A 230686-nucleotide genomic window follows, 5' to 3' on the forward strand; every position below is an offset into this window, starting at 1 on the left:
CTCTCCCAGCCAGGCTTCGGCATTCAGTAAGATCCAGTCATCCGCGGGTGGCCGAGTCAGGAAGATTGACAGGTCAGAGTTCGCGTAGCTCCACGAATTGAAGTCAACGATGGCCGATGGACCGCTGGTGAAATCAGCCGCGATAGCCGCGCGCACCACTGGTGAGATCTGCTCACCTTCGATAAAGGAGCGAATTATTCGGAGCCATACCGCGCCATATCCCGGTCTGCGCTCAATCTCTCTTGCGAAGCGCATTGAGACGCCGCTGAAGAAAGGATTGGGATTTTCGTTGATCTCTGGGTCGTCATACGCCATGTCGGGGCCGGACACGTTTAGTGGGATGTTCGACTGGTTGGCTGGAAAGCCGAGGTCTGCCGATCGCATTCTGAGAACACGTGCGCGGACGAGTTCAACTCCGTCCGATATCAGGCGGATCGTCACCATGTGCGCCTTGCGTCCTGCGCGGTCCACGTCCGTCTTGATCTCCATTGCCCGAATAGGAGCGGGCCGTAGGAATTCGATTGTGATGCGGACAATGTGCATCGGAGGTGAGACCTGGATCTGCTCGGCCGCCCATGTAACCAGGCCCGCGAGAGCAGCTCCGTGCTGAACAGAAGGGCTCCAGGGGCCTCCAGCATAGCTCGTCGGGATGGCGATGTTACGAGTGACTTGATAGACTGCTGTCATTACTGACTCACCAGCTTCGCCACAAAGGGGCGTGGGGCTGCCTTCCAGGATCGGTTGAACTTGCGCGAGAATCCGGATTTTTCGGATCGAACTCTAAGGTTACGCAAACATAACGAGGTTGTTGCAGTCGCGCGACTCTGTCTTCCTAGAAAGAGGCCATATTGCGATCGGTGATCGATCTGGATCGACGTAAGCGTCGGTTGGGTGCTGTTAGACCTCAAACTGCTAGCTTCTCGCGCTGCAAGGAGCCGCTCCGTGCAGCGCATTTGGTGGAGGCGCTCTAGGCTCATTGCGGGGACGCGCCTCCGAATTCTAGCGTCGCGGCGAGCAATCCGACGTTCATACCGACGATAAAGAGGTAGCCAAGGGTCGCCGTGCGAGAGGTCTGTGACGTGGGCGAAAGGAGCCACAGAAGAGCTCCAAATGACCCACATAGGACGGAGGCATACAAGGCAAACCAGATCGGAAGGAGAGCGATCCGCCATGTGATGATCTGGCTAGCGAAGGATATGGCCAGGATACCGACAAGATATCGACGCGTGATCTGCCACGGCAGTCCGTACGAACTCCAGTCCGGACGCGTGATGTGGCGGGAGTACTTCCAAAACTCGTAGCCGGCCCAAAATATGGTGGTTATGGTGAGCTGTGCCGCGACGGTCAGCGAAATGGCGGACGAATGTCTCCACGCATAGTACACGTAAAGAAACATGAGGAATGGTGCACCTTCGTAGAAGAGCGCAAGTCCCACCCATCGATAGAGAGCGGCAGGTCCGGGGGCCGTATCGGTGCTCATCTTGCTCTTAAAGCCCAGGTCTCCGACAAGCATTGCGCCGAGAGCGCATAGAGCAACGATAAGAGCTTCACTATCAAAATTGAGGATTATGATGCTTGCTGATGTTAGCGTCAGCCCGCCCCAAAGGGACAGGCGTCGTTTGCCGACGGCGTTCGGCGCCACACGAGGCGCCGATCCTGTAGAATCGATTTGAAGATCAGCAAGGTCGTCGATCAAGCCAAGCAGAACAAAAAGCAGATAGAAGCTCGTCAGCGCGGGAAGTAGGGAAATCAGGCGCGAATGGTAGCTCGATGCATGGTCGAAAACGAAGACCAGTGTCGCGAACGTAGCGGTAAGAGACCCCAGCGCCCGTAAGCCGAATTTGTAGAACACGTACCGCTTGAGCAGACTGGCTGAGTTCACAACATCTACGCTGATTTTGCGTAGCTGGGCAATCGCTGCAATGTCGCTCATTGAACGTCACCGGTTTGATGCGCACCGAGATGCCGAGGGCAAGTGGCCGTTCAAAGTGCGAACGATAGCTGCCGTTGCAATAAAACCGAGGGTTGTTTGCAGGACTACAGCATTCTCATCGCAACCTTGTCAAGTGAACGGTAACTTAATCCGGGCAGAATACAGAAGGATGTCACTCGCGATCCGGTTCGTCTGGCTAAGGACGTTACAAGAATCTCTGGCTGCCGTGGAACGTCATGATGACGTGGCAGTCTGCTGCCAACGTAGAACAGTGGACCCCAGATGCGATTGATGACGCGCTGCGTCCGCAGGGGCCGGCGGCGGTTGGAGGTGCGCAGCATCCATAGAGGCCCCGCCGGTGCGCGCCAAGGCGCAAGTACTTCGAATCGGCCGGTGCGCCGGCCTTAATGGAAGAGCCACGCCGGCCACCAGCTGATGCCAAACCCGTTCGCGATCAATGTGGCCGACGCGTGCGCGCCTTCGCAAACGTGCTTGGGCTTCGGTGCGACGCGAACGAGCCCTTTGCCGCGCCGGTCGGCGAGCGCCAGGTCAGGATCTGGCCGCTCGCGGGATTGTGGAAGCCGACGGGGTCATGCGTGGACAGCTTGTAGGAAGCCGACGGCGTGCCACGTGCGTCCAAATAGGCGGGCGAGGCGCAAGCCATCCACGCGCACGCGTCCGCCGTCGCGCGCGGCTTCGCCTAGAGCGGATTGGACGCGGGCGAGGCTTTGCTCAATCTGCTGCGCTACCGCGTTCATGCGCAATATGAGGACGGCTTCGACGCCACGCCTTGCTCCGGCAGAGAAGCCTTGAACGAACGCTATCGACCGGCATTCCGGCGTCTCGCGGCTGGCAAGCCGCTCCTGCGGATCTCTTCCGGGCCGGCCCTGGCGAGCCTGGTCGGCGCGCAAGGCGAACGCTGGGACGAAGTGGCGATCGATGAATACGGCGATTTCGCCACCTTCCGCTAGATCGTCGACACCGAGATCTACCGGCGCGAAGCCGCCCCGCGTCGCCACGCGGTGCTTACGGATTTCCGGTTGCTAGCGCTCGTCAAGGCCATGTGAGCGCATCAAGGAGTCGCCGGGCCAGTTTGGGTCATGCTTCCAAATCCCTTTGCAGAACAGTGAAGCCGTTTTGCCCCAAAAAAATCCCTAACGCTCTGATCTGGATGGCTTTCCCGGCTTCCCTAGGGAGCGCCATTCCCGGCGCTCAACCCTCAATCTCTGACCCTCGCGACGCGGCTCCTCAGCCTCGCGGCGCGTTTCCGCGTCCGAGCTTTGCTCTCAGGCACACGCCCTTCCAAGAGAAGGGCGCAGGGAAGGCCGGGTGCAGGCCGCACCCATGGCCCGCCTGCAGAAAGAAAAGCAGGCGGCAGTCACCACAGGATTGGCCGAACAACCGGCCTTCCCTGCGCGATGGGTCTTACGGCTGCTCCGTGCTCTCCCAGGGGACCGGGCTTGCTTGCCCCCGTCATCGGGATGTCGCCGACCAAGACACCAGCGTCGGGGTGTCGGGACCACACGGCTTGACCGTCCGTCCGAGGTTCGTTCGTCCGCACGCGAAACGCGCACTGCGACCCCAGCCGGCCACCGCATCTCCCGCTCCACGGTCCGTGACGATCGCGAAACGCCCCTTCAGTGAGCGGAAGACGGCGGGGAGGATCGATCTGATTTGCCCGACGACACAAGGCCGGAGTTGCCCGACGGAATGCGACAAACTGGCACGACGGGCAGTTTGGGGCGTGGGCAATCATAAAATAAAGAATCGATCGTTCCTTCAGGCAATTGACTGACATGGTGATCGCGCACAATCGTTTGATATTGACCATGCTAGGTCCGTTGGCTGATTTTGAGCAAAAATTGATTCGGATTGATGCTGGAGAGGCATGCGAGTGGGCAAAGCCAAGGGCGCGCGGCTGTTGATGGAGCGCACTTGGCGCATCAAGCAGCCAACGGTTAATGAGTTTTCCCAATGACGATGATCGCAGCCGAACGCCAGCTGGAAGAAGCGCTTGTCGCAAAGCTGCGCGACCTCAAATATGAGTATCGCCCGGATATTCGCGACCGTTCCACCCTTGAGAAGAACTTCCGTGAGAAGTTCGAAGCGCTCAATAGTGTTCGCCTCACCGACGCCGAGTTTGCGCGCCTTATCGACGAGATCGTCACGCCGGATGTCTTCACCGCCGCCCGAACACTTCGCGAGCGAAACAGCTTCATTCGCGATGACGGCACGCCGCTAAACTACACCCTCGTGAACATCAAAGACTGGTGTAAGAACACATTCGAGGTCGTCAATCAGCTCCGCATCAATACAGACAATAGCCATCATCGCTACGACGTCATACTTCTGATCAACGGCGTCCCAGTCGTTCAAATCGAGCTAAAAACGCTCGGGATCAGTCCCCGGCGGGCGATGGAGCAGATTGTCGACTACAAGAACGATCCCGGCAACGGCTACACCAAGACGCTTCTCTGCTTCCTCCAGATCTTCATCGTAAGCAACCGCGACCGAACCTACTACTTCGCAAACAATAACGCTCGGCATTTCGCCTTCAATGCCGAAGAACGCTTTCTGCCCGTCTATGAATTCGCTGACGTCGACAACAAAAAAATCACGCACCTCGACGCCTTTGCCGAGACATTCCTCGTCAAATGCACACTTGGCCAGATGATCAGCCGCTACATGGTGAGTGTCGCCGGTGAGCAAAAGCTCCTGATGATGCGGCCGTATCAAATCTATGCGGTGAAGGCCATTGTAGACTGCATCAACCAGAATTGCGGCAACGGCTATATCTGGCATACCACAGGCAGCGGCAAGACACTCACCTCCTTCAAGGCCTCAACCCTCCTCAAGGACAATCCCGACATTGAGAAATGCCTCTTTGTCGTGGACCGCAAGGACCTCGACCGGCAGACTCGCGAGGAGTTCAACAAATTCCAAGAGGGGTGCGTCGAGGAAAACACCAATACCGCCTCCCTCGTGCGCCGTCTCCTCTCAGACGACTACGCCGACAAGGTCATCGTCTGCACCATTCAGAAACTCGGCCTCGCGCTGGACGAAAACAGCAGGCGCAACAAGCAGCAAAGAAAGGACGGCAGACAGACCTTCAAGGAGCAGCTTGAGCCGCTTCGCGACAAGCGCATCGTCTTCATCTTCGATGAGTGCCATCGCTCCCAGTTCGGCGAGAATCATAAAGCCATCAAGGAATTCTTCCCCAAGGCCCAGCTGTTCGGCTTCACCGGTACGCCGATATTTGAACAAAATGCCAGCCGCGTGAAGGTCGAGGATCAACAGGCCTCGTTTCAGACGACCAGCGAGCTCTTCCAGAAGCAGCTCCACGCGTACACGATCACGCACGCCATCGAGGACGCAAATGTTCTCCGATTCCATGTCGATTTCTTTAAGCCGGAGGGCAAGAAGCTGCCCAAGCCAGGCGAGCCGCTCGCGAAAAAGGCTGTTATCGAGGCCGTCCTCGCCAAGCACGACGCCGCGACCGGTGGGCGCAGATTCAATGCCCTGCTCGCCACCGCGTCCATCAATGACGCCATTGAATACCACAGCCTGTTCACCGAGCTGCAGGCAGAAAAACAAAATGCCGATCCTAATTTCCTGCCGCTGAATATCGCTTGCGTCTTCTCTCCTCCCGCCGAGGGCGATCCCGATGTGAAGCAGATTCAGGAAGACCTACCGCAGGAACAGGAGGACAATGCTGTCGAGCCGGAGAAGAAGAAGGAAGCCCTCAAGGGCATCCTCGCCGACTACAACACCCGTTACGGCACCAATCACAGCATCGGCGAGTTTGACCTCTACTATCAGGACGTGCAAAAGCGCATCAAAGACCAGCAGTGGCCCAATGCCGACTTCCCTCACGCGCAAAAAATCGACATTACCATCGTCGTGGACATGCTGCTCACGGGCTTCGATTCCAAATACCTGAACACGCTCTATGTGGACAAGAACCTCAAGCACCACGGCTTGATCCAGGCCTTCTCGCGCACGAACCGCGTGCTAAACGGCACCAAGCCCTACGGCAACGTTCTCGATTTCCGCCAGCAGCAGGAAGCCGTCGATGCCGCCATCGCCCTGTTCTCTGGAGGAAAGACCGGCGACAAAGCCCGCGAAATCTGGTTGGTGGACAAAGCCCCCGTTGTCATCCAGAAACTGGAAAGCGCTGTGCAGAAGCTGGAGCACTTCATGAAGTCCCAGGGGCTCGACTGCGCGCCCAAGGCCGTTCCCAATCTCAAGGGCGACGCCGCCCGTGCCGGCTTCGTCGACCGGTTCAAGGAAGTGCAGCGCCTCAAAACTCAGCTCGACCAATACACCGATCTCACCGAGGAGAACGCCGCCGCCGTTGAAAAGATACTGCCAAAGGAAAGCCTGCAGGGGTTCCGCGGTGCCTATCTGGAAACCGCGCAGCGGCTTAAGGCCCAGCAGGGCAAGGGCACGGACAAACCTAGTCAGGAGGTAGACCAGCTCGATTTCGAGTTCGTCCTCTTTGCATCCGCCATCATCGACTACGACTACATTATGGGCCTCATCGCCCGGTTCTCCCAGCAGGCACCGGGCAAGCAGAAGATGAGCCGCGAGCAACTCGTCGGCCTCATCCAGTCCGACGCCAAGTTCATGGACGAGCGCCAGGACATCGCCGCCTACATCGGCACGCTAAAGGCGGGCGAAGGCCTCAGCGAAAAAGCCATCCGCAACGGCTACACCCGCTTCAAAGCTCAAAAGGAAGCGGCGGAATTGGCCGGTATCGCCAGCAAGCACGGCCTACCCACCGCCGCCCTGCAAGCCTTCGTGGACGGCATCCTGCAACGCATGATCTTCGATGGCGAGGAGCTCACCGACCTGATGGAGCCGCTTGGCCTGAATTGGAAAGCCCGCCGCGTGAAGGAACTGGACCTGATGACCGACCTCCTACCCCTACTCACCAAACGTGCGGGGGGGCGCGACATCTCTGGACTGAGTGCGTATGAGCAATAAGGCGAAAACCACGGCCATGACAAACGACCCCAAACCCGCGTTGACGCCCAAGCTGCGCTTCCCGGAGTTTCGAGATGCAGAGGGGTGGGACGCGGACCAACTCGGAGAAGTGGCGGATTTTGTGAGCGAGAAAATCCCCCTCGGGCAAATCACATTAGCGAGCTACGTCAGCACTGAAAACATTCTCGCAGACTTCGGTGGAGTCACCTGCGCTTCGAAGCTTCCAACTACGGGCTCGGTCACTCGATACAGACCCAATGACACCTTGGTCTCCAACATTAGGCCCTACTTGAAGAAGGTCTGGGTCGCAGACAAAGAAGGCGGCGCATCGAACGATGTGATTGTCATCAGGGCGAAGCAGCCATTGCTAAAGCAATACTTATCTTGTCTGTTGAAGAATGATGCTTTCATCAACTATGTGATGACCGGGGCAAAGGGTGTGAAGATGCCGCGGGGCGATGTTGGCTCGATGAAGGAGTATCCAACATTCTACCCATCCAAGCCCGAACAACAAAAGATCGCCGACTGCGTCACCTCCGTTGACGAGTTGATTGTCGTCCAGACGGGAAAATTGGACGTGCTTAAGGCCCACAAGGATGGGCTGATGCAGCAGCTTTTCCCGCGCGAAGGCGAAACCAACCCCCGTATACGCTTCCCCGAATTTCAAGGGAGTTGGAGTGGCGGTCAGCTCGAATCTCTTTGTGTCAGCATTTCATCTGGCAACGATCAGCGAAAAGCGGACGGTGAGTTCGACTTATATGGTTCGACCGGTGTTATCGGTAAGACGGCACGGGCCAGTTACCATGTGCCGCACATTCTTGTTGCGAGAGTCGGCGCCAATGCTGGCCATTTGACCAGAGCGGCGGGCCAATTTGGCGTTACCGACAACACGTTGGTCATCAGCCTTAAATCATCAGTAAATATGGATTTTGTCTATTATTATTTGGAGAACAAAAACATCAACAAATTAATCTTTGGTTCAGGGCAGCCATTGATAACCGGGACAATTTTGAAGAATTTGCAGGTGTTCCTTCCCAGTTCACTTGAACAGCGACGCGTTGCCGGCTGCCTCGCCGCCCTCGACGACCTCATCGCCGTGCAGACCCAAAAGGTCGAAGTCCTCAAGGCCCACAAGAAGGGGTTGATGCAGGAGTTGTTTCCTTCGATGGAGGACGCCTGAGCTATGCCCGATGCGTCCTTCCCCGATCTGCTCTCGCTGGCGCAGCACCTCCGGACCGAGTTGCAGGCGAAGAAGTCCGTCCTGATTTACGCGTATAACGGCACGGGCAAGACGCGACTTTCGACCGAGTTCAAGAACCTCGGCAAAGTGGTGAGCGCCGAAGGCGAGACGACAGAGCAGGATACGCTCTACTTCAACGCCTTCACCGAAGACCTGTTTTCCTGGGACAACGATCTCGCAAACGACCGCGAGCGAGTGTTGAAGATCAACAGCGACTCGCGCTTCTTCGCCGGGTTGGGCGAGCTGGAAATGGACAACCGTATCCGCCCGCTGCTCAATCGTTATGCCGATTTCGACTTCAAGATCGATACGATTGCGTGGGAAGTCAGTTTTTCGCGCAATGTCGAAGCAGCTGGCGCGACGACAACGGTGGACGACATCAAGGTTTCCCGTGGCGAAGAGAATATCTTCATCTGGTGCTTTTTCCTGGCGATCGTGCAACTCGTTCTCGATGGCGCCGAGGCGTACAAGTGGGTGAAATACGTCTACATCGACGACCCGATCTCGTCGCTCGACGAAAACAACGCGGTGATGGTCGCACATCACCTGGCGCAGATGCTGAAGGACGCGCCTGACCGGTTGCGGGTGGTCGTGTCGTCGCACCATGTGCTGTTCTTCAACGTCCTGTGCAACGAGATGAAGAAACCTCGTAAGTACTTCCTGACCCGCCAAAGCCAGGCCGGCGGCCACGCGTTTGCGGTCCGTGAGACCGACAGCACACCGTTCCTGTATCACTTGGCTTCGCTCGTTGAATTGCATGAAGCACAGAAAGCCGGAGCGCTCTACACGCACCACTTCAACATGCTGCGCCGGGTGATGGAGCAAACTGCCTGCTTCTTCGGGTATGCCAAATGGGACGAATGCATCAAACCCGAAGCCGACGACCCGAACCAGACAGTCTACAAGCGGGTGATCGACCTGATGAGCCACGGCGACTACTCGTTGTACGAACCGCGCGAGATGATGCCGGAGAACAAGGATCACTTGCGCAGGGTGCTGAAGCAGTTCGTCTCGCTCCACCCGTTCAATCAGGCTCTATTCCCAGAGGATACGAAATAACACACTATGAACGACCTCAACCAAAAGCAGCTCGGTAAGACTCTCTGGAATATCGCCGATCAATTGCGCGGCGCAATGAACGCGGACGATTTCCGTGACTACATGCTGTCCTTCCTCTTTTTGCGCTATCTTTCGGACAATTATGAAATGGCGGCGAAGAAGGAGTTAGGAAAGGATTATCCCGATTATCCTATTGACGTGCTGCTAAAAACTGGGGCAGGTACGCCTCTGCAAGCTTGGTATCAGGAAAATCCGAACGACGTCGCGGAATTTGAAAAACAGATGCGCCGGAAGGTGCACTACGTCATCCAGCCGCAGCATCTCTGGAATAACATCGCCAATCTGGCCCGCACCCAGAGCGATGACTTACTTATGACGCTGCAGGACGGGTTCAAGTATATCGAAACCGAATCGTTCCAGAGCGCATTTCTTGGCCTGTTCTCTGAGATTAACCTGTACTCGGAAAAATTGGGAAGAACTCAGGCCGATAAGAACAGGAAGCTCTGTTCAATCATAGCAGAAATCGCCAAAGGGCTGGCGGAATTCTCCGCCGACGTTGATGCCCTGGGCGATGCCTACGAATATCTCATCGGTCAGTTTGCGGCCGGCTCTGGCAAGAAGGCGGGCGAGTTCTACACCCCGCAGCAAATTTCCGACATTCTCTCCGCGATCGTGACGCTCGACAGCCAAGAGCCCAGGATGGGCAAGAAAGACCGCCTTGCCAGTGTGCTGGACTTCGCCTGCGGTTCCGGCTCTCTGCTGCTCAACGTGCGCAAGCGAATGGGGCCGCACGGCATCGGCAAGATCTACGGGCAGGAAAAGAACATCACCACCTATAACCTCGCCCGCATGAACATGCTGCTGCACGGGGTGAAGGACACCGAATTCGAAATCTACCACGGCGACACGCTGGACAACGACTGGGACATTCTGCGCGAGCCGAATCCTGCCAAGAAACCCACGTTCGACGCCATCGTCGCCAATCCGCCCTTCAGCTACCGATGGGATCCGACCGAAGCAATGGGCGACGACGTACGGTTCACGAATTATGGACTGGCTCCCAAATCTGCAGCTGATTTCGCCTTCTTGCTGCACGGCTTTCACTTCTTGAAAGATGAAGGCGTGATGGCGATCATCCTGCCCCATGGCGTGCTCTTCCGTGGCGGCGCCGAAGAGCGCATCCGTATCAAGCTGCTCAAGGACGGCCACATCGACACCGTGATCGGACTCCCCGCCAACTTGTTCTATTCCACCGGTATCCCGGTCTGCATTCTCGTGCTTAAGAAGTGTAAGAAGCCCGACGATGTGCTCTTCATCAACGCTGCCGATCACTTCGTGAAAGGCAAGCGCCAGAATCAACTTACAGACGAACACATCGCCAAGATTATCGACACCTACCAGTTCCGCACGGAAGAGGATCGCTACTCTAAGCGCGTCGGCATGGAGTTGATCGCCAAGGAAGGCTACAACCTCAATATCTCCCGCTACATCAGCACTGCCGAAACGGAAAACGAGATCGATCTGTCGGCCACGCATAAAGAGTTGGTTGAGATCGAGAAGCAGATTCGAGAGTCAACGGCGAAGCACAATGCGTTTCTGAAGGACCTTGGGCTTCCGCTATTGCCGGTGTCGGAAGAGTAGCCATCCACTCGCGCCGCCTACTGCACCCTCACCACCAACCCCAACGGCCCCCGAAACCCAAACCCATGCCACCGCACGCTGGCCGCATCCACCAGCTCCATCCGCGGAAACCGCTCGAACAGCATCGGCAGCAGGATCGCGCCGACGGTGCGGCGGGAGAGGTGGGCGCCGGCGCAGTGGTGGGGGCCGTTGCCGAAGGCCTGGTGGGGGTTGGGGTCGCGCAGCGCGTTGGTGTGCTCGCCGTCGGTGAACAGCTCCTCGTCGCGGTTGCCGAAGGCCGATGGTCATCACGGTGTCGCCCTTCGGGATCAGGCAGCCGCGGATCTCGGTGTCCTCCATCACCAGGCGTGAGCTCGCCTGGATCGGTGTCACCCGGCGCACGCGGTCCTCGAAGGCGGAGCGCCATTTGTCCGGCACCTTGACGGGTGACGGTGCGCGAAACCTGCGAGCCGCGGGCGAGGACAGTCTCCAGATCAATCCCCGATGCCTCTATCTCCTTTGCGCCGGCGCTCCACTCACGGAGGAAACGGGAGGCCCGGAGCGGCCCGGCATGCACGATATGTTGCCGACGGTGTTGGGGCCGTACTGGACGAAGCCGGTCGCCGTGGTCGGCGAATGCGGCGCCGAGATCGGCAGATAGACGTAGCACACGGTGCCATCGACGGGATCACGCAGCCGCTGGATCACGGTGTCCTGCAGCGGGCCGGAGAACTGCCGTTCGAGAATCATTTTCGGCAGGTTGGTCCATTGCAGCGATGGCTGGAATTGCGGTGCGGCCGGTTGCGGTGGTTGGGCAGGGACCTGCGCCTGCATGGGAGCCGGCTGTTGCTGGGCGGTTGCGGGCTGCGGCAGGGCGGCGATGACCAGCGGACCTGCCGCGGCTCGCATCAACCAGCGGCACAAGGCCGCCAGCGTGGTGCGGGACCGAGGGCGCTCCCGGTCGCGGCGGTCGGTCGGCCGCGTCGGCATCAGAACTCCACCGCCACGCCGCCGCGGCCGACATGCTCGTTGCCGCCGCCATTGGAATAGCTGCCATAAATCAGTGTGGGAATGCCGAGGTTCAGCCGATGCGACACGCCGATGCTGACGCCGGTCTCGCCACGGTAGTAGCCGGTCCCGACGGCGACCGACGTCTTGCCCGGCGCCGACGGCATCAGCACCGGTGCCACCGCGACGGCGGCGACGATGCCGCGCCGCGCCTCGCGGCGCGTGTCGGTGATCTCGTTCTGCAGGCCCGCCGCGACCGACTGCAGCTGCCCGACGTTGACGGCGTCGGTCTGGCTGATGCCGGCGGCGACATTGGTCAGCCGACGCTCGTTTCCAGCAGAGCCGAACGACACCGTGTTGGCGACCGTGTTGGTCGATCCCGATCCGATGGCGACGGCATTCGCTGCCGTGGCGGACGCATTCGGACCGATGGCGGTGGCCAGCGAGCCGGTCGCCACGGCGCCGTCGCCATAGGCTGCGCCGCCATTGGCCGCCGAGGCGGCAGCGCCGACCGCGACCGAGCCGGTGGCCACGGCGCCGGTGCCGATCGCGATGGCATTGACGCCGGTCGACGCCGCGTCGAGCCCGACCGCGATCGATCCCGATTGCGTCGCCTGGGCGTTGCCACCGATCGCGATTGCATCGGCGCCCGAGGCCGTTGCTGCCGCAGCCGTGCTGTTGATCTTGGTGTAGCGTCCGGCCTGCGAGATGCCGCTGATGGTCGCGCTGAGCGCGGCAATGTCGGTGGTGTTGGTGGCGACCTGGCCGGACAGCGACGCGATCTGCTGGTTGGTGGCATAGAGCTGGCTGCCGTTGACCGCGTCGGTGCTGGTTGCATTCAGCGCGCCGGCGGCGACGCCGGTGACGGTGCGATTGCCGGAGCTGCCGGCGACGCTCACCGTCGTGCCGTCCGTCGCGCCACCGACGCTGATGATCCGGGTCGCGGCGTTCTGCTGCACCAGGCCGATCGCGCCGCTGTTGAGCTGGGTCTGCAGGTTGGCGATGCTGGCCGCGTTGGCGGTCAGCGCGCTGTCGACCGCGCCCAGCGCGCCCCCGACATTGTCGTAGGCGACGCTCTGGATGATGTAGCTCGGCATCGTCAACTGCCCGTTGGCGTCCACCCCGGCGTTGCCGCCGAAGGCCGCGGCGACGCGCTGGTTCGCCGTCATCAATTGGCCGCCGTTGATCGCGTCGGTGCTGTTGGCGGCGATCGTGCCTGCGGCGAGGTTGACGATCCTGCGCTCGCTGCCGACGCTTCCGACCGACACGGTGTCGGCGATATCCGCCACGGAGTTCGCGCCGAGCGCAACCGAATTGGTGGCGATCGCGACGGAGTAGGAGCCGATCGCCGTGCTTTCGTTCACGGTCGCCCTGGCGCCGATGCCGAGCGCCGTGCTGTATTCGCCGTCCGCCCTGGTGCCCGCGCCGAGCGCCGTGCTCGCCAGGGCGATCGCCCTGCTGGCCTGCCCGATCGCCGTGCTCGTGTTGCCGCTCGCCGTGCTGTGGTCTCCGATCGCCGTGCTTCCGTCATCTGTGGCCGCGCTGGCGACGCCGTTGGCCGTGCTCTGGAGGCCGCTCGCAACGCTGGAAAAGCCGGTGGCCGTGCTGGCGTAGCCGCTCGCCGTGCTGCTGTTGCCGGTCGCCGTGCTGTAGTCGCCGCTCGCCGTGCTGCCGATGCCAGTGGCCGTGCTGCTGAGGCCGGTCGCCGTTTGTGCCTGAGCAGGCGCCGTCAACAGCGCGGCGATCGCAATGGCGGCGCAGCATGCAAAGCCCGCTTGCGGGTGGACGCTCCATGCTGCAAGCCGCAAAGCGAGCGGTCTGCCGGCCGGCAGGCGACGACACCGCCGCCGCAATCGGCGCGCATCGGCCGCACGATCGTCCAACATGATACGAACCTGGATCATACGAACCTGAACCTCCATCCGGATCAGCCGGGACATGCGTCGCCAAATGATGCGCCGGAAAGGCAGCAGCGCGCCGGTTCGTCCCTTGCACCCGGAGGCTCGTGCTCAACTCAGTGCACGGAGAACGTCAGATAGCCTAACGTACGGTGTTACCCGTGACTGTGACTTCAAGGTAACTTTCAGACACAAATATCGTAAGGTTGTAAATCTATTCATTGCAACCTCATTCCTGCGCCCAACGACGCGTCGCGCGTCATGGTGCTGTCCATCGGAGGTCAAGGCGCTGGCCAAGCAGACGGCGAAAGCGACGGGCGAGACCGCGGCCCCGGTTGCGATGGCCTGGCACGCGAGGAGCGTGCAGGAGGGGGCGATCTCAGGGGATGCAGCTTGCGCGCTCGTCCCGATCCTACTACAGCCGCACCGGCAAATTGAGCGGCCCCCGAAACCCGAACCCGTGCCACCGCACGCTCGCCGCATCCACCAGCTCCATCCGTGCAAACCGCTCGAACAGCATCGGCAGCAGGATGGCGCCGACGGTGCGGCGGGAGAGGTGGGCGCCGGCGCAGTGGTGGGGGCCGTTGCCGAAGGCCTGATGGGGGTTGGGGTCGCGCAGCGCGTTGTAGCGCTCGCCGTCGGTGAACAGGTCCTCGTCGCGGTTGGCGGAGGCCTGGATGGTCATCACGGTGTCGCCCTTCGGGATCAGGCAGCCGCGGATCTCGGTGTCCTCCATCACCAGGCGTGAGCTCGCCTGGATCGGCGCCACCCAGCGCACGCCTTCCTCGAAGGCGGAGCGCCATTTGTCCTGCGCGCGCACGGCCTCCAGCTGGTCCGGGTTGGTCAGCAGGCCGTAGAGGATCGTCAGCAGCGCGTCGCGCGGCTCGTTGATGCCGCCGCCGATCGCGATCTTGATGTTGGCGATGATCTGGCTGTCGGGGATGGGGTTCTTGGCGTTGACCATGAAGGACAGCGCGGAGGAATCCGGCGCGGCCTTCACGCGCGCCATGTTGGCGCGGATGCAGCGGTCCATCTCGGCATTGGCAACGTCGGTCGCGTCGAACGGGCCGGGCGTCCAGCCGAAATTGCCGGCGCCGTCGATCAGCGCCTGCGACCAGCGCTGCATGTCGTCGTCGCTGGCGTCGGGAATGCCCATGACATGTGCGAGGATGCGCGCGGCCAAGGGGCCGGCGAGCGCGGGGAACAAATCGACGACCTCGCCACGCGGCAGCCGGTCGAGATAGTCCGAGGCGAGCTTGGCGTAGAGCGGCTCCCAGACGGCTTCGATCGTCTTCGGCATCAAGGCCGGCATCATCGCCATGCGCTCGGCGCGGTGCTCGTCGTGATCCTTGCGCATCAGGGTATGCGCGAGGAAGGCGCGCTTCATCGGCGTGTTCGGATCGTCGGACGAGAACAGCGCCGCATTGTCCTTCACATATTTGGTGTCGGCCGCCTTGGTGAGGAACGTCCGGCCCACCGACTTGACCCGCAGCACCGGCGCCTCGCGCCGCAGCCGCTGATAGATCGGGTAGGGATCGCGCGCGAGCTCCGCGATGGTGATGGTCTCGTCCAGGGGAGCCAGAGTTGGAGCCACGGTCGCGGTCGGCATGGGGCGCTCCTGTCGGGATGCGGGCCAGCGCGTATCTCATGTGAGGATAGTGGCGGCGGCGCGACCGTGCAATCCTGGCCGGACGCGCGCCGCAGCGGTCGGCCGGCTTGCCGGAGCCGTCGGCCGCGTCGCGGCGGAGCGGCCTGAGCCGGGGCGCCCGGCGTTTCGTCGCGCACGCGCCTCCGCAGAGGCGCATGCGTGACGGAGCCGTCGACGGACTCGCGCGGGCCTACGGGCAGAACCAGGCCGGGCCGATCTGCATGCAGCCGCGGCGGTGATGGTCGTGCGGGCGGTAGCGGTAGCGATGCCAGCCGGACGGCGGGCCATGACGCCGCTCGTAGCCGCGATGATGGTGGCGGCGCTGCTCGTGCTGCCAGCGGCCGTCGCGGTCGCGGTGATCGCGCTGCGCAAGGCGCATCGGCGACGCCGCCGTTTCGCTTTGCGTGGTGGCGGCGGCCATGGGCGCTGCGGAGGCTCCGACGGTGCCGACGAGAAGAATGGCGGACAGGGCCGCGATGGTTGCTCGCATGGGGAACTCCAGTTCGTTGTCGGGGAAGAGGTGAGGCGGTCGCCGGGGAGGCGCGCAGGGATTCGGCGCCGTGGCAGCGAGGCGCTGTCGTTCCGGCTTCCGCGTCGTGTGGGAGGGCAACGGTTGGGCACAGCGGCCGTTCCCGGCGGGGCGAGCCGCGCAGGCGCGTCAAACTGTCCTGCTCGAACAGGCTTGCCAAACGTCTTGCGCCGGCTCGGCGGAGCGATGATGGTGACGTTGAGGAAACGGCGGGCGCGGCGGCGGATCACGCTGCGCTGATCCGCCCTACGGGCTGTCGCTCGGATGAAGCTTCGGTGGGGCGCTCGCGGGCTTGATCGTCAGTAGCGGCCGCCGCTGCGTTCCTGCTGCTTGATCCAATCCGACAAGGTCTGCTTGGGGGCTGCTCCCGCGGCGGGGCGCTGTGGCTTTGCCGCGCCGGAGCGGCCGCCTCCGCCGGTCGACCCCGCATGCGGACGCATCGCTGCATGGGCACCGGGGCTGCCGCGCGAGGCCGCGGCCAGCTTGTCCGCCTCCTCCTTCTCCAGCCGCAGCTTGCGCAGCCGCTCCATCTTCTCGCGTTCCGGATCGGGCGGCGGCGGCGGCAGCTCGCGCTGGCGGGCCTCCTCGGCCGAGATCAGCAGCGCCTTGACGGCGGCTTCGCCGAGCGCCTTGCAGGCTTCGAGGCGGTGCAGGCCTTCGACCAGGACAAAATGGTCCTTGTCGCGGCGGACGAGGATCGGCTCGCGCTGGCCGGACTCCAGGATGCTCTCGGCCAGCGCGTCGACCACGTCCTGCTTGAGCGCTTTGCGCTTCTTGTCGGGAACGTGGATCTTGTCGATGGGGAAGCTTTCCGGGGCGGACACTGGCGATACTCCGTCTTGCGTGCGCGGGCGTGATGCGGCGGTCGGACAGTTGCGATCGCCGATACGGAGGCGGGCACGCGAGGATACAATAGGGACATTCCGCCGCGCATCGCAAGCCGCCTCGCGGCGGTGTGTTGGGCGCCGCTTTCTCGTCCGCACTCCGTCATTCCGGGCTCGCGCTGCGCGCGCTCCGGAATGACGACGTGCTATGTGGCGGGCTCGGAGTTCCCAAGTTGGCGGCGATCGGGCGATTGTCGATCACCCGCCGAAAGTCGCTCTGAGATCATGCGACACTGCTATGTTGCATCGCCTCATACAGGAGATGTCGCGATGAAGATACGCATGCTGGTTGCCGCGCTGGCCTTCGCTTTGCCTCACGTGACCTACGCCCAGGACGCGCCGGTCGAGGAGCAGCTCGTCAATGCCATGAACAAGGTGTTCGGCGTCCACGCCGGCTTTCGCGCCAATCACGCCAAGGGCGTGGTGGTCGAAGGCAAGTTCAAGCCGTCCACCGAGGCGGCGGGCCTGAGCAAGGCGGTGCTGTTCAGCGGCGGCGAGATCCCGGTGACGGTGCGGTTCTCGAATTCCACCGGCGTGCCGAACCTGCCGGACGGGTCCGACGACGCCAATCCGCACGGCATGGCGGTGAAGTTTCATCTCCCCGGCGGCAGCGACATGGACATCGTGATCAACTCGCTGAAGTTCTTTCCGGTGGCGACCGCGGAGGAGCTGCGCGATCTGTTCCTGGCGATCGCCGACAGCGGGCCGGGCGCGGCCAAGCCGACCAGGCTCGATCAGTTCGTGGCCGGCCACCCGTCCGTGCCGGCGGCGCTCGGCACCATCGCGACGCCCGAGAGCCTGGCCAGCGAGGCCTATTTCGGCGTCAACGCCTTCGTGCTCGTCAACAAGGCCGGCGAGAAACAGGCGGTGCGCTGGCAGATGCTGCCGGAGAAGGTCGTGCATCTCGACAAGGCCGAGGCCGCCAAGCGCGCGCCGGACTTCCTGATGGCCGAGCTGCCGGCGCGGCTGAAGCAGGGGCCGGTCGTGTTCCGCTTCAAGGCGCAGCTGGCGGCCGAAGGCGATTCCACGAAGGATCCGTCGAAGCCGTGGCCGGATGACCGCAAGCTGGTCGAGCTCGGCACGCTCACGATCGACAAGGCGGTCGCCGACAGCGACGCGGCACAGAAGACGCTGTTGTTCCTGCCGGGCCAGCTCACCGACGGCATCGAAACGTCGGACGATTCGATGATCGACATCCGCAACGGCGCCTACGCCATCTCGTTCTCGCGGCGCAATCCCTGAGCCTCATGCGGTGCGCCTGGCCAGCCGCGACCTCCGCGGCCGCCCATCGCGCACCGCGCTCCGGCGCCCATGCGGCGTCAGCCGGATTGTCGACGTCACCATGCCTTCATTGCTGATGAGTTGCCGCTGCGGCGGCTGCTTGTCGCCGCATTCGCGCTGATTGCGGCAAGGCGCGCCGTGTTTTCTCCCGATCGATGGCGCCGCATGTGTGGGAGCGCCGCGCCGATGCGCGGACGCGCTACGCCGGTCAACGGCCGTGACGGTGCGAGGCGCCATCGAAATGCGGCGGACGGCACGACGCATCGACACCACGAGGCGTGCAATCAACGCGTGCAACGAATCGCGCGGCACGCAAGGCGCTCGCGCGCGGCGTGAGCGCGATGTCGTCAAACCCCTTCTGGCAAGGCGCCGCACGACATCGCGCCGCGCATGTTCGTGCACGAACGTCGACGGCAACGGCATCGCGCGACGGCGGCGCCGCGCTCCCGCTTTGCGGCCTGCTTGTTTTCGCCAGAATCCTGCATCTTGCGTGCAACACTCAACAGTGAATTTTCATCGCGCTGGCGTCGCGATCTGCATTCCTTCCGAATGACATTTTTCAATTCAGTTCGCGACACATTCTGACCCTCCTGATGCGGCCGTCGTTTGTTGCGGCACGTGTTCAGGAGTTATGAGTTCGATGCGTCGCGTATTTGGCGTGTGTCTTTGTCTATCGACTTTCGCAGGAAGTACGTCATCGGTCTGGGCGACTGATCTCGCCCTGCCCCCACCGCTCCCGCCGCCCGACGTGTTCGCCTACAGGTGGAGTGGCTGCCATGCCGGCGCCAATGGCGGCATGGCGTGGTCGCGCCAGCAGCAGACCTGGAGCCAGGTCGCCAATGCCGGCGGGGCCGTGCAGCCGGTGGGCGCTGCGCCTGTCGGCAATGCGCCCGGCGCGAATCCGCCCGTTGCCAATCCGCCGGTCGTCAACCCGCCGCCGGTGGTCGCGAACCCCGTCCCGAAGCCGCCGCAGCCGAACAACCCCGGCGGGAACAATGGCGGCGGCAAGCCGCCGTACAAGCCCCCCTATAAGCCGCCGGTCTACGGCCATCACGGCGACAAGGGCTGGTGGCAGCCGGGCAAGTATCAGCACGACAACAACTACAAAGACCACAAATGGACCGAGCACGACCAGAAGCACGACAAGCCCGGCCATGATGATGGCTATCATTGGCCGAAGTTCGGGGCAAAGGATGGCTACAACAAGCACGCCGATCATGATTGGCCGTGGCAGACCAAGCCGGACAAGGACGACAAGTATAAAGACGACAAGCACGTCGCCGGCGGCTGGTCGCAGCTGCATTCGAACGGCTACTCGGACCGCTACGGCTGGCTGCGTCACGATGACGACGACAAGCACGGCGGCGGCTGGGGCAAGAAGGACAAGGACGGCGACCACGACAAGCAGGTCTTCGGCTGGTCGAAGCAGCCGTCGAAGGGCGAGTACGATCGTTATGCCTGGCTGAAGCCGGACAAGGACGACGACAAGAACCACAACGACAAGCACGGCGGCGACGGCTGGCAGAAGCAGACCGGCTACGACAAGCACGACAACGACGATTGGAAGAAGGACGGCTGGCAGAAGGACAAAGACAAGGACGACTGGAAGAAGCACGACGGCAAGCACGACCATCATGGCGGCTACAAGCCGCCGGTGAAGCCCGGCTGGCCGCCGAAAAATCCGCCGCCGAACAATGGCGGGGGCCAGCCGAACCCGCCGCCGCAGGGCAATAATGGCGGCGGCCAGCCGCAGAACCCGCCCGTCGTCGGTGGCGGCGGCGTGGCGCCGTTGCCCAACGTGGCGCTGCAGCTCCCGGCGGCGGTCTCCACCAACGGCAGCGATGCGATCGGCGGCATCCAGGTCGGCTGCGACTACCAGATCGACCGCCTCGTGCTGGGCGTCCAGGCGATGGCCGATCTCGGCATCATCAACGCGTCGTCCCCGCTCGGGCCGTCGCTGACGCTGGATACGCGGACGAGCAACCTCTACACCGCCACGCTGCGCGCGGGCTATCTGGTGACGCCGGAGATCCTGCTCTATGCGAGGGCCGGTGCGGCCTGGACGCGGACCCGCGTCGCGGTGGTCAACAATGCCACCGGCCAATCGGCGAGCGCGGCGTTCAACCGCACCGGATGGACGGTCGGCGCCGGCGTCGAGTGGATGTTCGCGCGCAACTGGTCGGCCTTCGCGGAATACGACTACGCCGATTTCGGCACCGCGACCGGCGTCGTGCCCGGCGCCGCCGCGATCACCGGCGGACCCAACGTCGTGAGCCAGAAGACCCAGATCCACACCGCGCTGGTCGGCATCAACTACCGCTTCGAGATGCTGTCACGCGGACGCTGAGACTCATCGTTCATCACGACAAGGCCGCCTGGTTCATCCAGGCGGCCTTCGTCGTCTTGTGGCGTCGTCTGCCCGCGAGGCTAGGCCACCCGGCGTTGCGGCATGGCGAGGCATGTTCGGACGCAGGCCCGCGCCAGCGTGTCGGTCGGGTCGAGCAGTCGCGGCTTCAACTCGCCCGTGACCGCGGCCAGCGCCAGCGGAATCTCGGTGCAGGCCATCGCCACCTGCGAGCAGCCGCCGGCCACCAGCGCCTGCGCCTCCCGGCTCAGGATCGTGGTCGCAGCGTCGACATCGCCGGCCTTCACGAGCCGAATGGCGCGCATCACCTCGGCCTGTCCACTGGCATCGGGCATCGCGCAGGAAAAGCCGCGCTTGGCGAGGCGGCGCTGATAGATGCCGGCGCGAACGGTGCCGTCGGTCGCCAGCACGCCGATCGTCGCGCCCTGCAGGCCGCGCTCGGCCAGGGCGTCGGCGAGCGCGTCGACGATGTGCAGGATCGGCACGGCGGTGCGCGCCTGCAATTCGCCGTGCCAATGATGCGCCGTGTTGCAGGGGATGGCGATGCAGGTCGCGCCGGAGCGCTCCAGCCGCTTCAGCGCGTCGAGCATCGCGGGGAGGGGATCGCAGCCTTGATCGAGGATCGCCGCGGTGCGGTCGGGCACGGACGTAGCCGAGCAGACCACCATCTCGATATGGTCCTGGTCGCAGGCCGCCGGCGTGTTCCGGATCACCTTGCCCATGAAATCAACCGTCGCCATCGGGCCCATACCGCCGAGAACGCCAAGCATCATCGTCTCATTTCCTCCCGTCCCGCTCATGATGCGGGATCGGCCTCGCCAGATCCAATGCCGAGACCGACAGCGCCATTCCAATTCGTCATAGTTTCGCCGGCGAGCTGCCGCGCGGCGCTCCAGACCCGCTCCACGATCGGGCGGGTGCGCCGGACGCTGCGATAGAGCCGGATGTCGAGCGGGATCTCCGGCCCGAGCAGGATCAGCGAGCCCTCGTCGAGATCCCGGGCGATCAGGCTGCGCGGCAGCCAGGCGAGGCCATGGCCTTCGAGTGCCATGAATCGGAGCGCGTCGGCCATCGCGTTCTCATTGGTATGCGCGACCTGCACCGGCGGCGCGCCGGCCTCGGCCTGGGCGAACTGGGCCTGTGCGAAGGTCGCGAGTCGTCCGAGGAACGAACTCGTGGCATAGCTCAGCAGCGGCAGCGGCGAGGTGTCGTCCTCGCCGCAGGCCAGCCGCGGACTGCGCGCCGCGACCAGGCTGTCGGTGCCGACCACGAGATGCGGATAGAGCTCCGGCTCCAGCGGGATCGGCACGTTGGGATGGTGGAAGGTGAGCAGGAAATCATAGCTGCCCTCGACGATGGCCTGCAGGCAGCTATGGAAATCGTCCGGCAGGAGCCGGCTGCCGACCTGTCCGACCTGCGCCTCGATGCTGCGAAACCAGCGCGGGAAGAAGCGCAGCGACAGCGTATGCAGCGCGGCCACCGAGACCATCTGCGTGGTCGGCCGCATGTTGGCCTGGAGCGACACGCGGCTGGCATGCAACATACGCACGGTCTCCTCGGCGGTCTCGAGAAACAGCCGGCCCTCCGCGGTCAGGGTCGTCGGGTAGCTGCTCCGGTCGATCAGCGACACGCCGAGCCAGAGCTCGAGCGCCTGGATGCGGCGGCTGAAGGCGGATTGCGTGACATGCCTCTCCTCGGCCGATCGCGAGAAGCTGCGGGTGCGCGCGAGGCTGAGAAAATCCTCGAGCCATTTCAATTCCATGATCCGACCTCGCATCCCCCCTGCGCCGGGGCGCGATCGAAAGAGGACGGGCGCATCGGCGGTCGCATGCCCGGTTGCAGTGCTTGATTTCATGCAAACTCGGAATGACGGGTGCGCACATAGCATTGGATCGTTGCCACGTCCTGAACAAAACATCCGCCGCATCCGGCCGCGAGCTGCGACGCACCGTCGCCGCGCGTCCGGCAACGACAAGGACCAGGGAGAGCCCATGCGTACGGAGCATGATCTGCTGGGGGACCGCGAGGTGCCCGCGGAGGCCTATTATGGCGTGCATACGCTGCGCGCAGCCGAGAACTTTCGCATCACCGGCATAGCGATATCGAGCTATCCGCAGCTGATCAACGCGCTCGCCGCGATCAAGCAGGCGGCTGCGCTCGCCAACATCGAGCTCGGCCTGCTGGATGATTCGAGGGGGCAGGCGATCGTCGCGGCCTGCAAGGAGGTGCGCGCCGGCAAGCTGCATGAGCACTTCATGATCGACGCGATCCAGGGCGGCGCCGGCACCTCGACCAACATGAATGCCAACGAGGTGATCGCCAACCGCGCGCTGGAGCTGCTCGGCCATGCCAAGGGCGACTATGCGCGGCTGCATCCCAACGAGCACGTCAACATGAGCCAGTCGACCAACGACGTGTATCCCACGGCGTTGAAGATCGCGACCTGCCGGTCCCTGCGCGACCTCGCCGCGGCAATGGACATCCTGCGCCTCGCCTTCGCGCGCAAGGCCGACGAGTTCAAGGACGTGCTCAAGATGGGCCGCACCCAGCTGCAGGATGCGGTGCCGATGACGCTCGGCCAGGAATTCCACACCTATGCGGTGATGCTCGGCGAGGATCAGGAGCGCCTGCACGAGGCCGCGCTCCTGATCCAGGAGATCAACATGGGCGCGACGGCGATCGGCACTGGGATCGCGTCGCACCCGGCCTATGCCCGCATCGTCTGCAAGCACCTGATCGCGATCACCGGCCTGCCGCTGATGACTGCGCCAGATCTCGTCGAGGCGACGCAGGACTGCGGCGCCTTCGTCCAGGTGTCGGGCGTGCTGAAGCGCATCGCGGTGAAGATCTCCAAGATCTGCAACGACCTTCGGCTGCTGTCGAGCGGGCCGCGCGCCGGCTTCAACGAGATCAATCTGCCGGCGGTGCAGGCCGGCTCCTCGATCATGCCGGGCAAGGTCAACCCGGTCATTCCGGAGGTCGTGAACCAGGTCGCGTTCGAGGTGATCGGCAACGATCTGACGGTGACCATGGCGGCAGAAGCCGGTCAGCTCCAGCTCAATGCCTTCGAGCCGGTCATCGCCCACAGCCTGTTCAAGAGTGTCAGCCATCTGCGGCAGGCGTGCCTCACCTTGGAAGAGCGCTGCGTCAACGGCATCACCGCCAACCGCGAGCGGCTGCTGGCCGATGTCGAGAACTCGATCGGCCTCGTCACCGCGCTCAATCCGTATATCGGCTACGCCGCCGCGACCGCCGTCGCGATCGAGGCCCATGCCACCGGACGCGGCGTCGCCGAGCTGGTGCGCGAGCGCGGCCTGCTCTCGGACGAGAAGCTCGCCGAAGTCCTCAAGCCCGAAAACCTCACCCGGCCGCAGAGCATCATCGCTCCCGCCGGCGGTGAGGACGCGATGCGGCCATCCCTGCGGGATCGCCGCAAGGACTGCGCGATGGACGGCCTGCGGCCGCTCACGACGAAGCTGAACTAAGAAGAACCAAGGGAGATGAAGACGACCATGACGAGCGCCGCAGATGGCTCCACCATGCATTCCAAACGCCTGACCCATGCCCTGATCGTCAGCCTGCTGCTCGGCATCGTGACGGGCTATGTCTGCCATACCATGGCGGCGACTCCGGAGATGGCCAAGACCATCGCCGGCTATTTCTCGATCATCACCGACGTGTTTCTGCGGCTCATCAAGATGATCATTGCGCCGCTGGTGTTCGCGACCATCGCCTCCGGCATCACCAGCCTCGGCGCGGAAGGCCGCGCCGTCGGACGCATCGCCGCGCGGTCGATGGGCTGGTTCGTCTCCGCATCCGTGGTCTCGCTCGGGCTCGGCATGATCTTCGCGAACCTGTTCGCGCCGGGGCATGATCTGATGCTGCCGCTGCCTCGCGCCGATGCGTCGGCCAATCTGCAGACCGCCGGCATCAACCTGAAGGACTTCATCACCCACGTCGTGCCGACCAGCGCCGCGCAGGCGATGGCGACCAACGAGGTGCTGCAGATCCTGGTCTTCTCGGTGTTCTTCGGCCTCGCGCTGAGCCGGCTCAGAACCGGCTATGCCCGGACGCTCGCAACCTCGATCGACGAGCTCGTCCTCGTCATGCTGCAGATCACCAGCTTCGTGATGCGCTTCGCGCCGTTCGGCGTCTTCGCCGCCATCGCCGCCGTCGTGACCACGCAGGGCCTTGGCGTGCTCGTGACCTATGGCAAGTTCATCGCCACGTTCTATCTCAGCCTTCTCGTGCTCTGGACGGTGCTGATCCTCGCCGGCCTGGTTGCGCTGGGAACCCCGGTGTTTCGCCTCATCAGGCTGCTGCGCGAGCCGATGCTGCTGGCGTTTTCCACCGCGAGCAGCGAGGCGGCCTATCCCAAGATGATCGAGCAGCTGACGAAGTTCGGCGTCAAGGGCCGCATCACCAGCTTCGTGCTGCCGCTCGGCTATTCGTTCAACCTCGACGGCTCCATGATGTACCAGGCCTTCGCCGCCTTGTTCATCGCCCAGGCCTACGGCATCGAGCTCGGCATCATGCAGCAGATCGCGTTGCTGCTGGTGATGATGGTCACCAGCAAGGGCATCGCTGGCGTGCCGCGCGCCTCGCTGGTCGTGGTCGCCGCCACGCTGCCGCTGTTCAACCTGCCGATCGGCGGCATCCTCCTGATCATGGGGATCGACCAGATCCTCGACATGGGACGCACGATGACCAACGTGATCGGCAACGGCATCGCCACGGCGGCGGTGGCGACATGGGAGGGCGAGCTGAATGCGGCCGAGAATCTATCGCCCGAACAGCCCGTGCCGGCCGTGGCCGTGGTCGCCGGCGGCTGACACCGACGAAGCCCTTGCTGTCGAGGGCAGGGCGGTCGCATCGGGGGCGCTCTCGATTGGTGCCCCTGTCTCCACTCCGTCATGGCGGGACAATCCCGACATGGCGGAGTAACTCTTGGCAGTTGTGCGACTGATCGGGCCCATCATTGAACCGCGCCGGCGATCCGGGGGCAGCCGCTGCGGAGCGGGTCACACGGGCACGCGCGTCCCGCATTCGGCCGCGCGCCTGATCGCGTCGATCACGCGCAGCGTCTTCAGCCCCTCGCGGCCGCTGACGACCGGCGCGGCCGTGCCGCGGATGACCGCGCAGAAATTGGCGATCTGCAGGCCGAGCGGGTCGTGCATCTCGTAGCTCAGCCGCTCGCGCGCGATCGGCGCCCACCAGCTCGCTGCGTCCGGGTGATGCCACAGGTCGAGCTGCGGAATCGCCAGCGACGCCTGCGTGCCGCCGATCTGGTAGCAGCTCTCCGGCGTCCGGCTGTAGGCCGGGTTCTCGCCGCTGGTGAACTCATAGCTCCATGGCGCCTGGATCGTATCGGAGACGCTGAACGTTCCGAGTGCGCCGGAGGTGAAGTGGAGAATGATCGCGGCGGTATCCTCAACGGCATGACCGCGCACCTGGTTGGATTGCGCCGCCTGCACCGCGGCGATGTCGCCGCAGAGATGGCGCAGCAGATCGACGTCGTGGATGAGATTGACGAGGACGGGCCCCGCGCCTGTCTCGCGGCGCCAGGCAACGTCGAAATAGTCGCTCGGCTTGATCAGCCAGAACATGCCGTTGACCGCGACGATCCGTCCGAGCCGGCCGCCGTCGATCTCCGCCTTGGCACGCTGGATCATCGGATTGTGGCGGCGGTGATGGCCGGTCAGCAATGCGATGCCGGCGCCCTCGAACGCTTCGACCAGCACCTGCGCCGCCGCGACGTCATCGGCCAGCGGCTTCTCGATCAGCGCGGGAAGGCCGGCGTCGACACAGGCGAGGCCGTGGGCAACATGCATCTGGTTCGGGGTGGCGATGACCACTCCCTCGGGCCGGTTCTGGGTGGGCATGTCGTGGAGCGACGGAAACCAGCCCACATCGAGCGTCTGTGCGAGGTTCCGGGCCGACGGCGCCGGGTCGATGATCGACGTCAGGACTGCCTCGGGACGCGCGCGAATGTGCTCGATGTGACGCCGGCCGATGAGACCTGCCCCGGCGACCGCGAGCCGGACGGGGCGGGCCATCAGGAGCTGGCTTTGCTGTCGTCGAGCAGCCGGGCAACGCGCCGCAATGCCAGCTGATAGCCCTGCGTACCGAAGCCGGCCATCACGCCGTCGGCGCGCTTGGAGACGAACGAGTGGTGGCGGAATTCCTCGCGCTTGTGCACGTTGGAAATGTGGACCTCGATGACCGTTCCGTCGAACGCATTCAGCGCATCGAGGATCGCGACCGACGTATGCGTGAACGCGCCGGGATTGATGACGATGCCGCCGGCGGTCTCGCGCGCCTCATGGATCCAGTCGATCAGCTCGTATTCGCGGTTCGACTGGTGGAAGCGGATCTCCAGCCCGAGCTCTGCCGCCAGGGCCCTGCAATCCCGCTCCACGTCGGCGAGCGTCTCATGGCCGTAGATGTGCGGCTGGCGTTTGCCGAGAAGGTTCAGATTGGGTCCGTTGAGAACGTAGACGAGGCGGCTCATGAAGAGACTCCGGTTCGGGGGCAGCGCAACGACGAAGGTCCGAATTTGCCGTCCGTGAGCGCCGCGGGCAGTGCTTGCCACGAAGATCGCGGGCTTGGCAACATCCGAGCCGCGCCCCTGCGCGCTGCCGCTCCCGCGCCGTCGACCTGGCGCAGACCCGCCAGCCGGGGGCCAATCACCTTGACGCGGATCAAGGCCGGGTGCTGTAGTCGTTGCAATATGACGGTAAAGACCCGCGGGGTTGTTGTGAGCCGCAGGGGCAGGGGAGAAAGCCGGAGCAGGGAGATGGGGCGTTCGCCCGGAAATTCCCATTCGGACCGCGTGCTCGACGTCGTCGCCAAGGGAGCGCCGGCGGTTTCTGCGCTGGCCGCGTCGTGGCGCCGTTCCGGACATCTGCACGCACTCGATCCTGCCACCCATGCGCCATCCTGCCGGCTGACGGCGGCCGAGATCGCGGCGGCGCGTGAGCGGCTCGGGCGGCTGCTCGCGATCGCGCAAGCGAGCCTCGACCGGCTGTTCCTCGCCGTCGGCGGCGTCGGCTGCTCGGTGCTGCTGGCCGATGCCGATGGCACGGTCGTCGACCGCCGCGGCGCGCGCGGTGATGACACGACGTTCGACGCCTGGGGCCTGTGGACCGGGGCGGTGTGGAGCGAGCGGCACGAGGGGACCAATGCCATCGGCACCTGCCTGGTCGAAAAGCGGCCGCTGACCATCGACCGCGACCAGCATTATCTGGCGCGCAATGCGCGGCTGTTCTGCACGACGGCGCCAATCTTCGACGAGCACGGCCAGCTCAAGGCGGCGCTCGACGTGTCATCGTGCCGTGCCGATCTCACCGAGGGCTTCGGCCGGCTGATCGCGACCACGGTGGCGGATGCTGCGCGCCTGATCGAAGCCGAGAATTTCCGCCAGGCCTTTCCGCGTGCACGCATCGTTCTGACGCCGGACAGCGAGCGCGACATCAACTCGATGCTGGCGGTCGACAGCAATGATCTCGTGGTCGGCGCCACGCGCGCGGCCCGCCGCGCGCTCGGTCTGTCCCCATCGGCGCTGGCGCGTCCGGTTCCGGCCGGCGACCTGATCAAGGGCGCGCAGGCCCACGGCGACGACATCGACGCTGCCGAGCGCGCCGTGCTGAAGCGTGCGCTGGCGCGCGCCGGCGGCAACGTCTCGAAGGCGGCGAAGGAGCTCGACATGTCCCGCGCCACCTTGCACCGGAAGATGAAGCGGCTCGGCCTCGAGCGATGACCGCGACGCAATCGGCTATTCGCAGCCGACCTGTCGCAGAACTGCGACACATCCGAAGACGAGATCATGCCAGCCTCTGGTCTGTCGAGCGCGTTTGACCGAGCCTCTCCTCAACGCCGTGTGCATCGGCGTGAATGGGAGAGACAGATGACCAAGGTTGACGTCAATGCGGCGCTCAAGCCGCCGTTCGCTGCGCGTTACGACAACTTCATCGGCGGTGGCTGGAAGGCCCCCAGCGCCGGCAAGTACTTCGACAATATCTCGCCGATCACCGGTCAGCCGGTGTGCCAGATCGCGCGCTCCGACGCCTCCGACATCGAGGCCGCGCTCGACGCCGCGCATGCCGCCAAGGACGGTTGGGCGCGCACCAGCGTCACGGAGCGGGCGATGGTCCTCAACCGGATCGCCGACCGCATGGAGGCCAATCTCGCCAAGCTTGCGCTCGCCGAAACCTGGGACAACGGCAAGCCGATCCGCGAGACGACGGCGGCTGACATCCCGCTCGCGATCGATCATTTCCGCTATTTCGCCGGCGTCATCCGCGCCCAGGAAGGCTCGATCGCCGAGATCGACCACGACACCATCGCCTATCACTTCCACGAGCCGCTCGGCGTCGTCGGCCAGATCATTCCCTGGAACTTCCCGATCCTGATGGCGGCGTGGAAGCTTGCGCCGGCGCTTGCCGCCGGCAATTGCGTGGTGATGAAACCGGCCGAGCAGACCCCGGCCTCGATCATGGTGTGGATGGAGCTGATCGGCGATCTCTTGCCGGCCGGCGTGCTCAACGTCGTCAACGGCTTCGGCCTCGAGGCCGGCAAGCCGCTGGCGTCCTCGCCCCGCATCGCCAAGATCGCCTTCACCGGCGAGACCTCGACGGGGCGGCTGATCATGCAATATGCCTCGCAGAACCTGATCCCCGTCACGCTCGAGCTCGGCGGCAAGTCGCCGAACATCTTCTTCAAGGACGTCTGCGCCGAGGACGACGACTTCCTCGACAAGGCGATCGAAGGCTTCGTGATGTTCGCGCTCAACCAGGGCGAGGTCTGCACCTGCCCGAGCCGCGCGCTGATCCACGAATCGATCTATGAGCGTTTCATGGAGCGCGCACTTCAGCGCGTCGGCGCGATCGTGCAGGGCAGTCCGCTCGATCCCGCGACCATGATCGGCGCCCAGGCCTCCGCCGAGCAGATGTCCAAGATCCTGTCCTACATCGACATCGGCAAGAACGAAGGCGCGCAGCTCCTGATCGGCGGCGAGCGCAATCTGCTCGGCGGCGATCTCGCCGGCGGCTACTACGTCAAGCCGACGGTGTTCAAGGGACACAATAAGATGCGCGTGTTCCAGGAGGAGATCTTCGGGCCGGTGGTGTCGGTGACGACCTTCAAGACCGAGGACGAGGCGCTCTCGATCGCCAACGATACGCTCTACGGCCTCGGCGCCGGCGTGTGGAGCCGCGACGCCAACACCTGCTACCGCTTCGGCCGCGCCATCCAGGCCGGCCGCGTCTGGACCAACTGCTACCATGCCTATCCGGCGCACGCGGCGTTCGGCGGCTACAAGCAGTCGGGTGTCGGACGCGAGACCCACAAGGTGATGCTCGACCACTACCAGCAGACCAAGAACATGCTGGTCAGCTACAGCCCGAAGAAGCTCGGCTTCTTCTGAGGGCGCGGCTCGGCGGGCGAGGCGGGACGGGGCGCCGAACGGCGTCCCGTCGGCCGGTGGCCGCGACCTCAGCCCAATTCCGCCAGCAGCGCCTCGCGCGCCTCGGAGATGCGCCGATACAGCTCGCTGCTGCCGCCCGCGTCGGGATGGGCTGATTTGGCCAGCCGACGGAACGCGGTCTTGATGTCGGACGCCGTCAGGCGGCCCTGCAACGGCAGTTCGAGGACGGCGCGGAAGGCTTCATCATCCTCGCCGCGTGCGAACTGATCCAGCAGAGCGCGACGCGCGGCCCGTGCCGCGATGCGCAGCGCATCCTGATCCTGTCGCCAGCGCTGCTGTGACATCACCAGACACGCGCCGAACGTGATGCGGCCCTGTGTCTCCAGCTCGTCGAGGCTGAACGGTCCGACGACGTCGTACGGCGGCGCGAGCGATGCGAGCCGTCCGGTTGCGCCGTCGACGATGCGGCCGAGCCGGACCTCGTCGACGATCCCCATCGATCCGTTCCAGATCACCCATCCGCCGGCGCTGGTCATGCTGCTGATCTCGTCGATGCTGCCGTTCTGCCGTGGCGCCCTTGCAGGCGCCGCCCCCCGGCGGCCCCCATCCTCTCTGCGTCAGGCCGGTGCCCGGAGAGGCTTGACCGGCCCGACATCGACCTGAATCTCGCTGCCCTCGACCTGCAGCGGATAGGCGTGCAGCGTGTTGCGCACCAGATGCGTGACGCATTTGCCGCTGACGCCGTCGAAGCCCCATTGATGGTGCGGGCAGGTGATGGTCTTGCCGTCGAAGGTCGCCTCGGTCAGCGGCACGTCGGCATGCGGACAGCGGCCACGAAACGCCTTCAGCTCGCCGCCCGCGGGCCAGAGCAGCAGCACGCTCTTCTTGCCGACCTGAAACAGGCCCATGCCGCCTTCGGATATGGCGCTTGTCGGACAGACTGCAGTGAAAGCCATCGGATCGCCCGGGGAATGGTGACGTCAGGCTGGCTCACGCAAGTTCCGGACCAGCGGAAAACACGCACAAACCGACGATCGTTGTCGGACACGCGACAATGCGACGGCTGCCGCGGAGCTATTTCCGGCCGAGCGCGGCGAGGAATTCCGGCTGCGGAATGAACAAGCCTTGCGCACGGACCAGGCCGCGTCCGAGATCGCACAGCAGGTCGCCCTTGCCGAACAGGCTCTCGGCGCCGGGCTCGTCGAGCACGATCTGGGCGTTCACGGCATTGGCGACCTTGAGGCAGACCTTCAGCGGCAGGTTCGACTTGATCAGGCCGGTGACGACGGCGCGGTCCGGGCGCTGCGTGGCCAGCACGAGATGGATGCCGGCGGCGCGGCCCTTGCCGGCGATGCGCGCGACGAGCGCCTCGAACTCCTTCCTGTCGTCCTTGCCGGTCAGGATGAGGTCGGCGAATTCGTCGAAGATCAGGATCAGGAACGGCAGGTCGGTTTTGCCCGCCTGGATGTACTCGCCGAGATTGACCACGTTTTCACGCTTGAGAATGGCGTAGCGCGCATCCATCTCCTTCACCGCGTCACGCAGGATTCTCAGCGCCTCGGTCAGCGTGGTGGCGACCGGGCGCCACAGATACGGGCTGCCCTCGACGCCGGCGAAGGTGAGGATCTTCGGATCGATCAGCGCGATCTTGACCTGCTCCGGCGAGCTGCGCAGCAGCATGCTTGCGACCATCGCCTTCAGCCATTCGCTCTTGCCGCTGCCGGTCGAACCCGCGACCAGCGCGTGGCAGGTGTTGGGATCGGCGAAGTCGGCAACGATCATGTGGCCCTCGACGTCGATGCCGATCGGAAAGCTCACCGTGCTCTTCACGGCGGAGGCGAGCGGCCCGGCCAGCGCGTCCTTGAGCAGACACGGCTTCGGATCAGCCCGCGGCAGGTCGAGGATGACGAAGCCCTTGCCGGCCTTGATCAGCGGCGGCTCGGCGAGGCCGAGCTTGACCTGCAGGTCGGCGGCGCGATTGGCGAGCGACGATACCTTCACGCCCGAGCCCGGCGTCAGCCGTAGCCGGATCAGCTGCGGTCCTTCGATGACGGCAGCGCATTCGACCGCGAGATTGAAGCTGCGGAAAGCTTCGGTGACGGCCTTGCCGAGTGCGTGTGAGTCGGTTGCGGCATTGGTCTGGCTCTCGCCACCCGTCGCGGTGTCCGCGGCAGGAGGCGCCGCGATGCGCGCCGGCTTGCCCTTGTCGCCGAACATCTCCTGCAGCACCGGCACGACCATGCCTTCGAAGATGTCCCTCAGCTCGTCCGGTGCGACCGCGACCTCGTGGAATGCGGGCAGATAATATTCCAGCGTGCCCGAGAACGCGCAGCCCGGACGCCAGATCGGCAGCAGATGCGCGTAGATCGCGAGCTGCACGAGATCGGCCTTCTGGCGCGCGCCCTGGCTGAGCTTGTAGTCGACGACCTCGAGATGACGCTCGGGATGGATGCGGATGGCGTCGACGCGGCCCCGAATGTCGACGACGATGTCGCCAAGCGGCACGGGAATGCGCGCCAGATCCTGCTCGGCGCCGACGAAGACGTCCTGCCAGGTCTCGAAATCGCGGGTCCGCTTTCTCAGCTCGATCAGCCGCGCGCAGAAGTGGCGCATGCGCTCCGTGAAGACGGCGGCGTCCTCGCCGCGCCCTGCCGCGAACAGCCTGTCGGTGAGATCCTGCAACGACGTGCGCCAGACGTGATCGACCAGGGCATCGGCGGAGCTGATCAGCGCTGCAGCTTTCCAGCTGTTGCGGCCGGTCAGCCACGCGACCAGATTTTCCACCTCCTTGTGGAACTGCACGCCCATCGCGCGGACCGTTCCTGTCGGTGCGAAGCTCTTGGTCGAGGGCTTCTCGCCGCGGAGCCATCGGGCGCGCCATTCCGGATCGAGAACGGCGAAGGTGAGTTCGGTCGCCGTTATGCTGTGATGCGCCATTGCAGGAAGATGGTCTGAGGTCCGGGATGAGCCTTGAGATTGGGATGCGCCTCGACACTGCGCAAGAGCGGATCGCGCAGCTGCGCGCTGCCGAGCTTGGCGAGAACGACGGAGATGTCGACGATGCGCTGCTCGCGGACGAGGTCGAGGACGGCGCGCAGCCTGTCGCCATCGAGCATGTCGGGCGTGGCCGTGCTCCGTTCCGTCGTTCGCGGCTCGGTCGCGGCAGGTCCGCCGGCGTCGACGCTGCGGACCTGGATCGGCAGTCCGGCGGCGGCGATGTCGGCGAGGAACGGGGCGAACCGCGCCTGCAGCCAGGCCAGAGTCGCGGGACCGGAAAACGCGATGTTGCCCTGGAGCGCGTTGGAATAGAGCTCTCGCGCGGCATGCAGCTCGCAGACCTGATCGGCAGTCAGCTCGACGATGCGAAAGCCGTGCCCGCTGGCGGCATCCATCGTGGCCTTGGCGACCGCCCATGACGCACGCGGCACGCGGGCGAGGTCGGGCGTGCGGAACACATAGGTGAGCGTGCGGCGGCCAGCCTGGCCTCCGGCCAAGGCGATCGCCTCGTCCGCGATCGCCTTCCACCGCCGCCAGTGATCGCCGCCCTCGAAGGCGAAGTACACGCTGCGGTCCGGCCAGCGCCATTCGAACGAGAAGTAGCGCCGCCCCGAGGTGCGGCCGACCTTCACGCCGGTCATCGCTTGCCCGACGTCCCTGGCGAACCACATCAGGCAATCCTGATTGTAGGCCTGCAGCGCCTTCTGCGCGCGGATGCCGTTGAGCTCGACCTGGAACAGATCGTCGAGCGTTTGCGGCGGAGGGGCCGCCGCATGGGGACGCGCCAGCCCCCTGAACCGGTCCTCCGCGCGCATCAGGAGCGCTCGTACGCCGAGCTCGACCAGCGTCGAGAACAGATCGTCGAGCCAGCGGTCGGCGAAAAATCGCGCGATGCCTGTAGCCGGCATGCCGCAATTGACCAAGCGCGCCTCGATCAGTTCGCGTGCGCCGGCCTTGTTGATGCCTTCCAGCGCGGTCTCCTGCGAGAATCGGTCGCGATGGGCCGGCTCGAGATGCGGCTTGATGTCGTCGACCCAGTTCCGCTGGTTCGCGGTCACCACCGTGAGGTGATTGCGCAGCTCCGCATAGAGCTGCTCGATGCAGCTGCCGAGCGCCTTGATCAGCAGCGGATCGCTGGCATAGCACTCGGTCTGATCGAAGCAGAACACGAACGGACGGTAGTAGGACGCGAGCTGACACAGGCCGTGCAGGCGGCGAAAGCTGAGGGCGTTGATCTCCTGCGGCGTGACGTCGCCGCGTCCGTCATTGTCGGCCTGCTCCAGCCGCAATTGTTCGACTTCCTCCGGCTCCAGCGGCTCGGCCCGCAACCATTTGAGCGCGGCGCGCCGGCGCTCGCCATCGGCCTCGCCGAATGCGCAGGCGACGAGCACCTTGAGCCAGGCCTTTTCCCGCCCGTGCAGGTCGATGTGCCGGCTTCCGAGAAGGCTGGACAGCCGGTTGATGGGGCCGTTGCCGGCAAACAGCGCGCTCAACCATGCGAGCCTTCCGGACATCTCGGCGGCGGGAAGCGTTCCGCTCGCCAGACGTCGCAGCGCCGGCACTGCTGCGGCGATTTCCGGAGCGCCGTTCTGGGCAAAGTCGGCAACGATATGGGCCAGCGTCCCCACGGCCAGAGAGCTTAGCTGGCTCGGCGACTGCGCCGTCTCGTCGTCCGGACGATCGAGCTCCTGCAAGGTCAGCAATAGGATCGACTGCCACGCCTTGGAGGGATCCTGGAACGGACGGAGATAGACCTTGGTCGCTTTGCGGCCGAGCGCCGTGAACAGCCGGCCGAGCAGATGCGACTTGCCATAACCGCGATCCGGCGACACCACGAGCTGGGCACGGTCGGCCTTGATCGGACTGCTGCGCGGCAGCTCGCCGCCGCCGAGCGCGGCGAACTTCGCCAGAACACGTTGCAGGGGAGCGTCGTTGAGACCGCTGACCGAAAACGTCACATCGCGCGGTTCGCGGACGATGGCGTCCTCGAACGGGTTGACCTGGAGGTCGGCGTAAGGGTTGGTCATGGCTCGTGCTTGACCACGACGGTCACGAACGGCTCGGGAAAGCCGGCGAGCCTGATGCCGGCGTCCATCTCCTCCTTTGGAAGATCGACGGTCGTCGTCGGATGGATCGTGACGCGTCCCGCCTTGGTCTCCTCGATCAGCAGGCGATGCAGCTCCTCCTTGGACTCGCCGCTCGCCCTGATGAGATCGAAGATCTTCACGGCCGAGAAGCCGCCTTGCTCGGCCTTGAGCCGGCGATAGGCGGGCAGCAGGTCGTCCAACGTAAGCGAGGCGGTGATCGCGGCTGCGCCGTCATGCAGCTCGGGCGTGGTCAAGGCCGGCTCCGAGGCCATCGCATCGAAGCCGAAATAGTCCGCGGCGACGTCGCGATGCAGATAATATTTCGAGCTGCCGCAGGTCAGCTCGACGATGGCCTGGCTGGCGATGGCGTGCTTGAGACCGTCGGGGAAGAACTTCTTGTTCATCCCGGTGATCTTCTTCTGCAAACTCGGCTTCGAGATCAGCTTGATGCCGGAGGACGCGATGAGCTTGACGATCGCCTGGCTCGCCGTCTCGATTGAAGGACCGTAGCCTCTTGCGAAGTACAGCTGGGCGACACCCTGCTTCAACGGTCCCCAGATCGCACCGTCGCGGGTCAGTGCGGCGAGCTTGTCGCGCAGTTCAGGCGAGCCCTTTTTCGCCGCCGCCTTGCCGAGGAAGGTGGTCTTGATCCGGGAGACGCTCAGCCCGGCGTCGCCGGCCTTGGTGATCGCAGGCAAGAGGTCGTCGAGCTTCGTAGCCATCGGCATCCACCCCAAAGGAACTGCCGGCTTCAACTCGCCGGCGCAGATCGAAATTCCTTCGTCCAAGGCGTTGTTTGCCATATCTCCTGCACACGCGCGAGTCCGTCGCCAGTCGCCTTTCAATTCTGACCTGCATCGATGCAACGCTGAGTTCCCGAGCAAAACGCCGCCCGGTGACGGGCGGCGCTGCTGAAGACGTCGGCTGCAAGAGCGGGTGGATCTATTCCTTGCGCTCCGAGGTCCAGCCCTTGTACTGGGCGACATTGTCGCGCGTGATCAGCTTGGAGGGCAGCAGCTCGACGGTCGAAGCCGGCTTCTGGCCGTTCAGCAGACCGACGCCGATCTGCACGGCGCGGCGGGCCATGAAGAACGGATCCTGCGAGGCCGAGGCCTGGATCTGCTGCGCGGCCGGATCCTTGAGCGCCGCCTCGATGTCGGGGGCACCGTCGACCGCGGTGATGATGATCCCGGTGCGCTGTTGCTGGCGGGCGGCGAGATCGGTGCCGATCGCCTGCGGATCGTTGATGGCGAAGATCGCGTCGATCTTCGGGTAGCGCGTCAGATAGCCCTGCGTCACCGTGAGGCCGCCCTCGCGCGAGCCCTTGCCGTCCTGATCGCTCGACAGCAGCTTGATGCCAGGAGCCTTGGCGAGCACGCTCTTGCAGCCGTTGACGCGGTCGATGACGGCGGAGACTTGCGGACCGTTCTGGATGATCACGTCGCCCTTGCCGCCGAGCTTGTCGACGATGTACTGGCACGAAATCTCGCCGGCCTGCACGTTGTTGGTGGTGACCGTGGCATCGGCGCCTTCAGCCGCGGTGTCGACGGCGACCACGAGGATGCCGGCGGCCTGCGCCTTCTTGATCGCGGGTCCGATGGCCTTGGGATCGCCGGGGTTGAGCAGGATCATGTCGACGCCGGCGGCGATGAAATTGTCGATCTGCGTGACCTGCTTGCCGAGGTCGTACTCGAAGCCGACCGCGGTGATCTTGACGTTGGGGTTGGTCTTCTTGGCCTCGAACTCGGCGCCCTTCGACAATGCGACGAAGAACGGGTTGCCGAGCGAGCCCAAGGACACGCCGATCGATTTCAGCTCCTTGGCTGATGACGGCGCGGAGCTCATGACGAGCGCCAGCGCGGCACCGGCTGATAACATCGACTTGAACATCTGTTTCCTCCCTGGCCCTTTCTGTTGGTCTACGCACGGCGGACCAGTGGCCGTGGAAGAATCCGTTGCGGCAAGGCGCTTGCGGCGCCCGCCGATGTCTCTCAGGTGCGCGCCGAGCCCTGCAGCCGGTAGCGGTCGAGCGCGACGGCGCCGATGATCACGAGGCCCTTGATGACGTATTGCCAGATGTCGGACACGCCCACCAGGATAAGCCCGTTCGACAACACCGCGATGATGAGAGCGCCGACCAGGGTGCCCCAGATCGAGCCGATGCCGCCGACGAAGGAGGTGCCGCCGAGGATCACGGCGGTGATGGCGTCGAGCTCATAGGACTGGCCGAGCTGCAGGCCGTTCGCCGCATACAGCCGCGCCGCCTGCATACCGCCGCCGAGGCCGGCGAGCAGGCCGGACATGCCGTAGACGAAGATCAGCACCGCCCAGACCTTGATGCCGGCGAGCCGCGCCGCGCTCTCATTGCCGCCGACGGCATAGATGTGAACGCCGAGCACGGTGCGGCGCAGGATCAGCCACGACGCCACGATCACCAGCAGCGCGATCACCGCCAGCCAGGGGATCGAGACGATGCCGGGGATGATCGTCAGCGAGGCGTTGCCGATGAACGCATAGGGGATCGACGGATTGAACACGGTGGTGTCGCCGCCCATCAGCCGGGCGAGGCCGCGCACCGCGGTCAGCGATCCCAGCGTGACGATGAAGGGCGGCAGCCGCAGGAGCGCGATCAGCGCCCCGTTGACGACACCGAAGGCCAGCCCCGTCAGCACCGCCGCCGGCAGCCAGAGCGCGCCGAACTCGGGCATCTTCGACAATGTCAGGCCGGCCATCGCCGCCGCGGCGAGGATCGAGCCGACCGAAAGATCGATGCCGCCGGTCAGGATGACGAAGGTCATGCCGGCAGCGAGCACGGTGTTGACCGCGGCCTGCTGCAGCACGATTCCGAGATTTTGTCCGGTGAAGAAGCGTCCTTCCGACAGCATGTGGAAGCCGATGCACAGGATCAGCAGCACCGGCAGCATGCCGGCGGCGCGGATCATCAGCCGCAGCCGCTGCTGCTTGTTGTCGGATGCCGACGGCAGGCCGGATGAGGGTGCGGTCTCGGCTTGAGCTGGACTGTTGTCAGGCATCGACGTGCTCCGTCCCCGTGGCCAGCGCCATGATGTCTTCCTGGGTCATGGGCGATGTCGCGCTCTGCTGCAGCTCGCCCGCGAGATGTCCCTCGCGCATCACCAGCACGCGATCGCAGATGCCGAGGATCTCCGGCAGGTCGGACGAGATGACGAGGATCGCGGTGCCGGACTTGGCGAGATTGTCAATGATCGAATAGATCTCGGACTTGGCGCCGACGTCGACGCCGCGGGTCGGCTCGTCCAGGATCAGCACTTTCGGCGCGGTTGCGAGCAGCCGCGACAGCAGCACCTTCTGCTGATTGCCGCCCGACAGGCCGCCGACCGTGACGCCGGGATTGGGTGCGCGGATGCCCAGCGCCGCGAATGCCTCGTCGGCGCGTGTCTTCGCCTTGTCGCGGTCGAGAATGCCGCCGAGCTTCGCGTCGCGGCCGATCACGGCGAGGTTGATGTTGTCGGCGCAGGACATGTCGAGGAACAGGCCGAGTGCCTTGCGATCCTCGGTGAGATAGGCGATGCCGGCATCGAGCGCGTCGCGCGGCGTGTCGATGTCGATGCGCTCGCCGTCGAGCTCGATGTGTCCGGTCGTCTTCGGCGCAGCCCCAATGATCAGATGCGCGAGCTCGGTGCGCCCCGCGCCGATCAGTCCGGCGAGGCCGACCACCTCGCCGGCATGAACGGTCAGCGAGCAGTTCCTGACACGGCGGCCGTCGCCGAGATCGACGGTCGTCAGCACCGCGCGGTCGCGCTTGGCGTGCGGGTCGTGGTCCTTCTTGTAGAAGGACGAGACGTCGCGGCCGACCATCATGCGGACGATGCTGTCGGCGCGGATCTCCGGCCTGTCGAGCGAGCCCACCAGCCTGCCGTCGCGCAGCACGGTGACGCGGTCACCCAGCGCATAGACCTCGTCCATGCGGTGCGAGATGTAGATGATCGCGAGACCTTCGCTGCGCAGCTGGCGGATCAGCGCGAACAGCTTCTCGCTCTCGCCGGCCGACAGCGACGTCGTCGGCTCGTCCATGATCAGGATCTTGGAGCGCGCATGCAGCGCGCGGGCGATCTCGACCAGCTGCCGCTGGCCCATCGACAACTCGGCAACCAAGGTCGATGCCGAGAAATCCGCGCCGAGTCTTTGCAGGATCGGGCCGACACCCTCGCGCATGGCGCCGCGCGAAAGCAGGCCGGTCTGCGACAGCTCGCGCCCGAGATAGATGTTTTCGGCGACCGTCAGGTTCGGCGCCAGCGACAACTCCTGGTAGATGATGGAGATGCCGGCGTTTCGGCCGCCCATCGGCCCTTCGATGCGCGCCACCTTGCCTTCGATACGGATCTCACCGCCGGGATCGGGGCGATAGGCGCCGGACAAAATCTTCATCAGCGTGGATTTGCCGGCGCCATTTTCGCCCATCAACGCATGGACTTCCCCGGCATAGACGGTGAGGTCGACCTTCTGCAGGGCCTTGATGGTGAAGAATGACTTCGACACCCCGCGCATCTCGAGGATCGGACCGCTCATCGTGCCTCCCAATGCACGTCGTCTCGTTTCCGCGGCTCGTTGATCGCTGGCGCGGGGAAGTCATTAAACTAGAGGCTGTCGCCGAATACAATATGGAAGAGACGCAACTGCAACACGTCGACGCGATTGAACGTCGCGCGCCGGGCGCAGATCTAATGGCTGGGACGATAGAGCCGGCGCCAATGCGGCAGCCGCTCGGCATAGGCTGCCGCCAGCGCAGGCTCCGGCGAGAACGTCGCGGTGCGGGCTGGCGCGATGCACACGCTGGCGATCGCCTCGCCAGTCGCAGCCAGTCGCGCCAGGCGGGCGGCGCCGAATGCAGCGCCGGTCTCGCCTTCCGCGAGGCGATGGATCGGGATGTTCAAGACATTGGCCAGGATCGCGAGCCAGAGATCGGAGCGCGAGCCACCGCCGATTGCATCGGCCTCCGCGATGACCAGCCCCGTGTCCGTCAGCACGTCACGACAATCAGCCAATGCAAAGGCGACGCCTTCGAGCACGGCCTGCACGATGGCGCTGCGGCCGGTGGCGTGGCTCAGGCCGTCGAGCAGGCCCCGGACATTGGTGTCGTCATGCGGCGTCCGCTCGCCCGCGAGATAGGGCAGGAAGCTCACCGGCGATGGTGCGGCGGGCCGGGAGCCCAGCGGTGCCAGCAGCTCGGCCTCGGAGGCGCCGAGCAATTGTGAGATCCAGGCGAGGCACGAGCCCGCCGACAGCATCGCGCCGGCCTGCAGCCACATCGCCGGGATTGCATGACAGAAGGTGTGAACGATCCGGCCGGGATTGGCGGTGACGGACTCGACCGGCGTGATCACGGCGCCGGACGTGCCGAGGGTAATGAACGTTGCGCCCGGACGGACGGCGCCGATACCGATCGCGCCGGCCGGGTTGTCGCCGGCGCCGCCCGCGATGAGTGGCCGCTTCGACATGCCCCAGCGCTGTGTGAGGTCGTGGCGCAACCGGCCCGCCTCGGCGCAGCCCTCGACGAGGCGCGGCATCTGCGTGCGCGTGAGGCCGGTAGCGGCGAGGCCCTCGTCGGACCAGTCCCGCCTGACGACGTCGAGCCACAGCGAGCCCGATGCGTCCGAGACGTCCTCGATCGCCTCGCCGGAGAGCACCAGCCTGACATAGGCCTTGGTCAGCAGAACGAGGCGGGTGGCCGCGAAGATCTCCGGCTCATGGTCCGCGATCCAGAGGAGCTTGGGCGCGGCGAAGCCGGGCATCGCCTTGTTGCCGGTGGTCGCGCGCAACGCCGGCCACCGCCGTTCCAGCACCGTGCACTCGCGTGCGGAGCGGCCATCGTTCCAGAGGATGCAGGGCCGCAGCGGATTCATGTCGGCATCGAGCAGCACCGGGCCGTGCATCTGGCCGGACAGGCCGATGCCTTCGACTGCGGCCATCTCGTGGGGGTGATCCGCCTTGAGCGAATCCAGCGTTGCGAACACGGCGGCGATCCATGTCGCAGGATCCTGCTCCGCCCAGCCGGACTGCGGCACATCGATCGTCAGCGCGTGGCTGCGGCTCGCGACCACGCGCTGCGCATCGTCGACCAGGATCGTCTTGACCGCGGAGGTACCGAGATCGATGCCGAGATACATGGCGCCTCACGCTCGCGCGTCGTGACGGATCAGGACTGGAGCGATACCAGACTCCTGATAGCCTTGTCATCCGGGCCGCGACATGCCATCCGCGCCAAGCGGGATCATTCCGAGGAGTCGAGAGATGCAGCCAACCGTTCCATCGACCGAGCGCGCCGCGCGTCTCGTTGGACAATACGCGCTGGTGACCGGCGCCGCGCAGGGCATCGGCCGTGCGATCGCGGTGCGCTTTGCCGAGGAAGGGGCGCATGTCGCGATCAATTTTGGCGGCCCCTCGCCCTCGGGAGATGAGACACTTGCGCTGGTGCAGGCGGCGTCGGCCGCGCGCGGCCATGCTGCGCGCGATCACTTCACGGTGAAAGCCGATATCGGCGTGGAAGCCGACATCGTCGCAATGTTCGAGACGGTGCTACGGCGTTGGCCGCGGCTCGACTGCCTCGTCAACAATGCGGGCTTCCAGCGGGAGTCTCCGAGCGAGGCGCTCGACGTCGACACCTATCGCGCCATCCTCGAGGTCAATCTCAATGGCGCCGTGCTGTGCGCGCGCCATGCGCTCGCGCATTTCGTCGTGCGCGGGGCCGGCAACATCATCAATACGTCGAGCGTGCATCAGATCATTCCAAAGCCCGGCTATCTCGCTTACTCGATCAGCAAGAGCGCGATGGCCGGTCTCACCCGCACGTTGGCGCTCGAATTCGCCGGCCGCGGCATCCGCGTCAATTCGGTCGGGCCCGGCGCGGTGGATACGCCGATCAACGCAGCGTGGACCGGTGACCCGGCCAAGCGCGCGGTCGTGGAGTCGCACATCCCGATGGGGCGGGTTGCGAGCGCTGAGGAGATCGCCGGCGTGTTCGCCTTTCTCGCCTCGTCCGAAGCGAGCTACATCACCGGGCAGACGATCTATGCGTGCGGCGGCATCACACTGTTCGGCGAATTCCGCGACAGCTGGGCGAGCTAAAGCATGATCCGGAAAAGTGCGCAGCGGTTTTCCGAAAAGATCATGCGCAAACAACAATCTAAAGCGCGGTGACGATTCATCCTGATCTCATCGCGCTTTAGTCGCCGGCGGGAAGTACAGGCGCTTCGGATTGTCGTCTTGCAGGTGAGACTCTCTTAAGCATCGCAGGTGCATGGCAGACCTTCGCGGGTGCAGCGATATTTCGTTAAGGCGTGGGTACGATAGTGCGCGCAATTCATGCAATGGAATTGCGATGCAACGATTGGACCCCGACACTCGTCGCGAGCTCGCGCATCTGCTGTACAGCTCGATGCCGCTGGTCGGGACGATTTCGGCTGCTGCCGTCGTGATCGGGACCGTGATGGCCTGGGTCGCACGTGATCCTGGCTACGCCGCGATCACGGCCGCGCTGCTCGTGATCGGTGCATTGCGCGTCATCAAGCTGCTGATGTTCGCGGCGCGCTTCGATCAGCTCGATCACGATGCCATCATCTATTGGGAGCGTCTCTACGGGCTCGGTGCCGCCGCCTTCGGTCTTGCCGTCGGCGCCCTGTCGGCGCGCGCATTTCAGATCGGCGATGGTCCCGGGATCTGGATGTGCTTCGGCCTGTCGATGGCCTTCTGCGTCGGCATCGTGTCGCGGGTCAGCCCCTGGATCGTGATGAGCTCGTCGGCCGTGCTGCTGATTCCGACCGTGATCGCCTGCCTGATGCAGCCCGAGCCGGTGTATCGCATGGGGGCCGGAATGGTGGTGCTGTTCTGGATCACCTTGCGCGGCACGTCCTATCGTCTCACGGCGGCTTTCACCGAGCGGATCACGGCACAGCAGGCGCTCCGCCGACAGGCGCATCAGGATTTCCTCACCGGGTTGCCGAACCGTGCAGCCTTCATCGAGGCGCTTCGCCAGCTCGACCAGCCGGCCGCGATCATCGCGGTCGATCTCGATGGCTTCAAGGGGGTCAACGACCGCTTCGGCCATCAGGCGGGCGACGCGCTGCTGTGCCAGGTCGGCGAGCGGCTGCTGGACTGTCTCGGTGAGAGCGGCCTTGCGGCCCGCTTCGGTGGTGACGAGTTCATGCTGCTGCTGCCGGTCCCGGCAGGCTCCTCTGGACGAAATGCGGCGCTCGCGCTGACCAGGGCGGTCGTGGCGTCGCTCGCGCATCCGTTCTCGCTGACGGGGGGCGTCGTGCAGATCGGCGCCAGCGCCGGCATCTTCCTCGCCGAGCACCGGGCGGCGGAAACGGAGGCGCTGCTCGACCGGGCCGACCGTGCGCTCTACGCCGCGAAGCGCGCCGGCGGCCATCAGTGGCGATGGGCCGATCCCGAAACGGCTTCCGGCGAAGGGGCGCACTGTCGCGAGGCACCCGCGTTAGCGCCTGCGCTGTAAGGCCATTGCGCGGCCGGTACTGGCGAGGCTGTCGCTGGATCGCTATCCTCGACGCAATGATCATGACAGGCGGGAGGAGCGTTCATGCGAAGCGTCAGGATCGGCGCCGGCGCCGGCTATTCCGGTGACCGCATCGAGCCCGCGATCGAGCTCGCCGACAAAGGCGGGCTGAACTATCTCGTGTTCGAATGCCTCGCCGAGCGCACCATTGCGCTGGCGCAGCAGGCGCGGCTGAAGGACCCGCAGACCGGCTACGATCCGCTGCTGGCTGCGCGCATGCAGGCGGTGCTGCCGCTCTGCTGCGCCAACAAGGTCCGCATCGTCACCAACATGGGCGCGGCCAATCCAGTCGCGGCGGCCGAAGCCACCCGCGCGATCGCGCGCAAGCTCGGACTGACGGGGATCAGAATCGCGGCCGTCACCGGCGACGATGTGCTGGAGCAAGTGAAGGCAGCCGATGCCACGCTCGACACCGGCGACACGGTCACCAGTCTCGGCAATCGCATCGTCTCTGCCAATGCCTATGTCGGCGCGCGCGCCATCGCCGAGGCGCTCGCGGCCGGCGCGGATGTCGTGATCACCGGGCGGGCCGCCGACCCGGCGCTGTTCCTCGGCCCGCTGGTTCACGAGTTCGGCTGGGCGATGGATGATTGGGACCGGCTCGGGCAGGGGACCGTCGTCGGCCATCTCCTGGAATGCGCCGGCCAGATTACCGGCGGCTATTTCGCCGACCCCGGCTTCAAGGATGTGCCCGAGCTCGCCCGCCTCGGATTTCCCATCGGCGAGGTGCGCGAGGATGGCGAGCTGATCGTCACCAAGGTCGCAGGCTCCGGCGGCTGTGTCACGCCGGCCACCGTGAAGGAGCAGCTGCTCTATGAGATCCACGATCCCGCGGCCTACTATCAGCCGGACGTGGTGGCGGATTTCTCGCAAGTCACGGTCGAGGCGATCGGTCCCGATCGGGTCAAGGTCATCGGGGGCCGCGGCAAGCCCAAGACCGGCTTGCTGAAGACCTCGGTCGGCTATCTCGATTCCTACGTCGGCGAAGGCCAGATTTCCTATGCCGGTCCCGGCGCCGTCGCGCGCGGCCGGCTCGCGCTCGACATCGTCCGCGCGCGTCTGGCGCTGACGGGCGTGGCCATGAGCGAGCTGCGCTGCGATCTGATCGGGCTCGATGCGTTGCATGGAGAGAGGCTCGCGCAAGGCCGCGAGCCCTCCGAGGTGCGCGTTCGTGTCGCAGGACGGACCGAGACGATGGCCGAGGCGGTCAGGATCGGCAACGAGGTCGAGACGCTCTACACCAACGGACCGGCGGGTGGCGGCGGCGCGTGGAAATCGGCGCGCGAGGTGATCGCGGTGGCGTCCTGCCTCGTTGCCGAGGACGCGGCGCAGCCCTGCGTTGGCATGCTGGTGGCCTGACATTTCCAGCACTTCACGGATCGGATCATCCGGCGCAAGGTGCCGTCATGGTTACGGTGACCGTGCACAGCGAGAAGCAGATCCATGTATGACGTCATTGTCGTCGGCGGTGGCTCCGCGGGAGCAGCCGTCGCTGCGCGCCTGTCGGACGATTCCGAAAGGCGGGTTCTGCTGCTCGAGGCGGGAGCGGACTGGCGCGCGGCCGACGTGCCCTGGGAGATTGCGACGCCGAACCCGATTCCGATCATTCATGACCGCGCATTCCAGGAGAAATGGCAGTGGCCGCAGCTGATGTCGCGCCGGGTGGCCGGGCAGGACATGCGGTTCTATTGGCGCGGCAAAGGCCTCGGCGGCAGCTCGATGATGAACGGCCAGATCGCGATTCGCGGCGTGGCCGATGCGTTCGACGAATGGGCCGCCAATGGTTGCTCCGGATGGTCGGCGCGGGAGATCATGCCGCTGTTCTCCGTGATCGAGGATGATCTCGCCTTCGGCGACCGCGGCGGTCATGGCCGCGGCGGTCCGCTGCCGGTGTATCGCGCGCCGCCGGAGCAATGGGGCCCGATCGATCGGGCCTTGCGCGATGCGGCGCTGGCGAGCGGCTATCCCTGGTGCGACGATCTCAACGGACCCGATGGCGAGGGCGTCGCCTGCTATCCGATCAACAGCCGCGACAGCCGCCGCATCTCCACCAACGAGGGCTATCTGGAGCCGGCGCGGAGCCGCGCCAATCTGGAGATCCGCGGCCGCGCGCTGGTCGATCGACTGCTGATCAGCGATTCCAGGGCCACCGGCGTGCGCATCCATCTCGAAGCCGAGGGCACAAGGGACATCGCCGCGCGCGAGATCGTGCTGTGCGCCGGCGCCATTCACAGCCCGGCCATCCTGCTGCGCTCGGGCATTGGGCCGGCGGCGGATCTGCAGGCGATGGGCGTCGGCGTCATCCGCGATCTTCCCGTCGGCCGGCACTTCTTCGATCATCCGCTGTTCCGCACCACCATCCAGCTGCGCGAGGCGCTACGTCCGACCGATCGCGACACCCGCCACACCAATTGCTGCGTCACCTATTCGTCGGGCCTGGCCGGCGGCGGCAAGCGCGACATGATCCTGATTGCCTTCAACCATCGCGGCATCGGCGTGCCCGGCGCGATCGGCGCCGGCCTGTTCAACGCCTTCTCGCGCGGCACGCTGAAGCTCGCCTCGATCGACCCGGCCGTCGACCCGATCGTCGAGGAGAACATGCTGGCCGATGTCAGGGACATCGCACGGATGCGCGATGCGGTGAAGCGGCTGGCCGTGATCACGACACAGCCGGCGCTGCAGGGCGTTGCGGATTGGATCCGCCTCGGCGATACGCCACTCACCTTGCCGCAGGCGGCCGCGCTGCCGGATGCCGAGCTCGACGCGCTGCTGCGCCAGATCACCGGCGACATCCAGCACGCCGCGGGAAGCTGCCGCATGAGCGGCTTCGACGACGATGCCGGCGTGGTCAATCCGGACGGCACCGTCAAGGGCATCGCCGGCCTGCGCGTCGCCGACGCCTCGATCATGCCGTCCGATTGCCGCGCCAACACGCATTTCACCACGGTCGTGATCGGCGAGGCGATCGCACGGATGATGCGGCAGCGGTGAGCTGACGAGCTTCATGGGGAACTCCTCACCCTGAGGAGCACGCCGAAGGCGGGCGTCTCGAAGGGCGAGGCCACAGCGCGGGCCTCATGGTTCGAGACGCGCCTTCGGCGCTCCTCACCATGAGGGGCTAAAGCCGGCGGCACCGCCGACCGGACCGTGAAGGAGCGGCCGGGGTCTCTCCACGACGTCATTGCGAGCGCAGCGAAGCAATCCAGGGGCCACATGCGTGGCCCTGGATTGCTTCGTCGCTGCGCTCCTCGCAATGACGATGGAGAGAGGGCGTCCGGTGGCAGGTGATGCAGCCGCTGACCTTGAACCTCACGCGATCGCGAACCGCAGGCCGGCGCGGGCGCGGCCGCCGGAGATCGCGATCGGGGTGCCGTCGGCGCGCCAGCACGCGGCGCCCGTCATCGTGCCGTCGTCGCCGAACGCGATCGCATTCATGCCGCCGGCGACGACCGGCTCGCGCTTGATGTCGTGGCCGCGTGCCGCGAGCTCCCTCGCCACATCGTCGGGGAAGGCCGGCTCCAGCTCCAGCACGCCGCCCTGCGTCCACAGCCGCGGCGCCTCCACCGCCTCCTGGAGCGACATGCCGTGGTCGATCAGGTTGACCAGCGCCTGGAACGCCGAGGGGAAGATGCGCAGGCCGCCAGGAAGACCAAGCGCATAACGCAGCTTGCCGTCGCGCAGCGCCATCATCGGCGCCATCGAGGTGAAGACGCGCTTGCCGGGCGCAATCGACAGCGCGCGGCCCGGATGCGGATCGAAATTGTACATGTAGTTGTTGGCGGTCATGCCGGTGCCCGGGATCTGCACGCAGGCGCCGAACAGGCCGTTGATGGTCTGGGTGGACGCGACGACATTGCCCTCGGCATCGGCCACCGTGACATGCGTGGTGTTGGCGGATTCGGTCGGCGACAGTCCGGGGGTGAAGCTCTGGGCGCGGGCCATATCGATCTGCGCACGCCGCTCGGCGGCGTAGGCCTTCGACGTCAGGCGGTCGACCGGCACGTCGACGAAGGCCGGATCGGCGGTCGCGACCGCGCGATCGGCGAAGGCGATCTTCAGGGCCTCGGCGAGCAGATGCGTTCCGTCGGCCGAGCCGAAGCCGAGCGCGCCGACGTCGAAGCCCTCGAGGATGTTGAGCATCTGCGCGATGTGCACGCCGGACGAGGAGGGCGGCGGCGGGCCGAGGATTTCATAACCGCGATAGGAGCCGCGAATGGGCTCCCGTTCGATCACGCGGTAGGCTTTGAGGTCTGCGAGATCGATCAGACCGCCTTGGCCGGTCATGTAGTCGGCGAGCGCGGTCCCGAGCGGTCCATCATAGAGCGCATCCGGTCCCTGCCCGGCGATCAGCCGCAGCGTCGCGGCGTAGTCGCTCTGGATCACGCGCGTGCCGGCTTTGACTGCCTCGCCGCCCGGCAGGAACAGCGCCGACAGATTCGGATCTCGGGCGAGATCGCTCGCGACCTGCCGGGCGCAGTCGTTGAGATAGGCGCTTGCGACGAAGCCATGCTCGGCGAGCCGGATCGCGGGCGCCATCACCTCGTGCAGCGGCAGCCGGCCGAATCGCGCCAGTGCCTCGCACCAGCCTTTCACCGCGCCCGGCACCGCGACGGCCAACGCGCCGACCGCGTTGCGGCGGTCGCGCGTCTCGCGGGCCAGCGCGATCTCGTCCGACACCGGATCATACATGTCGGCGCTGGCGCGCCGCGGCGCGGTGCTAAGGCCGTCGAGCACGATGTGGCGGCCGTCGGCGAGCCGGATGTGCGACAGTCCGCCGCCGAGAATGCCGACCATCATCGGCTCGACCACGGTGAGCGCGAACAGGGCTGCGATCGCGGCATCGATCGCATTGCCGTCGCGCATCAGCATCTCGGCGCCGGCGCTGGAAGCCAGCGGATGGTTGGTCACCACCATGCCGCGCGCGCCGGTCGCTGGCTGCTTTTCGCAGGTGAAGTCGGCGATGCGGTGGCTGGACGAAGCCATTCGGTGTCTCCTCTGTCGCACTCGATCCTGACCGATCCGTTGCGTCAGGGGAAGAGCGTCGCCGCAGGGACGAACTGATAGGTGCGCGACGCATGGCTCGGCGCGTATCGATCTCTCCCGCCGCGTTCTCATCGCCGCGCATCTATGTTAGGGCTTCCAGCAGTTCCACTTCGCGAGCCCAGCTGATTTCATGCCTCATTACGATCTGATCATTCGCGGCGGGCGTGTGCTCGACCCGGAAACGAACCTCGACACGACGGCGGACGTCGCCATCAAGGATGGCGCGATCGCCGCGGTCGGCGACGTCGGCAGTGCGGCCGATCGGATGATCGACGCGGCGGGCCTCGCGGTCGTGCCCGGCTTCATCGATCTGCACGCGCACGGCCAGTCGCTGCCGGCGGACCGCATGCAGGCGTTCGACGGCGTCACCACGACACTGGAGCTCGAGGTCGGCGTGATGCCGGTGGCGCGCTGGTATGATGAACAGGCGGCGATCGGCCGTACGCTCAACTACGGCGCGGCAGCGGGCTGGGTGTTCGCGCGCATCGCGACGATGACGACGCAGCAGACCGCCTCGACCATCGGCGGCATGGGCGAGGCGATGCGCGACAAGCGCTGGGTCGAGGAGGTCGCGACACCGGCCGAGACCGCGGAGATCGTCGAGCGCACCAAGCAGGCCCTCGACCAGGGCGGCCTCGGCATCGCCTTCCCGAACGCCTACGCGCCGGGGACCGGCATGAAGGAGCTGTCCGAGCTGTGCAGCCTCGCGGCGAAGCAGGACGTACCGACCTACACCCACATCGCCTACATGTCGAATGTCGACCCGCGCAGCTCGGTCGATGCCTATACCCGGCTGATCGGCCTGGCCGGCTCGACCGGCGCGCACATGCACATCTGCCATTTCAACAGCACCAGCCTGCAGGACGTCGAGCGCTGCGCCGAGCTGGTGCAGACCGCGCAGAGGCAGGGCCTCAAGGTCACGACGGAGGCCTATCCCTACGGCACCGGCTCGACGGTGGTCGGCGCCGGCTTCTTCGCCGATCCCGCGTTCTGCCAGCGCATGGGCACCGGCTATGACGCGATCGAGATGGTGGCCGAGCGGCATCGCCTGGGCAGCCGCGACGAGTTGTTGCAACGGCAGCAGGAGGACCCCGGCGCGCTGGTGCTGATCCATTTCCTCGACGTCGCCGTGAACCAGCGCCACCGTGATCTGCTCGACGTCTCCGTGCTGTTCCCGGGCGGCGCCATCGCCTCCGATGCGATGCCGTGGATTCTGGCCAACGGCACCGACTACACCGGCGACGCGTGGCCGCTGCCTGACGACGCCGTGTCGCATCCGCGTTCATCGGCGACCTTCACGAAATTCCTGCGCGAATGGGTGCTGGACCGCAAGACGGTGTCGCTGATGGACGGCATCGCCAAGTGCACGCTGATCCCGGCGCAGATCCTGGAGACATCGACACCCGCGATGCGCAGGAAGGGCCGGCTGCAGGCCGGCTGCGACGCTGACATCGCCGTGCTCGATCTCGAGAGCTTGCGCGACCGCGCCGACTTCCTCAACATGAACCGGGCATCGGAAGGCGTCAGGCATCTGCTCGTCAACGGCGCGTCCGTCATCAGCGACGGCGATCTCGTGCGCGATGCGCGGCCGGGACGCGCGGTGCGCCGGCCCGTGCTGTCATGATCGTTCCCGTCCTGCTCGTCGCCGGCGCGCTCGGCGCCGGCAAGACGACGTTGCTGAACCATCTGCTCGCCAATCCGGACGGCCGGCGCATCGCCGCCATCGTCAATGATTTCGGCGCCGTCGACATCGATGCGCAGCTGCTCGGCACGGTGACCGAGGAGGTGATCAGCCTGAAGAACGGCTGCATCTGCTGCTCGCTGCAGGGTGACCTGCTGCGCACGCTGTCGTCGGTGATCAAGCGCGATCCGGCGCCCGATGCCATTGCGATCGAGACGTCGGGCATCTCGGATCCGGCCGAGATCATCCGCAACCTGATGGACCCCGTCATCTTCAAAGTCGCGCCGCTCGAGACCGTGGTGACCCTGGTCGATCCGCAGCGGCTGCATGACGAGCCGGCGCTGGAGCAGGATGGGCTGTGGCGCTCGCAACTGCGCGCCGCCGACTTCGTGCTGCTGACGAAAGCGGATCTCATCGCACGCGACGCGCTCGACGAGGTCCGCGCCGTCGTCGGCCGCTACAAGCCGCAATCGGCGATCTTCGACATTGCGCATGGCGACGTTGCGCCGGACCTGCTGTTCAGCCGCGACCTGCGCGCACCGCGGACGCTGCCGCCGCGCGCGCCGAGCTCGCCGCTCGCGTTCGCAACCGTCACCTGGACGTCGCAAGCGCCGCTGTCGCTGGCGCGCTTCCAGCAGGTCATCGGCAGGATCGCGCCCCGCACCTTGCGCATCAAGGGCGTTCTGCTGTTCACCGAGCATCCCGCTCAGCCGATCCTGTTCCAGTCGGTGGCGACGCGCGGCACGCTGGCGCCCTCACCGGTGTCGCCGGCCGACGGGCTCACGGCGCAGCTCGTGCTGATCGGACGCGAGGGAGAGTTCGATGCGGACGAGCTGGACGCTCTCCTGCGAGGCGTGGAGGAGTCGTAGATCCGCGTGAGAGGATGGTCGTGCTCAGCCCGCCCGGCGCAGCGTCGTCGCGCCGGCCTCGGCCCAGGTGCACCCGCCGCCGCCGGCGCGCTTGGCCACGTAGAGCGCATCGTCGACCCGCCGCAGCAGCTCGTCGACCGCCTCATCGGTCAGCGGCTGATCGCTGACCAGCAGACCGGCACTGGCGCCGATCAGCACCGGGATATCGGAAAGCAGGAATGGCATCGACAGCGCGCGGACGGCCTCGCGCGCGAGCTCCAGCGCGTCGTCGCGTCCCTGTGCGCCGCCGGCCACCGGCCTCAGCAGCATGAACTCGTCGCCGCCGAAACGTGCGGCAAGGCCACCCGAGCCGACGCAGTCCGACAGCCGGATCGCGACCTGACGCAGCAGCTCGTCGCCGGCATGATGGCCGTGCCGATCATTGACGGGCTTGAAGCCGTCGAGATCGATGGCAACGATGGCGACGCTGCCAGTCGTCCGTTCGAGTGCGGCGAGAAACGCCGCGCGGTTCGGCAGCCCGGTCAGGAAATCGTGGTTGGCCTGGCGCGCCAGCGCGTGCTTGGCCTCCAGCCGCTCGATGAAGGCGGTGCTGAGATGGCGCGATGCCTCGCGGATCGAGAACCAGAACAGCACGAGCATCGCCGCGCCGAGCTGATAGGGCAGTTCGGGACGCATCAGCCCGGCGATCAGCGTGGGTGCGAACAGCACGGCCGTCGTCGTCAGGACGACCCACGGGCGGATCGCCGCGCGGGACACCATGCCCACGCAATAGGACATCGACAGGCCGAAGGCGATCCACGCGCCGGGCGCGTCGTTCAGCTGAAAGGCGCGGAAGGTGAGGGCGCCGAGCGCAAGGCCGAAGGCCGCGGCGCCGGCCGCATAGACCTTCTCCCACAGAATCACGTCGGGGTCGGACAGGCGCCCGCCATGCTGCTTGTAACGGAGCAGGCTGACCACGCGACCGATCGCATTGACGATGATCGCGAACGTGATCGCGATATAGCCGGGGTCGCGATGCATGACCGCGAGCGTCACCGACCCGGTGATCGCGGCCGCGTTGATCGACATCACCTGCGGCAGGGACGTGTAGAGGAGATCGACGAGCTCGCGCCGGATCGCCGGATTCGGATGAATGAATTTTGCGAGCAGCCCATGTCCCATGGCGCCACCATGAGACAGCTTTCCTAACAGTTGATGGCCGCGGCCGCTCTCCGCGCCGCAGGTTCGCAATTACCTTAAATCTTCGTCAATGCGTCTCCGGTCCGGTTCACGGAGCGCGGCTGGGGTCGCTCGTCGCATAGATCGGCGTCGCCGTCGACATCCGCGGCGACATCGTCGCCGCCGTTGCCACTCTCGGCGTATCCGCCTTCGGCGCGTCCGCCTTGATGTCCGCCTTGGCGTCGGCCCGCATGTCGGGCTTGGGCGGGTCGAGCTTCAGGGGGCGCAGTGGCTGGCGCTTGGCCATCGCGTCCAGGACGGCGCGGTTGGTCTTCTCGATCCGCTTGGCCGCGGCCACATCGGCGAAGGCGCGGTCGAACTTGCGCATGCGGTAGAACACGATGCCGCGATCGATGTAGGCGTCGTAGTAGCGCGGATCGAGCTGAATCGCGGCGTCGAGGTCAGCCAAAGCGGCGTTCAAATCACCCTTCTGGAACGACGCCATGCCGCGGTCGCGATAGGCCCGGGCCTCGTTGGACGTCGTGCCGCCGGGCAGGGTTGCGTCCGAGACGCAGGCGGCAGTCGTTGCCTGGCCGCAGGACGCATGCTCCTGCTCGGCTGAAGAGACCGCGTCGACCTTGCTGACCCGGATTGGCAGCGGCTCGGCTGCGGTGGCGGCACTGCCGGTGGTGACGCCGGCCGCCGGCTCGCTGCCGGCATTCGCAGCCGCCTCGCCTGCCGTCGGCGCGACGGACGCGCTTTCGATCGGGTTGGCGGGCACCTCATGCGGCTTGACCTTGTTGGTCGCGACCACGATCGGCTCGAGGGGCGCGACGGACGCCGCCGACATATGGGTGAAGAGCAGATAGCCTGTCAGCGCCATGGCGGAGGCGCCGGCCAGCGCCATCACGCCGGAGGCCACCTTGTGCACCCTGGCCGCGACGACCAGCTTGGACTCCTGCCGATGCTCGTCCCGCGCCGCGCCGAGCAGACGGTCGTAGGCCGTGCGCTGCTCCTTGTCGCCGAGAATGTCGTTGGCGCGGATGATCTGGCGAAACCGCAGCGCGGCGTCGGGATCGCCGGGATTGATATCAGGATGGCTCTCTTTGACCGCCTTGCGGAAGGCCGCCCGGATGTCCTCAGCGTCATCGTCCGGAAGAGCTCCGAGTAAATCGTAAAGCGTCTTCATGGTCGCACTCGCTGCAGGCTTCCTTCGTCTCCGATCGAAAATCCTACGGCGAATTTACGCTGGAGCACTCGAACTAACTGTTTCCGCTTGGCATGATGATCGGTCAATCCGGCGGAAAAATGACTGAAAATGGCGAACTCGGCAGCCATTTCTGCCGAGCTCGGAACCGTCGCGCGCGTACATCCTCGTCGTGATGAGCGCAATCGGAGATTGAATCGTGTTGCTCGGACCGGCTCCCGACCTCCGCTCTCACTCCTGCCGAGGAGAAGGTTTGAAGCCGGATTCAACGACGCTGGCTGACCGGCCGTCATCACGCCGGAGGCGCATCGGGCTTCCCAGCGCGAGGTGGGGGCAGGCGGTCTGCTTGCCGAAGCGGCGGCCCGGCCGCTATACCCTCCGCATGACCGAATTTCATGGCGTCTTTCCCTATCTCGCCTCTCCGATCAATGCCGAGGGTACGATCCGCACCGACGTGCTCGGGCGGCTCTGCGACGACCTGATCCATGCCGGCGTGCACGGGCTGACGCCGCTCGGCTCGACCGGCGAGTTTGCCTATCTCGATCGCGCCCAGCGCATGGCGGTGGTGGAGGCGACCATCGAGGCAGCCAAGGGGCGCGTTCCCGTCATCGCCGGCGTGGCCTCGACCGCGATCGCCGATGCGGTGGCGCAGGCCAAGGCCTACCAGAAGCGCGGCGCGACCGGGATTCTGGCAGTGCTGGAAGCCTATTTCCCGGTCAGCGATGCCGGCATCGAAGCCTATTTCCGGGCGATCGCCGATGCCGTTGACGTTCCCGTGGTGATCTACACCAACCCGCAATTCCAGCGCTCGGACCTGTCGCTCGACGTGATCGCCCGGCTCGCCGAGCATCCGCGCATCAACTACATCAAGGACGCTTCGACCAACACCGGGCGGTTGCTGTCGATCATCAATCGCTGCGGTGACGCCATCAAGGTGTTCGCGGCCTCCTCCCACATTCCGGCAGCCGTGATGCTGATCGGCGGCAAGGGCTGGATGGCGGGACCGGCCTGCATCATCCCGCGCCAGAGCGTGGAGCTCTACAATCTCTGCAAGGCGGCGTGCTGGGACGATGCGCTCGCGCTGCAGAAGAGGCTGTGGCGCGTCAACGAGGCCTTCGCCCGCTTCAACCTCGCCGCCTGCATCAAGGCCGGCCTGTCGATCCAGAGCTACGACGTCGGCGACCCCGTACCGCCGCAGGCGGCGCTGACATCAGAGCAGCGCAAGGTCGTCGAAGAGGTGCTGCTCGCCCTGGGGTGACACTCAGATGACGGCCCCGCTCTCTCCGCCGTCATTCCGGGGCGGCCCGAAGGGCTGAGCCCGGGATCCATACGCCGTGTCCCTTCCATTGGGCAGTCTCGGAGACATCGAGCTTCCAGACTGCCGTTCGTGGTTATGGATTCCGGGCTCGCGCTACGCGCGCCCCGGAATGACGGCGGTGGTTGTGTCGTCCGGCAAATCCGCTAAAACCCCATGCAATTACATTGAACTGGCCAAGGATTCTCGAATGAACATTCTTCCCAACAACATGCGCTTCGGTGCGGGGCAGCCCGTGAAACGTCTGGAGGATCAGCGGCTGCTGACCGGGAAGGGACAGTTCATCGACGACAAGCCGGAAGACGGCGCGCTCTGGCTGTACGTGCTGCGCTCGCCGCATGCCCATGCCAAGATCCTCTCGATCGACAGCGCTGCCGCCCGCGACATTCCGGGCGTCGAGGCGATCTACACCGGCGCGGATCTCGTCGCCGACGACATCGGCAGCATCCCCACGCTCGCGATCTTCAAGCGTCCCGACGGCAAGCCGATGACGGTGCCGCCGCGCCGCCTGCTCGCGCATGAGATCGTGCGCTACACCGGCGAGGCCGTCGCGGCCGTGGTCGCCACGTCGCGCGTGATCGCGCAGGAGGCGGCTGAGGCGATCGTGGTCGACTACGAGGTGCTGCCGGCGGTGACCGATCCCGTGAAGGCGATTGAGCCGGGCGCGCCCGCGGTCTGGGCCGAGGCACCCGACAACATCGTCGCCGCCATGAGCTATGGCGATGCCGCCAAGGTCGAGCAGGCCTTCGCCAGCGCCCCGCACAAAGTGTCGCTCGACATCACCAGCCAGCGTCTGGTGCCCTCCGCGATGGAGCCGCGCTCGACCATTGCCGAGATCGAGAAGAAGACCGGCCGGCTGTTGTTGTACGTGCAGTCGCAGACCCCGGCCTCGACCCGCGACGTTCTCGCCGACGCCGTGCTGAAGCGGCCGAAGGAGAGCATCCGCGTGCTGGTCGGCGACATCGGCGGCGGTTTCGGCCAGAAGACCAACCTCTATCCCGAGGACGGCATCGTCGCCTATGCCGCGACCAAGCTGTCCAAGAAGATCCGCTGGCGCGCCGAGCGCACCGATGAGTTCGTCGGCGGCACCCATGGCCGCGACCTCACCTCGACCGCGGAGTTCGCGCTCGATGCCAAGGGCAAGGTGCTGGCCTATCGCGTGCGCTCGATCGGTGCCACCGGGGCCTATTCGTCGGGCGCAGCCAACATCATCCCGCTGGTGCTCGGACCGTTCGTGCAGACCGGGGTCTACGACCTGCCGCTGGTGCATTTCGAGGTGAAGACCGTCATGACGCATACGGCGCCGGTCGGTGCCTATCGCGGCGCCGGCCGTCCCGAGGCGGTGTTCATCGTCGAGCGGCTGTTCGACACCGCCGCGCGCCAGATCGGCATCGATCCGCGGACCATCCGGAAAGCGAACTACATCAAGCCGGCGCAGCTGCCCTACACCAACGCCGTCGGCCAGGTGTATGATTCCGGCGCCTTCGCCCACATGCTGGAGCGCGCCGCCAAGCTCGCCGACTGGGACGGCTTCAACGCGCGCAAGCGCGAGGCGAGGAAGCGCGGCATGCTCTATGGCCGCGGCCTGACCAGCTACATCGAATGGACCGGCGGCCGCGCCCACACCGAGAAGGTGTCGCTGCACGCGACGTCCGAGGGCCGCGTCATCCTGCATTCCGGCACCATGGCGATGGGGCAGGGCCTGCAGACCACCTACACGCAGATGATCTCCGACACGCTGGGTATCCCGCTCGACAAGATCGACGTTGTGCAGGGCGATACGGACCTGGCCACTGGCTTCGGCAGCGTCGGCTCGCGCTCGCTGTTCGTCGGCGGCACGGCGGTCGCGGTGTCGTCGAACGACCTGATCACCAAGGCGCGCGAGAAGGCGTCGAACCTCTTGGAGACGGCCGTCGAGGACATCGAGTATCGCGACGGTGTCCTCACCGTCGTCGGCACCGACCGCCGCATCAGCCTGTTCGACATCGCCGGGAAGGAGCAGGGCGCCAAGCTGTCGGTCGACAGCGAAGGCGAGGTCGACGGACCGAGCTGGCCGAACGGCACGCATATCTGCGAGGTCGAGATCGATCCGGACACCGGCATCAGCCGCGTCGTGCGCTACACCACGGTCGACGACGTCGGCGTCGCGGTGAATCCGATGCTGGTGGCGGGCCAGATCCACGGCGGCGTCGCCCAGGGCATCGGCCAGGCGTTGTACGAGAACGTCGCCTACGACGCCGACGGCCAGCTGTTGACCGCGACCTATCAGGACTACTGCATCCCGCGCGCCGACGACGTGCCGCCGATCGTGGTCACGCTCGACGATTCCGCGCCGTGCAAGACCAACCCGCTCGGCGCCAAGGGCTGCGGCGAATCCGGCGCGATCGGCGGCCCGCCCTGCGTCACCAACGGCGTCATGGACGCGCTGTTCGAGCTCGGCATCACCAACCTGCAGACCCCGCTGACGCCGGAAAAGGTGTGGGCCGCGATCCGCGATGCGAAGGCGAAGAAGGCGGCGTAAGACCCGACAAATAGGGCGCGACGCTCTCGCCAGAGCGACGGTCCGCTCCCTCTCCCCGTTCTTACGGGGAGAGGGCTGGGGTGAGGGGCAGCCACACGGGCGGTGCGAGTAGTTAAACTCCATTCCTGTCTGTTCAACTTCACCTTGATCCAGGAGAGTTAGTTGGGCCCGAATTGACGCTTCCCGTGCGGCTGCCCCTCACCCCAGCCCTCTCCCCGTGAAGAACGGGGAGAGGGGGCGCACCGCCGTCGGCGCGGCTATTTGCGGTCCACCGGCAATTCGAGCACCACACTGAAATCGCGTGCCTCGCCGCTGAAGCCCAGCCTGCCGCCGTGCGCTGCTGCAACCTCGTTGGCAATCGCGAGGCCGAGGCCGGAGCCGTGGGAGCCGTCGCTCTTCTGGAACGGCGACAGCATCCGTTGCTGTGTGTCCGCCGCGATGCCGGGGCCGTCGTCCCAGACGATGATCGTGACGTGTGCCGGCGCGCGCTCCACCTTCACCATCAGCCGCGTCCGCGCGCCATGCGCCAGCGCATTGTGGATCAGATTGGCGAGTGCCTCGCGCAGGCTGATGGCGTCGGCTGCGACGACGACATCGTCGTCCGATTCCACGAAGCTCACGGAGACTTCGCGATCCAGCGACAGCGGCACGCTCTGCGACAGCACGGACTTGGCCAACGCGTTGATGTCGGTCGCAGCAAACCGCGGAGCCTGGGCGCGGTGCTGGATCATGGCATGATCCAGCAACTGGCTGGTGAGGCGGGCGAGGTCGGAGATGCGGCCGCGTAGCCGGTCGAGCGCCTTGGGATCGCTCGTCTGATCGGTCAGCAGCTCGACCTCGGCATCGATCGCCGCCAGCGGCGTCCGCAACTGATGCGTGGCGTCGGCGATGAAGCGCTGCATCAGCGCGATGCGTTCGGCGAGGCGCTGCATGAAGCCGTCGATGGCGCCGACCAGCGCACGGACCTCGCGCGGCGGCGTGATCGCGATCGGGCTGAGATCGTCCGGCCGGCGCTTGACGATCTCGGCCTCGATGCGCGTCAGCGGTGCGAAGACGAGACGGAGACATAGCGCGGTCGCAACCAGCGCCAGCAGGCTCATCGCGGCGATCAGGCCGATCGCCTTGGAGGCGAGATCCCAGGTCAGCGCATCACGGGCGCGCAGGGTCTGCGCCAGCACGATCTCGCTCCAGCCCTCGCCCGGCGCGCCGTCGAGCCGGCGCGCCACAGCGGCAATGCGCACCCGCTGGTCGCGGTAGACGCCGTCGCGCAACACCACGCCTTCGCGCAGCGCGCTCTTGGGTGCCTGGATCGTGAGATCGTCATAGCCGGCGACGACGACGCCGCGCGGATCGGTGACGCGGTAGAAGACGTGGTCATAGGCCGACAAGGTCGCGAACGCCGCCGCCGGCGGATCCAGCGTCACCACGCCGCCCTGCATGTAGATGTTTTCGGCGATTTGCACGGCGCCGCCGGCGAGCAGCTTGTCATAGGCATCGCGCGCGGCCGTCGCCGCATATTGCCAGGCGGCGAGGCTGAGCACGACGGCGCCGACCGCCAGGATCGCGCCGATCGCGATCAGCAGCCGCGCGCGCAGCGACGTTCTGAGGTCACGAAGCGTGGAGCTGATAGCCAAGGCCGCGCTCGGTCTTGATCTCGACGGTCGTTGCCGCGAGCTTGCGCCTGAGACGCGCGATGAACTGCTCCACGGCGTTCGGGCTCGGGTCCTGGTCGAAGCTGAACAGCTGCTCCACGAGCTCCTCCTTGGCGACATAGCGGCCCTGGCGCGCGGCCAGGATCTCCAGCACGGTCAGCTCGCGTCGGGTCAGGTCGAGCGGCTGGCCGGCGACGCTCGCCGTGCGGCCGGCGCGGTCGATCACCAGCGGCCCCAAGGTCAGCAGATTGTCGGACTGCCCGGCGGCGCGACGCAGCAGCGCGCGGGCGCGCGCCTCCAGCTCGCGATAATCGAACGGCTTGATCAGATAGTCGTCGGCGCCGAGGTCGAGCGCGCCGATGCGGTCGTCGACCGCCGAACGCGCGGTCAGCACCAGCACCGGCGTGCGCAGGCCGCGCTTGCGCAGGTGCTTGAGCACGGCGAAGCCGTCCATGTTCGGCAGCATCACGTCGAGCACGATGAGATCATAGCTCTGCACCTCGATCAGCTCGCTCGCGGTCCGGCCGTCCTTCTCCCAGTCGACGGCGTAGCCGATCCGCTCGAACCGGCTGGTCACGGCGGCGCCGATCTCGGGCGTGTCTTCCACCAGCAGGATGCGCAAGGTCGTCGTCTCGGTCCCGGAGTCAGGTTCGCGTCAGCCTCCTCCTCTATCACTTCGAATAAGGGCGCCGAAGTGCACCGGGCGAAATTTCGCGCTGCAACATAGAGGGGAGGACGCATGACCGTCCATCAGACACCATCACAGTTCGAGCCGCTGCTCTCGGTCGAGGGCGTGACCCTGCAATACAAGACGCCGGATACGCTGGTCACGGCGACCTACCGCGTCGATTTCAAGGTGTTCGATTCCGACCGCTTCGTGCTGCTCGGGCCGTCCGGCTGCGGAAAGTCCACCCTGCTGAAGGCGATCGGCGGCTATCTGAAGCCGACCGAGGGCCGCATCCGCCTCAAGGGCCATGAGGTCACCGAGCCCGGTCCGGACCGGATGATGGTGTTCCAGGAATTCGATCAGCTGCTGCCGTGGAAGACGGTGCGCGAGAACGTCGTGTTCGCGCTGACCGCGAGCGGCCGGCTGAGCGCTGATGAGGCGCAGGAGCGGGCGAAATCCTATATCGACAAGGTCGGCCTGACCAAATTCATCGACTCCTATCCGCATATGTTGTCGGGCGGCATGAAGCAGCGCGTCGCGATCGCCCGGGGCATGGCGATGGAGCCGGACGTGCTGTTGATGGACGAGCCGTTCGCGGCGCTCGACGCGCTGACCCGGCGCAAGATGCAGGACGAGCTGCTGCAATTGTGGCAGGACACGCGTTTCACCGTGCTGTTCGTGACGCATTCGATCGAGGAGGCGATCAAGATCGGCTCGCGCATCCTGCTGCTGTCGCCGCATCCGGGCCGCGTCCGCGCCGAGCTCAACAGCGTGCCGCCGGGCACGATGGGCTCGGCCGAGCAGGTCGCGCTCGAAGGGCGCATCAACGACATGCTGTTCGGCCATCACTGAGGACGGGAGAGAGAGATCATGAGCGAGACGCTGGCGCTGCGCCCCGAAATCGTCAATGCAGAAACTCCCCTTGGCGACGTCAAGGTCGAGGCAAGCCTGTCCTGGCTGGAACGCATCTATCGCTTCGGTGCGGTCCGCAAGGCCATCATCCTGGTGGCGCTGGCCGCGCTGTGGCAGGCCTATGGATTGTGGTTGGCCAACCCGCTGCTGTTTCCGACCTTCACCGACACGCTCGCCGCCTTCTTCGAGAACATCGCCAATGGCGTGATCCCCGCGCGCACGCTGGTCTCGTTGGAGACGCTGCTGATCGGCTACGGCGTCGGCATCGCGCTCGCCGCCGTGCTGACCACGATCGCGATCGGCTCGCGGATCGGCGCCGATCTCCTGGAGGCGCTGACCTCGATGTTCAATCCGCTGCCGGCGATCGCGCTGCTGCCGCTGGCGCTGATCTGGTTCGGACTCGGCAAGGGCAGCATCATCTTCGTGCTGGTGCATTCGGTGCTGTGGGCGATCGCGCTCAACACCCATTCCGGCTTCCGCTCGGTGTCCAACACCCTGCGCATGGTCGGCCTGAACTACGGCCTGCGTGGGCTGAAGCTGGTGCGCTTCATCCTGATCCCCGCCGCCTTCCCGGCGATCCTGACCGGCCTGAAGGTCGGCTGGGCCTTCGCCTGGCGCACCCTAATCGCCGCCGAGCTGGTGTTCGGCGTCTCCTCGGGCTCGGGTGGGCTCGGCTGGTTCATCTTCGAGAACCGCAACCAGCTGGAGACGGCGAACGTCTTCGCCGGCCTGTTCACCGTGATCTTCATCGGCCTCGTCGTCGAGAACGTCGTGTTCGCCACCATCGAGCGCAAGACGGTGCGGCGCTGGGGCATGCAGCACTGATGAGCTATAAGCAAAACAACAAGGAGAGGGAGACGACCATGTCCTGGAGCAAATCACTCACCGCCGCAGCATTCGGCCTCGCCACGCTGCTCGGCGCCACATCAGCGCAGGCCGAGGTCAAGGAGATCAGGCTCTCCAAGGGCTACGGCATCCTCTATCTGCCGCTGATCGTGATGGAGGATCAGAAGCTGATGGAGAAGCAGGCCGAGAAGGCCGGCCTCGGTCCGTTCAAGGTGAGCTGGCAATTGCTCGACGGCGGCAACATCATCAACGACGCGATGATGGCCGGCTCGCTCGACATCGCCGGCACCGGCGCGCCCGGCTTCATCACGCTGTGGGCCAAGGCCAAGGGCATCCCGGCGGTCGAGGTGGTCGGCGTCAGCGGGCTGAGCTCGACCTCGCTGTGGATGAACAGCAACAATCCCGAGATCAAGTCGCTGAAGGATTTCAAGCCGAGCGACAAGATCGCGCTGCCAGGCATCAAGACCTCGCTGTCGGCAGTCATGCTGCAGATGATGGCGGCCCACGAGTTCGGCAAGGAGAACTATGCCAAGCTCGATCCGATGACCGTCGGCTTGCCGCACCCCGAAGCGGTGGCGGCGCTGACCTCGGGCAAGACCGAGATCACGGCGCATTTCACCTCGCCGCCGTTCTCCTATATCGAGCTGAAGGATTCCAAGATCCGCCGCGTCGCCAATTCCGCCGACGTCCTCGGACGGCTGACGATGGACGTCGTGTTCGCGCCGAAGCGCTTCGTCGATGCCAATCCGAAGGTCGTGCAGGCCTTCCTCGACGCGCTCGACGAGGCCTGCACCCTGATCGCCAACGACAAGGCCGCCGCCGCCGAGATCTACGCCCGCACTGCCAAGGTGAAGACCACCAAGGAGGACGTGCTCGAGATGCTGCAGGACAAGGACACCTGGTTCTCCGCGACGCCGGAGGGGGTGTTGAAGATCGCCGAGTTCATGCATGGCGTCGGCTCGATCAAGGTCAAGCCGGCCAACTGGCAGGACATGTTCGTCACCCAGCTGCGCGACAGGAAAGGCAGCTGACGCCGCGCGTGTCTAGGAGGCCTGCGGAAACGCGACGCGCACCCGCAGGCCGCCTTCCGGTGAGGTCGACAGATCGAGGCTGGCGCCGTGGGCGTCGGCGATCTGCTTGACGATGGCGAGGCCGAGCCCGCTGCCGCCGGTGCTGCGGCTGCGGGAATTCTCCAGCCGGAAGAACGGCTCGAACACCGCGTTGCGCGCATCGGGCGGAATGCCCGGACCGTCGTCGTCGATCGCGATCACGGCGGACTTGTCCGGCAGCACCCGCACCGTGCAGCGCGTGGCGAAGCGCAGCGCATTCTCGATCAGATTGATGAACAGGCGCCGCAGCGCTGTCGGCTCGCCGAGGACGGTCAGCGGCGCGCGGCCGAGCTCGGCGCTGATCTGCGCGCCGCTCTGCCGCCGGTCGTCCACGATCTCCATGAGCATCGCCGTGAGATCGAGCGGCTGGCGCTGGATGGCGGCAAAGCCGCCGCGCGAGACCGCCAGTGCGTCCTCGAGAAGGCGGGTCATCTCATCGAGATCGCCGGCCGCCTTGTCGCGCTGTTCCTGCTCAGGCAGACGCTCGACGCGCAGGCGCAGCCGGGTGATGTAGGTCTTGAGGTCGTGTGACACCGCCCCAAGCAGCAGCGTGCGGCCGCGCACCAGCTCGGAGATGCGCGTTTGCATGTCGTTCACCGCCGATATCAGGTTGCGGATCTCCGGTGCGCCCGCCGGCTTCACATGCACCGCGGTCGCATCGCTGCTGAACTGGCCGAGCGAGCGGCTGAGCTGGCGCAGCGGCCGCGCCTCGCGCGCGATCGCGATCACCGCGGCCATGCCGATCAGCGCGCCGAGCAGGCCGACGCCGAAGCCGGGCGGCAGCCCGAACAGGCGCGGGCCGGCGGCGCCACTGGCTTCGAACACGACATAGTCGCGGTCGCGCAGCGACACCGCAAAGCGCACCGAGCGGCTGGCGTTGCGCCAATAGTCGCCGAGGTGCCAGTCGCGCCAGCGCGGCAGCCCGGCACGGGACCGCAGCACAATGACGTCGCGGGGCCGCAGCGCTTGCAGATACAATTTCAGGAACTGCTCGGCGAGCGGCCGGCGCATCGTCTCGGCTGACGCCTCGGGGCGCTCCTGGGTCAGCGTGACGCGCAGCCGCTCGCTGCTGGCAGCCTTGAGGATGAGCGGGCGCTCCGCGGATTCTGCGTTTTCGATCAGCTGAACGATGGCGCTGACCTGCTCTGGCAGCGGAAACAACCGCCTGAAGATCTCCTCGCGGGACTCGCTGAGGAACAGCCAGCCGAGACCGACCGCCCACAGCGCGATCAGCGCGAACAGCACGATCGCCATCAGCCGTCCGGCGAAGCCGAGGCGCCCGAGCACGGCTTACAGCTCCTTGACCGAACCGGTGAAGATGTAGCCGGCGCTGCGCACGGTCTTGATCAGCTCGTCCTCGCCGTCACGCTCAATCTTCTTGCGCAGCCGGCTGACCTGCACGTCGATGGTGCGGTCGAGCGGATCGGCCTGCCGGCCGCGGGTCCAGTCCATCAATTGATCGCGCGACAGCACGCGGTTGGGCCTGACCAGGAAGCAGCCGAGCAGCTCGAATTCGGCGCTGGTGAGCGGCAGCGGTCCGTCCTCCGCATGCGCGATCTCGCGCTTGTCCAGATCGACCGTGAGCTTGGCATTGACGAGGAAGCGGCGAGTCTCCAGCGGCGCCGGCTCGGCGCGGCGCAGGATGGCGCGGATGCGCGCCACCAGCTCGCGCGGGCTGAACGGCTTCGGCAGATAGTCGTCGGCGCCCATCTCGAGCCCGACGATGCGGTCGATCTCGTCGCCTTTGGCCGTCAGCATCAGGATCGGCACGCGTGAGGCCGCGCGCAGCCGCCTGCAGATCGACAGGCCATCCTCTCCGGGCAGCATGATGTCGAGCACGACGAGGTCGGGATCGCCGAAGGTGTTGCGGAAGCGGTCGAGCGCCGCGCCGCCGTCGCCGACATCGACCCGGAAGCCTTCGCGCGCCAGATGGTCGCGTAGCAGGCTGCGGATCTCGATGTCGTCCTCGATGATCAGGAGATGGGGGCGCTGGTCCATGCCGGTCGTTTTAAGAACACCTCGCGTGATCGGGCAACCCTGCCTCAGGGACCGTTACAAAACGTTACATGGCCGCTCTTTCCTGCAATCCGCCGGCAAAGTTGATCGGCGAGGCTCTCCTCACGCCATGAGGCGGTGTCGAAGTAACAGGAGAGACAGATGAGTTCAGTTCGGACCCCGATTGCGGCCGCGGCGATCGCCGCGATGGTGATGGCGCTGGGGGCGTCCAGCGCCCAGGCCTGGACCCGCAGCGGCGGCGGCGTCGGCCCGCGCGGCGGCACCTGGTCGTCCTCCGGCTCGGGCGGCTGTGGCGGCGGCAGCTGCAGCCATAGCCGCAGTTTCACCGGTCCGCGCGGCGGCGTCGTCACCAACAGCGGTCAGACGACCTGCGCCGGCGGCAGCTGTACCCACACGGGAACGACGACGGGTCCGTATGGCGGCACCGTCAGCCGCAGCAGCACCGTCACGCGCTGACGCGACCGACCCCGGCTCCGCACCTCCCGCGGGGCCGGGCGGGCGCAGATCGTCCGCAGATCTCGAGCACCCCATGGAGACCTCATGCGCAAGATCCATCGCCTGTCGCTGGCGAGCGCGCTCGCGACCACGCTCGCCTTTGCAGCCTCCCTGGCGCGCGCCGGCGGTATTGACGTCGGCCCGGCAATGCAGCGGCCTGACGTCCGGGCCGCCATCGCAGCCTGCCATGCCGACCAGAGGCGGCTGTGTGCCACCGTCCAGCCGGGAGGGGGCCGCATCGTGCGCTGTCTCGCTGCCCAATCTGATCAGCTCAGCGACACCTGCGCCGCCGCGATGCAAGCCGCGAGCGACGCTCTGACGGCTGCCGGCGCCGCGCTGCGACCTGCGCCGCAGTCGCGTACCCGGCTGTAAGCGCCGACCATCGGGATTTCCACAGAACCAGTATCATCGTGCAGGAGTACGCCGACCATGCGCGCCGTTCTCGACGACCATGCCGCCGGCTGGCCATTGCTCCTCGCCATCGTCTTCATCGGCCTCGAGTTAATCTACGGACTGCTGGCCGGCCGTGAGGACGTCTACGATCCGGCGGAGACGCTGGCATCGTTCGGCGTGGCGGTCGGCAACGTCATCGCCAAGGCATTGACCAGCGGTGTGGCGGTGTTTCCGTTGGTCTTCGCCTATCAGCACCGGCTGTTCGAGATCCCGCTCGATTTCGTCTGGAGCTGGACCGTGCTCTTCATCGCGGTCGAGTTCTGCTACTACTGGTTCCACCGCGCCTCGCACCGGATCCGCTGGCTATGGGCCACGCATGCGGTGCATCATTCGGCGACGCGTTTCAATCTCTCGGCGGGCATCCGGCTCGGCTGGACCGGGCAACTGACCGGCGCCTTCCTGTTCTTCCTGCCGCTCGCCTGGATCGGCTTTCAGCCGCTGGCGATCATGCTTCTGCTCGGACTGGGCCTGCTCTACCAGTTCTTCCTGCACACCGGCGCCCCCGTCCATCTCGGTCCACTGGAATGGGTGCTGAACACGCCGCGCCATCATCGCACGCATCACGCCGTCAACGACAGCTGCCTCGACCGCAACTACAGCTCCGTGCTGATCGTGTTCGACCTGATGTTCGGGACCTTCGCCGAAGCGCCTCGCGACGAACCGCTGCAGTTCGGCCTCCGCGGCCGCTTGCCCACCAACAATCCGTTCCGCATCGTGTTCGGCGAATGGATCGCGCTCGCAGGCGATGCCTGGCGGGCGCCCGGTGTCCGGCGCAAGCTGCGGCTGTTGTTCGGGCCGCCGTAAGTGAGGCCGTCCACCTTTCATTTTGCCGCGATGTCGACTATCTGATCCTGCGCAGGCAATGCCGGGCCCGGACAATGTTCCCGCGCGGCGGCCGATGATGGGGGAGATTGCGATGCGGAGATTGCTGACCGTGCTGGCGGCGCTCATGACGCTGAGCCTGACCAATTGCGGCTACAACGCGATCCAGACCAATGACGAGCAGGTCAAGGCGGCCTGGTCCGAGGTCGTCAACCAGTATCAGCGCCGCGCCGATCTGGTGCCCAACCTCGTCAACAGCGTGAAGGGGTTTGCGCAGCAGGAGAAGGATGTTCTGCTCGGCGTCACCAATGCGCGCGCCAAGGTCGGCAGCGTCCAGGCCACGCCCGACGTCGTCAACGATGCCGCCGCGCTGCAGAAGTTCCAGGCCGCGCAGAGCGAGCTGACGGGCGCGCTGTCGCGCCTTCTGGTCGTCACCGAGAACTATCCGCAGCTGAAATCGGATGCGCTGTTCCGCGACCTGATGTCCCAGCTCGAAGGCACCGAGAACCGCATCACGGTGGCGCGCAACCGCTACATCAAGTCGGTGCAGGAGTACAACGTCGGCATCCGCACCTTCCCGAACAACCTCACGGCCATGGCGTTCGGCTACAAGGAGAAGGCCAACTTCACCGTCGAGAACGAGCGCGAGATCTCGGTCGCGCCGAAGGTCGACTTCAACGCGCCGTCGCCTGCGCCGTCCAAATAGCCGGAGCGTCCGATCTTGCGCGCGCGCTCGGCCGTCAAGGCGCTGCTTGCGACGCTGCTCGTCTGCCTCGCGACGATCGTGTGGGCCGACGTCGCAGTCCCGCAGCTGACGGGCCGCGTCGTCGACCAGACCGGCACGCTGTCCGCGTCGGACGTCGCGGGTCTCACCCAGAAGCTCAAGGACCTGGAGACCCGCAAGGGCAGCCAGGTCGCGGTGCTGATCGTGCCGACCACGCAGCCCGAGACGATCGAGCAGTTCTCGATCCGCGTCGCCGAGGCCTGGAAGATCGGCCGCAGGAAGGTCGACGACGGCGCGCTGCTGGTGATTGCCAAGAACGACCGCAAGCTGCGCATCGAGGTCGGCTACGGGCTCGAAGGCAGCCTCACCGACGTCACCGCGCGCCGGATCATCGACGAGGTCATCACGCCGAAATTCCGCTCCGGCGATTTCGCCGGCGGCATCGACGCCGGCATCGACCGCATCATCGGCGTGATCAATGGCGAGACCCTGCCGGTGCCGCAGCCGCAGGCCTCGCATGGCGATATCGACATGGACTCCATCACGTCGTTCGCGCCGGTGGCGCTGTTCGGCGCGCTGGTGATCGGCGGCATCCTGCGCACGCTGCTTGGCCGCCTCCTGGGATCGCTGGCCACCGGCGGCGCCATGGGCGCGATCGCCTGGGTGATGGTGGGATCGGCGGGATTGGCAGCGTTGTCGGCGATCGCCGGCTTCGTCATCGCCTTCATTGCCGACAGTTTCGCCTCGATGGCGGGGCCGGGCAGCGGCCGCCGCGGCGGCTGGTCGAGCGGCTCGTCGTCGGGAGGCTGGAGCAGCGGCAGTTCGAGCAGCGGTGGCTTCTCAGGGGGCGGCGGCAGCTTCGGCGGCGGCGGCGCCTCGGGCAGCTGGTGAGGCGGAACCACATGAGCATCACACGGATCGGCCGGCATCTGCTGCATCATCATTGGCAGCTCAGGCGCGTCTTCACGCCGGATGTCCTGGCGAGGATCGAGCAGGCGATCAAGGACAGCGAGCGCGTCCATGCCGGCCAGCTCCGCTTCGTCGTCGAAGGCGCACTCGACGGCCGGCCGCTGTGGCGCAACCAGCCGCCGCGCGAGCGTGCGCTCGACCTGTTCTCCAGCTTGCGGATCTGGGACACTGCCCACAACAACGGCGTTCTGATCTATCTGCTGCTCGCCGACCGCGACGTCGAGATCATCGCCGATCGCGGCATCCATGAGCGCGTCGGCGCCGCCGGCTGGGAGACGATCTGCCGGGCGATGGAGGCCGAGTTCCGCGCCGGGCGATTCGAGCAGGGCGTGATGCAAGGCATCGCCGCGGTGTCACGCGAGCTCGCGAAACATTTTCCGCCGCACGCCGGCGAGACCAACGAGCTGCCGGACGCGCCGGTGGTGATGTAGCTCGATCTCATACCTTCGCTGACATCAGCAGCATCGTACGCCACGCAATCATTGGCCACGCTCTCTCCGTCATTCCGGGGCGCGCGGAACGCGCGAGCCCGGAATCCATAACCCCGAGCGGTGGTGAGGCGAAGAAGCGCCACCACGATCTCGCGCCCCAGGACGGTTCGTGGCTATGGATTCCGGGCTCGTCGCTGCGCGCCGCCCCGGAATGACGGCGGAGAGAATCTTTGCCGCAACTCACACCGTTGCCGCCTCTGCGCCGTAGCGCTTCACCATGTCCCGCGCCAGCTCCGCCATCTTCGTCCGCAGCTCCGGCGGATCGATCACCTCGGCCTCCGGGCCGAAGCGCAGCAGCTCGCCGGCCGCGTGCCACAGCGTCGTCCCGGTCGGGATCGTCGCGATGCGCCAGCCATCGGCATCGGCGTCGTCGGCGAGCCGCGTGCGGGCGCGCACGTAAGGCTGGCTCCACACCTCCAGCAGCTTCACGCCGCGCGGCGACAGGCGGACCGTCGCTGCGTTCGGATGCATCTCCGCCTCGAGCCGCTCCGTCGCGGCGCGCCAATAAGCGGCGAGATCAAAATCGGCCGGCCGCGCGAAGCTCTCGGTGGTCACCGTGCAATCGAGAATGCGCGCGACCCGGTAGGTGCGCACGCTGCGTTCGACCCCTCCTGCGAGATACCAGCTGCCGCCCTTGAGCACGAGGCCGAGCGGCGCGACGCGACGGCGCTTCTCGGCACGCCAGGTCTGATAGCGGATGTCGATCTGGCGGTCGGCGAGCAGCGCATCGGCGATGGCGCGCAGATGCACCGGCTCCTCGGCCTCGCCGAACCAGCCGGGCGCATCGAGATGAAACCGCGCCTGCATCCGGCCGGCATTGGCGCGATGGCTCGGCGGCAGCGCCGCGACGAGCTTGCTCTGCGCCGCGCTCATCGCGCCATCGAGCCCGAGCGCGGCGGCCGGGCCGGGCAGGCCGGCCATGAACAGCGCGTCGGTCTCCGCCGGCGACAGTCCGTTCAGCCGCACGCGATAGCCGTCGAGCAGGCGGAACCCGCCCTCGGCGCCGCGCTCGGCATAGACGGGGATTCCGGCGGCGGAGAGCGCGTCGATGTCGCGATAGATCGTGCGTACCGAGACCTCGCAGGCATCCGCGAGCTCGGGCGCGGTGACCTGTCCCTTGGCCTGCAGGGTCGTGAGGATGGAGAGCAGACGGCTGGCGCGCATGCCGTTGTTTAAACATACCTGACACGCCTTGTCAGGTATGGTGTGCGACAAGCCCGCCACCGCAGCCGGCAATGGGAGGAGACCATCATGACCGCCGACGACAAGATCACGCTGTATTATTCACCGCAGACCCGCGCCGCCGGCACACGCGTCCTGCTCGAAGAGCTCGGCGCGCCCTACGATCTGCATGTCCTCAACATGAAGGCCGGCGAGCAGCGCAAGCCGGAGTTCCTGGCCGTCAATCCGCTCGGCAAGGTGCCGACGATCGGGCATCGCGGCCAGATCGTGACCGAGCAGGTCGCGATCTTCATCTATCTCGCCGATCTGTTTCCGCAGGCGGGGCTGACGCCGGCACTCGACGACGTCCTGCGCGGGCCCTATTTGCGCTGGATCGCCTATTACGGCGCCTCGTTCGAGCCGGCCGTGATCGACCATTTCATGAAGCGCGAGCCGGCGCCGGTCACGCAGTCGCCCTATGCCGACTACGACACCATGCTGGGGGCGCTGGAGCAGCAGCTCGCCAAGGGGCCGTATCTCCTCGGTGAGCGCATGACCGCCGCCGACGTGCTGTGGGGCGTCGCCTTCAACTGGACCATGATGTTCGGCGTGGTGCCGCGCAAGGACGTGTTCGTGCGCTACGCCGAGCGCATCACCCAGCGTCCGGCGTTCCAGCGCGTCACGGCCGCGGATGTCGAGATGGCCGCCCAGCACGCGGCCGCTGCCGGCGTCTGAGCGCCGGCCATCGCTGGAATCGAGCGAGGTCCCGCCGGCAGCGGGACCTCGCCGAAGCGATTGCACATCGTCTGGCAGGCTGGGATCGCCGAACCTCGGGCTTCCCGCAGCGGCGTCGCTAGTTCAGGCTGATCCCCGCGAGCGGCGTGCCGTCGACGCCGTTGTTGCTGATCGCGTTGTTCTTGAAGGACGAGACGGAGCCGCCGCCGGTCTGGACGACGCCGTTGGAATTGCCCTGGATGACGGAATTTCCCAACGTCACGATGGCGCCGCTGCCGCTTGCCAGAACCCCGGTGTTGTTGAACTCGGAGACCAGCCGGTCGAGAAAGACGCCCATCCCCGGCTTTCCCGCCGGGACCGTCGCGGATATCCCGGCATTGCCATTTACGATGGCCCTCGTGTTCGAGACGAGCACGCTGATCGCGCTGCTCGAATTCGCGGTCGAGACCGTGACGCCGAAGGCGGACGCCTTCAGCGAGGAGTCGGCGATCACCACCTGCGCCGCACCTGACGGCGCGACCGAGATTGCACTCTGAGAGAAGTTCTCGATCGTACAGTTCTCGATGACGAGCTTGCGGCCGGCGAGGAAATTGACGCCGTTGAGGCCGAGGGTCGTGCCGGCGCCGTTGATGCTCAGATTACGCAGGATGATGACGTCGTTGGCGCCGGCATTCACGTTGATGCCGTTGGTCGCCGACGCCAGGATCGAGGCCATGGTCCCCCCGCCGTCGATGGTGATCGATTTGGTGATCGTCACCGCGCCGAAGCCGCCGGGATCGAGCACATCGATCTCGCCGCCGGCCGCGGTCTTCGAGATCGCGCCGGCGAAGGTCTTGCAGGGCGCCGTCCGGCTGCACGGGTTGACGTCGTCGCCGACCCCCGACACCCAGGTCCGCGTCGCCTGCGCGTGCGCGCCTGACGAGGCAAGCATCAACATTGCAATGCACAAAAATCCGATCGAACAAACGAGCTTTCGCATGGAGCGCTCCCCTGGAAATTCTGGTGATGAAAAATAGTCCGAAGACAGAGTATTAGTCTACGAGAGCAACCAGAGCGTTCATTGAAATCGATGAGGAGAAACGGCACATTTTGCGATCGATAACCGGCGCCAAGACGTTGAGAATTCAAAGGACGCCGGCAAGATGGCTTCATCGCGCGATGCGCACCTCTGCCTCTTCCACCAAATTGAGCGCTAAGTTTCGGCGGCGCAACTCGTGGAGCGAGCTTCTGAGTCGGACCCGCCAGGACGCCGACTCCAGGGACGCGACGTCACGTCCGCGGCGTTTTGCCCGCTCCTGGTCTCGTTGATTGTGATGTCAGATTATGCAATCTAAGGATTATTGCGGCTTTCCTTGTTCGTATCGCTCATCCAGATTTGCATTTGGAGAATTTCATGCGGGTTGCCTCCTATAATGTGGAGAATCTGTTTTCGCGTCCGGCTGTCCTGAACATGAAGGACAATGACTACGCCGCGGGAATTCTTGCCCAGATCGCGGAGCTGACTGGGCTCCTGGAGCTGAAGAGCTATGCTGGCGAGAAGAGCCGGATCGAGAAGTTGCATGCCGACGTAAAGAAGTACATCTCCATCAATATTCGATCGTCGACGGCAGGGCGCTTCCTGTTCAGCGCCGATAGTAAACTTCTGGCGAAGGGCCGGACCGATTGGGACGGCTTCGTTGATCTTCAACGGGAACGCTTTTCGGAGGAGCAGATCAAATTTACCGGCAAGGTGATCAAGGAAGTCGCTGCTGATGTTCAATGCCTTGTCGAGGTCGAGAGTGCCGATACTCTGAAAAGATTCAACACGGATATCATCGACTCGCGGTTTAGCGACCGCATCGTCATCGATGGAAACGACCCCCGTGGTATCGATATCGCTCTCGGCGCCGTCAAGTCTGTGCCGATCCTCTCGGCTCGCACGAACATATTCGCTCGCGACAAGATCGGGACCATCTTCTCGCGCGACTGTCTTGAGGTCGAGCTTCGACTCAAGAAGGACAGAAGACTCCATGTCCTCGTGAATCACTTCAAGGCGAAAGATCGCAACAAGGAGGAATCGGACGCCAAGCGCAGACGCCAGGCAGCCGAGGTGTCGCGCATTCTGCAAACCCGATACAATCTCAAGAAAGATCTGGTCGTCGTGGCCGGTGATCTCAACGATGAGCCCGACAGCAAGCCGCTGGCTCCACTGATCAGAACGCCAAACCTGCACAATTGCTTCGATCTGGTCGACCGCCCACTGGACGATCGCTGGACGTACTACTATGGCGCGGATCGCCAGTATAACACGATCGACTATCTGTTCGTTTCGGAAGCCCTGCGGAAACACGTCGTGGATGCGGGATTGGAGCGCCGCGGTATGTGGAAGCTCGAAGAGCTCACGGGCGGCAAGGAGCGTCCTTTCAAGGGGATCGATGATTGGAAGCTGGCGGCTTCCGACCACGCCGCGATCTGGGTTGATCTGGACGTGTGACGGCGGCCTCGCGAAGGATGAAGTCGAGCCGGGATCGAAGCCGAATTTCGAGTGAAGCGCAGCCTTCACAGATGAATCTCAGATAAGGGGGAGCGGCCATGAACGTTGATGAGGACCTGCCCTTTCAGCCGATTCGATCGCACCTCTATGAGTCACAAGAACTCATGCGCGGCTTCGATGTCGCAGATCCCGGGAGTCATCTCCGGATTCCCGATTTCCTGACCTATGTCTATTTCGTGCAGAACGGTCGCGCGGCACCCAAAACCAGGGATGCCGGAATGATGGAGGCACTTCACGACAACTCCATCCTTCGCGCCATGTGGAAGTTCATTTCCGATCGCAAGCAGCCGACAGCGGCAATCATGGGAGGTCACAAGGAGCTGCGAGGTTCGAAGACCTATGTCGCCGTTGCCGAAATGGCTCGACGGCTCACGAGGGAAGGGTTCTTGATGGCCAGCGGCGGGGGGCCCGGCGCCATGGAAGCCGTTCATCTGGGGGCGTTGCTGGCGCAGGAAGATGATCAGACCATGCGCGAGGCGATCGTCCACCTCGCAACGCAAGCGAGCTTGCCAAACTCGATCAATATCGTCGATGCGGCGGGAAACGTCGACGAGGCCGTCGCTCAACTCGTCCATAGATGGGCCGTGCCCGCTGTCGAACTCCTCGAAAGGTATCGGAACGGCGGCGTAAGTCTAGCGGTCCCAACTTGGCATTACGGTCATGAGCCTCTCACGCCGCTCGCAACCCATGTCGCGAAATATTTCCTCAACAGCATCCGCGAGGATGTTCTGTTGGCGCTGGCGGTGAATGGAATCATTTTCGCCCCTGGCAAGGCCGGCACGCTCCAAGAGGTATTTCAGGACGCAGCCCAGAATTACTATCGGGGCGACGGTCCCTTTAGTCCGATGATCTTTTTCGATCGAACGTTCTGGCGCGAGACTTTGCCGGTCGAAAGCCTCCTGGAGGCTCTGTTCGCCAAGAACGGTCAAGGTGACGAATTCGAGAAGAAGGTTCGTTTCACCGATGATATCGAAGAGGTGGTGGAACTGCTCGTGGCTCAGAAGGCAGGAAGCGATGCTCGGCTGTTGAGTCGAATGGAGACGCTCGGAATGTCTGACCTGTTGGTCTAGCAGTCTGAGCCCGGAAGCCGCACTACGCGGATTTGCTGTGACTGCAGTGCATTTAATAGCTGCTCAGCTCTCGTAAATTATCTCGTGATGTTCAGGTCGCCGACATCCGGGTCCGCCGGCCGCTCGCCATCGAAATCGTTGTGAGAGAGGAGGGCACCCAGTCCGAACAGGATCATTCCGCCGATCCATATCAAGCTGGTGGCGGTGAGATAGGCGGACGTGCCGACGCCGACCGATCCAGTAAGGCCCATCAGGCTGCCGCCGTTGAGCAGTAGTCCGATGCTGCCCCATAGCCAAAAGAGCACTGTCAAAAACCCTCGGCCGATGCCGGGATGGCTCCGGAGCCGAAACGTGCTCTCCCAGTTTTTCTTGCCGGCCAGTATTCCCATCGCGTCATTCCCTCTCAATGCGGAAAATCAACCGCAACGTGTGTGGAAAGACAACCCCCTTCTCAGCGACCGCTGCTCGCGGCGCCGGATTACGGACGGTGCACTTTAATCGTCTTGCCCGAGTGTCCTGCGGGATCAGGATGGTCGATCCCTCCTCCGGATTACGATGACGCTGCACAAAATGTGCGGTGACAGTGCTGGACTGCACAAATTGGAAACTGCCTACAGCCGCCCTCACTCCCACTCACCCGACGGGCATTTCCCGCAATCCCACCATGCGCAAACTGCCCGTCGAGCCAGTTTGTCGCACGCTTGCCGGCTTGTAGCGTCGGGCAAATCACGACGATGATCCCGGCCATCCCGCCTGCGATGAAGAGGGACGTTTCGGCCGATCGTCACGAGGCGTAGCAGCGGGGAGCGGTGGCCGTATCGGGCTTGGGGCTCTGCGCAAGCGGGCCGGCGAGCAAGCGCGGTACGGACGGTCAAGTCGTAGGGTCCTGGCATCCCGATGCCGATGCCAAGTTCGCATGCAGGCTTCGCCTCGTGCGGATGACGGTGACCAGAAAGCCCGGCGCACCGGGGAGACTACGAAGCAGCCGTAAGCCCATCGCGCAGGGAAGGCCGGGTCGTTCCGGCTGAACCTGTGGTTCCTGCCCCGTGCATTTTTTCCGCACGGGGGCCACGGGCCTCAGCCGAGGCTCGGCCTTCCCTGCGCCCTCCGATCTGAGGAGGGAGAACGCTGCTGATAGCTCGGGCGCGAAGACGTGCCGCGGGAGCGCAGCCTGCCGTGTCCTGATAGGGCGGCCAGTTAACGATGATTATTCGGGCACCGCTTGCCACACCTGCTCCACTTTGTCGGCGCAAATCCGCCCCGGATGAATCCCTAAAACTCAGGTAAGCCCTTCAAAAGTAAGATTTTGGCAATCAATCAAACGCTAACTAAGGTTACCAAGGGCTGAACGTCATCTGGAGACTTGATCGTGAGCGAGCAAAAGGCCGAACAGACCAGTCTTGGCACTGCAAGCCTCGGCACAGCCAGCCTCGGCATTGCAAGTCCTGGCGTGGCCAGCGCTGAGCCGGCGCTGAGGACCGCTGCGTCCCCCGACGTTGCCGATGCCGCCGTGCCGGCGATCGCTCCGGCCGCGCAGGCGATGATCTCGCCCGATCACGAGGCGCCCACGGCGGACCGTCAGGCTGCCGACGTGAAGGCTTTGACCACCGACGTTTCAGCGGTGACGCCGCAGGCCAAGCCCGAGCCGGTTGCCGCCGACGCCGTCAAGGCCGAGTCCACCTCCGAGCCGAAGGCGGAGACCAACGTCGAGTCTGCCAAGGTCGAGGAGATCAAGGCGGAGGCCGTCAAGGTCGAGCCGGCACCGGCCGAGCCCGCCAAGCTCGAGGTGGCCAAGCCCGAGGCGACCAAGCCCGAGCCGAAGCGGCTCGATCTGGTCAAGTCCGACAAGACCAAATCGGACAAGGTCAAGCCGGAGACGGCCAAAGCGGATGCGATCAAGTCCGACCCGATCAAGGTCAACTCCGGCCAGAGCATCTCGAACCCTGGCGCAGCCAAATCGCCGTCGACGATCCTGGACCTGATCAGGACCGAGCCGGTCAAGTCGGAGCCGGTCAAGACCGTGGCCGCGGCGGGCGATCTGCTCAAGGTGGAGACGCCCAAGCTGTCCGCGCTGGCGGCCAACGCGCCGAAGATCGGCCCGATGGGCGCCTCTGCGCCGAAGCAGGACGCGGCGGGCAAGACGGACGTGTCAGCCAGGTCGGAAGCGCCGGGCAAGCCGGCGGTTGCCGCTGCCAAGCCCGAGGGCGCTGCCAAGGCTGAGCCGGCTGCCAAAGCTGACGGCATGGCCAAGGCTGATGGCATGGCCAAATCGGAGGCGGCGGTTAAGCCCGAGCTCGCCGCGAAGCCGGAGCCGGCGGTGAAGACCGAGACGCCGATCAAGCCCGATGTGGCCGCCAAGCCCCCGGCGGGGGCGGCCGAAACGGCTGCCGAGCCGGTCAGCAAAGCGGGTCTGGCCGGAGCTGCCGTGGACAAGGCCGCCGCCTGGGCCAAGGGCAAGCTGAAGGCCGAGCCGTTCAAATTCGACGCGATGTCCAAGTCCGAGGCGGCGTCCAAGGGACCGTCCATGGGACCGTCCAAGGCTCCGCCCGCTGCGACGATCGCGGCCGCCGCGGCGGCGCTGCCGCCGCAACCGGGCAAGGCCGGGTCGCCTCCCGCTGCGATGACCGGGCGTTTCGGGCTTCCGGCCGTCGCCGCAATCGTGCTGCTGGCGATGGTGGTCGGCGGCGTCGCCGGCGCCGTCGTGACGGCCACCCTGATCGATCGCACCGGCGGCGGCATGGCCGAGACGTCGGCCGGCGGTGCTGCGGATCCGACCATGAGTGCGGCGGTGTCGCGCATCGACAACGAGATCGCGGCCCTCAAGGCCAGCCTCGACCAGACCAATCAGACCAGCCTGGTCGAACTCAACAAATCGGCCGAGCGGCTCGACCGGCTCGAAAAAGTGCTGGGTGAGCTCGCGACCAAGTCGTCGGGCAAGCCGAGCGAGTTGCAGCGGCTCAGCGAGGCGGTGGACCGGCTGCGCGCGGCGCAGGCGTCCGCCACCTCGCAGGCGACGGCGCGTGACAACACGGCGTCGGTGCCCCAGGCGGTCGGCGCGATCAACGCGGCGGCCCCGCCGTCAGGCGTGCCGATGCGGCAGGAGGCGAGCCGGGCCGAGCCGGCCAGGACGGATTCGGGCCGAGCCGAAGCTGCCCGCGCCGAATCTGCCCGGACCGAGACGGTGAGGGCAGAGGCGAGCCGCGCGGAGGCCGCCAAGCCCAAGGTCGTCGAAGGCTGGGTGCTGCGCGACGTCGGCCGCGGCGGCGCCCTCATTGAAGGTCGCGGCGGCCTCTACGAGGTCTATGCCGGCGATCCCGTCCCCGGCCTCGGCAAGGTCGACGCCATCCGCAAGCAGGACGGGCGCTGGGTGGTGGTCACGACCAAGGGGCTCGTCGTCGCGCGCTGACCAACCATATCTGCGTGAACCCATCCGACGAGGCGCCTCACCGCGACGTGAGGCGCCTCGTCGCACAATTGGCCGGTGCTGCCGCCTTTCGGCTATGTTCGGCCGGTAGCAAGCCGACGCGCGGCTCAGCCGATGGCGTGGTCTGCGCGGTCGGTTGCGAAACAGGAGGCGCGTCGTGCGATTGTTGGTAGTGGGCCTGGCCATGCTGTGTTGCAGCTCGCTCGCACACGCGGACGAGCGCGCGCCGCTCGAGCGCGGCACCGCGATCCTGGAGCCGTTCGCGCTGCGCGCGCTCGACAAGGGCGCGTTCGGTCTCGGCCGCATGCTGGCGCCCGCGGCCGCGAATGAGGCGCCGCTGACCGGCGCCGCGCTGTTCGGGCTGCCGTCCATGGTGCCGGTACGCAAGGCGCTCGAGGCCGAGTTCGACCGCTATGTCGAGAAGCACAAAGCGAGCCTGCCGAACGAGAGCATCGGCGTCGGCACCTCCTACGCCTTCCAGCTGTTCGATCGCGGCATGCTCGACTCCCCGGATTCGCGCTTCGTTCTGGCCGGCGTCGTCAACCGGATGGACCGCGCCTTCGTCGATCCCGAGCATTGCGGCGAGGTGCGGCTGCTGTACCGCCTGACGCGGACCACGCCGCCGGAGGCCAAGGGCGGCGAGATTGCCTCGCCCCGGCTGCCGATGACGCTCAACGTCGTGCTCAAGGCGCGCAGTGACGCGGAGGCGAAGAGCAACACGCCGAGCTGTGCGGAGATTGCCAGGCGCTGGCTGGCGACGTCCGATCTGCAACTGACGGGACCGGAGCTTGCGGCGAAGCTTTCGGAGCCGGCTGGCCCGCTGGCGCTGATCCGGCCGGAGAACATCCACCGCATCGAGACCAACCTCCAGGTCGCGCATGCGCCGAAATCGGCCATCCGCGACTTCCGCACCGACTACATGATGAAGGTGTTCGACTATCAGGCCACCAGCGCGACCTTCGAGGAGGCGGTGCTGGAGGACCAGATCGATCGCGACCGGCTGCTGGCGGATGCCGGCCTCGCGCGCGAGTTCAAGGCGTGGCTGCTCGATCCCGTCCATCTCGGCGAGCTCGACCGCGGCATGGCAGTCATCCCCGACAAGTTCCTGGCCAAGGTCGCGGTGGCGCCGACCCCGACGGGTTTCGTCAATTCCGACATGCTGCCCGCCTATGGACTGGTGCAGAGCGAGGCGGCCGGGCAGGGAGCGGTGTTCACCGAGACCGACGTGGTCGGCGCGCTGGCGAAGGCGGCGGCGCAGGGCATCCAGCTGCAGAACATCCAGTCGGTCGCCGGCTTCGAGCGCCGCCTGAACGATTCGAGCTGCGGGGGGTGCCACCAGAGCCGCGGCATCGGCGGCTTCCATTTCCCCGGCGTGGACTGGATGGCGGAGCAGCCCTCCAACACCGTCGTGGTGCCGGGTTCGCCGCATTTCTTCGGCGACCAGGTTCGCCGCCGCGACATCCTCACCGCCATCGCCGACGGCCGCGCACCGGATTTCTCGCGCGGCTTCGCCAGCCGCCCGCAGCTGCGCGGCAGCGATGAGCTCGCCGGCACGGTCTACAATGACGGCTGGGGCGGGCACTGCTATGCGAGCCGCGCCGACGCCGCCGACAACGACAAGAGCTTTTCGACATGGACCTGCGCCGCGAACCTGTCCTGTCAGACAGGTCCTGCGACGCGGTTGGGCATGTGCTTCATCGCGACGCGTTAGCGTTAGCCTACCGCGCCGCGCGCCCTGAGGTCGCGGATGGCTTCGTCATCGAAGCCGGCCTGCCGCAGGATGTCGTCGCTGTGCTCGCCGACGCCCGGCGGCTTGCGCGGGACGACCTTGCGCTGGCCGTCGATGAAGATCGGGCTGTTGACGGTCAGCATGGTGTCGTTCTCGAACGGCACCAGCACCTCGTTCTCGATCATCTGCTTGTCGTCGGGGATGTCGTCGAGAATGCCGACCACGCCGAACACGAGCCCGCTGCCGTCGAGGATCTTGCGCCATTCCGCCAGCGGCTTGGTCGCGAACACCGCGTCGAACTCCTGGATCAGCTCGACCGAGCGCGCGTGGCGGTCCGCCTTGGTGACGAAGCGCAGGTCGTCGATCAGGTCGTCGCGGCCGAGACAGCGGGCCAGGATCGGCCACTGCTTCTCCTCGTTGAGCAGCGACAGCATGATCCAGCGGCCATCCCTGCACTTGTAGTGGTTGGCCACCGCGTTCAGCGCCCGCTCGCGCGGCCGCCGCTCGACGAAGGTCGCGCCGCATAGTTTGGCCTGGGTCAGGACAGACGCGGCCCAGACCCCGTTCGCCATCAGGTTGGAGGCGACGTGGCAGCCCTTGCCGGTCTTCTCCCGCTGATACAGCGCGGTCACGATGGCACCATAGAACGCCATCGCGCAGGGATGGTCGCCCATTCCGGCGACAGATCGGGCCGGTGTCGTGCTCTCGTCGGCGCGGACAAGGTCCATCAGCCCGGATCGTGCCCAATAGGCATTGCTGTCGAAGCCCGGTTTGTCGGCCTCCTCGCCCCTCTCGCCATAGCCGGTGAACGACGCATAGATCAGCCGCGAATTGAGCGGCGCGAGCTTCTCGTAGGTCAGGCCGAGCTTCTTTCTAACCGACGGCGGGGAGTTGGTAATGAAGACATCTGCCTCCGCGACCAGCCGCTGCAGCACCGATTGCGCTTCGGGCTTCGACAGGTCGAGCGCGATGCTGCGCTTGTTGCGGGCTTCGAGGTACCAGGCGTAGTTGTGCTCGCTGCGCGGATAGCCCGGCAGGTTCGGGAGGTTGCGGTAGGGGTCGCCGGCGCCGGGGGGCTCGATCTTGATGACGTCGGCGCCGAAATCGGAAAGAACGGTCGCGGCGGCGGGGGCGGCGATGAAGCTGGCGCAGTCCAGCACCTTCAGGCCATGGAAAATGCCCTTGTCGTCCATGAGGCGTCGCTCCCGTTTGTTGCTTTCCGCGTGCTGGAATTGATCATTCGCGCGGTTCGACAACTATTTGGCCCAGGTCGGGCGGTCGAGGCAATGGCGGGGAGGCAGCTCGTACTACAAAGAAACGCAAGTATGGTCAGGAGCGGGCACCGCTCCTGTCTGGTCTCGGGGTGCCTCGTGCTACGGTGGCATGATGAAAGAAGCGATGCGCGCCTAAAGACCGTAGAGCGGGAAAATCCGTCGGGCGGAATGGCGCGGCTCGTCGTCTGCTACACTTTCAGATTCTCGGCCGAGCTTCTGCCGCGGTTGGCGATCTCCTCGTACTCGATCGTCTGGCCCTCGTTGAGGGTCGTCAGTCCCGCCTTCTGTACTGCAGAGATATGGACGAAAATGTCTTTGCCCCCGGCCGCCGGCTGAATGAAGCCGTAGCCCTTGGTCGGGTTGAACCACTTGACCGTACCTTTAGCCATACGTTGCCTCCGCGGGATCAATCCAGTTCGAGCCGGCGGTCCCCGCAAACCGTCCCACTCGGAGTTCAAGACTACTTCGGTTGCTACAGGCTTGGTAGCGTAAACAGCGGGCGCTTTTGACCCGAAATGATCGATATCATGGCGCCTTTGCGGCAATTGGCCGCTCACACTTATCGTTCCGCCGGCCACTTCAACCTTCTGGGTATGACTGAGCACGGTGCAAACAGGTTCAACGAGACCCCTCACGCGGCGGCGCCCTCCTCCGTAGCAGGTGCGAGCGGCCCGAGGTCGGCCGGATCCATCGCCGTCCGGACCCGCATCGGCTCGGCGCGCCCGCGGATCTCCACCTCCTGCTGCGGCAATGTGCCGGAGGCAACTCCGGCACGCGCGTAGACGTCTTCGGAGATGATGACCTGGCAGCCGAGCGTCTTCGTCATGTCCTGCAGCCGCGATGCGACGTTGACGGCATCGCCGAGCGCGGTGAACACCATGTGGTCGCGATAGCCGATCTCGCCGACGATGACCTCGCCGCCGTGAATGCCGATTCCGAACCGGATCGGATCGTGCAGATCGTGGCTGAGCACCGCATTGAGCTCGGCGATATTGGCTGCGATGTCACGGGCGGCCTGGATCGCCTGGCGGCAGGCCATGTGCGGATCGACTGCAAGGCCGAACAGCGCCAGCATGCCATCGCCGACGAACTGATTGGGCTGGCCGCCATTGCTCAAGACAGCCTGCGAGACCGCGCCCAGGAAACGGTTGACGATGAACACGACATCGAACGGCAGCCGCTTCTCGGCAAGGCCGGTCGATCCGCGCATGTCGACGAACAGACTGACCAGATAGCGCTCCTGCCCGATGCCGGCGCGTTGGCTGCCGCGATCGCCCGGCGCCAGGTTCGGCATGAACAGCTGGAAGAAGGAGAGATCGTCCGTCGGGCGCAGCTGACAGGCCAGCCGGATCGAGGGGTCTGCAGCGCCGACCTGCGCCAGCACGAACGCCTCGCGCGGCGACGGTGCGGGCAGAGCGCTGGCATCGCCGATCACCCTGATGCGACAGGTCGAGCAGCGCGCGCGGCCGCCGCACATGCTGGCATGCGGCACGTTGTTGCGCTGGCTGGCCTCGAGCACTGAAAGTCCCTTCGGCACGCGGATGATGCGTCCATTGTTGTAGGACAGTGTCACCATGCCGCCCCGCCGCTCATGCAATGCGCGTGCGCCGCGGGCGGCGAGCACGATTCCGATCAGGCCGAAATAGCCGATCAGGAAGCCGTTCATGATGGCCTCGAGCTTTGCCTGTTCCGACGGCGTCCCGGTCTGCCGCGGCGACAGGTTCTCGGCGCGCCATTGCGGCGCTGCGCTGGCCGCCATCACGTCACGGCCGCCGCGATAGAAGCCGAGCAGCGCCAGCGTCGGGATCAGTACCGCGCAGGCGAGCAGCCATGGTGCCGCGCGCCTGTAGAACGGCTTCAGACGTAGCCAGAAATGCAGGCCGATGCAGCCATGGGTCCACGACGTGAGCAACGTTGCCGACATCAGCCAGAGCCGCCATGACGGCCCGGCCCAATAGGAATACAGAACCTGCGGATAAAGCTTGTCGTGTCCGTAGAGGGTGTACCCGAGGCGGACGCCGGCGAGATGGCTGAAGATCAGCGCCGGAATGCTCAGGCCGAGCACGAGCTGCAGCGGCTCCAACGTGTTGCGGCTGAATTGGCGGCGTTGGTAGAGCGCCCATACGCCGAGGCCGCCATGGGTGAGAGCGGCGGCATAGAACAGGACGGCCACCGGGAGGAACTGCCAGAACGCCAGATGGTACGCCACGCCATCGGCGAGCGCCTGCAGCGAGATGTTCCCGAGCGCGTGGTTGAGAAAGTGGCTGAGCAGGTAGCTGAAGAGAATGAGGCCGCAGATGAGCCGCAGCTGGCGGACGCCGATGCCGCGAAGGTCCGTTTTCAGACGATGGGAAAGCGAAGGGGTCATGCGGTCCGTGAGCTCTCGAACCGCGATGCTAGAGATTTATTCCCTGCCGGCCTAGAGGGGCGGGCGCCGAGGCCGGGCGAGGGAGGCGGGCGCGTGGGAGCGTTGACTCGCCCGGCGGAGTCGGGGAAAAGCACCGCGTGACGGCCCTTTCCTCCAGCATCGACAGCGCTCATCCGCGGTCCGCGCGCGCCGCGTGGCTCCTGACCTTCGCCGTGATCGCCGGCATGACGATGGTTCGCATCGTCTATGCGAGCGTCCTCGATCTGCGCACCGACGAGGCCTATTACTGGACCTGGTCGAAGGAATTGCAGCTCTGCTTCCTCGATCATCCGCCCATGATCGCCTGGTTCATCCGGCTGGGGACCGCGCTGTTCGGGGATACCAATCTCGGCGTACGCTTCGCCGGGATTGTTGCAATGGGCGCGTCGCAGCTGCTGCTCGCTGACATCGTCCGCCGCGTGACGCATGATGCCCGCGCCGTGATGCTCGCCGCGCTGCTGCCGGAAGCCGCGCTGTATTACGGCCTGCTGATGGCCAAGGTGGCTCCGGATATCGCAGCAATCCCGTTCGCGCTGGCGATGATCTGGGCGCTGGTGCGGCTCGCCGAGACCGATGACGGCCGCTGGTGGCTGGCCGCCGGGCTGTTCGGCGGCCTCGCGCTGCTTTCGAAGTTCACCGTCGTCATGCTGCTGCCGGCGGTGGCGGCGTTCCTGCTGGTTCCTGCGTGGCGCAGCCGCTGGCTCCTCAGCCCCTATCCCTGGTGTGGCGCGTTGATTGCGCTCGTCGTGTTCTCGCCGGTGCTGATCTGGAACGCGCAGCATGATTGGGCCTCGTTTCGATTCCAATTCGTCCGCGCCACTGCCCCGCGCGACTTTTCGTTCCGGACGTTCGGCGACTATCTCGGTTTGCAGTTCGGACAGGTCGGCTTCGTGGTGCTGCCGGTCACGCTGTCCGCGCTGACCCTCACGGCCTGGCGCGGCTATCGCAAGCGGGAGCCCGTTGCGATCCTGCTGTCGACCGCAGTGCTGGTGCCGTTCCTGTACTTCCTCTGGAAGTCGTTCACGCTGCGGATCGGCGACACCTGGCCGATGTTCATGTGGCCGATCGGTTTTGCAGCGGTCGCGATCAACATCGTGGCGCTGCCGCGGGACGGTGCGTCGGCATGGTTCATTCGCTCGACCAGGCGCTGGGCGCGCATTGCCGTCGCGAGCGGCATTGCCACGGTCCTGCTGATCTTTCTGTATTACGTCGCCGCGCCCTGGAATTTCCTCGGGCGGACCGATCCGATCGGGGCCGAGGCCGGCTATCAGCAGGTCGCCGCGCGCGTCGATCAGGAGCTGGCGAGGACCGGTGCCACCTGGATCGCGACCTCCGACTATCGCACCTATGCGATGATGCGGTGGTTCTTCAGGGGTCGCGTGCCGGTCATTCAGATCAACGAGCGTGCCCGCTTCATGGGCTTTCGTGATCCCGGCATGGGCCTGATCGCGGGACATCCCGGCCTCTATGTCGTCCGCGAGCCGGACGGCACCGGCCGGCTGCTTGCCGAAACGGCCGCGCGCCGCGAGCCGCTTGGTCGCGTCGAGCGGACCTGGCGCGGCGTCGTCATGGATCGCTATGCGATCGACAGCCTGACCGGCTGGACGCCGGAGCTGGCGCCACCGCCGGACTCGCCCTTCTACCAATGGCGGTGGCTCGCCGGCGATCTCGACGGCATGGCACGCGCCTGATCATTTGTCGTCCTCATCCTGCTTGCGCAGCAAGTCCTTGGCGAGATCGGCGAGCGCCGGGCGCGGCAGCGCGGCGAACGGCATCGGCCGCGTCACGTCGATCGCGGCGAGGCCGAGCCGCGCCGTGAGCAGGCCGTTGAGCACGCCTTCGCCGAGGCGTTGCGACAGCTTCGCCGCAATGCCGTGACCCAGCACCTGCTGGATCAGACTGTCGCTGGCGGCCATGCCGCCGGTGATCGCGAGATGGGCGATCACGTGACGGAGCAGGCTGATCATGCCGAGCGCACCGGGGCGTCCGCCATAGAGGTGCGCCAGCTGCCGGATCATCCGCAAGCTGGCGACGAACACGAACAGCACGTCGATCAGCGCGCGCGGGCTGACCGCGGTCACCACGGACACGCGCTGTGCCGCGACCGAGACCAGCCGCCGCGCCTCGATGTCGAGCGGGGCCATCAGCTCGCGCTCGGCGAGCTTGATCATGTCGGCGCCGTCGATGATGTCGTCGGCATGGCCGGCGAGTTCGGCGCGCGGCCGTGCCAGCCGGGGATTGGCATGGGCGATGCGCAGCAGCTCGGCGACGACCTCGCGGCTCTCGACGCGATCATCCGACAGCAGCACCGCGGCGGCGCGCGCGTGCAGCTTCTCGATGGTGGCCAGCCGCACCAGCCCATAGGTCTCGCGCCCGATCACGGCGGCCAGCGCGATGGCCGCTGCCGCGGCAAAGCCCGCGCCGACATAGCCCAGCGCCTCGCTGCGCGCGAACAGATCCTCGATCAGCCTGGTGACGCCGAGGCCGAGACCGAGCAGGACGAGGCCGCCGACCGAGCCCCAGAACAGCGCGCCCCAGCGAAAGCCGCGCCGCGCCGGCAGCACGACCTCGACCGGCACCGGCAATTGCGCCGGATCGGCTTCCGGCGTGATCTGGATCGTGCCGCGGCCCGGCCTGGCGGCATCGTCGGCATCGACCACGACCACATCGGGATCGTCGAGCCGGAACGTCTGGGGACGGCGGTGCCTGGTGCGTTCGCTCATTGCAGCCGGTCTCCGATCAGGAACTGAAGGGCGCGGTCGAGACGAATATGGGGCAAAGCGGGCTCGCCGCCAGCGTCGGCCTCCAGGAGCGGCGGGCGGAAGCGCAGAAAGCGGAAATCGGTTCCGTCGGCGGCGGCGCTCGACAGGCCGCGATAGGCGCCGCCCTTGAACAGCTCCTCGGCATCGGCGGGGAGCTCGCCCGGAAACGTCGCGACCTCGGTATTGCCGTCGAAGATCTCGCCATTGGCGCTCTCGCCGGCGGCGGGGGTGCCGAGCAACGACGGCAGCTTGTCGCGGCCGCGGGCGACCAGCGCCTCGCGCGTCGCCCTGACCGCGGCCAGCGCCACGACGTCGATCGCAGCACCCGTGCTCTCGGCGCGGGCTACCGCCCGGTTGACGGCGCGGCGGAGCACCGCTTCGAGCCGGTCGTGGCTGGTATGATGCAGATGGTCAGCCTTGGTGGCCGCGAACAGGATGCGGTCGATGCGCGGCCTGAACAAGGTGGACAGCACCGAGCTGCGCCCGACGCGGAAGCAATCGAGAATGCCGGTCAGCGCGGCTTCGAGATCATGCAGGGCCTCCGGTCCGGCATTGAACGCCGCCAGCGCGTCGACCAGCACGATCTGGCGGTCGAGCCGGGCGAAATGATCGCGGAAGAACGGCCTGACCACGATGTCCTTGTAGGATTCGTAGCGGCGCACCATCATCGCCCACAGCGAGCCGTCCGGCGCATGGCCGTCAGCCGGCACGTCGAGCGGCGCAAAGGTCAGCGCCGGTGATCCCGCGAGATTGCCGGGCATTAGAAAACGCCCGGGCGGCAGCAGGCTCATGGCGAAACGGTCGTCACGGCAGGCGCGAAGATAGTCCGTGAACAGGCGTGCGGCTTCCAGCGTCGCCGGCTCGTCCTCGCGCCCTTCGGCGGAGAGGGTCGCCAGATGCGCGTGCCATGCGCCGGCCAGATTGGCGCGCGGTTCGCTGCGCGACAGCGCAAGGCTCTCGCGCGACCATTGTTCATAGCTCTTGTTGAGCAGCGGCAGGTCGAGCAGCCATTCGCCGGGATAGTCGACGATGTCCAGCGTCAGGGTGCGCTCGGCGCCGTTGCCGCGCTGGAATTCGATCACCAGCCGGAGCTCGCTGATGTCCACCGTCGAGCTCGGCCAGCGCCGCTCTGCGACCAGTGCCCTGACATGACTTTCATAGGCAAAGCGCGGCACGCCGTCGTCCGGTTGCGGCGCGAGATACGCGCGGGCGATGCGGCCGGAGGCCAGAGCCTCGAACACGGGCAGGCGTCCGCCGCGGACGAGGCCGTGGATCAGCGCCGTGATGAACACGGTCTTGCCGGCCCGTGACAGCCCGGTGACCCCGAGCCGGATCGTCGGGTTGAGGAAGCTCTCGCCGTAGTCGAGCAAGGCGCGGGCCGAGAGCCGTGCTTCCTCGACGAGTTCGGAAAAGGACACCATGGCAGGGAAGGGGGATTCGCCAGTTGAAAAGGGCGTGAGCGACTTTTGATAGGTGGCGATGCAAAACGCCGGATTCAAGCTCACATTTGCGGCCCGTTCCCGGTAGAACCACAGCTTGAACGGAACGTTGACCACTGGAAACCATAATCGTCCCTGCAAGCTTATCTCCCGGCAATCCAGCGCCAGGTTCGTCTCAGGTTCGTCCATGACCGTATTTCAACTGAAGCAGTTCGCCTCCACGTCCGTCCACGCCGCCACCGGGGCGGTCCGCTGGAATTACGACAAGGTCGAGATGATCGCCGACGGCATCGTTCATCTGGTCGGCATCAGCTTTGGCCTGGTGGCCGCGACCGTGCTCGTCGTTCTGACGTCGATCTATGCCAACCCCGTCGACATCGTCGTGGTGTCGATCTACGTGTCCGGCCTGCTGTCGATGCTGATCCTGTCGGCAACCTATAATCTGTGGCCGGTGTCGCCGACCAAATGGGTGCTGCGCCGGTTCGATCATTCGGCGATCTATGTGCTGATCGCGGCGACCTATACGCCGTTCATCGCGGCGCTGAAGGATTCGCTGTTCTCGGCGGCGCTGCTGCTCGGGGTCTGGGGCGTCGCAATCTTCGGCATCGTGCTCAAGCTGCGCTGGCCGGGCCGGTTCGACACGCTGTCGATCGGGTTGTATCTGGCGCTCGGCTGGAGCGGCATCATGATGTACGACCGGGTGATCACGGTCATGCCGACCTCGGTGCTGGCCTGCGTGCTCACCGGCGGCATCCTCTACAGCCTCGGCGTCATTTTCCACTCCTGGCGACGCTTGCGCTTCCAGAACGCGATCTGGCATGGTTTCGTGCTGCTGGGGGCCGGCTTCCACTACACAGCCGTGCTCGATCTGGTTCTGACATAGAAAATTCCACGCGGAGGGCTTTGCATGCAGGTGACCGGAAAAATCGTGGTGGTCACCGGCGGAGCCCGCGGCATCGGCAAGGCGATGTGCGAGGCGTTCGCGCGCGCGGGCGCGGCCAAGGTGATCGTGGCCGACCTGGACGAGGCCGGCGCCAACGCGGTCGCTGATTCGATCGGCGGCATGGCCTTCCGATGCGACGTCTCCCAGGAATCCGACATCAGGCGCGTCATCGAGGAGACCGAGCGGCGTTTTGGGCCGATCGCGCTGTTCTGCTCGAATGCCGGCATCGGCGGCGGCTTCGATCCGCTGTCGGTGAATGTCGGCGGCACCTCCGACGAGCCGTGGGCGCGCAGCTGGGCCATTCACGTGATGGCCCATGTGTGGGCCGCGCGGCACCTGATCCCGCGTTACAAGGCGCGCGGCGGCGGGTATTTCCTCAACACGATCTCGGCGGCGGGCCTGCTGTCGCAGGTCGGCAGCGCGCCGTATTCGACCACCAAGCACGCCGCGGTGGGATTTGCCGAGAATCTCGCGATCTCGCACAAGGCCGACAACATCAAGGTCTCGATCCTGTGTCCGCAGGGCGTCGACACCGACATGCTGCGATCGATCCCGAAGGGCCCGCAATCCGGCGACGGCGACCTGACGCCGGAGCAGGTGGCACAGGACGTGCTGAAGGGGCTTGCCGAGGAGAGCTTCCTGATCCTGCCGCATCCGCAGGTGCTCGGCTACATGCGCAAGAAGACCGAGAACTACGACCGCTGGCTCGGCGGCATGGCCAAGATCCAGGCGAGGATGCGCGAGGAGTTCGGGACGTAGGGCTGCGGTCACCGTCGGCCGACGACGATGCCCGCGAACGTTCTCAACATCCTCCGTTGTCGTCCCCGCGAACGCCGGACCCATCACCCCAGGGAGCAGTTCGAGGCACGCGCGTCGACGATCTCGCTCGACGATTTCAGCCGCGGCGTATGGATCCCGGCGATCGCCAGGATGACGATGAAGAGAGATTGTCGGCACACCATCAGCAGCGGACATGATCGAACATCGCTGGACGTCATTGGGCCTTCTCGCGGCACATCATGCCCGAGCTGTACGGTTGACTTGTCCCTTCCACCAAACGAAGGGCGCAGGGAATGCCGGGTGACGGCGTCACCCATGGCCCGCCTGCGAAAAAAATGCAGGCGGCAGGTACCACAGGTTCAGCCGGATCGACCCGGCATTCCCCGCGCGGTGGTTTTCACGCTTATTTTGCGCTCTCCTCGGTGTCCGGCGTTTAGCCACCGTCGCCCGTACGATGCGTGAGCATCGCCACGCGCTTGACGCCAGCATCGGGGCGCCAGGACCACGCAACTTCACGTCCGCACCAGCATCGTTCGTCCGCACCTCCGAAGAGACGCTGCGAGCTGTCGCGGCCACCGCATCCCCGCCTCGCGTGTCGTGACGATCGCGCGCAACGCCCCTCCGTGGTGAGGCGGGATGCGCGGAAAGATCGTCGTGATTTGCCCGACGAGGCAAGGGCCCCTGCTGCGGCATTTCAACACGACGGGCAGTTTTCTCATGGCTCGCATGCGCGGTCCGCCCGCCGGGCGCATCGCGAGGGCATGATCCGGAAAAATGGAAACCGGTTCTCCGAAAGGATCATGCTCAAAAAAAAGAGATAAGATCATGATGCGTTTCCGCCGACACGCATCATGATCTAGTCTGGCGATTGCAGATCGCGGTCCGTCGCGCGCCAGGTCTCCAGAGCGCGGGCGTACAGCAACAGGCCTTCGCGCACCGTCTGCCGTTCGGCCTTCGACAGCGAAGACAGCGCGCCGCGAACCTGCTGCCGGCCGAAGGCATGCAGCGCGGCCAGCGTCTTCCGTCCCTTGGCGGTGAGGCAGAGCGGCTTGATGCGGGCATCGGCCGGATCGACGGTCTCCTGCAGCTCGCCGACGTCGACCAGCTTGCGGACCATGCGGCTGACGCTGGATTTCTCCAGATGCAGGGCCGTGCCGAGCTGCATCGCCGTCAGCGGGCCGCGCAGGCCGATCTCCAGGATGGTGTGAACGGCCGATGGCGGATAATCGGTTGCGGCCAGCGTCGATTCCATGAAGCCGAGCTCGCGCACCATCAGGCGGGAAGCGGCACGAATGTCGTCGACGAGGGTGAGATCGGGATCGGGCATCTTGACTCCTGCCATATAGTTGTATCATACAACAAATAGCCGATGCAACGTGGCATCGACGGCGCTGTCTCGCCGGAGGGTACGAGATGACCGATACGCCGCTCACCGCCGACGCCCGCTCGCCCAAGGCGTCGTGCATGCAGGGGCAGGTCTGCCTCGTCACGGGAGGCGGCTCCGGCATAGGTCGCGCAACCGCCGTGAAGCTCGCGGCCGAAGGCGCACAGGCGGTCGTCGTCGCCGGCCGACGCGAGGCCGCGCTGGCAGATACGGCGGCGCGGTGCCGCTCGCTCGGCGCGGAGGCGCTGGTGGTGAAAGCCGACGTCACCCAAGAGGCGGACGTGGTGCATCTCGTGCGGTCGGTGATGGATCGATACGGCCGGTTGGACGCGGCCTTCAACAATGCCGGGTTCCAGGAGCGTCGGGCGCCGATCGAGCAGCAGGGCGACGGCGTCTATGCGGACGTATTTGACGCCAATGTGCGCTCGGTCTTTCTCTGCCTGCGCGCGCAACTGCCGATCATGTATGCGCGGGGGCATGGGCGCATCGTGATCAATGCCTCCGTGAGCGGCGTGCGCAATCCGAATGTCGGGCTTGCGCTGTACTCGGCCTCGAAAGCCGCCGTCATCTCGCTGACGCGCTCGGTCGCGCTCGAGGCGGCGCCGCGTGGCGTCCGGATCAACGCGATTGCGCCGGGACGCGTCGTCACCGACATGATGCTGCGCGCGGGCGTCGGCGACATCGCGACCGTCGCCGCGGGCCTGCCACTGCGCCGGATGGGGCAGCCTGACGACATCGCAGAGGCAGTGCTGTGGCTGCTGTCGGACGCCTCGTCCTATGTCGTCGGCCACGTATTGGCCGCAGATGGCGGGTTTCTGGCCTCCTGAGGCCGACGGATCGTGTCGGTCGCCCGGGAGCGACGGGCGCGGCCCGCAGCTGCCTCCGGAATGGGGCGAGATCTGTCATCGGCGATCCCTGCGGTATCGTCGCAAAGCCGGATTTCAGCCAATATCGGCGGCGATGAGCGGTCCGCATCGTCGTTTCAACTAATTAGTTCTGTCCACGAACGCCGAGACTGCGATGCGGTCCGCGTAGGGCAGCTTGCTGCGGGCGTCCGTCCGCATGAAATCTCCGCAGCTCGGCAAAACTTCCGCCGACCTTTGCCGGTCATCTGGCCGGCAAGGGGAGTTGGTCGCGTGCACAGGCTGCGTGTGATGTCGGCAGCGCCCCGACGTCATCGCACGATTTCTGCACAGCCCCGGCTTTCCGTTGCAAGCTCATTCACCACACAAGACCGGCGCGTTCGCCGTGCGGACGAAGCGGCTCATGGTGACGCGATCCCAGCGCGGGGTTACGCTTGCGCTCGTCGAGGTGCTGCTTCTGACCGTGATGGTGGTGGATGCCGCGTCCGCGCAGCAGACCATCAAGACCAAGCCGACCGATGTCGTGCCGGGACGTGCCGATCGGCTGTTCTTTCGTCACGTCACCGCGCGAAGCATCTACTACCACGTTCCGCGGATCACCACCGACAGCCGGACACTGATGATGCGTCAGGATCCGCGCAGCGTCAGCGCGCTGTTGCGCCCCGTGCGAGAGGCCGGCGCGCCAACCTTGGCTGCGCCAGGCAAGCCTGCGGGCGGCTTTGGCCCCGCGATGTTTCAGCCGGCGCGCGGCGCGCTGATCGCCACGGCCGAGCCGGCGCGCGAGGCCGCGCGCACGATGTCTCCCGCGCCGCCATCCGCAGCCAGGCAGATTGCGGCAAGGCCTGCGGCGCCGGCGAATGCGCCCCCGGCGGAGAAGCCGGAGGACACCGTGGCGGCAGCCCAGCCGGCGGCCGTGCTGCGCAACCGCGACGTCCTGCCGGAGCGCAATCTCAACACGGTGAAGCCGCAGCCGGTGACGGCCGAAGCCAAGCCCTATGATCCGACCGGCTTGACGGTCGGGTCTTTCCTGGTGAAGCCGGCCGTCGAGATCCAGGCGGGCTACGACACCAATCCGACGCGGCGCAACGCAGGGCCCGGATCACCCGTCGCCATCGTGGCGACGGAAGTTTCGGTGCGGTCGCAATGGGAGCGGCATCAGCTCAATGCCGATTTGCGCGGCGCCTACACCGAGGACACCAATGTCCGCTCCCTCAGCCATCCGACCTTCGAGGCGCGCGCGCAAGGGCGCTACGACGTTACCGAGGGCACTGCGGTCACGGGCGAGGCGCGGTTCGTCAACGATGCCCTGGCGCTTCCGGGGGCGCTCAAGCTGCCGCGCGCGACGACCTTCGGGGGCAGCGCCGGCGTGCTGCAGAAGATCGGCCCGACCGAGATCGCCTTCAAGGGATCGGCCGATCGGGTCGTCTTCAACGATGCCATGATCACGGCCAACGTGCCGCTGCGGACGCGGGATCGCAACTACACCCAGCCGGGGGCCCAGATGCGCGTCACCTATGTGCTGACGCCGAACATCTCGCCCTTCATCGACATGAGCTTCGATCGTCGCAACCACGATCTGCAGGTCGATTTCAACGGCCAGCGCCGCGACTCCACCGGCATTGCCGGGCGGGCCGGCGCCGTCGTCAACATGGGATCGCTGACCGGCGAAGCCTCGGTGGGCTATCTCACGCGCCGCATGGATTCGCCCATGATGCCCAACATCAGCGGCGTGATCGCGGACGCGACGCTGGCCTGGGCCGCGACCGATGCCACGACCTTCGTGCTGGTGGCGCGCTCGCAGGCCTCCGAGACGCCGGCGATCAACGTCTCGGGCATCCTGTCGCGCGACGTGATCCTGCAGATGGATCATCAGTTCGAGCCCTGGCTGATCGGCACGCTGCGCGCCGGCTATGGCCAGGATCAGTTCGTCGGCAGCGGCCGGGTCGACCAGCGCATGTTCGTCGCCGCCGCCGGCACCTACAAGGTCAACCGCAACATTCAGCTGAAGAGCGAGGTCCGCACCGAATGGACGCGCTCGAACATCCCGCTCAACAACTTCATGGCGGTCGTCGGTCTCGTCGGCGTGCGGTATCAATATTGAGCGTCACGGAGCGCTCCGTCGTCCGCCGCGATCGCATCTGTCGGGCTGGCGGATGATCAGTACTTGGCAGGAAACTGCGCCGCCCGTTCCGCTGCCCCCACCTCATCCCCGCTCGGCGACAGCGAGGCTCGTTGCGCGCCCGCGAAGAACGGCGAGACGGAGTGCGCCGGGCTCACGCGTCCGCCCGCGCAAAAAAAAAGCCCCGCAAGGGGGCGGGGCGGGAGGCATGCATGGCCGGCGGATGGGGGACCGGGGCGGATCAGTTGACGGGGTGAGGTCAGATCCCGTCGCGTGACCGTGATCCCCCGGCCTGTTCGGCATGCGGCTGGTGAGGGCCTTGTTCTGATTATCGGGTCCGCGCCGCCCAGGATCAACCGGAAGGCGACGCGGAGCGCCGTGGCCTTACTGCTCGAGGGCGGCCAGCGCAGCGTTGCCGATCTGTTGTGCCTCGGCCCAGGCGGCCTGGGTCGCCTGCTGCGCGGCGGTGTAGCCGGCCTGGATCTGCTGCTGGGCCGCTGCGCGCAACGCCCCCTCCTGCTGCTCGCCGGTCTCGCGGGCCTGGGTCAGGGCCTGGTTGTCGGCGTTCAGCGTGGCGTTGGCCTGGTTGAATGCGGTCGTGGCCGTCTGCGCCTTGGCCTGCGCGGCGGCCAAGGCGGCCTGGTTCGCCGCGTTGTTGGCGCGCTCGACCGCCTCGGCGGCTTCCTGCGCCTCATGCTGCGCCGTCTGCGCCGCCTGGCGGGCCTTCTCCAGGGCCTGCCGATCGGCATTCACCTTCTGCTCGGCCGCCTCGACCGCAGCGTCGATCGCGCCGATCTTCTGGTTCAGCGCGGCCTCGACGGTCTTCTGGTTCTGGCTCGCGGCGGCGTTGGCGGCTTGGGTCTTCTGCTGGGCGACCGCGCGCGCCTGCTCGCCGGTCTTCAGCGCCGCCTGCAGCGCGGCCTGCTCGGCGGCTTCCTTCGCCTCCTGGTTCTGCTGGTTGTTGTTATTGTTGTTGGCATTGCCGTTGCCGTTGCCGGCCGCGGCGCCGCCATTGTTCGCATTGCCGCCATTGTTGGCGTTGCCGGCGGCCTGGCCGGCCTGCTGGGCAGCCTTCCCGGCAGCCTCGGCCGTCTCGCGCGCCGTATCCTTGGCGGCGTTGGCGGCTTCCTTGGCCTCGTTGGACACATCGATGTCCTTGTCGAGCTTCTGGAAGGCGGCCTGCAGCGCGGCGGAGGCGGCCGCGAGCTTCGCGGCATTCGCGGTGGCCGCGGCCTGGTTGGCGGCCGTCGGGTTCTTCTCGGCCTGCTCCTGGGCCTCGATCGCGGCGCCCTTCGCGTTCTGCTCGGCCTGACGTGCCACGTCGATGGCCTTGCGGTCGGCGGCGACCTGGGCTTCGGCGGCGGCCGCGGCCTGAGCTGCAGCCGCAGCCGCGGCGTTCGCCTTTGCGACGGCATCGGTGCTGCTCGCGGCGGCGGCGGCAGCCTTGGCGGGGGTTGCTGCGGCCGCAGGCGTGGCGGTGGCCTTGGCGACGGCAACGGTGGTGGTGGCCGCCGCTGCGGCCGCCGGCTTGGCAGCGGAGGTCGTGGTCGTGGTGGTCGCGGCGGCTGTCTTGGCCGTGCCGGTGGTCGTGGTCGATGCCGCGGCCGCTGCAACCGGCTTTGCGGCGGTGCTGGTCGTTGCGGCTGCAGCGGCCGGTTTGGCGGTGCTCGTGGTCGTTGCCGTGCTCGCGACAGTCGTCTTGGCGGCCGTGCTCGCGGCGGTCGCCGCGGCCGTGGTGGCAGCGGTCGTCGCTGCCGTCGTTGCTGCCTTGGCGGCGGCGTTCGCGGCGGCCTTCGCAGCAGCATTGGCGGCGGCCTTCGCGGCAGCATTCGCCGCGGCCTTCGCGGCTGCGTCGCTGGCCGCCTTTGCCGCTGCCTTCGCGGCCGCGTCCTGGGCGGCCTTGCTGGCTGCCGCGGCAGCAGCCTTGGCGGCGGCGTCCTGGGCCGCCTTGGCGGCCGCCTGGGCAGCAGCCTTCGCCGCGGCATCCTGCGCCGCCTTGGCGGCGGCGTTGGTCGTCGCGGAGGTGGCGAGCGCGGTGGTCACCGCCTGCGCATTGGCCTGATGCGGGAGCGCCGTCAGCGCCAGAGCGGACATCAGGGCCAGCACGCTGACATGGCGATAGAGATCGGTCCTCGATGCCGCGGTTTTGAAATTCTTGTTGTCCGCCATCAGCTCAACTCCCTTGGTACGCTGGATTGGATGATGGAACCTTGTGGAAATGATTTTGGTTTGCAGGATGGTCGGACCTTGCAAGCAGCATGGCGCCCGCTTGCCATCTGGCGGCGGGATTTCGCGGTGTTTGCGGCGGGCTGGCCGCGGCGACATGGCGCAGGGGGCCAGAAAGCTTTTGAAACAATCGGTTGTAGACGTCGGTGGCGGTTGCACCGATGCGGCCGGCCGGTGGGCATTTCGCGGCATGCCACCCCGCCGCCATTGAAGATGCGACGCATTGTCGCATCGGCGTTGCGTTGACAAGACGTCCGCTGAGCGAACGGCGGCTTAGCCCTCGCTCAGCTCCTGCTCAGCTCCTGCTCAGCTCTTGGCGTAGAGCAGCGGGACCGCGGAATCGACCATCACCTCGACGAGGCTGGTGCCGTCATGCGCCAGAGCCCGCGCCAGGGCGGCGGCAAGATCGGCCGAGCGGCCGACGCGCACGGCATCGCAGCCCATGCCTTCGGCGAGCTTGACGAAATCGAGGCCCGGCAGATCGAGCCCGGGCACGTTGCGCACCTGCATGACCTGGCTGAACGAGCGCATCGCGCCGTAGCCGGAATTGTTGATGACGACCACCGTCATCGGCAGCCTGCGCTGCGCGGCGGTCCACAGCGCCTGCAGCGAATACATCGCCGAGCCGTCGCCGATCAGGCACACCGTGCGGCCCGCGTTGCGGCCCAGCGCCATGCCGACCGCCGCCGGCAGGCTGTAGCCGAGCCCGCCGCTCGCCATCGTGTAGAACGACTCCGCGCCCGGCATCGGCATGAACTTGTGCATCACCGGGCGATGCGAGGGGATCTCCTCGACGACAGCGGCGCCGGCGGGCAGCGCCTGCGACAGCGTGTGCAGGAGGTAATCGACCGGGATCGGATCCGCCGGCTTCGGCGCATCGGGCAGGACGCGGCCCTTCGGCGCGGCGCGCCGGCTCTCCGGCAGCAACTCCAGCAGCAGCGACAATGCGGGACGCATCGTCGCGATGATGCTGGTGCCGATCGGCGGCACCGCGGCGCCGTCGGCATCGTCCGTGATCTGATACAGCGTCGTCGCGCCGTCGAAGATCGCGGCATGGCCTTCGACATGGAAGGTGAAGACCGGCGCGCCGATCACCACCACGAGGTCGTGCGGCTTCAGGGCCTCCGAGAGTTGTCCGGGCGCGGCGTGCAGAAAGCCGTGGAATTGCGGATGGCGTTCGGGGAACGAGCAGCGCGCCGAGAACGGGCTGACCCAGACGCTGGCCTTCGTTCTTTCGGCCACCGCGACCATCAGATCGACGCAGCCGGCGCGATCGACGCCGGGGCCGATGACGAGCGCGGGGCTGGTCGCCGCAGCGAGCGCACCGACCAGTTCTTCGATCGCGGCGCGATCGGGGCCGAGTTCGCGGCTGACCTTGCGCGCCGATAGCGGCTGCGCCGGATGCATCCAGTCGTCGATCGGGATCGAGACGAAGGTCGGGCCGCAGGGCGGCTGCATCGCCGTGTAGTAGGCGCGCGCGATCGCGCCCGGCACATCCTCCGGCCGCGCCGGCTCGACGCTGTATTTGACGTAAGGCCGCGGAAATTCGCTCGGGCGCTCGGCGTAGAGGAACGCCTGCAGCGGCAGGATCGAGCGCGCCTGCTGGCCGGCGGTGATGACCAGCGGCGTCTGGTTGCGGTGCGCGGTGTAGATATTCCCGAGCGCATTGCCGACGCCGGCGGCCGAATGCAGATTGACGAAGCCGGCGTTGCGCGTCGCCTGCGCATAGCCGTCGGCCATGCCGACCACGGAGGCCTCCTGCAGGCCGAGTACGTAGTCGATGTCGTCAGGCCAGTCGCTGAGGAACGGCAGCTCGGTCGAGCCGGGATTGCCGAACACCTTTTTGATGCCGAACGCGCGCAGCAGGTCGAAGGTGGCCTGCTTGACGGTGACGGGCTTGGTCGTTGTTTTCGTTGTCTTGGCCACAGCGTTTCCTCGAGTGTCCGTGTATGCGGTCATTCCGGGGCGATGCGGAGCATCGAACCCGGAATCTCGAGCGGTTCTTTTCCCTCATCTCGAGGTTCCGGGTTCGATGCTTCGCATCGCCCCGGAACGACGGGCTTATCTCACCACGTCGCCGTGCCCTTCATCGTCGGCTGGCGCTCGGCGTTGGCGGTCCACAGCTCCAGGCCGCCGTCCTTGTCATTGGCATTCACCGAGAACTCGCTGCCCTCGAACAGCGGCTGCACGCCGCGATAGACAAATTTCGCGGGCGGCTTGCCCTTGAGCTTGGCGGCGAACTCGACCAGCAGCGCGGCCTGCAGCGGGCCGTGGAAGACGAGACCCGGATAGCCCTCGACCTTGGTGACGTAGTCGCGGTCGTAGTGGATGCGATGGCCGTTGAAGGTCAGCGCGGAATAGCGAAACAGCAGCACGGGATCGGAGACATGGCTCTCGCTGTGTTGCGCGACCGGCGGAGGCGGCGGCGCCTTCGCGGGCGCAGCCGGCGCGCCGCCCATGTCACGATAGACGATGTCCTGGCGCTCGCGGATCGCGACACCGCGCGGTGTCGACACGACATGCTCGACCGCGACGAAGCAGAGCCGGCCGGTGGAGCCGCTCTTCAAGCTGACGTCCGATATCGTCGATACCCGCGTGGCGACGTCGCCGACGCGCAGCGGATCGACGACCTGCACCTCGCCGCCGGCCCACATCCGCCGGGGCAGCGGCACCGGCGGCAGGAAGCCGCCGCGGGTCGGGTGGCCGTCGGGGCCGAGCTGATCGTGCGGAAACACCGGCTGGCCCAGGCACCAATGCACCGTGTAGGGCGCGATCTCGCCCGATGTCGGCTCGCCGATGTCCTGGAAGAGCGTCGCGCGGAGGCCCTTGGTGAGCTGCGCCGTGACGATGTCGGTGGCTTCGGCGCTGCGGCCGACCCATTGCTTGAGGTGATCGAGATCGAGCGTGTCCGTCATGATCAACCCTTTTGCTGATGCGGCGAGGCGGCTTCGCCGATCGCGGGCACCGCGCCATAGCGCCTGTCATCGCCGACCACGATCGCCGCCGGCGCCGGATAGGAGACGACGCCGTTCGGCGTGTCGACCTCGATGCGCCGCAGATGCGGATGCGTTGCGAGGTCCGCCATGCTGTTGACCTCGGCAAAGGCGATGTCGGCCGCGGCGAGTTTCGTCAGCAGCTCGTCGCGCGACAGCGCGGCAAAGCGGTCGGCGACGATCTTGTCCGTCAGCGCGCGGTTGCGCACGCGCTCGACCATGTTGGCAAAGCGCGGATCGTCGGGCAGAGCAGGCTGCTCCAGCACCTTGGCGCACAATGTCTTCCACTCGCGCTCGCTCTGGATCGAGATCAGGATGTCCTTGCCGTCCTTCGAGGTGAACACGCCGTAGGGCGCGATCGAGGGATGGGCGAGGCCGATGCGCTTCGGCGCATTGCCGGCTTCGGCGTTGAGCAAGGGCACCGTGAGCCAGTCGGCCATCACGTCGAACATCGAGATCCGGATGTCGGCGCCCTCGCCGGTGCGGCCGCGCTTGATCAGCGCCTCCAGGATCGCCGCATGTGCGGTTGCGCCGGTTGCGACGTCGACGATGGACATGCCGACGCGTGACGGGCCCTCGGGGCCGCCGGTGATCGAGGCGAGCCCGCTCTCGGCCTGGATCAGCAGGTCGTAGGCCTTGCGATCGGCATAGGGACCCGTGTCGCCATAGCCGGTGATGGTGCAGCAGATCAGCTTCGGATAGTCCTTGCGCAGCCGCTCGCGGGCAAAGCCCATTCTGTCCATCGAGCCCGGCTTGAGGTTCTGCAGCAGCACGTCGGCGCTTGCGATCAGCGTCTCGAGCTCGGCGCGGCCGTCCGGCTCGGCGAGGTCGACGACGCGTGAGTCTTTGCCGCGGTTGAGCCAGACGAAGTAGCTGCTCTGGCCCTTGGCAGCGGCGTCATAGCCCCTGGCGAAATCGCCCTCGGGACGTTCGATCTTGACGACATGGGCGCCGGCATCCGCCAGTCGCGACGAGCAGAACGGCGCAGCCACGGCCTGCTCGACGGCGACGACGGTGATCCCTTCAAGCGGAAGCATGACAGACCTCAATACGACCTGGGCATGCCGAGCACGTGCTCGGCGACGTAGGAGAGGATGAGGTTGGTCGAGATCGGCGCCACCTGATACAGCCGCGTCTCGCGGAATTTGCGCTCGACGTCATACTCCTCGGCGAAGCCGAAGCCGCCATGGGTCTGGATGCAGGCATTGGCCGCCTCGAACGAGGCGTCGGCGGCGAGCATCTTGGCCATGTTGGCCTCGGCGCCGCAATCCAGTCCCGCCTCGTATTTGCGGGTGGCTTCCTTGACCATGAGCTCGGCCGCGCGCATCGAGGCATAGGCCTTGGCGATCGGGAACTGAATGCCCTGGTTCTGGCCGATCGGACGGCCGAACACGACGCGCTCCTTGGCATAGGCGGTGGCCTTGGCGATGAACCATTTGGCGTCGCCGACGCATTCGGCCGCGATCAGGATACGCTCGGCATTCATGCCGGAGAGAATGTAGCGGAAACCTTTGCCCTCCTCGCCGATCAGGTTCTCGGCGGGCACGCGCATGTCGGTGAAGAACACCTCCGTGGTCGCGTGGTTCATCATCGTTCGGATCGGGCGGATGGTCAGCCCGGCCTTCTTGGCCTCGCGCATGTCGACGATGAACACGGAGAGACCATCGGTGCGCTTCTGCGCCTGATCCTTCGGCGTGGTGCGCGCCAGCAGGATCATCAGATCGGAATATTCGGCGCGGCTGGTCCAGATCTTCTGTCCGTTGACGACGTAGCTGTCGCCGTCGCGCTTCGCGAACGTCTTGAGCGAGGAGGTGTCGGTGCCCGAGGTCGGCTCGGTGACGCCGAAGGCCTGCAGCCGCAATTCGCCGCTCGCGACCTTGGGCAGCCACTTCGCCTTCTGCTCTGCGGAGCCGTGCCGCAGCACCGTGCCCATCGTGTACATCTGGGCGTGACAGCCGCCGCCGTTGCAGCCGGCGCGCTGGATCTCCTCGAGGATCGCGGCCGCTGCCGACAGCTTCAGCCCGGCGCCGCCATATTCCTCGGGGATCAGCACGGACAGATAGCCAGCCTGCGTGAGCGCATCGACGAACGCCGACGGATAGGCCATCTCGCGATCGAGCTTGCGCCAATATTCGCCGGGGAACTGGGCGCAGAGCTTTGCGACGGCATCACGAATGTCGGCATAATCGTCGTGCTGATGTTGTTCTGTCATTGGCTTCCTCGCAGGCCGATCCTGCACGGCCTGCGTCTCCCTGTATGCTGTTCCTGATAGCCTATGACGAAGCGTGCCACGCTTGGCAAGCTTGGAATGCCAGCGTTGCCGCCGGTCAGCCTTGCCGCAGCGACAGATCGAACCACGAGGCGCCGTGTTCTAGCTGACGGGATATCCGAGATGGCCGCGAAAGCGGGTCTTCAGATAGACGCCGTCACGCGCGGGCAACGCGCGGTCGACGTGCTCGGTCGAGATGACGACGCGGGCGAAATGCGGGCCGGCGAGATCGTGCAGCTTCGGACGGAACGCATCGAGCGCAGCCTGATCGGCGATCGTGCACACCGACGGAAAGCCGGCGCCGGTGGCGATCAGCTCCAGATTGGCGCCAAGCCCGGAATGGCTCGGCTGCATCCCGGTCTCGCCGAAATGCGCATTGTCGAGCACGATGATGGCGAGGTTCTTCGGCTTCTTCGCGGCGATCGTGGCGAGGCTGCCGAGCCCCATCAGTTGCTCGCCATCGCCGGTGATCACCGCCACCGGCCGCGACGGCTGCGCCAATGCCAGCCCCAGGCCGATCATGGCCGCGCCGCCCATCGCGCCCCAGAGGTAGAAGTTTGCCGGATGGTCGCCGGCGGCGAACACGTCGTAGGACGATGAGCCGAGGCCGCTGACGACCAGGAGTTCGCCGCGGTCCCGCAGAAGCGCCTTGACGGCGGCGCGGCGGTCGAGTGCTGCGTCCATCACCTGCTCTCCGTCCATTTCTTGGCGCCGATCATGCGCTGGGCGATCAGCACCGCGATCGGCTGATCGCTGTCGTAAGCGAGCCTTGCGGCTGCGGCTGCCATCTCGCCGGCGTCCTCGGGACGCTCCAGCCGGAACACGGTGACGCCCATGATCTCGAAGGCGGCTTGCGTGGCCTTGCCCATTGCGACCTGCCATGGATTGAACTCGGCCCATTCGCCGCGCATGGTCACGAAGCTCAGGAACGGAAAGCGGCAGCTCGACAGCAACGACAGCATGTTGACGCAATTGCCGACGCCGCTCGATTGCATCAGCAGCACCGCGCGCTGGCCGCCGAGCCAGGCCCCGGCGGAGAGCGCGACGCCTTCCTCCTCGGTGGTGAGCACCGTCGTCGCGATCGCCGGATCGTCATGCGCGAGCCGGATCAGGCGGGAATGGCCGGCGTCGGGGACGTAGCAGAGCTGCCGGACATCGGCCGCCTTGAGCGCTTGATAGATGGCGAGCGGCCAATCGGGAGCAGGGCTTGGCGGATCTGAAACGGTCATGGTGTCCTGCAGTTTATGAGCATGCGAGGTCGGATGTCCGGGCCGATGGTTCGAGACACCGCTGCGCGGCTCCTCACCATGAGGGGAAGCATCTGCTGACTGAGCGAGCTACTAACCCTCATGGTGAGGAGCGCCGCTCGCGGCGCGTCTCGAACCACGAGGCCCCTAAGCACTCACCCCGGAATCCGCACCGGCAGGCTTTCATACCCCCGCACGAAGCTCGAATACACACGCTTCGGCTCACCGACCACCTCGATGCGGTCGAAGCGCTTCAGGATCTCCTCCCAGACGATGCGCAGCTGCAGCTCGGCCAGGCGCATGCCGACGCAGCGGTGGATGCCGAAGCCGAAGGAGAGATGGATGCGCGGCCGCTTGCGGTCGATGATGAAGGCATCGGGGTTCTCGATCACCTCGCCGTCGCGGTTGCCCGAGACGTACCACATCACGACACGATCGCCCTTCTTGATCTTCTGGCCGCCCAGTTCGGTGTCGACCAGCGCCGTGCGTCGCATATGTGCGAGCGGCGTCTGCCAGCGGATCACCTCGGGCACCATGGTCTCGATCAGCGCCGGGTTGTCGCGCAGCTTCTGGTACTCGGCCGGGTTCTCGTTCAGCGCCAGCACCGAGGCCGTCATGGTGTTGCGCGTGGTGTCGTTGCCGCCGACGATGAGCAGGATCAGATTGCCCATCAGATTGTCCGGCGTCATGTGCCGCGTCGCCTCGCTATGCGCCATCATCGAGATCAGGTCACGGCCCGGATTGGCCTGGCGTTCCTTCCACATCTTGCCGAAGGTCTCGGCGCAATCCGCGAGCTCGCGCCGGCGCTCCTCCTCGGAGGATACGATGCCGCTCTTGGGCAGGGCCGTGGAGACATCCGACCAGCGCGTCAGCTTGCGCCGCTCCTCGAACGGGAAGTCGAACAGCGTTGCCAGCATCTGCGTTGTCAGCTCGATCGAGACCTTCTCGACCCAGTTGAAGGTCTCGTTGCGCGGCAGCGAATCCAACACCTTCGCCGAGCGCTGCCGGATCAGCACCGCCATCTCGTCGAGATGATCCGGCGTGAACATCGGCTGCACCGTCTTGCGCTGCTCGCCATGGCGGGGCTCGTCCATCGCGATGAAGCTCGGCCATTCATAGCCGGGCGGCACGTCGCGGATCATGATGCCGCCATTGCTGACGTCGGAGGAGAACAGCGCGTGGTTGGTGTCGACATGCATGATGTCGTGGTAGCGCGTGACAGACCAATACGGCTCGATCGGCGCCTTGGTGCAGTAATGCACCGGCGCCTCCTTGCGCAGCCGCTCGAACCAGGGCCACAGCGTGTCGTTCTGGAACAGCCTGGGCGCGCCCGGATGGAAGTCCTCGATCGGCGTCGCATACGCCTCCAGCCGCGCCTCGCGCAGCAGATCGGCATGGTCGGAACGAAGCGCGGCCTGGGCGGTCATGGGGTGGTCCTTTTGTTGAACGCATCATCGCGCCAACTCAAGATCGGCGGATGAGGTGCACATGAATGCGCCCTCTCCCCTTGCGGGAGAGGGCATGTAGGGAAGCCCTGCAAACTCGGTCGGGTGAGGGGTATGTCTCCACGAGAGGCGCCCGCGGAGAGATACCCCTCACCCGACCGCATGCGCGGAAGGGCCGGAGATGCCCTCTCCCGCAAGGGGAGAGGGCGCCGTATCGCTCAGCTACTGCACGGTTCGAGCCGGCGCCAATTCGATTCGTATTCGACACACAACCTACGCCGCAATCCTCACCGGCAATGTCTCATATCCCTTCACGAAGCTCGAATAGACCCTCTTTGGCTCGTCCATCACGTCGATATGATCGAATCGCTTCAGGATCTCCTCCCAGATGATCTTGAGTTGCAGCTCGGCGAGCCGCAGGCCGACGCAGCGGTGGATGCCGAAGCCGAACGACAGATGCTGGCGCGGGCGGGCACGGTCGATGATGAAGTCGTAGGGGCGCTCGATCGCGGTCTCGTCGCGGTTGCCCGAGACGTACCACATCACCACCTTGTCGCCCTTGTGGATCTGCTTGCCGCGGAACTCGAAGTCGGCAAGCGCCGTGCGGCGCATATGCGCAAGCGGCGTCTGCCAGCGAATCACTTCGGGGACGAAGCTGTCGATCAAGGCCGGATTGGCCTTGAGCTTGCGGTACTGATCCGGGTTCTGGCTCAGCGCGTAGATGCTGCCCGACATGGTGTTGCGCGTGGTGTCGTTGCCGCCGACGATCAGGAGCACGAGATTGCCGAGGAAGTTCTTCGGGTCCATGTTCCGCGTCGCCTCGCTGTGGGCCATCATCGACAGCAGATCGCTTTTCGGCGGCTGGTTCTGCCGCTCCTGCCAGAGACGCGCGAAATAGCGCGCGCACTCCATCAGCTCGGCCTGCCGCTCGTCCTCGGTCGCGACCAGGCCGTCCGGTCCGGGCAGCGTCGTCGCGATGTCGGACCAGCGCGTCAGCTTGCGGCGGTCCTCCCAGGGAAAGTCGAACAGCACGGCCAGCATCTGCGTGGTCAGCTCGATCGAGACGCGGTCGACCCAGTCGAACACCTCGCCGACGGGCAGGTTGTCGAGGCATTCCGCCGAGCGCTTGCGGATGTTGATCGCGAGCTCGTCGAGATGCGTCGGCGTGAACATCGGCGCCACGGTCTTGCGCTGCGCGGCATGACGCGGCGGGTCCATCGCGATGAAGCTCTCTCGGCGGAGATCGGGCGGCACGTCGCGGATGGTGATGCCGCCGAGCGCCGAGGCCGAAGAGAATACCGCGTGGTTGGTCTCGATCTCCATGATGTCGTCGTAGCGGGTGATCGACCAGTATGGACCGAACATCGAGTCCCGGCAGTAGTGCACCGGGTCCTCGCGGCGCAGCCGGTCGAAATAGGGCCAATGCGTGTCGGTGCGGAACAGCTCGGGATGGCCGGGATCGAAGTCGGCGAGCGGCAGCGATGCTGCGCGGCCGGCGGCCCGTTCGATGACGCGCTCGCCTGCAGCGGCGGGTCGATGTGCTTCGGCCGTGGTGGTGGTCCCGTGCATGGACGTCTCCCTGATGGCCAGCTTCTATTTGTCCGGCGATACTTGGCGCGATTACATCCTGCCCGGGAGCGCGGGGCAAGCGCGGAGTTTGCCGGGAGCCGCCAGGGCCGGTCTTGCGTCGCAAGGCTGGTGTTCACCTGGATGTCGGGCGTGACAAGCGCCACGTCACGGAATATGGCTTTGGGCCATTGTTGCAGAGCAGAAGACTAGCAGGAGGCCGCCCCATGATCGCCAACGCGCAGCGCATGTTCAATTTCGATCTCGGCGAGACGGCGGACGCGATCCGCGAGACGGTGGCGAGCTTTTCGCAGGAGCAGATCGCGCCGCGCGCGGCCGAGATCGACCGCTCCAACCAGTTTCCGCGCGACCTCTGGCCTCGGATCGGCGAGCTCGGCCTGCACGGCATCACGGTCGAGGAGGAGTATGGCGGCGCCGGCCTCGGCTATCTCGAGCACTGTATCGCGATGGAGGAGATCTCGCGCGCCTCGGCCTCGGTCGGCCTGTCCTACGGCGCCCACTCCAACCTCTGCGTCAACCAGATCCGCCGCAACGGCAACGAGGCGCAAAAGCGCAAATACCTGCCCAAGCTGATCTCGGGCGAGCATGTCGGCTCGCTGGCGATGTCCGAGCCGCAGGCCGGCTCCGACGTGGTGTCGATGAAAACCCGCGCCGACAAGAAGGGCGACCGTTTCATCCTCAACGGCAACAAGATGTGGATCACCAACGGTCCGATCGCCGAGACGCTGGTCGTGTATGCCAAGACCGATCCGCAAGGCGGCCCGCGCGGCATCACCGCCTTCATCATCGAGAAGGGCATGAAGGGATTCTCGACCGCGCAGAAGCTCGACAAGCTCGGCATGCGCGGCTCCGACACCTGCGAGCTGGTGTTCGAGGATTGCGAGGTGCCGGAGGAGAACGTGCTCGGGCAGGTCGGCCGCGGCGTCAACGTGCTGATGTCGGGCCTCGACTATGAGCGCGCCGTGCTCGCCGCAGGTCCCCTGGGCATCATGCAGGCCTGCATGGACGCGGTGCTGCCCTATGTGCACGAGCGCAAGCAGTTCGGCCAGCCGATCGGCACGTTCCAGCTGGTGCAGGGCAAGGTCGCCGACATGTATACGACGATGAATGCCGCGCGCGCCTACGTCTACGCCGTGGCCAAGGCCTGCGATCGCGGCGAGACGACCCGCGAGGACGCCGCGGGCGCGATTCTCTTTGCGGCGGAGAAGGCGACCCAATGCGCGCTCGACGCCATCCAGCTGCTCGGCGGCAATGGCTACATCAACGACTATTCGACCGGGCGGCTGCTGCGCGATGCCAAGCTGTACGAGATCGGCGCCGGCACCAGCGAGATCCGTCGCATGCTGATCGGGCGGGAATTGTTCGACAAGACGTCGTGAGACGCCGGCCGGCCTGAGGCGCGCGCGAGAGATTCGCGTTCGCCAACCGGCTGGCCGCGGATATTTATTTGCGCTTCGCCCCGGCCGGTGTTTTTTTCCGGCCGAGTTGCGTGCAAAATGCGTCGCCCACCTCGAACCTCGGAGTCGCCGCCGCGACGAACAACCGAGGTATTTTGTATGTCATTGCGTGTGTCGGAGGCGCGAGCCGTGAACCAGATGAGTTATGTTCCGCAGCAGCCTCCGCCGCTTCCGCCGCTCGCCGCGGTGTTTTCCGGCGCACGCGGGGAGTTCTTCCGGCTGGTCAGCCGTGGTGCGGCCATCGAACTGATCACCCTCGGCTTCTACCGGTTCTGGCTGGCGACCGACATCCGCCGGCATCTGTGGGTCAACACATCGGTCGATGGGGACGCCGCCGAATATACCGGCCGCGGCAAGGAGCTTCTGATCGGCTTCCTGTTCGCCATGGCGATCCTGGTCCCGATCTACCTTGCCTATTTCCTCGTCACCGTGGAGGCCGAGCGGTACCAGGGGTTCGCCAGCGTGCCGCTGGTGATCGCCTTCTACGCCTTCGGCCAGTTCGCGATCTATCGCGCGCGGCGCTACCGGCTGACGCGCACGGTCTGGCGCGGCATCCGGTTCTGGATGGATGGCTCGGGCTGGGCCTATTCCGGCCGCGCCATGCTGTGGACGCTGTTGGCGGTGCTGACGCTGGGATTGGCCTGGCCGTGGCGCGCCGCAGCGCTCGAGCGCTACAAGATGCGGCATTCGCATTACGGCGACCTCAGTGGCGACTTCGAGGGACGCGGCTGGGAGTTTTTCAAGCGGGCCTGGTACCTCTGGGTGATCACGCCGTTTGCGATGCTGTTGTTTCCCTTGCTGCCGTTCGTCTATGCGCAGTTCAAAGCCGTCGAATGGCGCTGGTGGCTGTCGGGCATCCGCTTCGGCGGCGTGCGCCTGGAGTCGACCTTGCCGGGCAACGCATTCTACGGCCTGTATTGGAAGGTGATCGGCTGGTGGATCCTGTTGTCGATCGCATCCGGCGCCTATTTCGGCGCCGTGGCCTTTCTGATGCACAGCCTGCTCGGGCTGGGGAGCGATGAGCTGCCGCAGGCCCAGGCGCTCTCCAACAACATTCCGATGCTGGTGCTGCTGGGGCTCGGCTACGTCGCCTGGATCCTGGCGCTCAACGTCGTGATGCGCCTCTATCTGGTGCGCGACATGTGGGCGACGGTGCTGCAATCGGTTCAGGTGCATGGCGTCGAGGCCATGGCCAATGTCGCCGCAAAGGGCGATCTGGCCAGCGCGCTCGGCGAGGGGTTTGCAGATGGACTCGACGTCGCCGGATTCTGATCCCGAGCTCAGCGCGGCTCGCGCTGCCGAGGGCGTGCCGGCCGAGCCGGCGGCGCCGTCCGGCAGTCCTGCGACCTATTTCGACGGACTGTCGAACCGGCGGCAGACCGTTACGATCGGCTTCGCCAATCAGCTCGTGATGCGCAGCGCCGACAATTTCGTATCCTGGCCCTATGCGGACATTCGTCGTGTCGACGGGCCGAGCGGCACGCTGCGCGTCAGCTGCTTGTCGGCCTCGCCGCTGGCACGGCTCGAGATCCGCGACGCCGCGGCTGCCGCCGAGCTGATCGCGCGGTGCAGCCATATCGACGAGAACCGGCTGACGCGCGGCGGAATCGCGCGCATCGTCGCTTGGTCGCTGGCGGCGGCGGCGTCCATCGTCGCGATCGTGCTGGTCGTGCTTCCCTTTGCCGCCGAGCGGCTGACGCCCCTCGTTCCACCGGCGATGGAGCGCCATCTCGGCGAAGCGGCCGTGGTGCAGATCCAGGCGCTGTTCGGCGACAAGCTCTGCAGCGAGGCGGCCGGGCAGGCGGCCTTCGCCAAGCTGGTGACGGCGCTGCGCCGGCCGGCCGGGCTCGACGACAGCATCGCCTCGCAGGTTCTGGATACCCCGATCCCCAACGCCTTCGCCTTGCCGGGCGGCCGCTTCTTCCTGTTCCGCGGGCTGCTCGACAAGTCGAACGATCCGGACGAGGTCGCCGGCGTTTTGGCCCATGAGCTCGGTCATCTCAAGCATCGCGACAATCTGCGGCAGCTCATTCATAACGGCGGCAGCTCGTTCCTGATCGGGCTGTTGTTCGGCGACGTCACCGGCGCGGGCGCCGCGGTCTTCGCGTCCCGCGCCATGATCGACGCGTCCTATTCGCGCGAGGCGGAGGAGGCGGCCGACAGTTTCGCCATCGAGGTGATGCGTAAGCTCGGCCGACCGACCCGGCCGATGGGCGAATTGATGTTCCGCATCACCGGCAAGCAGGACGGCAAGCTGTCGCTGTGGTCGAGCCACCCCCTGACCGAGGATCGCCTGGCCCGCATGCGCGCCGCCGACCGCCCCGCCAGCGGCCCGCCGCTGCTGAGCGCCGAGGAATGGAAGGCGATGAAGGGGATCTGCAAGTAGCTGAGTTGGCGACGCGGTCTCCCCAAATCCGGTGTCGTCCCGGCGAACGCCGGGACCCATAACCACCGAGTCTGATTGTTGGAAGAAGGTCTCGCCCAGCGTGCTCCCATCGCAGGGCCGCGGCGTATGGGTCTCGGCGTTCGCCAGGACGAGACCAGAGCTTGACGCGAGACAGGGGCTTCATCTGAGGGCCAAGACGATGCCCCGCTAGCTGAGCTTCCGCCTCACTCCGCCAGATCGTTGACCTGCTTCACCCAGGCCCGGACATCCGTCAGCACGGCCGGCAGCACCGCCTTGACCTCGGCCAGCGACATGCCGGCCTTGACGCGCGGGTCGTACAGCATGTTGAGGATGTACTGGTCGTAGACGTCGAAATAGCCCATCGAGACGTTGTCGTTGAACATCGTCCACGGCACGCTCGCGGTGTCGTTGATCGGCCCGAGCGACTGCAGCAGCTCCTCATAGGCGCAATCCAGGAAGACGAAATCGCCATTGTCGACGGTCAGGATCACGTCGGAATGCTCGATCTCGAACGCTTCGTTCTTGCGGAAGCCGGACAGGCATTGCGGGTCGAGCGAGCTCTTGATCTCGCGGGCGCGCTCGCTGCCATAGGCTTGGCTGATGGTGTGGTAGAGGTCGCGGTCGCGCACCAGCTTGACGCGGACATTGGCGCCGTCGTCGGTCTCGGTCATCGCGATGTCGAGATGGCGGATGCGCGTGGCGATGTCGCCGACCACCTTGGCGAGCTGGGCCTTGCGGTCGGCGCGGCGGCCGTCGGCAAACACCCGCACCGGCGCGCTGTACTTCCTGATCCGGTCGACCCGTCCGGCGAGGTGATACTCGGCGCCGAACGCGGTCTTGAAGAAGCCGTCGGTGATCTCGGCGTCGGTGAAGCTCTTCTTCTCGACGCGCTGGCGCGCGGCGATGGCCGGGATCTCCGCGGTCGAGGCCGGCAGCGCCAGCGTCATGGTCACCAGCGAGCCGAGCGCGGCGGTCAGGGTGACCGCAGCAGTCCGCAGGGACCGCCAGGAGCGGCGATGCCCCTGGCCAGGATGAGCGCTTCGGCCTTGCGACATGATCCCGTGTGCAGCTTTCAGTTCTTGACGATGACGGTGGTGCCGACCGAGACGCGGTCGTAGAGGTCGGTGACGTCGTCATTGGTCATGCGGAAGCAGCCGGACGAGACCGCCTGGCCGATCGTCTCCGGCTCGTTCGAGCCGTGGATGCGGTACAGCGTGGAGCCGAGATACATGGCGCGCGCGCCGAGCGGGTTCTCGACGCCGCCGGCCATGTGGCGCGGCAGGTCGGGACGGCGCCGCAGCATCTGCGCCGGCGGGGTCCAGGCCGGCCATTCCTTCTTGGCGGTGATGCGGTGCACGCCGCTCCAGCGGAACCCGTCACGGCCGACGCCGATGCCATAGCGCAGCGCCTGGCCGTTCGGCAGCACCAGATACAGCCGGCGCTCGCCGGTGTTCACGACGATCGTGCCGGGCGCATAGTCGCCTTGGAACATCACGGTCTGCCGCGGAATCGGGCTCGCGCCGCCCTGGTAGAAGTTCGGCCCGCCGCCGAAGATGTCCCTGGTGTCGAACATTTCCGCCCGCGCCATTCCGGCGCTCGAGAGCATCGCAACGGCAGCAATTCCCAAAGCAATAGACCGCTTCATTTCCATCCCCTGGCATAAATCAAATTCCGTCGCAGACAGGCCACAAACGGTTGCATTCCGCAACCCACGGCGGCGTGAGGCCGGTATGTGGCGGCGGTCCGTGACCCAAATCCCACGGAAATCCGTGGGCTCGGCGGGCCAACAACCTGTTAGCCACGCCAGCGCATGGGCCGCGTGGCGATGGCAGCAATGCGGCCAGCCCCTTTGACGCCGCGAGCGAACAATGATTGATCTCCCCCACATTGCAAATGGCGCGCGGAATCAGCAGGAGAATAGGATGAACGGAGCGGAAAGCCTGGTACGGACCCTGGTCGCGGGGGGCGTTGACGTCTGCTTTACCAATCCGGGCACCTCCGAGATGCACTTCGTCGCCGCACTCGACCGGGTCGAGGGCATGCGCTGCGTGCTCGGCCTGTTCGAGGGCGTGGTGACCGGCGCCGCCGACGGCTATTTCCGCATGAAGGGCACGCCGGCCTCGACGCTGCTCCATCTCGGCCCCGGCCTCGCCAACGGTCTCGCCAACCTGCACAACGCCAAGAAGGCGCGCTCCGGCATCGTCAACATCGTCGGCCAGCACGCCACCTACCACATCGGCTTCAACGCCCCGCTGACCTCGGACATCGAGGGCCTGGCGCGGCCGATGTCGGACTGGGTGCGGACCTCGCCGAGCGCCAAGGCCGTGGCCGCCGACGGCGCCGCCGCGATCGCTGCCGCCAAGAGCGCGCCGCCGCAGATCGCGACCCTGATCCTGCCCGCCGACACCGCCTGGAACGAGGCCGACGGCATCGCCCAGGTTCCCACTGACGCGCAGCGCCCGAGCTATTCGGCCGATGCGGTCGAGAAGGCGGCCAAGATCCTGCACGCCCACGGCCCGGACACCCTGGTGCTGATGACCGCGGGCGCGCTGACCGAGCAGGCGCTGACCTTCGCCCAGCAGATCGCCGGCAAGACCGGCTGCCGCGTGATGGGCCAGACCTATCATCCGCGCATGGCGCGCGGGGCGGGGCGGTTCTCGATCGACCGCATCCCCTATGTGATCGAGCAGGCGCTGCCGATCCTGAAGAACTACAGGCACATCGTGCTGGTCGAGGCCAACGACCCCGTCGCCTTCTTCGCCTATCCGAACAAGCCGAGCATGCTGAAGGCCGAGGGCACCGAGGTGCACCGCATGACCGCCTGGGGCGAGAACTCGGCCGCTGCGCTCGAGGCGCTCGCCGGCCATCTCGGCGCCAAGGCCGCCGACGTCAAGCCGCAGCCGCTCGCCGAGCTGATCAAGCCGACCGGCGCTCTCAACCACACCACCATCGCCCAGGCGATCGCCTATGCGATCCCGGAGAACGCGATCATCGTCGACGAATCCATCACCACCGGCCGCGGCTTCTTCCCGCCGACGGCGGCCGCCAAGCCACATGACTGGCTGCAGAACATGGGCGGCTCGATCGGCTTCTCGACCCCCGTCGCAACCGGCGCCGCGGTGGCCTGCCCGGATCGCAAGGTGATGTGCCTCGTCGGCGACGGCAGCGCGATGTACACGATCCAGTCGCTGTGGACCCAGGCGCGCGAGAACCTCAACGTGGTCACCGTGGTGTTCGCCAACAGGATCTACCAGATCCTGCGCGGCGAGTTCGACGGCGTCGGCGCGGGCGAGCCCGGCCAGCGCGCCCAGGACATGCTCAAGATCGACCGCCCGACGCTCGACTTCGTCGCCATGGCCAAGGGCATGGGCGTGCCCGCGCGCGCCGTCACCTCGGCGGACGAGTTCAACGTGGCGCTGGCGGAAGCCAACGCCGAATACGGCCCGCGCCTGATCGAAGTGCAGATGTAAATCCGCAACGCTGGCGGCCGCAAAACGGCCGCCAGCGGAGGGAAGGCTCATCGCCGCATTTATGGGGTTGGCGACTCACGCCGATCGCGTGTTGATGGCGGCGTGTCCTTCCCTCCTGTATCTGAGCGGCATGCACAGTGAATTGAACCGGCTGATCTCCGCGCTGCAGGAGTTTTATGCGCGCGAGCGCTTCATCCTCGATCGCGATCTCGGGGAGCGCGCCCTGACGCACCGGCTGGCGGTGCATCTCGAACGCAACTTCCTGGGGTGGGACGTCGACTGCGACTACAACCGGCTCGGCGACCGCGCCATGCTGCTGCCGCGCGGTTCCATCGTCTCGACCGACGATGAGCTGGGAAAGTCGATCTATCCCGACATCGTCGTGCACAAGCGCGCCGTGCCCGACAATCTCCTGGCGATCGAGGTCCGCAAGGCCACCAATCACCAGCCGCTGGCGCATGACCGCCACAAGCTGATGGCGCTGACCGACCCGCATCTGTGGTTTGCCTATTGGATCGGCGTCCTGGTGATTCTCGACCGCCGCAGCGTGATCACGCCTGAGATCTATGTCGGAGCCCGGATCGATCCGGGGCTGTCCGCGTGGTTCGCGGGAAGATTGCAGCAGATGGGTCTGGCCGGGGGCTGAGATGCTCGCCGGCGGTCGTCGACGGACCTTCACACGAGGAAGGGCCGCCCCGTATGGAGCGGCCCGATCTCGTCGGCGATATTCGCGGGTGACCGCGCCTTACTTCGACATGGCGTCGCCGGACGACTTCTTCGACGACTTCTTCTTCGTCTTGCTCATCTTCATGTCGTCGCCTCCGCCCATGGCGTCGCCGCCCTTGGCCGCCTGGCCGGTGGTCGTCATCGGCTTCTCGGTCGACTGGGCAAGAGCGGCCGACGAGACGAAGGCGAGGGCGGCGGTGGCGATGATCAGTTTACGCATGCGGAAAACCTCCGTGGGTTGGAAACGGTGCGGACCATAGGGGGATTCGAGCCGCGGCGTTCTGACGCACGAGTCAGGAAAACGTGAGAGTTCCGCCCTGCAATCGCCGCCTTGCGCCGTCGTCGCTGGCCAGAGCGGGCGCATTGTGTGGCGAATGCGCTCTGCGCAGGGACCCCATGCGCAAGCAAGCGAGGTCAAAATGGCCGGGTGGCGGCGATCCCACTGCCTCGATGCACAGCCTCAGCCATTGCTGCGACATCGGTCTCACGCCCAGATAGAGTAGTTTCGGGCTCGATGGGGAAGAATGGAATGCCGAACAATCTGAGCGCGGTCCTCTCCTCCGAGGAGATCGCGACGCTCGTGCACGAGGCTGTTGCCGAGGCTGAAGCGAATCGTGGCGAGATTGCGCTGCAAAAACTCGAGCCGTTGCGTGACGCGCAGCGCCGCCAGCGCGAAGCGGCCATGGCGTTGCTGTGGGTGGTCAACCAATTCTGCCTGCCCCGGGAGGTCGCAGCCGAGATTCTCGCCGAGATCGCGCGATCTCATGATCGGGACGTCGACATTCTTCCCAGGCTTGGGAGCTGCCTCGAGGCGGCGCGCGACATCGATGAGCTCAACGCGCCCCCGCCGGACCATCCCTTGTTCGTCTCGTTGTTCGAGCGGCTGCGGGAGATGGCGGCGGATCACCAGGGAAAGCCGGACCACGAGTCGATCCTCGACGGACTGGCCATTGCCGCGCGCATGCTGGCGCGTCAGCAGGATGAGACGGCGCAGCGCAGCTACCGGGCGCTCACCGAGATCGACCCGCGCAACCCGCGATATCATTATGGCCTCGGCCTATTCTACAAGACGCGCGGCAGGTTCGCCGACGGCATGCGGGCGAACCAGATCGCGATGAGCCTGTTGGACGAGCCCGCCGAGAACTACCAATGGAATCTCGGCATCTGCGCCACGGGCGCGGGAAACGCCGTTGTTGCGCTCGACGTCTGGAAGCAGCTTGGACTCGACATCGCAATCGGCCGCTTCGGCCTGCCGGAATGCGCGCTCGGTCAATGCAAGGTCAAGCTCGCGGAGCGCCCGCTGGCGGAGCGCTCGGCCGAGAACGACGATCCGGGCGACGAGGAGACGATCTGGATCGAACGGCTGAGCCCCTGTCATGGCATCGTGCGCAGCGTGCTCTACCAGGCGCTCGGTGTCGACTATGGCGACGTCGTCCTGTTCGATGGCGCGCCGATCACCTACCACACCTATGGTGACATGCGCATCCCGGTGTTTCCACATCTCGCGACGCTGATCCGCCGCAACTATCAGGTGTTTGACTTTGCGGGGACGCAGGAGACGGAAGGGCAGTTGGCCGATATGAGCCAGGAACTCGACGGGGATGCGGTGATCTATTCGCATTCCGAGAGCATCGTGATGCTTTGCGCAGACTGTTGGCGCGATCCGGATCGCGATCACGACAACCATGAGGGCATGGAAAAGCACGTCGTGAGGGGGAAGATCGCGGCGCCGGCTGAGATGGATCCAAAAAGCCTGCTGGATCGCATCGACGCCGTCATCGAGACGCAGGAACGCCGATGCCTGCTCTACGCGCCGGATCTCTGCAAGGCAGCGGGGCTGACCGAGCGCGAGGCGATTGAACGCCGGCGGTTCGATCTTCTGATGAGGAACTGATGGCGTGCTGCGCGGGTTACGTCGCAGCTATGGCAGCACGCCTCGCAGGCAGACTCAGCAGCGCCATGCCGAGTAGTCCGGACATCAGAGATCCCAGCATCACGCCGACCTTCACCTCGTTCTGAAGCGTCTCGGCGCTGGGAAACGCGAGCAGGCCGATGAACAGGCTCATGGTGAAGCCGATGCCGCAGAGGACGGACACCCCGTAGATCTGGTGCCAGGCCGCTCCGTCAGGCCGGTCAGCCAGCCCAAGGCGAATGGCCAACCATGTCGCGGCGAACACGCCGATCTGCTTGCCCAGGAACAGGCCCGTCACGATGCCGATCGTCACGGGCTGCTTCAGCACCACCCAGGCCATGCCTGCGAGAGAGACGCCGGCATTGGCGAAAGCGAAGACAGGCAGGATCACGAAGGAGACCCATGGCTGGATCGCATGCTCCAGCCGGAGCAGCGGCGACTGCCCGGCTCCCGACGCAGGAATGGTCAGTGCGAGTGCGACGCCTGCCAGTGTGGCGTGGACGCCGGACTGCAGCGTGGCGAACCAGAGGACGGCGCCAGGGACCAAGTAGATCCACAACATGGCAACCCCGGCTCGATTGAGGATCAGCAGCATCAAGATGATGGCTGCTGCCGCAGCGAGCCATCCGAGGAGAAGATGATCGGTGTAGAACACGGCAATGACCGTGACCGCCGCGAGGTCGTCCAGAATGGCGAGTGCTGTCAGGAACACCTTGAGCGATGCCGGCACGCGCGAGCCGAGCAGTGCCAGTGCACCGAGAGCGAACGCGATGTCGGTGGCCGTCGGTATCGCCCAGCCGCGGATCGTCTCGGCATCGTTCAGGTTGAAGCCGACGTAGAAGAGGGCGGGAACAGCCATTCCGCCTGCTGCCGCAAACGCCGGGAGCGTTCGTCGCGGCCAGCTCGAAAGCTGTCCCGTCAGGAACTCGCGCTTGATCTCCAGTCCGACGAGCAGAAAGAACACCGCCATGAGAGCGTCGTTGATCCAGTGCAGGATGGACAGACCCGCGACGTAGTGCTGGAGCGTGCCGAAGTAGAGATGCGATGCCGGCGAGTTGGCGATGATCAGCGCGGCGGTGGCCGCGATCATCAAGATGACGCCGGCGCCCGCTTGACTGGCCGCATGGTGCTTCAACGAATGAAACAATGACAACATCATATGATATATGTCCGCCGCGGGCCGTCCGATCAAACCATGTAGGGGTGAGGCGGATGCGGCCAATTGCTGCGGCTTCCCGTCAGGAACTTCCTGTCGCGCCGACGCTTTTTGGTTTCGCGTCGCGGCTTCGACCATCGATATGCTTGAACCAGTTCATGATCGTGGCGGCCACTACCAGCAGCACGATCCCGGCCAGACTCACGAGCAGCTGCAAAGCGACGCCGCCGTGAACTTCCATGATGATGAAATGCGCTGCGAAGGAGAGTAGGACGCCGAGACAGAAGATCTCGAGCGAATGCTGGCCGCAGAGCACCAGCGGGCGGAGAACGGGCGAACGCAGGCCGGGCGTCCCATGCGGCACCAGGCGCACCACGAACACCGCCAGCGCCAGGAAGTGCATGATCCGCAACAGATCGAGACTCGTCTTGTCGATCGGATACATCCATTCCGCAAGCCATCGCGGCACGAGGATGGTCCATGCGGGCACGTGCCAGGTGACGACGATCGCCAGCGAGATCACGAGGGTGATCGCAGCGACGGCCAAGGCGAGGTCGGAAAGGATGAGCTTGCGCAACTGATCGGCGCCGCCGAGGGCGCACCAGGCGCCGAAGTTGAACAGGAGCTGCCAGGCAAACGGGTTGAACACCCAGTGACCGCTGGGATAGGCTGGCAGGTTGAGATCGATCATTCGGGCCGCGGCATAGACCGCGATGCTGGCGAGAAGGGCGAGCAGCGGCCACCGAAGCATGAGCCAGAGCAGCGGAGGAAACGCCGCCAACAGCGCGATGTACAGCGGTAGCACGTCCATGTTCGCCGGCTTGAACATCAGCAGCAGCGCTTGAATCAACGTGACATCAGGCTCGCGAAGGAATTCGAAGACGCCCATCTCCTCGGAGTAGAGCGTGTTCTCGAAATTCCGAGCGACGAAGGCGATCTGCGCCAGATAGACGCAGATCAGAAAGATGTGCGCCACGTAGATCTGCCACGTGCGGCGCACGATACGGGCGCCCGCGACCACGAAGCCCTGCCGGCTCATCGCAGTTCCGTACACCAATGCAGCCGTATAGCCCGAGATGAAGACGAAGATCTCGGTCGCATCGCTGAACCCGAAATTCCTCAGCGTAAACGAGTTGGCGATCGTCGAGGGGATGTGATCGAGAAAGATCAGCCACAATGCGAGTCCGCGGAAGACGTCCAGGCGCAGATCACGTTGGGTCTCCACGGTGCCTCCCCCGCGACAGCGGACCGCATGTTCGCCACCCGCGCGCGCCCAGCGATTCGATGTCATGGATGGGAAGGGCGCGTGTTCGGCGCAAGATCCGCGGCGATGGGACGCATCGGCCGTGTTGCTCGTCGTTGGGGTGTCCTATCAAGGCGGACATCCCGGCCAGTGTCGCGGCTTGGCTTGCGACCTTGCTAAGAGCGTAGGATGCGCTGCCGCGCTCGATGGATGAAAGAGGGGTCCTGCCACTTGAAGAGCCAGCCGGAAAGACTTGTGCGAATGCATCGGAGCATGCGAGTGCGGAACACGCGATGACCGACTCCACACAATACGTGGCCGCGGCGGTGCTTCTGGCCGTCTACTACATATACGAATATTGGCCGGTGACGTTGTCGGTCATCTTTTTGGGAGTGATCGTCATGACCGTCATTTCGGCGACTGATAGATCACGAAAAAACTCATAGGCGAGAGCAGGGAAGCAACCGACGACTCGTATTCGCTCCACTCAGCACGGAAAGACATGGTCTGTCTTACCCGTTCGACGCCAGTGCCCCTCCACGGGTCCTTCGGCATCCAAGGCGAAAACGAAACCTGCAGGTCATGTCAGGGACTTGAATGGTGGGCGCACAAGGGATCGAACCTTGGACCTCTCCCGTGTGAAGGGAACGCTCTCCCGCTGAGCTATGCGCCCGGATCTGGGTGGCTGCCGGCCGAGAGGCCGTGAAGGCAGCTGCCGAAGCAGTCCGTCGGAGCCCGCGATTTACGAAGCGCGGGCGGGGGGTGTCAAGGATTTGCGGCGCGGTTGGTGCGGAAAACTGCGCGGCAGTGACCGCGCCGTTCCCGATTGCACCAAAATCAGCCGTTCGGCGCCCCTCCCTGGAGGCCCGAAGGAGGGCTCCAAGGGGCAGGCAGGGCGCGAGGCCGGCCGTCTCAAGCCCCGATCTGCCGCGCCCGCGACGCATGCGACTGCAGGGCGCGGATGCGGTCGGCCAGGGTGCCGCCCTGGGGCGCGCCGCCGGCAGCCGCCGGGGCGGCGGGAGCGCCATTGGCATTCGCCGGCTTGGCGGCGGGCTCGGCGGCCAGCATGGCCTCGATGGTCGAGTTCGGGCCCTCGATCTGCATCGCGAGCTTGGCAACCTCGGCGGCGATGTCGTTGATGCGCTCGCGCAGCAGCGCGTTCTCCATGCGCTCCTGGGCCCAGGTGCTCTCGGCCTGCTGCTGGATCGCGTTCATCTCGCGCTGCAGCTTGGTGCGCTCGTCGCGGGCGGCCTGCAGCTGCTCTTCGAGCGCGGCCTTTTCCGACTTCAGTCGGTCGAAGGCGGCGGACTTGCCGCTGCCCATGCCAGCGAGCTCCTCGCGCAGCTCCTTGAGGGCGCGGTCGGCAGCCGCATTGGCCTCGCGCAGCTGGTTGTTCTCGAAGTCGCGCTCAGCGAGCAGCTTGCCCTGGGTCGACAGCCGGCCTTCGAGATCGGCCACGCGAGATGCCAGCATCTCGGCTTCCTTGACCTGGACGATCAGCTGGCGGTCGAGCTCGGTCACGCGCTGGCTGAGATTTTCGACCCGGGCGCGGGCGTCGTTGAGCGCCTTGGTCGCGGTGTCCGATTCGTCGCGCTCCAGCGCCAGGCGGGCCTGGGTCGCGGAGAATTCCTTCTCGGCGTCGGAGACGCGGCTGCGCAGCTCCTCGACCTGGGTCTTGACCGACACCAGCTCGACCTGCCGGCTGTCGGCCAGCAGCGACTTGTCATTCAGCTCGGTGGTCAGCCGGACCAGCTCGGCCTGCTTCTCCTTCAACGCCTGCTCGGCGGCGCGCAGCGCCTCGGTCTTGGCGGCGAACTCTTCTTCCGTCGCGCGCAGCTGGTCCTTCAGCGCCTTCTCGCGCGCTTCCAGCGCGAAGATGGCGGCGTTCTTCTCGCCGAGCTCGATCTTCATGCGGTTGATGGCGTCGGTCTTCTTGCCGAGATCGGCGAGCTGGCCGGTGGCCTTGTTCTTCAGCGCGTCGACGCTCATCTCCAGCCGCCGCGCCGACATCGCGAACTCCGCGCGCAGCTGGTCCTTGTCGGCCTGGATCTCGGCCATCGACAGCGGCGTGGCCGCCTCGAGCCGGCGTGTCGTCAGCCGCACCGCACGATTGTGCACCAGCGGCACGATCATGAGGGCACAGAGCATGGCGATCAGAAAACCGATCGCAAAATACATGATCGGCTCGACCATGACGCACAACTCCCGGTCCGGAATGATTAACGGAATGACAATGCACGGCGGGCTGATTCAACGCCAGCCCAATGCCGTGTTAACCTTGATCCGTCACGGGAGAGCGTGTCTCAACGGTACCAGTTAGCGGTCTCAGCCCGTATCAGAACGGGTTCCAGGTCGCGCTCGGGGTGAACTTGAGATAGCCGACATTGGCGCCGAGCCGCAGGCCGATGCCGGAGCGGATCGGCACCAGCACGATGTTGTTGGCGGTCAGCGCGGTCATGCCGAAGCCGCCGACGATGTAGGCCGAGCCATCGATGCCGACGAAGCGCTGATAGATCGCGCTGGTGGCCGGCAGATTATAGACCAGCGTCATGGTGCGGGCGCCGTCGCCGCCCCAGTCGAAGCCGAGCGAAGGGCCCTGCCAGTAGACGCGGAGATCGCCGGCGTTCTTGGTGTAGAGCGTGCCCTCGCCGTAACGCAGCCCGGCGACGAACGCGCCGGCGCCTTCCTCGCCGAGGATGTAGCCGTTCGGCAGGCCCCATTGGCTGACCGCGCGCTCGATCACCGAGGCGAGCCCGCGCGAGACGTTGCCGAAGAAGCGGTGGCCGGCATTGACCAGCTCATCCGGGTTGAAGCTGTCCGGAGCCGGGGCCCGCTGCGGCGGCGGCGCGGGCTGCTGATAGGGCGGCGCCCCTTGATAGGGCGGCGCCGCCTGGGGAGGCGGCGCAGGCGGGGGCGCCTGCTGCGCGGCGACCGACGCCGTCAGGGCCAGCACGGCCGCAAGCGTCGTGGCGGCGAGGCGGATTGCGAAACTCATCGGTGGAAATCCCCTGCTATCGGCAGCCCGACCCGCGCCTTTAACCAGACGCCAACCACATCCGGCGATGGTCGGACGAGGGGCGATAGCCCCTGCGACTCCCATGTTATCGGCACCAACTATGACCGCACAACGGCAACAACGGAACTGGAGCTGGTCAAAGCCGCTGTTTTGCCGCGTAATTGCCGCCATCGCGCTCGCCGCGCTGCTGATGCCGCCGGTCGCCTTGCGCGCCGCCACCACCCAGCGAATCATTTCCGACCGCTTCAGCGGGCTCGCGATCGACGGTTTTGATCCCGTGTCGTACTTCGTCGACGGCAAGGCGCTGCTGGGCCTTCCCGATTACGAGGCGTCGCAGGGCGGGGTGGTCTGGCGGTTCCGCAATGAGGGCAATCGCGCCTCCTTCCTGGCTCATCCGGAGGTCTATGGTCCCCAATTCGGCGGCTATGACCCGACCGACGTCGCGCGCGGCGTCACCGTGGCCGGCAACCCGCGATTCTTTGCCGTGGTCGAGGACCGGCTGTTCCTGTTCAACCGGGAGGACAGCCGGGATGCCTTCAAGGCGGATCCGGCCCGTTACCTGGCGAAGGCCGAGGCCCGCTGGCCGGCGCTGCAGGAAGATCTGCCGCAATGAGACCCGGCCGGTCTCACACCGGTCTCACGGCCGCAGGGTCGCCCCAGGCGATGAAGGACGGCACGATGAAGCTGTCGCCGCGCTCGCCGTAGCGCAGCGGCACGCCGGCCTCGCTGGTCACCGTTCCGCCGGCGGCGACCACCACGGCGTGGCCCGCCGCCACGTCCCATTCGGAGGTCGGGCCGAGCCGCGGATAGATGTCGGCGAGGCCCTCGGCCAGGCGGCCGAACTTCACCGCCGAGCCGAGCGCCAGTCGCTCAGCGCCAGGCCGCGACGAAATGAAGGCCTCGCTGCGGGCATCGCCATGCGACCGGCTGACGGCGGCGACCCATGGCGCGCCCGGCTCCGGCATCGGGCGGGTGTGGATCGGCACCGCCTCGCTCAAGCCGGCCTCCGTGAACGACAGCCGCTCGGCGCCGCGGCCGACCAGGCCGCGCCAGATCAGGCCGATCGCGGGCGCGCAGACGATGCCGAGCAGGGGGCTCGCGTCGCTGACCAGCGCCAGGTTGACGGTAAACTCGCCGCGGCCGGCGACGAACTCCTTGGTGCCGTCGAGCGGATCGATCAGGAAGAAGCTGCCCTTGAACGGCGCGGAGCAGGACGCGACCCGCTCCTCGGACAGCGCCGGTATGTCCGGCGCCAGCCGCGCCAGCCCTTCGGCAATGACGCGGTCGGCGGCAAGATCGGCCTCGGTGACCGGCGAGCCGTCGGATTTGTCCGAGACGGCCATCGCGCGGCGGTTCACCGCCAGGATCGCGTGCGCGGCCTCGACGACGAGCTCGGTCAAGGGCGTCATCAGCGTTGCGGCCGCCTCGGCACCGATGGTTCCTGCAATCGGCCCGCTCGTCATCGCGAGGGGCTCCCGTCGACCATTCCATACGCAGCTTGCATCATCGCATCCTCGTCTGGGGCGCCGTACCGGCGCAGCCGGGCAGGGCCGTTCGCACCTTCATTGGGCAGACTTTGCTTGGGAAAACCGCCACGTACTTTCCCGTGTCCTGCCCTCAGCTCGGTGGCGGTCCATGCTTTCGCAGTGTATCAAGCGTTAAAGCAAGCATGATTCGTCCAGTTTCGCGGATTTCAGGAACATCGAATGTCCGGCACGTCCTCCTCCGAGATCGCCAATCCGATTCCCGCTCCCGATACGCTCGAACTTGCTGCTCTGCTCTGCTCGAAGGTCTGTCACGACCTGATTAGTCCGGTCGGCGCCATCGTCAATGGCCTCGAGGTGCTCGACGACAATCCCAAGCCGGAAGACCGCGATTTCGCGCTGGAGCTGATCCGCAAGAGCGCCAAGACGGCTTCGGCCCGGCTGCAGTTCTGCCGCCTCGCTTTCGGCGCCGCCGGCTCGGCCGGCGCGCAGATCGACCTCGGCGATGCGCAGACCATGGCGCGCGGCCACATCGAGGACGCCAAGACCTCGATCACCTGGAATCTGCCGCGGTTGCTGCTGCCGAAGAACCGGGTCAAGCTGCTGCTCAACATGATGGTGGTGGCGCAGCAGACGATCCCGCGTGGCGGCATGCTGACCGTCGATCCGATCGGCGACGGTGAGACCATGAGCTTCCGCGTCGCCGCGACCGGCCTCAATGCGCGGCTGCCGCAGAACATCGTCAACCTGCTCGGCGGCGAGCTGCAGTCGACCATCGACGCGCATGCGGTGCAGCCTTATTACACTCGCCTGCTGGCCGACGCCTGCGGCCTCAAGGTGACGCTCGCGGCCGACGGCGCTGCGATGGTCGTGCAGGCGGCCTGATCGCATTTGCGCGATGCGCAGGCGTCGCTGCTGCGACCTCGTGTCGCCAATGGGCGCACGAATTCGTTTACCAGGGTTAATCAAGTCTTGCGGATGTGTCCGAAATTGTCCGGAGACATCTTATCTCTTTGTTGAGTCCGTTCATTTGCGCTTACTCAACTAATATTAAACGCTTTGCACCGAAACTGGCCACGGTTTGAAGGGCGCGTCATGTCGCGTTCCGTTGCGTGCGAAGGCCAGTTTCAATGGATGACCTGTTGCGTGAGTTCCTGACGGAGACCAGCGAGAGCCTGGATACCGTCGACAATCAGTTGGTGCGGTTCGAGCAGGAGCCGAACAACGCCAAGATCCTGGATAACATTTTCCGGCTGGTGCACACGATCAAGGGGACCTGCGGCTTCCTCGGCCTGCCGCGGCTCGAAGCGCTGGCGCACGCCGCTGAAACCCTGATGGGCAAATTCCGCGACGGCATGCCGGTGACCGGCGAGGCCGTCACGCTGATCCTGACCACGATCGACCGGATCAAGGACCTGCTGGCGCAGCTCGAAGCCAACGAGTCCGAGCCCGAGGGTGAGGACCGCGACCTCATCAGCGAGCTCGAGGCGATGGTCGAGCGCGGCATGGCCGCGATGGCCGCCGGCGAGGCCGCGCCGCCGCTCGTGCCCGCGGCTCCGGCCGCGCCGCCGGCACCTGCGGTGACGCAGGGCTCGCTGATCGACCAGACCCTGGAGCGTCCGCTGCGTCCGGGCGAGGTCTCGCTCGACGAGCTGGAGCGCGCCTTCCGCGAGACCGCGATCGAGACGCCGCCGGCGCATGAGACCGCGCCCGCGCCGAAGGCGTCCGCCCCGCAGGCCGCTGCGCCCAAGCCTGAGCCGGCGAAGGCGGAAGCAAAGGTCGAAGCGCCGAAGAAGGTGGCGCGGGCCAAGGCCAATGCCGACGGCGAGGTGCACGAGAACGACAAGGTCGCCAACCAGTCGATCCGCGTCAACGTCGACACGCTCGAACATCTGATGACGATGGTCTCTGAGCTGGTGCTGACGCGCAACCAGCTGCTCGAGATCGCCCGCCGCAACGAGGACACCGAGTTCAAGGTGCCGTTGCAGCGCCTGTCGAACGTCACCGCCGAGCTGCAGGAAGGCGTCATGAAGACGCGCATGCAGCCGATCGGCAATGCCTGGCAGAAGCTGCCGCGCATCGTCCGCGATCTCGCGACCGAACTCGGCAAGCAGATCGAGCTCGAGATGCACGGCGCCGACACCGAGCTCGATCGCCAGGTGCTCGATCTGATCAAGGACCCGCTCACCCACATGGTGCGCAACTCGGCGGACCATGGCCTGGAGACGATGGCCGAGCGCGCCGCGAGCGGCAAGGCCGAGCAGGGCACCATCCGCCTCTCCGCCTATCATGAAGGCGGCCACATCATCATCTGCATCGCCGACAACGGTCGCGGCCTCAACACCGAGCGCATCAAGGCCAAGGCCTTGGCGAACGGTCTCGTCACCGAGGCCGAGCTCGAGAAGATGACGGAAGCGCAGATCCACAAGTTCATCTTCGAGCCGGGCTTCTCGACCGCCGCTGCCATCACCTCGGTCTCCGGCCGCGGCGTCGGCATGGACGTGGTGCGCACCAACATCGACCAGATCGGCGGCACCATCGACGTCAAGTCGGTCGCCGGCGAGGGCACCTCCGTCACCATCAAGATCCCGCTGACCTTGGCGATCGTCTCGGCGCTGATCGTCGAGGCCGGCGGCGACCGCTTCGCGATCCCGCAGCTGTCGGTGGTCGAGCTGGTGCGTGCGCGCGCCAACTCCGAGCATCGCATCGAGCGCATCAAGGACACCGCTGTCCTGCGCCTGCGCAACAAGCTGCTGCCGCTGATGCATCTGAAGAAGCTGCTCAAGATCGACGACGGCTCGTCGACCGATCCCGAGAACGGCTTCATCGTGGTGACGCAGGTCGGCAACCAGACCTTCGGCATCGTGGTGGACTGCGTGTTCCACACCGAGGAAATCGTGGTCAAGCCGATGTCGACCAAGCTGCGGCACATCGACATGTTCTCGGGCAACACCATCCTGGGCGACGGCGCGGTCATCATGATCATCGATCCGAATGGCATTGCGAAGGCGCTCGGCGCTGCCGGCTCGGCCTCGCAGGCGGTCGCCGACGAGCATTCCTCGCATCACATCATCGGCGGCGAGCAGCTCACGTCGCTGCTGGTGTTCCGCGCCGGCACGGCGCAGCCCAAGGCAGTGCCGCTGGCGCTGGTCACGCGTCTCGAGGAGATCGCGGCCGACAAGATCGAGATCTCCAACGGCCGTTACATGGTGCAGTACCGCGATCAGCTGATGCCGCTGGTGCAGATGGAGGGCGTGTCGGTGCAGACCACGGGATCGCAGCCGATCCTGGTGTTCGCCGACGAGACCCGCGCGATGGGTCTCGTCGTCGACGAGATCATCGACATCGTCGAGGAGCGGCTCAACATCCAGGTCTCCGGCGCCAAGGACGGCATCCTCGGCTCGGCCGTGATCAAGGGCCAGGCGACCGAGGTCATCGACGTCGGCCACTTCCTGCCGATGGCCTTCGCCGACTGGTTCATCCGCAAGGAGATGGCCACTGAGGCGCAGACGCAGTCGGTTCTCCTGGTCGACGACTCGCCGTTCTTCCGCAACATGCTGGCGCCGGTGTTGAAGTCGGCCGGCTACAAGGTGCGCACGGCGGCATCCGCCATCGAGGGCCTCGCCACGCTGCGCTCCGGGCACACCTTCGACATCGTCGTCACCGACATCGAGATGCCGGAGATGAACGGCTTCGAGTTCGCCGAGGCGATCCGCTCCGATCAGAACCTGAATCAGCTGCCGGTCATCGCGGTGTCGTCGCTGGTCTCGCCGGCGGCGATCGAGCGCGGCCGGCAGGCCGGCCTGTACGACTACATCGCCAAGTTCGACCGGCCCGGCCTGATCGCGGCGCTGAAGGAACAGATCGAGGAACGGGCGCGCGCCGAAGCCAACCGGCGGGCCGCGTGACAGGAACGGGCAGGAGTAGCGTGCGATGAGCAGCAAGATTGAGACCACCGAGGGCGCAGCCGTCGAATACGTCACCGCGATGATCGGTGGACAATTGTTCGGCCTGCCGATCTCGCGGGTGCAGGACGTGTTCATGCCGGAGCGGGTGACGCGGGTGCCGCTGTCGTCGGCCGAGATCGCCGGCGTGCTGAACCTGCGCGGCCGCATCGTGACCGTCGTCGACATGCGGGCGCGGCTCGGCCTCGCCAGGGCCGAGGACGGCAAGCCGCCGATGGCGGTCGGCGTCGACCTGCGCGGCGAGTCCTACGGCCTCTTGATCGACCAGATCGGCGAGGTGCTGCGGCTGCCGGAGGAGAGCCGGGAGGAGAACCCGGTGAACCTCGATCCGCGCATGGCGAAGCTCGCCGGTGGCGTGCACCGCCTCGATGGCCAGCTGATGGTCATCCTCGATGTCGATCGCGTGCTCGAGCTCGCTGCCGACAAGATGGCGGCCTGAGGCCGCAGCTTTGAGCGCAACGACGCAGATGGCTTCGTTGCATTGGACCCCGATTCCGAGAGGCTGATATGAGAACCTGTCTGGTAGTTGACGATTCCAGCGTCATTCGAAAAGTGGCGCGGCGCATTCTCGAAGGTCTGGATTTCCAGATCGTCGAGGCGGAGGACGGCGAGCAGGCGCTGGAGATCTGCAAGCGCGGGCTGCCCGACGCCGTCCTGCTCGACTGGAACATGCCCGTCATGGACGGCTATGAGTTCCTCGGCAATCTCCGCCGCATGCCCGGCGGCGATGCGCCCAAGGTGGTGTTCTGCACGACCGAGAACGACGTCGCGCACATCGCGCGCGCGCTGCATGCCGGCGCCAACGAGTACATCATGAAGCCCTTCGACAAGGACATCGTGACAGCCAAATTCCAGGAAGTCGGCCTGATCTGATCTCCGTCGGGTCGAGTAGCCCGTGCTCGTCCGGGCTTGCCGTCGCCCTCTGCCTCTGTCCTGTTGGTGAACTATGAGCGTCGCGTTGGCCAGTTCTTCGATCCCGAGTTCGACCAGGCAGGAACCTCTCCGGGTGATGGTCGTGGACGATTCCGTCGTCATCCGCGGCATGATCTCGCGCTGGATCAGCTCCGAGCCGGACATGGTCGTGGCGGCGTCGCTCCGCACCGGCCTCGAGGCGGTCAACCAGATCGATCGCGTGAATCCCGACGTCGCCGTGCTCGACATCGAGATGCCCGAGCTCGACGGCATCGCGGCGCTACCGAAGCTGCTTGCCAAGAAGAAGAACCTTGCCGTCATCATGGCCTCGACGCTGACCCGCCGCAACGCGGAGATCAGCTTCAAGGCGCTGTCGCTGGGTGCGGCCGACTACATCCCCAAGCCCGAGAGCACGCGCGAGGCCTCGGCTGCGGAGAATTTCCACTACGATCTGATTCAGAAGATCCGCAATCTCGGCGCCAAGGCGCGCCGCGCCGCTCCCGTGCATCACGCCCCCGCGGCGGCTCCGCACGTTCACGAGCTCAGGCCGGCCGCGGTGCCGCGCCCGCTCGCCGCACCCGTTCCCGCGCATGCCGCACCCCATGTCCCGGCGCAGATCGCGCGGCGCGCCTTCAGCTCGCAGATGCCGAAGGTGCTGCTGATCGGATCGTCGACCGGCGGACCGCAGGCGCTGATGTCGGTCGTCACCGAGCTCGGTGCGGTGATCGATCGTTTCCCGGTGCTGATCACCCAGCACATGCCGCCGACCTTCACCACCATCCTGGCCGAGCATCTGGCGCGCTCGAGCCGCCGGCCGGCGCATGAGGCCATCGACGGCGAGGTCATCAAGCCGGGCCAGATCTATCTCGCGCCGGGCGGACGCCACATGCGCGTCGCACGCCATGGCGCCGACGCGGTCATCGCGCTCGACAACGGGCCGCCGGTGAATTTCTGCAAGCCGGCGGTGGATCCCCTGTTCACCTCGGCCGTCGACATCTGGCAGGGCGCGACGCTGGCCGTGATCCTGACCGGCATGGGCTCCGACGGCATGCGCGGCGGCAAGGACATCGTCGCGGCCGGTGGCAGCGTCATCGCGCAGGATGAGGCGACCAGCGTGGTCTGGGGCATGCCGGGCGCGGCCGCCAATGCCGGCATCTGCGCGGCCATCCTTCCCTTGAATCAGATTGCACCGAAGCTGGTCCGTCTGTTTGCTGGAGACCGTTCGTGACCCCCCTGGACTATGAGTTCCTGCGTAAGCTCCTGAAGGACAGGTCCGGTCTCGACCTGTCGGCGGACAAGCAATATCTGGTCGAGAGCCGGCTGTTGCCGCTCGCCCGTCGCGCCAACCTGCCGGGCATTCCGGAGCTGGTGCAGAAGATGAAGAGCGGCGCCGAGCAGCTCACGACGCAGGTGGTCGAGGCCATGACCACCAACGAGACGTTCTTCTTCCGCGACAAGATTCCGTTCGATCATCTGCGCGAAGGCATCCTGCCGGCGCTGATCCAGTCGCGCGCCAGCCGTCGTTCCCTGCGCATCTGGTCGGCCGCCTGCTCGACCGGACAGGAGCCGTACTCGATCGCGATGTGCCTGCGGGAGCATGGCGCGGCGCTTGCCGGCTGGCGTATCGAGATCATCGCCACCGACCTGTCGCAGGAGGTGCTGGAGAAATCGAAGGCCGGTCTCTACAGCCAGTTCGAAGTGCAACGCGGCTTGCCGATCCAGCTGCTGGTGAAATACTTCACCCAGCTCGGCGAGCTCTGGCAGCTCAGCGCCGACATCCGCGGCATGGTCCAGCATCGCCAGCTCAATCTGCTGCAGGACTTCTCGCATCTCGGCAAGTTCGACGTGATCTTCTGCCGCAACGTGCTGATCTATTTCGACCAGGAGACCAAGGCCTCGATCTTCGAGCGGATGGCCAAGGTGATGGAGCCCGACGGCACGCTGCTGCTGGGTGCCGCCGAGTCGGTGGTCGGCATCACGGATGCGTTCAAGCCCAACCAGGAGCGGCGGGGTCTGTACCAGATCAATCCGGTCCGCAGCCCGCGCGGCGGCGCTGCGCTGCTGCCTGGCCTGAAGGTGGTCGCGGCGCGCTGATCGCGCGCCGTCCGCAAGGACCATCCCGACTCCAGGCCAGGGCTCTTTCCAAGCCGGGGCTTTCGTCCTCAGCCGCCGGCTTACGTCGGCCGGGCATCGGCGGATCATTCGCAGACGCAAATCTTTTTCCCCGACCTGGAACTTTTTTCGTTCTGGCGCGTCGATTCACGCCTTGGTGTGGCCGAAGCGTGTTGCCTTGATGGCAGGGGGAATGAATGAAAACGAGCGTGCGTCCTCGAATCGTGACGCGGGATCTCCCTGTCATTGCGAAGTCACCGACTGGGATCGACGGCCTCGACGAGGTCACCTTCGGCGGTCTGCCGCAAGGCCGGCCGACGCTGCTGTGCGGCGCCGCCGGATGCGGCAAGACGTTGTTCGCAATGACGTTTCTCTACAACGGCGCGGTCGCCTATGACGAGCCGGGCGTGTTCATCGCGTTCGAGGAGCAGCCCGAGGATCTGATCAAGAATGTCGGCTCGCTGAGCTACGACATCGAGCGGCTGATCGAGCAGAGGAAGATCGTCGTCGACCACATCCATCTCGACCGCAACGAGATCGAGGAGGCCGGCGATTATGATCTCGACGGCCTGTTCATCCGCATCGGGTTCGCAATCGATTCCGTCGGCGCCAAGCGCGTCGTGATCGACACGATCGAGACGCTGTTCGGCGGTCTCGACAACCAGGCCGTGCTGCGCTCCGAGCTGCGCCGCCTGTTCGAATGGCTGAAGAGCAAGGGCGTGACCGCCATCATCACCGGCGAGCGCGGCGACGGCACGCTCACCCGCTATGGTCTCGAGGAATATGTCGCCGACTGCGTGATCCTGCTCGACAACCGCGTGCACGACCAGCTGTCGACGCGCCGGCTGCGCGTCGTGAAGTATCGCGGCACGGCGCACGGCACCAACGAATATCCCTTCATCATCGACCAGGAAGGCATCACCGTGATGCCGATCACCTCGTCGGGCCTGTCGCATGATGCCTCGACGGAGCGGGTCTCGACCGGCATCGCCGATCTCGACGAGATGCTCGAGGGCCGTGGCTACTACAAGGGCTCGAGCATCCTGATCTCGGGCATGGCCGGTGCCGGCAAGTCGACGGTCTCGGCGCATTTTGCCAACTCGATCTGTGCCGCCGGACAGCGCTGCATCTACTTCGCGCTCGAGGAATCGCCGCAGCAGATCGTGCGCAACATGCGATCGGTCGGACTCGACCTGCAGCAATGGGTCGATCGCGGCCTGCTGCGCTTCTCGGCGCGCCGTCCGAACCTCTACGGGCTGGAGACACACCTCGCGGCCATGCACCGTGAGGTGAAGGAGTTTGATCCCGCCGCCGTGGTGGTCGACCCGATCTCGTCGTTGATGGGCGCCGGACTTGCCGGCGACGTGCATTCGATGACGCTGCGGCTGATCGACTTCCTGAAGTCGCGTGGGGTGACCGCTCTGTTCACCAATCTCGGCGCCGGCAGCGCGGAGACCGCGACTACGGAGATGCAGATCTCCTCGCTCACCGACACCTGGCTGCTGCTCTACAATCGCGAGAGCAACGGCGAGCACAATCGCCAGCTCTATCTGTTGAAGTCGCGCGGCATGGCCCACTCCAACCAGGTGCGCGAGTTCCTGATGAGCGGCGACGGCATCGCGCTGCGCGAGGTCTATTTGGGTCCCGAGGGCGTGCTCACGGGATCGGCCCGGGTGGCCCAGGAGGTCAGGGATCGTGCCGACCGCCTGTTGCGCACGCAGGACTTGGAACGCCGCACGCGGGAGATCGAGCGCCGCCGGCGCGAGATCGCGGCGCAGATCGAAACGCTGAAGGCGCAGCTTGCCAGCGAGGAGGGGGAGATGGAGCTTCTGAACCTGGAAGGTGCCGCCCGCGAGGATCAGCGCTCCGCCGATCGCATCGCAATGGTGCAGAGCCGCTCGTCGAAGCGAGCGGTGAGCTCGCCGTCGAATCCGATGACATCAGGCAAATGACGGCGACAGCAATGGAACAGGATGGCTATAATCTGCGGCTCTACGTTGCGGGCCAGACGCCAAAATCGCTGGCCGCGCTCGCCAACCTCAAGAAGCTGTGCGAGACGCATCTGCCCGGCCGCTACACGATCGAGGTGATTGATCTGATGAAGGATCCTGCGCTGGCGCAGCGCGATCAGATCGTCGCCATTCCGACGCTGATCCGGCAACTGCCCGAGCCGCTCAAGCGCATCATCGGCGACCTCTCCAATGCGGAGAAGGTGCTGGTCGGTCTGGACATTGCTCCGAGCTGAACGGAGGACGCGTGGCGGCTAAAGATGTGATGCAGGCGGCCCGGCCGCGCAACGAGGCGGAGGAGACCGTCGAGGCGATCCATCGCGGCAATGTCGATGCCGTGGTGGTGCAGGGCCCGAGTGGACCCCAGATCATCATGCTGCAGGGTGCCGACGCGCCCTATCATGTCCTGGTCGAGCGCATGAGCGACGGCGCGCTGACGCTCGATGCAGACGGCAGTATCGTCTACGTCAACTCGCGGCTGTGTGCGCTGACGGGGCTTAGTGCGCAGCAATTGGTGGGGCGCAGCTTCGCCTCGTTGTTCGCCGGCCCGGTGCCGCAGCAGCGCGCCGACGACGCGGCGAGCGATGCGCAGTTGCGCCGCTCCGACGGCGACGGCCTGCCGGTGTCGGTGTGGATGCGGCAGATGGCGATGGGGGGCGTCGCCGCCACCCTGGTGACGCTGACCGACATGTCGATCCAGCGCCGCGCCGAGGAGGTTGCCACCGCCGAGCGCTTCGCGCGCTCGATCCTGGAGCAGGCTACCGATGCCGTGGTCGTGCTGGCACTGGACGGACGGATCACCCATGCGAGCTGGGTCGCCGAGCAGCTCGCGGAGCGCTCACCGGTCGGGCAGCTGTTCTCGGAGGCCTTTCCGCTCGATGCCCAGAGTGCGAGCCAGCAGGGCACCCTGACCCGCTTCTCACGCGAGAGTCTCGATCGGGCGCTGGCCACCAAGCCCTTCCACGGCGTCGAGGTCGCCCTGCGCAACGAGCGCATGTCCGGTCGCTCGTTTCTGCTGTCCGGCGGGCCGCTGGTCAACGACGCCAAGGACACCGTGGGCTCGATCGTCACCCTGACCGACATCACCGAGCGCAAGCGGGCCGAAGAGCAGCAGACCATGCTGGTCGCGGAGCTGAACCATCGCGTCAAGAACATCCTGGCCATCGTGCAGTCCGTGGCCGGCCAGACGCTGCGCACCTCGCCGTCGCTGCCGGCCTTCAACAAGGCGTTCTCCGGGCGGATCCAGGCGGTGTCGATCGCGCACGACATCCTGACCCAGACCCGCTGGATCGGCATCGGCTTCAACGAGCTGCTCACCACCGTGCTGGCGCCCTACGGCGTCGGTGAAGGCCGCATTGCGATCGAAGGGCCTCCGGTGTTGCTGGAGGCGCGGCTGGTGCTGCCGCTGTCGATGGTGCTGCACGAACTCGCCACCAATGCCTCGAAATATGGTGCGCTGTCCGCGCCCCTGGGGCAGGTCACGATCTCCTGGCGGCGGTGCGACGACCGCAACAGGCTGGAGCTGGTCTGGATCGAACGCGGCGGCCCGCGCGTGGAACGCAGCGGATCGCGCGGCTTCGGCACCACCCTGATCGACCGCGTCGTCCGCTTCGATCTCGACGGTGAAGCCGCGCTGGATTTCGAGCCCGAAGGGATCCACTGCAGGCTCACTTTCGCGCTGACGGCCGAGACGTCCCCCGAACATCCGCCCGCCTCGGCCGTGCAGCCGGATTAGAGCATGATGTGTTTCTTCGGAATCGCATCATGACGGCACGACGCACCTTTTCGATCCCGCAGCGCGCAGCTTCGAGGTCAGCCCCGCTCTCACCCTCCCCTGGAGGGCAGGGCTATCGCATATGGTCAATCTGAGTGTGTCGCGAAACCGTCTCCACATCGTCATGCCCGGGACAAGCCCGGCCATGACGACGCGGAGGGAGATGGGCGCAAAACATCGATCGCCATATGCGATAGCCCTGCCCTGGAGGGGGAGGGTCGGCTCACATGGAGCTCAGCGCAATGTGAGCCGGGGTGGGGTGATCCCTCGACTTGCACCGGTTTCGCGGAGAGATCACCCACCCCGCTCGCCCGCTTCGCGTGCGATCGACTCCTCCAGGGGAGGGTAAGACAGAATCCGCGGGCCTTCCGTCGCCCCTATCAGCACGTTGGGGATCAGAGCATGATGCGTTTCCACATCATCGCATCATCCTCTAGAGGCTGGTGCGGGAACCCGCATGATTCCGGAGGGAACATGCGGGCCGTCGAAGGGGACGATGATGAACGAAGGTTCGCTAACCTTCGATGCGTTCGACCGAGTCGACCGATGAATTGACGCGCAAATGAGCCATGATCGCGCTTAGATGCCTTAGGTCGTAGACATCCAGGTCGACGATGAGCTCGTTGAAGCCCAGAGAACGACGCGTGGAGATGTTATCAATGTTGCCGTCCTGCTCGTTGATCACCGAGGCTATGGCGGCCAGGTTTCCCGGCTCGTCGACATATCTGACGAGAATGCGCGCCGGAAAGCGCCGGGGGCCGGAGTCGCTTTCCTCCCAGCGGGCGTCGACCCAGCGTTCAGGCTCGCCCTCGAACTTCTCCAGCGATCTGGATTGAATCGGATAGATGGTGAGCCCCTCGTTCCGAGTGACGATTCCGACGATGCGCTCGCCCGGCAACGCACCGCCCTGAGGCGCGAACTTGACGGGCAAGCCGGATTTGAGGTCTCCAACCCAGGTAGATCTCCAGCCGCTTGTCCGATTTTCCTGCGTCGTGAAGAACCGTACTCTGATCGCAACGCCCTTCTTTCCGCCGGGACGGAGACCTTGATCTTCCTGGTAATCGGGATAGATCGCCCGTGCGACATTGGACGCCTTGATCTCTCCGCGCCCCACGGCTGCCATCACCTCGTCGACCGAGCCGCGGCGCAGTCGGGGGAGCGCTCCCTTCAGCTTGTAGTCGACAAAATCGAGCTTGATCCGCTCGAAAAATCTCTCGACGATACGCCGGCCCAGGTCGGCGTATTGCTCATCGACCGCTTTGCGGGTCGCTCTCCGGATCGCTGCCCGCGCCTTGCGTGTCCGCGCAAGCGTCTCCCATGCAGCCGGCGGCGCAGTCTGCGCGTCGGATATCAGCACCTCGACGGAGTTCTCATTTTCGAGCTCCGTCGACAGCGCCGCGAACTCTCCGTTGATCTTGCAGCCCACAGCACTGTTGCCCACGTTCGTGTGAACTGCGTAGGCGAAGTCGATGGCTGACGCGCCCCGCGGCAGTGCGATCAGCTTGCCTTTCGGAGTGAAGCAGAAGACCTGATCGCGAAAGAGCTCGAGCTTGGTATGCTTGCGGAAGTCTTCGGTGTCGGCGTGCTGCGAGAGAGCACCGATCGTCTGACGCAACGAAGCGAATGCATCCGATTCCTGCTTCGACGGCCTGCCGAACGAGTCCGCATCGCTCTCAAAGGAAGACGCTGTCGTCCCGAGTTCGGCGATGAAATCCCCCTCGTCGGTTCGGATCTGCAGCTCGATGCGTTGCTTGCCTGGGCCGATCACCGTGGTGTGAATGGCGCGATAGTCCATCTCCGTCGGTGTGGAGATGGTGTCCACGAACTTGCCGGGGACGACCGGCCAGACGGTGTGAACGATGCCGAGCGCCCGGTAGCACGACGCGTGATCCTGCGTAATGATGCGGAACGCATAGTGGGTGAGCTGCTCGAAACCGAGCGATCGGCGCTGCATTTCGAGCCAGATCGCGAATGGCTTCTTGCGTCGTCCGATGACCCGGGCCGCCAGTCCGCGCTCCCGGAACTTCGTTGCCAGCTGGCTTTCGACCTCGGTGATCAGGTCGGGGTTTCGTGCTGTGATCGCGTCGAGCCGCTGGAGCAGCAGACCATATGCGCTCGGATCGATCGCGCGAAAGGACAAGTCTTCGAGCTCCTCGCGCATCTCCTGCATGCCGACGCGGCCGGCGAGCGGTGCGTAGATTTCGAGCGTCTCTTGTGCAAGACGAAACTGGGCCGCCTCCGGCATCCGCTCCAGACCTCGCATCTCGTGAAGTCGAGCAGCCAGCTTGACCAGGAGGACCCTCACGTCGCCGGCGATTGCGACGAGGAGCTTCCGCAGGTTCTCCGATTGCTCGGACGCCTGCGGAACAAGCTCCAGCTTCCTCATTCGCTTGAGGCCGTCCACCAGCTGACCGACCTCACGCCCGAACAACTGCTCAATCTCGCCTACCTCGATGCGCGCGGCTTCCGTCTCGGCGCTGCCGCCGTGAATGAGCGCGGCGACGATCGTCGCATCGTCCAGCCGCTGGTCGCAGACGAGCTTTGCGATCGCTGCCGGTGATGATTGCCTGCGCTTCGGTGCAGTCTGATGAGTTCTTCCATTGAGCGTGCCGTAGCGATACGCGCGTCGGATCAGGTTCTCGTCCGTCCTTGGATTGTAGGTTCGTATCTGCTCGACGAGCTGGTCGATTTCGGCGGTGTCTTCCTGATCTCCTTCGCTCGTGTCGTCAAATGCGGGCTGTTCATCGATGGGAGCGCTCTGGCTCGCCGTTTCGATCGAGATCCTGCGCGCCGGAGTGCCCGGCGGGCTATCGATGGCCTCGATATCGTGAAGAGCGCTTCCAAGCCGGGCAAGGGCTTCGCTCGCTCGGCGAGCGAGCTCCTCCGATCGACCCCTTCCGGTGAACGCCCTGATGACGTCGAAGGGAAGCAGGACCTTGATCCGCGATGAGCCGAGATGCTCGACTTCGATGGCTCCGAGCGCAGACGCCACATCGTCTCCCAGGCCGGCGTCTCGTGCCAGGCGCCTGAAGGCGATCATGAGCTGTTGCCGCGTGAGGGTGCCGTAACGCCAAGCGTCCGCATCCTCCGGGCCAAATCTGCGGCGCATGAACGCGAACGCGTCACCGACGAGTGCGAACACGTCTTGATCCGGTATTCCCAGAGCCAGATCGAGACCGGTGAGCGGCATCACGCCGAGCATCTCATCCCGCTCCGGTCCGAGCTTGATCCAGATGTCGGCCGGTGTGCCGATCAGAGCCGAGTTCTTCCAGATGAAGACATCGGTCCACGGCTCATGGAGCGCGACGATCCGGTGCTGCTCCGGGGGCAGGCGAAGGATGCCGCCGGACTCGAACACATCGAAGCCGACGATCTCTCCCGAATGGTCGGCTTCGACCGAACAAATCGCCGTGTACCACGCGTTCGACTGCGGGCTGGCGACAAAGCAGGGCAGAGCAAATCCCCTCGAGGACAGCGGGGCATATCCGGCCAGGATCAGTTCGGAGGGGCCGGTGTCGATCACCGGATCAAACCCCGCGACTTGAAGAACCTGATCGCAACTCGATTGATCTCCTGCTGGAACTCGTTGGGCGTCTTGTTGGGCTGCCAGTCGTAATGGTCCCAGGGAACGTTGCGTTGTTGCAGGAGTGAAATGAAGTCGTCGTTGGCAGGCTGGCCATCCTCCTCGAGGTACTGCTTGGGAAGAATCGCGAGCAAGACGTTGTCCTTCAACGGGACGCCGTGATTGACGGCGATCTCTACGGCCGAGGCTCGCTTGTCCGGCTTGTTGCTGCCGGTCCTTGCCTGGCGCGCAATGTCGACATATCCGCGGGTCACCGTCTCGTGCATGGGGACGTCGTCGAGGATGTCCGGCCGCAGATTTCCCTCGAGGTAGTCTTCGAGTGAACCGAAGGCCCATTTGATGTGCCGCGCAGCAGCCTCGAGGGTCGGCTCCAGTTCGTAATCGTCAAGGGGGATGTAAGGGTCCGCTTGACTGTCGAAAACGCCCTTGATCGCGGCTCCGGTATCGAACGGATAGACGTGATAGGGCGTCTTGAGCGCCTCCGGCCGGACGATGAAGACGAATGGGAAGCGGTTGATCTGGTGCGACTTCTCATCGCCATCCTTGAGCCGGTAGGCAAGTCTCACGGCAAAGAAATAGAGCAGCTCTTTCTGGAAAGCCCTGCACTTGCGTATCTCCAGATCGCCGCTGCTGACGATCTCACGCGCATTCCCGACCGCCGTGATGTGGATGAGCGGCAAGTCCTGCCGCACCGCCATTGTGCTGGTGCGTTTTTGGAGCTGACGATCGGCGGAGCCGCTTTTACGTCGTTTGATGCCTCGCATCTGATATCCGAAACAGGAATGGCCGTTCAAGAGCTGATCGCAAAGTCCGATCATTCCGTTCAACTGCAGGTTTGGCAATATGGAATCATCTTTCCTGCGAAGGCTGCAGGAGCGCGCTCGGACGGACGCCAGCAATCATTCCGGCAAACCGTTGCTCCGGCCGGTCGATCTGTCATGATACCGTTTGGCAACTTGTTGATAGAGGATGAGAACCCGATACGTCGTCGCGGTCGCGGCCCTCTGGCGCTGTCAGTCCGGCGCGGGTGATCAGCCTGACTGCGAGGTTAACGCGGCAGGAACGTCGCCTCGCACATCGCACGCAGCGCGCGCTCGTCGAATGGTTTGGCGAGCCGGGGCAGGCTGCGAAACTCGGGCGGAAACAGGGTTGCATCGTCATAGCCGGAGGTGATGACGATCTTCAGTCCGAGCGCGATGAGCTGCGGCAGCACCGCGAAGATCTGCTCGCCGCGCAGGTTGACGTCGAGCAGTGCGCCATCGAGGCTGCCGCGCTCGGCCTCGCGCAACACGTCGGCGACGCGTGACACCGGGCCGATCACGTCGCAACCGAAATCCTTCAGCACGGTCTCGAGCTCGAGCGCGATCAGCCCCTCGTCCTCGGCGACCAGGATACGCAAGCCGTCGAGCTGAGAATTGTCCGTCGCCATGCCTCACATCCGGTCGCGCGTGGTCGCCGCGTCGAGGAGTTCCGTCCCCTTGCTCTATCTAACCATCCGGGACCGGGAGTCGAGCCGTTTTCGACGCCACTCGTTAACAACCTAGAGGATCGCATGCGGCAAAAAGCGCGAACGGTTGCCCGTGATCGGGGTTGCGTCCTCGCGGATCGAAAGACCGCATGGCTGGTGGTCGACGAGCCAGCTGCCGATGACGGGGAACACGCCGCCGAAATCCGGCAGCGGCGCCAGCGCCTGCCGGATGAATCCTTCGGCGCCGTAGGGGCCTTCCTGTGCAGACACGGCGACGCCGTCCGACACCAGGCTGACATTGGCGCCCTCGCGCGAGTAGATCGGCTTGCGCACGAAGCTCGGACCAAGACTGGCCGCTTTCGGATCGTCCTCGAAATAGGCCGGCAGCAGGTTCGGATGGCCTTCGTTCATCTGCCACAGCAGCGGCAGGATGCCCTTGTTGGAGAGGATCGCCTTCCACGGCGGCTCCACCCACTGCGTCGGTGCGCTGCCGAGCCTCGCCCCGAAAGCATCGTGGAACATCCACTCCCAGGGGTACAACTTGAAGGCGAGTGCGATATCCTCGTTGTCGAGGTCGACGAAGCCGCCGCCTTTGTCGCGCCAGCCGATGTCGGTGACGTCAAGGATGCTTGTCGACAAGCCGGCCTGCGCGGCCGTGTCGGCGAGATACGCCAGGGTGGCGGCATCCTCGACCTCGGCGGTCATTCCCGCCAGATGCAGCGGGCGTCCCTTGCCGAGCGAACGCCAGCGTTCGATCAGCCGTTCATGGATCGAGTTGTACTGGTCGGCCCTGCCGGGGAGGATGCGCCGTTCGATCGCCTGCTCCAGCCATGTCCATTGGAAGACGGCGGCTTCGAAGATCGAGGTCGGCGTGTCGGCATTATATTCGAGCAGCTTCGCCGGCACGCGGTCGCCGCCGCGGAAGCCTGGAAAACTGAGGTCGAGGCGGCCATAGAGACTGTCGTCCCGGCGCTTCCAGCTCTCGCTCAGCAGCGGCCAGAACGCTTGCGGGATCTTCAGCCTTTGCAGCAGGACCTCGTCAGCGACGACGCGCCCCACGAGCTCCAGGCACATCTGCTCGATCTCGCCGGTCGGCTCCTCGATGCCGAGCTCGATCTCGGCGATCGAGAACGCATAGTAGGCGCGCTCGTCCCAATAGCGCTCGCCGTCGAGCTCGTAGAAATCGAAGCCGCATTGCGCCGCCGTCTCGCGCCAGTCGTCACGCTCGGGGCAGGGGATGCGCTGCATCTTGCCTACCCGCAGGCGCAGCCGCGCGCGCCGTGCCCGTGAAGACGGTGCACGGCATCACGCACGCTGCCCTGGGCAGCGCGACAACGATGTTCGCCTTGCGGTCCGGACGAGGGACCGCGCGACCGATGGCTTGAAGCTGCGATGAAGACCGCAACGATCGCTGCAGCCTCCATCATCGCCGGCGCCTTCAGGCGCGGACGTCGCATCGGATCAATTCCGATCAGTGGGCAGGCCAGTTTTTTATGATTGTGAGTCTGTGTCAAAGATCCGAATCCAACAAACAGCACAAAGGCGGTGTTTTCGCGGCGATCGCGCGACGGAAATCAGCCGCCGCCGAAGCCGAAGCCATGGCCAAATCCGCCGAAGCCGCCGCGCGAGACGTGGGCCGAGGACGCGTCGACGACATGCGTCGAACTGCCGCCGCTGCTGCTGCGCGACGACGAGTCGCTGCTCGAATAGCCCCAGCGTCCGGAGCCGCTGCCGCCGCTGCTTCCCGAGCGCTGCGAGGTGCAGTTGCTCGGCTGCGGCTGGCCTGCCACCGCGGGCGTGGCCGCGTCCGGCTGCGGGCAGCTCTGCTGCCGCGGCATCAGCGCATAGGCGGTGCCGCCGACCGCGAGCGTGCCCATCAACAGCAGCGCGACCTGGCCGGAGCGCTTCACCGGCGGGGTCGTCGGCGGTGGGGGCAGCGGCCGGCGCTTGCCGAATTCGGGAGGCTGCTTGGCCATGGTCAGTAGATCATCGAGGCGGCGTTGAGCGCGCCGGCGGACAAGGATGCCAATCCGAGCCAGATCGCGGAGGCCATCTCGCCCGCGACGATGCGGTTGGCGAGGTCCGGCACCGGAATGCGGACGAGATAGTAGACGATCACCTGGACGATCAATGCCACCAGTGCCCAGATCAGGCAGTCCAGCACGTTGGCGGAATGCGCGATGGCGCTGACCAGCGGCAGCGTGAAGCCGAGCAGGCTCAGGCCGAGCGAGATCGCCGCGGAGGGATGGTTGTCGCGGATCAGCTGGAATTCATTGTAGGGCGTGACGCGCGTGTAGATGAAGAGGTACGCCGTCACCGCGACCAGCGCGGTGCAGAAATAGACCAGGAAGGCCGGCAGGCCGGCGAGCGATTGCAGGATCATGATCGGGTCCGACGCGTGGAACTCTCATCTGTCGCAGCGCCAGCATCACCGGTTCGACACTAAGAAAGTCTATCCGCGGCCCGGGTCCTGCCCGGCCTGCTCCAGCATCTGCAGCACGGAATCGCCGGTCTTGCGGGTGTGGTCGCCGAGCGCCGCCGCGAAGCCCTGGGCATCGCGGGCGCGCAGCAGCGCCATGAAGGCCTCGTGCTCCTCGAGCGACTCGTTCCAGCGCCGCGCGTCGTAATTGGCCACCGCACGGGCGCGAAACACGCTCGCATGCAGGGTGCTCCACATGTTCAGCAGCACGGCGTTGCCGGCGAGCCTGGTGATCTCGGCGTGGATCTGCTGATTGAGCCGGAAATAGGCGGCGCGCTCGGCGGCACGATGCAGCGCCGTCAGCTCGGCATGCATTGCGTCGAGCCTTGCGATGTCTTCCGCCGTTGCGCGTGCCGCGGCGGCGCGCCCGGCGGCGATGTCGAGCGCCACCATCACGTCGAAGATCTCGGCGATCTCACGGCTGTCGATCGGCGCCACCACCGGCGTGCGATGCGGGCGCAGCTCGATCAGCCCTTCGGCGGCGAGGATCTTGAACGCCTCGCGCAGCGGCGTGCGCGACACGCCGAAGGTCTCGCACAGCATGCGCTCGGGCAGGGCGGCGCCGGCCGCCAGCTCGCCGTCGATGATCATCTCGCGGACCTTGGCGACGAGCTGATCGTGCAGCGACAGCCGCGCCAGCGGCCGGGTCGGCTGGTCGGACGACAGCTTCAGCCGCGCCGGCTTGAAGCGCGTCTTGAGCTTGGGCCGTGGTGCGGGAGAGGTCATGCGCGTGGCCGCGGCTCCGCTGTGAGTTGCCCGAGATTCGGGCGGAGCGCCCGCGGATCGGGCAATCCGATTGAGTGACGCGAATATCTAATAATTGATTTTGCTATAAAAAAGCAAGATTGCATATCGCATCCAATTGGCATGTCGCTTGCTGATGGAGGCGGAGACCTCTTGATCGGACCTGCCCTGGAGATGGACGTGACACGCATTCTGCTCCCCCTTCTCGCCCTGCTCGCGCTCGCTTTGCCCGGAGCGAGCTTCGCTGACGATGCCGCCAAGATCAAACTCGGCTACGCCAAATGCGCGCATTGCACGCCGATGTCGCTGACGCCGCAATTCGCGGAAGGCGTGGCGATCGACGCCGTCGGCTTCAACACCGGCACCGATGCGCTGACCGCGCTGGTGTCGAAGAACATCGATGTCGCCCAGGTCACCTATCTGCACTACGCCATCGCGCTCGACAAAGGTTTCGACGTCGTCGCCATCTCCGGCCAGGTCAATGGCGGCTCGGCGATGCTGCTCGGCAATGATCTTGAGGTCGCGCCGGGCGACTGGAGTGCGCTGAAGGCGCTGATCGCCAAGTACAAGGCCGACGGCAAGCCGTTCCGCGTCGCCGCCTCGCGCGGCAATGCGCAGGACATCCACATGCGCGGCGCCTTCGCCAAGCAGGGCATCGACATCAACAAGGACGTGCAGTTCGTCAACATTCCGAATCCCTCGGACCATCTGCAGGCGCTGCGCCGCGGCGAGGTCGAGCTGATCTGCACCGTGGAGCCGTTCGCGACCCAGATCATGCAGGCCAAGGCGGCCAAATTCTTCGGCTTCCCCTATGACCAGGCCGCCGGCAAGCTGACCAATTTGATCCTGACCCGCTCCGACGTGATCGCCTCGAACCCCAAGGCGCTGGAGGGCGTGGTGCGCGCGGTGGTGAAGGTCGACGCCCACATCGCCGCCGACAAGCCGGCACTGATCGAGGTGATCTCCAAGATCACCGGGCTCGACAAGGCGATCGCCACCGGCGCGGTCGAGAACCTCGATCCCGATCCGAAGATGTATCGCGCTTCCGCGCTCGCCATCGCAACGATGATGCGCGATCTCAAATACATCAACTCGGACGTCACGGCCGCGGTCGAGAAGAACCTCGACTACCGCTTCCTGGAGGCGGCGACGGGCAAGCCGAAGACGGAGCTCGGCTACTGAGATGACGGCGCTCGCCCAGCTCAAGAAGCTCGACCGCACTATCGTCCCAGTCCTCGTGCTCGCCGGCTGGGAAGCGTTCTCGCGCTCCGGCGCGCTGCCGGCAGCCTTACTGCCGGCGCCGTCGACGGTGCTGTGGGCGTGGGCGGACTGGCTGGTCGGCTCCGACGGCAACACCCAGACCTATAGCGGCCATTGGCTCGCCGACATGCTGGCGAGCCTGTCGCGCGTCGCCGCCGGCTTCGCCATCGCCACCCTTCTCGGCGTGGCACTCGGCGTCGCCATCGGCTGGTCGCGCAAGATCGAGATCGTGATCGAGCCGACGCTTCAGATGCTCCGGCCGATCCCGCCGGTGTCGTGGATCCCGCTTGCCATCATCTGGTTCGGCATCGCCAACAAGCCGGCGATCTTCCTGGTGTTCCTCGGCGCGTTCTTCCCGATTCTGCTCAACACCATCCACGGCGTGAAGACCTGCGACCGCAACCTCATCCGCGCCGGCGCCATGGTCGGCGGCAGCGAGCGCAAGCTGCTGCGCTACATCGTCGTGCCCGCGGCGATGCCCAGCATCTTTGCGGGCCTGCGCATCGGCATCGGCTCGGCCTGGATGCTCACGGTCACCGCCGAGATGGTCGCGGTGAAGAGCGGGCTCGGCTACGTGCTGTGGGACAGCTACTATTTCCTGCGCTACGATCTGGTGCTGGCGGCGATGGCGAGCATCGGCCTGCTCGGCTTCTGCAGCGACCTCGCCATACGCATGGTGATGGCGCGCGTGCTGCATTGGCAGCGCAACACCACGCTGCGCGGCGGAGAGTGACATGGCCACGATCGACATCTCCGGCGTCTCCAAGATCTTCACCGACCGGAAGCGCAACGCCGATGTGACTGCGCTCAGCGAAATCAATCTGTCGATCGCGCGCAACGAGTTCGTCTGCCTGCTCGGCCCCTCCGGCTGCGGCAAGTCGACGCTTCTCAACATGATCGCCGGCTTCGAGCAGCCGAGCGCTGGTAGCGTCACGGTCGACGGACGGCCGGTCACCGCGCCCGGCGCCGACCGCGGCGTCGTGTTCCAGCACGCCAATCTGATGCCGTGGCTGCCCGTGTGGGAGAACGTCGCCTTCCATCTGCTGCTGGGCGGCGGCCAGAAGGCCGAGCGCCGCGCGCGGGCGCAGGTCTATATCGACATGGTCGGCCTGACCGGCTTCGAGAACCACTATCCCTCCGAACTGTCCGGCGGCATGAACCAGCGCGTCGGCATCGCCCGCGCGCTGCTGATGAATCCGCAAGTGATTCTGATGGACGAGCCGTTCGGCGCGCTCGACGAGCAGACCCGCATGGACATGCAGACCGAGCTGGTGCGCATCTGGCAGCAGCACCAGGGCACGATCGTGTTCGTCACGCATGGCATCGACGAGGCGCTGACCTTGGGCACGCATGTCGCCGTCATGAGCGCGCGCCCGGGGCGGATCGTCGAGCTCATCCCGATCGACCTGCCGCGGCCGCGCGACATCACGTCACCGCAGTTCAACACACTGAAGCGGCATATCCTGGCGCTGCTGCGCGGGGAGAGGGCGGAGCAGAAGGCGAGTGCATGAGCAGCTTCAGTTTGGTGCACAACTCGTCAAGCGAGCGCGGTCTGTGCCGCTCCCCGCGTGCGGCAGGGCTATCGCATATGGCGATCGATGTTTTGCGCCCATCTCCCTCCGCGTCGTCATGGCCGGGACAAGCCCGGGCATGACGATGTGGAGACGGTTTCGCGACACACTCACGTTGACCATATGCGATAGCGCTGCCGCGTGCGGGGAGAGGTCGGATCGCATCGCAAGATGCGATGAGGGGGGCTCTCCGCACGGTCGGTGGGTGTGGCTGCCCCTCACCCCAACGCTCTCCCCGTGAAGAACGGGGAGAGGGGGCGCACCGCCGTCGCCCAGCAAGTTACGAACTTCATGAGAGAGCCGCTCACCCATGACCAAACGCACCCTTCTCGGCATGCTCACGCCGTCGTCGAACACGGCGCTGGAGCCGATCACGTCGGCGATGGTGGCGGGGCTGCCGAACGTGTCGGCGCATTTCTCGCGCTTCAAGGTCACCGAGATTGCGCTCTCGACCGACGCGCTGGCGCAGTTCGACATTTCCAACATCCTGCGCGCCGCCGAATTGCTCGCGCATGCCAAGGTCGACGTCATCGGCTGGAACGGGACGTCCTCCGGCTGGCTCGGCTTCGAGGCCGACGTCAAGCTCTGCGAGCAGATCACCGCCGCCACCGGCATCCCCGCGACCACCTCGATGCTGGCGCTGAACGAGATCCTGGCCACCTCCAAAGCCACATCGCTCGGCCTCGTCACGCCCTATCGCGACGACGTGCAGGCGCGCATCATTGCCAATTACGCCAAGCTCGGCATCGCCTGCCGCGGCGACCGGCACCTCAATCTGCAGGACAATTTCTCCTTCGCCGAGGTGATGCCTTCGGAGATCGAGACCATGATCCGCGAGGTCGCGCGCGAGAAGCCGGATGCGATCGCGGTGGTCTGCACCAACATGCGCGCCGCGCCGCTGGTGGCGCGCCTGGAGCTCGAGACCGGCATTCCGATTCTCGACACCATCGCCACCGTGGTATGGAAATCGCTGAAGCTGGCCGGCGTCGATGTCAGCGGCGTCAGCGGGTGGGGATCGCTGTTTCACAAATTCGCCTGAGCTTGTTTGTCTAGCATTGGGAGAGCGCGTCACATGGCTGCCTTCGACACCGTCATCCGCAACGGCACCGTCGCCACCGCCAGCGACACCTACAAGGCCGATGTCGCGATCAAACAGGGCCGCATCGCCGCGATCGGCGAGGCCATCACCGATGCCGACGAGATCGTCGACGCCTCGGGGCTGCTGGTGCTGCCCGGCGGCATCGACAGCCACGTCCATATCAGCCAGCCATCCGGCCCCGGCATCGTCATGGCCGACGATTTCGAGAGCGCGACGCGCGCGGCGGCGTTCGGCGGCAATACTTTCGTGATGCCCTACTGCCTGCAGGAGAAGGGCCAGCCGCTGCGGGCGGCGCTGAAGGATTATCACGCGCTGGCCGAGAAGGCCTGTTACGTCGACCACTCCTTCCATCTCATCATCGCCGATCCCTCCGAGTCCGTGCTCGGCCAGGAGCTGCCGGCGCTGGTCGCCGACGGCTATTCGTCGCTGAAGATCTTCATGACCTATGAGGGTCTCGCGCTGAACGACTACGAGATCCTCGGCGTGCTGCAGGTCGCGCGCGAGACCGGCGCCCTGGTCCAGATCCACGCCGAGAACTACGACGCCATCCGCTTCCTCACCGACCGGCTGGAGCGTGAAGGCAAGATCGCGCCGTACTACCACGGCAAGTCGCGGCCGATTCCGGTCGAGCGCGAGGCCACCCATCGCGCGATCTCGCTGGCCGAGCTGATCGACGTGCCGATCGTCATCGTCCACGTCTCCAACCGCGAGGCGATGGAGGAGATCCGCCGCGCGCAGATGCGCGGCCTGAAGATTCATGGCGAGACCTGTCCGCAATATCTGGTGCTGACGGAGGAGGACATGCAGGGCCTCAACATGGAGGGCGCCAAATATGTCTGCTCGCCGCCGCCGCGCGACAAGGCGAGCCAGGAGGCCTGCTGGGAAGGATTGCAGCAGGGCGTGTTCTCGCTGTTCTCCAGCGATCACTGCCCGTTCCGCTACGACGACGAGGCCGGCAAGCTGACGCCGAAGGGCCGCACCAGCTTCCGCTGGGTGCCGAACGGCATCCCCGGCGTCGAGACCCGCCTACCGATCCTGTTCTCCGAGGGCGTCAGCAAGGGCCGCATCACCCTCAACCAGTTCGTCGCCTTCACCGCGACCAACCACGCCAAGACCTATGGCCTGACAGGCAAGGGCTCCATCGCCATCGGCTACGACGCCGACATCGCGCTATGGGACCCGGCCAAGACCGCCACGATCAGCCAGTCCGGCCTGCACCACGGCTCCGACTACACGCCCTATGAAGGCATCGAGATCACGGGCTGGCCGGTCGCGACGATGCTGCGTGGCAAGTTCGTGGTGCGCGATGGCAAACTGATGGGCGCGAAGGGCGATGGGCGCTACGTCGCCCGCGGCAAGCCGGGCGGGGTGGCGTAGGACGCGCTATTTCCATCTGTCATTGCGAGCGAAGCGATCCAGGGGCGCGGGCGGGACTCTGGATTGCTTCGTCGCTGCGCTCCTCGCAATGACGTGCGGATGAATCGCGCCTCAATAATAATCATGAACCCGGCGTCTCACCGCGATGACGGTGCGCTCCCTCTCCCCGTTCTTCACGGGGAGAGGGCTGGGGTGAGGGGCAGCGGCACGGGAACGATCAACGGCAAGCGTCCAGCGACGTCGGATGTGGTTGGCGCTGTGATTGATGTCGGCAGAAAGGGACGTTCTTCATCACGAGGAATTTGCCCGACCTGCTCATGCAGACAGCGCCCTTCACTGACACCACCCGAGCCGCTGCCCCTCACCCCGACCCTCTCCCCGTGAAGAACGGGGAGAGGGGGCGCACACGCCGTGCGGCAACGGCTTGAGGCGATCACGACATCGGGATCTTACCGGGCACCTCCGCCCTCCGCTGCACTGCACGCGCTACGAGCCGTTACCTCTGCCATCCGCTTTCCTGTACCGGATGTGTCGAACCCCTGTTACAACTGCGCGACATAATCCTTGTCGGACAAGGAGTGCCGCCATGCCCGCGCTTGCCTTTTCAAACAATGATATTGCCGTCGTCGCCTGGACCTTCGATCGCCGTCTCGACGGCTGTCTCGGCTTCGCCATTCACCGCATCGATCTCGCCGATCACACCGAGACCGTGCTGCCGGCGCTGGCGCGGTTTGCCGGGCAGACCGCGGACAAGCTCGCCACCGACCAGGCCCCGGTGCAGAAATTCTGGTGGAAGGATTTGTTTGCCAAGCGCGGCGGCTCCTACAAATATCGCATCGTGCCGATGGGCGGCACGCCGGGCCAGACCTTGACGCCGCTCCCAGGCGTCGCGCCGCTGGAGAGCAACCCCGTGACGCTGACGCCGGAGCGGCCGCCGTTCCATGTCTATTTCAACCGCGGCATCACCGCGACCCAGGCCCTGACGCATGCGCTGAACGATCACCCGAGCGTGGCGGCGCTGGCGCCGCACATCCTCGATCCCGATGATCCCATTCGCCTCCGCCTGATGGGCCAGCTGCAGGACGGCCTGACCTCGCTGCTGAAACGCGCCGATGACCGTGGCGGCACCATCCATGCCGCGCTCTACGAGCTCAACGACCCCAGCGGGCTCGAGAAGCAGCTACACCAGAACCCGAACAGCCGCACGGTCATTCTCGGCAACGAGCAGGGCAAGGACACCGACGACGCCGATGCCGAGAACCGCGCCGACCTCAAGGCCGCCGGCGTTGCCGTGATCGACCGCATCCTCGGCAAGGGCTCTATCCCGCACAACAAGTTCATGGTGCTCTCGGAGAACGGCAAGCCGGCCGCGGTGCTCTCGGGCTCGACCAACTGGACCTCGACCGGCCTGTGCACCCAGACCAACAATGCGCTGGTGGTCGAGAGCCCCGAGCTGGCGGCGCGCTATCTGTCGTATTGGAACGCGCTGAAGGCCGACGTCGACGCGGCCGACGGCGACAAGTCGGCGCTGCAGTCGAAGACCCTGCGCGACTTCGCCCGCGCCAACAATGCGAGCGCGATTCAAAAGCCGGTCAGGCTCGACCATGGCGTCACCATCGAGCCGATGTTCTCGCCGAACACCCCGGGCAAGCTCGGCAAGACCCCGAAGGCGCCCGGCGACATGAGCCGCGTGTTCGAGCTGATGGACGGGGCCAAGCACGCCGTGCTGTTCCTCGCCTTCGATCCCGGCAACAACTCCATTCTCAACAAGGCCGGCGAGCTGCTGGCCAGGAAGCCCGATCTGTTCGTGCGGGGCGCGCTGACCAGCCCGGTGCGTGCGACCGAATTCTCCAAGTCGCTGCACGCCGGCGGCCATTCGGAAAGCGGCGCCGATGACGGGGCTGACGACGCCGCGCCGGAGGTGAAGGTGGTCGGCGAGTCCGGCAAGCCGAAGAAGCCGGGCGAGAAGGGCAGCATCGATTTCCGCGGCGTGCCGGCCGGCGCGGTGCAGGACGCCTTCGGCAAGTGGGAGAAGGAGCTCGCCAAATACGGCTTCGCCATCATCCACAACAAGATCGTGGTGATCGATCCGTTCAGCGACGACTGCGTCGTCGTGACAGGCTCGCACAATCTCGGCTTCCGCGCCTCGCACAACAACGACGAGAACATGCTGATCATCCGCGGCCACCGCGGCCTCGCCGAAGCCTATGCCTGCCACGTCCTCGACCTCTACGACCACTACGCCTGGCGCTTCCTGCTGAAGGAGCATCCGGAGATCTTCGGCAAGCCGCTGCAATCAGACGACAGCTGGCAGGACCGCTACATCAAGGGCGCCGACGAGAAATCGCCGGAGCTGCGGTTCTGGCTGTCGGCGGCGGGCGGGGGGGCTGCCAGCGGCGGCGAGAGCAGCAGCGGCGGCGTCGCGCCGAAGAAGCCGGCCGGGAGGACCAAGCCAGCGACGTCGTCGCGCAAGCCGGCCAAGAAGGCTCCGAAGAAGGCGGCTGCCGCCGCGAAGACGTCCGCTGGCCGCAAGACAACGACCAAGAAGAAGAACGTCAAGAAGGCGACGAAGACGGCGCAGAAGAAGACCGCGGCTGCGAAGAAGGCAAAAGCGAGCAAGAAGGCGTCGAAGAAGGTCGCGAAAAATGCGAAGCGAGCCAGGAAGAGCGTCACGAAAAGAGGACGCTGAGCGCTTCGCTCCTGCTGAACCGTCGCGCGGGACGCGACCCTTGGATCATGATGCGAGCCCGCCGAGCCGCATCTTGATCTCGTCTCCCAGGCCGAAGCGGATCGCGGACCCGCGATCGGCCCGGTCCTCAGCCGGCACGAAGCGGGCTCAATACGCCGTCCAGCCGCCATCCGTTGCGTAGAACGCGCCGGTCAGGTTCGACGCCTCGGGCGACAGCAGGAACAGCATCACCGCGACCTGCTCCCACACCGTGGCCGGGCGATGCTTGGGATCGGCGTAGCTGAGGATGGAGTTGGTCTTTAGCCGTCCCATGCCGCTGTCGGCCGGTGATCGCTGCATCCTGGCCGCGACGGCCTGCGCCGCGCGCGCGATCATCGGCGTGTCCGTCGCCGCCATGTTGACGGAGTTGATGCGGATGCCATGGGGCGCATAATCGACGGCGGCATTGGCGGTCAATCCGTTGACGGCGTGCTTGCTGGCGACATAGGCGGGATTGCCCGCCAGCCCAGTCAGGCCGGCGATCGAGGCGACGTTGACGATCGCCCCGCCGCGCTTCTGCGCCACCATCTGCCGCAGCTCGGCGCGCATCGCGCGGAACACGCCGGTGGCGTTGGTGGCCAGCACATTGTCCCAATAGGCATCGGAGGCTTCGTGCAGCGGCGCGAACAGCAGATCCTTCTGCTTGTCGTAGTCGAAGGCCTCGCCGGAAAACACGCCGTCCATGACGCCGGCATTGTTGATGGCGAAATCCAGTCCGCCGAACGCCTCGACCGCGCGCTTGACCATCAGGTCGCAGGAGTCGCCCTTGGCGACGTCGCCGACGAGAAACTCGATGGCACCGCCCTCGCGCTTGATCGCGGCCGCGGTGTCGCGCGCCAGCTCCGGCAGCCAGTCGATGCCGACGATATTGGCGCCCTCGCGCGCGGCCCGCAGCGCCGCGGCGCGGCCCATGCCGCGGGCAAATCCGGTGATGGCGATCGTGCGCAACCTGAAGCGGTCCTTGATGAAGTAGTCCGGATCGACCGGGCTGATCGCCAGATTGGCCGGGCCCTGCGCCTCGGCGGCCTCGGTGGCTCCCGGCAGCAACTGCGCCAGCGGAATCGTCACGGCGCCCGAACCCAGGCTCTGCAACATGCTGCGGCGGTCCATCGACATCTCCCTCGTCAGAAGCTGACCCGGGCCAGCGACATCGCGCTGAACCAGGGGCGGGTGCTGCCGGCGACGGCCTGGCTGACGCCGGACAGCGGCACCGTCAGCGCGAGTCCCGACTGGAACATCACGTGGCGGCTCATGAAGTACTTCACCGTCAGGTTGACCTCGTAGCCGAGCAGATGACCGGCGAGCGTCGAAGTGGTGCCGCCGATATTGTTGAGCTGCTGCGCCTGGAACAGCCAGGCCTGCGGCACCAGCTCCCATTGCGGCGCCGGCCGCAGGATCGCCTGCAGGCGGTGCGCGATCAAATTGGTGTCCTGAAACAGCTTGTAGTGGTTCAGCCCCTGCACCCATTCCTCGCCGGTGCCGCCCGACAGCAGCGGGTCCCAGCGCTCATAGGTCCGCGTCGCCGGATTGTCGCCGCTGAAGCCGGACAGCCGGTAGCTCAGAGTGGGGCGCCAGAACGCCTCGTTGAAGGTGTAGCCCGCCTCGACATAGCCGCCCCAGGCACGCATCGGAAACGCGTTGCGGTCGTTCCACTGCAACGCCAGCTCCGTCTTCGCATACGGACCGGACGCGCCGATGGCGGGCGTCCAGTAGTAGCGGATGTCGGCGACCTGCAGGCCTTGGCGCGTGCCCTGCGCCGACGTCGTGTACCAGCCGTAGTCCGAGCGCGGCACGCTCAGATAGGTCAGTCCGAGCTGATGCGGCGTTCCGAGGCCCGTCTCCAAATTAGCGCCGGCAACGACGGTGTGAGTATCGATCGCCGGCAGCTCGTCGGGGGCGAGACGGAAAGCCTCGAACTTGGTCGTGTTGTAGCGCGCCTGCGCCAGAAAAAGACTGTCCGCCGCCCAGCGCGGATTGAGCTGCAGCGCGGCGCGGTCGAATCCGTTGCTCGCCGTGATCCTGATCAGCATGCCGTCGGCGATCTGGAACGGCTGCCGGCCGCCGGACAGGTTGACCACCAGCCGTGAGCCGTCCTCGCCGGTGAGCCCGGTGACGATGCCGGCATAGGCGTCCTCGACTGCGCCATGGCGGCGCGGGCCGGTGACGAACAGGTCGGTGCCGATCGAGCCGCTCGCCAGATAGGACAGGCTGCCATAGGCGTAGACATTGTTGCCGATCGGTCCGATGCCCTGCAGCCCGCCCTCCAGCGCGGCTTCGCCGAACGACGACCAGCCGGCCCCGGCCGGCCCGCTGACGAGCGGGTTGGCGCCGACGAAGGCCTGCGGCCGGCCGTACCAGGCGTCGTGATTGGCGTAGCCGAGCGTCGCGGCCGTGAGCTTGAGCTTCAGCAGGCTGTCGTCGCCTTGAAGAAGGTAGGGGAAATCGACGCGGCCCGGATCCGCCTGCGGCCGGTCGCCGACGACGACGTTGAGCTCGACCGACACGCCGCCGGTGTTGCCGTCGACATAGTTGACCGACGCCGAGGCCACGCCGGGGATGCGCTTCACCTTGCCGAGCCCGAAATCGACCATCAGGTCATGGAGCTGCGACCCCGGATAGACATTGAGCGCCCGCCGGATGCGATCCTCGAACGCCACCCGCTGCGGCCCACTGGGCACCGCGCCCGACAGCACCAGACGCACGGACTCGATCGGTCGATTCTCGAACGTCGGCCCCAGCGCCTGCGCATGCGCGGCAAAGATGACGAGCAACGAGAGGAGCCAGGCTGCGAGGTTAAGGCACAGCCGTCCGTACAGGGAGATCGTCGTGCCACTTGGCATGGCAGGCCCCACCTGCTCAGCAAATGATCTAATGATCGACGACGCCAAGGTAGCGGAATTGATCTTAATCAACCACAGCGAAGTTTCGGGCGAGCCGCCAAACCGGCCAGTCCGCCGCCATGCAGCGCGGCCGGTCTGCAGCATTGGTCTTCCGTTGCACAACGATCGAATTGGTCGTTGCGTGCACCGTCACCGAAACTCCCGGTGCAGGGCGAAGTCGCACGCTCGTGGCCGTCCCCATATTTTGGTGAACGCGCGTGCGATCCTCTCCCTGTCAGACTCGCGCTGTTGCCTCACATCACTCGTGCCGCCACACCTTCACCGAGGACACCAGCAGGATCACGGCAAGGATCGGCAGCAGGACCTGATCCGGTACGAGGCCGAGCAGGCGGCCGCCGATGAAGGTGCCGAGGATCGAACCGAGCGCCATCACCAGCACGAAACGCCGGTTGTCGGCGACCACGGAGAAGGCGCTGGACTGGCTGTAGCGGGTGAAGCCGACGATCATCGTCGGCAGGCTGACCGCGAGCGACAGGCTGCCAGCCAGCTTGATGTCGGCGCCGAACAGCAGCACCAGCGTCGGGATCAGCAGCTCGCCGCCGGCCACACCCATCAGCGCGGCGACGATGCCGATGCCGAACCCGGCGACGACGCCTGCGACGATCTGCGCCGGGCCAGTCAGCAGCGCCGCGTGACTTGACGGGCCGTGCCCGAGCAACAGTGCGCCCGCGATCAGCACGAGCAGCACCGCCAGCACGCGATAGAGATGGCGCGAGCTGAGCCGTGTTGCCCAGCCGGCGCCGAGCCAGGCGCCGGCGAGGCTGCCGGCCAGCAGGTTTATCACGATGGGCCAATGCGCGGCGATGGTGCCGAACGGCACCGTCGCGGCGCGAAACGGCAGTGCGGTTGCGACCACGATCAGGCTCATGGCCTTATTCAGGATCACGGCCTGCAGCGCCTGGAAGCGGAACGGGCCGATCAGCAGCGGCAACCTGAATTCGGCGCCGCCGAGCCCGATCAGTCCGCCGAGCGCGCCGATCACGGCGCCGCCGGCAAAGGCGGGCAGCGGGTTGGTTGTCCTGGCCGGGGTTTCGATGCCGGCGTCGGATGCGTCGTGGGCGGTCGGGTGGGTCATCGGCGAGCCTCATCGTCCGGACGGCGTGGCCATCCGCTTTGCGAACATCTGCCAAACGAGACGATGACAAGGCGCCGCCCTTGCCGCCAAGTGGCGATGCTCAGCAAGCAGCCGAAGCGCGGCGCGTCAAGACAGGAGGCGGGCCGAGCGTAGCTCTGCCGCCCGCGAAAGATTTTTATTTCGTTTTTCCGGAAGATGTGCTTTACTGTCTGCGTCCCGCCCCAACGAGGGGACGCTTCGCGGTCGTCACGGACGTCGGGTGCGGGATGCGATGGGCGCTCGGAATCGCAGCATGGCTTGGCCGTGCCGACGAACGATGCCGGCGCACGGTGAAGTCGCGTGGTCCTGGCCTCCCGGTGCTGAGGGTCAAGTCTGCTGGCGTTGCGGAGCACGCTGCCGGCGGGTGATGGGGGCAAGACAGCCGGTCCCCAGGGAGATCGCGTATAAATCGTAAAGCCATCGCGCAGGGAGGGCCGGGTGTTTCGGCCAGACCTGTGGTGACTGCCGCCTGCATTCTTTTTCTGCAGGCGGGCCACGGGCGCGGCCAGCGCCCGGCCTTCCCTGCGCCCTCGGTTCGGAAGAGGGCGGTGAGATGAATGAATAGCTCGGGCGGAATGCGCCGCGAGATCGCGAGGGTGTGTCGTCGTGAGAAGAAGATCTGTCGTCGTGACGGGAGGGGTAATCGTCCTGCGGCATTCTAAGATCGAGACGAGAGGAGTTGCGCGCAGGTTGCGTCCAGCTCAGTTGATGTGGGCCCAGATGGTGGCGATGCGCTCGGTGCAACCTCGCCCCGCTTGCGGGGAGAGGTCGGATTGCATCGAAGATGCAATCCGGGTGAGGGGGTACAGGGCTTTCCACGCCCACAACCCGTGCGGCTGCCCCTCACCCCAACCCTCTCCCCGTAAGAACGGGGCGAGGGAGCGCACCGATTGCGCGGAGGGAGCTGGTGTCCGGTGCCGATCGGCCCCAAACAGTCAGGCACTCGCCCGACAAACACCACCCCACAAACAAAAACCCCGCCATTTGCGGCGGGGCCCAGTCTGGGAGGAGCGAGCGGTGAGGCTCGCCGGTAAACCCAGTGAAGGATCAGGCGGGGATGCGCTCGTCCATGTCGTGCGGCTCGCGCAGCACGTAGCCGCGGCCCCAGACGGTCTCGATGAAATTGCGGCCTTCGGAGGCGTTGGCCAGCTTCTTGCGCAGCTTGCAGATGAAGACGTCGATGATCTTGAGCTCGGGCTCGTCCATGCCGCCGTAGAGATGGTTGAGGAACATCTCCTTGGTGAGGGTGGTGCCCTTGCGGAGCGAGAGCAGCTCCAGCATCTGGTATTCCTTGCCGGTCAGGTGCACGCGCTGGCCGCCGACTTCGACCGTCTTGGTGTCGAGGTTGACGACGAGGTCGCCGGTCTGGATGACCGACTGGGCGTGGCCCTTGGAACGGCGGACGATCGCGTGGATGCGGGCGATGAGCTCGTCCTTGTGGAACGGCTTGGTCATGTAGTCGTCGGCGCCGAAGCCGAGACCCTTGACCTTGTCCTCGATGCCGGCGAGGCCGGACAAAATGAGGATCGGCGTCTTGATCTTCGAGACGCGCAGCTGCTTGAGCACGTCGTAACCGGACATGTCGGGCAGATTGAGGTCGAGAAGGATAATGTCGTAGTCGTACAACTTGCCGAGGTCGACGCCTTCCTCGCCGAGGTCAGTCGTGTAGACGTTGAAGCTTTCGGACTTCAACATCAGCTCGATCGACTGCGCGACGGCGCTGTCATCCTCAATCAGCAAAACGCGCATGCCAGTTCCCCATAGTCGCCGCTCCGGGCGTCAGGTCGGCCGCCACCGCGGCACTCAAAACGCCTTTGAACAACTGATTCGGATCCTGACGAGAGATGGTTAACAAATCCTGATTCCGCTGCGCAAGCTCTATCCGTGCAATTTTTGTCGAATCGCCGTAAGGTGTTGCGAAGAAGCAGTTTTTCTCAGCCGTCCTCGTTCAAGCTCCATGTGAAGAGATGGAACTAACCGACTCTCGTTACTCACCGCTTTTGGGGGGCGGCAACGCGCACGACGTCAGTCACTCCAGACCATGACGCAATGATTAATGATGCGAGTAAACACAGAGTTAAACCGGCGAGGCGAATCTGTCCCTACTTAAGGTTTTCGCAATGAAGGATCCCTTTTGTCATCAGGGTGGTCTCGTCATGAAGGCGGTTTGGTCATGAAGGCGGTTTGGTCATGAAGGCTGGTTGGTCATGAAGGCTCTTGCCGAGCAGATCAGCGACATCGACGCCGTGAACACCTATGGGCGTGTCGTCGGCGTAAAGGGACTCATGGTGGAGATCGCCGGGCCGATTCACGCGATGTCGGTCGGCGCGCGCCTCGTGATCGAGACCGGCAACAATTACATCCCTGCCGAAGTGATCGGGTTCTCCGGCAAGAACGCCGTGGTGATGCCCTTCGCAGGGCTGGAGGGCGTGCGCCGCGGCTGCCGCGCCGTGATCGCGAACTCGGCGAACCAGGTGCGGCCCTCGCCCGCCTGGCTCGGCCGCGTCATCAATGCGATGGGCGAGCCGATCGACGGCAAGGGGCCGCTGCCGCAGGGCGCCTCGCCGGTTCCCTATCGGAACAATCCGCCGCCGGCGCATTCGCGCAAGCGCGTCGGCGCGCCGCTCGATCTCGGCGTGCGCTCGCTGAACACGTTTCTCACCTGCTGCCGCGGCCAGCGGCTCGGCATCTTCGCCGGTTCCGGCGTCGGCAAATCGGTGCTGCTGTCGATGCTGGCACGCAACGTCGATGCGGACATCTCCGTGATCGGGCTGATCGGCGAACGCGGCCGCGAGGTGCAGGAGTTCCTGCAGGACGATCTCGGCGAGGAGGGCCTGGCGCGCTCCGTCGTCGTCGTCGCGACTTCCGACGAGCCGGCCCTGATGCGCCGGCAGGCGGCCTATCTGACGCTGGCGACCTCGGAATATTTTCGCGACGAGGGCAAGGACGTCCTGTGCCTGATGGATTCGGTGACGCGCTTTGCGATGGCGCAGCGTGAGATCGGCTTGTCGGCCGGCGAGCCGCCGACTGCGAAAGGCTATACGCCGACGGTGTTCACCGAGCTGCCGAAGCTGCTCGAGCGGGCCGGGCCCGGCAGCGGCGAGGGCACCATCACCGGGATCTTTACGGTGCTGGTCGACGGCGACGATCACAACGAGCCGGTGGCGGACGCGGTGCGCGGCATTCTCGACGGCCACGTCGTGATGCAGCGTTCGATCGCCGAACGCGGCCGCTATCCCGCGATCAACATCCTCAAATCGGTGTCGCGGACGATGCCGAAATCGGCCGACCCCGTATTCCTGCCGACCATCATGCGGGCGCGCCAGGTGATGGCGACCTACGCCGACATGGAGGAGCTGATCCGGCTCGGCGCCTATCGCGCGGGCTCCAGTCCGGAGGTCGACGAGGCGATCCGGCTGCACGAGCCGCTGGAGGCCTTCCTGCGCCAGCGCAAGGATGAGGTGTGTGGGCTGGCCCAGGGGTATCGGGAGCTGGAACAGATCTTGGGACGCTTGGAAACGGAAAGCTAACTTTGTCGGGACATCATCCCCTCCATGTAACGAGCCTAGTCGGCAGGCCCAGTAAGGGCGGCCGGCCCTGTCCCGCGCCGTCTACGGGACTTCTGGGGAGTATGAGTCGATGAAGTCGCGCGAAACGCTGATCCGCCTGAAAAAGTTTCAGGTGGATGAGAAACGCCGCCGGGTGACGCAGATCGAAGGCATGATCGCTGATTTCCAGCGCATGTCGGCCGAGCTCGAGCGGGAAATCCAGACCGAGCAGGAGCGGGCCGGCATCAACGACCCGACCCATTTTGCCTACCCGACCTACGCCAAGGCGGCGATCCAGCGCCGCGAGAACCTGACGCGCTCGGCCGACGAGCTGCGCGCCCAGCTCGAGGACGCCAAGGCCGCTTTGTCCGAGGCGTTCGAGGAGATGAAGAAGGTCGAGCTGCTCGACGAGCGTGACCAGGCCCGCGAAAAGGCCGAGGAGAGCGCCCGCGAGCAGGCGGACATGGACAGTATCGGCCTGATGCGCGCCCGGCTCGGCGTCATCGCCTGAGCCTGACGCCGTCACGGCTGTCGTCAATCGAAAAACCCGGGCCGCGAGGTCCGGGTTTTTCGTCGCTCCCGCCGCGCTGGAGCGCAGCGCGCGACCTGTGCTACGGGAGGACGCAAGGGTCGAACGAGGGAGTGGGCCGATTTTCGGGGACGCTGAATGCTGACGCCGGCAGAGCTGGTCTGGCTGCTTGCCGCGGTCGCCAAGGGGGACGAGGCCGCCTTCGAGCGCCTCTACGCGGCGACGCGCGCGAAACTCTACGGCGTCGTGCTGCGTATCTTGCACCGACAGGACCTCGCGGAGGAGGTCGTGCAGGAGACCTATGTGAAGGTCTGGAACAACGCGGCCCAGTTCGATCCCGCGGTGTCCTCGCCCATCACCTGGATGGCCGCCATCGCCCGCAATCGCGCCATCGACTTGGTGCGCAAGCGCGGCGAGCTGTCTCTGGAGGATGAGCCTTCCGCGCTCGAGGTCGCGGCCGAGACGCCCGATCCGCTGGCGCGGCGCGAGATGTCGGAGGAGCTCAAGCGTCTTTTGGAATGCGTCGGCCGGCTCGAGCCCGACCGCCAGAAGCTCGTGCTTCTTGCCTACTATAACGGCTGGAGCCGCGAGCAATTGGCGACCAAGTTCGAGGCGCCGGTGAATACGGTGAAGACCTGGCTGCGGCGAAGCATGATGGACATCCGCCAATGCCTCGGAATCGGATGAGGGGCCGAAGGCGTAGCCAAGGGATTCTCGTGGGTGACGTGACCTGGACCTGTGATGGCGTATAGCGAAGACCATATCGCGCTGGCCGCGGAATATGCGCTGGGGACGCTCGACGCCGCCGAGCGCGCGCAGGTCGAGGCCATGATGGCGGTCGACACGGATTTCGCGGCGCTGGTCCAGGCGTGGGAGTTTCGTCTCGGGCCGCTCAACCAGATGGTCGGCCTCGTCGAGCCGCGCCCGGAACTGTGGGAGCGGATCAAGGCGGAGATCGCAAGGTCGGGCGCGAGAGCCGAAGCGCCGCCGCCTGACTCTGGGACCGTCGTGGAGGTTCCGGACGTGGTAATCCAGTCCGAACCACCCGCTCCGGAGGTTGCGCCCGTCGTAGCCGAAGCTCCGGCGCCTGAAGTCCGAACGGAGGCCTCCGAGAAGGACGTCCCGGCTGCGGCGCCGCCGGTGATCGAGCCGGTGCGTCGCGATCAGGCGACTGGCCAGGCCGCGAACGACAACGCCATCGTCGCTCGCCTCTCGTCGAAGGTTCGGCAGTTGCGCACCGTGGCCAATGTGATGACGGCGATCGCCGCCGTGCTGCTCGCGCTGATCGGGGTCCAGCTCTACCGGCCGGATCTGCTGCCGCCGCCGTTGCAGCCCAAGCCGCGGATCCAGACCGTCGAGGTCAAGGTGCCCGCCGCGCCGCAGCCGTCGGCTCAGTTCGTCGCCTTGTTGCAGAAGGACGCGGCCTCGCCGGCTTTCATCCTCACCGTCGATGCCGGCAGCAAGAGCTACACCGTGCGCCGGGTCGGCGCCGCGCCCGAGCCGGGCAAGAGCTTCGAGCTGTGGCTCGTCTCCGACAAGCTGCAGCGCCCGCGCTCGCTCGGCGTGATCGGCGGCAGCGATTTCACCAGCCGTCCCGTTCTCTCGGCCTACGACGCCGACACGGTCAACCGCGCCACCTACGCCGTCACGGTCGAGCCGGAGGGCGGGTCGCCGACGGGGCAGGCGACGGGGCCGATCGTGTTTACCGGCAAGCTGATCGAGACGGTGCCGCCGACGCGCTGATCCAAACGGCAAAAAGAAAACGCCCGTGGGGAGCGGGCGTTTTCGGTAGTCGACTTGGGGTTGGGTCTACTACATATCCACGCGGCCAGTTGGGGGGCTGTGAGAACCGCGTGAATTCCGGAAATTCCAATTAGCGAACCAGCGAAGCTCCCGAACTCGTCACCGCAACCGGCTTGCCGGCCTTGATGACCTTCGCCGTCTGCGTGTAGTTCGGCTCTGCGTTCAGACGTGCCGAGATCCCGAGGCCGGCCACTGCGATGCCAGCCACGAGCGCCACTACCACGATCTTGAGGTGGGTCGTCCGATCCGCGCTGTAAATCGAGTGGTTCATGGAACCCTCCTGCCGCCTTCCGTCCTTCGCTGATTCGTGTGAGCCGGGAGCGTTCCGGTTCATCGTCTCGCCTGTAAGAACGTAGGAAACCTCGATTCCGTTTCGTAGATGGCATCACAAGCGTGTGATAAGGCGTGATGCGTCGCGATCTCAGGTCGATAAAATCAAAATTTTTCATTTAAAATCAGATACTTAAATTGCCGTTCGGTCCGCGGCGGAAAATCCAGCCACCTAACGCAAAATTAAGAAATCAGTTGCCTGTGGCGGTAAAGCACAGGTCGGAGTGCTCTGAAAAGCAGCAAAACCGGCGCGTGGCGTCGGCCCTGCCTTCAAGAACTTCGGACCGACTCGCAGGTTCCGCACTCCTTTTCTCACACGCTCCCGACCGTCTTCAGTCGTGCCCGCGGATGGATCTCGGCCTGCGACAGCACCGTGGTCTGGGCGCGGAAACGTTCGACCAGCGAGCGCACGAACGGCCGGATCGCCGCCGAGGTCACCAGCACCGGCGACTCGCCCTCGCGTGCGGCGCGCTCGAAGGCATCGCGGGTGGCGGTCATGAACTCCGACAGCCGCGACGGCTGCATCGCCAGGCTGCGCTCCTCGCCCTGGCCGATCAGCGACTCGGCAAATGCCTGCTCCCACTTCGCCGACAGCGCGATCAGCGGCAGATAGCCCATCGGCGAGGTGTTCTGGGCGCAGATCTGGCGGGCGAGGCGGGCGCGGACGTGCTCGACGATGGTGGCCGGATTGCGCGAGAAGGCGAGCGCGTCGGCAATGCCTTCCAGGATGGTCGAGAGGTCGCGGATCGAGATCCGCTCCGACAACAGCAATTGCAGCACGCGCTGGATGCCGGAGATCGTGATCTGCGTCGGCACGATGTCCTTGACCAGCTCGCTCTGTTCCTTCGGCAGCTCCTTCAGGAGCTTCTGCACCTCGCCGTAGGAGAGCAGGTCGCTCATATTGGCCTTGAGCAGCTCGGTGAGGTGGGTCGACAGCACCGTTGCCGCGTCCACCACCGTGTAGCCCTTCAGCGTCGCCTCCTCCTTCAGCCCGGCGTCGACCCAGGTGGCGGGCAGGCCGAAGGTCGGCTCCGTCGTGTGGATGCCGGGCACCGCGACCTGGTTGCCGCCGGGATCCATGACCATGAACTGGCTCGGCCAGATCTTGCCGGAGCCCGCGTCGACCTCCTTGATCTTGATGATGTAGGTATTGGCCTCGAGCTGGACGTTGTCGAGGATGCGCACCGACGGCATCACGAAACCCATCTCGATCGCCAGCGAGCGCCTGAGCGCCTTGATCTGGTCCGTCAGCCGGTCGGTGCCGTCGGGCGCGTTGACCAGCGGCAGCAGCGCGTAGCCGAGCTCGATCTTGAGGTCGTCGATCTTGAGCGCGGCGGAGATCGGCTCCTCGGCGGCTGCCGCCGTCGCGGCTGCGGCCGGTGCTGCGGCGGCCGCGGCTTCCTCCGCCTTGATGACCTCCTTCTGCTTGCGGGCCTTGAGCGCGAGCGCAGCGGCACCGCCGCCGAGCGCCAGGAAGGGCAGGGTCGGGATGCCCGGCAGCAGCGCCAGCACCAGCATCACGGCGGCCGACAGGCCGAGCGCCTGCGGGTAGCCGGAGAACTGCTTCATCAGCGCCTTGTCGGCGGCCCCGGTGACGCCGGCCTTGGAGACCAGCAGGCCGGCGGCGGTCGAGACGATCAGCGCCGGCACCTGGGTGACGAGGCCGTCGCCGACCGTCAGCGTGGTGTAGGTGCGGGCGGCCTCGGCAAAACCCAGGCCCTGCTGGGCGACGCCGATGATGATGCCGCCGATGATGTTGATGAACACGACGAGCAGACCGGCGACGGCGTCACCGCGGACGAACTTCGAGGCACCGTCCATGGCGCCGAAGAAGCCGCTTTCGTCCTCGAGCTCCTTGCGCCTGACCTTGGCGACCTTCTCGTCGATCAGGCCGGCGGAGAGATCGGCGTCGATCGCCATCTGCTTGCCGGGCATCGAGTCCAGATGGAAGCGCGCCGCGACCTCGGCGATGCGGCCCGAACCCTTGGTGATGACGACGAAGTTCACCGTCACCAGGATCGCGAACACGATGATGCCGATGACGAAATTGCCGCCCATCACGAAATTGCCGAACGCCTCGATGACGTGTCCGGCCGCATCCGTGCCCTCGTGGCCGCGCGACAGGATCAGCCGGGTCGAGGCCAGGTTCAGCGACAGCCGCAGCATCGTCGAGATCAAGAGGATGGTCGGGAACGACGAGAATTCCAGCGGCGCCTGGATGAACAAGGCGGTCATCAGGATCAGGATCGACAGGGTGATCGAGATCGCCAGGAACAGGTCGAGCACCAGCGAGGGCAGCGGCAGGATCAGCACCACCAGGATGGTGAGGATGCCGAGCGCCAGCGCGATGTCGCCGCGCAGGACTGCTGTCTTGAGGTCCGCGAATGAGAACCCCCCGGCCGGAGATCCGCCCCCCTGACCCGCCGTGACGTCGACCATGGCTTTCGCCCCTTCCCGTGAGCCGCGTTTGCCGGCCCCAAACGACTGCGCGGCGGCCACGGGGCCACCGTTCCGAAACTGAGGTACCGCGCTGGCGTCCACGGAAGCTTTCCCCCGTCAACCGCACCCAACCACGACACGCATCGTCCCACTCGGCAATTTTTGCCCGGTGTATGGTTAGCGTTCGGTTAACGACGGTTAACGAAACGTTGCGGGGAAGCGAGATGTGCGCTCCTGCCGCACGGTTCGGATAAAAGCCGTCCGGGCCTCGTCCTTCGAGACGACCGCCTTCGGCGCTCTCCTCAGGGTGAGGGGCGGGGCTGCGTTGTACGGCTCGAAGCAAGTCGCCTGCTGCGCGCCCTCCGCCATGAGCCTGCCGCGCTTGGACGAAGTGCAGCACCGGTCTCCGAACCAAATCCTCATGGTGAGGAGCCGCGTAGCGGCGTCTCGAACCATGAGGCCCGTGCCGCCGCTCCGCACCGGGACTGCACAAAGGCATCCGTCTCGCAGACATGCGCCATCGTCTCCCGCGGCGCATCGCGCCCGAGTCGTGCATTTGGTCCGCCCCCACACAGAGGAGGGCGCAGGGAAGGCCGGGCGCTGGCCGCGCCCGTGGCCCGCCTGCAGTAAAAAAGCAGGCGGCAGTCACCACAGGTCTGGCCGAAACACCCGGCCTTCCCTGCGCGACGGTTGGAACGGCTTATACGTGGTCTCCCTGGTGCGCCGGGCTTGTTGGCCACCATCACGAGCGCGATGCGCGAGCACCGCCACCTGCTTGATACCAGCGTCGGGGTATCAGGACCGCACGACTTCGCCGTGCGCAACGAACCGTTCGTCCGCGCGGCACGAAGCCACGCTGCGATTCCCTGCGCCCATCGCATCCCACCTCCCACGTCTCGTGACGGTCGCGACACGCCCCTCCGGCGGAAGCAGGACGGGGAGGGTTATACATGATTTCGGAAAAAATGAAAGAAGAAAATTCGGTAAACCAAAAGAATGACGGTGTAGGGCCGCGGCGCGACTTGGCGTCAGCCGGCTGATCGTCGACCGAGTCTCATCCGAGTGAGACCATTGATTGTCGGTCGTCAGTGTGTCCGGCGCTGCTTCAGGACGAAGGCATCATCGATGTAATGCAGTTCTTGTCCATCGAACAACCGCTCATCGTCCCGTGTGACGGCAAGCACGAACGCGAAGCCATCCTCCACGGTGATGTCGTCGATGATGTCGGCCCGATTGTCATAGAAGCCAATGACGACCCGGGATGTCGCGATATCCGGGTTCAAGTCGGCGTCGAGCCACATCACGGCCGGGATCACCTCGGGAAGTCCGTTCTGTCTCTTGAGCGCGTCGACCAGGGCCTCGATTCGACGTCTTGCGCTGGCTGCGATCGAGAATGCAATCTTCATGGTCGAAGCTTAGGCGTCGCTCAGGGCTGGGACAACCAACCTGGCTCGTTCGCTGTGATGTATCGAAATCGAGGAATACACGAATGCGTACGGTTTTTCTACTTTGGCACGCCCGCCCGCTCGATGGTGACGAGACCGAAGACAAGCTCGTCGGCGTCTACAGCAGCGCCGATGAAGCCAATGCTGCCAAAATGCGCAAGCTTCAGTTCGAAGGCTTTCGCGACCATCCTGATGGCTTCTTCGTCAGCGAATACGAAGTTGACAGGGATGCCTGGAGCGAAGGATTCACTGTACGGTAGGCTGGGACTATGCGCGCAAGACCGCCCCGTAATTTCTCGGACGTCATCGTTCGTGACATTTTGTAACAACACCGCGTGCGGCCTTCTTTAAGCAACGCGTGCTGCTATCGTCTGACGACGATGGAGCTCTCGATGTTGCGTTCGACACTTGCGGTTTTGTTAGCTGCCGGCCTGTGGCTGCTGCAGCCCTTCCTTCTTTCATCTGCACTCGCGGGTCCCTTTCTGGAGCGGCTGCAGGCGCGCATGGCGGCGCGCGAGGCCGAGCGCCAAGGCGCACCGGCAACCGAATATGCTTACGGCGCTGATCCGCTGCAGAAGCTCGACTTCTGGCAGGCGAGGGGAGGCGCGCCCGCGCCGCTGGTCGTGTTCGTGCATGGCGGCGGATGGAAGCGGGGCGACAAGCGCAACGCGACCGGAGCCGCGAAGGTCGAGCACATGCTCGCGCAGGGCTACGCCTTCGCCTCGATCGACTACCGGCTGGTGCCGGCCGCGACCGTCGAGCAGCAGGCGGCCGACGTCGCCGCGGCGCTGGCGTGGTTACGTAATAATGCTGGGCGGCTGGGGATCAATCCCGCGCGCATCGTGCTCATGGGCCACAGCGCCGGCGCGCACCTGGTGTCGCTGGTCGGGACTGATCCGCGCTATTTCACGGCAGCCGGATTGTCGCTGCGCGACGTCAGCGGCATCATCGCGCTGGATGGGGCCTGCTACGACGTGGCGCGCCAGCTCGCCGACAGCGGCCGGTTCATGATCGATACCTACATCCAGGCGTTCGGCACCGAGCCTGCGCGCCAGCGCGCGCTTTCGCCGACGCTGCAGGCGGCCAAGCCGAACGCGCCGGCATTCCTGATCCTCCACGTCGACCGCGCCGACGGCAAGGCGCAGTCCGAGGCGCTCGGCGCGGCCCTGATGCAGGCGGGCACGCCGGCCGAGGTCCAGGGCGTCGGCGGCACCGGTCTGCGCGGCCACATGGAGATCAATCGCGAACTCGGCGATCCCAGCCATCCGGCCACTGGGATCGTCGACGCCTGGCTGCGCAGGATGATCGGCACGAAATGACTTTCATCGACTCGTCGCCGCACGGCACGACGGTAACGCTGCCCCCAGCTCGGCGCGGCGCTCCCGTCGATCCGCCCATGGCCCTACAGCCTCACGACAATCTTGCCAAAATGCGATCCGGACCGGAGATGGACATACGCCTCGGGAGCGTCGTCAAAGTCGCAGACGCGATCGACGATCGGATGGATCGCGTATTCGCTCAGGAAGCGATTCATGGCCGTGAAATGTTCGACCGAGCCCACGGTGACGCCGATGATGTCTGCGTTCTCCCATTGCAGGCGGGCGAGATCGGGCTTCGGGCCGAAACCCGTCAAGACGCCGATCTGAACGATCTTGCCGCTCGATGCGACAGAGCGGAGCGAGCGGTCGTAGGTGCCGGGTCCGCCGAGCTCGAGGACATGGCTGGCGCCTTCGCCGTCCGTCGCTTTCATCACCGCGACGTCCCAGTCGGGCGTGTCGCGGTAGTTGATCAGGATCGAGGCGCCGAGCGCCTTCGCGCGGGCGAGCTTCTCATCCGAGGACGAGATGACGATCGCGCGGGCGCCCAGTGCGGCCGCGAACTGCAGGCCGAACAGGGCGACGCCGCCGGTTCCTTGGACCAGCAGCGTGTCGCCTTTGCCCATTCCACCGCGCGTGATGAGGCCGTGCCAGGCGGTCACGCCGGCACAGGGCAGGGTCGCGGCTTCGATCGATGTGAGGTGCTCGGGCACGGCGACCAACGCCGTCGCCGGCAGCACCACGTACTCCGCCAGCATGCCATCCATCGTGCTGCCGCCGAGGGACGACGGAACGTAGCTTGCCTTGAACGGCCCGGAGACCCAATCGCGAAAGAACGATGCGGCCACACGGTCGCCTGGGCGCCATTGATCGACGTCGGAGCCTACCGCATCGACGACTCCTGCACCGTCGGACAGCGGAATGCGGCCGTCGAATCCGCCTTGGCCCGCTCGGTCGAGGATCAGGAGGTCGCGGTAGTTGAGACTTGCCGCCTCGACCCGAATGCGAACCTCGCCGCTGGCGGGTTCGGGTTTGACGAGGTCGGTGCGCACCAGGCGCCCCGCACCTGCGTGGCCATTCAAGTGATAGGCTTTCATCGTTGCTCCCAGCACAAGGGGACTCCACTTGGGCGAGCACGATCTGTAAGGTCTGACAGCGCTGTCAGGGTCAAGAGGTTTTCAGATGAAGATCGGCGAGCTCTCCAGAAGGACGGGGGTCAGCGTCCGGATGCTGCGCTACTATGAGGGCGAAGGCTTGCTTGTGCCGCAACGAACGTCGTCCGGCTATCGCGACTACGGTCCGGCCGACGAGGAAGCCGTGCGCCGGATCAAGGTGCTTGGCTCTGCCGGGATGACGCTGGAGACGATCAAGCAGCTGCTCCCGTGCGTGCGGAACAACCGTCCGGATTTCCAACCTTGCGACAATCTGCGAAGAATACTGGCGCAGCAGGTCGGCCTCATCGATCAACGGATCGAGGCCCTCAGCCAGAGCCGGACCATTCTGGCGGGCTTCATATCGAGCGTGAACTGATCGCCGGCTATCGAATGGCGGACCGTGGGCGACCGGTCGATGGCGTCGCCCTTCGTTCGCCTGCCTAGGAGGACCCGCATGAAGCTCTATTCGTTCTGGCGGTCGCTGGCGAGCTTTCGGGTGCGGATCGCGCTCAACCTGAAAGGCATCGCCTACGAGCAGGTCGCTGTCGATGTCGACCGGCAGCAGCAGCGTGACGAGACCTATGCCGCGCTCAATCCGCAGATGGCGCTGCCGGCGCTGGTGCTCGATGACGGCACGGTGCTGACGCAGTCGCTGGCGATCCTCGATTATCTCGACGAGGCCTGTACAGGCGCGGCGCTGCTCCCTGGCGATGCCAAGGGGCGCGCGCGGGTGAGGGCGCTGGCGGCGATGATCGCCTGCGACGCGCACCCGCTGACCACGCCGCGGGTGCAGCGCTATCTCACCGAGGTGCTGCATGTCGACGCCCCGGCGCGCATGGCCTGGCTCAGGCACTGGGCGACGGAGATGCTGGTCGCGGTCGAGGCCCAGCTCGCCGGCCATGCCGCGACCGGCCGGTTCTGCCACGGCGATGCGCCGACGACGGCCGACATCTGCCTCGCCGGCCACGTCGTCTTCGCGCTCAACCAGGGGATCGATCTCGCTGCGACCCCGACGGTACAGCGCGTCTTCGAAGCCGGGATGGCGCTGCCCGCCTTTGCCGCGGCCCATCCGCTGGCGCAGCCGGATGCGCCGGAGTCGCTGCGACGCAAGCCCGTCGTGACGTAGCTACGCCCGCTATCGCGGCGGCTGATCGCCCTCGCGCTTCATCCAGCCCTGGAACTGCTCGAACAGCGCCTTGGCTTCGGCGTCGCTGAGGCGGCGGCCGCCGGTCGTGGCTCTCGCACTCATCCACTGCTCGAACTGCTGCTTGGTCGCGCTGGCGTCGGTCTCGGGCGGGCGCGTGCTGGCCAGCAGCTCCTCCGCCGCGCGGAAGCGGGTCCAGCCGGGCAGCGAGGAGGCGAGGTTGATCTCGTTCCATTTCGGGTGGAACGGCGGCTGCTTGAACTGGTCGAAGCGCTTGAACAGATACTCCACGAAGCGCGAGACGCGGCGATAGCGCTCGGTCTCCGGCGACCAGTTGTAGACCGCCAGCACCTGCGGCACGCCGATCGTCTCGACCGTCTCGCCGGGCTTGAGCAGATTGGGGTAGTCCTGCGACGTCAGCTTGGTCGGCACATAATAGTCCTGCAGGCTGCGTGCGAACGGGACGGGGAGGAAGTGGAAGCCGGGTTCGGGCTTGAACTTGGCGAACAGGTCGGTCGGCTTGCCGGTGACGTGCACGACGCCGGCGATCTCGCCGGTGCGCATCTTCTCCAGCGCCACCGAATTGTTGATGAACACCTTCTCGGCGCCGATCTTGAGCCGGTCGAAGACGATGCCGCCGGTGAGGTTGGCGGCGCTGCCGACCGTGTTGAACGAGACCTTCTTGCCCTGGAGATCCTCGAGCGTCCTGATCTCGGGGCGGACGTAGACGTGCATCTCGTTGATGTAGAACGAGCAGATGTAGCGGATGCGGTTCTTGATGTTGGCGAGCGTGCCGTTGCGCACGAACTCGTCGAGCACGTCGGCCGATGTGATGGTGACGTCGACGCCGCGCAGATAGAGCAGGTCCTCGATATTGCCGAGCGCGCCGTAGGTGACCATCGGCAGCACGCGCAGGTTCGGCCGGTCGTCGAGCACCTTGGCCATCTCGGCGGCGAAGCGGATGTTGGTGCCTTCGAGCAGGCCGCCGGCGACGCCGACCGTCCACTCATTGGATTCCTGCAGCTTGCCGCCTTCGCCGGCGGCGGCCGCCGTTGCCGATCTCGGCGCACGCGCGGTCTGGGCCTCGGCCGGCAGCAGTGATCCCAGCAGACTCAATCCTGTCGCAACGACGCAACTCAACAACGCGACCCGCATGCCCCAATTCCTCCGTGGCCGGCGGCCCAGCGATGGTGAGGCCGGCAATTTTTTTCGCGCGCATTATCGTCTTGCTCGACGAGCGCGGTCTACTACTCGCCGGTTGGTAGTAGCAGCGCCGCTGCGGAGACGGCGTGTCGCCACCAAAAAGCCATATCCTTGATTTCGCCCTACCCGTGGCGGCGTAGGCGGGATCGCGGCGTGGCCGTGTCGCGCACGGTCAAAATGGCACAGTGGGAACTGTTGCAGCCGCTGGTTGCAGGGTCCGTGGCCGCTGCCGTGATGGATCAGCGGCCCGTGCTCTCCTTCGCGCAATAGGCCTGCCAGAATTGCCGATAGCCGGCCTCGACGCAGCGCGTGTAGTTGGCGACGTCGCCGGCGGGCGAATGCGCGACCTTGTGCGGCAGCTCGGCGCGCAGCCTCGCCAGCAGCTCGGGTTGTGCCGCGAAGGTCTTGGCGATCCGGATATAGCCGTCATCGTCATCGGCGACCCAGTCGGCGAGCCCCGCCGCGGTCAGGATGCCCCCTGCCGCGCGCGAGGCCGCGCCGGCGCCGAGCTTGGCGACGACCGGAACGCCCATGTACAGCGATTCGAAGGTCGAGATGCCGCCGTTCTGCGGGAACGGATCGAGCGAGATGTCGATGCGCTCGTAGGAGCGCAGATGCTCGCTGCGCTCGCTGGCGCCGAGGCAGATCAGGCGCGCTTCCGGGACACCCTGCGTGACGAAGCGGCCGATCAGCCCGTCGCGCACCAGGGGATCGTTGAGCGCGAGATGCTTGATCACGAGCGTGGCGTCCGGCACCTCGCCGAGCAGCCGTGCCCACAGCGCGATCGCCTCGTCGGAGATCTTGTCGATGCGGTTGTAGACGCCGAAGCTGACATGGCCGTTCTGCAGCATCGGCAGCGGCGACGGCGTGATGTCGAGCAGCGGATCGATCGTGATCACCGACGGCAGATCGTGGACGTGCTCGGCAAACAGCGGCCGGACATTCTCGGGCACCGTCACCGGGTCGGCGAAGAAGTAGTCCATCGTGGCAAGGCCGGTGCCGGTGCCGCTGCCCCAGGCCGTGACCTGGATCGGCGCCGGCTTGCGCGCGAACACCGGCATCCGGGTGCCCGTGGTGTAGCCGGAGAGATCGACCAGGATGTCCACGCCGTCGGCCTGGATGCGGTCGGCCAGCTCGTCGTCGGAAAGGTTCGAGGCCTCGACCCAGACGTCGGCGATGGCCTGGAATTTCGCCGTGAAGTCGTCGTGACGCCGCGACGCCGAATAGCAGTTGACCTGCACCTGCGTCTTGTCGTGCCCGCGCAGCACAGGCAGGAAGGCGAAGGCGGCCGAGTGGGTGCGGAAATCGGCCGAGACGTAGCCGACGACGATGCGCCTGTTCGGATCGAGCGATCGCGGTGCGAGCTTGCGGCGCGGGAATTTGGAGCCGACCGCCATCCACCAATACTGCCGCGCCGCCTGCTGGACGGCGAAATCGGCGCCGGAGAGGAAGTCGAGGTAGAAGATCTTCTTGGTGATCGCCTCATCGTAATCGGGCTGCACCGCCAGCGCCTGATCGAATTGCGCGATCGCGCCGGCGACGTCGCCGAGCCGGCCGCGGCAGGCGCCGAGCAGCGTCAGCGCGACCTGGGCCTTCGGATTGGTGTCGAGCACGCGCTTGCAGGCCGCCATGGCCTGGGCGACGTTGCCGTTGAGCATGCAGATCTGCGCCTTGCCCTGCCATCCGACCGGCAGATTCGGGTCGAGCGTGACGGCGCGATCGAAATCGGCCTCGGCCTCGGCGGTGCGCCCGGAGATCATGTAGAGCCGGCCGCGATGCGCCAGCAACTCGGCATGGCCGGGGCGGGCGGCAAGCGCGGCATTGAAGGTCGCTTCCGCCAGCTCGAAATGATGCAGCTCGAGATGCGCGAGGCCCTTGTTGACCATGGCCTCGAAATGCGTCGGGTTCAACGCCAGCGCGCGCTCGGCGCTGGCGGCGGCGGCGTCCCAGCGCCGCAGCATCAGCTCGGCAACGGCGCGGTTGCACCAGCAGTCGACATCGTCCGGCTTCAGCTCGAGGGCGCGCGTGGCGGCGGCGATCGAAGCTTCGCCCTGGCGCAGCCGCAGCAGGGTGATCGCCTGGTTGCGCAGCGTGATCGGCGAATTCGGGCGCAGCGCCAGGGACCGCTCCAGCGCGGCGCGCGCCTCCTCGAACTGCTCGCAATTCAGCAGCGCCCAGCCGAGATTGGACTGCGCATCGGCCGAGTTCGGCTCGAGCGCGACGGCCTGCCGCAAGAAGACGACCGCCTCACCGAAGCGGGCCGACGACACCAGCGAGACGCCGAGCAGATGCATGGCTTCGAAACAGTCGGGCACCTCCTGCAGCAGCTTCGCGCAAAGCGCCTGCGCGTCGGTCTGGCGTCCGGCCTGGAACGCCCTGTACGCCGCCGTCAGCTGCGTCTCGACGAGCTTCTTCTGCTTCTTTTCCTGCCGGGCCTTCTGGAAGGCGCGCGAACCGACGGTGCTCAAAGGCTCATTCTCCGGGCGGACAAGAAAAGGCGAGGATGTCGAACGGCCGCAGCCGTGTCCGCGCAGGCGCCGCGGCCGGCGACCGTGCCGCTGCCATGCCCGGCAGCAGCAGAGCCCAGGGTGTGTCCTGTGGTTGTCCGGTCGCCGGCCACGCGCAACGCGACGCGGCAAAGCTTGCCCGCGGCATGGTTAGCAAATGGTTAACGGCGGCGGCCGGAGCGCCGCCGGGCTCTTGTCGTAACGGGGGTTGCCGAGCGCGAATCTGCATCGATCGCCTTTCAGTGTCGACGGACGCGACTTGCCGTCCCGCGGCGCATGGCGCCCGGGCTGTGCATCAGGTCCGCCCTCGAATCAGGGGAGGGCGCAGGGAAGGCCGGGCGCTGGCCGCGCCCGTGGCCCGCCTGCGAAAAAAATGCAGGCGGCAGGTACCACAGGTCTGGCCGAACACGCCCGGCCTTCCCTGCGCAACGGTTGGAACGGCTTATACGTGGTCTCCCTGGTGCGCCGGGCTTGTTGGCCACCATGCGCGACGAGGCGCTTCAAGCACGCCGCCGCGGGACACCAGCGTCGGGGTGTCAGGACCGCACGATTTCGCCGTGCGCAACGAACCGTTCGTCCGCGCAGCCATAGGCCACGCTGCGATTCCCTGCGCCCATCGCATCCCACCTCCCACGTCTCGTGACGGTCGCGACACGCCCCTCCGGCGGAAGCAGGACGGGGAGAGATATACATGATTTCCGAAAAAATGAAAGAGAAACCTGATTTGCCGAATCGTTTTTTTCCCCGCCAGCGCGTCTTCCGGCAGCGTCACGTTGACACGGACCGCTTTCGGCTGATCGACCGTTGCGGCAATGAGAACGGCAACGCCGGAGCGGTTGTCGACATCGGCCATGATCCGCTCCAGCGATGACGGCTCGGGAATGGCCTTGCCGTCCTCGATGACGCTTTCGATCTGCAGAGCCAGGGTCTCCTCGGCCATGATGCGCGCATCGTCCGGGCTGGTGGCCGCGGTCACGACGCCCGGAAGATCGGAAAAGGACATGCCAAAATGGCTGTCGGCGTCCTTGTGAATCAGACCGATGTCGTGCCGCGTCAGGGGCGCCTCAGCTTCAGTAAGGACTGTTTCTCGATCTCGACTAGAGCAGCTTTTTTCACTCGTCTTTCAGCGGCTGCCTGGTGCTCCGCTCGCGGAGGCCGGGGTTTGTTGTGACGTCGTTGGCGGGGCCGCTGCCGCCGCCGCTCCCATGCTGATCTCACCATTCGGACGCCTGAGCTGCCAGCCCTGCGCCGTGCGCGTCAGGTCCGTCGGCACTTCCTTGCCGATTTCACCCGAGGCCTGCAGCCGAATGCGCGTGTCGCCGATCCAGGTGTCGACCTGGTACTGCTCGAGCCCTTCCGGCTTGTAGCTGCATTCCAGTTTGGGGTTTTCGCCGGTGGCAAACATCCCGATCCGATAGTCGATGCCGCAATTGCCGTCGTCTCGCGGATCGATGGTGACGAAGCGCTTGCCGTTTGGCGCCAGGAAAGGCCCGCTGCCGATCTTGGTCTCGACGCCGGTGCGGCGGTTGACCAGCATCACGTAAGGGCACTCATAAGGCATCACCAACAGCATGTAATGCCGGTCGCCGAGGCGGCCGATCAGCCGGTAGCTGATGCAGCTGGCCTCCGGCCCTTCCGGCTCGCACTCCTTCGCGTCGGTGATGACCTTGGTCTTGCCGTTGGCGAGGCCCAGCGTCAGCTTGCGGCCGTCACGCCTGACCGAACCCGCCATCTCCTTGAGGCAGGCGCTTTCCTCGGGCGATCCATTGTGGATCTCGAGCGGCTGACAGAGTGTGCGCAGGTCATAAAAGCCGGCGCCTGCCCTGGCCGGGCGCGGCGTCAGCGCGGCTGCGAAGGCGCAGCCGCTCAGCGTGAGCACCGCTGCGCGGTGGAATGGTGTGAATTGCATCTGAGATCTTCGGTCGATGTGCAGGTTGCTCTCGCCCAGCCGGAGCTGGACCTCCGTTGCACGTGCCTTCATGTGGATCACGCGCAGCGCGGAGTCCGGCTGATCGCGTTCACTCCGCGCACCCGTCGACCAGCACCAGCCGGCTTGTCGTGGCGCGGTGCCGGATTGCGAACAGGTCCTGGATGGTGGGATCGGCAAGGAAATCCGTCGCGTTCCGGCGCGAGGGGAATTCCAGGATCACCAGTCGCTCCGGCATCCAGTCGCCTTCCACCGGCGTGGGCACCGCGCCCTGAACGATGTAGCGGCCGCCATGCTTCGCGATGAAGGCGGGGATCCGTTCGATGTAGACCTTGAAGGATGCGAAATCGTGAACGGCGAGATCGAGGACCAGATAGGCTTTCATGACGTGCTCCGCGGGGAGCGCGGATCATACGATCAGAATCGAGGCTAAAAAGCGCGGAGTTCAGGGATGATTTCTGAGTGCTGTCGGCCTGTCATTCCGGGACATTCACGTGAGCGCGTGGGCCCGCGCGAATGAGCCCGGAAGCCATAACCACAGGCCGTCGTTGTCCGACAATGTACATGGGCTTGCATCTCGTGCCGTCACGAGCGGTCGTGGCTATGGATTCCGGGCTCGCGCTGTCGCGCGCCCCGGAATGACGACGCGGAGAGTCATGTGCCTGCACACATCGAGCGCATGTGTCCCGCGCCGTTCTACCTGCCTCTCTCGATCTTCGTCACGGTGTAGCCGGCGGAGTCCTCGACGGCCTCGAACTTCACCTTGTCGCCGGGCTTGAGGCCCTTGAGCAAGGCGGCGTCCCTGACGCGATAGACCATGGTCATTGCCTCGTCCATGCCCAGGCTCTTGGCCGGGCCGTGGTGCAGGGTGATCTTGGCATTGGCCTCGTCGACCTTCTTGACGTCGCCGTTGATGGTGTCGGCAGCTAAGGCGGCGGGCAGTGTCAGTGCGGAGGTCAGGACGGTTGCGATGACAAGGCGGGGCAGTCGGGTCATATTTTGGTCTCCTGATATGAACGAGGATGTTTGCGTCACTTCACAGTGACGTGGCCGGTCATGCCGAACTCGCGGTGCGTGGGGATCAGGCAGGAATATTCGAACGTCCCCGGCTTGCTGAACCGCCACAGCAACTCGGCGGACTTGCCGGGCGCGAGACGCGCGCCGTTGGGCTCGTCGTGCTCCATGTGCGGGTGTTTCTTCATGACGGCGGCGTGCTTCAGGTTCTCCTTCTTGGTGGCGAGCAGGAATTCGTGGTCTTCCTTGCCGGTGTTGCGCAGCACGAAGCGGATCTGCTCGCCGCGCTTCACCTCGATGCGCGCCGGCGTGAATTCCATCTCGCTGAGCAGCACCTCGATGGTGCGCGACGGCTGCTTGGGATCGCCGGGCTCGCCGGCGGAGTAGCCGGTCGTTGCCGGCCGATCGTGGCTGCGCGCCGGCGCGGCAACGAGCAGCATGGCCGTAGCCGCCGCGACGCGTGAGATTACGGTCTTCATGTCGAGCTCCTGATCATCTGTCTGTCATGCGTGATCGCGGCGTCATGTTCGTAGTTTGTAGGGCGGATTGGCGCAGCGTCATCCGCCATGTCGCTGCAATCGGCTGTATTGGCGGATTACGCTGGCGCTAATCCGCCCTACTATTCTTGTGCTGCCGCACCGGCTCCGGCGCGCTCGCGACCTCGTAGGCGACGGTGCCTTGCGGGAACTGGTAGGGGCCGGGGTCGCGATAGTCGTCTCGCGCCAGCCCCTCGCGCACCTTCAGCGTCGTGAACATGCCGCCCATCTCGATGGGGCCGAACTGGCCGGTGCCGGTCATCATCGGCAGCGTATTGTCCGGAGCCGGCATCTCCATGGTGCCCATCGCCATGCCGGTGTGGCCCATCACCATGCCGTCGGGCGCGAGCTTGCCCACGGCGGCCGCCAGCTCCTTGCGCGACACGCCGATCAGGTTGCGCATGTCGTGGCCCATCGCGTTCATCGTGTGATGCGACTTGTGGCAATGAAACGCCCAGTCGCCGGGATTGTCGGCGGTGAAGTCGAGCACGCGCACCGCGCCGACAGGCACGTCGGTGGTGGTCTCCGGGAATTGCGCGGCTTCAGGAAGCCAGCCGCCGTCGGTGCCGGTCACCTTGAACTTGTGGCCATGCAGATGGATCGGGTGATTGGTCATGGTGAGATTGCCGATGCGGATGCGCACCTTGTCGCCAAGCCGCACCGGCAGCGGATCGATGCCGGGGAACACGCGGGCGTTCCAGGTCCACATGTTGAAGTCGGTCATCTCGTTGACCTTGGGCAGATAGCCGCCGGGTTCGATGCGATAGGTCGACATCACGAACACGAAGTCACGGTCGACCGGCGGCGGCACCGACCCGCGCGGATGCACGACGATCATGCCCATCATGCCCATGGCCATCTGCACCATCTCGTCGGCATGCGGGTGATACATGAAGGTGCCGGCATGCTTCATCTCGAACTCGTAGACGAAGGTCTTGCCGGGCTTGATGTGCGGCTGCGTCAGGCCGCCGACGCCGTCCATGCCGCAGGGCAGGATCACGCCGTGCCAGTGCACGGTGGTGTATTCCGGCAGCCTGTTGGTGACGAAGATCCGGAGCTTGTCGCCCTCGACCGCCTCGATGGTCGGGCCCGGCGACTGGCCGTTATAGCCCCACAGATGCGTGGTCATGCCGGGCGCGAATTCGCGCGTGACCGGCTCCGCGACGAGATGGAATTCCTTCCAGTCGCCATTCATGCGGAACGGCAGCGACCAGCCGTTGAGCGTCACCACCGGCTGATAGTCAGGCCCCGCTGTGGGATGCCGCGGCGGCTGCATCACCGCCTTGTCCATGGTCGGCGCTTCTGGGATCGCGGCGGCCTGAGCGCGACCGGACACGGCAGAGGCGCCGGCCAGCGCCGCGGATCCGAGCAATGTTCGGCGTGACAACATCCGTGTCTCCTGTCAGTGATCACCGGGCGCCAGCGCGCTCGCGGTCTGTTGTGCGGTGCTCTCGGCCGCTGCCCCGCTCCCGCCCCCGCCGTTGACGGCGGCCGACAGCTCGGCCTCGGCGAGGTAGAAGTCTCTGACCGCATCGATCGCGGCGCGCCGCGAGGCCAGGCGCTGCCGCGCCTCGAGCAGCAGCGCGAAGATGTCGACCTGCATGCTGGAATAGCGCAGCTGCATCTCCTCGCTGATGATCCGACGCAGCGGCAGCACCTCGCGGGCATAGTGGCCGGCGATGTCATAGGCGGCGCGATAGCTGCGATAGGCGTCGCGCGCCTCGGAACGCACCGTGACGGCGCGCTCGGTGAGGCGGTTGAAGGCGATGTTGTAGGTCTCCGCCGCCTGCCGCACCCGCACCTCGCCGCCGTCGAAGATCGGGATCTGGAATTGCACGTCGTAGCCGCGCTCGCGAATGACGCGGCCATCCGCCTCGCCGGTCTTGCGCTCGAGGCCGGCGAGGTCGAGCAGCGTCACGAAGCGGGTCGCTTCGCTGAGCTGCAGCGAGGTCGCGAGCGCCGTGAGCTCGAGCCGCGCGATCTGCAGGTCGATGCGATGCGCGACCGCGTCGCGCTCGACGAACGGCTCGGTCAGCGGCCGCCGCGGCAGCACGGGCAGCCTGTTGGGCAGGCGGAAGTCGAGGTCGTCGCCCCACAGGCCCATCAGCCGGATCAACCGTTCGCGCGCGCTTCCCGCGGCGCGGCGGGCGGTCGCAAGCTCGGCCGTGGTCTCGGCGTAGAACACCTGCTCGCGCGCCTGGTCGAGCCGGTTCAGCGCGCCGGTCTCGCCGAGTTTTGCGGCCAGCTTTGCGGTGGCTTCCGCGGCGGATTGCGCCTCGACGAGCAGCGCCACCAGCTCGTTGGCGGCGACGACGCGCACGTAAGCGCGACGAACCTCCGCGGCGAGCCGCAGCGTCGCCAGCGCCGCCCTGAGCTGCGCCTGGTGGAAGCGCTCGCGCGCGATCTCCGAACGCAGCGGCAGGGTCGCGAGCGCCAGGATATCGCCGGCGACCTGGCGCTCGGCCTCGAACGCACCGTCGCCGCTGATGCGCATCAGCGAGAACGTCGGGTTGGGCGGCAGGCTGGCCTCGACCGCATCGGCCTCGCTGAGCGCCAGCTGATGGAAGGCGGCCTGAAGGCCCTTGTTGTTGAACAGCGCGACCTGCACGGCGGCATCGGCCGACAGCGGCCGCGCCAGCAGTTTTCGCGTGGCGTCGCGCATCCGCGCGGCGTCGTCGCCGGTTCTGATCGAGGCGACCTCCTTGGCCGTGGTGCGCCCGGTGATGTCGGCGACGACGCTCATGCCGCCGTCGGGCGAGAACGAGGCGCAGCCGGCGAGCGCCGTCGCGGCCACCAGTGCCGCAAGTCTTCGGATCTCCTGCATCGCGCGCTCCTAGCGGCTCGGTTCGGAGCGCGGGGCGCTGGACCGGCCCCAACCCGTGGGGGCGGCGGGCCGCAGCGAGGTGTAGGGCGCGATCACGGCCGAGGTCCGCACCGGCGTCACGCGCGCTGAGGGATCGGCGGGGTCGGCCCCCGACAGCGCCACCGTGCGCGGCTGGCAGGCGGCGAGCGCCGTCGCGGCGACCAGTGTCGCGGCGATCGAGAGACATGAGAATGGCAGGCTGCGCCGCGCCGGACGTGCGGCTGCGGGCGTCGCCTTGAGGTGCGACAACATGATGTGTCCTTTGGTCTGTCGATGACAAGCAAACGGCCGCGCGCGCGAGGCGCGACGAGCCGGCGTCGTTCGCTCAGGCCAGGACGATAGGGGGGCGGTACAGCAGCGGCGGCGTACGCCCGGGCAGCCCGGCGTCGCCGCTGGCCTCGCTGGCGGTGGCGACCGGCGCCGGCAGCGCGACCGCCGGCAAGGCGGCGGTGAGGCCGACCGCGCACATCATGGCGCAGCACGGGCCGGGCAGCTTGTCGTGGTCGTGGTGCGCCGGGAACGGGGCCGGGTCAGGCTGCGTCTGCAGGCTGGCAGCCGCGACCTGGTCATCATGATGATGATGCGCATGTGCCGCATGTCTCTGCGGCATCATCGCGCCGTCGCTGCTCTCATGCGGCGCAGTGTGATGGTGCGAGACCGCGACGGCAACGAAGGCTTCGTCGAGACAGGGCGCCGCGCCATGGGCGAAGGCCAGCGTGACGCCCGGGCTGAGCACGCAGACGAGGTAAGCGAGCACGAGCAACCGCCCCGCCACCATCAACATGTTCCGTGTCAGGCCCAACGACATCCGCGCGCAAATCGCTCCGTTCGGGGTGCATTGTAGCGCAGGCGGCGCCGGGCGGCAAAGGGGGCAGGACACCTGATCCACTCTCCACGCTGCTGGCGCCGCTTTGGCTACAATTCGCGCCACTCGCCCTTTTTGGGACGCTGGCGCCGAGCGCTCGGTGTACCTCGCCCCGCCAGGGCGAAGCGCAGCTTCGCTAAGGCGGGGAGAGGTCGGATTGCATCGTCAGATGCAATCCGGGTGAGGGGGGCTCTCCGCGCGGTCGGTGCCCGCGTGTGTGCCCCACTCACACTTCCCGTGTGGCTGCCCCTCACCCCAACCCTCTCCCGTAAGAACGGGGAGAGGGAGCGCACCGCGCGTGACGCGCTAGCTTGCCCACATTCAAGACGATTGCTCCCTCATCACCTCGTGCGGAACGGCAGTTCGCAAATGCGCGCACACGCGCACGCCTTAAGGCCCGCTTTGTTGCGCTGCTTCTGCATGGGCCGTGCCGCAGCAATGTGGCTTGACCCCGCGGCATGCGGCGACGAAGTTGCGGCCATCGTGCACGGACCCCAGACAAGATTCGAGGAAGCGCCTCACTTCACACCGGACTCGCGCCAGGCCTGGGCGCGGCTGGCGCTTGCGCTCGTCATTGGTTCCATCGGCGGCGCTGGGATGTGGACCGTCGTCGTCGTGCTGCCGACCGTGCAGGCCGAATATGCCGCCAGCCGCGGCGCGGTCTCGCTGGCCTATACGCTGACGATGTTCGGCTTCGGTCTTGGCGGCGTCATCGTCGGCCGCATCACCGACCGCTTCGGCATCGTCACCGCGATGGCGCTGAGTATCGCCACCACCACGGCGGCCTACCTGCTTGCCGGCGCCTCGGTGACCTTGTGGCAGTTCCAGGCGGTGTATTTCCTGATCGGGCTCGGCTCCTCCGTCACCTTCGCGCCGCTGATGGCCGAGGCCTCGCACTGGTTCGAGCGCTATCGCGGGCTGGCCGTCACCATCGTCGCCTCCGGCAATTACGTCGCCGGCACGGTGTGGCCGCCGCTGGTAAACTACGGCGTGCAGCAGATCGGCTGGCGCGCCACCCATGTCGCGCTCGGCATCTTCTGTGCGGTGACGATGTCAGCGCTGCTGCTGGTGTTGCGCGCGCGGATGGGCGGCGCCGGCGCGCATGACCACAGCCAGGCGCCGCCGCCGCAGTTGAGCCTGCCGATCTCCACCAATGCGCTGACCGTGCTGCTCAGCATCGCCGCGATCGCCTGCTGTGTCGCGATGGCGATGCCGCAGGTGCACATCGTCGCCTATTGCGGCGATCTCGGCTATGGCGTCGCCGTCGGCGCGCAGATGCTGTCCTTGATGATGGCGCTCGGCATCGTCAGCCGGATCGGCTCGGGCTTCCTCGCCGACCGCGTCGGCGGCATGCGCACGCTCCTGATCGGCTCGCTGGCGCAGGGTTTTGCGCTGCTGTTCTATCTGTTCTTCGACGGCCTCACGTCGCTCTATCTCATCTCCGGCATGTTCGGCCTGTTCCAGGGCGGCATCGTGCCGAGCTACGCCATCATCGTGCGCGAGGCGATGCCGGCGCGCGAGGCCGCGACCCGGGTCGGCATCGTCATCTTCGCCTCGGTGTTCGGCATGTCGTTCGGCGGCTGGGTGTCGGGCGTGATCTTCGACGCCACCGGCTCCTATGCGGCAGCCTTCGCCAATGGCATTGCCTGGAATGCCCTCAACCTCGCAATCGTGGTGACGCTGCTGATCCTGGCACGAAGGCAACACCGGCTGGCAGCCTGATCCGACCGGCGTTGCGCCGTGGCCACAGTTGGACCTGCATCGCCGGGTTATATGCACCTCGTCATACAAAATCCCGCCGGGCGCCGCAAATCCATCGAATCCGATCACGCAACTATGATCTCGATCGAAGCCGATCGGGACCATTTGGCCCGCGTGCTTCGCATCGCGAAGTGAATTTGTCGCGAGGTCTCAGCCGAGGCCGCGGTCGCCCGTCGCATGCCCGGAGCTAGGCAGCGTCGAGGTGAAAGCTCCGGACCGGTCGAGATCGCTGCGGCGGCATCGCGATGGTGCAGGAGGCCGTTGCGCTATGTCCATCGTTTCACGTGCTGCTTCGCTCCCATTGCTCGCTGCGCTCGCAGTCGGACTGATGATGGGCCATGCCTCGGGGCAGGCGTGGCCCCAGCTGCAATCCCAGCCACAGCCGCCGCCACAGCGTCCGGCGGCGACCCGCTCCATCATCGTGCCGGTCTCGCCCGCTCCCGCCCGGCCCAACGCCGCGGCCCCGGCGCCGCCCCGTCCCGCCGGACTGCCGGCGTCGCTGTCGCCGGCTCCGGGCAGCGGGCCCGATGTGTGGCGTCTGCCCAACCCGACCGATGTCAATGACGGCACCGTCACCATCATCACCGCACCGGCCGGCGGCGCGACCTCGGTGTTCGGCTCGGACATGGCGCGCGTGCTGGACGACCACACCAATGTCCGCGTGCTGCCCGTGCTCGGCAAGGGGCCGGTGCGCAACGTCTCCGACATCCTGTTCCTGAAGAGCATCGACATGGGCGCGGTCGCCGCCGACGTGCCCGAATTCTACCGCCTGCAATACGGCATCCCGGACATCACCTCGCAGCTGCGCTACATCGCGCGGCTGTATCACAACGAGATCCACGTCATCGCGCGTTCGTCCATCCGCTCGATCTTCGATCTCAACGGCAAGCGCATCATCGCGCCGACCGATGTGGGATTCTATTCCGCGCGCGTGATCTTCAACCGGCTCGGCATGACGGCTTCGTTCGACTACGCGACCGACGATGCGAAATCGATCCAGAAGCTGATCGACGGCGAGGCCGATGCCTACATCGTCTCGACCGGCAAGGTCTTCCAACTCGCCCGCAACATCCGGAACGAGAACCGCGCGCTGCACCTGGTGACGATTCCCTATGACCGCCGGCTGCAGGATCTCTATCTGCCGACGACGCTGGCGTCGGAGGAATATCCGAACCTGCTCAATCCCGGCGAGACGATCGAGACGGTGGCGATCGGCATGCTCCTCGTCAGCTACAACTGGCCGGAGAATACCGAGCGCTACCGCAAGGTGGCGCGCTTCGTCGAGGCGTTCTTCGCCAACTTCGACGAGTTCATGAAGCCGCCGCGCCATCCGAAATGGCGGGAGTCGAGCATCGTCGCCACGATCCCCGGCTGGAAGCGCTTCAAGGCCGCCGATGACTGGCTGGTCGCGCGCAACATGACGCCGCGGCCGCAGGTCGCCGACGTCCAGCAGCAGCAGTTCGAAACCTTCGTGCGCCAGAGCGGCGGACAATTGTCGAGCGACCCGGCCGAGCGTAGCGCATTGTTCCGGCAATTCCTGCAATGGCGCCAGCAGCATGGCGGCCCGCCGACGCCGACGCGTTGAATGCGCGCATCGCATTCAGACCGATTGACCGGTCTTCAACAGTGAGCAGCCGGTGATCTTGAGGCTGCCGTCGGGCTGGGTCTGCAGCGTGTAGAGCGCTTCCCAGGCCTCGCCATCGGCATCGACGATGTGGACGCGCTGCGCGATGGTGCCATCCTCCGCTTGCGATGCTCCGAATTCGAAGCTGCGGTGCCGGTAGACCGGCGCATAGCCCTCGCGCACCATCGCCATGAAGATCTCGATGCTGGGAAACAGCGCCTGGACTTCAGGGGCGGCCTGCGCATAGGCCGTGGCCCCGTCGTCGCGGGCCAACGCCTGCTCCTGCGCACGAATGACGCTCTGGGCGGCGGTGACGTCGTTGCCGGCGAAGGCCGGCGTCCCCAGCAGGCAGAGACAGACAAGCCAGGCTGAAACGCGCATCGCTCTTGCTCCGTGACGGCGGTCGTGAGAGGCAGATCAGACGAGCGGCGCGGCCCGGTCGATCTGGTCTCTCTCTCGGCCCGAATCATGCATTCAGGATGGCGAACAGAGCAAGGCAGCATGGCGGATTTTTCTCAGACACGATCGCTCTTCAAAATTCCTGACGGCGTCATCTATCTCGACGGCAATTCGCTGGGGGCGCTGCCGCTGGCGGTGCCCGCGCGCGTCAACAGCATGATCGAGGCGGAGTGGGGGCAGGAGCTCATCCGCGGCTGGAACAGTGCCGGGTGGATGGTGCAGCCGCGCCGGGTCGGCGATCGCATCGCGCGGCTGATCGGGGCCGCGCCCGGCACGGTCGTGATGGGCGATACGCTGTCGATCAAGGTGTATCAGGCGCTCGCCGCGGCGCTGTCGCTCAATCCCGGCCGCCGTGTGATCCTGTCCGACAGCGGCAACTTCCCGTCCGACCTCTATATGGCGCAGGGCCTGGTCCGCATGCTCGGCGACCGCGCCACGCTGAAGGTGGTCGAGCCCGAGGCGGTCGAGGCCGCGATCGACGACGGCGTCGCCGTGCTGATGCTGACCGAGGTGGACTACCGCACCGGCCGCATGCACGACATGAAGGCGCTGACGAAGAAGGCGCATGACGCCGGTGCGCTCGCGGTCTGGGACCTCGCGCATTCCGCCGGCGCCGTGCCCGTCGATCTTGCCGGCGCGGACGCGGACTTCGCGGTCGGCTGCACCTACAAATATCTCAATGGCGGGCCCGGCGCGCCGGCCTTCATCTATGTCGCGCCCCGCCATGCCGATGTCGCGCCGCCGGCGCTGTCGGGCTGGATGGGGCATGAGGCGCCGTTCGCCTTCGATCTCGATTATCGTCCGGGCGGCGGCATCGAGCGGATGCGCATCGGCACGCCGCCGATCATCGCGCTCGCCGCGCTGGATGCAGCATTGGATGCGTGGGAGGGGGTGTCGATGCAGGACGTGCGCAACGCCTCGATCGCGCTGTCCGAGCTGTTCATCGCGGAGGTCGAGAAACGCTGCCCCTCGCTGACCCTCGCGTCGCCGCGCGATGCGTCGCGCCGCGGCAGCCAGGTCTCGTTCCGCCATCCCGACGGCTATGCAATCATGCGCGCGCTGATCGCACGCGGCGTGATCGGCGACTTCCGCGCGCCCGACGCGCTGCGCTTCGGCTTCACGCCGCTCTACATCGGCGAGGCCGAGGTGCGCGGCGCCGTCGACATCCTCGAAGAGGTGCTCGCCAACAAGCTGTGGGACAGACCCGAATATCGCCAGAAGGAGCTCGTGACGTGAGCAGCGGCCCTTACGATCCCGCCACCGAAGGTGCGCGGATGAACTTCAAGGGACGGATGTCCTATGGCGACTACCTGATGCTGGATCGCCTGCTCGATGCGCAGGCGCCGCTGTCGTCGGCGCATGACGAGTTGCTCTTCATCATCCAGCACCAGACCTCCGAATTGTGGATGAAGCTCGCCATCCATGAGATCAAGGCGGCGATGGCCGCGATCGCCAAGGACGACGTGCAACCGGCGTTCAAGATGCTGGCGCGGGTGTCGCGCATCTTCGAGCAGCTCAACGGCGCTTGGGACGTGCTGCGCACGATGACGCCGAGCGAGTACACGCTGTTCCGTGACAAGCTCGGCGAGTCCTCCGGCTTCCAGTCGTTCCAGTATCGCTCGATCGAATTCCTGCTCGGCAACCGCAATCTCGCGATGCTGCGTCCGCATGCGCATCATCCCGAGCTGACGGCGGAGCTCGAGGCGATCCTGGCCAGGCCGAGCCTCTATGACGAGGCGTTGCGCCTGCTGGCGCGGCGCGGCTTCTTCATCGGCGCCGATGGTCAGCGCACCGACTGGCGCGGCACGCGCGCTGAGAGTCCCGAAGTCGCGGCGGCCTGGACCAGCGTCTATCGCGATCCGCAGCGGCATTGGGAGCTGTATGAGCTCGCCGAAAAGCTGGTCGATTTCGAGGATTATTTCCGCCGCTGGCGCTTCAACCATGTCACCACGGTGGAGCGCATCATCGGCTTCAAGACCGGCACCGGCGGCACGTCGGGCGTCAACTACCTGCGCAAGATGCTGGAGATCGTGCTGTTTCCCGAGCTCTGGAAGCTTCGCACCGGGCTGTGAGCCCGCGGGCTCTGATCATTCGATGAGGAGATCTTCATGCTCTATGCCGTCAAGGACTGGGATAACGCCTATGCCAACGGTCCGAACATCCCCGGCGGCGAGCGCTGGCCCGGTCTGTGGGTCCCGCCGGCAGAAGCGTACCGTGCCGACATGGCGGGGCAGGGCCGTGCCAAGCTCGACATCGCCTATGGTGGACACGCGCGTCAGCGCCTCGATTTGTTTCTCCCCGAGAGCACGCCGAAGGGCCTCGTCGTGTTCGTGCATGGCGGCTACTGGATGCGGCTCGACAAGAGCTTCTGGTCGCATCTGGCGCAAGGCGCCATTGCGCGCGGTCATGCGGTGGCGATGCCGTCCTATCGGCTGTGTCCCGAGGTCGGGATTGCCGACATCTCGGTCGACGTCGCGCAGGCGATCGCAAAGGCGATGGACGAGGTTGACGGCCCGGTGGCGCTGACCGGCCATTCCGCCGGCGGCCATCTTGTCAGCCGCATGATCTGCAGCGGCGCCCCGCTGCCGGCAGACCGGCAGGCCCGCATCGGCAGCGTGGTGTCGATCTCCGGCCTGCATGATCTGCGCCCTCTGCAGCGGACCGCGATGAACGACACGCTGCACATCGATGACGCCACGGCCTTGAAGGAAAGTCCGGCGCTGCTTGCACCGGTTGCAGACGCCCGTGTCACCGCCTGGGTCGGCGGCGCCGAGCGCAACGAATTCCGCCGCCAGGCCCAGCTGCTCGCCAATATCTGGACGGGACTCGGCGCATCCACGGCCTATGTCGAGGCGCCGGACCGGCACCATTTCGACGTGATCGATGATCTGGCTGACGCGGAGAGCGGACTGGTCGAGGCGTTGGTGGCTAACTAACAAGACAGCCCATCTTACGAGACCACACGGCCCGATCGGTGCAATCTCTCCCCACGCTTTGCTGGGAGAGATCGGATTCCGCAGGGATGGGAAGATGAAGGCTGCCGCAAGCATGATCACCAATGTCAGGCCCAGCGGTTACAGCCACATCGCGCCGAGGGCGCGGTGCCGATGATTGTGCCCTCGCCCCTTGTCGGAGAGGGCATGGAGATCGGTGCAACCAACTCACTTGGGTGAGGGGATTCGTTTCCGCGAGCGTCGCTTGCCGAGAGATACCCCTCACCCGAATGAGATTGCGGGCCGGCCGGCGACGCCCTCTCCGACAAGGGGCGAGGGCGCTGTATTGAGCTGCGGTGCTGAGGATGCAGTCTGTTGCGAACCTGATGATCGAGGGAGCGCACTGCCATCCAGAGGAGAGCTCGGCCGTGAGTTACCCCTCCGCGACCGCATCTCCCCAGGCGTGGAAAATCTCCGTCGCGCCGCTGTTGATGTCGCCCTCGCGCAGCACGATGCTGGGACAGGCGAACTTCATCGGCATCGTCTGCACCGGCGCCGGCACGGTCTCGAATTTCGCAGTGAGTGCGTCCATCACGTCGGCGGACAGTCGCGTGTCGGCGCCGACCACGTCGCCTTCGCTGGCGTCGATGCGAGGCTGATGGATCGCAGCGTCGAGATCCATGCCGTAATCCATCACGAAGGACAGCATCTGCGCCACGGCCGGCAGGATCCGGCGGCCGCCGGAGGCGCCCAGCGCAAGGCGTCTGCCATCGGCGGTCTGCGCCACGACTGGCGTGTAGTTGGTGAGGCAGCGCTTGCCCGGGGCGAGCGAGTTGGTCGTGCCGGGGGTCGGATCGAACCACATGATGCCGTTGTTCATCATGATGCCGCTCTGCGGTGCCTGGAACTTCGAGCCGAAGCCCGACAGCAGGGTCTGGGTCACCGCGGCCATGTTGCCGTCGCGGTCGACCACCGAATAATGCGTGGTGCAGGCGGGCGCGAGATATTCGGCGCCGAGCGCGCGCTTTCCTGCGGCGTCGCCCATGTCGTTGAGGCGTTCGCGATAGGCCGATTGCACCGCTTCGGCATAGGCGATGAACGCGCCCGCATCCGGGGTCTTCCCGGAGGCCGTCACGCTGGCCTGCATCAGCCGCAAGGCGTGTGCCAGCGTCGGGCCGGCGGTCAGCTCCGGCGTGGCGAACACGGTGCCGCCGCGATATGGGATAGCGAGCGGCTCACGAAGATGGGCCTCGAAGGCGGCGAGATCCTCCACCGAAAGCGCGCCGCCGGCGGCCTGGATGTCACGGGTGAGCGAGCGGGCGATGTCGCCCTGATAGAAGTCGCGCGCGCCGGCGTGCGCGAGATGCGCCAAGGTCGCCTTCAGTTGCTCCTGCGGCAGCCGCGTCACCGCCTTGGCGCCCCATTGCGGATTCGGTGGCAGGCCATCCTTCAGATAGGCCGCAGCGCTGCCGGGATAGCGGCGGAGGTCGGCCGCGCAGCTGGAGATCATCACGGTCGTCCACCAGTCGACCAGCAGGCCTTCGGCTGCGAGCTTCACGCTCGGCGTGACCAGGTCCTGCCACGGCAGCCTTGCGTAGCGGCGATGCGCCGCCTCCATGCCGGCGACGATGCCGGGCACGGCGATCGCGCCGGGGCCATGCAAATTGCGGTCGTCCTTGACACGGGGCCAGGGGAAGATGTCGGCGGCGACGCTGCCGTCATTCGCCAGCGGATAGTCTTCGACGCGCAAGCTGTCCGGCGCGCGCATGCCGTAGTCGATCACCTCGACGCTATTCTGCCTGGCGCGATACAGCACCATGGCGCCGCCGCCGCCGAGCCCGCTCATCCACGGCTCGAGCACGCCGAGCGCAAAGCCGGTTGCGACCACCGCATCGATGCAGTCGCCGCCAGCCGCCAGCACCTCGGCGCCGATTTCGGCCGCGCGGCGCGACTGCGCGGCGACGATGCCCCCCTTGCTGCTGACCGCCGGCTTGCGAATCTCGTGGCGATTGGAAAACTGGTTCGGCATGACACTCCCTCGATCCGCCTCATTCGTCGGCGAATTGACACCGGCTGGCGCCGCCGCACAATCGGCAACAGCGCCTGCCTCCTCAGCTCACATCGAATGACCGGCGTTGAGGAGAAATTTACCTTTCGGAACTACGGTCGTCGACAGACCAGATCGATCTCGATCAGCGCGTCATAGGCAAGGCCGGTGACGCCGACGCAGGTGCGGGCCGGCAGCCGGTCTACGGGGAAGAATGAACGGTAGGTTTCATTCATTGCCGCGTAATCCCGCTTGAATTCGGTCAGGTAAATCCGAGACATCACAATATGTTCGAGGCCGAGGTTGAGGCTTCGGATGATGTACTTCAAGTTCTTCATCACCGCCTTCGTCTGCTCCACGATGCCCTCCGGCAGCACGCCCGGCGCCTCCGGCGAATCCGGCATCTGGCCGGTGACGAACACGAAGCCGTCGGTCTCCACCGCGTGACTGAACGGTGCCACGGGCCGCGTGGCGCCGGAGATCATGTGGAACTGCATGGTGAGGGGTCCTTCTTGTGCGGGGCTAGCTAGAAATCACACTTCCGGTCGTCATTGCGAGGAGCCAACGGGTCCGCGCAAAGCGCGGCCCGATGACAGGCTCCGCGACGAAGCAATCCAGAGTCGCGCGTGACGCCCTGGATTGCTTCGCTCGCAATGACGGAGATCTGGGATCCAGTTGGGGCGCAATGAACCTCAGCGTTCAGCCTCGAACAGCCGCTTGCTCAGGATCGCGTGCACGCCCCAATTGCCGTCGACCACTTGCGTGACGCCGAAGTCCACGGCGGCCGACATCAACGCGATCGCCTCGTCCTCGCTGAGGCCTTTGACGTGCATCAGGAAGCGCCGCATCTTCCGGAACGCGTCCTTCATCGCGAGGTCGAGCGAGGATGTGTTGTAGACTTCGCTCTGGCCCTGCGCGCCGAACTCGGCGAGATAGTTCGGATGGCTGAAGCCGGTCAGCACCCAATCGGTTTCAGTCTCGATCAGCGGATAGCTGAGATCCGCAAAGGGTTGTCCGGCGAGATGGCTCTTCTTGTGCAGGATGACCTGGAAGGTGCCGGTCATCGAGCACTCGATCGCGGTGCCGCCGAGCTCGCCGTCGCCTTGCGTGGCGTGGGGATCGCCGACGGACAGCAGCGCGCCGGGGACGGCAACCGGCAGGTACACGGTCGCACCCTTGCCGAGCCGCCAATTATCGAGATTGCCGCCGAAATAGGATGGCGGAATCGAATCGACGAAGTCGACTTCGCGCGGCGCCACGGCGATGACACCGAAATGCGGCCGCAGGGGAATGCGGATGTTGTCGAGCACGCCATGGCGGCGCTTGACGCTGCCGGGCGCCACCGGCACGCCGGGATAGTCGTAGGTGGCGTGGACGATGCCGGCCGGATCGGTCTGCGGCTCCCAGCGATAGGAATACAGCGCACGCGCATGCGGCTCGGGATCGTCGGCGAAGATCTCATAGATCGTCACGGCCTCGCGCGGCGCGGGCGGCGCGATCAGCTCGTTGTAGTGATAGCCCCACCATGCCGCCACGCTGGAGCCGAACACGCGGCCTTCATGCCCACGGCTGCGGCTTCGCCGCGGCACGATGTCGAGGATGCGCACCTCGAGCACGTCGCCCGGCTGGGCGTCCTTGATCGTCACGGGGCCGGTGCAGATGTGCACGCCGAAGCCCTCGCCGGCGCCACGGCCGAACACGCTGGCGTCCATCGGTCCGGCGCCGCGGCGGTCGACGTTCTTCTTCGCCCCGGTCCAGCCGAACACGCTCTGCGCGCCGGCATCGCCTGATATCATCAGCTCCGGATCGTCCGAGGCGTGCTGCGTCAGCGTTTCGATGGTGATCGTGTCGCCGGAGGCGATCTCCAGTTGCGGCGGCAGCGAGCGGCTGAAATAGCCCCAATGCACGCGCTCGGCCGACACCGCGAGATGATGGTGATGCCGTTGTGCGTCTAGGTCGTTGGCCGGCGCCGGCAGCGCGATCTCGCTCCTGGACGAGGCGGGTGACGGTGAGGCCCGCTGCTGCGCCAGCGCGTCCTGCGGCCAGCCGCGCTGGCCGCGCGGCGCCGCCGAAATCACCGCCTGCTCGGCCTTCTGCTGCCGGAACTCGCGCGGCGACAGGCCGAAGCGGGCGCGGAAGCTGCGGCTGAAATGCGCCGAATCGCCAAAGCCGTAGCGGTAGGCGATCTCGGAGATCGAGTGGGTGGCCTCGGCCGGATTGGAGAGATCCGCCCAGGCACGCTGCAGCCGCCGTTCCCTCACGTAATGACTGAAATTGTCGCCGGCGCTCTCGAACAGCTTCTGCAGGTAGCGCTCTGAGATGCCTTCCGCCTGGGCGACGCGAGCCGGCGTCAGCTCGGCATCGTCCAGCCGGCGCTCGATGGTCTGGCAGATCCGGTGCAGGATCGCCGCCTGCGTCGCGCTGCTGCCAGCCTCGGAGGTCGGCGCGGCCTGCTGATGCGCGAGCGTCAGCACGAGATCGGCGAGGCTCTGCACCACCGTGCTCCATTCCGCATCGCTCAGGGTCTCAAGCGCGCGTGCGGTGGCCTCGATGGTGCGGCAGACCACGTCGGCGAGTCCGTTCGGCGCGATCACCTCGGGTCTTGCAAGCTTCAGTCTGCCGCTGATCCGGCCGTGCAGCGCGTCCGAGGTGACCGACAGCACGATCGCGCGCAGATCGCGCTGGAACGCGATGCTCCAGTCGCCGCCGCGCGGCAACAGCAGCAGGCACCCCGATGGCACGATGCGATGGCTGTCGCCGCTGCGGAGCACGGCGCCGTCCTCGATCGCCAGCAGCGCGATCGGGAGATCCTCATGCGCCTGCGGCACCGCCGCCACGATCTGCGCGCCTGCCGCCAGCCGTGACAGCGCGATGCCCGGCGCATGGCGGTGCGACGCCGTCGCGTGGCCGTCGTAGAACGGAGCCTTCGCAGCCGGCTGCAGCCCGACCGCGTTCAGGACATCGCGCCACGCCTCGGGGCGCTCGTCCCTCGCATAGGATTCGCTGGTGAACGGACGGAAACTCATGGCACGCCCCGGGTCTGGGAATTCGAAGCAACCCCCGTGCCAGACGGCTTTGACGGTCCGTAGTGGAATAATGCTGCTCAGGGCGCTGCTCCAAAGCTCGCGATCTTCGATGCCGCTGGAACACGAATGGCGCGTTCCCCTCTCCCTTGCGGGCTGGGGCTAGGGGAGGGGGCCCGCAGCGACATCAATCACACCGGAACACGTTCTTCCTGATCGTGCCATGCACGCCCCAATTGGCGTCGACGACCTGGGTGACGCCGAAATCGGCGCCGACGGACAGCAGCGAGATCGCCTCGTCCTCACTTAGATGATGCACCGTCATCAGGAATCGCCGTAGCTTGCGGAAGGCGTCGCGCATGGCGCGGTCGAGGCTGGAGTGGTTGGCGATCTCGGTCTGCGCGTTGGCGCCGAGCTCGGCGAGGTAGTTCGGATAGGTGAAGCCGTAGACCGACCAGGCATCACTGGTCTCCAGCAGGGGATGGGTGAGGCCTTCGAGCGAGGTGCCGCCGAGATCGTTCTTCTTGTGCAGGATGAACTCGAAGTCCCCGGTCAGCGAGGTCTCGATCGCGGTGCCGCCGAGCTCGCTGTCGCCCTGCGCGGCATGGGGGTCGCCGACCGAGAAATAGGCGCCGGGCACGGCGACGGGATAATACATCCGCGCGCCCTTGCCGATGCGCCAGTCGTCGATGTTGCCGCCGGTGTAGCTCGGCGGAATCGAGGAGACGTAGTCGGCCTCGGACGGTGCCAGACCCATGGTGCCGAAATGCAGCCGCGCCGGCACCCTCACGTTGGGCAGGATGTTCTCGCGCTTCTTGATCGTCGCATGGTCGACCGGCACGCCGGGATAGTCGATGGTCGGATGTACGATGCCGTCGGGGTCGGTCTGCGGCGTCCAGACGTAGTTGTAGACCGCCTTGGCGAACGGCTCGCCCGAGGTGTCCAGCTCGAAGATGGTGACGACCTCGCGCGGCTTCGGTTCCTCGATCAGGTCGTGGTAGTGGAAGCCCCAATTGGCGGCGGCGTTGGAGCCGAAGCATTTGCCAGCATGGCAGCCGCATTGGCTCGGCCGCGGCCGGATGTCGAGGATGCGCACCTCCAGCACGTCGCCGGGCTCGGCGCCCTCGATCGCGACCGGGCCGGTGAGCAGATGCACGCCGATGCCCTCGCCGGAGCCGCGGATGAACGGGCCCTCGGTCGGGCCGGAGCCGCGTCGCGCAACCGCTTTATGTTCCCTGGTCCATTTGAACACGCTCTCGGCGCCGGGATCGTCCTTGATCATGCGCTCGTAGTCATCGTTGGCGTGATGCGTCAACGTTTCGATCGTGGCGCGGTCGCCGGAGCGCAAGGTGAGTGCCGGCGTGACCACCTTGGAGAAGTACCCCCAATGGACGGTCTTGTTGGACACCGGCAGCAGATGGTGTTTCATGCGAGGGCCTCTTTGCTCGGAGATCGAGGAAGGTGAAAGTTCGGCAAGCGCCATGAACGGTGCAGGTCGGGCCTCATGGTTCGCAACGGCGCTGCGCGCCTCCTCACCATGAGGAGAGGGAGTAAGTGCGCCTCACCCTCGGGCCTCATCCTGAGGAGCCCGCCGCAGGCGGGCGTCTCGAAGGATGGCCACGAGCGAGCTGCCGCTCCGAACGTCGCGATCATGCCACCGCGTCCTTCGGCCGCTCGGCATCCATCACCGAGAGAAAGCGCGCGGTCAGCGGATGGCGCGGGTTGGTCAGCACCTCGTGTGCCGGTCCCTGTTCGAGGATGACGCCACCGTTGAGGAAGGCGACGCGGTCGGCGACCTCGTCCGCAAATCGGATCTGGTGCGTCGAGATGATCATGGTGAGGCCATCGTCGATGGCGAGCCGGCGGATCACCTCCAGCACCTCTCCGACCAGCTCGGGATCGAGCGCCGAGGTCGGCTCGTCCAGCAGCAGCACGCTTGGGTTCGGCGCCAGCGCACGGGCGATCGCGACGCGCTGCTGCTGGCCGCCGGAGAGATGCCGCGGCAGCGCATCGGCCCGATGCGACAGGCCGACGCGCTCCAGCAGCTCGGCCGCGCGGCGCTCGGCCTCGAAGCGGCCCATGCCGTGCACCCAGCGCAAGGGCCCTGCGACGTTCTCCTTCGCGGTCAGATGGCCGAACAGGTTGAACTGCTGGAACACCATGCCGACCCCGACATTGGCGCGCTCATTGGCGATCGCACGCGGCGACAGCTTGCGTCCCTTGTCGTCGAAGCCGAGCTTGCGGCCGCCGACGCGGATCTCGCCAGAGTCCCAGTTCTCGAGATGATTGATGCAGCGGAGCAGGGTGCTCTTGCCGGAGCCGGAGGGCCCGAGCAGCGCGATCACTTCGCCGATGCGCACGGTGAGATCGAGGCCGTCGAGGACCTTGTTGCCGTCATAGGCCTTGCGCAGGTCTTTCACCTCGACCGCGATATTGTTGCGGGCGATGGTGGCGGCGCGCCGGGCGCGGTCTTCGATCGACAGCGCCAGTGGCGGCGTCTCTTTCAATTCGGCGGGTTCGGGCGGAGCGGCCTCGATGACGGGAGCGGCCTTTTCCGCTAGCTCCAGCTTGGTCGCGAGATCGACGCGGCGCCAGGGAAGATAGTCCGCCAGCTTGCGCTGCTTCGTCGTGCGATCGAGATCGAGCAGCCACTCCAGCGCCAGCTGGATGACGCTGATCGCGCCGGTCAGGACGAGATAGAGCAGGCCGGAGGCGAAGAAGATCGAGAAGAAGTCGAAGGTGGAGGACGCCAGCTGCGTCGAACGCAAGGTCAGCTCCTGCACGGCGATGACGGACGCGAGCGAGGAATTCTTCAGCGCGCTCACCGCCTCGTTGCCGAAGGCGGGGATCATGGTGCGGATCGCCTGGGGCGCGATGATCCGGCGCATCAGCACGGATGGCGTCATGCCGAGCGCCTGGCCGGCGAGCAACTGGCCGCGATCGACGCCAAGCACGCCGGAGCGCAGCATTTCGGCAATGAACGGCGCCTCGTTGCAGGCGAGCGCGAGGCCGGCCGCCAGCACCGCCGGCAGCTTGATGCCGATATGCGGCAGCGCGTCGTAGGCGAACACCATCTGCAGGATCAGCGGCGTGCCGCGAAAGATCACGGTGTAGCCGCGCGCGATCGCCGCCAGCAGCCAGAACCGGCTGAGCTGCATCGCGGCGAGGACGAGGCCGAGGATGAGTCCGCCGATCAGTCCGAGCGCGGTGACCTGCAGGGTCAGCTCGATGCCCTGCAGCAGGTACGGCATGCTGAGATAGTGCAGGAAGAGGGACATTTGGTCGACCCGGGAGGTGCGTAGGGTGGACAAAGGCGTGAGGCGCCGTGCCCACCGCGGTGCTGCGGAAGTAAGACGGTGGGCACGCTTCGCTTTGCCCACCGTACGAATGTGGCTCACTTCGTGCGGCGTCGCCGGTGCTCACCTCGCCCCGCTTGCGGGGAGAGGTCGGATTGCATCGTCAGATGCAATCCGGGTGAGGGGGCTTCCGCACGGTCGGTGGGTGCGTGCCCCTCACCCCAACCCTCTCAGCGCGAGCGAAGCTCGTCGCGACCCCGTGAAGGACGGGGAGAGGGAACGCACCGCCGCGTGTCGACGCAGTCTTGCTCTCAGGAGACGCCTATTAGTCCGCCGTGAGAATGTCCGGCTCCTTGAAGTTGGCCGGATCGAGCTGCCACTTCTTCAGCAGCTCCTGGTGGATGCCTTCCTTTTGCACCTCGATCAGCGCGGCCATCACGGCGTCGCGGAACTTCGGCTTGTCCTTCGGCACGGCGATGCCGACCGAATAGGGGATGGTGACCGCGATCGCCTTTTCCAGCTTGTCAGGATAGGCCTTCACCGCCTGGTCGACCGTGTTGACGTCGTTGACATAGGTGTCGGCACGGCCCGCCAGGATCGCCTGGATGCAGTTGGCGTTGTTGTCGTAGAGCTGGATCGTCGGCTCAGGTTTGCCGGCTTCCTTGCATTTCGGCGCGAGATCCTGGATCAGCGGCACCTCGACATAGCCGGTGTTCTCGGCCGCGGCCGCGCCGCACATCGACAGGTTGATGCCGTTGATGCCCTTCGGATTGCCCTTGGCGACCAGCACGCCGTCGAACACCTTGGAATAGGTGATGAAGTCGGCGGCCTTGGCGCGCTCCTTGGTGGCGTAGATGTCGGAGATCACGATGTCGGCCTGACCGCTCGCCAAGGTCGTCAGCAGCGCAGCGAAGGTCACGGCCTTATAGGTCAGCTTGAAGCCCAGGCAGTCGCCGATCGCTTCGCCGAGGTCGATGTCGAAACCGACATATTTGCTCGGGTCCTTCGGGTCGATCGACTCGTAGCCCGGGGTGTGCGGATTGATGGCGTTGACGAGCGTCTTGCCCTTCCAGTCCGGGTATTTCTCCTTCAGTGCCGCGCAGCCCGCCGGTGTCGCCGCGCTCGCATCGATGGGTGCGAGCAGTGTTGCCGCCATGATGGCGCCGAGCGCGGCAAGCCACGCACGCCGCGCCCCAGTGAATAGCCTCGTCTGCATGTTGCCAGCTCCTTCGAACGATGGTGTCGCGCTGGTCCGGCGGTGCATTGGTGCCGTCGCCCCGGTCCAAGCTCGAAGGCAAGCTTAGGTGCGCGCCTGCTCTGATGACTTGTCCGTGGGCGCACGAAATATTGGATCGCGCCGGTACAAGAATTGAGCACGCGTTGCCCAAAACGACGCCGCTGCGGAGTGGGCGCTGCTCGGGGGCGATCTCCCGCGCCGTCATGAAAAATGACGATAATCAGAAATTGTTTGCCTCGCGAGACGGCCGTTTCCGACGTCCTGGCACGTTGATCATGGTACTCCGGCTGTCTTCGTCCGCGAAGGCGGACGATCCAGTACGCCGTGACGCCTCGGTGAATCTCTTCTTCCGCGGAGTACTGGATGCCCGCTTTCGCGGAGCATGACCACGGTGAGGCTGACGAGACCTCGACAGGGAAACAACCGGTTCTAAGTCTAGCGCCGAGATGGAGCGGCCAGAGTTTCACGCGTTAGGATCGTGGCACCGCATGGCGGCTCGCCCATGCACATGTGCATTGCGATAAGTCCCCTCGCGGGCTTGGCGACAGCGGAGCTGGCGACTACGATGCCGCCGCACAACCTGCCCTTTGTTTGTTGAGGTGTCTGCAATGCTGTTCCGTTTTACGGGACAACTGTCTTTCGGTCCATTCGCAGTGCGGACACTGATCGTCGTCGCCTACGCCATCATCTTCGCGCCGGTCGTCATGATCGTGATGACCAGCTTCTTCGCGCAGGAGATCGTCAGTTTCCCGCCGTCAGGGCTGTCGTTGAAGTGGTACGCGAACGCGCTGAGCAAGCCGGAATTTTTGCGCGGCCTGATGACGAGCTTTCAGGTGGCGCTGCTCGCCACCGCGATCGGCGTGCCGCTCGGCACCGCCGCGGCGCTCGCCATCGTGCGCGGCGAATTCCGCGGGCGGCAGGCGCTGTCATCGTTCCTGCTGGCGCCGCTCGCGGTGCCCGGTGTGGTCGCCGGTTCCGGCCTCTACATGTTTTACGTGCTGGCCGAGGATCTGCTCGACCGCGACATCAAGGCGACCACGGAAGGCCTAGTCGCCGCGCATACGCTGCTCGCGATCCCGTGGACCGTGCGTCTCGTCGTCGCCAGCCTGCAAGGCCTCGACCGTGCCGCCGAGGAGGCCGCCGCGAATCTCGGCGCCAGTCCGTTTACCGTGTTCCGCCGCATCACGCTGCCGATGATGCGCTCGGGCATCGTCGCGGCCGCGATGTTCTCCTTCATTCAAAGCTTTGAAAATCTCGATTTGTCGATGCTGCTGGTCGGCCCCGGACGGATCACGCTCCCTGTCGCCATGCTGAACTATCTCGAATTCCGCATCGATCCGACGCTCGCCGCCGTCGCCACCGTCCAGATCGCGCTGGTCGGCCTGCTGATGGTGATCACCGACCGCTTCGTCAAATTGTCGCGGGTGGTGTGATGGCGCAGCTCACTCTCGAGAAGCTCACCAAGCGCTTCGGCACGTCGATCGGCGTCGAGGGCCTCGATCTCTCGGTCAACCAGGGCGAACTGGTTGCGCTGCTCGGGCCCTCCGGCTGCGGCAAGACCACGACGTTGCGCATGGTCGCCGGCTTCCTGCCGCCGACCAGCGGCCGCGTGCTGTTCGACCGCGAGGACGTCACTGATCTGCCGGCCTACAAGCGCTCCACCGGCATGGTGTTCCAGTCCTACGCGCTGTTTCCGCACATGAGCGCGGCCGACAATGTCGGCTTCGGCCTGGAGATGCGCGGCCTCAACGCGGCGGAGCGCAAGACCAGGATCGAAGAGGCGCTCAAGCTGGTGCGGCTGTCGCATCTCGCCGACCGGCTGCCGCGGCAATTGTCCGGCGGCCAGCAGCAGCGCGTCGCGCTGGCGCGCGCGCTGGTGATCAATCCGCGCATCTTCCTGCTCGACGAGCCCCTGTCCAATCTCGACGCCAAGCTGCGCGCCGAGGTGCGGCTGGAGATCCGCGCGCTGCAGCAGCGGCTCGGCCTGACCACGCTGATGGTGACGCATGACCGCGAGGAGGCGCTGACCATGGCCGACCGTCTCGTCGTCATGGAGGGCGGCCGCGTCCGCCAGATCGGCACGCCGCAAGAGCTTTATGATTCGCCGGTCGATGCGTTCGTCGCCGACTTCGTCGGCCGCTGCAACATCCTGGCGGGCCGGCGCGCGAGTGCTAGTCAGTTTCGCACCAGCGGCGGGTTGCTGCTTCCGGTCGATGTCGTCAATTGCGAGCGCGACGATGCCGACGCCTTCGCGCTGCGCCCGGAACGGATTGATATCGTGCCCGGCGACTCCGGCGAGGTGCACGGCCGCGTCCAGGCGATCACCTATATGGGCGCGCAGACCGAATACGTCGTGGCTCTCGGTGACGAGACGCTGGTCGCCGTCCGGCCGACACCCGACGCCGGCGAGCCGCTGGCATCGCTCAAAACCAACGATCCGGTGTCTTTGCAGTGGGACCGCAAGGCCCCGCGGCTGGTGCCGCAAACATCGTCCTGATCATCCCAAGCGAGAGGTTCTCCCATGATTTCGCGACGTCATTTTCTCTCCGCCAGCGCCGGTGTCGCCGCGCTGGCCTCCGGCATGCCGACGGCTCGCGCCGAGGGCGGGCAGGTCGTGGTCGGCACCTGGGGCGGCGACTATGGTCAGCTGCTCTCGGATATCATCGACAAGCCGATCATGACGCCGAAGGGCTTCGAGATCGTGCAGGACGTCGGCAACGCCGACCCGCGCAAGACCAAGCTGCTCGCCGAGCGGCAGAGCCGCCGCGGCTCGATGGATGTCGCCTGCCTGTCCGACAACGATGCCTACATCGTGTCGCAGTCGGACGTGTTCGAGAAGGTCGACGCGGCGCAGGTGAAGCGGCTCGACAAGGTCTTCCCCGAGCTGAGAAGCGAGATCGCGATCCCGCACATCTATTCGGCCCAGGTCATCCTCTACAACACCAACCAGGTGAAGACGCCGCCGCAATCCTTCGCCGATCTCTGGGATCCGAAGTGGCGCGGCAAGATCGGCCTCGCCGACATCCTCTATCCCAACAACACGCTGGCGGCGGCGCTCGCCGGCGGCGGCGGCGTCAGCAATCTCGATCCGGCCGAAAAGAAGCTGATGGAATGGCGCTCGCTCGACGTGAAGATCTATCCGTCTAACGAGGCCCTGGCGGCGGCGCTGAAGTCGGAGGAGGTATGGCTGACCACGATGTGGCTCGCCCGCGGCTTCATGTGGAAGAAGTCCGGCATTCCGCTCGCCCATGTCGTGCCGAAGGAGGGGACGCCGGCGATCGTGTTCCAGGCCTCGGTGCCGAAGAACGCCAAGAACAAGGCCGGCGGCTTCGCCTATCTCGACGCGATGCTCGACGCCAAGGCGCAAGGCGGCTTCGCCGACAAGATGGGCTATGTCCCGACCGTCACCGACGCGCCGCTGCCGGAGGATCTCGCCAAGCAGGTCAGCCTCACCGAGGCGGAGCGCGCGCGGCTGCTGAAGCCGGACTATGCCTATGCCGCCGGGCGCTCGCAGCGCACGCTCGACTTCTGGAACAAGGAGTTCAAGGCCTGAGCCTTGGACAATGCGCTCCTGCGGCTTCGCCGCAGGAGTCGCGGCTGAACAGCCGATACTTTCGCAATCGGAGCTCGCGCGATGGCGCTGCTGGTCGTCCCTGCCTGTCTCTTGGTCCTGGCGCTGCTGATCGGGCCGATGATCCTGATGTTCCGGATCTCGCTCAACCAGTTCAGCCCGACCCAGCTGATGATGCAGGCGCTGTCGCCGGACAACTATATCAAGGCCGCGACCGATCCGTACTACCAGCAGATCATCCTGGCCACGCTCGGCATCGCGCTGCTGTGCACGCTGCTGACCCTGATCCTGGCGTTTCCGGCGGCCTATTGGCTGGGGCGCATGGAGAGCCGCTGGAAGAGCCTGGTCGTGATCGCGACCTTGTTTCCGCTTCTGGTCGGCAACGTCGTGCGCTCGGCCGGATGGATGGCGCTGTTCGCGCGCGACGGCCTCGTCAACACGGGCCTGCTGAAGCTCGGCCTGATCTCGGCGCCGCTGGAAATCATGTACACGACCAAGGCGGTCATCATCGGGATCATCGCGGTCGTGCTGCCCTACATGATCCTGACGCTGTCGGCCGTGATCGAGAGCATTCCGCGCGATCTCGAATACGCCGCCGCCAATCTCGGCGCGTCCGGCGCGCGCGTGTTCTGGCGGGTGATCCTGCCGCTGTCCGGCCCCGGCGTCGCCGCCGGCTCGATCCTGGTGTTCGTTTTGTGCATGAACACCTATGCAACGGCGGTGCTTCTCGGCGGCCCACGATTCAAGATGATGGCGCCCGCGGTGTACGACCAGTTCGTGCGCGGCAACAACTGGCCAATGGGCGCCGCGCTCGCCTTCATGCTGCTCGCGGTGACCATGGCGTTCACCGTGTTCGGCAGCGTGGCGTTCGCGCGGAAGTACAGGGCGGGATGAGGTGCGAAATGAGTGGGCGAAGGCCTCGCCGCGGACGCGGTGCAACCTCGCCCCGCTTGCGGGGAGAGGTCGGATGGCATCGCCAGATGCCATCCGGGTGAGGGGGTACAGGTCTCACCGCGAACACTTCCCGCGCGGCTGCCCCTCACCCCAACCCTCTCCCCGTGAAGGACGGGGAGAGGGAGCGCACCGTCTCCTTCGCTGGTAGTTCGGTATAACAAGGATAGAAACGGCATGACCGACCAAGCCACACTGCCCGGCGATGAGCTCGCCTTCATCCGGAACAAGGGCGCGGCGCCGATCGTGCCGAAGGCGACGACGCGGGATCGCGGCATCGGGCCGTTCAAGCGGCTGGCGCTGCGCAGCGCCACCGTGATCGACGGCACAGGCGCGCCGCCGATCGGCCCCGTTGATATCATCGTCGAGAACGGTCGCATCGTCAGCATCAAGAAGGTCGTCGGCTACGGCTATGCCGGCAATTCCGGCGAGCCCGCCGATCACGAGATCGACTGTCGCGGCAAATGGGTGACGCCGGGCTTCGTCGACTGCCATGCCCATGCCGGCGTCGCCTATCACTCCGCCAATGGCTGGGTGCCGCCGGTCGACTACGTCTACAAGCTCTGGCTCGCGCATGGCGTCACCACGGTGCGCGAGATGGGCTCGATGAACGGCCTGTCCTGGATGCTCGACCAGAAGCAGCGCGCCGAGAACAACACGATCGCCGCGCCGCGGCTGCTCGCCTACGCCTATTTCCCGGCCGTCAACGACATGGTCAAGACGATCTACACGCCGGAGCAGGGACGGGAGTGGCTGCGCGCGGTGAAGCAGCGTGGCGCCGACGGCATCAAGTTCTTCGGCGCGCCGCCGGCGATCATGGAAGCAGCGCTCGACGAGTGCAAGCAGATCGGCCTGCGCACCGGCTGCCATCACGCCCAGATGGCGGTGTCGCGCATGAACGCGCTGACCACGGCGAAATGGGGCCTGACCAGCGCCGAGCACTATTACGGCCTGCCGGAGGCGCTGTTCGAGGACCGGGTCATCCAGAACTTCCCGCTCGACTACAACTACACCGATGAATATTTCCGCTTCTCGGTCTCGGGCCAGATGTTCAGGCAGGGCGCCGAGCCGGGCTCCGCCAAGTGGAACGAGGTACTGGAGCAGTTCCTGGAGATCGGCTTCACCTTCGTGCCGACCTTCACGATCTACGACGCCAACCGCGATCTGATGCGGGCGCGGCAGGCCTATTGGCACAAGGAGTACACCTGGAAGTCGATGTGGGACTACTTCACGCCGCAGCGCGGCGGCCACGGCTCGTACTGGTATCGCTGGTCGACCCAGAACGAGATCGAGTGGAAGGAGAACTACCGGCTCTGGATGGCGTTCATCAACGAGTACAAGAACCGCGGCGGCCGCGTCTGCACCGGCTCGGATTCCGGCTTCATCTACCAGATCTTCGGCTTCGGCTATGTCCGTGAGCTCGAGCTGCTGCAGGAGGCCGGCTTCCATCCGCTCGAAGTGCTCCGCTCGGCGACCTCGCAAGGCGCCGCGCTGTGCGGGCTCGAAAACGAGATCGGCACCGTCGACGTCGGCATGCGCGCCGACCTGCTGGTGCACGACCACAATCCGCTGACCGACTTCAAGCTGCTCTACGGCACCGGCGCGATGCGCTTCAACGACGCCACCAACGCGGTCGAGTGGCATCGCGGCCTGAAATACACCATCAAGGACGGCATCATCTACGACACCGAGGAGCTGCTGGCCGACGTGCGCGAGCTGGTGAAGGCCAGCTGGGAGAGCGACGTGCCGGAGAAATACGCCGCTAGGGATAAAGACAAGGACGCCGCGGCGCCATGAGCGCCCCGACAATCGACTTCTTCGTCCTCACCGGCTTCCTCGGCTCCGGCAAGACGACGCTGCTGCGCGACGTGCTCAGCGCGGAGACCGCGACGGATACGGCTGTCATCGTCAACGAGGCCGGCGAGGTCGGGCTCGACGGCGTGCTGTTGCGCGAGAGTGGTGACGATGTGCCGATGGCGATGCTGTCGAACGGCTGCGTCTGCTGCCAGATCGGCAGCGATCTCGCTTTCACCATCGACCGCCTGATCATGGCGCCGCGGCCGGATGGGCTGCCGCCGTTGCGTAGGATCATCCTGGAAACGTCCGGGCTGTCGATGCCCGGCCCGGTGCTGCGCCAGCTCGCGACCCTGGCCGAGCACCGCATGCGCGTCGCCGTCGTCGCGACCTATGATCTCACCCGCGGCCTGGACGTCGCGACCTTCGAGGAAGCCGCTGCGCAATGGGCCGCGGCGCACCGCATCGTCGCGACCAAGGCGGATCTCGCGCCCGAGGCGCTCGCCGATGCGCCACTTGCGATCGCCCAGCTCAATCCGGTCGCCGAGGCCATCGCCGATGGGAATCGCGCTGCCATCGTAGCGGCGGCGTTCGCGCCGTTGTCATCAGCACCGCCACTGCGCGAACTCGCGCCCGCTCTGGCCGCCGCGCATCCGCGTCTCGCACTCTGTCTCATCCGTCCGCGCGGCGAGATGGCCTACGCCGATCTCGCCGGTTGGCTCGACAATGTCGCCGGCCGTCTCGGTGAACGCCTGCTGCGGATCAAGGGCCTCGTGAAGGTGCCCGAGGCGCCGCGGCCGCTGCTGGTCGAAAGCGTCGGCACGATGTTCTCGCCGCCACGGCAATTGAGGGCCGACAATCCGCCAGCGCCCTTCATCGTCGTGATCGCGCGCGACATCGACCGCGCCGAACTGGAGCAGGTCGAGCCGAAGGGGTTGTTCACGTTCTCCTGGCGCGAGCCCGAGAGCAGAAACGCGCCACGTGGCATTCGCGCGGAGTGGGTGACCTGAACGGCTGGTCACAGCCGCACCGCCCCGAGCCACCCGCCGTCATTCCGGGGCAATCGTGCACACGCGCTCGCGTGTGCGCGATTGAACCCGGAATCCCGAGGTGGTTGAAAGCGAACGCAAGCCAAGCTCGGGATTCCGGGTTCAAGGCCTGCGGCCTTGCCCCGGAATGACGGTGGCAGTTGTGTAAAGCAATCAACTGCCACCGATCGTGCTCAGGCTCCGCGAGGGATAGCGCAGCGCCACATCGAACGGGTTGAGCTTCTCTGCGAGCGCTTGCGCCTCGCTTTGCAGGATCCTCACGACATGCGGCAGCCGCTCCGCATTCAGCCGCTCCGCCAAGGTCCCCACGCTGAGCGCCGCGACGGCGCGGCCCTGCGCGTCGAGCACGGGGACGCCGACGCCGGCCATGCCGGGAATGAGGCCGGTGCTGGTGTTGACCCAGCCCTGCACGCGGGCCTGCGCCAGCGCGCTGCGCAGCGAGGCCTCGTCGAGGAAGCCGCGGTCGAGCAGGCGCGGGATGTTGAAGCGGATCACCGCCTCCTGCTCGTCCTCCGGCAAATTGGCGAGAATGGCGAGGCTGCCCTGGCCGAGGCCGAGCGGCACCTTGCCGCCGATGTCGCCGGTGAAGGAGCGGATCGGGAACGGCCCCTCGACGCGATCCAGGCACACCGCATCGAAGCCGTTGCGCACCAGCAGGAAGATCGTGTCGCTCAAGGTCGCGGACAGCCGCAGCAGCGCCGGCCGCGCCGCGTCGCGCAATCCGCTGGCCTGCCCGGCGCGGGCGGCGAGCACGTAGAAGTCGAGCGCGAGCCGATAGCGCTTGCCGGCAGCCTGCTCGGCGAAGCCCTCCGCGGCGAGATCCTGCAGCATGCGATGCGCGGTCGGCTGACTGCAGCCGGCGGCCTCGGCGATGTCCTTCAGCCGTAGCCCCTCCGGGTCGCCCTGGCTGAGGATGCGCAGCAGCTTCAGGGCGCGACGAAGGCTGGAGGCGGACTCCGTGTCGACTGTGGTCATGTCGTCCGAAGAATTGAGTGGCCTCATCGTGAGATAATATTTCATATATCAGAATTATGAAAAGATAAATTCAGGATGCCGGAATTCCTGATTGACCCTCCCGGCCGCTCCCCGGCATGAAAGAGCCCCAGGGCGGCAATCCCTGGTGATGGCCCAGGGAGCTTCCCGCGCGAGGACGCATGGGTTTCCTGACGCTCGACGGTCTGACGAAGCGCTATGGCGAGGCCGCTGCGGTCAGCGACGTCAATCTCAGCGTCGCCAAGGGCGAGTTCATCTCGCTGCTTGGTCCCTCCGGCTGCGGCAAGACCACCACCCTCCAGATGATCGCCGGCCTCGTCGAACCGAGCGCAGGGCGCATTACGCTCGACGGCCGCGACATCACGCATGAGAAGCCCGACCGGCGCGGCCTCGGCATCGTCTTCCAGAGCTACGCGCTGTTTCCGCACATGACGGTGGCGCAGAATGTCTCCTTCGGCCTGGAGATGCGCAAGGTCGCCAGGGCCGAGCGCGAGGCGCGCGTCAAGCAGGCGCTGGCGCTGGTGCAGCTCGCAGCGCTCGCCGACCGCTACCCGCGCCAGCTCTCCGGCGGGCAGCGTCAGCGCGTCGCCGTGGCGCGTGCGCTGGTGATCGATCCGCCGGTGCTGCTGCTCGACGAGCCCTTGTCCAATCTCGATGCCAAGCTGCGCGAGGAGATGCAGTTCGAACTGCGCGGCATCCAGCAGCGGGTCGGCACCACCACCATCATGGTCACGCACGACCAAAGCGAGGCGCTGTCGATGAGCGACCGCGTCGTGGTGATGGAGCAGGGCCGCATCATGCAGGTCGACGCGCCATACCGGTTGTATGAGCGTCCGGCGACGCCCTTCATCTCCTCCTTCGTCGGCAAGATGAACCGGCTGCCCGGCGTGTGGCGTATCGGCGGTGTCGAGGCCGGCGGCCGCCTGCTGCCGTGCGACGGCGCCGGTCTCGTCGAGGGCGCTGCCGCCGTGCTGACGATCCGGCCGGAGAAGATCATGCTGACCTCGCCGGGCGCCGGCGTGCTCGACGGCCGCGTCAAGGCGCGCTTCTTTCTCGGCAGCGCCTGGTTCTTCACCGTGGAGACGCCGGCCGGACTCGTCGGCGTGTCGGTGCCGAATGCCGGTGAGGAGCCGGCCCGAGAGGGCGATGCCGTCGGGCTCGTTTGGAGCAGTGCCAGCGCCAAGGCCCTCGAGCACGAGGGAGCGAAGTTGGCATGAGCAACGCGCGCGCCGCCACGACGCCCTGGCTGTTGGCCGCGCCCGGCGCGCTGCTGTTCACGGCGCTCGTGCTCGTGCCGCTGGCGCTCACCTTGATCCTCTCGTTCCACGTCTACGACACGGCGAGCGGCGTGAAGGATGAGACGACGCTCTCGCACTACGCGACGATCCTCTCCGATAGCTACTTCCTCAACATCTTCTGGCGCACGCTGCGGCTCGCCGCGCTGACGACCTTGATCTGCGCCGTCATCGGCGCGCCCGAGGCCTACATCCTGTCGCGCATGCGCGAGCCCTGGCGCTCGATCTTCCTGCTCGCGATCATCGGCCCGCTCTTGGTCTCGGTCGTGGTGCGCGCCTTCGGCTGGAGCATGCTGCTCGGGCCCACCGGCTTGGTCAACGAGGCGTTCCGCGCGCTCGGCCTGGGCACGATCAAGATCCTCTACACCGAGACCGCGATCGTGATCGCGCTGGTCCACGTGATGCTGCCGTTCATGGTGATCCCGGTGTGGACCTCGCTGCAGAAGCTCGACCCGATGGTGGAAGCCGCCGCCTGGACGCTCGGCGCCTCGCGCCTCACCGCGCTGCGCCGCGTGGTGCTGCCGCAGGTGACGATGGGGCTGTTGTCCGGCAGCCTCGTCGTGTTCGGCCTCTCGGCCTCGGCCTTCGCGATCCCCGCGCTGCTCGGCGGCCGCCGGCTGAAGATGGCGGCGACCCTGGTCTATGACGAATACATGCATGAGCTGAACTGGCCGCTCGGCGCGGCGATCGCGATCCTGGTGCTGGTCATCAACCTCGTCATCATGCTGGCCTATCAACGCGTGGTCGAAGCCCGCGCGCGACGGACGTTGGGGTGATCAGCATGCACCGCAACGGTCCGATCGCATTGCTGTTTCACACGCTCGTCGTCGGCTTCGTGCTGGCGCCGCTCATCGTGATCTGCCTCGTCGCGTTCACGCCCGCCAACACGCTGACCTTGCCGACGACGCAATTTTCGCTGCGCTGGTTCAGCGCCGTGTTCGAACATCCCGACTTCGTCGCCTCCTTCCTCAACAGCCTGTGGGTGGCAGCAATAGCGGCGACGATCGCGGTGGTGCTCGCGGTCACCGCCGGCCTCGCGCTCGACCGCTACGAGTTCCGCGGCCGTGCGGCGCTGAACGCGCTGTTCCTGTCGCCGCTGATGATCCCGCATCTCGTGCTCGGCGTCGCGCTGCTGCGGTTGTTCGCGCTGCTCGGCGCGACCGGCAGCCTCGCCTGGCTGACCGCGGGCCACATCGTCGTCGTCACCCCTTACGTGCTGCGCCTCGTGCTGGCCGCGCTCTCCGGGCTCGACCGCAGCGCCGAGCAGGCCGCCGTGACGCTCGGCGCCTCCAGCTGGATCGTGTTCCGCCGCATCACCGTGCCGATGATCCTGCCCGGCATCACCGGCGGCTGGTTGCTCGCCTTCATCAACTCCTTCGACGAGCTCACGATGTCGATCTTCATCACCTCGCCCGCGACCGTCACCCTGCCGGTGCGCATGTACATGTACGCGACCGAGTCGATCGACCCGATGATGGCCGCGGTGTCGGCGCTGATGATTGCGGTGACGGCGGCGACGATGCTGCTGCTCGACCGCATCTTCGGCCTCGACAAGATCCTCGTAGGGCAGGGCTGACACATGCCGCTGCTGCATCGCCTCGTCCGTACCGACAGCCCGGTGATCTTCTTCACCCTCGACGGCGTGCCCTGCGAAGGTCGCGCCGGCGACACCGTGCTGACGGCGGTGCTGTGTCACGGCGAGCGGCTGCGTCACAGCGAGTTCTCCGGCGCGCCGCGCGCCGGCTTCTGCCAGATGGGCGCCTGTCAGGATTGCTGGGTACAACTCGCCGGCGGCGAGCGGCTGCGCGCCTGCACGACCCCGCTCACAGAGGGCATGCACATCGTCACGCAGCGAAGGCGCAGCCATGACTGAGCGCGCGCCGCCCTTGGTCCTCGGCGCCGGCCCGGCCGGCATCCGCGCTGCGATCACGCTGGCCGCCGGCGGTCTGCGGCCGGTCGTCATCGACGAGGGCCACGCTTGCGGCGGCCAGATCTATCGCCAGCCGCTCACGCCTGACGGCCGCGATGACCGCGCGCGCTATGGCTCGGAAGCCGCGAAGGCAGCGCGACTCCATCGCGACTTCACGGCCCTCGGCGACGCTGTCGACTACCGGCCGAACAACCTGTTGTGGAATCTGCGCGATGGCGCCGCCGACATTCTCCGCGACGGCGTCAATCATCGCGTGAGCTACGACGGCCTGATCCTCGCCACCGGCGCGACCGATCGCGTGCTGCCGATTCCCGGCTGGACCTTGCCCGGCGTGTTCACGCTCGGCGGCGCGCAGGTCGCGCTGAAGGCACAGGGCTGCGCGATCGGCGGGCGCGTGGTGTTCGCGGGCTCCGGCCCGCTGCTCTATCTCGTCGCCTGGCAATACATGAAGGCCGGCGTCGAGGTCGCGGCCGTGCTCGACGCCGCGCCGCTGTCGGCGAAACTCAATCTGCTGCGCGTGTTGTCGCTCGCGCCTGACATCGTGCTGCGCGGCATACGCATGGCGGCGGAGCTGGCGCTGCGCGGCACGCGCGTGCAACTCGGCGTCTGCGCTCTTCGCATCGAAGGCGAGGGTCGGGTTGCACGCATCCTCTATCGGGCCGGAGGACGCGAGCACGCGATCGCCTGCGACGGCGTGGGCTATGGCTTGAACCTGCGCTCGGAGACGCAGGCCGCCGATCTCGCCGGCTGCGCGTTCCGCTTCGATCCGCGCGACCGTGCACATCTGCCGCTGCGCGATCCCAGCGGCCGCAGCAGCGTGCCGGGGGTCTATCTCGCCGGCGACGGCGCGCGCATCGCCGGCGCCGACGCGGCGGAAGCGGCCGGCGAACGCGCCGCGCTGGCGCTGCTGGAAGACCGTCGCCTGCCGCATGAGGCCGCGCGGGCCGCCGCCCTCGAACGCACGCTCGCGAGAATCGATCGCCTGCGCGATGCGCTCGAAGCCGCGTTTCCCTTTCCGGCGCATTGGGCCGACGGCATTGCCGATGACACGCTGCTCTGCCGTTGCGAGGACATCAGCGCTGGCGAGGCGCGGCGCGCGATCGACGACTTCGCACTCACCGAAATGAACCGGCTCAAGGCGGTCACGCGCATCGGCATGGGCCGTTGCCAGGGCCGCATGTGCGGCGCAGCTGCCGCCGAGCTGCTGGCGGCGCAAGCAAATCGCGACATCGGGGCAGTCGGCCGGCTCCGCGCGCAGGCGCCGATCAAGCCGATCCCGCTGGCCGTGAGCCTGTCCGTCGATGAGAGGCAGCATGACCCGGCGCATTGACTGCGATGTCGCGATCATCGGCGGCGGGCTGGTCGGCAGCTCTGCGGCGCTGGCGCTGCGCGGCATGGGTTTTTCGGTCACGCTGCTCGACAAGGGCTTTTGCGGCGCGCAGGCGAGCGGCGTGAACTATGGCGGCGTGCGCCGCCAGGGCAGGCCGCCGGAGCAGTTGCCTCTGTCGCAGCGCTCGCACGCGATCTGGCCGCGACTGCAACAGCTGATCGGCATCGACGGCGAGTTCCTGCGCTCGGGCCATCTCAAGCTGGCACGCAGTGCGGCTGACATGGCAAGTCTCGAGCACTATGCCGCCGAGGTCGCAGCCTTCGGGCTCGATCTCGAACTCATCGGCCACAATCAGCTGCGCGAGCGCTTCGGCATCGCAGGCGATATCGTCGGCGGCTCGTTCTGCCCGGGCGACGGTCATGCCAATCCTCGGCTCGTCGCAACGGCCTTTGCCGCAGCGGCCCGCCGGGCCGGCGCAGAGGTGTTGGAGAGGACGAAGGTTACCGGCGCCAGCAGGACGTTCGAAGGCTTTGCGCTGGAGGCCGGCGACGTCGCCATCAAGGCGCGCACGGTCATCAACAGCGCCGGCGCCTGGGCCGACAACTTTGCTGCCGCGTTCCGCGAGCCGGTGCCGCTGGAGCGCACCTATCCGTCGATGATCGTGACCGAGCCGCTCGATCCGTTTCTCGGCGTCAACATCGGCATCGAAGGCGGCGGCATCTATGCGCGGCAGGTCGCGCGCGGCAACGTCGTGGTCGGCGGCGAGCGCGCCGCGCCGCTTCCCGATCCCGACTATTCACGCCCGCGCAGCGACGGCGCGCTCACGATCATGCAGCGCGCGAGCGAGCTGTTCGGTCCGCTGCGCCACGCCCAGGCGATCCGGTTCTGGAGCGGCACCGAGGCAACGATGCCCGATCGCAATCCGGTGATTGGGCCGAGCTCCACGACGCCGGGACTCATTCACGCCTTCGGCTTCTCCGGTGCCGGCTTCCAGATCGCGCCGGGTGTCGGCGAAGTCCTCGCCGAACTGGTGCGCGATGGCCGGACTGTGACTCCGATCGACGCTTTCGCGGTCACCCGTTTCTCACCCGCATCGCAGCCGGGCGATGCTCCCTACCCAACGACGACAGGATAAGGAGACCTCGCCATGATCAATGCCCGCGCCGCGCTCGGCTCAGCCTTCGCGCTGATGCTCGCCACATCAGTTGCGCACGCCGAAACCAAGACGCTCTATGTCGGCATGAACGGCGGCAATTTCGAGCGCACCTATACGCAGGCGGTGTTCCCGGATTTCGAGAAGGCCAACGACGTCAAGATCGTCGTCGTGCCCGGCACGTCCTCGGAGATCCTCGCCAAGGCGATCGCCGCCAAGGACAAGCCGCAGATGCATGTGATGTTTCTCGACGACGGCGTGATGATCCGCGCGGCCGGCCTCGGCCTGTGCGAGAAGCTGAGGCCGAGCGAGGCGCTCGGCCAGCTCGAGCCGTTTGCGCGGCTGAAGGACGACATTGCCGCCGGCATCGACATCGGCATGACCGGGCTCGCCTACAACAAGAAGCTGTTCGACGAGAAGGGCTGGGCGGCACCGACCTCCTGGCTCGATCTCGCCGATCCCAAATACAAGGACAAGGTCGTGTTCCAGTCGGCCTCGGTCTCGACCTTCGGCTTGCACGCCTTCCTGATGTTCAACCGCATCAAGGGCGGCAGCGAGGCCAATGTCGAGCCGGGCTTCAAGGCGTTTCCGGACACGATCGGCAAGAATGTGCTCGAATACATCCCGAACTCGGCCAAGATCTCCGAGATGGTGCAGACCGGCGAGGCCGCGATCTTCCCGCTGACGCCGACCGCGGTGTCGACCTTGAAGGAGAAGGGCGTCGCGGTGGAGTACGCGCAGCCGAAGGAAGGCTCCGTCGTGCTGATGGTCGCGCAATGCGTGATCGCCAACAATTCGGAAGCCGAGCTGGCGCAGAAGCTCGCCGCCTATCTGCTGTCGCCGGAAGCACAGGCCAAGGCGCTGGCGGCCGGCAACATCGTGCCGTCCAACACCCTGGCCAAGGCCACCACGCCCGCCGCCGAGCAGAAGCTCGCGACCTTCCACACCTACATGAAGACCGCGATCACGCTCGACTGGGACGTCATCAACGCCAAGCGCCCAGAGTGGAACACGCGCTGGAACCGGATGATCGAGAAGTAAGGCTGGCTTCGGTACGCCGTTCGTGCGAGCGGAGCATCCAGATCATTCGTGCAGCCCCTGGATCGCTTCGCTGGCGCTCGCGATGACGTGAGGGGAGCCGGCGCGTCTATGCTTCCACGGGAGCCTCTGCGCATGATGAATTCCGCTGTCGTCCCGGACAAGCCCCGACGCGCGAGAGCGCGGTGGGGCGCTGATCCGGGACCCACGCCGCAGCAGACATCAGGCGCGAGCTGGTCGTTGCCTTTCTGCCTCAAACCACTTCCTGTGGTTAAGGATCCCGGCTTTCGCCGGGATGACGGCGGTGGCTTCGAGACGGCTGTGCATCATCGTCGACGGTCCAGAATCGACAACCGGCATCTGCGATAGTGGCACTGCAACTACCCCGCCGGATAGCTCATCGCATAGGCCTCCGTCAGCGCCTCATCGAGCAGCCGCCCGGCGCTGAATCCGGCGAGCGTTGCCGGGCGCGTTACGCCGGGTAGCAGCCGGGAGCATGGCTCCGGCGGCTCGATCACGGTCCGCACCGGAATCCGCTCGGCATAGATCGGCAGCGCATAGTCCTCCTCGTCATCGATGATTCCGGCGGCGCGGATCTTGGCGGAGGCTTTCTCGATCTCCATGGTCACCACCGACGTCGCCTTGAGCTCCTGCTCCGTGGTCGGGCGCAACGTTGCGGTGCGGCCCGGGAACAGACGGTCGACCATCATGGTCAAGGCCCGCGCCTTCTCGGTCTGGTCCTCGATCAGCCTGCTATGGCCGAACGCCATCACCGATCGGTAGTCGGCAGAGTGATGGAAGGCGCTGCGCGCCAGCACCAGGCTGTCGAGATGCGTCACGGTCAGGCAGGCCGGCTGTCCCTCGGACAGATTGCGCAGCATCCGGCTCGCGCTCGAGCCATGCCAGTACAGCGTCGTCCCCTCGCGCCAATACAGTGTCGGCGTGCAGTAGGGTTGGCCGTCGATGACGTACGACACGTGGCAGAGGGTGCCTGAGTCGAGCAGGGCGTGCACGGTGGCGTGATCGTAGTGCGCACGTTGGTGCCTCCGCTTGACGCGGTTGGTGTCGTCGACGGGGTAGCTCCCCACCTGTTGCTCGGACATGGTCGGTCTCCTGTTTGCGAGCAAGGTCATGCCATGGCAAAGTGGTTGCGGGGAGTTCCACTTCGATGCCAAATCCAGCAACCACTTCTCGGCGCCGGGACGATGTTCTGGCGCTGCCGATCCGGCTCGATCGCGCCATTCGGGGGCAGTCGCAGCAGGTGCACGCGGCCCTGCGGAGCGGAATCGTCGACGGGCTGCTCGCGCCCGGTCTGCGGCTGCCGTCGTCGCGCGCGCTCGCCGAGCAGCTTGGCGTTCGTCGTAACGCGATCGTCGCTGCTTATGAGGCGCTGCTGTCCGACGGCCTGGTGGAGGCGCGGCATGGTGCCGGCACCTATGTCGCCGCTCAGCTGCCCGCGCCGCAAGCGGCCGCGCCGGCGGCCGAGTTGGAGATCCGCATTCCGCCGCGACGGCCATTCGCGCTCGGCTGCACGCTGGTCGATCCAGGGCTCCTGAAGCGGCTCGCCGCGGTCAGCCGTCGAACGATAGCGCAGGCCGCCCCCGACGAGCTCGGCTATGGCGATCCGCGCGGCAGCCTGCATCTGCGCACCCGGATTGCGCACTATCTCGCGGCCAATCGCGGTGTCCGCTGCGATCCGAGCTGCATCCTGATCGTGAGCGGCACGCAGCACGGGCTGCGCCTGTGCATCGATGCGCTGCTTGCGCCGGGAGACGCCGTCTGGTTCGAGGATCCCGGCTATGTCGCCTCGCGCCATACCCTGAGCACGACCGGCGCGAAGCTGGTGCCGGTGCCGGTCGACGGCGAAGGCATCGTCGTGAGCGCTGGAGAAAAGGCTTGGGCAAGAGCCAAAGCCGCCTATGTCACGCCTTCGCACCAGTTTCCGACCGGCGTGGCAATGAGCATGGCGCGGCGCATCGCGCTGCTGGAATGGGCGCGCAAGGCTGGCGCCTACATCTTCGAGGACGACTATGACAGCGAGTATCGCTTCGCCGGGCCGCCGTTGACGGCGCTTGCCGGGATCGGCGGCGAGCGGGTGATCTATCTCGGCACCTTCGCCAAGACGTTGTTTGCCGGGCTGCGGCTCGGCTATCTCGTGGTGCCGCCCGCGCTCGTGGCCCGCGTCGTCGCCGCGCGCGCCGCGCAGGACCGCTTTCCGCCCGCCTTCATGCAGGAGGCGCTGGCGGATCTGATGGCCGATGGCGTGATCGCCGCGCACATGCGGCGGATGCGGCCGCGCTATCGCCAGGCGCGCGATGTGGTCGCGGAGGCGCTCGGCAAGTACGCGAAGGGGTCACTGGAATTGTCCGCGCCCGCGCAGGGGCTGCATCTCTTGGCGACGCTGCCACCGGGAGCGCCGAGAGGCGCAGCGCGGCTGATCCGCGAACGCGCCGATATCGAATGTCGTCTCCTGTCCGATGCGCGGATCGTGCAGCGCGGGCCGGACGGCTTCATTCTCGGCTACGCCGGCTTTCCACCGAAGGATCTCGCCGATGCCGCGAGGCGTCTCGGCCGCGCAGCGCAGGAGGTTCTGCGTGACCTGGGATCTCGGCGAGCTCAGAAATCATAGTCGATGAAGAGCTGCTGTCCCGGCGCGCTGAAAGCAGGGGGCAGCGGGCCGGCATCGGGGTTTGCAGGCTTGTCCGGGGCGGCGGCGACCTGGTCGCTGCGCGCCAGCTGATCGTTCATGCGCTGGCGGAGCGCGTCGAGAAGCGGTGCGCGCGGCACCTCGTTGTAGGCGTGCTCCTGGGTCGAGCACATCCCGACGCAGCCGATGCGCATCGCCTTGACGGCATCCTTGGGGGTCGCATTCGCGCTGCCGTGATGACCGACCTTGTAGAAATCGATCTTGCCCAGAATGTCCCGGGCTCTGGCGGTGAGCTGGGTATGGCCCGGCGTGCCATAGGCGCCGCCATAGAGAAAGTTCTCCCAATTGCCCCATTGCGCGTCGCCTGCAAACAACAGGTTCTTGCCGGCGAACGAGAACAGGATGACGAGGCTCTGATTATTCAGCGTCTTGTCGGCGGCTTTCGCCTGCGCGGCCAGCACATCCGGCTGCGCGCCATCGAGCATGCTCTTGAGCCGATCGTAGCCGTAGGGCGCGAAGGCCTTGTCGCCGTAGTCCTCGCGCCTGCCGCGGAAGGCATTCCCGAACGGCTTCAATCGCTCCGGCTGGTCGCTGATCTCGGTAGCGCCCGCCAGATATTGCTGATTCTTGTTGGTCATCTGGCGGATCAGGGCGTCGTCGATCGGCGGTCCCAGGATCTCGGCGGTGAGGCCCGCCGCGGCGAGAGCCGCAGGAAGCGTCGGCACGTCGCCGGCCTTGTAGTAATCAGGCTTTGGCTGGCTGTTCTTGAAGCCGCCGTGCAGCACGTTCAGCGCCTTCTGGTTCGCGGCGATGCCCGCAACGCCGAGGCCTCCGGTGATGTTCTCGGCCATGCTCAGCAATTGCTCCACCGCGGGATCCGGCGCTGCCGCCAGCCGCGCCTGGAACTGCCGTCCGAGTTGGCCAGCCATCGCGACCAGGCTTGCCTGAAATGCCACGGCTTTCTGATCGTCCGGGTTCTCGAACCAGGGCATCCACACCCGCTCCACCTCGATCTCAGCGAAAATGTCGGCACAGCTGCCGAAGCCCGAGATGTGATCGGCATGACGGTGCGTCATGATCACCAGCGCAAGGCGGTTGCCGCAATCCTTCGCCATCTGCATAACGGCCGCGCGCATGCTGCCGAGATCCTTGGCGTGAACGCCGCAATCGATCAGGATATGGCTGGCGCCGCCACCGGTCGGCACGCTGAGCAGGAAGAAGTCGCCGAAGCCGATGCGGTACATGCGCACGCGCAGGCCGCGGGCGGCCTGTGGCGCCGCGGCGGTTGGCGAGGGCGCGGCCTTGGCCGCGGGCGTCGTCCGCTTGCGGACAGATCCGCCGCTGCGGGCAGGCTTCCGCGTGCGCGGGGGGCTGGATGGTTCGGACCTCTGGCGACCAGGCATGTCAGACTCCCGCATGGAGCAGCGCGAAGTCCAGCCGGAAGCGCTTGTCCTCGTCATGTTCGGACGGCGTCGTGGTGGCGCGTCCGCTGCCGACGTAGAAATTGCGTACGCGTTCCTCGCGGTCGGGATGGTAGAGCTTGGGAATGACGAAGCGCACGCGCGGAGTGGGGCGCTTGTCATGCTCGGGTGGATCCTGCGCAATCAGCAGCGTGACGCCGTTGCGCAGCGGGAATGTGCCGGGGATGCCGTGGCCGAACGGGACGCGCATGGTCTGCACCAGCTCCACGATCATGCTGACATAGAGCTTGCCGTCTTTTCCGGTCGAGAACATCGGATGAAAGGAAGGGGCCTCGATCTTGGCGACCTTCGGATCGAAGCCGAGCTTGTCCGCTTTCTCGACGGCAAAGGCGCGCAGCACGTCGCCATTGTGGTCCTTCTCCGCCTTGGTGAGGCCGTTGGGATCACCGAAGATAAGGTCTTCTACCTCCAGCTTCCCGCGCACCACCTTCGGCCAGAACAGCGCCTCCTCGGAAAAGGCGCTTGCGTTCTCGGCGATGATGCCGCGCAGACGAAAGGCCTGCATCAAGGCGTCACGGATGTGGTCCGGGTCATCGGGTGTGTAGTCCAGATGTGCCGTGAGCAGCGCACGGAGGAAGTCGCCGAAGGTGATGTCGACCGGCGGGCAGTAGTCCAGCGCACGAGCGCAGATGGTGAAGAACTCCTCGGCCGTCCGGCTTGCCTCCATCGCCAGCCGGTTCGCGAGCGGCGCCGGCAGATCGGCCTTGTCGATATTTCCGCCGCCGGCTCGAAAGATCCGGAACAGGTCGAAGGTTCTGCGGCCGTAGACGGTGAAGTAGGCGTCGAAGACCGCGGCGACCAGTATCGAGCCGCGCTCATGCGGTTCGATCTTGGTCGAGATCTCCTTGGCCCCTTCGGGAGTCGCCGGCGTCATCAGGGCGCTGCGCAGGCAGGACTGTCGCCCTGCGGCTTCGCCGAACTGAGTGGCCAGCGCGATCAGCGGGTTTTCAGCGCTGAGCTGCGACTGGATTGCCGGCGTGGCCCCAGGCGCCAGTTCGGCGTCTCCCTTCAGCTTGAACTCGAACAGCTTGCCGCCGGTCTTCTGCAGCGTATCGACCAGCACCTCCTTATGCGAGAAATGCAGGAATAGCGCGGCGAGATCGGCGAATGCCTCGTGAAAGGCCGCCACGTCGACATTGGTCGGCTCCATGAAATGCTCGCGGATGCCGTCGACGATCGCGTGCGTGGTCTCGTGCACGATGATGTCGTGCGACAGGCAGGTGAACACGGTCTGGCCCGGCAGGTTGCGGCCTGGATTGGTGCGGCTGGCTTTGAAGTAGCCGAACAGGATGCCGTGCGCGTCCGGACTGTAGAAGGCATTCGCCTCGCACATGGCGTGCGGAAACAGGTTCAGTCGCCGGGAGGCGCCTCTGGGCGCGGGCGGTTGACTGCGGTCGAGCCGGGTCCGCCAGCGCACCCGGCGACCCAGGGCATATTCGAAGCGCTGCAGGGTCTCGCTCGCGACGGCATACACCATCTGCTGATGAAAGCGCGGGTCCGCCTCCGAGGGAAGCAGCCCGTGCGTCATCAGCAGTTTCGGATCGTCGAGATCGACCGGCTTGTAAAAGGTCTTCTGGCTGCCGTCGTAGTCGATCACCGCGAAGCGCTCGCCGACTGGACCGGCTGCGAGGTTCTCGTAGCGGACACGCGTGACCATCTGATTGCTGACGAACTTGCCGAGGCTCGGATCGAACGCATAGACGTTGAGCGGACGCTCCGAGGGAAAGGGGATTTCCGTCGTTGAGAAGATGTCCTCCGGCGTCTCGGCCTGCGCGGTGGTTGCTTCGCTCCTGGACGTGACGTCGTCGCATTTGAACCGCGATGGATAGGTCATCCTCACCTCTGCGGGACGCCCGCTAATGTTGGTTGGACACGAGGTCGCTCGCTCAGTAGGCACCCGGGAACGGGAAGCCGGTTGGATCGGCGATCTGAATTCCGAGCTTCTGTTGCAGCGCTGTGTCGATATGAGCGCGCAGCGCTGCGTCGCAGACCGCGTAGCCCCAGTTCATCAGCCGGTTCTGTAGGTCGTGCGGCATCTTCTCGAGCCGGGTCGGAATGGCCGCCAGCGCAGCGGGGTTTCGGTGCAGGCAGTCCAGCGGATCCGCGGCCAGCCCGTAGTCCGCGAAGCTGGTGCGGATGCCCCAGTAGGTGCCGGTGTGATCGCCCCGCCGATAGGCGTCGATCAACTGACGCTTGCGCAGGCTCCGGACCTGATTGTCGATGACGCCGAGGATGCGAACGGCATGGCGGGCCCAATCGTGATGCGGATCGTCCTCCGCAGCGATCTGCTGCCCGGCATCACTGACGAGCAGCGTCGAGAAGCGCTTCACGGTCTCGAGGCCCAGATTGTCGTAGACGCCGCCGTCGCTGAGCACGGCGCTCGTCGTATAAGGTGGATGATTGAGATCGGCGCCATCCACCTTCCGAACCGGCTGTCGGATCGGCAGCGTCAGCGGCGAAAGGATGGGAGGGAAAGCCGAGGAGGCAGCGACCGCAGTGGCAAGCGTCACGTCGGGTGCATCGACCAGCCCGACGCGATAATCGCCCATGTAACGACGCGAGAACCGCCATAGCACGGCGGACTGGACGTTGGTCGCGTTGATGACGAAGCGCGGCGCCTTGCCGCCGCCATCGTCTGGAAGGTCGGCGAGCTTCTTGCCGCCGAACAGAACGCCGTCATACGCGGCCGCCACACGATCGCTGATCGTACCGGGCAGCAGGATCCCGCCGATCACCGCGCCGACATCGACCGATGTGTCCGCCATCCTGCGAAGACCATCGACGATGATGGTGAGGTTGTCCGCCTTGCCCGCAGCGTCGAAACGAAGGTCCTTCCAACGCAGGCCGAGATAGGCGGCGGTGATCGAACCGCCGGACACGCTGGAAATGCGCTTGAGCCGGCTCAGCAGTCCGACTTCGTTGAGCCGCCACAGCGCGCCGATGTGAAACAGCATCGCGCGATAGCCGCCGCCGGACAGAGACAGCGTCACGCCGTCTTCGTGCTGCGCGCTTGCGGCTTCGAGGTCGGTCGGCTCGGTCGGCATGACGGTCCTCCCCTTTGCCGATAGGTCGGGGGGGACGGGCACACGTTCAACGGGACGACGAATTTTTTTGCATCCAGCACAAGCAAGCAACGGCGCCGGACTGCCGAGCCGGCAGGCTTACTGGTAGGGATTGTGCTCCGCGTTGGTCATGGTCTGGCGCACGCGGCGCAGGATGATGGGCGTGCCGTCGGAGACGAATTGCAGCTCGTAGGCGCGGCCGGACTCGTCCTTGGCGGAGCAGGTCACGCTCGTCACCTTGAGCATGGCGAAATTGCCGATCTGCCGGCACACGCCCGACGAGATCTGCGCTGCGGGCACCGGAATGCCGTCCACCTTCGGGCGGTGCTTCGAGTTCAACAGCATGCGATCGATCGGGAGCTCGTAGACGTTCTGGATCGATCGACGGCCGTTGATGCCGGAGAAGGCGATGATGTGGCTCTCGTCGGAGGGATCGTCGAGCGCGACGGTAAAATGCGCGCGGCCCTTTTCGCTGTGAAAGAATGCCACGGTCTTGCACGGGAATTCGCGGCCGTCGACCTTCACGGTGCGACAGGTGCCGGACATCAGCGCGTAGAGATCGATGTCGGGCTTGTCCTCGAGCGAGCCGGCGGCCGGAAGCGGCGGTTCGGCCAGACACGGCGTGCCGAGGCACAGACCGAACGCAACGGCGAGGAGACGGGAAAAATGCAGGGGCATCCGCGGGGTGAGCCTCGTGGGAATCATGTCTGCGCGGGAATTAGCGTTGTGTCAGCTTTGCGGCGAAAAGAGGCCCGACCAGCGCCGGCACGACCCGTCCGCTGCAGCGCGGGAATGGCCGTGCGCCGATCGATACCGCAAAAGCAATGGAAAGTTCCGCGCGCACCTTCTATGGGAAGAACATGGCCGGTCCCCGGCCCAACACAAGAACGATACGGAGGAGACTGATGATATTGTCGCGTCGCGGCATGCTTTCGGCCGCGCTCAGCGGAGCGGCGCTGGCGATCTCGGGGCAGGCGAAGGCGCAATCCTTCGCGTTCAAGCCGAACCAGCGCTATCCCGATCCCGCGGTCGAGATCCTCGATCCGAGCTTCGCCAAGTATCGCCTCTACAGCTCGACCGTCGAGCAGGTCGCCAGCGGCATGCGCTGGGCGGAGGGGCCGGTCTATTTTCCCGAAGAACGCTGTGTTCTGGTCAGCGACATCCCCAACAACCGGATCATGAAGTACAGCGAGGACGACGGCAGCTTCACCGTCGTCCGCAGCCCTTCGAACTACGCCAACGGCAACACGCGCGACCGCCAGGGGCGGCTCGTCAGCTGCGAACATTCGGTGACGCGCCGCATCACCCGGACGGAGAAGAACGGCACCGTGACCGTGCTCGCCGACAGCTTCGAAGGCAAGCGGCTGAACGCGCCGAACGACATCGTGGTGAAGTCGGACGACACGATCTGGTTCACCGATCCTCTGTTCGGCATCAATGGCAATTGGGAAGGCTTCAAGGCCAAATCCGAGCAGGCCGGCACCAACGTGTTCCGCATCGGCACCGACGGCAAGCTGACCGCCGTCATTACCGATCTCGTCAATCCGAACGGGCTCGCCTTTTCGCCGGACGAGAAGAAGCTCTACGTCGTGGAGTGGAAGGGCACGCCGAACCGCAGCATCTGGAGCTACGACGTCAATGCCGACGGCACGGTCGGCAACAAGACCAAGCTGATCGACGCCGCCGACCAGGGCTCGCTCGACGGTTTCCGCGTCGACCGTGACGGCAATCTCTGGTGCGGCTGGGGCTCGAACGGCGCGCTGGCGTCGGAGCCGGTCGACGTCAACGGCCGCAAGGTGTTTCCGCTCAAGGGCAAGCCGGAGGATCTCGATGGCGTCATGGTGTTCAACCCGCAGGGCAAGCCGATCGGCTTCATCCGGCTGCCCGAGCGCTGCGCCAATCTCACGTTCGGCGGGCCGAAGAACAACCGGCTCTACATGGCGGCGTCGCATTCGCTGTACGCGCTGTATGTCGAGACGGAAGGCGCGGTGTAGAACGGCGTCGGCGCTGCAGAGAATTCCGGAGCGAACCCCGGGGCGCTCCGGAACGATCTTCGATGGTGTCGCCTGCAGCGCCATTGGTCCCGACTATTTCCCCGCCTGCACCTTCTGCTTCCACAGCGCCCAGGCGCGGTCCATGATCACCATGTTGACGCCGTCGGCCTTGGCGGCTTCCTCGGCGCTGAGATAGGTCACGTCGGAGCCGAGCCCGAGCGCCTGCGCTTGCAGTCGGGCATTGACGTCGGTGTAGTAGGCGCGGAACACGGCCGCCTGCACGGCGGGGCCGACGGTGACGTCGCCATGGCCGCGCATCAGCACGACCGATTTGTCGCCGAGCGCGGCCGCGAGCGATTTGCCGATCGCGTTGTTACGCACCAGCATGTCGGTCGCGCCGAACTCCTTGCCGATGTCCCACACCGGCGCGCCTTCGCCGAGGAACGCGGCGTTGTGATAGAGCGGCTTCAGCGGCGTGCGGCTGACGCTGAAAGGAACGACGCCCGGTGAATGCGTGTGCACGACGGCGTTGACGTCGGCACGCGCCTTGTAGATCTCGGCATGGATGAAGCGTTCGAGGAAGACGGCGCGGTTCTTCGCGTCGACCGGCTCGCCGTTCTCGTCGAACTCCATGATGTCGGCGGCGGTGACCTGCGCCGGCGCAATCGAGCGCGCCATCAGGAAGTGGCGCGGATTGGCGGGACTGCGTGCGCTGACATGGCCGAAGGCATCGACGACACCGAGATCGGCGAGCACCCGGCTGCCGGTGGCGATGTCCTCGAGCAGTTCGCGCGGGACGCCGGGGATGGTGTCGTCGGCGCGGGAGGGGGCGGTCGAGAGGAGGAGGGTTGCTGCGGCGATTGCGGCGAAGCGGCTGAACTTGAACATCTGGCTCTTCCTCCCGGCCATTCGTTATCTAGGCTCGCTGCCTCAGCATACGCGTGATTGCGAGCGAAGCGAAGCAATCCAGGATGGTGGCCGGACCCCTGGATTGCTTCGCTTCGCTCGCAATGACGGGGATGGGTTCGAGCTTAGCAACTATCATGGCCGGGTCAGCGAGCGCCCCCTCAGGTCACCGGCGCCGGATTGAACAGCGTCAAATCATTGTGGATGCCCCAGCGGTCCGACCACGGCTTGGTGCGGCCGGAGGCGACGTCGAGGATCAGCTTGAACAACTCCCAGCCGGTCTCCTCGATGGTCATCTCGCCGGTGGCGATGCGGCCGGCGTCGAAGTCGATCAGGTCCTTCCAGCGCCGCGCCAGTTCGGTGCGGGTGGCGACCTTGATGACGGGCGCGGCCGCGAGGCCGTAGGGCGTGCCGCGGCCGGTCGTGAACACCTGCAAGGTCATTCCGGAGGCGAGTTGCAAGGTGCCGCAGATGAAGTCGGAGGCCGGCGTCGCCGCGAACAGCATGCCCTTCTGCTTGGCCTTCTCGCCCGGTGCCAGCACGCCGTGGATCGGTCCGGAGCCGGACTTCACGATCGAGCCGAGCGACTTCTCGACGATGTTGGCGAGGCCGCCCTTCTTGTTGCCCGGCGTCGTGTTGGCGCTGCGATCGGCACCGCCGCGTGCGAGATAGGAATCGTACCAATCCATCTCGCGGATCAGTGCGTGGCCGACCTCTTCGTTGATGGCGCGCCGCGTCAGCAACTGGATCGCATCGCGGACTTCGGTGACTTCCGAGAACATCACGGTGGCGCCGGCGCGGACCAAGAGATCAGCGGCGAAGCCGACGGCCGGATTGGCGGTGACGCCGGAGAACGCGTCGCTGCCGCCGCATTGCAGGCCGATGACGAGATCGGAGGCCGGGCAGGTCTGGCGCGTGCGCTTGTTGAGCTCGGCCAGGCGGCGATCGGCCTGGGTCATGATCGCGTCGACGATGGCGCCGAAGCCGTCGAAGGCCTCGTCCTGCATGCGCACGATCGAGTCTTCAGTGCCTTCCGGAAGCAGCCGCTCCGGCGCGAGCTTCTCGCAGCCGAGGCCGACCACCAGGATTTCGCCGCCGAAGTTTGGATTCAGCGCGAGGTTCTGAAGCGTGCGGATCGGCACCACGGCGTCGGGCGCCGTGATCGCGACGCCGCAACCATAGGCGTGGGTGAGCGCGACGACGTCGTCGACGTTGGGGTACTTCGGCAAGAGCTCGCTCTTGATGCGCTTGATCGCGAATTCGAGCGTGCCCTTCACGCATTGAACCGAGGTCGAGATGCCGAGCACGTTGCGGGTGCCGACCGAGCCGTCGGCGTTGCGATAGCCCTCGAAGGTGTAGCCCTCGAGCGGCGGCAGCGGTGCCGGCACGGCGGTTGAGATTTCCAGCTGGTCGAGGGCAGGGGCTTCGGGCATGTCGATGCGGGCTTCATCGACCCATTCGCCGGCTGCGATCGGCGACTTTGCGGTGCCGATGATCTCGCCGTAACGGACGATCGGCGCGCCCAGGGGAATGTCGACCAGCGCGGTCTTGTGGCCCTGCGGGACGAAGGTCTTCAGCGTCAGGCCGTCGGGAAGCTTGGTGCCGGCAGGCAGGCCGAAATCGTTCACCACGATCGCGACGTTGTCGCGCGCGTTGAGCTTGATGACCCGCGGCTCCTGGTTCACGACCTGCTGGTTCATGCTGGCTCCGTTTCGCTCCATAAGGTGGGCGACGCCCACGCATGGTGTCGTGTCCACCTGTTCGTTTTCTTCGTCCGTCGGTGGGCACGCTTAACATTGCTCACCGTACGATATTCGCGAGTCCGCATCGGCGGGCTCGGTGTACCTCGCCCCGCTTGCGGGGGGAGGTCGGATTGCATCGAAGATGCAATCCGGGTGAGGGGGTACAGGTCTCACCGCGAGCACTTCCCGTGCGGCTGCCCCTCACCCCGACCCTCTCCCCGTGAAGAACGGGGAGAGGGAGTGGACCGCGGATGCGGCCCGGCTGTTAGGTCACGATCGTCAGGCTCACACCGGGTAGGTGTAGGCCGTCTTCACCGTGGTGTAGAACTCGCGTGCGTAGGAGCCCTGCTCGCGGGCGCCGTAGCTCGAGCCTTTGCGGCCGCCGAACGGGACATGGTAGTCGACGCCGGCGGTCGGCAGGTTGACCATCACCATGCCGGCCTCGCTGTTGCGCTTGAAGTGCGAGGCGTATTTCAGGCTGGTGGTGCAGACGCCGGCGGCGAGGCCGAACTCGGTGTCGTTGGAGATCGCCAGTGCCTCGTCGTAGTTCTTGGCGCGGATGACGCAGGCCACCGGTCCAAAAATCTCCTCACGCGCGATGCGCATGTTGTTGTTGGCTTCGGTGAACAGCGCCGGCTGCATGTAGAAGCCGGGAGACTCGCGGTTCAAGAGCTCGCCGCCCCAGGCCAGCTTGGCGCCTTCGTCCTGGCCGATCTTGAGATAGCGCTGGTCCTGCTCGAGCTGGTTGCTATCGACGACCGGACCGATATGCGTGCCCTGCTTGACGGCGTCGTCGACGACGAGGCCCTTCAGACGTTCGGTCAGTGCTTCGACGAACTTGTCGTGGATGCCCTCGGTGACGATCAGGCGCGAGGACGCCGTGCAGCGCTGGCCGGTCGAGAAATAGGCGCCGTTGGCGGCGGCTTCGACGGCGACCTTGACGTCGGCGTCATCGAGCACGACCAGCGGATTCTTGCCGCCCATCTCGAGCTGGAACTTCTTCATCGGGTTCGACAGCACGCAAGCCTGCGCGATCTTGCGGCCCGTGCCCACCGAACCTGTGAAGGAGATCGCGGCAACGTCCGGGTGCTCGAGCAGGGTCTGGCCGACCACCGAGCCGGAGCCGACGACGAGGTTGAACACGCCGGCGGGAATGCCGGAGCGCGCGATGATCTCGGAGAGCGCATGCGCAGAGCCGGGCACCAGCTCAGCCGGCTTGAACACGACAGTGTTGCCGTAACAGAGCGCGGGCGCGATCTTCCAGGCGGGGATGGCGATCGGGAAATTCCAGGGCGTGATCATGCCGACCACGCCGACCGCCTCGCGGGTGATCTCGACGTCGAGGCCCGGACGCACCGAGGCGCCCTTCTCGCCGGTCAGGCGCAGCGCCTCGCCGGCGAAGAACGCAAAAATCTGGCCGGCGCGGGCGACCTCGCCGATGCCTTCCGGCAGGGTCTTGCCTTCCTCGCGGGCGAGCAAGCGGCCGAGTTCCTCCTTGCGCGACAGGATCTCCGCCGAGATCTTGTTCAGCGCGTCATAGCGCTCCTGCGGGGTCGAGCGCGACCAGGCGGGGAAAGCGGCCTTGGCGGCGGCGATCGCCTTCTCGGTCTGCGCCTTGTCGGCCTTGGCGTATTCGCCGACGACGTCGTTGGTGTTCGAGGGATTGATGTTGCGGGTCACCCCGCTGCCGTCGACCCACTCGCCGGCAATGAAATTCTTGAGGATCGCGTTCATGTTGTTCTCCAGACTTTGCGCGATTGCTCGGACAATCTAACCGATCGCCCCCGTCATCGCACGAGACAGGGGCGCTTGTCGTCGAAGGTCCAGCCGGGGATCAGATACTGCATTGCGACGGCGTCGTCGCGTGCGCCGAGCCCGTGGCTCTTGTACAGCGCGTTGGCCTTTTCGATGGCGTCGCGGTCGACCTCGATGCCGAGCCCGGGTTGCTCCGGGACCGCGATCCGGCCGCCCTTGATCTGCAGCGGCGCCTTGGTCAGCGCCTGGCCGTCCTGCCAGATCCAGTGGGTGTCGATCGCGGTGACCTTGCCCGGGGCGGCCGCGGCGACGTGGGTGAACATCGCCAGCGAAATGTCGAAATGGTTGTTGGAGTGCGAGCCCCAGGTCAGGCCGTTGTCCTTGCAGGTCTGGGCGACACGCACCGAACCCTGCATGGTCCAGAAATGGGGGTCGGCCAGGGGAATGTCGACCGCGCCGAGCCGCAGCGCATGGCTGAGCTGCCGCCAGTCGGTGGCGATCATGTTGGTCGCCGTCGGCAGGCCCGTGGCGCGGCGGAACTCCGCCATGATCTCGCGGCCGGAGAAGCCGGCCTCGGCGCCGCAGGGGTCCTCGGCATAAGCGAGGATGCCGTGCATGTCCTTGCACAGCCGGATCGCCTCATCGAGCGACCAGGCGCCATTCGGATCGAGCGTGACGCGCGCCTGTGGAAAGCGCTTGGCGATGGCGGTCACCGCCTCGATCTCGGCCTCGCCCTTGAGCACGCCGCCCTTGAGCTTGAAGTCGGCAAAGCCGTAGGCGTCGTGGGTGGCCTCGGCGAGCCGCACCACAGCTTCGGGCGTCATCGCCTCCTGATGTCGCAGCGTATACCAGCCCTCATTCTCGCCCTCGCCCGTGGCGTAGGGCAGGTCGGTCTTCCTGCGGTCGCCGACGAAGAACAGATAGCCGAGCGCCTCCACCGACGTGCGCTGCTGGCCCTCGCCGAGCAGCGCCGCGACGGGCAGGCCGAGATGCTGGCCGAGCAGGTCGAGAACAGCGGATTCGACGGCTGTCACGGCGTGGATCATCACGCGCAGGTCGAAGGTCTGCTTGCCGCGTCCCCCGGCATCACGGTCCGCGAACGTGGTGCGCATGGTGGCGAGGATGGTGTTGCAGGCGCCGATGCTCTGGCCAACGATCAGGCTCTTCGCATCCTCTAAGGTCTGCCGGATCTTCTCGCCGCCCGGCACCTCGCCGACGCCGGTATGGCCGGAATTGTCGGTCAGAATGACGAGGTTGCGGGTGAAGAACGGTCCATGCGCGCCCGAGAGATTGAGCAGCATGCTGTCACGGCCCGCGACCGGAATGACCTCCATGCCGGTGACGACCGGCGCGCCGGAAATTCTGGTGCTGGTGGCGTCGTGACTCATCATGCTCCTCCGTCGTCGTCTCGTTTTTTCGCTGTCATTCCGGGGCAGCCCGTCAGGGCTGAACCCGGAATCCAGGGATTGGCTTGCGCCGCATCTTGTCCTTCACTTCGAGATTCCGGGTTCAAGGCCTTGCGGCCTTGCCCCGGAATGACGGCTAGATCACTCCGCTGCCTGGCTCACCGCCGCTTTTGGCAGCGCCTTCACCAGCGCGGTCAACTCAGTCATCTCGGCCTCGGTGAGGTCGGTCAGCGGCAGGCGGACCGGGCCGGAATCGCGGCCGATCACCTTCATGCCGGCCTTGATGATCGAGACCGCGTAGCCCTTCTTGCGGTTGCGTATCGCGATCAGCGGCAAAATGAAATCCTTCAATCCGGCATGGATGGTGGCATGGTCGCGCTTGCGCACTGCGGCATAGAAGTTGGTGGCGAACTCCGGCACGAAGTTGAACACCGCCGAGGAGTAGGTGGTCACGCCCATGTCGAGATAGGGCAGGGCGAAGGTCTCGGCGGTCGGCAGGCCGCCGATATAGGTCAGGCGGTCGCCCATCTTGCTGTAGACGCGGGTCATCAGCTCGATGTCGCCGATGCCGTCCTTGTAGCCGACCAGGTTCGGGCAGCGCTCGCACAGCCGCGCCAGGGTGTCCGGCTGCAGGATGGCGTTGTCGCGATTGTAGACGATGACGCCGATCTTCACCGATTTGCAGATCGCCTCGACATGGGCGGCGAGGCCCTCCTGCTCGGCATGCATCAGATAGGGCGGCAGCAGCAGCAGGCCGTCGGCGCCGGCCTTCTCCGCGCCAACAGCGATCTCGCGCGCGATCGCGGTGCCGTAGCCGGTGCCTGCCAGCACGGGCACGCGGCCGCGGGTCTCCTCGACCGCGACCTTGACCACCTCGGGCACCTCGGCCGCGGTGAGCGAGAAGAACTCGCCGGTGCCGCCGGCGGCGAACAGGCCCGCGACCTCGTAGCCGCACAGCCAGTCCATGTTGGCGCGATAGGTGGCCTCGTCGAACGAATAGTCGGCCTTGAACGGCGTCACGGGAAAGGAGAGCAGGCCGCTGCCGATCTTCGCAGCCATTTCCTTCGGGGTCATCTTGCTCATCGCGCGGGTCCTTCACGAATGTCCTTGGGAACGGACGCGGCAGGCGCCGGCGCGCATTCCCCCGGCGATGTCGTAGGACCAAGTTCGATGCCGGTCCAAGCTAATGACGGTATCGATTGATACGGATCGGATATCAATCCTCGGCCTGCTGGACAGCCAGGTTGCCGGCGAGATCGACCAGCGCCGGCAGCAGCGGATTGTCGTGATCGCGCCGCCAGACCAGGAACAGCTCGGCCGGCGTCGGGTTGCGCAGCTTCAGCGGACGCAGTCTGACGTCGGCGATCTTCAGGCTGGAGGCGGCTTCCGGCACGATGGCCAGGCCGAGGCCCGCGCGCACCATGGCCAGGATGGAGTGAATCTGGCTGAGGTGCTGGACGTAGCGCGGGAGCACCTCGGCGCGCATGAATTGCGACACCAGCAAATCGTGGAAATAGCGCGCCTCGGTCTGCGAATACATGACGAACGGCTGGCCGTCGAAATCGCGGATCGACACGCTCTCGGCGGAGGCGAGGCGGTGCCGGCGCGGCAGCGCGGCACAGAGCGGCTCGGCGACGACGCGGCGGGTGGCGAATTCGGGGCGCGCGATCGGGGGACGCAGCAGGCCGGCGTCGATCTGGCCGGAGGCCAGCGCCTCGATCTGGTCGCCGGAGACCATCTCCTTCAGCGACAGATCGGCCTCGGGCAGCTCGCTGCGGCAGGCGGCGACGAGGTGGGGCAGGAAACTGTAGGCGGCCGCCGCCGTGAAGCCGATCTTGAGCGAGCCGCTCTTGCCGCTGGCGATGCGCTGCGCCACCTGCGCCGCGCTCTCGGCCATCTTCAGGATGCGCCGCGCCTCCGGGAGGAAGCTGCGCCCGGCCGGCGTCAGCTTCACCGAGCGGCTGGTGCGCTCGAGCAGCACCGCGTCGATGATGTGCTCCAGCACCTGGATCTGCCGCGACAGCGGCGGCTGCGTCATGTTCAGACGGACGGCGGCGCGGCCGAAATGCAGCTCCTCGGCCACGGTGACGAAGCAGCGCAGCTGGTTGAGGTCGAACATCGATGCATCCGAGGTATGAATGGGGTGGGTAATGTGGATGTAGTAGCATCGATCGGGTAGGGTGGGAACGGCAGCGAAAGGCGGTCTTGATATGGCCCGGCTGCAACAGCATCCACCGCCGTCGTCCCGGCGAAAGCCGGGACCCATAACCACAGGGGGTGGTTTGAGGCAGGCTGGTCATGATCAGCTCGCGCCTCACACCTGCTGCGGCGTATGGATCCCGGATCGGCGCCTCGCCGCGCTGGCGCGCGTCAAGGCTTGTCCGGGATGACGCCGGAGAGCGTGGCGGGTTCACGGTTCAAACAGCTAAGGGCAGGTGAGAGACACGTCCTCGCGTTCCCGCGGCACATCATGCCCGAGTCTTGCGATCAGTCCGTCCCTCGCAAACAGTGCAGAGGGCGCAGGGAATGCCGGGTGACAGCCTCACCCATGGCCCGCCTGCGAAAAAATGCAGGCGGCAGGTACCACAGGCAAAGCCGAACACGCCGGCATTCCCTGCGCGATGGTCTTCACGCTTATACGCAGTCTCCCTGGTGCGCCGGCTTGTTGGCCACCATGCCGCGACAAGGCTTGCGCCTTGCGCTGTCGACACCAGCTTCGGGGTGTCAGGACGCTGCGACTTCACGTCCGCGATCGATCGTTCGTCCGCGCCCTCGTTGCCGAAGACGCTGCGATCCCTTGCGGCCACCGCATCCCCGCCTCGCGTGTCGTGACGATCGCGCGCAACGCCCCTCTGCGGTGAGGCGGGATGGCGACAAACAATCACGAATTCCGTAAAAGCGCAAGAGATTTATTTTTTTTAGAAGTCTGGCCGACCCGCCCCGCGAAGGGTTCGAGTGATCCGCGGGCTCTCTCCTCCGTCATTCCGGGGCGCGCGCAGCGCGAGCCCGGAATCCATCGTGCGGCAGAACGTGCGGCGAAATGGATTCCGGGCTCGCGCTGCGCGCGCCCCGGAATGACCGCGGAGTTTGAGGCGCTGACTGCGCTCCCTATCGGCAATGAAGACGCGCAAAAAAAAACGGCGGCCCGAGGCCGCCGTTCAAGTCGAGACCACGCAAGGGGGCGTGGTGCTCAGGAGGCTCGGAGTTCGACGCGCTGGATGCGGCCGACGATGAAGAGATAGGCGAAGGCTGCCACCAGCGCGTTGAGGCCGACGAACACCAGCGCGCCGTTGAACGAGCCGGTGGCCGACAGGATGTAGCCGATCACGATCGGCGTGGTGATGCTGGAGAGGTTGCCGAAGGTGTTGAACAGCCCGCCGGAGACGCCGCCGGCCTCCTTTGGCGAGGTGTCGGAGACCACCGCCCAGCCGAGCGCGCCGATGCCTTTGCCGAAGAAGGCGAGCGCCATCAGGCCGACCACGAGCGCCTGGCCGTCGACATAGTTGCAGCCGATGATCGCCATCGAGAGCAGCATGCCGCCGACGATCGGGATCTTGCGTGCCAGGGTCAGCGATCCCGTCTTGCGCAGGATGGCGTCGGAAATGAAGCCGCCGAGCACGCCGCCGATGAAGCCGCACAGCGCGGGCAGCGTGGCGACGAAGCCCGCCTGCAGGATCGACAGGCCACGCTCCTTGACCAGGTAGACCGGAAACCAGGTCAGGAAGAAATAGGTCAACGTGTTGATGCAGTACTGGCCGATATAGACGCCGAGCATCATCCGGTTCGACAACAGCTGTCCGACATGCGACCAGGTCGGGCCGCCGGTTGCAGCCTTGCCCTCGCGCGCGCCTTCCATGTCGACCAGCGCGCCGCCGTCCTTGATGTAGTCGAGCTCGGCCTGGTTGACATCAGGATGCTCCTTCGGGCCGTACATGGTCTTGATCCAGACCAGTCCCATGATGACGCCGAGCGCGCCCATGACCGTAAAGACGTGGCGCCAGCCGAATTGATGCGCGATCCAGCCCATCAGCGGCGCGAAGATCACCGTCGCGAAATATTGCCCGGAGTTGAAGAAGGCCGAGGCGGTGCCGCGCTCGCTGCTCGGAAACCAGGAGGCGACGATGCGGGCATTGGCCGGGAAGCTCGGCGCCTCGGCGAGGCCGACCAGGAAGCGCAGTGCGAACAGCGCGGTGACGGCGGCGGCGCCGGAGAAGAAGCCGATCCAGCCCTGCATCATGGTGAAGAGGGACCAGACGACGATGCTGCATGCATAGACCCAGCGCGAGCCGAAGCGGTCGAGCAGCCAGCCGCCCGGCACCTGCGCGAGCACATAGGACCAGCCGAAGGCCGAAAACACATAGCCCATCGCGACCGAATCGAGGTGCAACTCCTTGGAAAGCGCGGGCCCTGCAATCGACAGCGTGGCGCGGTCGGCGTAGTTCACGGTGGTGACCAGGAATAGCATGGTCACGATGAACAGCCGCACGCGCGATCGGCGCAATTCGGCCGTGGTTACGATTGCGCTCATGCGCACCACCTCTCTTGTACGTTCCTCGCGGATTGTCCTAGAGGAGATGCAGGGTTGCGGTCCAAACCGAAGCCTGTATCGATCGATGCGAATTTTGGATCGATGCCGGCCTCTGCATGCGGCGGCCGGCAAATCGCGGTTGCGACGTCCGGCCTTTCTCTGCCGCGCCATGCATGAGCTGATCAGGCTTGCACGCTGAGGTTTTGCCGAGGTCTCGGCGCATTTGCGATGATCGCTGCCGCAACCGGCCGAATGGCAGGTGGAGTTCTCCTCACATCCACCGCGCCCCATGCGCCGGATCGCCTTGATCCCGGCGAACTCGCTGCTGACAACATACGAAGCGCAGCGATCCGTTCCGCCCGCTGGGAATTGCGCGCCCGGAACGATGGAGATGCAAACCATCTGTGCTTGTATCCACCGCTGCTGCATGCACAATCGCTTGCGCAAAGCGAACAGGAGCCACGACGCGTGAAGGCCGTCTACACCGAGCTGCACCGCAGCCACGATCCGCAATTCTATCTGGTGCGCGGCGTGGTCAAGCGCACCACCGAGCAGCCCGAGCGGGCGGATCGTCTGCTTGCGGGAGTCAAGGCCGGCAATCACGAATTGGTGGCACCGACGCTGTTCGGCCAGGAGGCCCGCGCGCGCGTGCACAGCCCGGAATATCTCAACTTCCTGGAGGAGGCCTGGGACGCCTGGGCCGCGCTCGGCGACGCCGGCGCGGAGATGATTCCGAACATTCACCCGGTGCGCAACGCGGCGACCTATCCCAGTCACATCGTCGGACGGCTGGGCTGGCACACCACCGACACGTCGGCGCCGATCGGGCCGGGGACATGGGCCGGCGCCTGCGCCGCCACGGATGTCGCCGCGACCGCGGCCCAGCTGCTGCTCGATGGCGAGGATGCGGCCTATGCCTTGTGCCGGCCTCCCGGGCACCATGCCTATCGCGACATCGCGTCCGGCTTCTGCTTCATGAACAATTCGGCCATCGCGGCGGCGCATCTGCGTCAGCGCCACGAGCGCGTCGCGATCCTCGATGTCGACGTCCATCACGGAAACGGTACGCAGGGCATCTTCTACGATCGCTCCGACGTGCTCACCATTTCGATCCATGCGGACCCGACGCACTATTACCCGTTCGTGTGGGGCTATGCGCATGAGCGCGGCGCCGGCGCAGGCCTGGGCGCGAACCTCAACATTCCCTTGGCCCTGAAGAGCGGCGACGACACCTACCTCAAGGCCTTCGAGACCGCGGCGAAGACCATCCATGCCTTCGCGCCCGGCGCGCTGGTCGTGGCGCTCGGCCTCGATGCCTCCGAGCACGATCCGCTCAAGGGCCTCTCGGTGACGACGCCGGGCTTCCGCCGCATCGGCGGCGCTATCGCGCGGCTCGGCCTGCCCACGGTGTTCGTGCAGGAAGGCGGCTATCTCTCCGATATTCTCGGCCAGAACCTGACCGCGGTGCTCGGCGGGTTCGAAGCGGCGCGATAAGCGTCGTGTTACCAGCTCACCGCCATGAGCCCGCGAAGCTACGGGGGGTGATCGGGACGTCGGCAGCCGCCCGGAGTTCCACGGATGGCGAAAGTACAGACTTCCTTAAGGTGGTCCATCGCGACAATGCGGCGCGTTCTGGCCATGGGGCCGCTTCAACGGAGAATGCGGACATGCAGATGCCGATGGCGCTCGGGTTGCGATGGATGGGCGGCGGCGCCGCCGGGACTGATCGGTGAATCGTGGCCGACATCATCAAATTCCCGACGGTGCTGCGCGCCGCGCAGGCGGACATCGCGCTCGCTGCGTCGGTCGGGATCCAGCTGGTGCAGCTCAAGCGCACGCTGGAATCGTGGCGGCAGATTCTGCACCGGCTGGATCAGCTGGCGCAGCCTGACGACGCCGGCCAGCTGAGCGAGCAGTCGCGGCATATCCGCGAGCTGATGGCCGACGCCGAACGCGCCATCGCCCATTTCCAGGCTTGCGAGGGCGCGGCCTCCGACGGGAATCGCGCTCCGGACTAACTCGCCAGCGCCTGCGGCGCCGGCGATGCCAGCTCCCGCTCTGCCGTGCGGACGATATCCATCGTGCGCACGACGCTGGCCGGATTGACGCTGATGGAGTCGATGCCGAGCCCGGCGAGATAGCGCGCGACCTCCGGATAATTGGCCGGCGCCTCGCCGCAGATGCCGACATGGCGGTGGTTGCGATGCGCGCCTTCGACCGCGAGCTTCAGCATCGCCAGCAG

The 230686-nt window shown here is 65.9% G+C and carries 189 protein-coding genes, 1 tRNA gene and 3 pseudogenes (2 of these 193 running past the window's edge); 90 read left to right on the forward strand and 103 right to left on the reverse strand.

Going from position 1 to position 230686, the window contains the following annotated elements; all coding sequences use genetic code 11:
* Window positions 1–687, reverse strand: partial view of a thioesterase family protein gene (locus QXZ94_RS31120; protein WP_315724865.1) — the 5' portion only. 96 nt of this gene lie to the left of the window's left edge; only the first 687 of its 783 coding nucleotides appear in the window; it begins with the start codon at window positions 685–687; its stop codon lies beyond the left edge, outside the window.
* A gap of 286 nt (window positions 688–973) precedes the next feature.
* Window positions 974–1933, reverse strand: coding sequence for a hypothetical protein (locus QXZ94_RS31125; RefSeq protein ID WP_315724868.1), 960 nt, complete (start codon window positions 1931–1933; stop codon window positions 974–976).
* A gap of 728 nt (window positions 1934–2661) precedes the next feature.
* Between QXZ94_RS31125 and QXZ94_RS31130 the strand changes: the two genes are divergently transcribed.
* The 5 genes from QXZ94_RS31130 to QXZ94_RS31150 all read left to right on the forward strand — a co-directional run bounded on the left by QXZ94_RS31130 (window position 2662) and on the right by QXZ94_RS31150 (window position 10859).
* On the forward strand, window positions 2662–2904 hold the full coding sequence (locus QXZ94_RS31130) for a hypothetical protein (RefSeq protein ID WP_315724870.1): 243 nt from the start codon (window positions 2662–2664) through the stop codon (window positions 2902–2904).
* Window positions 2905–3907: 1003 nt separating this feature from the next.
* Window positions 3908–6919, forward strand: coding sequence for a type I restriction endonuclease subunit R (locus QXZ94_RS31135; protein WP_315724872.1), 3012 nt, complete (start codon window positions 3908–3910; stop codon window positions 6917–6919).
* Window positions 6909–8099: a restriction endonuclease subunit S gene (locus QXZ94_RS31140; protein ID WP_315724874.1), complete on the forward strand. Its 1191-nt coding sequence runs from the start codon at window positions 6909–6911 to the stop codon at window positions 8097–8099. The genes QXZ94_RS31135 and QXZ94_RS31140 overlap by 11 nt, the downstream gene beginning before the upstream one ends.
* A gap of 3 nt (window positions 8100–8102) precedes the next feature.
* A complete protein-coding gene (locus tag QXZ94_RS31145; protein ID WP_315724876.1) occupies window positions 8103–9218 on the forward strand; it encodes an AAA family ATPase in 1116 nt (371 codons plus the stop codon).
* Window positions 9219–9224: 6 nt separating this feature from the next.
* Window positions 9225–10859, forward strand: a complete 1635-nt coding sequence (locus QXZ94_RS31150; protein ID WP_315724878.1) for a type I restriction-modification system subunit M — start codon at window positions 9225–9227, stop codon at window positions 10857–10859.
* Between the two features lie 17 nt (window positions 10860–10876).
* Here QXZ94_RS31150 and QXZ94_RS31155 read toward each other — a convergent pair.
* From QXZ94_RS31155 to QXZ94_RS31180, 6 genes and pseudogenes are all read right to left on the reverse strand, one after another.
* A pseudogene (locus QXZ94_RS31155) lies at window positions 10877–11282 on the reverse strand (cytochrome P450); the annotation flags it as partial.
* A 66-nt stretch (window positions 11283–11348) separates the two neighbouring features.
* A complete protein-coding gene (locus tag QXZ94_RS31160; RefSeq protein ID WP_315724880.1) occupies window positions 11349–11828 on the reverse strand; it encodes a hypothetical protein in 480 nt (159 codons plus the stop codon).
* Complete coding sequence (locus QXZ94_RS31165) at window positions 11828–13732, reverse strand: YadA family autotransporter adhesin (protein WP_315724883.1); 1905 nt, start codon at window positions 13730–13732, stop codon at window positions 11828–11830. Before QXZ94_RS31165 ends, QXZ94_RS31160 begins: the two co-directional genes overlap by 1 nt.
* 427 nt (window positions 13733–14159) lie before the next feature.
* Window positions 14160–15353: a cytochrome P450 gene (locus QXZ94_RS31170; protein ID WP_315724885.1), complete on the reverse strand. Its 1194-nt coding sequence runs from the start codon at window positions 15351–15353 to the stop codon at window positions 14160–14162.
* Between the two features lie 229 nt (window positions 15354–15582).
* A complete protein-coding gene (locus tag QXZ94_RS31175) occupies window positions 15583–15882 on the reverse strand; it encodes a hypothetical protein (RefSeq protein ID WP_315724887.1) in 300 nt (99 codons plus the stop codon).
* Between the two features lie 338 nt (window positions 15883–16220).
* Entirely contained in the window at window positions 16221–16745 is a 525-nt protein-coding gene (locus QXZ94_RS31180; RefSeq protein WP_315724889.1) for a ParB N-terminal domain-containing protein, read from the reverse strand.
* 330 nt (window positions 16746–17075) lie between these two features.
* Between QXZ94_RS31180 and QXZ94_RS31185 the strand changes: the two genes are divergently transcribed.
* Both QXZ94_RS31185 and QXZ94_RS31190 read left to right on the forward strand, forming a co-directional pair.
* Complete coding sequence (locus tag QXZ94_RS31185; RefSeq protein ID WP_315724891.1) at window positions 17076–18047, forward strand: catalase family peroxidase; 972 nt, start codon at window positions 17076–17078, stop codon at window positions 18045–18047.
* A gap of 787 nt (window positions 18048–18834) precedes the next feature.
* Window positions 18835–20433: an outer membrane protein gene (locus QXZ94_RS31190; RefSeq protein WP_315724894.1), complete on the forward strand. Its 1599-nt coding sequence runs from the start codon at window positions 18835–18837 to the stop codon at window positions 20431–20433.
* A gap of 80 nt (window positions 20434–20513) precedes the next feature.
* Here QXZ94_RS31190 and QXZ94_RS31195 read toward each other — a convergent pair whose 3' ends face one another.
* Window positions 20514–21224: an aspartate/glutamate racemase family protein gene (locus QXZ94_RS31195; RefSeq protein WP_315724896.1), complete on the reverse strand. Its 711-nt coding sequence runs from the start codon at window positions 21222–21224 to the stop codon at window positions 20514–20516.
* A gap of 23 nt (window positions 21225–21247) precedes the next feature.
* Entirely contained in the window at window positions 21248–22213 is a 966-nt protein-coding gene (locus QXZ94_RS31200) for a LysR family transcriptional regulator (protein WP_172115272.1), read from the reverse strand.
* Window positions 22214–22442: 229 nt separating this feature from the next.
* Here QXZ94_RS31200 and aspA point away from each other — a divergent pair, with 229 nt between their 5' ends.
* Together aspA and QXZ94_RS31210 are read left to right on the forward strand one after the other, a co-directional pair.
* On the forward strand, window positions 22443–23936 hold the full coding sequence (gene aspA / locus QXZ94_RS31205) for an aspartate ammonia-lyase (protein ID WP_315724899.1): 1494 nt from the start codon (window positions 22443–22445) through the stop codon (window positions 23934–23936).
* Between the two features lie 27 nt (window positions 23937–23963).
* Window positions 23964–25283: a dicarboxylate/amino acid:cation symporter gene (locus QXZ94_RS31210; RefSeq protein WP_315724901.1), complete on the forward strand. Its 1320-nt coding sequence runs from the start codon at window positions 23964–23966 to the stop codon at window positions 25281–25283.
* A 189-nt stretch (window positions 25284–25472) separates the two neighbouring features.
* On the opposite strand, the gene QXZ94_RS31215 is transcribed toward QXZ94_RS31210, so the two are convergent.
* Together QXZ94_RS31215 and aroQ are read right to left on the reverse strand one after the other, a co-directional pair.
* Window positions 25473–26507 carry a Gfo/Idh/MocA family oxidoreductase gene (locus QXZ94_RS31215; RefSeq protein ID WP_315724903.1) on the reverse strand — a complete coding sequence of 345 codons (1035 nt, stop codon included), beginning with the start codon at window positions 26505–26507 and terminating at the stop codon, window positions 25473–25475.
* Window positions 26507–26962 carry a type II 3-dehydroquinate dehydratase gene (gene aroQ, locus QXZ94_RS31220; protein ID WP_172133977.1) on the reverse strand — a complete coding sequence of 152 codons (456 nt, stop codon included), beginning with the start codon at window positions 26960–26962 and terminating at the stop codon, window positions 26507–26509. The genes QXZ94_RS31215 and aroQ overlap by 1 nt, the downstream gene beginning before the upstream one ends.
* A gap of 285 nt (window positions 26963–27247) precedes the next feature.
* Between aroQ and QXZ94_RS31225 the strand changes: the two genes are divergently transcribed.
* Both QXZ94_RS31225 and adh read left to right on the forward strand, forming a co-directional pair.
* A complete protein-coding gene (locus tag QXZ94_RS31225) occupies window positions 27248–28210 on the forward strand; it encodes a helix-turn-helix domain-containing protein (RefSeq protein ID WP_315724906.1) in 963 nt (320 codons plus the stop codon).
* A 147-nt stretch (window positions 28211–28357) separates the two neighbouring features.
* The gene (gene adh / locus QXZ94_RS31230; RefSeq protein ID WP_315724908.1) at window positions 28358–29875 is read left to right on the forward strand and encodes an aldehyde dehydrogenase; all 1518 of its coding nucleotides are present in this window, start codon (window positions 28358–28360) and stop codon (window positions 29873–29875) included.
* 68 nt (window positions 29876–29943) lie between these two features.
* On the opposite strand, the gene QXZ94_RS31235 is transcribed toward adh, so the two are convergent.
* The 9 genes from QXZ94_RS31235 to xylB form a co-directional block, all read right to left on the reverse strand.
* On the reverse strand, window positions 29944–30411 hold the full coding sequence (locus tag QXZ94_RS31235) for a J domain-containing protein (protein WP_172115286.1): 468 nt from the start codon (window positions 30409–30411) through the stop codon (window positions 29944–29946).
* 81 nt (window positions 30412–30492) lie between these two features.
* The gene (locus QXZ94_RS31240) at window positions 30493–30831 is read right to left on the reverse strand and encodes a Rieske 2Fe-2S domain-containing protein (protein ID WP_172115288.1); all 339 of its coding nucleotides are present in this window, start codon (window positions 30829–30831) and stop codon (window positions 30493–30495) included.
* 118 nt (window positions 30832–30949) lie between these two features.
* The gene (locus QXZ94_RS31245) at window positions 30950–32812 is read right to left on the reverse strand and encodes a DNA translocase FtsK (protein ID WP_315724911.1); all 1863 of its coding nucleotides are present in this window, start codon (window positions 32810–32812) and stop codon (window positions 30950–30952) included.
* Window positions 32794–34899 carry a hypothetical protein gene (locus QXZ94_RS31250; RefSeq protein WP_315724913.1) on the reverse strand — a complete coding sequence of 702 codons (2106 nt, stop codon included), beginning with the start codon at window positions 34897–34899 and terminating at the stop codon, window positions 32794–32796. The genes QXZ94_RS31245 and QXZ94_RS31250 overlap by 19 nt, the downstream gene beginning before the upstream one ends.
* Window positions 34896–35681, reverse strand: coding sequence for a hypothetical protein (locus tag QXZ94_RS31255; RefSeq protein WP_315724915.1), 786 nt, complete (start codon window positions 35679–35681; stop codon window positions 34896–34898). The genes QXZ94_RS31250 and QXZ94_RS31255 overlap by 4 nt, the downstream gene beginning before the upstream one ends.
* Window positions 35682–35901: 220 nt before the next feature.
* Entirely contained in the window at window positions 35902–36849 is a 948-nt protein-coding gene (locus tag QXZ94_RS31260; protein ID WP_172185292.1) for an ABC transporter substrate-binding protein, read from the reverse strand.
* Between the two features lie 101 nt (window positions 36850–36950).
* A complete protein-coding gene (locus QXZ94_RS31265; protein WP_315724917.1) occupies window positions 36951–37991 on the reverse strand; it encodes an ABC transporter permease subunit in 1041 nt (346 codons plus the stop codon).
* Window positions 37984–39507, reverse strand: a complete 1524-nt coding sequence (locus QXZ94_RS31270; protein WP_172185295.1) for a sugar ABC transporter ATP-binding protein — start codon at window positions 39505–39507, stop codon at window positions 37984–37986. The genes QXZ94_RS31265 and QXZ94_RS31270 overlap by 8 nt, the downstream gene beginning before the upstream one ends.
* 152 nt (window positions 39508–39659) lie before the next feature.
* On the reverse strand, window positions 39660–41105 hold the full coding sequence (xylB, locus tag QXZ94_RS31275; protein WP_315724920.1) for a xylulokinase: 1446 nt from the start codon (window positions 41103–41105) through the stop codon (window positions 39660–39662).
* Between the two features lie 124 nt (window positions 41106–41229).
* Here xylB and QXZ94_RS31280 point away from each other — a divergent pair, with 124 nt between their 5' ends.
* The 4 genes from QXZ94_RS31280 to QXZ94_RS31295 all read left to right on the forward strand — a co-directional run bounded on the left by QXZ94_RS31280 (window position 41230) and on the right by QXZ94_RS31295 (window position 46501).
* A complete protein-coding gene (locus tag QXZ94_RS31280) occupies window positions 41230–42063 on the forward strand; it encodes an SDR family oxidoreductase (protein ID WP_315724922.1) in 834 nt (277 codons plus the stop codon).
* Window positions 42064–42316: 253 nt separating this feature from the next.
* A complete protein-coding gene (locus tag QXZ94_RS31285; RefSeq protein WP_315724924.1) occupies window positions 42317–43450 on the forward strand; it encodes a GGDEF domain-containing protein in 1134 nt (377 codons plus the stop codon).
* Window positions 43451–43534: 84 nt separating this feature from the next.
* The gene (locus QXZ94_RS31290; RefSeq protein WP_315724926.1) at window positions 43535–44869 is read left to right on the forward strand and encodes an acyclic terpene utilization AtuA family protein; all 1335 of its coding nucleotides are present in this window, start codon (window positions 43535–43537) and stop codon (window positions 44867–44869) included.
* A gap of 84 nt (window positions 44870–44953) precedes the next feature.
* A complete protein-coding gene (locus QXZ94_RS31295; protein WP_315724928.1) occupies window positions 44954–46501 on the forward strand; it encodes a GMC family oxidoreductase in 1548 nt (515 codons plus the stop codon).
* A 318-nt stretch (window positions 46502–46819) separates the two neighbouring features.
* On the opposite strand, the gene ggt is transcribed toward QXZ94_RS31295, so the two are convergent.
* Window positions 46820–48493, reverse strand: coding sequence for a gamma-glutamyltransferase (ggt, locus tag QXZ94_RS31300; protein ID WP_315724930.1), 1674 nt, complete (start codon window positions 48491–48493; stop codon window positions 46820–46822).
* Between the two features lie 190 nt (window positions 48494–48683).
* Between ggt and QXZ94_RS31305 the strand changes: the two genes are divergently transcribed.
* Together QXZ94_RS31305 and QXZ94_RS31310 are read left to right on the forward strand one after the other, a co-directional pair.
* Window positions 48684–50177, forward strand: a complete 1494-nt coding sequence (locus QXZ94_RS31305; RefSeq protein WP_409998778.1) for an amidohydrolase family protein — start codon at window positions 48684–48686, stop codon at window positions 50175–50177.
* Window positions 50174–51103, forward strand: a complete 930-nt coding sequence (locus QXZ94_RS31310) for a GTP-binding protein (protein ID WP_315724932.1) — start codon at window positions 50174–50176, stop codon at window positions 51101–51103. Before QXZ94_RS31305 ends, QXZ94_RS31310 begins: the two co-directional genes overlap by 4 nt.
* Before the next feature lie 24 nt (window positions 51104–51127).
* On the opposite strand, the gene QXZ94_RS31315 is transcribed toward QXZ94_RS31310, so the two are convergent.
* Both QXZ94_RS31315 and QXZ94_RS31320 read right to left on the reverse strand, forming a co-directional pair.
* On the reverse strand, window positions 51128–52264 hold the full coding sequence (locus tag QXZ94_RS31315) for a GGDEF domain-containing protein (protein ID WP_315724934.1): 1137 nt from the start codon (window positions 52262–52264) through the stop codon (window positions 51128–51130).
* 106 nt (window positions 52265–52370) lie between these two features.
* The gene (locus QXZ94_RS31320) at window positions 52371–53450 is read right to left on the reverse strand and encodes a DnaJ domain-containing protein (protein ID WP_315724936.1); all 1080 of its coding nucleotides are present in this window, start codon (window positions 53448–53450) and stop codon (window positions 52371–52373) included.
* 400 nt (window positions 53451–53850) lie between these two features.
* Here QXZ94_RS31320 and QXZ94_RS31325 point away from each other — a divergent pair, with 400 nt between their 5' ends.
* Entirely contained in the window at window positions 53851–54726 is an 876-nt protein-coding gene (locus QXZ94_RS31325) for a dihydrodipicolinate synthase family protein (RefSeq protein ID WP_315724938.1), read from the forward strand.
* 247 nt (window positions 54727–54973) lie between these two features.
* Entirely contained in the window at window positions 54974–57304 is a 2331-nt protein-coding gene (locus QXZ94_RS31330; protein WP_315724940.1) for a xanthine dehydrogenase family protein molybdopterin-binding subunit, read from the forward strand.
* A gap of 257 nt (window positions 57305–57561) precedes the next feature.
* Here QXZ94_RS31330 and QXZ94_RS31335 read toward each other — a convergent pair whose 3' ends face one another.
* Window positions 57562–58938, reverse strand: coding sequence for a sensor histidine kinase (locus tag QXZ94_RS31335; protein ID WP_315724942.1), 1377 nt, complete (start codon window positions 58936–58938; stop codon window positions 57562–57564).
* A complete protein-coding gene (locus QXZ94_RS31340; RefSeq protein WP_315724944.1) occupies window positions 58913–59578 on the reverse strand; it encodes a response regulator transcription factor in 666 nt (221 codons plus the stop codon). The genes QXZ94_RS31335 and QXZ94_RS31340 overlap by 26 nt, the downstream gene beginning before the upstream one ends.
* Window positions 59579–59695: 117 nt before the next feature.
* On the opposite strand from QXZ94_RS31340, the gene QXZ94_RS31345 reads away from it, so the two are divergent.
* Genes QXZ94_RS31345 through QXZ94_RS31355 form a run of 3 tightly spaced genes read left to right on the forward strand, consistent with a single transcriptional unit; the run spans window position 59696 to window position 62412 of the window.
* Entirely contained in the window at window positions 59696–60475 is a 780-nt protein-coding gene (locus tag QXZ94_RS31345) for an ABC transporter ATP-binding protein (RefSeq protein WP_315724947.1), read from the forward strand.
* Between the two features lie 18 nt (window positions 60476–60493).
* Window positions 60494–61360, forward strand: coding sequence for an ABC transporter permease (locus QXZ94_RS31350; RefSeq protein ID WP_315724949.1), 867 nt, complete (start codon window positions 60494–60496; stop codon window positions 61358–61360).
* 38 nt (window positions 61361–61398) lie between these two features.
* On the forward strand, window positions 61399–62412 hold the full coding sequence (locus QXZ94_RS31355) for an ABC transporter substrate-binding protein (RefSeq protein ID WP_315726643.1): 1014 nt from the start codon (window positions 61399–61401) through the stop codon (window positions 62410–62412).
* A gap of 12 nt (window positions 62413–62424) precedes the next feature.
* Here the strand turns inward: QXZ94_RS31355 and QXZ94_RS31360 are convergent, their stop codons facing one another.
* Both QXZ94_RS31360 and QXZ94_RS31365 read right to left on the reverse strand, forming a co-directional pair.
* Complete coding sequence (locus QXZ94_RS31360) at window positions 62425–63777, reverse strand: sensor histidine kinase (protein ID WP_315724951.1); 1353 nt, start codon at window positions 63775–63777, stop codon at window positions 62425–62427.
* 3 nt (window positions 63778–63780) lie between these two features.
* Window positions 63781–64488 carry a response regulator gene (locus QXZ94_RS31365; RefSeq protein ID WP_172114770.1) on the reverse strand — a complete coding sequence of 236 codons (708 nt, stop codon included), beginning with the start codon at window positions 64486–64488 and terminating at the stop codon, window positions 63781–63783.
* Window positions 64489–64698: 210 nt separating this feature from the next.
* Here QXZ94_RS31365 and QXZ94_RS31370 point away from each other — a divergent pair, with 210 nt between their 5' ends.
* From QXZ94_RS31370 to QXZ94_RS31395, 6 genes are all read left to right on the forward strand, one after another.
* Window positions 64699–64962: a hypothetical protein gene (locus tag QXZ94_RS31370; protein ID WP_172114800.1), complete on the forward strand. Its 264-nt coding sequence runs from the start codon at window positions 64699–64701 to the stop codon at window positions 64960–64962.
* A gap of 84 nt (window positions 64963–65046) precedes the next feature.
* Window positions 65047–65373, forward strand: coding sequence for a hypothetical protein (locus QXZ94_RS31375; RefSeq protein WP_315724954.1), 327 nt, complete (start codon window positions 65047–65049; stop codon window positions 65371–65373).
* A gap of 57 nt (window positions 65374–65430) precedes the next feature.
* Window positions 65431–66258 carry a sterol desaturase family protein gene (locus QXZ94_RS31380; protein WP_315724956.1) on the forward strand — a complete coding sequence of 276 codons (828 nt, stop codon included), beginning with the start codon at window positions 65431–65433 and terminating at the stop codon, window positions 66256–66258.
* 112 nt (window positions 66259–66370) lie between these two features.
* Complete coding sequence (locus tag QXZ94_RS31385; RefSeq protein ID WP_315724958.1) at window positions 66371–66982, forward strand: LemA family protein; 612 nt, start codon at window positions 66371–66373, stop codon at window positions 66980–66982.
* Between the two features lie 15 nt (window positions 66983–66997).
* Complete coding sequence (locus tag QXZ94_RS31390) at window positions 66998–67891, forward strand: YgcG family protein (RefSeq protein WP_315724960.1); 894 nt, start codon at window positions 66998–67000, stop codon at window positions 67889–67891.
* Between the two features lie 11 nt (window positions 67892–67902).
* A complete protein-coding gene (locus tag QXZ94_RS31395; protein ID WP_315724962.1) occupies window positions 67903–68400 on the forward strand; it encodes a TPM domain-containing protein in 498 nt (165 codons plus the stop codon).
* 240 nt (window positions 68401–68640) lie between these two features.
* Here QXZ94_RS31395 and QXZ94_RS31400 read toward each other — a convergent pair whose 3' ends face one another.
* Window positions 68641–69624: a YafY family protein gene (locus QXZ94_RS31400; protein WP_315724964.1), complete on the reverse strand. Its 984-nt coding sequence runs from the start codon at window positions 69622–69624 to the stop codon at window positions 68641–68643.
* Window positions 69625–69711: 87 nt separating this feature from the next.
* Between QXZ94_RS31400 and QXZ94_RS31405 the strand changes: the two genes are divergently transcribed.
* Window positions 69712–70356: a glutathione S-transferase family protein gene (locus QXZ94_RS31405; RefSeq protein ID WP_315724966.1), complete on the forward strand. Its 645-nt coding sequence runs from the start codon at window positions 69712–69714 to the stop codon at window positions 70354–70356.
* A 118-nt stretch (window positions 70357–70474) separates the two neighbouring features.
* Here the strand turns inward: QXZ94_RS31405 and QXZ94_RS31410 are convergent, their stop codons facing one another.
* Complete coding sequence (locus QXZ94_RS31410) at window positions 70475–71293, reverse strand: hypothetical protein (RefSeq protein WP_315724968.1); 819 nt, start codon at window positions 71291–71293, stop codon at window positions 70475–70477.
* A gap of 456 nt (window positions 71294–71749) precedes the next feature.
* Here QXZ94_RS31410 and QXZ94_RS31415 point away from each other — a divergent pair, with 456 nt between their 5' ends.
* The gene (locus tag QXZ94_RS31415) at window positions 71750–72829 is read left to right on the forward strand and encodes an endonuclease/exonuclease/phosphatase family protein (protein WP_315724970.1); all 1080 of its coding nucleotides are present in this window, start codon (window positions 71750–71752) and stop codon (window positions 72827–72829) included.
* 98 nt (window positions 72830–72927) lie between these two features.
* On the forward strand, window positions 72928–73959 hold the full coding sequence (locus QXZ94_RS31420; protein ID WP_315724972.1) for a hypothetical protein: 1032 nt from the start codon (window positions 72928–72930) through the stop codon (window positions 73957–73959).
* 77 nt (window positions 73960–74036) lie between these two features.
* Here the strand turns inward: QXZ94_RS31420 and QXZ94_RS31425 are convergent, their stop codons facing one another.
* Complete coding sequence (locus tag QXZ94_RS31425) at window positions 74037–74348, reverse strand: hypothetical protein (RefSeq protein ID WP_315724974.1); 312 nt, start codon at window positions 74346–74348, stop codon at window positions 74037–74039.
* 2834 nt (window positions 74349–77182) lie between these two features.
* Between QXZ94_RS31425 and QXZ94_RS34475 the strand changes: the two are divergent.
* Window positions 77183–77365, forward strand: a pseudogene (locus tag QXZ94_RS34475) (hypothetical protein); the annotation flags it as partial.
* Window positions 77366–77549: 184 nt separating this feature from the next.
* Window positions 77550–79094: a hypothetical protein gene (locus tag QXZ94_RS31435; RefSeq protein ID WP_315726646.1), complete on the forward strand. Its 1545-nt coding sequence runs from the start codon at window positions 77550–77552 to the stop codon at window positions 79092–79094.
* A 2-nt stretch (window positions 79095–79096) separates the two neighbouring features.
* Here the strand turns inward: QXZ94_RS31435 and QXZ94_RS31440 are convergent, their stop codons facing one another.
* From QXZ94_RS31440 to QXZ94_RS31450, 3 genes are all read right to left on the reverse strand, one after another.
* Complete coding sequence (locus QXZ94_RS31440) at window positions 79097–80305, reverse strand: CoA transferase (protein ID WP_315724978.1); 1209 nt, start codon at window positions 80303–80305, stop codon at window positions 79097–79099.
* A gap of 269 nt (window positions 80306–80574) precedes the next feature.
* Window positions 80575–80775: a cold-shock protein gene (locus QXZ94_RS31445; RefSeq protein WP_006609369.1), complete on the reverse strand. Its 201-nt coding sequence runs from the start codon at window positions 80773–80775 to the stop codon at window positions 80575–80577.
* A 242-nt stretch (window positions 80776–81017) separates the two neighbouring features.
* Window positions 81018–82754 carry an adenylate/guanylate cyclase domain-containing protein gene (locus tag QXZ94_RS31450; protein WP_315724980.1) on the reverse strand — a complete coding sequence of 579 codons (1737 nt, stop codon included), beginning with the start codon at window positions 82752–82754 and terminating at the stop codon, window positions 81018–81020.
* Window positions 82755–82978: 224 nt separating this feature from the next.
* Between QXZ94_RS31450 and QXZ94_RS31455 the strand changes: the two genes are divergently transcribed.
* The gene (locus QXZ94_RS31455) at window positions 82979–84484 is read left to right on the forward strand and encodes a glycosyltransferase family 39 protein (protein ID WP_315726648.1); all 1506 of its coding nucleotides are present in this window, start codon (window positions 82979–82981) and stop codon (window positions 84482–84484) included.
* Here QXZ94_RS31455 and QXZ94_RS31460 read toward each other — a convergent pair whose 3' ends face one another.
* Both QXZ94_RS31460 and QXZ94_RS31465 read right to left on the reverse strand, forming a co-directional pair.
* Entirely contained in the window at window positions 84485–85516 is a 1032-nt protein-coding gene (locus QXZ94_RS31460; protein ID WP_315724982.1) for a TIGR01620 family protein, read from the reverse strand.
* Window positions 85513–86976, reverse strand: a complete 1464-nt coding sequence (locus QXZ94_RS31465; protein WP_315724984.1) for a YcjX family protein — start codon at window positions 86974–86976, stop codon at window positions 85513–85515. The genes QXZ94_RS31460 and QXZ94_RS31465 overlap by 4 nt, the downstream gene beginning before the upstream one ends.
* A gap of 205 nt (window positions 86977–87181) precedes the next feature.
* On the opposite strand from QXZ94_RS31465, the gene trhA reads away from it, so the two are divergent.
* Window positions 87182–87877 (forward strand): PAQR family membrane homeostasis protein TrhA, encoded by a 696-nt coding sequence (gene trhA, locus QXZ94_RS31470; protein ID WP_172114734.1) that lies wholly within the window; start codon window positions 87182–87184, stop codon window positions 87875–87877.
* A gap of 24 nt (window positions 87878–87901) precedes the next feature.
* A complete protein-coding gene (locus QXZ94_RS31475; RefSeq protein ID WP_315724988.1) occupies window positions 87902–88696 on the forward strand; it encodes an SDR family oxidoreductase in 795 nt (264 codons plus the stop codon).
* 83 nt (window positions 88697–88779) lie between these two features.
* On the opposite strand, the gene QXZ94_RS31480 is transcribed toward QXZ94_RS31475, so the two are convergent.
* Both QXZ94_RS31480 and QXZ94_RS31485 read right to left on the reverse strand, forming a co-directional pair.
* Entirely contained in the window at window positions 88780–89034 is a 255-nt protein-coding gene (locus QXZ94_RS31480; protein ID WP_315724990.1) for a hypothetical protein, read from the reverse strand.
* A 539-nt stretch (window positions 89035–89573) separates the two neighbouring features.
* The gene (locus QXZ94_RS31485; RefSeq protein WP_315724992.1) at window positions 89574–90044 is read right to left on the reverse strand and encodes a MarR family winged helix-turn-helix transcriptional regulator; all 471 of its coding nucleotides are present in this window, start codon (window positions 90042–90044) and stop codon (window positions 89574–89576) included.
* An 86-nt stretch (window positions 90045–90130) separates the two neighbouring features.
* Between QXZ94_RS31485 and QXZ94_RS31490 the strand changes: the two genes are divergently transcribed.
* On the forward strand, window positions 90131–90928 hold the full coding sequence (locus QXZ94_RS31490; RefSeq protein ID WP_315724994.1) for a glucose 1-dehydrogenase: 798 nt from the start codon (window positions 90131–90133) through the stop codon (window positions 90926–90928).
* Between the two features lie 439 nt (window positions 90929–91367).
* A complete protein-coding gene (locus QXZ94_RS31495) occupies window positions 91368–93065 on the forward strand; it encodes an outer membrane beta-barrel protein (RefSeq protein ID WP_315724996.1) in 1698 nt (565 codons plus the stop codon).
* A gap of 402 nt (window positions 93066–93467) precedes the next feature.
* Here QXZ94_RS31495 and QXZ94_RS31500 read toward each other — a convergent pair whose 3' ends face one another.
* The 9 genes from QXZ94_RS31500 to QXZ94_RS31540 all read right to left on the reverse strand — a co-directional run bounded on the left by QXZ94_RS31500 (window position 93468) and on the right by QXZ94_RS31540 (window position 104832).
* A complete protein-coding gene (locus QXZ94_RS31500; RefSeq protein WP_315724998.1) occupies window positions 93468–95252 on the reverse strand; it encodes a hypothetical protein in 1785 nt (594 codons plus the stop codon).
* A gap of 363 nt (window positions 95253–95615) precedes the next feature.
* Window positions 95616–97235 (reverse strand): benzoylformate decarboxylase, encoded by a 1620-nt coding sequence (mdlC, locus tag QXZ94_RS31505; protein WP_315725000.1) that lies wholly within the window; start codon window positions 97233–97235, stop codon window positions 95616–95618.
* A 140-nt stretch (window positions 97236–97375) separates the two neighbouring features.
* Window positions 97376–98224 carry a MaoC family dehydratase N-terminal domain-containing protein gene (locus tag QXZ94_RS31510; RefSeq protein WP_315725002.1) on the reverse strand — a complete coding sequence of 283 codons (849 nt, stop codon included), beginning with the start codon at window positions 98222–98224 and terminating at the stop codon, window positions 97376–97378.
* Window positions 98225–98226: 2 nt separating this feature from the next.
* Window positions 98227–99339, reverse strand: coding sequence for a CaiB/BaiF CoA-transferase family protein (locus QXZ94_RS31515; protein ID WP_315725004.1), 1113 nt, complete (start codon window positions 99337–99339; stop codon window positions 98227–98229).
* Window positions 99340–99347: 8 nt separating this feature from the next.
* Window positions 99348–100514, reverse strand: a complete 1167-nt coding sequence (locus QXZ94_RS31520; RefSeq protein ID WP_172114716.1) for an acyl-CoA dehydrogenase family protein — start codon at window positions 100512–100514, stop codon at window positions 99348–99350.
* A 159-nt stretch (window positions 100515–100673) separates the two neighbouring features.
* The gene (locus QXZ94_RS31525; RefSeq protein WP_315725007.1) at window positions 100674–101255 is read right to left on the reverse strand and encodes a thiamine pyrophosphate-dependent enzyme; all 582 of its coding nucleotides are present in this window, start codon (window positions 101253–101255) and stop codon (window positions 100674–100676) included.
* Window positions 101255–101800, reverse strand: a complete 546-nt coding sequence (locus QXZ94_RS31530; RefSeq protein WP_172134017.1) for a thiamine pyrophosphate-binding protein — start codon at window positions 101798–101800, stop codon at window positions 101255–101257. The genes QXZ94_RS31525 and QXZ94_RS31530 overlap by 1 nt, the downstream gene beginning before the upstream one ends.
* A gap of 173 nt (window positions 101801–101973) precedes the next feature.
* Window positions 101974–103245: a cytochrome P450 gene (locus tag QXZ94_RS31535; protein WP_315725011.1), complete on the reverse strand. Its 1272-nt coding sequence runs from the start codon at window positions 103243–103245 to the stop codon at window positions 101974–101976.
* 291 nt (window positions 103246–103536) lie between these two features.
* A complete protein-coding gene (locus QXZ94_RS31540; RefSeq protein ID WP_315725013.1) occupies window positions 103537–104832 on the reverse strand; it encodes a cytochrome P450 in 1296 nt (431 codons plus the stop codon).
* Between the two features lie 224 nt (window positions 104833–105056).
* On the opposite strand from QXZ94_RS31540, the gene QXZ94_RS31545 reads away from it, so the two are divergent.
* The 3 genes from QXZ94_RS31545 (at window position 105057) to QXZ94_RS31555 (ending at window position 108693) form a co-directional block, all read left to right on the forward strand.
* Entirely contained in the window at window positions 105057–106229 is a 1173-nt protein-coding gene (locus tag QXZ94_RS31545; RefSeq protein ID WP_315725016.1) for an isovaleryl-CoA dehydrogenase, read from the forward strand.
* Between the two features lie 216 nt (window positions 106230–106445).
* Window positions 106446–107579, forward strand: a complete 1134-nt coding sequence (locus tag QXZ94_RS31550; protein WP_315726650.1) for a DUF898 family protein — start codon at window positions 106446–106448, stop codon at window positions 107577–107579.
* Window positions 107554–108693 (forward strand): M48 family metallopeptidase, encoded by a 1140-nt coding sequence (locus QXZ94_RS31555; RefSeq protein ID WP_172134021.1) that lies wholly within the window; start codon window positions 107554–107556, stop codon window positions 108691–108693. Before QXZ94_RS31550 ends, QXZ94_RS31555 begins: the two co-directional genes overlap by 26 nt.
* Window positions 108694–108917: 224 nt before the next feature.
* On the opposite strand, the gene QXZ94_RS31560 is transcribed toward QXZ94_RS31555, so the two are convergent.
* Both QXZ94_RS31560 and QXZ94_RS31565 read right to left on the reverse strand, forming a co-directional pair.
* On the reverse strand, window positions 108918–109661 hold the full coding sequence (locus QXZ94_RS31560; RefSeq protein WP_315726652.1) for a DUF2927 domain-containing protein: 744 nt from the start codon (window positions 109659–109661) through the stop codon (window positions 108918–108920).
* Window positions 109662–109786: 125 nt separating this feature from the next.
* Entirely contained in the window at window positions 109787–110359 is a 573-nt protein-coding gene (locus tag QXZ94_RS31565; RefSeq protein WP_315725019.1) for a L,D-transpeptidase, read from the reverse strand.
* 277 nt (window positions 110360–110636) lie between these two features.
* Between QXZ94_RS31565 and QXZ94_RS31570 the strand changes: the two genes are divergently transcribed.
* Complete coding sequence (locus QXZ94_RS31570; RefSeq protein WP_315725021.1) at window positions 110637–112184, forward strand: acetolactate synthase large subunit; 1548 nt, start codon at window positions 110637–110639, stop codon at window positions 112182–112184.
* A gap of 130 nt (window positions 112185–112314) precedes the next feature.
* On the forward strand, window positions 112315–112830 hold the full coding sequence (locus QXZ94_RS31575) for a hypothetical protein (protein WP_315725023.1): 516 nt from the start codon (window positions 112315–112317) through the stop codon (window positions 112828–112830).
* Between the two features lie 99 nt (window positions 112831–112929).
* Here QXZ94_RS31575 and QXZ94_RS31580 read toward each other — a convergent pair whose 3' ends face one another.
* Window positions 112930–113130: a hypothetical protein gene (locus QXZ94_RS31580; RefSeq protein WP_172114697.1), complete on the reverse strand. Its 201-nt coding sequence runs from the start codon at window positions 113128–113130 to the stop codon at window positions 112930–112932.
* A gap of 111 nt (window positions 113131–113241) precedes the next feature.
* On the opposite strand from QXZ94_RS31580, the gene QXZ94_RS31585 reads away from it, so the two are divergent.
* The gene (locus tag QXZ94_RS31585) at window positions 113242–114804 is read left to right on the forward strand and encodes a prenyltransferase (RefSeq protein WP_315725025.1); all 1563 of its coding nucleotides are present in this window, start codon (window positions 113242–113244) and stop codon (window positions 114802–114804) included.
* 16 nt (window positions 114805–114820) lie between these two features.
* On the opposite strand, the gene nhaA is transcribed toward QXZ94_RS31585, so the two are convergent.
* The 5 genes from nhaA to QXZ94_RS31610 form a co-directional block, all read right to left on the reverse strand.
* Window positions 114821–115981 (reverse strand): Na+/H+ antiporter NhaA, encoded by a 1161-nt coding sequence (gene nhaA / locus QXZ94_RS31590; protein WP_315726654.1) that lies wholly within the window; start codon window positions 115979–115981, stop codon window positions 114821–114823.
* 79 nt (window positions 115982–116060) lie between these two features.
* Entirely contained in the window at window positions 116061–117203 is a 1143-nt protein-coding gene (locus tag QXZ94_RS31595; protein ID WP_315725027.1) for an OpgC domain-containing protein, read from the reverse strand.
* A gap of 616 nt (window positions 117204–117819) precedes the next feature.
* Window positions 117820–117894, reverse strand: a tRNA-Val gene (locus QXZ94_RS31600).
* Between the two features lie 239 nt (window positions 117895–118133).
* Window positions 118134–119414 carry a hypothetical protein gene (locus QXZ94_RS31605; protein ID WP_315725029.1) on the reverse strand — a complete coding sequence of 427 codons (1281 nt, stop codon included), beginning with the start codon at window positions 119412–119414 and terminating at the stop codon, window positions 118134–118136.
* 142 nt (window positions 119415–119556) lie between these two features.
* Window positions 119557–120216: a DUF1134 domain-containing protein gene (locus tag QXZ94_RS31610; RefSeq protein WP_315725032.1), complete on the reverse strand. Its 660-nt coding sequence runs from the start codon at window positions 120214–120216 to the stop codon at window positions 119557–119559.
* A gap of 121 nt (window positions 120217–120337) precedes the next feature.
* On the opposite strand from QXZ94_RS31610, the gene QXZ94_RS31615 reads away from it, so the two are divergent.
* Window positions 120338–120850, forward strand: coding sequence for a YHS domain-containing (seleno)protein (locus QXZ94_RS31615; protein WP_315725034.1), 513 nt, complete (start codon window positions 120338–120340; stop codon window positions 120848–120850).
* 13 nt (window positions 120851–120863) lie between these two features.
* On the opposite strand, the gene cysQ is transcribed toward QXZ94_RS31615, so the two are convergent.
* Entirely contained in the window at window positions 120864–121700 is an 837-nt protein-coding gene (cysQ, locus tag QXZ94_RS31620) for a 3'(2'),5'-bisphosphate nucleotidase CysQ (RefSeq protein ID WP_315725036.1), read from the reverse strand.
* A gap of 243 nt (window positions 121701–121943) precedes the next feature.
* Here cysQ and chpT point away from each other — a divergent pair, with 243 nt between their 5' ends.
* The 9 genes from chpT to QXZ94_RS31665 all read left to right on the forward strand — a co-directional run bounded on the left by chpT (window position 121944) and on the right by QXZ94_RS31665 (window position 132454).
* On the forward strand, window positions 121944–122606 hold the full coding sequence (chpT, locus tag QXZ94_RS31625) for a histidine phosphotransferase ChpT (protein ID WP_172115018.1): 663 nt from the start codon (window positions 121944–121946) through the stop codon (window positions 122604–122606).
* 245 nt (window positions 122607–122851) lie between these two features.
* Entirely contained in the window at window positions 122852–125629 is a 2778-nt protein-coding gene (locus QXZ94_RS31630; RefSeq protein ID WP_315725039.1) for a hybrid sensor histidine kinase/response regulator, read from the forward strand.
* Between the two features lie 25 nt (window positions 125630–125654).
* Complete coding sequence (locus QXZ94_RS31635; RefSeq protein WP_172114528.1) at window positions 125655–126125, forward strand: chemotaxis protein CheW; 471 nt, start codon at window positions 125655–125657, stop codon at window positions 126123–126125.
* 68 nt (window positions 126126–126193) lie between these two features.
* Entirely contained in the window at window positions 126194–126559 is a 366-nt protein-coding gene (locus tag QXZ94_RS31640) for a PleD family two-component system response regulator (RefSeq protein WP_006613312.1), read from the forward strand.
* A 73-nt stretch (window positions 126560–126632) separates the two neighbouring features.
* Window positions 126633–127826, forward strand: a complete 1194-nt coding sequence (locus QXZ94_RS31645; protein WP_315725042.1) for a chemotaxis response regulator protein-glutamate methylesterase — start codon at window positions 126633–126635, stop codon at window positions 127824–127826.
* Window positions 127823–128692 (forward strand): protein-glutamate O-methyltransferase CheR, encoded by an 870-nt coding sequence (locus QXZ94_RS31650; protein ID WP_315725044.1) that lies wholly within the window; start codon window positions 127823–127825, stop codon window positions 128690–128692. Before QXZ94_RS31645 ends, QXZ94_RS31650 begins: the two co-directional genes overlap by 4 nt.
* A gap of 215 nt (window positions 128693–128907) precedes the next feature.
* Window positions 128908–130662: a circadian clock protein KaiC gene (kaiC, locus tag QXZ94_RS31655; RefSeq protein WP_315725047.1), complete on the forward strand. Its 1755-nt coding sequence runs from the start codon at window positions 128908–128910 to the stop codon at window positions 130660–130662.
* Window positions 130659–130955, forward strand: a complete 297-nt coding sequence (locus QXZ94_RS31660) for a circadian clock KaiB family protein (protein ID WP_006613308.1) — start codon at window positions 130659–130661, stop codon at window positions 130953–130955. The genes kaiC and QXZ94_RS31660 overlap by 4 nt, the downstream gene beginning before the upstream one ends.
* 11 nt (window positions 130956–130966) lie before the next feature.
* Window positions 130967–132454 (forward strand): sensor histidine kinase, encoded by a 1488-nt coding sequence (locus QXZ94_RS31665; RefSeq protein WP_315725049.1) that lies wholly within the window; start codon window positions 130967–130969, stop codon window positions 132452–132454.
* A 553-nt stretch (window positions 132455–133007) separates the two neighbouring features.
* Here the strand turns inward: QXZ94_RS31665 and QXZ94_RS31670 are convergent.
* The 7 genes from QXZ94_RS31670 to QXZ94_RS31700 form a co-directional block, all read right to left on the reverse strand.
* Window positions 133008–135182 carry a RelA/SpoT family protein gene (locus QXZ94_RS31670; RefSeq protein WP_409998813.1) on the reverse strand — a complete coding sequence of 725 codons (2175 nt, stop codon included), beginning with the start codon at window positions 135180–135182 and terminating at the stop codon, window positions 133008–133010.
* A gap of 830 nt (window positions 135183–136012) precedes the next feature.
* Window positions 136013–136840, reverse strand: coding sequence for a hypothetical protein (locus QXZ94_RS31675; protein ID WP_315725053.1), 828 nt, complete (start codon window positions 136838–136840; stop codon window positions 136013–136015).
* Window positions 136841–137124: 284 nt separating this feature from the next.
* Window positions 137125–137505, reverse strand: a complete 381-nt coding sequence (locus QXZ94_RS31680) for a hypothetical protein (protein ID WP_172114542.1) — start codon at window positions 137503–137505, stop codon at window positions 137125–137127.
* A gap of 111 nt (window positions 137506–137616) precedes the next feature.
* Window positions 137617–138792 carry a glutathionylspermidine synthase family protein gene (locus QXZ94_RS31685; protein ID WP_315725055.1) on the reverse strand — a complete coding sequence of 392 codons (1176 nt, stop codon included), beginning with the start codon at window positions 138790–138792 and terminating at the stop codon, window positions 137617–137619.
* A gap of 326 nt (window positions 138793–139118) precedes the next feature.
* On the reverse strand, window positions 139119–139520 hold the full coding sequence (locus tag QXZ94_RS31690) for a hypothetical protein (protein WP_315725057.1): 402 nt from the start codon (window positions 139518–139520) through the stop codon (window positions 139119–139121).
* 2 nt (window positions 139521–139522) lie between these two features.
* Window positions 139523–139927, reverse strand: a complete 405-nt coding sequence (locus QXZ94_RS31695; protein WP_172114550.1) for a DUF350 domain-containing protein — start codon at window positions 139925–139927, stop codon at window positions 139523–139525.
* Between the two features lie 69 nt (window positions 139928–139996).
* The gene (locus QXZ94_RS31700) at window positions 139997–140749 is read right to left on the reverse strand and encodes a GntR family transcriptional regulator (RefSeq protein ID WP_315725060.1); all 753 of its coding nucleotides are present in this window, start codon (window positions 140747–140749) and stop codon (window positions 139997–139999) included.
* Between the two features lie 192 nt (window positions 140750–140941).
* Here QXZ94_RS31700 and QXZ94_RS31705 point away from each other — a divergent pair, with 192 nt between their 5' ends.
* The 6 genes from QXZ94_RS31705 to QXZ94_RS31730 all read left to right on the forward strand — a co-directional run bounded on the left by QXZ94_RS31705 (window position 140942) and on the right by QXZ94_RS31730 (window position 148763).
* Window positions 140942–141949, forward strand: a complete 1008-nt coding sequence (locus QXZ94_RS31705) for an ABC transporter substrate-binding protein (protein ID WP_315726656.1) — start codon at window positions 140942–140944, stop codon at window positions 141947–141949.
* A 1-nt stretch (window position 141950) separates the two neighbouring features.
* Window positions 141951–142760, forward strand: a complete 810-nt coding sequence (locus tag QXZ94_RS31710) for an ABC transporter permease (protein WP_315725062.1) — start codon at window positions 141951–141953, stop codon at window positions 142758–142760.
* 1 nt (window position 142761) lies between these two features.
* Window positions 142762–143538, forward strand: coding sequence for an ABC transporter ATP-binding protein (locus tag QXZ94_RS31715; RefSeq protein ID WP_315725064.1), 777 nt, complete (start codon window positions 142762–142764; stop codon window positions 143536–143538).
* A gap of 370 nt (window positions 143539–143908) precedes the next feature.
* The gene (locus QXZ94_RS31720; protein ID WP_315725066.1) at window positions 143909–144637 is read left to right on the forward strand and encodes an aspartate/glutamate racemase family protein; all 729 of its coding nucleotides are present in this window, start codon (window positions 143909–143911) and stop codon (window positions 144635–144637) included.
* Window positions 144638–144670: 33 nt separating this feature from the next.
* Entirely contained in the window at window positions 144671–146074 is a 1404-nt protein-coding gene (hydA, locus tag QXZ94_RS31725; protein ID WP_315725068.1) for a dihydropyrimidinase, read from the forward strand.
* A gap of 586 nt (window positions 146075–146660) precedes the next feature.
* A complete protein-coding gene (locus QXZ94_RS31730; protein ID WP_315725070.1) occupies window positions 146661–148763 on the forward strand; it encodes a phospholipase D-like domain-containing protein in 2103 nt (700 codons plus the stop codon).
* A 147-nt stretch (window positions 148764–148910) separates the two neighbouring features.
* Here QXZ94_RS31730 and QXZ94_RS31735 read toward each other — a convergent pair whose 3' ends face one another.
* From QXZ94_RS31735 to ctrA, 4 genes are all read right to left on the reverse strand, one after another.
* The gene (locus QXZ94_RS31735; protein WP_315725072.1) at window positions 148911–149912 is read right to left on the reverse strand and encodes an SDR family oxidoreductase; all 1002 of its coding nucleotides are present in this window, start codon (window positions 149910–149912) and stop codon (window positions 148911–148913) included.
* A gap of 14 nt (window positions 149913–149926) precedes the next feature.
* Window positions 149927–151642: an alginate export family protein gene (locus QXZ94_RS31740; RefSeq protein ID WP_315725074.1), complete on the reverse strand. Its 1716-nt coding sequence runs from the start codon at window positions 151640–151642 to the stop codon at window positions 149927–149929.
* A 298-nt stretch (window positions 151643–151940) separates the two neighbouring features.
* Entirely contained in the window at window positions 151941–152777 is an 837-nt protein-coding gene (locus QXZ94_RS31745; RefSeq protein WP_315725075.1) for a sulfite exporter TauE/SafE family protein, read from the reverse strand.
* Window positions 152778–153863: 1086 nt separating this feature from the next.
* Window positions 153864–154565, reverse strand: a complete 702-nt coding sequence (gene ctrA / locus QXZ94_RS31750; protein WP_012046382.1) for a response regulator transcription factor CtrA — start codon at window positions 154563–154565, stop codon at window positions 153864–153866.
* A 458-nt stretch (window positions 154566–155023) separates the two neighbouring features.
* Here ctrA and fliI point away from each other — a divergent pair, with 458 nt between their 5' ends.
* From fliI to QXZ94_RS31770, 4 genes are all read left to right on the forward strand, one after another.
* Window positions 155024–156346 carry a flagellar protein export ATPase FliI gene (fliI, locus tag QXZ94_RS31755; RefSeq protein WP_172114567.1) on the forward strand — a complete coding sequence of 441 codons (1323 nt, stop codon included), beginning with the start codon at window positions 155024–155026 and terminating at the stop codon, window positions 156344–156346.
* A gap of 109 nt (window positions 156347–156455) precedes the next feature.
* On the forward strand, window positions 156456–156875 hold the full coding sequence (gene fliJ / locus QXZ94_RS31760) for a flagellar export protein FliJ (RefSeq protein ID WP_008960735.1): 420 nt from the start codon (window positions 156456–156458) through the stop codon (window positions 156873–156875).
* A gap of 156 nt (window positions 156876–157031) precedes the next feature.
* A complete protein-coding gene (locus QXZ94_RS31765) occupies window positions 157032–157580 on the forward strand; it encodes a sigma-70 family RNA polymerase sigma factor (protein WP_172114569.1) in 549 nt (182 codons plus the stop codon).
* A gap of 54 nt (window positions 157581–157634) precedes the next feature.
* A complete protein-coding gene (locus QXZ94_RS31770) occupies window positions 157635–158636 on the forward strand; it encodes an anti-sigma factor domain-containing protein (RefSeq protein WP_315725079.1) in 1002 nt (333 codons plus the stop codon).
* A gap of 130 nt (window positions 158637–158766) precedes the next feature.
* Here the strand turns inward: QXZ94_RS31770 and QXZ94_RS31775 are convergent, their stop codons facing one another.
* The 3 genes from QXZ94_RS31775 to QXZ94_RS31785 form a co-directional block, all read right to left on the reverse strand.
* A complete protein-coding gene (locus QXZ94_RS31775; RefSeq protein ID WP_315725082.1) occupies window positions 158767–158967 on the reverse strand; it encodes a hypothetical protein in 201 nt (66 codons plus the stop codon).
* Window positions 158968–159338: 371 nt separating this feature from the next.
* Window positions 159339–161465, reverse strand: coding sequence for a flagellar biosynthesis protein FlhA (gene flhA / locus QXZ94_RS31780; protein WP_315725084.1), 2127 nt, complete (start codon window positions 161463–161465; stop codon window positions 159339–159341).
* Between the two features lie 1085 nt (window positions 161466–162550).
* Entirely contained in the window at window positions 162551–162871 is a 321-nt protein-coding gene (locus QXZ94_RS31785) for a hypothetical protein (RefSeq protein WP_009027856.1), read from the reverse strand.
* A gap of 83 nt (window positions 162872–162954) precedes the next feature.
* Here QXZ94_RS31785 and QXZ94_RS31790 point away from each other — a divergent pair, with 83 nt between their 5' ends.
* Together QXZ94_RS31790 and QXZ94_RS31795 are read left to right on the forward strand one after the other, a co-directional pair.
* The gene (locus QXZ94_RS31790; protein WP_315725087.1) at window positions 162955–163170 is read left to right on the forward strand and encodes a hypothetical protein; all 216 of its coding nucleotides are present in this window, start codon (window positions 162955–162957) and stop codon (window positions 163168–163170) included.
* Between the two features lie 132 nt (window positions 163171–163302).
* On the forward strand, window positions 163303–164229 hold the full coding sequence (locus tag QXZ94_RS31795; protein ID WP_315725089.1) for an alpha/beta hydrolase: 927 nt from the start codon (window positions 163303–163305) through the stop codon (window positions 164227–164229).
* An 83-nt stretch (window positions 164230–164312) separates the two neighbouring features.
* Here QXZ94_RS31795 and QXZ94_RS31800 read toward each other — a convergent pair whose 3' ends face one another.
* The gene (locus QXZ94_RS31800) at window positions 164313–165323 is read right to left on the reverse strand and encodes an NAD(P)-dependent alcohol dehydrogenase (protein ID WP_315725091.1); all 1011 of its coding nucleotides are present in this window, start codon (window positions 165321–165323) and stop codon (window positions 164313–164315) included.
* 85 nt (window positions 165324–165408) lie between these two features.
* On the opposite strand from QXZ94_RS31800, the gene QXZ94_RS31805 reads away from it, so the two are divergent.
* Window positions 165409–165756, forward strand: coding sequence for a MerR family transcriptional regulator (locus QXZ94_RS31805; RefSeq protein WP_172114587.1), 348 nt, complete (start codon window positions 165409–165411; stop codon window positions 165754–165756).
* 78 nt (window positions 165757–165834) lie between these two features.
* A complete protein-coding gene (maiA, locus tag QXZ94_RS31810) occupies window positions 165835–166506 on the forward strand; it encodes a maleylacetoacetate isomerase (RefSeq protein WP_315725093.1) in 672 nt (223 codons plus the stop codon).
* A 9-nt stretch (window positions 166507–166515) separates the two neighbouring features.
* Here maiA and QXZ94_RS31815 read toward each other — a convergent pair whose 3' ends face one another.
* From QXZ94_RS31815 to QXZ94_RS31865, 11 genes and pseudogenes are all read right to left on the reverse strand, one after another.
* The gene (locus QXZ94_RS31815) at window positions 166516–167679 is read right to left on the reverse strand and encodes a TAXI family TRAP transporter solute-binding subunit (protein ID WP_315725095.1); all 1164 of its coding nucleotides are present in this window, start codon (window positions 167677–167679) and stop codon (window positions 166516–166518) included.
* 287 nt (window positions 167680–167966) lie between these two features.
* The gene (locus QXZ94_RS31820) at window positions 167967–170195 is read right to left on the reverse strand and encodes a tetratricopeptide repeat protein (RefSeq protein WP_315725097.1); all 2229 of its coding nucleotides are present in this window, start codon (window positions 170193–170195) and stop codon (window positions 167967–167969) included.
* 787 nt (window positions 170196–170982) lie between these two features.
* Window positions 170983–171291 (reverse strand): annotated as a pseudogene (locus QXZ94_RS31825) (type II toxin-antitoxin system HicB family antitoxin); the annotation flags it as partial.
* Window positions 171292–171357: 66 nt separating this feature from the next.
* Window positions 171358–172143 carry a hypothetical protein gene (locus QXZ94_RS31830; protein WP_315725099.1) on the reverse strand — a complete coding sequence of 262 codons (786 nt, stop codon included), beginning with the start codon at window positions 172141–172143 and terminating at the stop codon, window positions 171358–171360.
* Between the two features lie 109 nt (window positions 172144–172252).
* Window positions 172253–172546, reverse strand: a complete 294-nt coding sequence (locus QXZ94_RS31835) for a DUF1330 domain-containing protein (protein WP_172114597.1) — start codon at window positions 172544–172546, stop codon at window positions 172253–172255.
* Between the two features lie 311 nt (window positions 172547–172857).
* On the reverse strand, window positions 172858–173157 hold the full coding sequence (locus tag QXZ94_RS31840; protein WP_315725101.1) for a copper-binding protein: 300 nt from the start codon (window positions 173155–173157) through the stop codon (window positions 172858–172860).
* A 35-nt stretch (window positions 173158–173192) separates the two neighbouring features.
* Complete coding sequence (locus QXZ94_RS31845) at window positions 173193–173654, reverse strand: cupredoxin family protein (protein ID WP_315725103.1); 462 nt, start codon at window positions 173652–173654, stop codon at window positions 173193–173195.
* 127 nt (window positions 173655–173781) lie between these two features.
* Window positions 173782–175101, reverse strand: a complete 1320-nt coding sequence (locus QXZ94_RS31850) for a copper oxidase (protein WP_315725105.1) — start codon at window positions 175099–175101, stop codon at window positions 173782–173784.
* 12 nt (window positions 175102–175113) lie between these two features.
* On the reverse strand, window positions 175114–176535 hold the full coding sequence (locus QXZ94_RS31855; protein WP_315725107.1) for a TolC family protein: 1422 nt from the start codon (window positions 176533–176535) through the stop codon (window positions 175114–175116).
* 9 nt (window positions 176536–176544) lie between these two features.
* Window positions 176545–176826, reverse strand: a complete 282-nt coding sequence (locus QXZ94_RS31860) for a hypothetical protein (protein ID WP_315725109.1) — start codon at window positions 176824–176826, stop codon at window positions 176545–176547.
* Between the two features lie 73 nt (window positions 176827–176899).
* Window positions 176900–177358, reverse strand: coding sequence for a hypothetical protein (locus QXZ94_RS31865; RefSeq protein WP_315725111.1), 459 nt, complete (start codon window positions 177356–177358; stop codon window positions 176900–176902).
* A gap of 564 nt (window positions 177359–177922) precedes the next feature.
* Here QXZ94_RS31865 and QXZ94_RS31870 point away from each other — a divergent pair.
* Together QXZ94_RS31870 and QXZ94_RS31875 are read left to right on the forward strand one after the other, a co-directional pair.
* Window positions 177923–179161, forward strand: coding sequence for an MFS transporter (locus QXZ94_RS31870; RefSeq protein WP_315725113.1), 1239 nt, complete (start codon window positions 177923–177925; stop codon window positions 179159–179161).
* 307 nt (window positions 179162–179468) lie between these two features.
* A complete protein-coding gene (locus QXZ94_RS31875) occupies window positions 179469–180785 on the forward strand; it encodes a TAXI family TRAP transporter solute-binding subunit (RefSeq protein ID WP_315725115.1) in 1317 nt (438 codons plus the stop codon).
* Window positions 180786–180800: 15 nt separating this feature from the next.
* Here the strand turns inward: QXZ94_RS31875 and QXZ94_RS31880 are convergent, their stop codons facing one another.
* Window positions 180801–181205 carry a DUF4864 domain-containing protein gene (locus QXZ94_RS31880; protein ID WP_315725117.1) on the reverse strand — a complete coding sequence of 135 codons (405 nt, stop codon included), beginning with the start codon at window positions 181203–181205 and terminating at the stop codon, window positions 180801–180803.
* A gap of 120 nt (window positions 181206–181325) precedes the next feature.
* On the opposite strand from QXZ94_RS31880, the gene kynU reads away from it, so the two are divergent.
* Genes kynU through QXZ94_RS31895 form a run of 3 tightly spaced genes read left to right on the forward strand, consistent with a single transcriptional unit; the run spans window position 181326 to window position 184219 of the window.
* A complete protein-coding gene (gene kynU, locus QXZ94_RS31885; RefSeq protein ID WP_315725119.1) occupies window positions 181326–182519 on the forward strand; it encodes a kynureninase in 1194 nt (397 codons plus the stop codon).
* Window positions 182516–183355 (forward strand): tryptophan 2,3-dioxygenase, encoded by an 840-nt coding sequence (gene kynA, locus QXZ94_RS31890; RefSeq protein ID WP_315725121.1) that lies wholly within the window; start codon window positions 182516–182518, stop codon window positions 183353–183355. Before kynU ends, kynA begins: the two co-directional genes overlap by 4 nt.
* Before the next feature lie 36 nt (window positions 183356–183391).
* Window positions 183392–184219, forward strand: a complete 828-nt coding sequence (locus QXZ94_RS31895; RefSeq protein WP_315725123.1) for an alpha/beta hydrolase — start codon at window positions 183392–183394, stop codon at window positions 184217–184219.
* Between the two features lie 430 nt (window positions 184220–184649).
* Here QXZ94_RS31895 and QXZ94_RS31900 read toward each other — a convergent pair whose 3' ends face one another.
* From QXZ94_RS31900 to QXZ94_RS31925, 6 genes are all read right to left on the reverse strand, one after another.
* The gene (locus QXZ94_RS31900) at window positions 184650–186245 is read right to left on the reverse strand and encodes a gamma-glutamyltransferase family protein (protein WP_315725125.1); all 1596 of its coding nucleotides are present in this window, start codon (window positions 186243–186245) and stop codon (window positions 184650–184652) included.
* Window positions 186246–186376: 131 nt separating this feature from the next.
* Window positions 186377–186760, reverse strand: a complete 384-nt coding sequence (locus QXZ94_RS31905; RefSeq protein WP_315725127.1) for a RidA family protein — start codon at window positions 186758–186760, stop codon at window positions 186377–186379.
* A gap of 195 nt (window positions 186761–186955) precedes the next feature.
* Window positions 186956–189289 carry an acetamidase/formamidase family protein gene (locus QXZ94_RS31910; protein ID WP_315725129.1) on the reverse strand — a complete coding sequence of 778 codons (2334 nt, stop codon included), beginning with the start codon at window positions 189287–189289 and terminating at the stop codon, window positions 186956–186958.
* A 184-nt stretch (window positions 189290–189473) separates the two neighbouring features.
* Window positions 189474–190715 carry an acetamidase/formamidase family protein gene (locus tag QXZ94_RS31915; RefSeq protein ID WP_315725131.1) on the reverse strand — a complete coding sequence of 414 codons (1242 nt, stop codon included), beginning with the start codon at window positions 190713–190715 and terminating at the stop codon, window positions 189474–189476.
* 220 nt (window positions 190716–190935) lie between these two features.
* Window positions 190936–192564 carry an amino acid ABC transporter permease/ATP-binding protein gene (locus QXZ94_RS31920; RefSeq protein ID WP_315725133.1) on the reverse strand — a complete coding sequence of 543 codons (1629 nt, stop codon included), beginning with the start codon at window positions 192562–192564 and terminating at the stop codon, window positions 190936–190938.
* Between the two features lie 343 nt (window positions 192565–192907).
* Window positions 192908–193798 carry an ABC transporter substrate-binding protein gene (locus QXZ94_RS31925; RefSeq protein WP_315725135.1) on the reverse strand — a complete coding sequence of 297 codons (891 nt, stop codon included), beginning with the start codon at window positions 193796–193798 and terminating at the stop codon, window positions 192908–192910.
* 629 nt (window positions 193799–194427) lie between these two features.
* On the opposite strand from QXZ94_RS31925, the gene QXZ94_RS31930 reads away from it, so the two are divergent.
* The 6 genes from QXZ94_RS31930 to QXZ94_RS31955 all read left to right on the forward strand — a co-directional run bounded on the left by QXZ94_RS31930 (window position 194428) and on the right by QXZ94_RS31955 (window position 201145).
* Window positions 194428–195252 carry an ABC transporter permease gene (locus QXZ94_RS31930; protein WP_315725137.1) on the forward strand — a complete coding sequence of 275 codons (825 nt, stop codon included), beginning with the start codon at window positions 194428–194430 and terminating at the stop codon, window positions 195250–195252.
* The gene (locus QXZ94_RS31935; RefSeq protein ID WP_315725139.1) at window positions 195252–196316 is read left to right on the forward strand and encodes an ABC transporter ATP-binding protein; all 1065 of its coding nucleotides are present in this window, start codon (window positions 195252–195254) and stop codon (window positions 196314–196316) included. The genes QXZ94_RS31930 and QXZ94_RS31935 overlap by 1 nt, the downstream gene beginning before the upstream one ends.
* Window positions 196317–196340: 24 nt before the next feature.
* A complete protein-coding gene (locus QXZ94_RS31940) occupies window positions 196341–197372 on the forward strand; it encodes a PotD/PotF family extracellular solute-binding protein (protein ID WP_315725141.1) in 1032 nt (343 codons plus the stop codon).
* A gap of 81 nt (window positions 197373–197453) precedes the next feature.
* Entirely contained in the window at window positions 197454–198284 is an 831-nt protein-coding gene (locus QXZ94_RS31945; protein WP_315725143.1) for an ABC transporter permease, read from the forward strand.
* A gap of 234 nt (window positions 198285–198518) precedes the next feature.
* The gene (locus QXZ94_RS31950; protein ID WP_315725145.1) at window positions 198519–200138 is read left to right on the forward strand and encodes an amidohydrolase family protein; all 1620 of its coding nucleotides are present in this window, start codon (window positions 198519–198521) and stop codon (window positions 200136–200138) included.
* Window positions 200135–201145 carry a CobW family GTP-binding protein gene (locus QXZ94_RS31955; protein WP_315725148.1) on the forward strand — a complete coding sequence of 337 codons (1011 nt, stop codon included), beginning with the start codon at window positions 200135–200137 and terminating at the stop codon, window positions 201143–201145. Before QXZ94_RS31950 ends, QXZ94_RS31955 begins: the two co-directional genes overlap by 4 nt.
* A 192-nt stretch (window positions 201146–201337) precedes the next feature.
* Here the strand turns inward: QXZ94_RS31955 and QXZ94_RS31960 are convergent, their stop codons facing one another.
* Window positions 201338–202159 carry an IclR family transcriptional regulator gene (locus tag QXZ94_RS31960; RefSeq protein WP_315725150.1) on the reverse strand — a complete coding sequence of 274 codons (822 nt, stop codon included), beginning with the start codon at window positions 202157–202159 and terminating at the stop codon, window positions 201338–201340.
* A gap of 179 nt (window positions 202160–202338) precedes the next feature.
* On the opposite strand from QXZ94_RS31960, the gene QXZ94_RS31965 reads away from it, so the two are divergent.
* Genes QXZ94_RS31965 through QXZ94_RS31995 form a run of 7 tightly spaced genes read left to right on the forward strand, consistent with a single transcriptional unit; the run spans window position 202339 to window position 208926 of the window.
* On the forward strand, window positions 202339–203394 hold the full coding sequence (locus tag QXZ94_RS31965) for an ABC transporter ATP-binding protein (RefSeq protein WP_315725152.1): 1056 nt from the start codon (window positions 202339–202341) through the stop codon (window positions 203392–203394).
* Window positions 203391–204248, forward strand: coding sequence for an ABC transporter permease (locus QXZ94_RS31970; RefSeq protein WP_315725154.1), 858 nt, complete (start codon window positions 203391–203393; stop codon window positions 204246–204248). The genes QXZ94_RS31965 and QXZ94_RS31970 overlap by 4 nt, the downstream gene beginning before the upstream one ends.
* Before the next feature lie 5 nt (window positions 204249–204253).
* Window positions 204254–205048: an ABC transporter permease gene (locus tag QXZ94_RS31975; RefSeq protein WP_315725156.1), complete on the forward strand. Its 795-nt coding sequence runs from the start codon at window positions 204254–204256 to the stop codon at window positions 205046–205048.
* 3 nt (window positions 205049–205051) lie between these two features.
* The gene (locus QXZ94_RS31980) at window positions 205052–205345 is read left to right on the forward strand and encodes a (2Fe-2S)-binding protein (RefSeq protein ID WP_315725158.1); all 294 of its coding nucleotides are present in this window, start codon (window positions 205052–205054) and stop codon (window positions 205343–205345) included.
* Window positions 205338–206732 (forward strand): NAD(P)/FAD-dependent oxidoreductase, encoded by a 1395-nt coding sequence (locus tag QXZ94_RS31985; RefSeq protein WP_315725160.1) that lies wholly within the window; start codon window positions 205338–205340, stop codon window positions 206730–206732. Before QXZ94_RS31980 ends, QXZ94_RS31985 begins: the two co-directional genes overlap by 8 nt.
* Complete coding sequence (locus tag QXZ94_RS31990; protein ID WP_315725161.1) at window positions 206716–207867, forward strand: FAD-dependent oxidoreductase; 1152 nt, start codon at window positions 206716–206718, stop codon at window positions 207865–207867. Before QXZ94_RS31985 ends, QXZ94_RS31990 begins: the two co-directional genes overlap by 17 nt.
* Window positions 207868–207879: 12 nt before the next feature.
* The gene (locus tag QXZ94_RS31995; protein ID WP_315725163.1) at window positions 207880–208926 is read left to right on the forward strand and encodes an ABC transporter substrate-binding protein; all 1047 of its coding nucleotides are present in this window, start codon (window positions 207880–207882) and stop codon (window positions 208924–208926) included.
* Between the two features lie 377 nt (window positions 208927–209303).
* Here QXZ94_RS31995 and QXZ94_RS32000 read toward each other — a convergent pair whose 3' ends face one another.
* Window positions 209304–210026, reverse strand: coding sequence for a pyridoxamine 5'-phosphate oxidase family protein (locus QXZ94_RS32000; RefSeq protein ID WP_315725165.1), 723 nt, complete (start codon window positions 210024–210026; stop codon window positions 209304–209306).
* A 65-nt stretch (window positions 210027–210091) separates the two neighbouring features.
* Between QXZ94_RS32000 and QXZ94_RS32005 the strand changes: the two genes are divergently transcribed.
* Window positions 210092–211552: a PLP-dependent aminotransferase family protein gene (locus QXZ94_RS32005; protein ID WP_315725167.1), complete on the forward strand. Its 1461-nt coding sequence runs from the start codon at window positions 210092–210094 to the stop codon at window positions 211550–211552.
* On the opposite strand, the gene QXZ94_RS32010 is transcribed toward QXZ94_RS32005, so the two are convergent.
* The 4 genes from QXZ94_RS32010 to QXZ94_RS32025 form a co-directional block, all read right to left on the reverse strand.
* Window positions 211540–212814 (reverse strand): MBL fold metallo-hydrolase, encoded by a 1275-nt coding sequence (locus tag QXZ94_RS32010; RefSeq protein ID WP_315726658.1) that lies wholly within the window; start codon window positions 212812–212814, stop codon window positions 211540–211542. The two genes, QXZ94_RS32005 and QXZ94_RS32010, sit on opposite strands and share 13 nt — an antisense overlap.
* A 160-nt stretch (window positions 212815–212974) precedes the next feature.
* Window positions 212975–214885, reverse strand: a complete 1911-nt coding sequence (locus QXZ94_RS32015; protein WP_315725168.1) for a peptidase M4 — start codon at window positions 214883–214885, stop codon at window positions 212975–212977.
* Between the two features lie 52 nt (window positions 214886–214937).
* Window positions 214938–216095 (reverse strand): patatin-like phospholipase family protein, encoded by a 1158-nt coding sequence (locus tag QXZ94_RS32020; RefSeq protein ID WP_315725170.1) that lies wholly within the window; start codon window positions 216093–216095, stop codon window positions 214938–214940.
* Window positions 216096–216212: 117 nt separating this feature from the next.
* Complete coding sequence (locus tag QXZ94_RS32025; protein WP_315725172.1) at window positions 216213–216791, reverse strand: hypothetical protein; 579 nt, start codon at window positions 216789–216791, stop codon at window positions 216213–216215.
* Between the two features lie 227 nt (window positions 216792–217018).
* Here QXZ94_RS32025 and QXZ94_RS32030 point away from each other — a divergent pair, with 227 nt between their 5' ends.
* Window positions 217019–218107, forward strand: coding sequence for an SMP-30/gluconolactonase/LRE family protein (locus QXZ94_RS32030; protein ID WP_315725174.1), 1089 nt, complete (start codon window positions 217019–217021; stop codon window positions 218105–218107).
* A 93-nt stretch (window positions 218108–218200) separates the two neighbouring features.
* On the opposite strand, the gene QXZ94_RS32035 is transcribed toward QXZ94_RS32030, so the two are convergent.
* The 7 genes from QXZ94_RS32035 to QXZ94_RS32065 all read right to left on the reverse strand — a co-directional run bounded on the left by QXZ94_RS32035 (window position 218201) and on the right by QXZ94_RS32065 (window position 228444).
* On the reverse strand, window positions 218201–218995 hold the full coding sequence (locus QXZ94_RS32035) for a class II aldolase/adducin family protein (protein WP_315725176.1): 795 nt from the start codon (window positions 218993–218995) through the stop codon (window positions 218201–218203).
* Window positions 218996–219174: 179 nt separating this feature from the next.
* Window positions 219175–220713 carry a galactarate dehydratase gene (garD, locus tag QXZ94_RS32040; protein ID WP_315725178.1) on the reverse strand — a complete coding sequence of 513 codons (1539 nt, stop codon included), beginning with the start codon at window positions 220711–220713 and terminating at the stop codon, window positions 219175–219177.
* Between the two features lie 327 nt (window positions 220714–221040).
* Window positions 221041–222489 carry an aldehyde dehydrogenase family protein gene (locus QXZ94_RS32045; protein WP_315725180.1) on the reverse strand — a complete coding sequence of 483 codons (1449 nt, stop codon included), beginning with the start codon at window positions 222487–222489 and terminating at the stop codon, window positions 221041–221043.
* A 53-nt stretch (window positions 222490–222542) separates the two neighbouring features.
* Window positions 222543–223898: a glucarate dehydratase gene (gudD, locus tag QXZ94_RS32050; RefSeq protein ID WP_315725183.1), complete on the reverse strand. Its 1356-nt coding sequence runs from the start codon at window positions 223896–223898 to the stop codon at window positions 222543–222545.
* Between the two features lie 159 nt (window positions 223899–224057).
* Window positions 224058–224999 (reverse strand): 5-dehydro-4-deoxyglucarate dehydratase, encoded by a 942-nt coding sequence (gene kdgD / locus QXZ94_RS32055; RefSeq protein WP_315725185.1) that lies wholly within the window; start codon window positions 224997–224999, stop codon window positions 224058–224060.
* A 133-nt stretch (window positions 225000–225132) separates the two neighbouring features.
* On the reverse strand, window positions 225133–226035 hold the full coding sequence (locus tag QXZ94_RS32060; RefSeq protein ID WP_315725187.1) for a LysR substrate-binding domain-containing protein: 903 nt from the start codon (window positions 226033–226035) through the stop codon (window positions 225133–225135).
* 1071 nt (window positions 226036–227106) lie between these two features.
* Window positions 227107–228444, reverse strand: coding sequence for an MFS transporter (locus QXZ94_RS32065; protein ID WP_315725189.1), 1338 nt, complete (start codon window positions 228442–228444; stop codon window positions 227107–227109).
* 468 nt (window positions 228445–228912) lie between these two features.
* Between QXZ94_RS32065 and QXZ94_RS32070 the strand changes: the two genes are divergently transcribed.
* Together QXZ94_RS32070 and QXZ94_RS32075 are read left to right on the forward strand one after the other, a co-directional pair.
* Window positions 228913–229938: a histone deacetylase family protein gene (locus tag QXZ94_RS32070; protein ID WP_172114225.1), complete on the forward strand. Its 1026-nt coding sequence runs from the start codon at window positions 228913–228915 to the stop codon at window positions 229936–229938.
* A gap of 242 nt (window positions 229939–230180) precedes the next feature.
* Window positions 230181–230462, forward strand: coding sequence for a hypothetical protein (locus tag QXZ94_RS32075; protein ID WP_315725192.1), 282 nt, complete (start codon window positions 230181–230183; stop codon window positions 230460–230462).
* On the opposite strand, the gene ppsA is transcribed toward QXZ94_RS32075, so the two are convergent.
* Window positions 230459–230686 carry the end of a phosphoenolpyruvate synthase gene (ppsA, locus tag QXZ94_RS32080; protein WP_315725194.1) on the reverse strand. Its footprint extends 2208 nt past the window's final position, so only the last 228 of its 2436 coding nucleotides appear in the window; its start codon lies beyond the right edge, outside the window; it ends in the stop codon at window positions 230459–230461. The genes QXZ94_RS32075 and ppsA overlap by 4 nt on opposite strands.

Origin of the sequence: Bradyrhizobium sp. SZCCHNS2022, assembly GCF_032377575.1 — a bacterium.
Classification (GTDB): Bacteria; Pseudomonadota; Alphaproteobacteria; order Rhizobiales; family Xanthobacteraceae; genus Bradyrhizobium; species Bradyrhizobium aeschynomenes.

What these genes read in the sequence shown, in the direction of transcription:
- QXZ94_RS31695 (WP_172114550.1), bottom strand. Translation starts at nt 139,927, where the DNA reads ATGATCCTGCAATCGCTCGCCGGCCTGCCGGCCTTCCTGGTCTATTTC.
- QXZ94_RS31530 (WP_172134017.1), bottom strand. Translation starts at nt 101,800, where the DNA reads ATGACCGTTTCAGATCCGCCAAGCCCTGCTCCCGATTGGCCGCTCGCC.
- QXZ94_RS31550 (WP_315726650.1), top strand. Translation starts at nt 106,446, where the DNA reads ATGAGTTATGTTCCGCAGCAGCCTCCGCCGCTTCCGCCGCTCGCCGCG.
- QXZ94_RS31955 (WP_315725148.1), top strand. Translation starts at nt 200,135, where the DNA reads ATGAGCGCCCCGACAATCGACTTCTTCGTCCTCACCGGCTTCCTCGGC.
- QXZ94_RS31365 (WP_172114770.1), bottom strand. Translation starts at nt 64,488, where the DNA reads ATGGACCAGCGCCCCCATCTCCTGATCATCGAGGACGACATCGAGATC.
- QXZ94_RS31860 (WP_315725109.1), bottom strand. Translation starts at nt 176,826, where the DNA reads ATGTTGTCGCACCTCAAGGCGACGCCCGCAGCCGCACGTCCGGCGCGG.
- QXZ94_RS31575 (WP_315725023.1), top strand. Translation starts at nt 112,315, where the DNA reads ATGCACAGTGAATTGAACCGGCTGATCTCCGCGCTGCAGGAGTTTTAT.
- QXZ94_RS32045 (WP_315725180.1), bottom strand. Translation starts at nt 222,489, where the DNA reads ATGAACGCGATCCTCAAGAATTTCATTGCCGGCGAGTGGGTCGACGGC.
- chpT (WP_172115018.1), top strand. Translation starts at nt 121,944, where the DNA reads ATGTCCGGCACGTCCTCCTCCGAGATCGCCAATCCGATTCCCGCTCCC.
- QXZ94_RS31355 (WP_315726643.1), top strand. Translation starts at nt 61,399, where the DNA reads ATGTCCTGGAGCAAATCACTCACCGCCGCAGCATTCGGCCTCGCCACG.
- QXZ94_RS31985 (WP_315725160.1), top strand. Translation starts at nt 205,338, where the DNA reads ATGACTGAGCGCGCGCCGCCCTTGGTCCTCGGCGCCGGCCCGGCCGGC.
- QXZ94_RS31785 (WP_009027856.1), bottom strand. Translation starts at nt 162,871, where the DNA reads ATGAAGATTGCATTCTCGATCGCAGCCAGCGCAAGACGTCGAATCGAG.
- kaiC (WP_315725047.1), top strand. Translation starts at nt 128,908, where the DNA reads ATGAAAACGAGCGTGCGTCCTCGAATCGTGACGCGGGATCTCCCTGTC.
- QXZ94_RS32000 (WP_315725165.1), bottom strand. Translation starts at nt 210,026, where the DNA reads ATGTCCGAGCAACAGGTGGGGAGCTACCCCGTCGACGACACCAACCGC.
- QXZ94_RS31660 (WP_006613308.1), top strand. Translation starts at nt 130,659, where the DNA reads ATGACGGCGACAGCAATGGAACAGGATGGCTATAATCTGCGGCTCTAC.
- QXZ94_RS31405 (WP_315724966.1), top strand. Translation starts at nt 69,712, where the DNA reads ATGACCGCCGACGACAAGATCACGCTGTATTATTCACCGCAGACCCGC.
- QXZ94_RS31710 (WP_315725062.1), top strand. Translation starts at nt 141,951, where the DNA reads ATGACGGCGCTCGCCCAGCTCAAGAAGCTCGACCGCACTATCGTCCCA.
- QXZ94_RS31280 (WP_315724922.1), top strand. Translation starts at nt 41,230, where the DNA reads ATGCAGCCAACCGTTCCATCGACCGAGCGCGCCGCGCGTCTCGTTGGA.
- QXZ94_RS31135 (WP_315724872.1), top strand. Translation starts at nt 3,908, where the DNA reads ATGACGATGATCGCAGCCGAACGCCAGCTGGAAGAAGCGCTTGTCGCA.
- QXZ94_RS31815 (WP_315725095.1), bottom strand. Translation starts at nt 167,679, where the DNA reads ATGCGGGTCGCGTTGTTGAGTTGCGTCGTTGCGACAGGATTGAGTCTG.
- QXZ94_RS31945 (WP_315725143.1), top strand. Translation starts at nt 197,454, where the DNA reads ATGGCGCTGCTGGTCGTCCCTGCCTGTCTCTTGGTCCTGGCGCTGCTG.
- QXZ94_RS31705 (WP_315726656.1), top strand. Translation starts at nt 140,942, where the DNA reads ATGGACGTGACACGCATTCTGCTCCCCCTTCTCGCCCTGCTCGCGCTC.
- QXZ94_RS32030 (WP_315725174.1), top strand. Translation starts at nt 217,019, where the DNA reads ATGATATTGTCGCGTCGCGGCATGCTTTCGGCCGCGCTCAGCGGAGCG.
- QXZ94_RS31690 (WP_315725057.1), bottom strand. Translation starts at nt 139,520, where the DNA reads ATGGCCAAGCAGCCTCCCGAATTCGGCAAGCGCCGGCCGCTGCCCCCA.
- hydA (WP_315725068.1), top strand. Translation starts at nt 144,671, where the DNA reads ATGGCTGCCTTCGACACCGTCATCCGCAACGGCACCGTCGCCACCGCC.
- QXZ94_RS31635 (WP_172114528.1), top strand. Translation starts at nt 125,655, where the DNA reads ATGAGCAGCAAGATTGAGACCACCGAGGGCGCAGCCGTCGAATACGTC.
- QXZ94_RS31305 (WP_409998778.1), top strand. Translation starts at nt 48,684, where the DNA reads ATGCCTCATTACGATCTGATCATTCGCGGCGGGCGTGTGCTCGACCCG.
- QXZ94_RS32005 (WP_315725167.1), top strand. Translation starts at nt 210,092, where the DNA reads ATGCCAAATCCAGCAACCACTTCTCGGCGCCGGGACGATGTTCTGGCG.
- QXZ94_RS31260 (WP_172185292.1), bottom strand. Translation starts at nt 36,849, where the DNA reads ATGTTCAAGTCGATGTTATCAGCCGGTGCCGCGCTGGCGCTCGTCATG.
- QXZ94_RS31685 (WP_315725055.1), bottom strand. Translation starts at nt 138,792, where the DNA reads ATGCAGCGCATCCCCTGCCCCGAGCGTGACGACTGGCGCGAGACGGCG.
- QXZ94_RS31565 (WP_315725019.1), bottom strand. Translation starts at nt 110,359, where the DNA reads ATGAAGCGGTCTATTGCTTTGGGAATTGCTGCCGTTGCGATGCTCTCG.
- QXZ94_RS31375 (WP_315724954.1), top strand. Translation starts at nt 65,047, where the DNA reads ATGCGCAAGATCCATCGCCTGTCGCTGGCGAGCGCGCTCGCGACCACG.
- aspA (WP_315724899.1), top strand. Translation starts at nt 22,443, where the DNA reads ATGCGTACGGAGCATGATCTGCTGGGGGACCGCGAGGTGCCCGCGGAG.
- aroQ (WP_172133977.1), bottom strand. Translation starts at nt 26,962, where the DNA reads ATGAGCCGCCTCGTCTACGTTCTCAACGGACCCAATCTGAACCTTCTC.
- QXZ94_RS31325 (WP_315724938.1), top strand. Translation starts at nt 53,851, where the DNA reads ATGACCGAATTTCATGGCGTCTTTCCCTATCTCGCCTCTCCGATCAAT.
- QXZ94_RS31880 (WP_315725117.1), bottom strand. Translation starts at nt 181,205, where the DNA reads ATGCGCGTTTCAGCCTGGCTTGTCTGTCTCTGCCTGCTGGGGACGCCG.
- QXZ94_RS32065 (WP_315725189.1), bottom strand. Translation starts at nt 228,444, where the DNA reads ATGAGCGCAATCGTAACCACGGCCGAATTGCGCCGATCGCGCGTGCGG.
- QXZ94_RS31875 (WP_315725115.1), top strand. Translation starts at nt 179,469, where the DNA reads ATGTCCATCGTTTCACGTGCTGCTTCGCTCCCATTGCTCGCTGCGCTC.
- QXZ94_RS31935 (WP_315725139.1), top strand. Translation starts at nt 195,252, where the DNA reads ATGGCGCAGCTCACTCTCGAGAAGCTCACCAAGCGCTTCGGCACGTCG.
- QXZ94_RS31965 (WP_315725152.1), top strand. Translation starts at nt 202,339, where the DNA reads ATGGGTTTCCTGACGCTCGACGGTCTGACGAAGCGCTATGGCGAGGCC.
- QXZ94_RS31855 (WP_315725107.1), bottom strand. Translation starts at nt 176,535, where the DNA reads ATGCAGGAGATCCGAAGACTTGCGGCACTGGTGGCCGCGACGGCGCTC.
- flhA (WP_315725084.1), bottom strand. Translation starts at nt 161,465, where the DNA reads ATGGTCGACGTCACGGCGGGTCAGGGGGGCGGATCTCCGGCCGGGGGG.
- QXZ94_RS31570 (WP_315725021.1), top strand. Translation starts at nt 110,637, where the DNA reads ATGAACGGAGCGGAAAGCCTGGTACGGACCCTGGTCGCGGGGGGCGTT.
- QXZ94_RS31765 (WP_172114569.1), top strand. Translation starts at nt 157,032, where the DNA reads ATGCTGACGCCGGCAGAGCTGGTCTGGCTGCTTGCCGCGGTCGCCAAG.
- QXZ94_RS31605 (WP_315725029.1), bottom strand. Translation starts at nt 119,414, where the DNA reads ATGGTCGAGCCGATCATGTATTTTGCGATCGGTTTTCTGATCGCCATG.
- QXZ94_RS31630 (WP_315725039.1), top strand. Translation starts at nt 122,852, where the DNA reads ATGGATGACCTGTTGCGTGAGTTCCTGACGGAGACCAGCGAGAGCCTG.
- QXZ94_RS31790 (WP_315725087.1), top strand. Translation starts at nt 162,955, where the DNA reads ATGCGTACGGTTTTTCTACTTTGGCACGCCCGCCCGCTCGATGGTGAC.
- kdgD (WP_315725185.1), bottom strand. Translation starts at nt 224,999, where the DNA reads ATGAGCAAGATGACCCCGAAGGAAATGGCTGCGAAGATCGGCAGCGGC.
- QXZ94_RS31395 (WP_315724962.1), top strand. Translation starts at nt 67,903, where the DNA reads ATGAGCATCACACGGATCGGCCGGCATCTGCTGCATCATCATTGGCAG.
- QXZ94_RS31795 (WP_315725089.1), top strand. Translation starts at nt 163,303, where the DNA reads ATGTTGCGTTCGACACTTGCGGTTTTGTTAGCTGCCGGCCTGTGGCTG.
- QXZ94_RS31865 (WP_315725111.1), bottom strand. Translation starts at nt 177,358, where the DNA reads ATGTTGATGGTGGCGGGGCGGTTGCTCGTGCTCGCTTACCTCGTCTGC.
- QXZ94_RS32010 (WP_315726658.1), bottom strand. Translation starts at nt 212,814, where the DNA reads ATGTACCGCATCGGCTTCGGCGACTTCTTCCTGCTCAGCGTGCCGACC.
- adh (WP_315724908.1), top strand. Translation starts at nt 28,358, where the DNA reads ATGACCAAGGTTGACGTCAATGCGGCGCTCAAGCCGCCGTTCGCTGCG.
- QXZ94_RS31970 (WP_315725154.1), top strand. Translation starts at nt 203,391, where the DNA reads ATGAGCAACGCGCGCGCCGCCACGACGCCCTGGCTGTTGGCCGCGCCC.
- QXZ94_RS31560 (WP_315726652.1), bottom strand. Translation starts at nt 109,661, where the DNA reads ATGACGCTGGCGCTGCCGGCCTCGACCGCGGAGATCCCGGCCATCGCC.
- QXZ94_RS31450 (WP_315724980.1), bottom strand. Translation starts at nt 82,754, where the DNA reads ATGACCCCTTCGCTTTCCCATCGTCTGAAAACGGACCTTCGCGGCATC.
- QXZ94_RS31480 (WP_315724990.1), bottom strand. Translation starts at nt 89,034, where the DNA reads ATGGGTGACGCCGTCACCCGGCATTCCCTGCGCCCTTCGTTTGGTGGA.
- QXZ94_RS31735 (WP_315725072.1), bottom strand. Translation starts at nt 149,912, where the DNA reads ATGGACCGCCGCAGCATGTTGCAGAGCCTGGGTTCGGGCGCCGTGACG.
- QXZ94_RS31320 (WP_315724936.1), bottom strand. Translation starts at nt 53,450, where the DNA reads ATGAAGACGCTTTACGATTTACTCGGAGCTCTTCCGGACGATGACGCT.
- QXZ94_RS31910 (WP_315725129.1), bottom strand. Translation starts at nt 189,289, where the DNA reads ATGAGTTTCCGTCCGTTCACCAGCGAATCCTATGCGAGGGACGAGCGC.
- QXZ94_RS31535 (WP_315725011.1), bottom strand. Translation starts at nt 103,245, where the DNA reads ATGACCGCCCAGGCCGCGCTTCGTTCCGACCATGCCGATCTGCTGCGC.
- QXZ94_RS31800 (WP_315725091.1), bottom strand. Translation starts at nt 165,323, where the DNA reads ATGAAAGCCTATCACTTGAATGGCCACGCAGGTGCGGGGCGCCTGGTG.
- QXZ94_RS31440 (WP_315724978.1), bottom strand. Translation starts at nt 80,305, where the DNA reads ATGGACGACAAGGGCATTTTCCATGGCCTGAAGGTGCTGGACTGCGCC.
- QXZ94_RS31805 (WP_172114587.1), top strand. Translation starts at nt 165,409, where the DNA reads ATGAAGATCGGCGAGCTCTCCAGAAGGACGGGGGTCAGCGTCCGGATG.
- QXZ94_RS31840 (WP_315725101.1), bottom strand. Translation starts at nt 173,157, where the DNA reads ATGACCCGACTGCCCCGCCTTGTCATCGCAACCGTCCTGACCTCCGCA.
- QXZ94_RS31165 (WP_315724883.1), bottom strand. Translation starts at nt 13,732, where the DNA reads ATGTTGGACGATCGTGCGGCCGATGCGCGCCGATTGCGGCGGCGGTGT.
- QXZ94_RS31555 (WP_172134021.1), top strand. Translation starts at nt 107,554, where the DNA reads ATGGACTCGACGTCGCCGGATTCTGATCCCGAGCTCAGCGCGGCTCGC.
- QXZ94_RS31850 (WP_315725105.1), bottom strand. Translation starts at nt 175,101, where the DNA reads ATGTTGTCACGCCGAACATTGCTCGGATCCGCGGCGCTGGCCGGCGCC.
- QXZ94_RS31425 (WP_315724974.1), bottom strand. Translation starts at nt 74,348, where the DNA reads ATGGGAATACTGGCCGGCAAGAAAAACTGGGAGAGCACGTTTCGGCTC.
- QXZ94_RS31610 (WP_315725032.1), bottom strand. Translation starts at nt 120,216, where the DNA reads ATGAGTTTCGCAATCCGCCTCGCCGCCACGACGCTTGCGGCCGTGCTG.
- cysQ (WP_315725036.1), bottom strand. Translation starts at nt 121,700, where the DNA reads ATGACGAGCGGGCCGATTGCAGGAACCATCGGTGCCGAGGCGGCCGCA.
- QXZ94_RS31905 (WP_315725127.1), bottom strand. Translation starts at nt 186,760, where the DNA reads ATGCAGTTCCACATGATCTCCGGCGCCACGCGGCCCGTGGCACCGTTC.
- QXZ94_RS31185 (WP_315724891.1), top strand. Translation starts at nt 17,076, where the DNA reads ATGAAGATACGCATGCTGGTTGCCGCGCTGGCCTTCGCTTTGCCTCAC.
- xylB (WP_315724920.1), bottom strand. Translation starts at nt 41,105, where the DNA reads ATGTATCTCGGCATCGATCTCGGTACCTCCGCGGTCAAGACGATCCTG.
- QXZ94_RS31245 (WP_315724911.1), bottom strand. Translation starts at nt 32,812, where the DNA reads ATGGCGCATCACAGCATAACGGCGACCGAACTCACCTTCGCCGTTCTC.
- fliJ (WP_008960735.1), top strand. Translation starts at nt 156,456, where the DNA reads ATGAAGTCGCGCGAAACGCTGATCCGCCTGAAAAAGTTTCAGGTGGAT.
- QXZ94_RS31140 (WP_315724874.1), top strand. Translation starts at nt 6,909, where the DNA reads ATGAGCAATAAGGCGAAAACCACGGCCATGACAAACGACCCCAAACCC.
- QXZ94_RS31240 (WP_172115288.1), bottom strand. Translation starts at nt 30,831, where the DNA reads ATGGCTTTCACTGCAGTCTGTCCGACAAGCGCCATATCCGAAGGCGGC.
- QXZ94_RS31295 (WP_315724928.1), top strand. Translation starts at nt 44,954, where the DNA reads ATGTATGACGTCATTGTCGTCGGCGGTGGCTCCGCGGGAGCAGCCGTC.
- QXZ94_RS31915 (WP_315725131.1), bottom strand. Translation starts at nt 190,715, where the DNA reads ATGAAACACCATCTGCTGCCGGTGTCCAACAAGACCGTCCATTGGGGG.
- QXZ94_RS31990 (WP_315725161.1), top strand. Translation starts at nt 206,716, where the DNA reads ATGACCCGGCGCATTGACTGCGATGTCGCGATCATCGGCGGCGGGCTG.
- QXZ94_RS31250 (WP_315724913.1), bottom strand. Translation starts at nt 34,899, where the DNA reads ATGACCAACCCTTACGCCGACCTCCAGGTCAACCCGTTCGAGGACGCC.
- QXZ94_RS31975 (WP_315725156.1), top strand. Translation starts at nt 204,254, where the DNA reads ATGCACCGCAACGGTCCGATCGCATTGCTGTTTCACACGCTCGTCGTC.
- ctrA (WP_012046382.1), bottom strand. Translation starts at nt 154,565, where the DNA reads ATGCGCGTTTTGCTGATTGAGGATGACAGCGCCGTCGCGCAGTCGATC.
- QXZ94_RS31270 (WP_172185295.1), bottom strand. Translation starts at nt 39,507, where the DNA reads ATGAGCGGTCCGATCCTCGAGATGCGCGGGGTGTCGAAGTCATTCTTC.
- QXZ94_RS31730 (WP_315725070.1), top strand. Translation starts at nt 146,661, where the DNA reads ATGCCCGCGCTTGCCTTTTCAAACAATGATATTGCCGTCGTCGCCTGG.
- QXZ94_RS31125 (WP_315724868.1), bottom strand. Translation starts at nt 1,933, where the DNA reads ATGAGCGACATTGCAGCGATTGCCCAGCTACGCAAAATCAGCGTAGAT.
- QXZ94_RS31490 (WP_315724994.1), top strand. Translation starts at nt 90,131, where the DNA reads ATGACCGATACGCCGCTCACCGCCGACGCCCGCTCGCCCAAGGCGTCG.
- QXZ94_RS31960 (WP_315725150.1), bottom strand. Translation starts at nt 202,159, where the DNA reads ATGACCACAGTCGACACGGAGTCCGCCTCCAGCCTTCGTCGCGCCCTG.
- QXZ94_RS31170 (WP_315724885.1), bottom strand. Translation starts at nt 15,353, where the DNA reads ATGCCGACCGCGACCGTGGCTCCAACTCTGGCTCCCCTGGACGAGACC.
- QXZ94_RS31350 (WP_315724949.1), top strand. Translation starts at nt 60,494, where the DNA reads ATGAGCGAGACGCTGGCGCTGCGCCCCGAAATCGTCAATGCAGAAACT.
- QXZ94_RS31515 (WP_315725004.1), bottom strand. Translation starts at nt 99,339, where the DNA reads ATGCTTCCGCTTGAAGGGATCACCGTCGTCGCCGTCGAGCAGGCCGTG.
- QXZ94_RS31420 (WP_315724972.1), top strand. Translation starts at nt 72,928, where the DNA reads ATGAACGTTGATGAGGACCTGCCCTTTCAGCCGATTCGATCGCACCTC.
- QXZ94_RS31200 (WP_172115272.1), bottom strand. Translation starts at nt 22,213, where the DNA reads ATGGAATTGAAATGGCTCGAGGATTTTCTCAGCCTCGCGCGCACCCGC.
- QXZ94_RS31315 (WP_315724934.1), bottom strand. Translation starts at nt 52,264, where the DNA reads ATGGGACATGGGCTGCTCGCAAAATTCATTCATCCGAATCCGGCGATC.
- QXZ94_RS31740 (WP_315725074.1), bottom strand. Translation starts at nt 151,642, where the DNA reads ATGCCAAGTGGCACGACGATCTCCCTGTACGGACGGCTGTGCCTTAAC.
- QXZ94_RS31720 (WP_315725066.1), top strand. Translation starts at nt 143,909, where the DNA reads ATGACCAAACGCACCCTTCTCGGCATGCTCACGCCGTCGTCGAACACG.
- QXZ94_RS31500 (WP_315724998.1), bottom strand. Translation starts at nt 95,252, where the DNA reads ATGGCGGACAACAAGAATTTCAAAACCGCGGCATCGAGGACCGATCTC.
- QXZ94_RS31495 (WP_315724996.1), top strand. Translation starts at nt 91,368, where the DNA reads ATGGTGACGCGATCCCAGCGCGGGGTTACGCTTGCGCTCGTCGAGGTG.
- QXZ94_RS31410 (WP_315724968.1), bottom strand. Translation starts at nt 71,293, where the DNA reads ATGTTGATGCTTGCCTCGTCAGGCGCGCACGCGCAGGCGACGCGGACC.
- QXZ94_RS31175 (WP_315724887.1), bottom strand. Translation starts at nt 15,882, where the DNA reads ATGCGAGCAACCATCGCGGCCCTGTCCGCCATTCTTCTCGTCGGCACC.
- QXZ94_RS31835 (WP_172114597.1), bottom strand. Translation starts at nt 172,546, where the DNA reads ATGAAAGCCTATCTGGTCCTCGATCTCGCCGTTCACGATTTCGCATCC.
- QXZ94_RS31445 (WP_006609369.1), bottom strand. Translation starts at nt 80,775, where the DNA reads ATGGCTAAAGGTACGGTCAAGTGGTTCAACCCGACCAAGGGCTACGGC.
- QXZ94_RS31400 (WP_315724964.1), bottom strand. Translation starts at nt 69,624, where the DNA reads ATGCGCGCCAGCCGTCTGCTCTCCATCCTCACGACCCTGCAGGCCAAG.
- QXZ94_RS31475 (WP_315724988.1), top strand. Translation starts at nt 87,902, where the DNA reads ATGCAGGTGACCGGAAAAATCGTGGTGGTCACCGGCGGAGCCCGCGGC.
- QXZ94_RS31680 (WP_172114542.1), bottom strand. Translation starts at nt 137,505, where the DNA reads ATGGCGACGGACAATTCTCAGCTCGACGGCTTGCGTATCCTGGTCGCC.
- QXZ94_RS31715 (WP_315725064.1), top strand. Translation starts at nt 142,762, where the DNA reads ATGGCCACGATCGACATCTCCGGCGTCTCCAAGATCTTCACCGACCGG.
- QXZ94_RS31745 (WP_315725075.1), bottom strand. Translation starts at nt 152,777, where the DNA reads ATGACCCACCCGACCGCCCACGACGCATCCGACGCCGGCATCGAAACC.
- QXZ94_RS32020 (WP_315725170.1), bottom strand. Translation starts at nt 216,095, where the DNA reads ATGCCGACCGAGCCGACCGACCTCGAAGCCGCAAGCGCGCAGCACGAA.
- QXZ94_RS31895 (WP_315725123.1), top strand. Translation starts at nt 183,392, where the DNA reads ATGCTCTATGCCGTCAAGGACTGGGATAACGCCTATGCCAACGGTCCG.
- QXZ94_RS31675 (WP_315725053.1), bottom strand. Translation starts at nt 136,840, where the DNA reads ATGCGAGGCATCAAACGACGTAAAAGCGGCTCCGCCGATCGTCAGCTC.
- QXZ94_RS31950 (WP_315725145.1), top strand. Translation starts at nt 198,519, where the DNA reads ATGACCGACCAAGCCACACTGCCCGGCGATGAGCTCGCCTTCATCCGG.
- QXZ94_RS31330 (WP_315724940.1), top strand. Translation starts at nt 54,974, where the DNA reads ATGAACATTCTTCCCAACAACATGCGCTTCGGTGCGGGGCAGCCCGTG.
- QXZ94_RS31465 (WP_315724984.1), bottom strand. Translation starts at nt 86,976, where the DNA reads ATGGTGTCCTTTTCCGAACTCGTCGAGGAAGCACGGCTCTCGGCCCGC.
- ggt (WP_315724930.1), bottom strand. Translation starts at nt 48,493, where the DNA reads ATGGCTTCGTCCAGCCACCGCATCGCCGACTTCACCTGCGAAAAGCAG.
- QXZ94_RS31485 (WP_315724992.1), bottom strand. Translation starts at nt 90,044, where the DNA reads ATGCCCGATCCCGATCTCACCCTCGTCGACGACATTCGTGCCGCTTCC.
- QXZ94_RS31900 (WP_315725125.1), bottom strand. Translation starts at nt 186,245, where the DNA reads ATGCCGAACCAGTTTTCCAATCGCCACGAGATTCGCAAGCCGGCGGTC.
- QXZ94_RS31215 (WP_315724903.1), bottom strand. Translation starts at nt 26,507, where the DNA reads ATGGCCCGCCCCGTCCGGCTCGCGGTCGCCGGGGCAGGTCTCATCGGC.
- QXZ94_RS31150 (WP_315724878.1), top strand. Translation starts at nt 9,225, where the DNA reads ATGAACGACCTCAACCAAAAGCAGCTCGGTAAGACTCTCTGGAATATC.
- QXZ94_RS31455 (WP_315726648.1), top strand. Translation starts at nt 82,979, where the DNA reads ATGACGATGGTTCGCATCGTCTATGCGAGCGTCCTCGATCTGCGCACC.
- QXZ94_RS31525 (WP_315725007.1), bottom strand. Translation starts at nt 101,255, where the DNA reads ATGGACGCAGCACTCGACCGCCGCGCCGCCGTCAAGGCGCTTCTGCGG.
- QXZ94_RS31460 (WP_315724982.1), bottom strand. Translation starts at nt 85,516, where the DNA reads ATGAGCGAACGCACCAGGCACCGCCGTCCCCAGACGTTCCGGCTCGAC.
- QXZ94_RS32025 (WP_315725172.1), bottom strand. Translation starts at nt 216,791, where the DNA reads ATGCCCCTGCATTTTTCCCGTCTCCTCGCCGTTGCGTTCGGTCTGTGC.
- fliI (WP_172114567.1), top strand. Translation starts at nt 155,024, where the DNA reads ATGAAGGCTCTTGCCGAGCAGATCAGCGACATCGACGCCGTGAACACC.
- QXZ94_RS31520 (WP_172114716.1), bottom strand. Translation starts at nt 100,514, where the DNA reads ATGACAGAACAACATCAGCACGACGATTATGCCGACATTCGTGATGCC.
- nhaA (WP_315726654.1), bottom strand. Translation starts at nt 115,981, where the DNA reads ATGATGTTGTCATTGTTTCATTCGTTGAAGCACCATGCGGCCAGTCAA.
- QXZ94_RS31580 (WP_172114697.1), bottom strand. Translation starts at nt 113,130, where the DNA reads ATGCGTAAACTGATCATCGCCACCGCCGCCCTCGCCTTCGTCTCGTCG.
- QXZ94_RS31775 (WP_315725082.1), bottom strand. Translation starts at nt 158,967, where the DNA reads ATGAACCACTCGATTTACAGCGCGGATCGGACGACCCACCTCAAGATC.
- QXZ94_RS32015 (WP_315725168.1), bottom strand. Translation starts at nt 214,885, where the DNA reads ATGACCTATCCATCGCGGTTCAAATGCGACGACGTCACGTCCAGGAGC.
- QXZ94_RS31285 (WP_315724924.1), top strand. Translation starts at nt 42,317, where the DNA reads ATGCAACGATTGGACCCCGACACTCGTCGCGAGCTCGCGCATCTGCTG.
- QXZ94_RS31160 (WP_315724880.1), bottom strand. Translation starts at nt 11,828, where the DNA reads ATGCCGACGCGGCCGACCGACCGCCGCGACCGGGAGCGCCCTCGGTCC.
- QXZ94_RS31770 (WP_315725079.1), top strand. Translation starts at nt 157,635, where the DNA reads ATGGCGTATAGCGAAGACCATATCGCGCTGGCCGCGGAATATGCGCTG.
- QXZ94_RS31235 (WP_172115286.1), bottom strand. Translation starts at nt 30,411, where the DNA reads ATGACCAGCGCCGGCGGATGGGTGATCTGGAACGGATCGATGGGGATC.
- QXZ94_RS31510 (WP_315725002.1), bottom strand. Translation starts at nt 98,224, where the DNA reads ATGACGGACACGCTCGATCTCGATCACCTCAAGCAATGGGTCGGCCGC.
- QXZ94_RS31225 (WP_315724906.1), top strand. Translation starts at nt 27,248, where the DNA reads ATGGGGCGTTCGCCCGGAAATTCCCATTCGGACCGCGTGCTCGACGTC.
- QXZ94_RS31980 (WP_315725158.1), top strand. Translation starts at nt 205,052, where the DNA reads ATGCCGCTGCTGCATCGCCTCGTCCGTACCGACAGCCCGGTGATCTTC.
- QXZ94_RS31640 (WP_006613312.1), top strand. Translation starts at nt 126,194, where the DNA reads ATGAGAACCTGTCTGGTAGTTGACGATTCCAGCGTCATTCGAAAAGTG.
- QXZ94_RS31380 (WP_315724956.1), top strand. Translation starts at nt 65,431, where the DNA reads ATGCGCGCCGTTCTCGACGACCATGCCGCCGGCTGGCCATTGCTCCTC.
- QXZ94_RS32035 (WP_315725176.1), bottom strand. Translation starts at nt 218,995, where the DNA reads ATGTTCAAGTTCAGCCGCTTCGCCGCAATCGCCGCAGCAACCCTCCTC.
- QXZ94_RS31920 (WP_315725133.1), bottom strand. Translation starts at nt 192,564, where the DNA reads ATGTCCCTCTTCCTGCACTATCTCAGCATGCCGTACCTGCTGCAGGGC.
- maiA (WP_315725093.1), top strand. Translation starts at nt 165,835, where the DNA reads ATGAAGCTCTATTCGTTCTGGCGGTCGCTGGCGAGCTTTCGGGTGCGG.
- QXZ94_RS31545 (WP_315725016.1), top strand. Translation starts at nt 105,057, where the DNA reads ATGATCGCCAACGCGCAGCGCATGTTCAATTTCGATCTCGGCGAGACG.
- trhA (WP_172114734.1), top strand. Translation starts at nt 87,182, where the DNA reads ATGACCGTATTTCAACTGAAGCAGTTCGCCTCCACGTCCGTCCACGCC.
- QXZ94_RS31345 (WP_315724947.1), top strand. Translation starts at nt 59,696, where the DNA reads ATGACCGTCCATCAGACACCATCACAGTTCGAGCCGCTGCTCTCGGTC.
- gudD (WP_315725183.1), bottom strand. Translation starts at nt 223,898, where the DNA reads ATGAGTCACGACGCCACCAGCACCAGAATTTCCGGCGCGCCGGTCGTC.
- QXZ94_RS31930 (WP_315725137.1), top strand. Translation starts at nt 194,428, where the DNA reads ATGCTGTTCCGTTTTACGGGACAACTGTCTTTCGGTCCATTCGCAGTG.
- QXZ94_RS31700 (WP_315725060.1), bottom strand. Translation starts at nt 140,749, where the DNA reads ATGACCTCTCCCGCACCACGGCCCAAGCTCAAGACGCGCTTCAAGCCG.
- QXZ94_RS31415 (WP_315724970.1), top strand. Translation starts at nt 71,750, where the DNA reads ATGCGGGTTGCCTCCTATAATGTGGAGAATCTGTTTTCGCGTCCGGCT.
- QXZ94_RS31830 (WP_315725099.1), bottom strand. Translation starts at nt 172,143, where the DNA reads ATGCAATTCACACCATTCCACCGCGCAGCGGTGCTCACGCTGAGCGGC.
- QXZ94_RS31845 (WP_315725103.1), bottom strand. Translation starts at nt 173,654, where the DNA reads ATGAAGACCGTAATCTCACGCGTCGCGGCGGCTACGGCCATGCTGCTC.
- QXZ94_RS31145 (WP_315724876.1), top strand. Translation starts at nt 8,103, where the DNA reads ATGCCCGATGCGTCCTTCCCCGATCTGCTCTCGCTGGCGCAGCACCTC.
- QXZ94_RS31940 (WP_315725141.1), top strand. Translation starts at nt 196,341, where the DNA reads ATGATTTCGCGACGTCATTTTCTCTCCGCCAGCGCCGGTGTCGCCGCG.
- kynU (WP_315725119.1), top strand. Translation starts at nt 181,326, where the DNA reads ATGGCGGATTTTTCTCAGACACGATCGCTCTTCAAAATTCCTGACGGC.
- QXZ94_RS31290 (WP_315724926.1), top strand. Translation starts at nt 43,535, where the DNA reads ATGCGAAGCGTCAGGATCGGCGCCGGCGCCGGCTATTCCGGTGACCGC.
- QXZ94_RS31540 (WP_315725013.1), bottom strand. Translation starts at nt 104,832, where the DNA reads ATGCACGGGACCACCACCACGGCCGAAGCACATCGACCCGCCGCTGCA.
- QXZ94_RS32060 (WP_315725187.1), bottom strand. Translation starts at nt 226,035, where the DNA reads ATGTTCGACCTCAACCAGCTGCGCTGCTTCGTCACCGTGGCCGAGGAG.
- QXZ94_RS31615 (WP_315725034.1), top strand. Translation starts at nt 120,338, where the DNA reads ATGACCGCACAACGGCAACAACGGAACTGGAGCTGGTCAAAGCCGCTG.
- QXZ94_RS31195 (WP_315724896.1), bottom strand. Translation starts at nt 21,224, where the DNA reads ATGATGCTTGGCGTTCTCGGCGGTATGGGCCCGATGGCGACGGTTGAT.
- QXZ94_RS31995 (WP_315725163.1), top strand. Translation starts at nt 207,880, where the DNA reads ATGATCAATGCCCGCGCCGCGCTCGGCTCAGCCTTCGCGCTGATGCTC.
- QXZ94_RS31265 (WP_315724917.1), bottom strand. Translation starts at nt 37,991, where the DNA reads ATGCCTGACAACAGTCCAGCTCAAGCCGAGACCGCACCCTCATCCGGC.
- garD (WP_315725178.1), bottom strand. Translation starts at nt 220,713, where the DNA reads ATGAACCAGCAGGTCGTGAACCAGGAGCCGCGGGTCATCAAGCTCAAC.
- QXZ94_RS31370 (WP_172114800.1), top strand. Translation starts at nt 64,699, where the DNA reads ATGGCGCTGGGGGCGTCCAGCGCCCAGGCCTGGACCCGCAGCGGCGGC.
- QXZ94_RS31255 (WP_315724915.1), bottom strand. Translation starts at nt 35,681, where the DNA reads ATGGCTACGAAGCTCGACGACCTCTTGCCTGCGATCACCAAGGCCGGC.
- QXZ94_RS31210 (WP_315724901.1), top strand. Translation starts at nt 23,964, where the DNA reads ATGACGAGCGCCGCAGATGGCTCCACCATGCATTCCAAACGCCTGACC.
- QXZ94_RS31925 (WP_315725135.1), bottom strand. Translation starts at nt 193,798, where the DNA reads ATGCAGACGAGGCTATTCACTGGGGCGCGGCGTGCGTGGCTTGCCGCG.
- QXZ94_RS31385 (WP_315724958.1), top strand. Translation starts at nt 66,371, where the DNA reads ATGCGGAGATTGCTGACCGTGCTGGCGGCGCTCATGACGCTGAGCCTG.
- QXZ94_RS31645 (WP_315725042.1), top strand. Translation starts at nt 126,633, where the DNA reads ATGAGCGTCGCGTTGGCCAGTTCTTCGATCCCGAGTTCGACCAGGCAG.
- QXZ94_RS31310 (WP_315724932.1), top strand. Translation starts at nt 50,174, where the DNA reads ATGATCGTTCCCGTCCTGCTCGTCGCCGGCGCGCTCGGCGCCGGCAAG.